Raw genomic sequence first — 227,926 nt, forward strand, 5'->3', positions numbered from 1 at the left:
GCCGATCGGACCATGGGAATCCGACAGCATCAGCAATCTGTCCTTCAATCGCTGGGCGCTCGATACGACGGCGGCGATCACTTGGCTCGATCCGGCAAAGGGAACCGAAATCTCCGTCGCAGCCGGTTTCACGTTCAATGGAGAAAACCCCGACACCGACTACAAGACCGGCACGGAATTCCACGTCGAATGGGCGCTGATGCAGCACCTTTCGAAAACATCCTCGATCGGCATCGGCGGCTATCACTATCAGCAGGTGACGGGAGACAGCGGCTCGGGCGCGCGGCTCGGCGATTTCGAAGGGCGCGTGACGGCGATTGGTCCCGTTCTCAACCACACCTTCACGTGCGGGAAGATCCCCATTTCAACCCAGCTCGAATGGATGCACGAGTTCGATGCCGAGAACCGGGCTGAAGGGGACAGCGCGTTCCTCAACGTCACAATACCGCTTTCCGTTGCGGGACCATGACGAGCGCATCTGCCTTGCGCCGCGATCAGAGCCGGCCCATCGCGGGCGGGCGGGAGTTTTCCAGGCGACGCTAGTCCGAAAGCCGCGAACAAGCTTCCTTGCATTCTGCCATTGCCTTAGGTCATCTTTCCTGTAACGGAACGACAGGATCCAGAGGCACCGGTATACCCGTGTTGCAGCCCATGAGCCGCCATTCGCTGGTGCTGTTCGGCGAGGATTTGCCCGCCCTCCCACTCGCTCGACTGGAAGCGAGCGGCGCTGCGGCCGCGTTGCTGGTCGATCTCGGGGCGGGGCGCATCGTAGCGTCCAACACAAAGGGCGCGGCAATGCTCGGGCTGGCAGAAGGCGCCGCGTCCGCGTCGTGGCTCGATGCGTCGATGCCCGCGCTCATCCGGCTGCGCCGTCTCGCCGCGAGATCCGCATCGACACGCACGGCGGCCATCGCCGAAGTCCTTTCTTTCTGGACCTCACGGGGCACGGTCAGCGTGACTTGCCACGTAGAGATCTCGCACAGCGGCGGCCAAACGCTGGCGACACTTATCGCGCAGCCGGACAGCGGCGCGCACGCTTACGCCTCCATGGCAGAGCCTCCCTCGCTCTTCGCTGAGGACGATGCGGCCAAACTCAAGGAGATCGCGCGGCGCATTCGGGAGGGACAAGCGCAAGGCCCCGCCAGACGCAAGCCTCGGCCGGATCCTGCTTCCGCCTCGGACGGCCCCACCTCTTCCGAGATGCGTGAGCTCGCCCCAACGCTGCGTGCCAACCTCGCCCACGAGCTCAAGACGCCGCTCAGCGCCATTGCTGCCGCAGCAGAGATCATGAAGGACCAGCGCTTCGGCCCGCTCGGGGCGGATCGTTACGTCGGCTACGCCAGCGACATCTACGGCAGCGCGCAGCACGTGCTGGGGGTGATCGAACGGATGCTCGCGGAGGGACGCGGCGCGGATCCGCTCGTGCTGACAAGGGATCTCGATTTCGCTGAGATCGATGCCGGTGCTTTGCTCGAAGCCTCGGTGTCGCAAATGGCGCCCCTCGCCGCGCAAGCCGAGATCACGCTGACGCTCGATCTCGCGCCCCGGCTGCCGCACGTGGTCGCCGATGCGACGAGCCTGCGCCAGATCATCTTCAACCTGCTGACCAACGCCCTCAAGTTCACCGGCCGCGGTGGACGGGTCACGGCTGGCGCGCACTACGACATCGACGGACCGCTGACGCTGGTCATTAAGGACACCGGTCCCGGCATGAGCCGGCCCGAGATCGATCGCGTCCTGAGGCCGGCTGCAGGCGGGCCCGCAGTGAAGCCCGAGGCTCCCCTCCTTTCCTCGCGGACGGGGCTGGGGCTCGGCCTTCCGATCGTTCAGGCGCTCGCCGAGGCGAATGGGGCGGAGTTGCGGATCGAGAGCACGCCTGGAAGCGGCACTTCGGCCTCGATCGTCTTCCGGAAGGAACGCATCGTACCGGTCTGATGAGGGGCTCGCTCGTCGAGGACCCTGCGTTGATCTCCCTCGGGCAGCCGGTGGCCGCGCTCCGCCAACCTTAGACATGTTCTAACTTGTTTCCATCGTCGCACATTTGTTGACTTTCTTGACGCACTTCTCGGTCACTGCTCTATGGACGGCTCGGCTTCGAGGCCCATCGCGAAGCGAGCCATCGCCTCCTGATGGGAAGCCGATAGCGGGACCTTGACCCCGATTATTGGAGAGTTAACTGATGTTTCTCTTGCGACCCCGTCTTCGCGCGGCTTGCCGTGCGCTTTCGTTCCCGATCCTCGCGCTTGCAGCGCTCACCACGGCCGGCGCCGGCGCCCGTGCCGAGGAGGTCGTGAACGTCTACTCCTACCGCGAGCCCGGACTGATCGATCCGATCCTGAAGGCGTTCACCGAAAAGACCGGCATCAAAGTCAATGTCGTCTTCTCGCGCGATGGTCTCATCGAGCGCGTAACGGCAGAGGGCAAGAACAGCCCGGCCGACGTCATCCTCGTCAACGAGTCCGGCCTGCTGTTCAAGGCCAAGGATGCCGGCGTCACGCAGCCGTTCCAGTCGAAGGTGATCGACGAAGCCCTCGAGCCCAAGTTCCGCGACCCGGAGCATCATTGGTTCGCCATCACGCAACGCGCGCGCGTCGTCTACGCGTCCAAGGACCGCGTGAAGCAGGACAGCATCACGTACGAGGAGCTCGCGGACCCGAAGTGGAAGGGCAAGATCTGCATCCGCTCGGGCCAGCACACCTACAACATCGCACTGATCGCCTCCATCATCGCGCACGACGGTGAGGAGAAGGCGGAAGCCTGGCTTACTGGACTTCGCGACAACCTCGCACGCAAGCCCGCGGGCGGCGATCGCGAAGGCGTGCGCGACGTGCAGGCAGGCCTTTGCGATCTCGCAGTCGGCAACACCTACTACATGGCTGCGATGCTGAAGAACCCCGAGCAGAAGGCATGGGCGGATGCCGTCAAGATACTGTTCCCGAACGCGGCGGACCGTGGAACGCACGTGAACGTCTCGGGCGCTGCGCTCGCAGCCCACGCGCCCAACAAGGACAACGCAATCAAGCTGTTCGAGTTCTTCCTGTCGCAGCAGGCCCAGGAGATCTACGCCGAGAACAGCGGCGAGTATCCGGTGATCGCGGGCGCCAGCGCCTCGGCTCTCGTCAAGAGCTGGGGTGACCTCAAGGCGGATCAGCTTTCGACGGCTGACCTCGCGAAGCTGCGCAAGAAGGCCTCGGAGCTGGTCGACAAGGTGCGCTTCGACGCCGGCCCCAACTCCTGATCGACGCCTGCCTTGGCACCATTACGCGAGGGCGCGCACCCTATTTGCCTGCCCTCGCACCTTCCTTGAACGACGATCGGACTCCTAGCCGATGAGCGCTCCTCCTCCCGTCTCCGCGAGCCCTCGGTCCCCCGGTGTGATCGACAGCTTCAAGCGTTTCGTCGCCGAGCGCCGCGGCACACAGTTGGCGGCAACGCCGGGCTGGAGCCTCGCCATCTCCCTGGTGCTGGCGATCGTCGTGCTTCCCATCGCCGCCGTCCTCTATATTGCGGCGACGCCTGCCAGTAACGACTGGCCACATCTTCTCCAATCCGTGCTGCCGCACGCCCTTCAGCAGACCCTTCTGCTGGCCGCAGGCACCGGCCTGCTCACGCTGGTCATCGGCACGGGCACGGCCTGGCTCGTCACCATGTACCGCTTTCCCGGGCGCGCGCTGCTCGACCGGCTCCTAGTGCTCCCGCTCGCGATCCCAACCTACATCGTCGCCTACTGCTACGCAGAGCTTCTCGACTACGCCGGCCCCGTGCAGTCCGCGCTGCGGGCGACATTCGGATGGACATCGCCCCGCGACTACTGGTTTCCCGGCATTCGCTCGCTTGGCGGGGGCATTCTGGTGATGTCGGCTGTGCTTTATCCCTACGTCTATCTCGCCGCCCGCGCGAGCTTCATCCAGCAATCCGTGTGTGCGCTCGAAGTTGCCCGCACGCTCGGACGCTCACCCTTGGGAACTTTCCGCGCGGTGGCGCTGCCGCTCTCGCGGCCGGCTCTTGTGGCGGGCGTGGCGCTGGTGCTGATGGAGAGCCTGAGCGATCTCGGCGCGGTTCAGCACCTCGGCATCGAGACTCTGTCGGCGGCCATCTATTCGACTTGGCTGCAGCGCTCCAACCTCGGGGGCGCCGCGCAGATCGCCACCGTCATGCTCGGGCTCATCGTGGTGCTCCTCGCCGTCGAGCGCTTCGCCCGCGGGGGCGCCAAGGTTCATCATACGACCGGACGTTACCGGGCCATTCCCTTCCAGGACATCGACGGCTGGCGCGGCTATGTGGCGGCGCTCTGCTGCTCGCTGCCGTTCATCGCGGGCTTCGTCGTGCCGTTCGCCTTACTCTTGCGCTTCGCGCTCGGGCATGCCGGCGTCGCCATCGAGGGCGGCTACCTGCGCGCGACGTGGAACAGCTTCTTCCTCGCCACCCTGGCCGCAGCCGCAACGGTAACGCTCGCGCTTCTCATCAGTTACGGGCCGCGCGTCGCGCGCAACACCATCTCGCGCCTCGGCGCGCGCATCGCGGGCTTCGGCTACGCCCTCCCGGGAACCGTGCTCGCCATTGGCGTGCTGATCCCGCTCGCCGCGCTCGACAACAGCATCGACGCGCTGGCACGCAGCCTGTTCGGCGTCTCGACGGGGCTCATCATCTCGGGGTCCGTGGTGGCGCTCGTCTATGCCTATGTCATCCGTTTTCTGGCGGTGGCGGTAGGCGGCATCGAAGCGGGGCTCGAGCGCATCTCGCCCAACCTGGATGCTGCCGCGCGCACGCTCGGGGAGAGCGCGGGCTCGGCATTGTGGCGCATCCATCTTCCGCTACTGGTGCCCGCACTCGGGGCTGCCGCGCTTCTCGTGTTCGTCGACGCCCTCAAGGAATTGCCCGCGACGCTGCTGCTGCGTCCTTTCAACTTCGAAACGCTGGCCACGCATGTGTATGCCTTTGCCGCGCTCGAGCAAATCGAAAGCGGCGCGCTCGGAGCGCTGACGATCGTGCTGACGGGCCTCGTTCCCCTGATCGTGCTTCACCACGCCATCGCGAGCGGACGGGCGGGCGGCAGCGGCTCCTGACGCGGCGGTGACGACAGAAAAAGCCCCGGGATCGAGGATCCCGGGGCTTGGATTTTGGAAGGCTCGGCAGCCTGCGGCTACTTCTGGATACCTTCGACCTCGAGCGTCAGCTCGACCTCCTTGGAGGCCGGCCCGAGATTGAAGTTGATGCCGTAGTCGGCGAGCGTGAGCTTGGTGGTTCCGGTGAAGCCCGCGCGGTTGCCGCCCCACGGATCCGCGCCGCCGCCGACATAGGCCGCATCGATCGTGACCGGCTTGGTCACGCCGCGCAGCGTGAGATCGCCGGTGATCTTGGCCTTGCCGTCTCCGGCGGGAGCGACAGACGTGCTGACGAAGGTGGCCTTGGGGAATTTCGTGACGTCGAGGAAGTCGGCGTTGCGCAGATGCTTGTCGCGCTCGGCATGATTGGAGTTCACACTCGCGGTATCGATCTCGACGCTCACCTTGGAGGTTTCCGGCGCCTTCTCGTCATAGGAGAACGTTCCCGAGAACTGATCGAAGCGGCCGACCAGCCAGCTAAATCCCAGATGCTTGATGCGGAAATTGATCGAGGCGTGCGCGTTCTTGGTGTCGATCGTGTAGTCGGCCGCCGTAGCCTGTCCGGGCAGCAGGAGAGCCGCCATCATTGCCAGCGGTGCGAGACGAACCATCATTGAAACTGTCCTTTCTGGTGGAAGATCTAAGATTTGCGCGGACCGGACCACATGCGCGAAAGCGTGCGGTCCCGGTCGACAAAATGGTGCTTCAAGGCCCCAGCCGCGTGAGCGGCTGCAAGCGCGATCGTGAAGTAGGCGAGATAGGCGTGGACGACGCCGGCGGTATCCTCCAGCCCCTTGTTCTCGCCAGGCGAGGGCACACTGAAGAGGCCGAAGACATCGATGGGCCGGCCATCGGCGGTCGAGATCAGATACCCGCTCACCATCAGGGCGAGCAGGAGCGGATAGAACCCTCGATGCACGACGCGGGATGCCGTCTTCTCGAAGTCGGTGAAGCCCTCGTCCGACGGCTTCACGTTCGCGAGGCGCCAGCCGAACCGCACCGCGAGCGCGATGAGCAGCAGAATGCCGACGCCTTTGTGAATGCTGGGAGCCGTGTGGTAGTAGGGGCTGTAGTAGTCGAGATCGACCATCCAGAGACCGAGGCCGAACATGGCGAAGATAGCGATCGCCATGAGCCAATGAATTAGACGGCTCACGAGGCCGTATCCGGCCAGCGTGTCACGGATGAACATGTCAGTCCCCTCGATCTCCCAACGCCTGCGTTAGATAAAGCGCGCAAACGCCATTTCAATGATGGGACAAACCCGGATAGGTGCGAGCAGGGAAACAATCCGGTGCGACGGCGGCGACAGAGCGCCTCAAAAGGAAAACGGCCGCGAGCAGGCTGCTCGCGGCCGCTGATCATGATGCCCGCCGATAACGGTCCTCAGAATCCGAAATAGAGACGGATGCCGGGGCGGCGATAGTATCGCGGATAATAGTAGGGGGAGTAGCCGCCGTAGTAATAGGGCCGGTAGGGCCTATAGAAGCGCGGGCCGTAATAATGGCGATGGTGCCATCTGCGGTAATGCCGGTGCTTCCAGCGACGATGGACCTGCTCAACGGAGCTGTCTGCAGTAGCCGCTATTTTGGCCACTCCAGCAGCGGTGCCGGCAGTCATGGCCTGGGCAGGGGCAGTCGCGGAAAAGAGCACCGCTCCGACTCCCAACAAGGCCATGGCGATGAGGCTTCGCATGGCTGTTTCCTTTCTGCAGTTGATCCCCAGCGTACTTCGCGGATCTTACGCACCTACGAGCCCAACACATGCGCTCGTAATTTGACGACCACGGAACAACCCGAGGCCGGCTCAGTGTGCGCGGGCAACAATCCGCATCGGGAGGCTGTGGCCTGTCGATCATCAACGACGATCGCGGACGCACATACCACACGATAGTAGGCCACCATTGTCCCAACGCCTCCCGATATCGCATTTGCGCAAGATCAAGTGCAGCAGGACTATGGTCATCTCCTTATGATGTAGAACTCTTTGGCAAGAGATCAATTCTCACTTGCTCAGTATTGCGCTGCGGAATGAAGATTGTCTATCCTACGTCTGAACAATTGTTGGTTAGAACACGTATGAGCCTATGACCCGAGAGCGTTGGGCTCAGGCCACTTGTGCCTCGACGGGACGTGCGCTTGGCCCCGGCACAAATGCGGTGACCGGCTTCTTAAGCTCAACGATGAGATTGTCGTCGAACAACGACATCCAGTTCATCCAGCGGAACTCGTAGCCGATGCTCGCGGCCAGCGCCTTGAGGGAGCGGGGCGTGAAATAGTTGACGTGGTCGGGAAAGCGGAAGCCGCACCACTGTGAGCCCATGATAAAGCGGTTGGCCGAGTTGTAGTTTGGCGAGCGCAGCAGGATCGTGCCGCCCGGTTTCAAACGCTTGAAAGCGCGTTCGAGAATAAGCCGCGGCTGTGCCTCGTGCTCGAGATAGCTGCGCATCAGAATGGCGTCGAAGAAGTTTTCCTCGAAGCGCTCGATGCCGCTGGTGGCAGGCTCATGAAAGACGGTGCCGCCGCGAGCCTCGAAAATGGGCCTGGCCTTCTGGCTCAGGCCCTCGCTGATCTCGATGCCGTAGGGGGTCGGTCCGTCGGGAATGCGGGTGGAGCCTCCGCAGCCGATCTCCAGCACACGGCCTTCCGGCCCGACGGCGCGCTCGTGGCGGGCGCGATCAATCACCTTGCCGAGCTTCAGGCGAAAGCGCGTCAGCGCGTCGAAGCGCGCGAGCTTGTTCTTTTTCCGCCGCTCCTTCTCCTCCGCGTGCTGCTTCTCCCACGCGTAGGTGACCGAAAGGTCCTCATAGTCCGGCACGAGGCCGAGATAGACGAAGCCGCAGGAGTTGCAGGCAACCACTGGCCATGGGCTACGCGTATACTTGTGCACGACCGTCGCGCCGGTCTGCTGGCAGACCTCGCACGTCGGCCGCTCGTGCGACCTCGATTCCGACATGTAAAACCCCTCGAAGGGGTACACGCCTCCGTTCGGCGGCGCGCGGCCCCGTTGATTAGCTCCTGAACGGGGCGAAGGTTACCGGGCGAGCCCGGTGAGTTCAAGAAATGGCGCTCCTGACGTAGGGGGCATCTGCGTACACAGACAGCCGCCACACGGAAAAAGGGCGAACTCTCGTTCGCCCTTTCCCTATGCCGGTCGATGCCCGTGCCCCGCTTAGAGCGGGATGTTGTCGTGCTTCTTCCAGGGGTTCTCGAGGGTCTTGTTGCGCAGCATATTGAGCGCGCGGCAGATACGCCGGCGGGTGCCGTGCGGCAGGATCACCTCGTCGATGTAGCCGCGCTCGGCGGCCACGAACGGATTGGCGAAGCGCTTCTGGTACTCGTCGATGCGGGCCTGGATCTTGACCGGGTCGCCGAGGTCGGCGCGATAGAGGATCTCGGCTGCGCCCTTCGCGCCCATGACCGCGATCTCGGCTGAGGGCCAGGCGTAGTTCACGTCGCCGCGGATGTGCTTCGAGCTCATCACGTCGTAAGCGCCGCCGTAGGCCTTGCGGGTAATGAGCGTCACCTTCGGCACGGTGGCCTCAGCGTAGGCGAACAGCAGCTTGGCGCCATGCTTGATGAGCCCGCCGTACTCCTGCGCGGTGCCCGGGAGGAAGCCCGGCACGTCGACGAAGGTCACGATCGGAATCTCGAAGCAATCGCAGAAGCGCACGAAGCGGGCAGCCTTGCGCGAGGCATCGCTGTCGAGCACGCCTGCGAGCACCATCGGCTGGTTCGCGACGATGCCGATCGTGCGGCCTTCCATGCGCGCGAAGCCGGTTACGATGTTCTTGGCGTAGGCTTCCTGGATCTCGAAGAAGTCCGCTTCGTCCACGACCTTCAGGATCAGCTCCTTCATGTCGTAAGGCTTGTTCGGGTTGTCGGGGATCAGCGTATCGAGCGAATAGTCCGGCCGGTCGGGGCTGTCGGAGGTCGGCAGCGCGGGCACGCCGGACTGGTTGTTGGACGGCAGGAAGTCGAACAGCCGGCGCATCTGCAAGAGCGCCTCGACGTCGTTCTCATAAGCACGATCGGCGATGGACGACTTGGTGGTGTGGACCTTGGCGCCGCCGAGCTCCTCGGCCGTCACGGTCTCGTTGGTCACGGTCTTCACGACGTCAGGACCCGTCACGAACATGTAGCTCGTGTCCTTCACCATGAAGATGAAGTCCGTCATCGCGGGCGAGTAGACGTCGCCGCCCGCGCAGGGGCCCATGATGACGGAGATCTGCGGGATCACGCCCGAAGCGAGCACGTTGCGCTGGAACACTTCGCCGTAGCCGCCGAGCGCGTCGACGCCTTCCTGAATGCGCGCGCCGCCGGCATCAAACACGCCGATGATGGGCGCGCGGTTCTTGAGCGCCATGTCCTGGATCTTGGTGATCTTGCGGGCGTGCGTCTCGGAGAGCGAGCCGCCCATCACCGTGAAGTCCTTGGCGAAGACGTAGACCACGCGGCCGTTGATTGTGCCCCATCCGGTAACGACGCCGTCGCCCGGAACCTTGGTCTTCTCCATGCCGAACTCGGTGCAGCGATGCTCGACGAAGGTGTCGAACTCCTCGAAGGAGTTCTCGTCCATCAAGAGCTCGATGCGCTCGCGGGCGGTCAGCTTGCCGCGCTTGTGCTGGGCGTCGATGCGGGCGATTCCGCCACCCAGACGGGCGTTATCGCGCCGGCGCTCAAGCTCCTCGATGACTTCCTTCATTGAGACGTTCCCCGTATGTAAATGTCCGGTGACAGGATGTGGTTGGGCGTGGGATAGCACAGCCCCCGGCGGCCAGCCAATGGACGTATGCGACCTCGCGGCTCGTTCGGGAGCCGGAGAGTTGCAGCAACGAGCAAGGAGACCTTCCGTGGCGAAAGCAATCCATATGATGGTGCGTGTGCTCGAGGAAGCCCGGAGCGTCGCCTTCTACTCCCAGGCTTTCGGGCTCTCGGTCGCCCAGCGGGTGGACTTCGCCGACTTCACGCTCATTTACCTTAGCAACCCGGAAGCCGACTTCGAGGTGGAGCTCACGGTCAACAAGGGCCGCACGGAGCCCTACGATCTCGGCAACGGCTATGGGCATCTGGCGTTCGTGGTCGACAATCTCGAGGCGGAGCATACCCGGATCGCCGGCCTTGGGTATTCCCCCAAAGATATCAAACAGATGACCCATGAGGGGAAGCCGTTCGGCCGGTTCTTCTTCATCGAGGATCCGGACGGCTACAAGATCGAGGTGCTCGAGAAGGGCGGCCGGTTCAAGTAGGCAGCGGGCAGCGGGAGTGAACCTTTGCCGCGTGCCTTTCTCAAGGGGCGTGTCTCGCCCGCGGCCGGATCCGCGAAGCACGGCTTCACCATCACCCGGGATCCGCCGTTTTCGGGCGACCGGGCAGTCTCTCCCATGATCGCCGCGGCGGAGGCCGGGTTTGGAAGCGCCGCGTGCGCGGCTCACGCGGCGTTTCGGCAGGCGCAAAGCGCAAGCTCCGCATCAGCAAATGCCAGTAACTCTTTGACTCATCATATCGTTTCATGCCTTTCGCTTGCCGATGCAGCTCATGCTGACTCGTCTGGTGCCAGGGGCCTGAATCGTCTCGTGCCCACCAGGGATGTCAGAGGGAAGCCGTGCACCATCTCGTGCCGAAGGCATCAAACGTTGCAGGGGCGGCACATCATCCTGTGCCGGTGCCGGCCAAGGCTCCTGGCGGGGTCCTCTCATCCCTCGCCTGCCCACGCAGCGGCGTATCCTGCCCGGCGCTTGCGGCTCTGTTCGGATCGCTCGCGCCCTCCGGAGACGAGGCGCAAACGTGGGTCCAGTCGCTGGCCCCCTGCGGCCATTGCCGGGTTGCGTTCGAAAGCGGCCGGGATGCGCTGCGCCACCTCCGCCTCGGACAACGGGAGCGGGAGGTTCTGCTCGCTGCTTCGGCTGGCGGCGTGTTCGTCGTGACGGAGCCCGGGATGTCGCGCTCGCTTAGCGCGGCCCGGCGGCGGGCTGCCTTGTCGCTCGGAAAAGCCGGTCTCGTGGCGCCCGTGGCCATGCCAAAGGGAGAGGGGCCGCCCGGCGTTCTCCGCCCTGCACGCGCCACGGTGGCCCTGACAGAGCTGGGACGCTACGTGATGGCGGCCTATGGGCGGTTCCTGAAAGAGGGCAAGCCCGTGCGGTGGACGCGCCCTTCACGCCGGATTGCCCTTCCAGGGCGCGATCCCTCGCTGCTACGGGACGAGGCCATGGCGCGCACCCACAGCGCGCTTCGCGACACGCTGGACGAGCTCAAAGGCGTGCTGATCGCCGCCATCGCCCGGCCGCAGAAAAATCCGGACTTGCTCGACAGCGTCACCCGCCATCTCGAGCGCAAAGCCACGCTGCTCCGCGCGGTGCTCGAGCCCGCCCGGATCGACGCCGGCGCGGCCCTCAAATCCAGCGCCTGAGGGTTGCAGACGCGGGTCAGCTCCCCGCTTGAATAGCGACGCTTCCATCCCATATCTGTTGCATATCAGAGATCCGGAGCCTGAAAGGGGCCGGAGGGCGGAGATCCAACAGGATGCCGCCGCGTTTAAGGAAGAAGAAGGTCGCTTATCGAAAGGGCTTTCGTGTCCATGAGCAGGTTATCTGTGCTGTCCAACCCGCTATTGCTGGGGTTCGAGGAGATCGAACGTCTCATCGATCGTACCGGCAAGGGTGGAAATGAGGGTTACCCCCCTTACAACATCGAACGTGTAGGCGCTGCTGACGGAGCGAGGGAAAAGCTCCGCATCACAATCGCGCTCGCCGGGTTCACACGCGATCAGCTCGAGATTGTCGTCGAGGACAATCAGCTCACCGTGCGCGGACGCCAACAGGATGACAAATCCCGCGAGTATCTCTATCGCGGAATCGCAACGCGGCAGTTTACCCGGACCTTTGTCCTGGCCGACGGCATCGAAGTGCAGTCCGCGGAGCTCTCGAACGGGCTCTTGGCTATCGACCTCGTCCGACACGAGCCCCACCGGCTCGTAAGAAAGATCGAGATCGGTGCCGGAAAGGATTGATGCGGCGTTTCGACGCGAAGCCAAAGCCGGGACGTTTGATTCGCCTCAGCTAGGTGCCCGTCCGCTACAGCCAAGCTTCTAGAATCGTAAGATCATGGTCTCGGTGGCGAAGGATTTTGACCGCCTGCCTCGTTACCATGACGTTGGAATGCCTCGAGAGAGGAGGAGTTGCGTCATGAAGGAGAATACCTCTAAGCGGCGTCGCGCTTCGCGGCCTGCTGTAGCCCCGGTAATGAGCGAGATCGAGCTGGCCAGGCTCGGTGGCGGACAGGTGGCTTACATCAAAACCCTGTCCTCCGACGAAGCGCTCCGTATGTTTCCCGCGATCGAAGATCTGCCTCGCGGCATCAACCTCTTTGCCTTGCATGCCGCCGACGGCACGCCGATCGCGCTGACCGATACACGGCAAGCGGCTCTCAGCCACGCCATGGATGGCGAGCTCGAGATCGCCAGTTTGCACTGAACGACCCTGCGAGCGTCAGGCCACCCGGCCTGACGCCTTTTCATCGTTTTGGATCACGCAACTCCAATAACAACTTGGGCGGGCCTTGCGGAGCAAGGCTCGCCCTTTGTCGTTCGAGCTTCTCTCGTGGAGTTGGGGCGGACTAGCCCTTGGCCTTGCAGGCGTCGAGCTGCTGCTTCCTCTTCTGAAGCTGCACCTTCCACTGGTCGGGGCCGACGCCGCCGCACCACGCGACATGCGCCTTCAGATCCGGGCTCCACTCGGGACCGGTAAAGCCGCATTTCAACGCTACGTTTTCCTGCTGCTGCTGAATCGCGAGCTTGCCATAGGTGTCGCAATTGGCCTGCGCGCTTGCGCCGGACGCGAGCCCCGCCACGCCCACGAGCGCCGTGAGGCAAGCTGCTGCTGAGAGACGCGGTGTGAGCATAGTCCTACCAATCCCCTTCTCTGCCGATCCTCGTGCAGGATCGTTCCTATCCCTAGAACACCCCTCATGAACCCGGCCTGAATGTGAACCGAGGCGGCAGGAAAATTCAACTCGTTTGGCGCGTCGGAAACGTGGCAGCCGGTGGCGCGGCTCATAACATCCGCACACGCCGTAGCTTTTTTCTGAGCGGAGACGGGGGAAGTGGGGAGGCGCGGGGCCTCAAGCCGTCATGCGGGCGGCGATCTCGTTCATCGCGGCCTGCGTCGCGGGCGACCACTCGGCAGCGTTCGAGGCGATCAGATTGGCCTCAGACCGCAGCACAACGCCGTCGTCCAGAACGCGCAAGCCGTTGGCGGCCAGGGTGGTGCCGGTGGTGGTGATGTCGACGATCAACTCGGCGGTGCCCGCCGCGGGCGTGCCTTCCGTCGCGCCGAGGCTCTCTACGATGCGATAGTCGGAGAGCCCCTTGGCGGCGAAGAAGCGCCGCGTGATGTTCAAGTACTTGGTCGCGACGCGATACCAGCGGCCGTGCGCGCGCCGGAAAGGCAACGCGATCTCAGCGAGGTCGGCCATGGTGCGGACGTCGATCCAGCAATCCGGCACGGCCACCACGACATCGGCGCGGCCGAAGCCGAGCTTCTTCAGGAACGTGACGCGGGAAGCGGCATCCGACATCTGCTCGCTCACGAGATCCTCGCCGGTGACGCCGAGATGCACACGGCCGGTCTTCAGATACCAGGCGATCTCTGATGCCGAGATGAAGGCCACCTCGATATCGGGAAAGCCCACCACCTCGCCGCGATAGCCGCGCTCGTTTCCGGTCTTGCGCAACGTGAGGCCGGCGGCCGCGAAGGCTTCCGCGGTCTGCTCCATGAGGCGCCCTTTGGAGGGCACGCCCAAGATCAGCTTGTCGGACATCAGGACGCGCCTCCGTTGTTGAGGGCAGCAAGGAGGCGATAGGTGTGAATGGCGGCGCCGACTGCTGGCACATCTTCGGCGGCGCCGACGGCTTTGACGAGATGATCGTAACGGCCACCGCCAGCGACCGGGCTTTTGCGGCCGAGGCTTGGGTTCACGACCTCAAACACGAAGCCGGTGTAGTATTCGAGGGCTCGGCCGAACTCCGCCGAGAACTCGGCCCGATCGAGATCGACGCCTGCGCGCGACATCAGCTCGAGCCGCCACTCGTAGGCGCCGACGGCCGCTTCGATGTTGACGCCCATCAGCGTCGCCAATTCGCGAATGCGGCGCGCGGAGGAGCGGGCGGGCGCGACGATCGCCACATAGCTTGCGATGAGCTGCGCGGTTTTCTCCGAGAGCGGATCGGATCGCGCATCAGCCACGCGGCCGAGCAGGTTCTCCGCGATCTCGGCCGTCGAGCGCAGCCCGACGGGCTCGATGCCGTTGGCTTCGAGATAGCTTGCGACGGCGGCTTCGGCGGCCGCGGGATTATCGGGATCGAGCACGTCGCGCAGCGCTTTTGGAATCTGCGCGGAGGCGGCGCCGGGCTCCAGCGTCAGGCGCCTCAGCTCGGCCTTGAAGGCTTCCGGATGCCAGAACAGGTGCATGAGGCGCTGGCGCCAGCGCGACGGCATGTCCGCCGCCTTCAGAATGGCGCGGAGCAGGCCGAGGTCGCCGAAGCGAAGTGTGTAGTTGGTGAGGCCCGCCGCATCGAGGCCGGCCACGATGGTCGCGACGATCTCAGCCTCCGCGCGCTCGCGATTGGCTTCGCCGAATGCCTCGATGCCGGTCTGACGGAACTCGCGCGTGTGAGCGTGGCCGCTGCCCTGCGGCTGAAAGCGGAAGGCCGGACCGTTGTAGCTGTATTTGGCGGCGACGTTGCCCTCTGGATGGCGCTCGATGTGGAGACGGCAGGTCGGCACCGTCAGGTCTGGACGCATGCACAGCTCGTCACCGTCCGGATCGGTGAAAACGTAGGTGCGCGCCCGCAGCGTCTCGCCCACCACATCGAGAAAGACGCCGGCGGGCTGGATGATGGCGGGTGAGACAGCTTCGAAGCCTGCCCGCGTGAACACGGAGAGCAGGGTCTGCGAGCTGGCCTCCAGCGCCTCGAAATGTTTCGCCGTCTCAGCGGGCATCGGATCTCGTCGGGTTCGTCGTTTTTGGTTTGTCCCCGGAAGGGGAAAGGCGGGCGTCAGAGGAGAGCTACATGGTAAAGATGATCATCCCCTTGCACCCTGACATAGGGCGTCCTGCATTTTGCTGACAGGGGCAATCTTGTTCGCGAGAGAGGGTTAGGGGGTCCGGAGGTAGAGGCGCACTGTGATCCGTCAATACCCCACGCGCCTGCAGCTAGCCGTGTCTGGCCAAGATTTCCCGGACCGCCTCGACCAAGTTGGCTTCGGGCACGGAAACCTGGGCAGGACGGGCCTCCTTCCATTCCTTGTTGTCCTTGATGGCGGCGGCTGCTTTGGCGCCCTCGATCAGGTCTTTCAGGATGACCTGCCCGGCCTCACGCTCGGTCGAGCCCTGGATGACGGCGACCGGGGCGCCGCGCTTGTCGGCGTATTCGAGCTGGCGGCCGAACTTCTTCGGATTGCCGAGATAGAGCTCGGCGCGGATGTTCGCCTCGCGGAGCGTCTGCACCATCTTCTGGTAGGCCGGGATCTGGTCCTTATCCATGACCGTGACCACGACCGGTCCCAGCGCTGGTGGGGGCGCGCGGCCGATCAGGTTCAGAGCAGCCTGGAGGCGCGAGACGCCAATGGAGAAGCCGGTGGCCGGAACCTTCTGGCCGGTGAAGCGGGCGACGAGATCGTCGTAACGGCCGCCGCCACCCACCGAGCCGAAGCGGACGGGATTGCCCTTCTCGTCCTTTGCCGGGATCAGAAGCTCCGCCTCGAAGACGGGGCCGGTGTAGTATTCGAGGCCGCGGACGACGGAGGGATCGATGGCAATGCGTCCGTCGCCATAGCCGGCCGCGGAGACGAGCGACCAGATCGTCTGCAGCTCGCCGAGGCCCTGTTTCCCGATCTCGCTATTGCCAAAACGCTGGCCTAACTGGGCGAGCTTGTCCTCGACGTTGCTGTGGGCCTCGAAGATCGAGGTGACTGTGACGATGGCGGCCGTGTCGAGCTCGGCGCCCTTCGTGAAGTCGCCGCTCTCATCCTTGCGGCCAGGGCCGAGCAGAGCCTTCACGCCGTCGATGCCGAGGCGGTCGAATTTGTCGAGCGCACGCATGACGGTCAGCCAACGGGCGTTGCTCGCTTCGTCCGTCAGGCCTACGACCTCGCGCAGGCCATCCAGCACCTTGCGGTTGTTGACTTTCACCACGTACTGGCCGCGCGGGATGCCGAGCGCTTCGAGCGTGTCGGCGGCGAGCATGCACATCTCGGCGTCGGCCGCGACGCTCTCGGCCCCAACCGTGTCGGCGTCGAACTGCGTGAACTGGCGGAAGCGGCCGGGGCCCGGCTTCTCGTTTCGGAACACGGAGCCGGTGGCATAGCGGCGGAACGGCTTCGGCATATCCTGGAAGTTCTCAGCGACGTAGCGGGCCAGCGGCGCGGTCAAGTCATAGCGCAGAGAAAGCCACTGCTCGTCTTCGTCTTGAAAAGAAAAGACGCCCTCATTCGGACGGTCGCTGTCGGGCAGGAACTTGCCCAGCGCGTCCGTGTACTCGAACGCCGGGGTCTCGAGCGGCTCGAAGCCGTAGCGCTCGTAGACGGTGCGGATAGTCTCCAGCATGGCCTGCGTCTGGCGCAGCTCCGCCGGGCCGATGTCGCGCATGCCTTTGGGAAGGCGCGCCGTCGGCCGTCTGGGAGCGTCTTTGTCGTTCTTGGCCATGCGTCGGTTCTTTGCTTCGAGAGTTGCTGATGCGCAGGAAAATGCCGATTTCAGCGCGTGGCGCCTTATAGCGGACAGGGCGGGCGGGGAAAAGGTTACCAGAGGGCCGCAGGCAAGCGGGCTTCCGAAGCGGGCGCGAAGCCGCTACATAGGGTCCTGTCTCAACGTGCTTGCTTAAGCAGACCTTCTTCGCCCGGACGTCATGCTGGCGGAGGCCAGCCTCCAGCTTCGTCTCGTGGAGGCAACCGGCGTTCTCCTCCAGACGTGCTCTGGATCCCGGCCTACGCCGGGATGACGAAGAAAACAGCGGCGTTGGAGTTATTTGAAGCGAAGGCGATGACACTGGTTTTGGATCAGACACCGCGTCAGAGCGGAGCAGAGGCGAGCGCCACGGCTCCCTTCAAGCCGACGCTTGCCGGCATGAGCCGCGAGCGGCTGCGGGAGGCGCTGGCGGCTGCCGGGGTGCCCGAGAAGCAGCTCCGCATGCGCGTGATCCAGCTCTGGCGCTGGCTTTACATCACCGGCGCGACGTCGTTTGACCAGATGACGGACGTCTCGAAGGATCTGCGTGGGGAGCTCGAGGCCCGCTACACGCTGGACCGTCCCGAGATCGTGGCCGAGCAGGTCTCCGTGGACGGCACGCGCAAGTGGCTGCTCCGGCTGCCCAGGCGCGGACACGAGGCCCGCGCGCCCGAGATCGAGACCGTCTACATCCCGGAGAGCGACCGGGGCACGCTCTGTATCTCGTCGCAGGTGGGCTGCACGCTGACCTGCAGCTTCTGCCACACCGGCACGCAGCGGCTCGTGCGCAATCTCGAAGCGGCCGAGATCGTCGGCCAGATCCTGCTGGCACGCGACCGCATCGGCGACTGGCCGGGTGCCGCACGCCCGGACGACACCGGCCTTCTGCCGGCTGGCGAACGCAAGATCACCAATGTCGTGCTGATGGGCATGGGCGAGCCGCTCTACAATTTCGACAACGTGCGGGAGGCGATGGACATCGCCTCCGACGGAGAAGGCATCTCGCTCTCCAAGCGGCGCATCACGCTTTCGACCTCCGGCGTCGTGCCCGAAATCGCCCGCTGGGGCGAGCTTTCCGGAACCATGCTCGCGATCTCGCTGCATGCGACGCGCGACGAGCTTCGCGACGAGTTGGTGCCGATCAACAAGAAGTATCCGATCAAGGAGCTTCTGGACGCCTGCCGCAGCTATCCCGGCGCCTCCAACGCCAAGCGCATCACCTTCGAATACGTGATGCTGAAGGACGTGAACGACAGCCCGGCCGATGCCAAGGCCCTGGTGAAGCTGCTGGCGGGCATTCCCGCCAAGATCAATCTCATCCCGTTCAATCCCTGGCCGGGCTCGCGCTACGAGTGCTCGGACTGGGAGACCATCGAGCGCTTCGCGGACATCGTGAACAAGGCGGGCTATGCGAGCCCCGTGCGCACCCCGCGCGGGCGCGACATCCTCGCTGCCTGCGGCCAGCTCAAGAGCGAAAGCGTGAAGCTCAGGGCGCGAGATCGGCAAGCCGCCGAGACGACGCCGGAGCCCTCCGCCGGAACGGGAGCCTGAGCGGCATGGTGCTCAAGACCCTCGGGCGGATGATCTGGATTCCGATCGCGTTCCTGCTCGCCGCCTGCGGGGCGATGTTCGTGCTGGTGACGCTCGGGCTCGAAACCATCACACACGCGGTTCACAACCTCGACGAGACGGATACGATCTCGGCCGCCTACGACGTGGTCTGGCAGGGCACCATCATCGCCTCGGGCGCAACCCTCATTCCCGCGCTGCTGGTGGTGCTCGTGGGCGAAGTCGCGCGCATCCGCTCCTGGCTCTACTACATGGTGGGCGGGGGGCTGGCGCTCGCCATCATTCCGCTTCTGGCCCGCATCGATACCTCGGCCATGACGTACTCGCTGCCTGCACTCTGGCAGGTGTTCGCCACGGCCGGGTTCGCGGGCGGGCTGATCTACTGGCTCCTGGCCGGGCGCAACGCTTGAGCGCTTGATGCAACTCCCTTATTTTGGGTCCCCGTGAGTGGGGCGGGGCGAGACCGGAGTGGCCTGATGTTCGTCACGGTTGTCAGGATCATCCTGGGTTTCATCGCGGCCGTGCTGGTCGCGGGCGCCGTGCAGGTGCTGTTCGTCGCCGGATACGACGATCTCCTCAAAGGCAACTTCAGCGCGATCTCAGATCAACTCGAAGGCCTCGGGTTGCTGACGCTCCTCGCCGCCACCCAATCCGCTGTTTTCTCAGCCCCATTTGCGTTCCTTGCCGCCGCCATCGCTGCCTGGCATCCGATCCGCTCCGGCCTTTTCTTCATAGCCGCCGGGATCCTGATCGCGCTTGCCGGGTTCTTTGCCCAGTATGCGGGCGAGGCGGGAAGCGCGACCATTCTCAACCGCTACGCGCTCGCCGCCTACGTCGCCTCCGGCTTTGCCGCGGGCCTCGTCTACTGGCTGGTGGCGGTGCCGCGCGCCCGTCCGGCCTCGGCCTAGGCTGCTTCGGGTCATCATCCTTTAGGTTAAATCCCGCATTATCAGTTGCCAGGGGGCCACCCGAGGCGTATTTTGTGCGCCGCACAATAATCAGAGGCGAAACAGGAAGGGGAGAGTGTGATGCATCACGTCGACACCGAACTCACCGCACGCTTCGCCAAGAGCTACACGACGGCGGCCTTTGGCTATGCGCGCGCGGCCTCTGCCGCTTACGCCGTTCTCGCCGACCAGACGCTCGATTTCTGGAGCCAGGCCACGAAGGGCACGTCGCGGAGCGACGCCTTCACACCGTCGAAGCCGTACCTGATCACCGGTCCGCGCCCGTACCGGTCGGCGTACACGCCGGAAGCGGCTGCCGTGCCGGTTCCGCTCGATTTCTTCCGTATTTCCGATGCCTGGGCCTCGTCGCCCATGTTCGCGCCCATGCGGGCCTGGTGGGGCCTGTTCCCGCTCGAGGGCAATCCGGCTTGCTGGCCCATGGCTTATGCCATGATGACGGCTGGCGTGCCCCGCTCGGTCGCGCTGCCTGCCGCCGAAGCCAACATGGCGGCCATCGACGCGGCGGAGGCCGCCTCCACCTCCATCGATCGCGCGTTTTCCAGCTATCGCTCCGAGAGCGGATTTGCGGTGGCGCAGGTCATCTCGCCCAAGGCGGTGCTCAGCGCGATGCTGCTCGCCCCGTTCGCCTCGTCGATGAAGCTTCCCTGGGCGTGACCGCCAAGACTGGCGACTAACATTCTAATTCAACACGTACTTCACGCTTCGGGACATGGAGCCCAAAGCGATCGTCGCGTTTGCGGCGATTGATCCGCCGGGGATCTATTCCGACTTCGCGGGCATCGGGACGGTCACCACGACGGCATTGCTGCCGCCCGGCATGACCGGCGAGATCGAGCCAAACGACGGCATCGGCGGATGCTCGCTGCTGCTGGTGGAGGCCGGCGGCTTCACGACGATCGGCGCCTTGGCGGTTTCCGCCTTCTTTTCCGGCTCCTTCGCAGGCTCCTCGGCGGGAGCAGCCGCAGCCTCCGTCTCGACCTTCGCGGGCTCCGCCTTCTTCCCGGCGGCCTTCTTTTCCACGACGGGCGGAGCTTCAGCCGGCTCGGTCTCGATCACGGCCGTCTTCTTCGTTTCTACCTTGGCCGCCGGGGGCTTGGCCGGGGCCTCCTCGTCCTCGATCCGGGTCACCGCCGCCTTCACGGCCGGAGCCGCGGGGGCTGTGGCCGGCGCAGGAGCCGCCGTCTTCTTAGGCTTGGTTGCGGCCTTATTGGCGCTTTTGGGCGGAGCCGGCGGACGCGCGACGCAGCGGGCCGGAACCGTGGTTCCGTCCTTGAGCGCGATGTCGGCTATCCAGGCACACGTCTTGAGATCCCGGCAGGAGGCCTCGAAAAGACCCGCACATTGGGCGGCAGCGGCCTCGGTGGCTGCGGGATCGGGATTGGCCGGCGCGGCTTCGGCCACCGGCGCTATCGGTTGATTGGCCCAGGGAAGGACCTCTTCAGCGGATGCGGAATAGGCGCCGACCACCCCGGTCAGCGCGATACCCGCCACGATCTGCGCGGCCGTTTTCAGTTTCACAATCGTTCCCCCGAACGGCTGATGCCCCTTTTGGCTCTCTTCCGCCAGCTTAGGGCGTTTGACGCAAAAAAACACGGCGGGATGATGGAGATTTTCCCCTCCGTAGCATAAAGCATCGTCGCGGCTCGCAGATTAACTGTGGGAAGATGAGACGGAGTGCGCCTTGTAGGCCCGGGGCGGGGATTGTAAGGCAATCGCGCCCACGAGCCGGGGCATGCGGAGAATCGAGAAGGAAGAGGTCGGGACGATGAGCGCGAAAGACGGAAAGCCGAACATCAAGAAAGTGGTGCTCGCGTACTCGGGTGGCCTCGACACCTCGATCATTCTCAAGTGGCTGCAGGAGACCTACGGCTGCGAGGTGGTGACGTTCACCGCCGACCTCGGTCAGGGCGAAGAGCTGGAGCCGGCCCGCAAGAAGGCTGAGATGCTCGGCATCAAAAAGGAAAACATCTTCATCGAGGACCTGCGCGAGGAGTTCGTTCGCGATTACGTGTTCCCGATGTTCCGCGCCAACGCGCTCTACGAGGGCATCTATCTGCTCGGCACGTCCATCGCGCGTCCGCTGATCGGCAAGAAGCAGATCGAGATCGCACGCAAAACCGGCGCCGATGCCGTCTGCCACGGCGCGACCGGCAAGGGCAACGACCAGGTGCGCTTCGAGCTCACCTATTACGCGCTCGAGCCCGGCATCAAGATCATCGCCCCCTGGCGCGAGTGGACCTTCAAGGGCCGCGAAGATCTGATCGAGTTCGCCCGCAAGAATCAGATTCCGGTGGCGAAGGACAAGGAAGGCGAGAGCCCGTTCTCGGTCGACGCGAACCTGCTGCACTCGTCCTCCGAGGGCAAGGTACTGGAAGATCCGGCCAAGAAAGCCCCGGAGATCGTGTACCAGCGCACCATCTCGCCCATGGACGCGCCCGACAAGGTCACCACGATCAAGATCGGCTTCGAGAAGGGCGATGCCGTCTCGCTCAACGGCAAGCGACTTTCGCCCGCGACGCTGCTCAAGGCGCTCAACGACCTCGGCCGTGACAATGGCATCGGCCGCATCGATCTCGTGGAGAACCGCTTCGTAGGCATGAAGAGCCGCGGCGTCTACGAGACGCCGGGCGGCACGATCCTGCTGCAGGCGCACCGCGCCATCGAGAGCCTGACGCTCGATCGCGGCGCGATGCATCTCAAGGACGAGTTGATGCCGCGCTATGCGGAGCTCGTCTACTTCGGCTTCTGGTTTTCGCCCGAGCGCGAGATGCTGCAGGCGCTGATCGACAAGAGCCAAGAGCATGTCGAGGGCGAGGTGACGCTCGAGCTCTACAAGGGCAACGTCATCGTCGTCGGCCGCGAGAGCCCGAAGTCGCTCTACTCGCCGACGCTCGTCACCTTCGAGGACGACAAGGGCGCCTACGACCAGAAGGACGCGCAGGGCTTCATCAAGCTCAACGCGCTTCGTCTCCGCACGCTCGAGATGCGGAACCGGGGCAAGTAAGACACGCGCGTCCGTTGCATGGAAACTCGAACGCCGGCCGTCTCGCGCGGCCGGCGTTTTGCTTTTTGGCGGCAGCGAACGCCAGTGTCGCACTCCGGCGTGTCGCTCTTTTGGAGCGTCCGCTCAGCGCCGATACTGCGCCTCGCTGACCTGCTCCAGCCAGTCGACGGTCACGCCGTCCTTCGCTTCCTGAATGGCGATGTGAGTGAGCGCCGTCGTCGATGTGGCGCCGTGCCAGTGCTTCTCGCCAGGCGGAAACCAGACAATATCGCCGGGCCGGATCTCCTCCACAGCTCCGCCTTCCCGCTGCGCCCAGCCACAGCCCGCCGTGACGATCAGCGTCTGGCCGAGCGGATGCGTGTGCCAGGCGGTGCGGGCACCGGGCTCGAACGTGACGCTCGCTCCGGCAGCGCGTGCGGGCTCCGGCGCCTGGAACAACGGATCGATGCGGACGGCACCCGTGAAGTATTCCGCTGGTCCTTTGCGTGAAGGCTCGCTGCCACCTCGCTTGATGTCCATCGACGCAATCCTTCGCTCGTTTTCCGATCCTCAGTCTAGCGCATGTCTCGTGCGCCTCGAACCGTGCGCATGCGCGCTCAATCCGTCGACAGACGATAAAAATAGCCAGATCTCTCTCAATACGCGACGGATTTGCGCGTCACGCACGTTGTCAGACTAACAGGGCGTGGAACCCTGGTTCTCAGTCGCTCGTTACTACGCCGGATACCTAAAGGAGACTTCACTGTGAAAATTGCCGCGTTCGCACTTTCCGCCGCCTTACTTGGCGTTATGAGCCTCTCGCCCGCAAGCGCATTGCCATCGTCGCCGGCAGCCGGGACAGCCACCGCGCAAACTCCGAGCGTCGACATGATCGCTCACAAGCCCGGCCACCCGCCGAAGAAGTACTACGGGCCCAAGAAGTACTATGGCCCGAAGCATCAGTTCCGTCCGGGCGGCCGCTACTCTCATGCGCCGAAGGGCTGGCACCGCCACAGCAAGCGTCCCGCGTACTGGCAGACTCGCGGCTGCATCGCAGTCGGCCCGGTTTGGTTCTGCCCGTAACCGGATCATCACCGAGAATTTAGTCGTGCCGGGAGCCTCTGCTCCCGGCACGATTTTTTTGGACGCACCTTTGCTAGTTGAGCGGCCAAGCCAGCATGATGAGCGGCGTGCCGATGAACAGCACGATCAGCGAGAGCGGAAGGCCGAGCCGCCAGAAATCGCCGAAACGGTATCCACCCGGCCCCATCACCAAGAGATTGTTCTGGTGCCCGATCGGCGTGAGGAAATCGCACGCGCACCCCAACGCGACAGCCATAAGGAACGGGTCGGCATTGTAGCCGAGCGACTTGGCGACCACGCCCGCCACGGGGCCGAGCATGAGAACGGCCGCAGCGTTATTGAGGAACGGCGTGAGGATCATTGCCGACGCGAGCATCATGGCGAGTGCTGCGTATCCCGGAACGGCGGCGCCTAGAACTGCCATGTTGTGGCCGATCAAGTCCGTGACGCCGGTCGCCTGCAAGCTTTGCGCGATCGGGATCAGGGACGCGAGGAGAACGAGAACAGGCCCCTCGATGGCTTCGTAGGCATCCTTGAGAGAGATCTGCTTCAAGAGGATGACGGCGACGGCCGCGGCGAAGAAACCTACCGCCACCGTGACCGCCTTGAACGAGATCAGGATCATCGCGACGGCGAGCACAGCCAGCGAGACCAATCCCTGCGATGTCGTTCCAAGGCCGATGGCGCGATCGGCGAGGGGCAACAGACCTAGATCACCGATGGTCGATTGCAGGTTCTTTTCCCAGCCCTGGAGCACGACCACGTCGCCCACCTGGAACTCGTGCGTCTGGAGCCGCGCGGAGCGGCGCCTGCCGGCGCGGCTTACGGCGAGCGCGTTGACGTCGTAACGCTGGCGCAGCGCGAAGTTGCGCGGCGTGCGGCCGATCAGCGGCGAGTCCGCGCCGACCACCGCCTCGATGGTCGCCAGTTCGTCCTGCTCACCCTCCGTCTTCGCGAGCTCGCGGGCGTGCGCGAGATCGAGCTTCGCTTCGTCCACCAGATGCTTGAGGGCGGACGGCTCCGCCTGAACGGTTACGATGTCTCCCACATAGAGCGGCCAGTGCGGGCTCGGGATGTAATTGTGCCCGCCTTCGCGGATGACGGCAGCAACGACGACATCGCCCTCGGCCGCCTTTTCGAGATCGCCCACCGTTTTGCCCGCGAGCGGCGACTTCTCTCCAATAACGAGCTCGGTGGTGTAGTCCTCGATGGAGAAGCGTTCCTCTGCCGTGGGGGCGCCCTTGCGATCCTTCGGAAGGAGCCGCCACCCGAACGCCAGGAACACGACTGCGAGCACCGTGAGCGGGAGGCCGACCCAGGCGTAGTCGAAGAGGCGGAACGGCTCTCCGACGACATCCTGGCGGACCGTCGAAATGAGCAGGTTCGGAGAGGTGCCGATCTGGGTGATGGTTCCGCCGATGAGGGAGGCGAAGGCGAGGGGCATCAGATAGATCGAGGGCGATTGCTTGGACCGGCGGGCGACCTGGATGGCAATAGGCATGAAGATGCCGAGCGTGCCGACGTTCTTCACGAAGGCCGACAGGAGTGCGACGGCGGCGGCGAGAATGCCGATCTGAGCCGAGGGGGTGTCCACGTTCTTGAGCAGGCGCCGGGCGAGACGATCGAGGACGCCGGAGCGGGCTATGGCCTTGCTGACCACCAGCACAGCGGCGATGACGACGATCACCTGATCGGAGAAGCCGACGAAGGCCTTGTCCTGAGGGACGATGCCGGCCGCGATGGCTGCGAGCAGGGCCCCCAAGGCGACCACGTCGTAACGCCAGCGATCCCAGATGAAAAAGCCGAGCATGGTGACAACGATGGCGATGGCAGCCATCTGGTCGGCAGTCAGTCCGAACATTGAGCGAAGCCCCCTTCGAGCGCGTCGTTTTCGCAACCGGCCGTGACAGAGGGACAGGGGCGGCCCCGATTGCCCTTGAATTGCCGCCGTCTCCCCGTCACGGTTGAGCGTTCTTCTCATAACTCCCAAGTCAAGCAGAAGCTCCAAGCCACATGACCCGCTCCTCGCTCAACCGCACGCTGCGCCGGGCCTACTTCTGGCTGACCCTGGTGCTCGTGATCTCGCTTCTCTCGAAGTTTGCCGACCGCATTCCCTTCGTTGCGGGCACACCGGTCGAGGCGGCGGCGACCGACCTCTACGAGTATCTCAAGGACATGGCGCTCGTGTTCGTGACGGTGGTGGCCGCCTATCTCGCCAACGTGTTCCAGAAGCGCTCGAAGTTCGTGGAAAGCCTGGAGGAGGAGTGGCGGGGAATCGTGCGGACGAAGTCCACGCTCTACACCTATTGCGAGAAGCCCTACGTCTCGACCGACGACTACCTGGCCGCGTTCTGCCGCATTTCCGAGACCATCGACAACATGCGGATCGTCTATGCGAACGCGGGCGAGACGTCGTCGCTGATCGGCCTCTACCCCTATGCGCCGCTGCACGACATGCGCCGCGCACTCCAATCGATCGATCCCCGAAAGCGGCCGGACATTCCGCCCGAGGACCGGCGGCTGGCGCGCGACGCCATCATGCAATCGTTCTATGCGCTCCGTGAAACCATGCTCGAGGAGCTGGACCTCGACGAGCCGGCGCATCCGCTGCTCATCTCGGCCGGACGGCGCCTCAAGCAGCCGGGGGCGGCCCGATCCGCCCGCGTCCGGCAGGAGCGGCAGCGCAAGCGGCAGGATGCGCTGCCGACGGTGAAGCCCGAGGTGGATGCTTTCCTGGCGCAACTTTACGAGGCTGAGCAGGCGAGCCCGGCGCCCAACGGAGACGGTAAATCGCAGAGGGTCTGATGGCAGCCCCGGGCGCCGATGCCTCATTTTTCCTCGGGGAGGCGGATTCCCTGCCTGAAAACCCGTCAACTTTGGCTAGTTTTGAGGACTTTGGCCCAAAACACGCGCTAACACCTTTCCGATTGACGCGGGGCCCTTGCTGTCACTGGCGGTCAGACGCCGGGTATGCTACGTCCGCGCCAGATTTATTGCGGCGCACATATTTCTCCACTTAAAGTTGCGCCCACATCTCAGGACGCACATGGACATCCGCAACATCGCGATCATCGCGCACGTCGACCACGGCAAGACGACCCTCGTCGACGAGCTGCTGAAACAGTCCGGCTCGTTCCGCGAGAACCAGAAGATCGCCGAGCGCGCCATGGACTCAAACGATCTCGAGCGCGAGCGCGGGATCACCATTCTCGCGAAGTGCACGAGCGTGGTGTGGAAGGACACCCGCATCAACATCATTGATACGCCCGGCCACGCCGACTTCGGCGGCGAGGTGGAACGCATCCTCAACATGGTGGACGGCGTCGTGGTGCTGGTGGACGCCTCCGAAGGTCCGCTGCCGCAGACCAAGTTCGTCGTCTCGAAGGCGCTGAAGCGCGGCATCCGGCCGATTGTCGCCATCAACAAGATCGACCGCCCGGACGAGCGGCATCTCGACGTGCTGAACGAGATCTTCGATCTGTTCGCCAATCTCGACGCCACCGACGAGCAGCTCGACTTTCCGGTGCTCTACGGCTCCGGCCGCAACGGCTGGATGGCGCTCGATCCCGCAGGCCCGCGCGAAAATCTCGCGCCCATGTTCGATCTGATCGTGCGCCACGTTCCGCCGCCGACGGTCGAGCCCGGCCCGACGCGCATCCTCGCCACCACGCTCGAGGCCGACAATTTCCTCGGCCGTATTCTCACGGGGCGCATCTCCTCCGGCACGCTGAAGCCGAACCAGCCGCTCAAGGCGCTGGACCGCAACGGCAAGCTTCTCGAGACGTTCCGCGTCACCAAGGTTCTGGCATTCCGCGGCCTAGAGCGCGTCTCGGTGGAAGAAGCGCACGCGGGCGAGATCGTGGCGGTTGCCGGCATGAGCGAAGCGACCGTGGCAGATACGCTGTGCGATCCGTCCGTCGAGGAGCCGATCGCCGCGCAGCCGGTCGATCCGCCGACGCTCTCCATGACGTTCCGCATCAACGACGGGCCGTTCGCCGGACAGGAAGGCGACAAGGTGCAGAGCCGCGTGATCCGCGACCGGCTGTTCAAGGAAGCCGAGCGCAACATCGCGATCCGCGTGACGCCTTCGCTCGAAGGCGGCGACTCTTTCGACGTCGCCGGACGCGGCGAATTGCAGCTCGCCATTCTGCTCGAGAACATGCGCCGCGAGGGCTTCGAGCTCACGGTTTCGCGGCCGAAGGTGGTGTTCAAGATCGACGAAGCCACCGGCCAGAAGCTCGAGCCGATCGAGGAAGTCATCATCGACGTCGACGACGGGCATACGGGGATCATCGTGCAGAAGCTCTCCGAGCGCAAAGGCGAGCTGCGCGAAATGCGCCCCTCGGGCGGCGGACGCACGCGCATGGTGTTCTACGTGCCGACGCGCAGCCTGCTCGGCTATCAGGCGGAACTCCTGTCGGATACGCGCGGCACGGCCGTGATGAACAAGCTGTTCCACGCCTACGAGCCGTTCCGCGGCGAGATCGCCGGCCGGCACACGGGTGTTCTGATCTCGAACTCGGATGGCGAAGCCGCCGCCTATGCGATCTTCAACCTGCAGGACCGCGGTCCGTTCTTCATCGGCGCACAGACGCGCGTCTACGTCGGCATGATCGTGGGCGAGCACACGCGCGACAACGACCTCGAAGTGAACGTTGTAAAGGGCAAGAAGCTCACCAACGTCCGCGCCTCCGGTAAGGACGACGCGGTGCTGCTCACGCCGCCGATCAAGCTCACGCTGGAGCGGGCCATGAGCTACATCACCGACGAGGAGCTCGTGGAAGTCACGCCGAAAACCATTCGTCTTCGCAAGCGCTGGCTCGATCCCAACGAGCGCAAGAAGCAGGAGCGGAAGCGGGAATCCGAACGCGAGGCTGTTGCGTAGACTCAATGACGACAGCATGCTCTCGCCATAAGGTAGTGGCGAATGCTGTTTGATACTTCTAATGGTGGTAAGGGCAGCGTACAGTATGTGAACCGAGCGCGTTAGCGCTCGTACTTGAAAGTGTGATTTTATTTATTGCAGCTTCAAGAGGGCTGCTCCCAGACGTGTTCGGACACCGACAGATGGGGATTTCACGTTGAAGAAATTGGACGCGTACATGGCGCGCGAGATTTTGGACAGCACGCACAACGCCTGGAGCCGGGGCGACGTCGAGGCTCTGCTGGCGCTCTATGCGGACGACCTTACCTATTGGTGCAATGCGGGATCTCTGGACGGTGTGCCTTACGTCATCGAAGGCAAGCAGGGGCTTCGGACGTTCCTGCGGTCGATCCTATCGGTCGCCGAGAGCGCGACGGCGACCGAGCACTTCCAGTTCGAGGAGGGCATCGGCCGCGCGAAGGTGGAAGCCTACATCCGCCATCGCCGCACCGGCCACGTGCTCTCGGGCTCGTATCGCCAGATCATCACGTTCCGCGGCCGCAAGATCATCAGGCTCGAAGAATACCATGACGCCGCCAAGATGGCGGCGTTCTGGCGAATGGTGACGAGCGAGGAAACCGCCGAAGGCCACAAGTAGAACGCCGCCGCGAACCACCCCCGCGCGCTTCCCGCCTCACGGAGCACGCATCCGCCCGCCTTTCTCGCGCAAAGCCGCAGGGGCACCTTCGAGAAACTTCGTCACCGTCAGCCCGACGAACTCATCGAGGTCCGGGCAGACCTTGATGCCGTAAACCCAGCGGCGAATGGCGAGGTAGAAGATCTCGCCGTGCAATCCCCACGACAGCTCCATCGCCTCGTCGCAGACTGCCTTCTCATCCCGCCGTCCTGCGAGCCTCAACAGCTCGACTGCAACCGGCGTGATGACCTTGCGCTTGATGAGGTTCAGATAGCGCTGGTTGATGTTCACGCCGGCGAGACCGGCGTAGACGAACGTGCGAACCCACTCCGGGCGATCGATGGCATTGAGATAATCCCTGTAGAAGCGCACGAGACGCTCTGCGAGCGGCAAACAGTGCTCGTCGAGCAGCGCATCCCAAGCCGGGTCCCAGCGGCTGAGGAAGATGCGGTCGTAGACGCGATCGACCAAGGCTTCCTTCGTCGGGAAATAGCGGAACAAGAGGGCGTGCGAGATGCCGAGGCGGGCCGCGAGATCCCTCATGCTGCCGCCGAACCCGACCTCGGAAAAATAAAGGCTCGCGCCTTCGACGATCTCCTCCTCGCGCTGGCCGGGATCGAGACGCTTTCGCTTCGGCTTCGCAGTCTCGACTTTTGCTTCGGACATGGCGCTCGCTCGCCTCAGGGGATCGTTGTTTCGTGCGTCGCACCGGACCAGCGTGTCCACGCCCGGATACACCCGGAGGGGAATAGGTGCGACTTGTTGACCAATTGGTCAACGGCAGTCTCGCATGCATTTTAGTGACCATATGGTCATTACGTCAAGCCGATGACCGCCGCATTGCCAAGGAGACCTCTCATGTCGAACACTCCGATCGTCGTCACGCTGCGCCTCACGCCTTCCGACCCCAAGGCGTTCGAATCCTTCCTCACGGAGATTCTTCCCGACACGCGCAAGGCGCGCGGCTGCCGCTTCAACAACACTTACACCGGCTCGAACCCCGGCGAGTTTCTGCTGATCCAGGAGTGGGATTCGGCCGAGGACCAGCAGGCCTACATGGCCTGGCGCGAGTCCACGGGCGTGCTGCAGAAGTTTCTCGGCCACCTCGCAAAGCCGGCCGAGGTGCAGGTCTGGACGGCGAACGCCGCGTAACTCGAGCTTCGATCCGATTTGCGGGCGGCAGTTGGCACGGCCGCCCGCAAGCAGCTCCTACTCGATCACGATCGTTGCCACGTAGTCCATGGTGCGGTTCACGTTGTCCGTGGGCAGCATCGAGTTCAGCAGATACGAGGTCGGTGAGTAATTTTCGGGCACAGCGCGATTGAAAGCGCTTCTGATCAGCTTGGCGCGCAGCCGTTGAACCACCGTGCCGCCACTGACGCCGAGATAGTAGTCTTTCAGCTTCTCGAATTTCGGCTGCATCGTCTCAGCCACCTTGCGGTGCCCCTCCGACATCTTCGAGAGTGCCTTCGGGTTCTCGACGAAAACCGACTCCAGCAGCGCCTTACGATCCGCTGCCGGGATCTTGAGACCGTCGATCACTGTGAGCGGCCCGTCTGCAAGCCCCACGACCGAGGTGCGGCCCGCACTCGTCACCGTGTTGCCCGCCGCGTCGAGTGGCTTCATCGGCGGCTTCACGCAGGAGGGGACACGGCTACCCTTGAAGTCGTCTGCGGTCTTGGCCGGATCGCAATCCTTCAAGGCCAGGAGCGACCAGGCAAACTCCGAACAGTAGAGATCGATCGTGCCTGCCGGGTTCTGCCCGAGCGCGATCTGCCCGACATGTTTTACGAACTCGAGGGGCTTACCGGGCTTGTACTTCGGCGCGTTGTAGTCGTCGTTGAATTTGATCTGGCTCGGATAGACACGCTTGGCGTTGCTGTTGAAGCGCGTGGCCCAGGCTGTGATATTAGCGCGCTGCGTATCGGTGAGACCGCGCGGGCGCACGACGTGGAGGTAGCTCAAGGTCCTGTAGTGCTCGCTCGTCAGGTCCGCCGTCATTCCCTTCCCGAGGTACTCCTCGTTCAAGGGGTTGTCCAAATTGCGGACCTTGCCATCCTTGATGTAGGCGAGGCCGGTGTGGCTGATCCCCATTTGCACGTTCGGATAGGCGCCAGCCCCGCCCCATTCGGGCCGGAAAGTGAGCAGGAGGTCGCCCGTCTGGACGAGGCCGCTCTTGGCGAGGCGCGCGGCCATGCCGGAGCGGGGCGTCACAATGAGACGGAAACCGGCGTCGCTCCCCGTCTTGATGGCATCCGGGTGCTTGAAGTCGACGAGGATGTCGGTGGTGTTGAAGGCGTTCGGCAAGGGCGCGCGGGTGCTCGAGGGAAGTGTGAAATAGATCGGTATGTTGAGTTTCTTGGCCAGACGCTCGTTGGCTTTCTCGCTGAACGTGAAATCCTTGGCCGCCCACGCAGGCAAGGCTGTCAGCGCCAAGGCCATCGCCGAAACGAGCGAGGCGCTTGGGATCAATCTTCTGGACTTCGACATCGGCATTACGCTCCGCCCTTAGGTGTTTCGACTTCCTGAACAGTCCTTCCCCATCGCTGATCTAGCACGCCGCCCAGCGCTGCCAAACGTTCTCGCGCGGCCGCGCACTTCAGAAATTCATCCTGAAACGGAGCATGGCGAGACGTTCGGCGAATTCTCGGGCGTCATCCCGGCGCAAATGCGGATTTTGCCTTGCAATCTGGGCTCCGGGCACGAAAACTCCTGGCTCAAATCGGCCAGGAGGAACATGGAACACGACATTTCGCTGATCGCCACAATTTCAATGGGCCTCGTGCTCGCCTTCATCGGAGGGTTCGCCGCCCAGTCGCTGCGTCTGCCGCCCCTGGTCGGCTATCTTCTCGCTGGCGTTGCACTGGGGCCGTTCACTCCCGGGTTCGTCGGAGACGCGCACATCGCAAGCCAGCTTGCCGAAATTGGCGTCATGCTGCTCATGTTCGGTGTCGGCCTCCATTTCTCAATCAACGATCTTCTCGCCGTTCGGGGCATTGCCCTGCCGGGCGCCGTGGTTCAGATCGCAGCTGCAACGGGGTGCGGCCTAGGGCTCGCCCTGCTGTGGGGCTGGAGCGTGGGAGCCGGCCTCGTGTTCGGCCTCGCCCTCTCGGTTGCAAGCACGGTGGTGCTGCTCCGGGCGCTGGAGCAGCGCAATGCGCTCGACTCGCTCAACGGGCAGATCGCCGTCGGCTGGCTGATCGTCGAAGACCTGGCCATGGTGCTGGCGCTCGTGCTGCTGCCGGCTCTTGCCGGTGCGTTCGGCGCTGAGGGTAGCGCCCGCGGCGTTGCCAGCCATTTCTCCGGCGGCAGCATCGGCATGACGCTGCTTCTCACGCTCGGCAAGGTGGCCATTTTCACAGCGCTGGTGTTCGTGGTGGGCACGCGCGCGGTGCCTTGGGTGCTGCAGCTCGTCGCCCGTACCGGCTCGCGCGAACTCTTCACGCTCGCTGTGCTCGCCATCGCGCTTGGCATCGCCTACGGGTCGGCGGAGCTGTTCGGCGTCTCCTTCGCGCTCGGTGCGTTCTTTGCAGGCGTCGTACTCAGCGAATCCGATTTCAGCCACAAGGCCGCCGCCGACTCGCTGCCGCTCCAGGACGCGTTCGCGGTGCTCTTCTTCGTGTCGGTCGGCATGCTGTTCGATCCGAGCATTCTCGTGCGGGAGCCGCTGGCCGTTATTGCAACGGTGTTGTTGATCGTATTCGGCAAGTCGCTCGCGGCGTTCGCGATCGTGCTGGCACGCGGCTATCCGATCAACACGGCGCTCACGGTTTCGGCGAGCCTCGCGCAGATCGGCGAGTTCTCGTTCATTCTCGCGGGACTCGGCGTGACGCTCGGGATGCTGCCTGCGGAAGGGCGCGACCTGATCCTCGCGGGTGCGATCCTCTCGATCACCCTCAACCCGCTGGTGTTCGCCACGGTGGATCCGCTGACCGCTTGGTTTCGCGCACGGCCGCGCCTGCTCGCGCTTCTCGAACGGCCAAGCCAGTTCGAGACCCTGCCGGAGAAGTCCGAGGGCTCCGGCTTCAAGAACCACGCCATCATCATCGGCTACGGCCGCGTGGGCAGCGCCATCGGCGAGGTGCTCAAGGCCCAGAACCTCGACTTCGTCGTCATCGACGAGGACCGGCGCCGGGTCGAGGATCTGCGCAAGAAGGGCATCGCCGCCGTCTATGGCGATGCGACGGCGGCGGGCGTGATGGAGGCTGCCGGGATCGACTCGGCCAAGCTGCTCATCCTCGCCATTCCGCCGAGCTACCAGAAGCGCCAGATCCTCGAGCTCGCGCGTGCCGCCAATCCGGGGATCGACACCGCAGTGCGCACCCATCGCGCCTCGGAGCTTGCTTATCTCAAGGAGCAGGGCATCGGCATCGCCATCATGGGAACGCGGGAGGTGGCGCTCGGGCTTCTGGGCTACGCGCTCACCAGCCTCGGTCTTTCCGCCGAGAGGGCGGAGGCGGTGGTGCAGGACGCCCGCCTTTCCGGCGATGGCGCCGCTTTCGAGCCGCCGGCGGAGGTGGAAATCCCCGAGGCGACGCCCGAGCTCAGGGAGCACCGCGAGACGGACGACGCACCCTAGCGCGCCGTCGCGCCAGAGACGTTCATAACGGGCGTGGCCGTTTGGCTACGCCCGTTTGCTTTCCGGCACCCGGGCAGACGGCCACGCCCCGGGTAGACGCTTCCCACCGTCCCGCAACCTCTTTAGGATCGCCCGCGCAGTGGAGACGGGTTCGGGGAGTACGGGCATGACGCAAGCGGCAGCGATCGGGGCGGACGCTGTTCCCGAGACCAAGCACGAGCGAACGGTCTACGCCGCAAGCGGGGGACGCAAGACGTTCTTCTCCTTCGTGTTCCTCATCCTGCTGCCGTTTTTTGCCAGCTTACCCGCCATGATGTACATGCGGCTCAAGCATGGGCTGTTTTTCGACGCGATCGGCCTCGGCATCATGGCGACCGCCTTCACGATCCTCATGTTCCTGGTGTTCGTGGAGCTTCTGTTCTCGCTGCGCACGCGCATCGAGCTCGGCGAGACGTCGGTGAAGATGACGCTGCCCTCGGGGCGCGGGCCGACGCCGATGCTGTTCTACAAGAGCTACGAGATCCCCTACGATCAGGTGCACACGGTCGAGACCCGGCGCGAGATCTATGGCGGGTCTCTGGTGCCGATGTTGCTCAAGGGCGCGCGGATCATCACCAAGGACGAGAAGTCCATTCCCATCGGCTACGTCAGCGAAGCCAACGTGGACCCGTGCTTCCCCTATACGGAGATCGCCAAGAAGATCGCGGACCGGGCCCGGCTTCCGCTGATCGACCGGGGCAACGTGCGCCGCTCGTTCCGCCGCAAGTTCTTCGGCATCAAGGGCAGCCGGGTGAACGAGGTCGATCTGGTGGACGAAGCGCAGATCGCAGATCTCAACAAATCGCACCACAACGTGGTGATGGGGCTCGTCGGCGCGCTGGTGGTGCTGATCGTGATCGGTATCGTGGACGACTTCGCGAGCGAGACGCCGATCGGGCAGACGGCCTCGGCCGCGCTCCCCACCGCGAGCAAGCTGGCCCCCACAGCGACTGCTCCGGCGAAAACCCAGAAAAAGTAAGCGGTAGCCTTCGGGTTAGGGCGCTCGGACCGCGTCACGGCAGGCTCATGCCGCCACGTGGCTCGTTTGGCCTGCCCGCGCCGTTAATTGACGAAGATCCTGACGCTCCTGCGGCGCCTCCCGGCGTAACCGCTGAGCAGCGCGAGGGCGCCAAAGGTCAGAAACGTGGGGATGTCCAGGATCGGGCCGAGCAGGCCGTTCCACAACCATGGCGCGACGGCCGAGACCGCCTTCTTGGCCGCCGCGAAAGAACTGGGGCTCAGCTCCTGCCAGTGCTCGTCCAGGGAGGTGGCGTGGAAGCCCCCAGAGCCATAGACCGGCGGCGTGGCATCGACGACGAGCGCGACGGTGGCAACCAGAAGAAAGACGGCGGCGAGAAAGCGGAAAACGGCCATTTGCAGCTCATGCCTCGGGCGCGGGTATCGGCGGCAGCCGGACGAGCCCCGAAACTCGTGGGACCTCCAGCCGCCTCCTATCTAACATGCGGGAGGGAAAAAGAAGATGGGTCGCACCGGTTGGCGTGTTGCCTCCCAGACGGTTCTGAGTATAGTGCGCCGCTTCAGGCCCGTTCGGTCCCAATTTCTGGGTTTTCCGGCTTTCGGTCCTGTCCCCTCGCCTGTTCCGGGCAGGGTGTATCTGCGGAGAGATGGCCGAGTGGTTGAAGGCGCACGCCTGGAACGCGTGTAGGCGGGCAACCGTCTCGTGGGTTCGAATCCCACTCTCTCCGCCATTTTATCGCTCACGCGCCGATGGCGCTCCGCGAGGGCGCGGCACTCGCCGCGGGTCGCCTTGCTCCCCGGCTCTCAGGGCCGAAGCTCAATCTCCTTCCGCTGTACCGCTCACGCGCCGATGGCGCTCCGCGGGCGCGACCTTACGACATCGCGATTTCCTTCTCGCGCAGGGCGCGCTCGATGGCGACGTAGAGGTCGTTGATCACGGTCGAGCGGTGAGCGGGTTGCAGCACGAACGCACGTACCTCGAACTCCAGCGCGTGGGCGCCGAAGCCGATGAAGAACACGCTCGGGGCAGGCGTATCGAGCACCTGCGGCGTCGCCTTCACCGCTTCGAGAATGAGCATCTGGGCCCGCAGCGTGTCCGTGCCGTAGGCGATCGAGACCTTGAGCGTCACGCGCGTGATGCTGTCGGTGCGCGTCCAGTTGATGACCTTCTCGGTGATGAGGGCCTTGTTGGGGATGATGATCTCGCGGTTCTCGCCGTCGGTCATGCTGGTGGCGCGGATGTGGATGCGCGAGACGGTGCCGGTGAGATTGCCGATGGTCACCGTGTCGCCGACACGGACCGGGCGCTCGAACAGGATGATGAGGCCCGAAATAAAGTTGGCGACGATCTCCTGCAAACCGAAGCCGACACCGACGCCGAGCGCAGCCACGATCCATTGTACCTGGCTCCAATCGAAACCAATGCTGCGGAAGGCAAAGATGAGGCCGACGATGGCGATCACATAGCGGCTCACCGCACCGACCGCATAGCGGGTTCCGGCCTCGATACGCAGGCGATGAAGCGCCGTGATCTCGAGCAGCCCGGGCAGATTGCGGGCGGCGATGAAGGTGATGACGCCGATCGCGAGCGCGACCATGACGTTGGACACCGTCACCGGGACAAGGCGGGTCGCGCCGTCCACCGTCACCGTCTGCTGCCAGAGGGCGACGTCGAGGAGAGCGAGCGAGGGAATCGCTTCGCGCCAGAACAACCACAGGCAGGCAGCCAGAAGCAGGAACGCGATGAGACGGACGAGCTTGCGCGTCTGATCGCTGATGGAGGCGATATCGACCTCCGGCTCCTGCTGCAGAACGGGGGGCGCCTCTCCGGCTGCCTCGCTCGCCTCCACGGCGGCCGCCTGGGCACGTGCCTTCTCGCGGCGCTCATGGGCGCGCTTGATTTCGAGGCGGCGTCGGGCGACGAGCACCTCGCGCATGGCGACGTTGTAGACGAGGAAGGCGCCGACCGCGATGGCAACCGAGAGGATGAGGCTGGTCTGGATCTGCGCCGCGCCATCATAGTAGCCCGCGAGCGCGAGTCCGGCGATGGCGAGTGGCGTCATCCAGAGCAGGCTGTGCCACAACACGCGCGTGACCCAGAGCGCGCCCCCGGGCGTCAGGCGCTCTGCGAAAATACCGCGCCGCGGTCCCGTGACCCGGGCCAAGAAGATCGATACCGCCAGGGCGCCCACAAAGAAGGCGAGCCGCCCGAGGCCATCACGCAGGTTCTGGGCGCTGCTGACGCTGATGGCGCCCAAGATGAACGCGACCGGCGTGACGACGTACTTCAGCCACTTGAGGTCCTTCCAGAGCACCACGCGGGCACGATCCGACCAGCCGAAGTGGGCGGTGAACAATCCGCCCTCCACGCAGACGAACTGGGCGAAGCGCAGGAATGCGAGAAGGGACGCCGCACTGAGGAGGCCCGCGCCGACGGCGAACGCAAACTCTGAGGCAAGGGGTGGCTGCGTGAGAAGCCAGCCGGCGAAGCCGATCAGGATCGGGGTGTTGGCGGCCAGCAGAGCCGTGATCAACAGCGCTTCGGGCGTGCGCCAGTAGCTATCGGTCGAGTAGCGGCCCACGGCCTCGGCGATGGCGCGGAGGCGCGCCAGCAGCCGCCGCGAGAACACCGTGAGCACGCCGAAGACGGCGAATGCGGCCAACGCCGGGATCGGGTTCGCCATCAAGCGCTCGAAGAGCGTTTTGCCGGTGGCCATCCAGGCCTCCGGAGACGCGATCCAATCGAGGCTCTCCTTGACCTGGTTCAGCGAGCTGAAGCTCACCGGTCCTGAGCTCGGCAGCCAGAGAAGGCGGCTGTTGAGAAGCGCGCCGAGCTGGGTCGTCTGATTGAGCAGGTCCCGCTCGGCGCCGTTCAGCTCGGCGAGCTGGCTGATACGGGCGGCCAGCGCGTCATGCAGCTGCACGTAAACCTCGCGGCGGGCGACCGCGAGCTTCTCGATGGCGGGGCGGACATCCGGCGGCGGCACAGGCTCGCCCTGCTTGAGCGAGCTTGCGAGCACGCGATCTGCCATGCCGGCCGCATCGGCCAGCGCACGGCGGCCTTCATCGGCTTGCAAGCGCTTCAGACGTGCATCGACGATGGCCTGGTCGCGATCCCAGATGCGCCGCTGGAGCCTGCTGGTGGAGGGAAGCTGGGCGCGCATGGTGCGCAGAAATTCGCTGAACTCGCCGCCGATACTGCCGATCTCCAGAACCTGCTGGGCGGCGGCCTTGCTGTCGCGAATGCGCGCGATCTCGGCCTGAACTTCTGCGAGCTTTGCCTTGCCCTCCTCGAGCGCACGCGCCGTCTCGGCCTCGCGCTGACGGAGCACCTCGGTATCCTTCACGAAGGCGCGCAATACGGGGTGCTGAGAAGCGAGCTTGCGGGCTTCGCGGTCGATTTCCTGCTGCCGCTTGTCGGTCTCGGCCTGCTTCAGCGCGTTGACGCGGGCTTCCAGAATGGGAATGCGGCGTGACAGCTTTTCGAGCTTGGCGGCTGCAAGATCGCGCCGGGCCGTGGTCGCGGCCTGGCGCGAGGGAAGGCTGATCAGCTCCTGATCCAGCATGTTGAGTTTCGCAGAGCGCGCACGCCGCTCCGACAGAAGCGCCGACCGGCGCGCATCCGCGATGATCGGATCCTCTTCGCGCGGCTGCATGTTCTCCGGATTCTCGAGCGCATCGAGGGCCTGCTTCTCCGCCAGCTGCTCGTCGCGCGCCGCGGTCGAACGCGTGCTCATGTCGCGCAGCCGCGTTTCGAACTGGCCAAGCTCGGTCTTGAGAGTGGCCGCCTCGCTGTTGGCCGCATCGAGCGCCTGCTGCGCCTCCGTCAGCGGCAGCGTTTCGGTGCGCTTGGCAAACTCATCGTCGTTTCCTTCCTTTTGCAGAGCTTCCAGCTGCTGCTTGGCTTCCGCCTGGCGCTCGGGCGCGCGCTGGCTCGATTCCTGGAAGCGTCCGGCCGCAGCCGCGCTCGCAACCGCCGCCTCGCTTTGACCGAGCGAAGCACGCAGGAGCGTAAGAGCCTGGTCGCGAATCCCCGGGGCGATGTCGGTGCGTGCCTCGAGCTCGGCAATTCTCGATTTGATGCGATCGACTGCGCGCTCAGGGCCGGTGGGGGCTTCCGCCGCATCGTCTTTGGTTGCCGGTGTCCCGTCGCCCTTTGCGGCTGGCGCGGGGGCCGCCCCATCGGGGGCGGGCGCGGCGGCAGGCGGCGGCGTTGCCGGAGCCGCGGCAGCCGGCGCGGGCGTGGCTGCGGGGGCTGTTGCCGGAGGGGCCGCAGCAGCAGGAGCTGGAGGAGCAGGCGGCACGGCGGCTGCGGGAGCCGCGGGCGGCGCTGGCTTGGCCGCGGGCTCAGCAGGCTTCTGTGCCGGTGGCGCGGCCTGCGGCTGCGCGGCAGGAGCGGCTTGGACCGGAGCCGGATGCGCTGCAGGCGGCGGGGCCTGGGCAAGCGATGCTGCGGGCATAACGAAGAACGCGAACGCAAGCGCGCCGCATCCGAGGCTCAGTCGAGGACATTTCATCATGGGCGCCGAACTAGCCGCATCTGTGCTGGCAATCAACCATCCGCGCCGGGATTCGACGATTCGAGCGGCGCGCGGGTAGGTGGGTAGATTTTTCTTCTTTCTGGCCTTTGTGTGGCATGGGGCTTGTCCGCGAGCGGTACGGCGTTCAAGCCCCCCTCACTTCGCGCTTCAGGACGCGTCCAGGCCCGTTGCCGCACACACCACGGCCGCCAAGCGATCGAGGTGATTGCCGTCGAGGGGCTCGAGGCTCGCGGCGAGCGACGCCAGTCCGTCCGCGTCGGCCGAGGCGAGGGGGAGCGTGGCGAGCCAGCGCTCGGCCACGAGGCCGGCGACGGCTTCGTCATCGCGCGCGGGCTTCACCTTGTCCGGCACCAGTGCGACGGCGGGACGGCGGGAGAGGGCTGCTTCCGTCATCATCGACATGGAGTCGCTCGTCACCAGGACGAGGTCGCAATCGAACGATCTCTCGATGGAGCCGGGCCCGGCCGTGCGGAAGTCGATCAGCGACACCGCGCCTGCCAGCTTCCCGGCCAGCGGCAGCACGTGATCGTAGGCAGCGGACGGCGTGCGCGGGGAGGTGACGATGGTGAGGCGGCAGCCGAGCTTTTCGACAAGCGCCTCCGCGAGAGACGCGAGGCGGCGCCAGTCGTCCGGCTCGAAGGCCGCGTACCACGTCGGGCCGCCGATCAGAATGCTGACGCGCGCGCCCCGCATGTCGGCAGCGCTTTGGATGGGGCGGGGAAGGGGAACGCGATCCGGATCGAAAGGCGTCGGTTTCGGACCGGCAACGACCTTCGGCGGCTCGGCAACCGAGGCGTAGGGCGTCAGCACCAGACGGAAACGGTCCAGCGCGAAGCCGCGCGTGGAGCCGCTGAAGACATTCGGCACGTTCCAGATCCGCGCGAGGCCCACATTGGCCGCGAGCGTGGCGCCGCCCGCGGAAACGATGATGTCGGGCTTCTCCATGCGTCCGGGATCGACGCCATGCACGGCGGGAAGAAACCAACCAGGCGGCAGCAGACGGCCGAGCTTCGGCACCAACGCCTTGGGAAGCGGCAGGCGCAAGCCGATCTCGAGGCGATCAACGACGATGGGGCCCCGGCGGCTCAGCGAGGCCACGACGCCTTCGCTTTGCCGATAATGGCCGGGACGGCCGTCGGAGATCAGGAGCACGCGCACGGGCCTGGTGCCGTGTCCTGTGTCTGTCGGTTGATGTTGCAGGCGTATCCCCTAGCCGTGTGTCCCGTCGGGCCATTCTCTGAAACCTCACCGATCTTGTCCATCGGGCGAAGCCTCCGCCAAACGCTCCTGGGGCCGACGTTCCGGGGGACGATCCATCTCGGGTTCAACCCGGATGCCCCAAGCCGTCGTCAGCCGACAAACATTTTCTTTGATCGGCACCGATTGCGGACGTAATACTCCAGACATTCAATTCATTCAGCCCCGGTTCGCGCGCTCGGAAGCGCCGGATCGGACGGGGGCATTAGGGATCGTGCGGACGGGGGCTTGCCCGGCTGCTCACCCTTCGAGGAAAACGGAAGGCGTCAAAGGGGCGTTGCCCGGATGCTCTAGGCTTTCCGCGTCTCCCTCCGGCATACTGGCGCATAGGGTTCACTTCCAGGCAGGCTTTTCATGTCTCTCGGTGCACGCGTCTTCGTGTTCGTCGTCTATTTCCTGCTGGCGCTCTCCTTCGTCGCGCAGACGGCCCTCCTGTTCTGGGAGTTCGGCCCGGAGAAGGCGCTGATCTTCGCGACCTTCGACAGCCACCTCTTTCTCTTCTTCCCGACGCTCGGGCTGGTGGCGCTGGCGGCGTTCTATCTTCCGTCCTGCGCCTTCGTGGACATGTACTGGCGGCACGTCTCGTTCGGGCGCCTCAGGTTTCTCGTGGGCCTCATCATCGTCGGCGCGGCGGCGGTCTATGCCGCGCTCGGGCTCTCGGCCAATCCGCACCGCTCGGTGTGGGACATCAAGCCGGCGACGCTCATGGCCGACAAGAGCGAGCCTGCGGGGTGCGGCGATGCCAGCAAGCCCTGCGAACGCATCGCCTTGATCGAAGGCGTCACCAATCTCTCCGAGGTCAGCCGCCGGCGCATCGGCGTGCGGGAATTCTATCGCTCCTGCCAAGCGGAACCGCTGATCGAGGCCGGCACTGCCGAGGAAACCAAGCGCTTCTGCTTCGCCTCGACGCCACTGTCGGAAGCGCCGCGCCTCAGCACGGATGCGGAATGCTGCCGCGCGCAGCAGCGCTTCCAATCGACGATCGACCGCCTGTACGTCGATCCGACGCAGCAGTCGATCACGGGGCGCATTCACAAGCTTCTCTTGCCGGCGAAGGTGTTCTTCCTGTTCCTGCTGCTCGCCATCAGCGTCCTGCTCACGCTGCGGCATACCGGCGTGAAGCGGCACTATCCGGATCGCATCAGCCGGATCGAGGTCAGCGTGCTGGTCGGCGCTGCGGCGATGATCTTCTTCCCGCTGATGAGCCAGGCTTACGTCCAGTCTGCGGATGCGCTGTTTGGCGTGCAGCAGAAGGGCGGCTTTCGCTCCATTGTGACGCTGATGAGCTTCCTGTTCGGCGCGTGGGCGATGCTGTTGCTGCTGTTCTCGTTCCGCCAGCACGATCAGGATCTGGAGCTGGCCGCCAAGCTCGCCGGTGTGGCCGCCAGTACGATCGCCGTGTTCAAGTACGATCTGCTGGTCTCGATCATCGTGCGCTATCTGGGCTCGGGTGCCGATACGCTGGCCGTTGCGGTTCTGATCGGATTGGCGCTGCTGGCGGTGGTGGTTCTGATGTCGCCGTTTGCCCGCCGCGTGTTCGTCGGATCGGACGTGAAGGCGACGGAGGCAACACAATAAGTGATCACTCCGGCCGCGCAGAACTGCGCGCCGGATCTCAAAGCGGGTCGCTTCGGCAGGGTGCTAGTGCCGAATGTCCGTTTCGACCTCATCCATGTGGGACTTGATCACACTCGCCGTTTCATCGGCGAGCTTCTGGTTGAGCCGGGCGAAGTACTGGAACTCGGCCTGGTACTGCTGCTGCGCGCGCTGAATGAAGTCGGAATACGCCGCAAACAGATCCTGCACCGTCTTGCATTCCATGAACCGCTGCGAGGCGGCCATATCCTCGTTCAAGCGCCGATTGACGAAGCCCAGCCACTCGTTGTTCGCCCGCGAGACCTGCTCGAGAAAGCGCCCATTCAATTCGGTCATGGCTGCGAACATCGGCCGGTTCATACTCAACCAGGCCTCGAAGGAGGCCAGTCCTGGATTCTTATCCAGGCCCTGGTCGGCTAGCGATCTTGACGCGTTTGCATTCATCGTACGCTCCTCCACCAGTCGTCCGGCTGCACGAGACGCCGGACCTACGCAAATATCGAAGACGCGATCGGCAATTGTGAAATGCACAATGCCTTCTGTGGTTGCACATCACTATTCCGGACTGGCGCGGAAATGAGCCTGGCGACCAATCCCAGGAGAGCGCTCTCACGAACGAGACGATCTCCTCCCTTATCACGTGATCGAGCACCCACAGTGTGCTCGTCGCTTAAGCAACAATGCGCGATTGTTTCGAAGTTATCCACAACATCCAGGCACCTTTGCGACGGTATGTCCCGGCTGGGAGATGCGTTCAAAAATCACACGCAGATTGATCCTTCTCAACGGCTTTGGCGTTTGGTCTTCAAAATCAAACCCGTTCGTGCGTTCCTCATCTCAACGCGGAAAATTTCCCCGCGAACGGCGTTCTCAAATTGAGCGAGCCCATGTCGAATTTTTTCGTGTCACTCGCGGATCTCTGGATCAGGCGTGCTGCCGCTCCGAAGCCCGAGGCCTTCGCTCTCGTTCGCGATCTTTCGCCTGCCGTCGTCATCACCGGTGCGTCGCGTGGAATAGGACGTGCGCTTGCGCAACGCTTCGCGGAGGCGGGGCACGATCTTGTTCTGATCGCGCGCGCGCCGGATCCGCTCGAGAAGACCGTGCAGGAGCTCTCTCGCTCGACCAAGTCTCGCGTGGTTCCGCTTGCGCTCGACGTCACGGCGCCGGATGCCCCGCAACGGCTGGACGCCGCGCTCGCGGCCGCCGGGTTCTATATGGACGTGCTCGTCAACAATGCGGGCATCGGACTTTCCGGGCCATTCGTTGAACAGGAGGACGCGGACATCGAGCGGCTCATCGCTCTCAACGTCACCGCCGCGACCCGCCTCATGCATCACGCGTTGCCCGCGATGCTCGCGCGTGCACGTGGCGGCATCCTGAACGTGGGTTCGCTCGGCGGGCTCGTGCCTGGCCCCAATCAAGCGGCCTACTATGCGAGCAAGGCCTATCTCATCTCGTTGACGGAGGCGGTGGGCCACGAGGTTCGTGGACGCGGCGTGCGCCTCGCGGTGGTGGCGCCGGGGCCCGTCGAGACGACGTTCCATCGCTCCATGCGGGCGGAGGGCGCGCTCTACAGAACCCTGGTGCCGAGCATGAGCGCGGAGGCGGTGGCGCGCAGTTCCTACAGAGGCTACCGAATTGGCCGTACCGTGATCGTTCCCGGCGTTCTGCCGGCGCTCAATGCAATTGCGCTCAAGTTCCTGCCTCACGCCCTCAGTGTGCCGCTGGTGGGCTTTCTGCTTTCAAACGGATCGCGCCGCGCTTCTTGATCTCTTCCGGTGCGACCAATTGTACGGATTGCGTCCTTAGCGTTCCCGATCGAACAAAGTTTGCAGAGTTGAAACGATTTCGCGCTCTAATGACACTCAAGCGCCAGGGAATTGGTCCCGCGTACCTTGGTTGCAGATAGCGGCGGCCTGGCGAGACGAAGAGTCTCGATAGGTCGCCGCCATTGCTTTCAATCCGTATTAAGAAGTCTTAACCGCTCGTGACCTTGTCACGGAGCGCGTTTCGCGTTTGCCGCGCTCAAGCCGCGCCCTTGGTCTTTGCTGCGACCTGGCGCGCGAGCTTCTCGACAAGAGCCTTGTCGATCTTTGCGGGCTTGCGGCCAAAAGGGCGGTCGGGCTTGTCTGCCGTCACGTCGCCGACCGAGACGGGATCGCTCGCGGGGAACGTGTCTTTGAGCGCTTCGTCAAGCTGGCTCTCGAGCTCGGCCTTCGGAAGCTTTTCTTTCACTGTCATGGTTTCCTCCCGAAATCCCATCTGCGATCTAAAAACGCCGCGCGTTCTAGATGCGGCGGCGCAATGCGCGATACCCGGGCTCGACGTAATCCGACAGCCGCTCGAGCAGATCGTTGTTGCGGCGGGCCGGCGACATCTTCCAGAGCGCACCGGCCGCGCAGGCGAACGCTGCGACGACACCGAGAGCGAGAAGCGGCTGCTCCTGCACGAAGCGCTTGGTGGCGGAGACCGCCTCGTCCACGCTCTCGCCCGCGCTCTTCAGCGCCTTCGCGCCTTCCGTCTTGACGGTATCGGCGACACCCTCGGCCTTGTTCTTGAGCTGCTGGACGGTGTCCTGCGCGTCGCGGGCGCGCGCCGATGCGTTGCCCTGATAGGACTCGAACGATTGGGCCATGTGCTGCTCCTTGGCGTTGTGAGTGAACGGGGGTGAATGGGAAGGTTCAACAGGTCAACGCAGAAGCGCGCATTTCGTTCCAGCGGGTGCCGGAACCCACGCTCGGCGTGGCGCGTTCGACGAGAGATCTTCAGCTCTTCGCGAGGGCGCTCAGATGAACGTGTCCGGCTACACCGACAGCGACATCAAACTTTTCAAAGCCGTGCTCGACGCCTCCATGACCGAGAGCATGGCATGTGGCGCCGCCATTCCCCTCGACCTCATGACCATGCGGCTGTTCAAGGCCGCGCGCGAGGGCGAGCGTGATCCACAACGGCTCGTTGAAGCGGTGCTCGGGCTGCACTAGGCGCCAGCTAAAGTGCCGGGCGCGGCCGGGTTTGGTCCCGGCTGTGGTTCCCTCGCACTAGAGAGGGAGTCGCGCGCTGGCGAAGATAAGGGGCTGATTCGTTCGGGGGCCCCTTATGAAAGACTCGCAAAAGCAGACCCTTTGCTTTCTTGTCCTTGGCACGAGCCTCGCCGTGCTCCTTCAGAACCTCGCCAAGCGCCGGTATGTCGTCACAACCCGGCCGATCACGCGTACTGGCGGAGGTGAGGTCATCGATTTCGCGGCCTGGAAGGAGCTTCGGGGCCGCAATCAGGTTTTGATGTAAGGGTATCGCCCCACAAACGCCGGTTCGCCCAGATCCGGCGGCGCGCGCGCCGGCCACGATCACGGTGGCCCGCCGACGAGATAGATTTTTCGAAAGTCCCTGGAAATAGTGGTGCCGCAAACAGGACTCGAACCTGTGACCCCGTCATTACGAATGACGTGCTCTACCAACTGAGCTATTGCGGCGAGGCTGCCGTGCGGGAGCCGACTTACAAAATCAGGCTCAGCAGCGCGCCTTGATAGGCCGAAACGGCCCGGCGTTCAAGGCCCCGCCTTCAGCAAATTCTGTCTTCGGCCTGGGGCCAGCCGCCGCATTCCCTCGGGGCGCAGGATTCGGAACCCACTTTGGGTGTCAAAGCGTTAACATGGCGGACCTCGTCACTCCACCACACACGGAGGGGGAGCATGACAATGACGTCGCGGAACCCTGTTCTGGACGATCTGATCGCGCGGATGCGCCAACCCATCAATGTGCGGGACCACGCCAACGAGGAGGCGGTTCGCATCATGGTGAGGCTCGGCCTAAGTCACCCGATGACCCTGGCCGCAGCCTTGAAGGTGGTCGCGTCCGAGATGAGGCACGGGCGGATGCAGGAAATTGAGGCGACGGCGCGGGCGCTCCACGCCAAGCTTCTGCGGCGGCACGACGAGCCCGGCACGCCGCAGTGACGCGGATCACAGCCGCCAGACGGACGTGCGCTTGATCTCGGCGTCCTCGAGCTCGCGGGTTACGGGAACCTGATACTCCGCCGCGAGCGTGAACCGGCCAACCGGAAAATAGGAGCGCTTGGGATCCCCGATCAGCACGGAGGCGCCGGACGCGGCCGCCTGCTCGATGTAGGCGGTGACGCGGGCCGCAAGCTCGCGCTCGTAGAAGAGATCGCCGACCAGGATCACGTCGGCCCGCTCCGGCGCGCTGGCCAGCAAGTCCTCTCCCGTGGTTTCCACTTCGACAGAATTGAGCGCCGCATTGAGCCTCACGGCCGCGAGCGAAAACGCGTCGATGTCGGCAGCCAGAACTTTCGCCGCCCCTGCGCGCTTTGCAGCGATGGCGGTGAGACCGGAGCCCGAGCCTAAGTCGATGACGGAGAGGCCGCGCACGAGCGCGGGCGTATCGAGAAGATAGCGCGCAAGTGCCTGTCCGCCAGCCCAGGCGAAAGCCCAGTAAGGCGGCGGCACGTTCATCTCGCCCAGCTCTTCCTCGGTCTTCTGCCAGATGGGCAGACTTTCCTCGGCAAGGTGAAGGCGGATCTCCGGCACGAGCGGCGGCGTGAGCGGGCGTGTGTTGGCAGCGATGAACGCTTCGGCGCGGGGCGCCTCTTTCGGGGCGCTCACGCCTTGGCTTTCTTGGTGCGTTTCGCCGGCGAAGGCGCCACGCCGGCCATGCGGCACACCTCGGCCCACTCCTTTTCGGTCACAGGCTGCACGGAGAGGCGCGAGGCGGTGACGAGCTTCATCTCGGCGAGCTTCGGATTGGCCTTCACGTCCGCAAGCGTGACGGGGCGCGGCATGGGCTCCACGGCCCGCACGTCCACGCACTCCCACGCGCCCGTGTCGTCCGTTCCATCCGGATGCGCCAGCACGATCACCTCGCAGATGCCGACGATCTCCTTGCCGATGTTCGAGTGATAGAAGAACCCGAGATCGCCGATCTGCATCGCGCGCATGTTGTTGCGCGCCTGAAAGTTGCGTACGCCCGTCCAAGGCTCGCCCTTGGCGCCCTTCGAGACGAGTTCATCCCAGGAGAACGCGTCGGGCTCGGATTTGAAAAGCCAATAGGCCATGGAAGCGTCGATCTCCGAGTGTGTAGGACGGGGTGCACCTTACGCCATATTCGGCGTGTCTCAAGCCTCAGTCCTCGGCCTTGAACGGGCGGCGCAGAAGGCCGGAGATGGCATCGTCCACGCTCACGCGCCCTTCCAGAACGGCGTGGACGGCTTCCGTGATCGGCATCTCGATGCGCTTCTCCTCCGCAAGCCGCACGACGGCCGCCGCGGTGTAGACACCTTCGGTCACGGCAACACGCGCGCCGAGCACGGCTGCGAGCGTCTCACCCTGGCCCAGCGCGCGACCCAGGCTCATATTGCGCGACTGCACGCTGCCGCAGGTGAGGACGAGATCGCCGAGGCCAGAGAGCCCCATCATGGTCTCGGGCCGCGCGCCGAGCACGTGGCCGAGCCGGCGCATCTCGGCAAAGCCGCGCGTCACAATGGCTGCGTGTGCGCTGGCGCCGAGGCCCTTGCCGTGGACGATGCCGGCGGCGATGGCGAGCACGTTCTTCAAGGCGCCGCCCAGCTCGACGCCGACGATGTCGTCCGACCAATAGAGGCGAAGCTGGCGATCCCCCAGCCGCTCGGCCAATTGCCTGCCGAGGGTTTCGTTGCGGCAGGCGATGGTGAGCGCCGCGGGCAGGCCACGGGCCACGTCCGCCGCGAAGCTCGGGCCTGAGAGCACGGCGAGCATCACATCCGGCACGGTCTCGGCGATGACCTCGCCCAAGAGCTTGCCCGTCTGCTGCTCGACGCCCTTCGCGCAGACGACGAGCGGCTGGCCGGGGCGGACGAGGCGGGCCAGCGTCGCGGTGATGGCACGCACGTGCTGGGCGGGGCAAACCAGCAGAATGGCATCGGAAGCCGCGCAGTCCTCGAGGCGCGCGGTGGCCTTGAGCCGGGTATCCAGCTCGACGCCAGGAAGGAACGAGCGGTTGACGTGGCGCTCGTTGATGTCGGCCACGGTGTCCGGCTCGCGCGCCCACAGCACGACATCGCGCCCGGCGAGAACGAGGGTCTGTGCAAGCGCGGTTCCCCAGGCTCCGCCCCCGATGACACCGATGCGATTGATGGTCATGAGCTCACGCTCCCAATTGGGCCCCCGGGACGGGCGCGTTGCCGCGTCCCCAGCGGCGCAGGGACAGTACTTGCCTGTTTCCCGTGATCAAGCTTTTACGCCAGCCCCGATGGCAGCGGGAGCGGTTGGATCAAGCGGCCAGCGGGGCCTCGCCGCAAAATCAAGCCCATCCACCCAGCCGCGCGCCAAGCGCTCCGCGCCTGCCCAAGCGATCATGGCGCCGTTGTCCGTGCAGAGGGCGGGCGGCGGGACTGAGAGCGCAAAACCCCGCTCGGCAGCCAGCCGCGCGAGGGCAGCGCCGATCTTCCGGTTGGCCGCCACGCCTCCGGCCACCGTGAGGCGGCGCGGGCGATCCGGGCCGAAGGCGCCTTCGGCCATGTCCATGGCGCGGCCGACGCGGTCGGCCACGATGTCGCACACGGCGGCCTCGAAGGCGGCGCACAGGTCCGACACGTCGCGATCGGTCAGAGGAGCGGCCGCCTCGGCGCGCTGGCGTACCGCGGTCTTGAGGCCGGCGAGCGAAAAATGCGGCTCGGGGCGCCCAATCATCGGGCGGGGCAAGGGAAAACGGTTAGGATCTCCGTCGCGGGCGGCCTTCTCGACCTCAGGGCCGCCGGGATAGCCGAGCCCCAGAAGCTTGGCGGTCTTGTCGAAGGCCTCGCCGATGGCGTCGTCGATGGTGGTGCCCAGGCGGCGATAACGGCCGACATCCTCGACCAGCAGCGTTTGCGTGTGCCCGCCCGAGACCAGCAGCATGAGGTACGGGGGGGCGATGCTGTCGGTGAGCCCCACGGTGAGCGCGTGGGCCTCCAGATGATTGATGGCGAGAAAGGGCCGGCCGCTCGCCAGTGCCAGCGCCTTGCCGGTCACGAGCCCCACCACGAGGCCGCCGTTCAGACCAGGACCGGCGGTCGCGGCGATGCCCGACAGATCCCCCAGCCCGAGACCGGCTTCGGCAAGCGCGGCCTTCACCAAGCCGTCCAGGCATTCCACGTGGGCGCGGGCCGCGATCTCCGGCACGACGCCGCCATAGGGCCGATGCTCGGCGAGCTGGGAGCGCACGACGTTGGAGAGGATGCGGCCGCCCCCTTGCTCGTCGCGGACGACCACGGAGGCCGCCGTCTCGTCGCAACTCGTCTCAATGCCGAGAACCACGAGGCGGCCCGGCGACGGTGTCGTTTCCCTGACTTCGGCCGGCACGTTCTCGTCCCGTTTGCGTTCGACCCGCCGGGCGGGCATTAATGGCGCCGCCTGCCAACGGTCCATCCTAGACCGTCGCCCCTAGCATCCGGAGCCCAAGACTTGCAAGCTCGCACCTATCGTATCGGTACACGTGGATCGCCGCTCGCTCTCGCCCAGGCGCACGAGGTGCGCGGGCGTCTCATGGCGGCACACCGGCTGCCCGAGGACGCCTTCGAGATCCGGACCTACAAAACCACCGGTGACATCATCGTGGACCGTCCGCTCGCGGAGTTCGGCGGCAAGGGGCTCTTCACGAAGGAGCTTCAGGAGGCGCTGCTTTCCGACGAGATCGACTTCGCCGTGCATTCCATGAAGGACATGCAGACGCAGCTTCCTGACGGGCTTGGCATCGCCGCCGTGCTGCCGCGCGAGGACGTGCGGGATGCGTTCCTCTCCCTCAAGTATGCTTCCCTCGACGCTCTTCCCCACGGCGCCGTCGTCGGAACGTCCAGCCTGAGGCGGCAAGCGCAGGTGCAGCGGGTGCGGCCCGACCTCAAGGTGGTGGCCTTCCGTGGCAACGTACAGACACGGCTGCGCAAGCTCGCGGAAGGCGTGGCGGATGCGACCCTTCTCGCCTGCGCGGGCCTGAAGCGGCTCGGTCTTGCCGACCGCATCACGTCCGAAATCCCCGTGGACCACATCCTTCCTGCGGTCGCGCAAGGCGCCATCGCCATCGAGATGCGCAGCGACAATGCCGAGATCGGCCAGATCCTTGCGCCGCTCAACGACGAGACGACGGCGATCCGCGTCACGGCCGAGCGCGCATTCCTGCGCCGCCTCGAAGGCTCCTGCCGCACGCCCATCGCGGGCCTCGCCGAGCTTCGGGGCGACCGCCTCTCGTTCCGCGGCATGACGTTCTCGCTCGACGGGTCGGAGTGCTTCTCGACCGCCATCGAAGGACCGGCGGGAGACGCGGCGGCGCTCGGCATCGCCGCGGCCGATACCCTCCTGAAGCAGGGCGCGCACGCCCACGTCAACCGGGCTCCCTGATGCGTCTCCTCATCACAAGACCTGAAGCGGGGCCGGAAGGCGATCCGCTCGCGGCCGCGCTCACAGCGATGGGGCATGCGGTCGTGCAGGCGCCGATGCTGTCCGTCAGCTACACCGACACCGTCCCGAACCTCGCGGGCGCGCAGGCCCTCATCGCGACCAGCCGCAACGGCCTCAAGGCCTTCATCCGGCGGGGACTTCCGAGCGAGGCCGTACTCGCGCTGCCACTACTTGCGGTCGGTCCGGCGACGGCCGCGTTCGGCCGGGAGATCGGCTTTCGGACCGTCGTCGAAGGCGCGGGCACGGGGCGGGAGTTGCTGGCGCAGATCAAATCCGACATCGACCCCGCGGCCGGCGTTCTGGTGCATCTCTCGGGTGAAACCCTGGCCGTGGATCTCAAGGGCGCCCTCGAAGCCGCGGGTTTTCAGGTGCGCCGCGAGATCGTTTACCAAACTCACGCCGCGAGCGGTTTTCCCGACGAGGTCACGGCTAAACTCCGGGCCGGTCTTCTGGACGGCGTCGTTCTCATGTCGCCCAGAACGGCCAAGGTCTATGCCGGGCTGATCACCGAACTCGGGCTTGCGGATTCGGTGCGCCGCTTGGTGCACTTCTGTCTGTCGGACGCGGTGGGCCGTGCGCTCGCAAGACTGGAGCCCGTCAATTTCGCAGTCGCTCGATCGCCCAATTCGCAAGAAATGCTTGCTCTCATCGCCCACGAGGCGTCAGAATCTTTCTAGGTCCCACCTCGTCCCCCCTCGAGGTCCGACCCCAAAGCCCCTGGAGACCCTGCTCCCATGACCGATAAGCCCGATCCCGCGAAGGATGCTGGCCGGACCGACAATCCTGGCGCGAAGCGTCCACACGCGACGCTGGACCTCAAGGCGACGGAGGTGAAGGCGCCCGCATCGCCCGCGCCGGCAACCGGCAGCAGCGGCACCGCCTCGTCCGCTTCCGCTACGCCGGGCGCGTCATCGTCTTCGTCCAGCACGGCATCTGCTGCCAGCCCGTCGTCGCCGGGATCGTCCTCGACGTCCACGGCGAAGCCGTCTTCCGGGACGAGCACTACGGACGCCTCGGCGAAGGCTGCTCCGGGCGCCGCGTCCAAAGCCGCACCTGCGGCCGCCAAGCCCGAAACAAAAGCGAGCGGCGGCGGTGGCGGCTTCTTCTCCCACCTCGCGGCGGGCCTCATCGGCGGCGGCCTCGTCTACGCGGGCGCGGCCGTGCTTCAGCCGGGCTGGCTTCCGAACTCCTCCAACGAGGCGGTGTCGCAGCTCTCCTCGCGGATCGCGGCGCTCGAATCCGCTCCCAAGGAAAGCCCCGCGCTCGCCGCCAAGATCAGCGAGGCCGAAGGCCGCCTCGCCAAGCTCGACCAGATCGAGCAGAGCGTGACGCAACTTCGCGACGCGCAAGGCACGCTCGCAGCCGAAACCAAATCGCTCAAGGATGCCGCCGAGAGCGGCGCCGCCAACGGCGGCACCGAGCGCGTCGCCAAGCTCGAGGAGCAGCTCGCGCTGATCGCCTCCGGCGCACCGGCCTCGGACGGACGCATCCCGCAGCTCGCGGCCCTCGCCGGCAAGATCTCGGACGTCGAATCCTCGCTTTCGGCTCAACTCGCCGAGCTGCGAAAGAGCCTGCCGGCCGAGGTCGATGCGCGCATTACCGCGACACAGGAAGCGAGCGAGGCGGCGAAGGCTGCAACCTCGCGCCTCGACCGCGAGGTCGCCCAGCTTCGCACCGATCAGGCACGCAGCGCACAGCGTGACGAAGCCACCAAAGCCGACACCGAACGTCTCTCCGCGGCCGTCGAGGCCGTGAAGGAGGAAGCGGGCAAACTCTCCAGCACGATCGGCGAGCTTCGCGCCTCGATCGAAACGCAGATCAAAGCGCTCGCCCGGCCGGCCGACGTCTCGGCTGCCGTGAGCCCGGTTGCGAGCAAGCTCGCCGAGCTCGAGCACAACGTTCAGAGCGTCGTGAAGAGCGAAGCGACCCGCAAAGAGAACGCGGAGCGCATCGTGCTCTCGCTCGAGCTTTCGAACCTCAAGCGCGCGCTCGACCGCGGGCAGGGGCAGGGCTACGCCGCCGAGCTCGAGGAGGTGCGCAAGGTTTCCGGAGGCCAGCTCGACCTCAGCGCCCTCGATCGCTTCAAGGATACGGGCGTCGCGACGGTGGCGGAGCTGAAGGCGAGCTTCCGTCCGGTCATGAACGCGGTGATCGATGCGGATCTCGAGCCGGCGGACGGCTCGGTCATCGACCGGCTGCTCGCGGGCGCCAAGTCCGTGGTCCGGGTTCGCCGCGTGAGCCACGATGCGGAGGACACCAGCGCGGAAGCGGTGGTGTCGCGTATCGAGACCGCCCTCAACGAGGGACGGCTCGGCGACGTGATCGCGCTCGCCAAGACGCTTCCACAGAGAGCGCAGGCGCCTATCGAAGACTGGCTGACCAAGGTGGCGGCGCGCAACTCCGTGGACGAGGCGATCGCCGCCGTCGACGAGAAGCTCAAGGCCTCGCTTTCCGGCACGGCTGAAGCGGCACCCGCCGCGCCGGCCCCCGTACAGAATTGAGAGGAATGGAGCGATGACGCGTCTCGTCCTTTTCCTCCTCGGTGTGATCGCGCTGGCCTCCGGGCTCGCGTGGCTTGCCGACCGTCCCGGCTCGCTGCTGATCACGTGGCAGGGCTATGAGATCGAAACCAGCGTATTCCGCGCCGTCGTGATCTTCGCGGCGCTGGTCGGCTTCGCGGTTCTGGTGTGGACCATCCTCACGCAGATCTGGTCGAGCCCGGCGGCGCTCAGCCATTTCCTCACGCGCCGTCGTCAGCGCCGCGGTCTCGACGCGCTGTCGAGCGGCATGATCGCGATCGGCGCGGGCGACCGCTCGATGGCCACGCGCTACGCTCTGCAGGCACGGAAATCGCTGCCGAACGAGCCGTTGACACATCTTCTGCGCGCGCAGGCCGCGCAGCTTTCCGGCGACAAGGCCACCGCGCGTCGCATTTTCGAAGCGATGCTCGGCTCTCCCGACACGGAGCAACTGGGATTGCGCGGGCTGTTCCTCGAAGCCGGGCGTGAAGGCGAGCGCGAGGCGCAGCGGCAGTTCGCGGAGCGGGCGCTGGCGCTCAATCCGAAGCTCTCGTGGCCGGTGGAAGCGTTGTTCGACCTGCAGTGTCAGGCCGGTGACTGGGCGGGAGCCTTGCAGACACTCGCGCTCGGGCGCCGTCACGGACAACTCGAGCGGCCAATCGCGGATCGCCGCCGGGCCGTGCTGCTCACGGCTCAGGCGCAGGCACTCGAGGAGGAGGATGCCGAGAAGGCGCTGACGCTCGCGCTCGAAGCGCACGGCCTCGCCCCGTCTCTCATTCCGGCCGCCGGCATCGCCGGACGCCTGCTCGCCGCACGCGGAAACACGGCGCGGGCCGCCAAGGTCATCCAGAAGACGTGGGCCAAGTCTCCCCATCCCGAGCTTGCGACCGCCTATGCTTACGCGCGCATCGGCGACAGCCCCCGCGACCGCCTCGACCGCGTGAAGCAACTCTTCATGCTCAATCCGCACTCCATCGAAAGCTCGATCGCCGTGGCGGTCGCGGCCATCGAGGCCCACGACTACGCGGAAGCGCGGCGCATGCTGCAGCCGTTCATGGAGACCGGCCTTACGCGCCGGGTCGCCGCGCTCCTGGCGCGCATCGAGGCTGAAGAAAGCGGTGACAAGGGACGGGCACGCGAGTGGCTGGCCCGTGCCGTGACCGCGCCCCGCGACGCGGCTTGGACCGCCGACGGCGTCACCTCGGACCGCTGGGCTCCGACCTCTCCGGTAACCGGCGCGCTCGATGCATTCGAGTGGCGCGTTCCGGTGGAGGAACCGAACGGTGGCGAGGAGCGGATCCTCGGCGCGGATCTCACCGAGTTCATCGCTTCGGGCGAGCCCGAGACGGTGATCGCGAAGGCCGAGCCGGTCGCAGCGGCGCCGAAGGACGTTACGCCGTCCGACGCCGTGCCCGAGGAGCCCAAGACAGCACCGCCGGCCGCCAAGACGGCACCCACTGACAAGGGTGGCGCACCCGCGGTGGCGGCGGATGCTCCGAAGAAGTCGCCTCCCCAGGCTGCCGACAAAAACGGAGATGCGTCCAGCCGCACGGATCGCTCGCGGATCTTTACGTCGCCTCATGCGCCGGATGACCCGGGGCTCGAACCCGAAGAAGGCGAACCGCCGCGTTCGGCAGCCGGATAGCTCCCGGCAGGCTCGCAGTCCCACCATCCGGCCCCCAAGCGCTCGCTCGGGGTGATGCAAGCTCAGGCAATCCCACGGGCTGCTTAGACGATAGGCAGCCCGCGGCGGGTGTATTGCTGCCCTGATTGGAATCAAATCCGGTCGGCTCGGGATGTATGAGAAATGCTCTGATATAAGTTCGACCAAGGGGGAAGTTGTCGCGTTCACCCCCATTGCCCATAATGACGCCAGAACAATAACCAGTTCCGGGAGGAATTAACGATGTCGGACAAGGCGTATCCTGTTACGCCCGAGTGGGCGAGCCGTGCGTGGCTCGACGAGGCCAAGTACAAGGCGCAGTACGAGCGCTCCGTGAAGGACCCGGATGGCTTCTGGGGCGAGAATGGCCGCCGCATCGATTGGGTGAAGCCCTACACCAAGGTCAAGAACACAACCTTTTCGCCCGACAACGTCTCGATCAAGTGGTTCGAGGACGGCACGCTCAACGTTTCCGCCAACTGCATCGACCGGCACCTGGCCACGCGCGGCGACCAGATCGCGATCATCTGGGAAGGCGACGATCCCACCGAAGACCAGACCATCACCTACCGGCAGCTTCACGAGCGCGTCTCGAAGCTTGCGAACGTGCTCAAGGCGCATGGCGTCAAGAAGGGCGATCGCGTCACCATCTACCTGCCGATGATACCGGAAGCTGCCTACGCGATGCTCGCGTCGGCGCGCATCGGCGCCATTCACTCGGTGGTGTTCGCAGGCTTCTCCCCGGATAGCCTCGCGGGACGCATCGAGGATGCGGGCTCTAAGTTCATCATCACGGCCGACGAAGGCCTGCGCGGCGGCAAGCCGGTGCCGCTGAAGAAGAACACAGACGAGGCGCTCAAGAAGTGCGCGAAGGGTGACGAGAAGGTGCTCGTCGTGCGCCGCACAGGCAACGCGGTCGCCTGGACCGAAGGGCGCGATCTTTGGTTCCATGACGAAGTCACCAAGGTGTCGGCCGACTGCCCGCCCGTCGAGGTCGAGGCCGAGCATCCGCTGTTCATCCTCTACACCTCCGGCTCCACCGGAAAGCCCAAGGGCGTGGTGCACACCTCAGGCGGCTACCTGCTGTTTGCGTCCATGACGCACCAGTACGTATTCGATTACCATCCCGGCGACATCTACTGGTGCACCGCCGACGTGGGTTGGGTGACCGGCCACAGCTACATCCTGTACGGACCGCTCGCAAACGGCGCGACCACGGTGATGTTCGAGGGCGTGCCGACCTATCCGACGCCGTCGCGCTTCTGGGACGTTGTCGACAAGTGGAAGGTCAACACCTTCTACACGGCACCGACTGCGATCCGCTCTCTCATGGGCGCGGGCGACGATTTGGTGAAGCGCTCGGACCGCTCGTCTCTCCGCCTGCTCGGCAGCGTCGGCGAGCCGATCAATCCCGAAGCTTGGGAGTGGTACTACCGTGTGGTCGGCGAGCAGCGCTGCCCCATCGTGGACACCTGGTGGCAGACCGAGACCGGCGGCATCCTGATCACGCCGCTGCCCGGCGCCATTGCGCAGAAGCCCGGCTCGGCCACGCTTCCGTTCTTCGGCGTGCAGCCGGCGCTGGTCGACGACAAGGGCGCCGTGCTCCAAGGCGCGGCGCAGGGCAATCTCGTCATTCTCGATAGCTGGCCCGGCCAGGCGCGCACCCTGTTCGGAGATCACGACCGCTTCGTACAGACCTACTTCAGCACCTATCCCGGCACGTACTTCACCGGCGACGGATGCCGGCGCGACGAGGACGGCTACTACTGGATCACCGGCCGCGTGGACGACGTAATCAACGTCTCGGGACACCGCATGGGCACGGCGGAAGTGGAAAGCGCGCTCGTGTGCCATCCCAAGGTCGCGGAAGCGGCCGTGGTCGGCTACCCGCACGACCTCAAGGGCCAGGGCATCTACTGCTACGTGACACTCAATGTGGGCGAGCACCCCTCGGAGGAGCTGCGCAAGGAGCTCGTGCAGCACGTGCGCCGCGAGATCGGGCCGATCGCCTCTCCCGACGTGGTACAGTTCGCGCCGGGCTTGCCCAAGACGCGCTCAGGCAAGATCATGCGCCGCATTCTGCGCAAGATCGCCGAGGACGAATTCGGTAGCCTCGGCGATACGTCGACGCTGGCCGATCCGTCCGTGGTCGACGACCTGATCACGAACCGGCAGAACCGCAAGGCGGGCTGAGCCGGGTTACTTCAGCTTTCACGCTTTACACGTCTTTACGCGCCAGACCCTCCGGTCTGGCGCGTAATTGTTTCTGATGCCTGGTCTCTCATTCCTCGCGGCGGTGAAGGCTCGGAGCATGCCTGAGATGCGTCTGGATCCAGGCCTTCGCCGGGATGACGGTGTGGGGTTGGCGGGGCGCTATCGCAACTCCGTCACACCTGCGGATGCCGGTATCTCGACACGGACACGTGCGCCGGATCTCGAGGCGTTCGCTACGCCTCGCCTCTTGGCGCCGGATGCACTATTGCGCGCGCTCAAGTAAGCCCGCGCTTCTTCAGCAGCCCTTCGATCTCCGGCGGGCGGCCGCGGAATGCGACGTAGGCGTCGAGTGCATCCTGCCGGTTTCCGGCCGCGTAGATATTGGCCTTGAGCTTGTTCGCGGTTTTGCGGTCGTAGATGTTGCCTGCCTCCTTGAAGGCCGCGAAGGCGTCGGCGTCCATCACCTCAGACCACAGGTAGCTGTAGTAGCCCGCCGCATAGCCGCCGATGATGTGCTGGAAATGCGGGATACGATGGCGCGGTACGATCTCGGCCGGCATGCCGATGCGCGCCAGGATCTCGCTTTCGAAGGCGTCGACGTCGAGCCCCTTCGTGTCCTTCAGCGAATGCAGCTCGAGATCGAGCAAGGTGGAGGCCGTGTACTCGACCGTCTGGAAGCCCTGGTTGAACGTGCGTGCGGCCTCGAGCTGCTTCAGGATCTGCTCGGGCATCGGCTTGCCTGTCTTGGCATGGAGAGCGAAACGCTTCAGCACCTCTGGCTCGGACAGCCAGTGCTCGTAAAGCTGCGAGGGCAGCTCCACGAAATCGTGCAGCACGTTGGTCATGGCGAGCGAAGGATAGGTCACATCCGACAGCAGGCCATGCAGCCCGTGCCCCAGCTCGTGGAACAGGGTGCGCGCATCGTCGAAGGAGAGCAGCGCCGGCGTGCCGGGCGCGCCGCGGGCGACGCTCATCACGTTGACGACGATGGGGCGCACGCTGCCCGTCAGCTTGTGCTGGCCACGATAAGACGACATCCAGGCGCCCGAACGCTTCGAAGGCCGCGCATAGTAGTCGCCGTAGAAGAGACCCACGTGCTCGCCCGCCTTGGTCTTCACCTCCCACGCACGCACGTCCTCATGATAGACGGGCACGTCGGTGCGCTCCTCGAACACGAGGCCGAACAGCTTGCCCGCGGTATCGAAGGCAGCGGCGAGCACGTTCTCCAAGACCAGATAGGAGCGGACCTCGGCCTCATCGAGATCGTAGCGGGCCTTGCGCTCCTTCTCGGCGTAGTAGCGCCAGTCCCAGGCCGCGATCTTGAAGTTGCCGCCTTCGGACCGCGCGCGCTTTTCGAGCGCGGCCTTCTCCTCGCGGGCCCGTCGAAGGGCAGGGGGCCACACCTTGTCGAGGAGGGCGCGGACGCTGGCCGGTGTCTTGGCCATCGTGTCGTCCAGCACGTAGGCCGCGAACGTCTCGTAGCCGAGGAGATGGGCCAGCTCGCTGCGAAGCTCCATCATCCGGACGACGATGGCGCGGTTGTCGGTCTTGCCGCCAAGCTCGCCGCGCTTGATCCAAGCTTTCCAGGCTTCCTCGCGCAGATCCCGGCGCGCAGAGAACTGAAGGAACGGCTCAACGCTGGAGCGAGCCAGCGTGATGGCGTAGCTGCCGGGCTTGCCGAGCGAGACGGCAGCCTGGGCCGCAGCGTCGCGCACGGAGCCGGGAAGACCATCGAGATCGCGGTCACCGTCCAGAAACAGATGCCAGGCCTGCTCATCCGCGAGCACGTTCTGATTGAAGGACGTGCCCAGCGTGGCAAGCTCGGTGTTGATCTCGGCGATGCGCTTGCGTGCCTTCGCGCCAAGCTTCGCGCCGGCACGGACGAAGCTCTTGTACGTGCGCTCCAGCAGGCGCAGGCCCTCGGCATCGCGGCTGAGATCGTCGCGACGCTCATAGAGGTCGGCGATGCGAAGAAACAGGCGACGGTCGAGCATCATCGCGCTCTGGTGTTTGGCGAGGCGCGGGGAGAGTTCACGCTCGATCGCCTGAAGCGCCGCGTTGGTGTCGGCGCTCGTGAGATTGAAGAAGACGTCGGCGACCTTGGTGAGCAACACGCCGCTCTTTTCGAGCGCCACGATGGTGTTCGCAAAGGTGGGCTTGGCTGCACGTCCCGCTATCTCGGCCAGCTCCTTCTTGTGCTCCTTCAGGGCGGCATCGAAAGCGGGGCGGAAGTGGCGCGGCTCGATCGAAGCGAACGGCGGCGCCTTGAATGGCGTGCGCCAGGGCTTGAGCAGCGGGTTCTGCGCCGCTTTGTCCGCGTTCTTCTTCGGGCCGGCTGCCTTTGCCATGATCCAAATCCTTCTTTCGTGAAGTCCGAGCCCCGGATCGATAGCGGATTGCGGGGCCCCGCGCAAAGACGTGCGTCAATTGATGGCGCGCTTCACGCAAATGGGATCGGGGCCGGCTTGAAGCCGGCCCGTCAGCCCGGGACGAGAGGAGGATTGGAGGAGGGGAGTTGTCCGCCCGGCTGCCGGACACAGACCAGACCGGGGGCTCGGAGGTCCGATCCGCCGAGGCAACCGGGCGGGGGTCAACATCGGAAAGTCTGGATGCGATTGTGGGCGCGCGCAGGGCGCAAACGCGACGTCAATCTGACGTCACGGAGGAATTTCTGTGCGGGAGGGAAAAAAGAAAAATGGCCCGGTCCAGGGAGATTGGCCTCGGATTGGGGGCTTGGGGGCAGTAAATCCGAGACGGAGATGGACCGGGCCGGGACGCTGTTGTTTCCCACTCTACGCATCAATGAGACTTGGCGAAGGACGCTTTGTGGCAGCGATGTGAAATGTTGGCGCGGACCGTCTTGAAAAATTTCGGACCCGTGCGATCATACCTTCTGATCAAAGGGAGGCGCCCTTGAGCGAATCCGACCCCATACGTTTCCGCCCGCGTGAGCCGGGCCTCTATGCGCATAGCCAAGCTCATCGCAGCTTATCGTCCTCATCCCCTTCCCGAAGCAGCTCGCCCGTCGTGGCGTTCAATCGTGCCGAGCTGGATGCGATCCTGGCCGTGTACGCGCGCAAGGTGGCGGCCGGCGAGTGGCGCGACTATGCCCTCGACATGGGGCGCGAGAAGGCTGTGTTCGCCATCTTCCAGCGGACCTCCGAGTATCCTTTGCTCCAGGTGGAGAAATGTCCGCGGCTCGCCCGCCGGCAAGGCGCCTACAGCGTGGTGCTGAGGAGCGGGGTGATCCTGAAGAGAGGGCATGAGCTTCAGCGCGTGCTCTCGGTCTGCGAGACCCTCAAGCTCGGGCGTTGACGCACTCGCCCGTTCGGCCCGCCCCGTCAGGCCGGTCTCGACAAACAGAAAGGGCCCCGCCGGATGGCGAGGCCCTTTCCATTTGCAGGGTGGTGTTCCGGGGCTTGTGCTTACTCGCGGTTACCCATGAGCGACAGCAGGTTGACGAACAGGCCCACGAAGTCCTGGTAGAGCGAGAGCGCGCCGAAGATCGAGGCCTTGGCGGCGGCTTCCGCATTGCCGGCCACCTCGAAGTAGGTGTCCTTGATGCGCTGCGTGTCGTAAGCGGTGAAGCCCGCGAAGACGAGAACGCCGATCACGGAGATCGCGAAGCTCATCGCGCTCGACTGCGTGAAGATGTTCACGATGCTGGCGATGATGACGCCGATCAGGCCCATGAACAGGAACGAACCCCAGCCGGAGATGTCCCGCTTCGTCGTGTAGCCCCAGACGCTCAGGCTCGCGAAGGTAGCGGCCGAGATGAAGAACACGTTGGCGATCGACGTGCTGGTGAAGACCAGCAGGATCGACGAGAGGGACGCGCCGACGAGGGCGGCGTAGATCCAGAACGACGTCTGGGCTGCGCCGACGCTCATGGCGTGAGCGCGGAACGAGAAGAAGAACACGAATGCGAGGGGCGCAAGGAACAGCACCCACTTCAGCGGGCTGGTGTAGATGGCCACGCCGAAAGAGGTGAGACCCATGCCGTTACGCAGGGTCGCGGCCGCAGCGGACGGATCGTTCGTGACCGCAAGCGAGAACACGAGGTATGCGACGATACCGGTGAGCGCAACGCCGGCCGCCATATAGTTGTAGACGCCCAGCATGTATGAACGCAGACCTTCGTCGACGTCGGCCCGGCCGACCGTCGTCGGTTGCGTATATCTGCTGTCAAACTGTGCCATCGTGATGGAGTCCCCTTAAAGACTTCTAGCGCAAACTCGATTTGCCTACGGCATATTGGAACCGTGCCACCCGCTTTCAAGAGTTGATGGCGGCACTCTCAATTTGCCGTACAATTGGGTCCATTCATAAGGCAATTCGGCTGGAATGTTAATCTTGAGTGATCGAGAAAATACCTAGGTATCGCGACATCCGGTCGAAGTTAAATCTACGCAATTATTGCGATCTCAGCGTTTGAGCGGGCTTGGCCCGCAGCACCGCCCAGGTGCCGAACGCCCCGAAGGCCAGCACCAAACCGACCGCTACAGCCAGCGCCTTCAGCACAGCGTCCAGGCTGAAACTGAAGGGGATTTTCATGACCTCCTGAACGGCGATCCAGGCGGCGAAGGCGCCGAGGCCTACCGCGAACAGCGCGGCGACGACGGCCAGCAGCAGATATTCGACAGCGTGCGAGACGAGCACCCGGCGGCGGGTTGCACCCAGCACCTTCAGCACCACGGCTTCCAACACGCGCCGGCGCTGCGCGGTGGCGAGTGCACCTGCCAGCACCAACGCACCGGCGATCAGGGTCACGGCGCCGGCGACGCGCACGGCCACCATCACCTTCTCCAGAATGGCGGTTGCTGCATTGAGCGCGTCCTTGACGCGAATGACGGTGACCGCCGGGAACGCCTTGCCGACCGCCCTGCCGAGCTGGGCTTCGGTTGCGACAGGCGTGCCCGGCGGGAGGCTGACAGTGGCCAGCAGATTGTGGGGGGCTCCCTTGAGGGCGTTGGGCGAAAACACCATGACGAAATTGAGCGTGAGGCTTTCCCATTTCACCTCACGCAGGTTGGCGATGCGGGCCGTGAGATTCCGTCCCAGCACGTTGACCGTGACCTGATCCCCGATGCCGATACCGAGGTGACGCGCGAGGTCACGTTCGAAGGAGACCAAGGGCTCTCCGTCATAGTCCGCGGGCCACCATTCGCCGTCCACGAGGCTCGATCCCTCGGGAAGCGTGGCGGAGTAGGTGAGGCCGCGGTCGCCGTTCAGCACCCATTGCGCTTCGGGAGGCAGCTTGAACTCCTCCGCCTTGATGCCCTTCATCTCGACGAGGCGGCCTCTGAGCATCGGCGCTTCCACGAGATGCGCGCCGGGCGCCTCCTGCTCGACGAGGCGGGAGAGATCCTCCGAGCTCGTCTTCGGCACATCCAGCAGGAAATAGCTCGGGGCCTTCTGGGGCAGGCGACTGGTCAGCTCGTTGACAAGCGAAGCGTCCGCAAGGGCGACGGCGACCAGCAGCGAGAGACCCGAGCCAAGGGATACCACCACCGACCGAGTGAGACCGCCGGGCGCGCCGATGTTTCCGATGGCAAGCGCCAGCTCTGGCCATTTGGGCCGCGGCACGCGGCGCGCAAGCCAGGTCACCAGGCTTCCGAGCGCGGTGAACACAGCAAACACGAGCACCAGCGCGCCGCAGAAATAGAGCGCGATGCGCGTCGATTCCGCCATCATCAGCACGAAGCCGAGCAGCAAGGCCGCGATGAGCACCGTGAGCGCGATGATCTGCGGGCGCGGCCACACGGCCTCGGGCGCGACCTCGTCTCGAAAGAGAACGCTCGGCTTGATCAGCTCCGCGCGACCGAGCGGCCAGAGCGTGAACAGCAGCGCGACGAGCACGCCGTAGACCGCGCTCGCGACGATGCTTGCGGCCGAGTAGGCGACCTCGGCCTTGATCGGCAGTTGATCGCCATAGAGCGAAACGAGCAGGCGCGGCGCGGTGAGGCCTACTGCGAGACCCACCGCGACGCCGATCAGGGCGATGGCGAGAACCTGAACCAGGAAAATCAGCAGCACCGTGCGGCTGGTGGCGCCTACCGTCTTCATGGTGGCGATGACATTGCGGCGACGCTCGATGAAGGTGGCGACGGCGCTCGCGATGCCGACGCCGCCGACCAGCAGGGCGGCGAGCCCGAGGAATGTGAGGAACTGGCGCAGACGGTCGAGCGTGCGCGTAACCTGGGGAGAGGGATCGCGCCTATCTCCGATGACGAACCCCGATTGCGCGAGCTCCGATTTCGCCATGGTGCGGAACGCGCCGACATCCTGAGGCGCGCCACCTTGCTCAGACGGAAGCTTCAGCGCATAGCGCCAGCGCACGAGCGTACCGGGCTGGACGAGCCCGGTCTTGGCGAGGGTCACGTGCGAGACAAAGACGCGCGGTCCGTAGGTGAGCCGATCAGCCACGGCATCGGGCTCGTTCACGAGGGTTGCGCGCACGACGACCTCGGCATCGCCAACCCGCATCCTGTCGCCGACCTCGAGGCCGAGCTGGGAGAGCAGCACCGGGTCTGCGACTGCGCCATTCTCGGCATTCAGAGCCTCCGCGAAGGCCGACCCGTTTACCTCAACCTCGCCCGCGAGCGGATAGGCCGCATCCACCGCCTTGAGTTCGACCAGGGCCTGCTCGTTGCCGTCCAGGCTCCGCGCCATGGTGCGGAGCGTCGCGGTTTCGCTCATGCGGCCGCGCGCCTCGAACCAGGCGCGCTCGGCATCGGTGGCCCGCGCGTGCATCCGCGCGAACGTCACGTCACCGCCGAGAATGATCTCGCCCTGGCGCTCGAAGCCGTCACGCAACGCATCCGACAGCGTGCTCACGGTCGCGATCACGGCCACGCCGAGTGCGACGCACGCCATGAAGATGTAGAAGCCGCTGAGGCCGGCGCGCAGCTCACGGAGGGCTATCCCGAGCATGCGTCCCGTCGACAGGCGGGAGGCTGGCCGCGAAGAGCCGGAGGCGATCGCCGTCGACGTCATGCGGCCACCACGGCTTGCTCGTCGGCCACGATGCGTCCGTCCGCCATGCGGATCGTTCGCTCGCACTCCTTGGCCAGCCGCTCGTCATGGGTGACGAGGACGAGCGTCGCGTCGCTCCTGCGCTTCAGGCCGAACAGCAGATCGACGACCTGCCGGCCAGTCTTGCCGTCGAGGTTGCCGGTCGGCTCGTCGGCGAGGAGAAGCTTGGGCTCGGGCGCCAGTGCGCGGGCGAGGGCGACACGCTGCTGCTCGCCGCCGGAAAGCTGCGCCGGGAAATGATCGAGACGCGCGGCGAGGCCCACTTCCGAAAGAAGGGCGCGGGCCTTCTCGCGTGCTTCCGCCACGCCTGCGAACTCGAGTGGCAACGCCACGTTCTCGAGCGCGGTCATGGTGGGAATCAAATGAAACGACTGAAAAACGATGCCGATGTCCTCGCCGCGGGCGAGCGCGAGCTGATCCTCGCCCAGGGCATTGAAATCGCGGCCCGCAACCTGCACATCCCCTCGTGTGGCGCGTTCGAGGCCCGCGAGAATCATGAGAAGCGAGGTTTTTCCCGACCCCGACGGCCCGACGATGGCAACGGATTGTCCCTCGGTAATGTCGAGGGTTATGCCCTTCAGGATCTCGACGACGCCGGCGCGGCTTTCGAGGTTGAGCCGGACGTCGGTAAGGCGGATGATCGGCTGGGGCACGTGTCGGGGCTCCATGAAGTTCGGAATTTTGTCTCACATCCGTGCGATGTGGGCGCATCATCTGCCCGTTCTAGCTCGAACTACGCAATCGGCGGGCAGCGAGACGGGACAGATACGAGTGTCGAGGCGAGGTGAGGCAAAAAAATGAAGGCAAAGCAAAGTGCTTCGACAGTCTGGCGTCACATGGTGAGGACGATGGCGCTCGTCAACCTCTGGCTTGCCGCCGGATTGGGCGGCGCATTGGCTGCCGATGAGGCAGCACCCATTCGGATCGTGGCATTCGGCGACAGCCTCACCGCCGGATACATGCTGAAACCGTCCGAGGCCTTCCCCGCACAGCTCGGCGAGGCACTAAAGACGAAGGGCTACCCGGTCGACGTCACGAACGCTGGGGTTTCGGGTGACACGACGGCGGGCGGCCTCGAACGCTTCGACTGGGCGGTTCCCGAGGGGACGGACGCGGTGATCCTGGAGCTCGGCGCCAACGACGCGCTACGCGGCGTCGATCCGGATATCACGCGGGCCAATCTCGATGAGATCCTGAAGCGGCTCTCCGCGCGCAATATCGACGTGCTGGTCACCGGCATGCTGGCGCCGAAGAACTGGGGCAAGGAGTACGAGGCGCGCTTCGCCACGATCTACAGCGATCTGGCGAGCAAGCATGGGGCGCTGCTCTATCCCTTCTTCCTCGACGGCGTTGCGCTCGATGCCAAGCTCAACCTGCAAGACGGACTGCATCCCACCGGCGAGGGCGTCGGCGAGATCACCAAGCGCATTCTGCCGAAGGTGGAAGAGCTGATCACACGGGTCCGCGAACGCCGCGTCTCGGTCTCGAAATCCTGATCCACCGGACTCTCAATTACCGGACACCGCCATGCCCCGCCTCTTCACCGGCCTCGAGCTGCCGCCCGCGCTCTCGGACCAGCTTGCGGACTTCGCGACACCCCTTGCGGGGGCGCGCTGGATCGAGCCCGAGGACATGCACATCACGTTGCGGTTCGCAGGCGACGTCGACAACCTCACCGCAGCCGAGTTTCATGCCGCGCTGTCCGCCATCGACGAGCCGGCGTTCGAGATACGGCTTTCGGGTTTCGGCGCCTTCGGCGGGCAGCAGCCGCGAACGCTTTGGGCGGGCATCGAGGACAATCCCTGGCTCGACGCACTGGCGCGTGCCAACGAGCGTGCCGCTCGAAGCGCGGGCTTGCCGCCCGAGAAGCACAGCTTCAAACCGCACGTGACGCTGGCGCGGCTCAAGGGCACGCGGCCGGAAGCCGTGGCGCGCGTGCTGGAGCAGCTCGGCGCTTATCGCAGCGTGCCGTTCTCTGTGGAGCGGTTCGTGCTGTTCTCCTCGCGGCCCAAAGTGGGCGGCGGGCCTTACGTGGTGGAAGACGCTTTCACACTGCGCGGAGCCGACTACGAGAGCCAATGGGCGGGCGAGATGTGAGGCACCCGGCGCTTCGCTGGCATCACCATGCAAAGAGCCCGCGTCCGGCGGGCTTCGGGGCGGCCACGCGGCGTTGCGCACGCAGCGGGCCTTGAGCGCGACGGGCTCGCGTCTTGGCCATCACGGGGGGCGCGGCCTGCTCGTCATTCGGGAACGCCGATGCCACCGGCGGCGGGCTCATTGTCGCCGAGGTGAGGGCGACGCGCGTTTCCGTCTGCATCGCTACCGGCTCGATCGCGGGAGCCATGGCAATGCCGTGCGGTTCGGGCTCGATGGCGGTCTCGACCAAGCGGCCGGGACGCGACGGCTCGTTCTCGATCTCCGCGAGCAGCGTTTCGAGCGCGGGTGGCGGGGAAGTCAGTCCTGCGAGGCGCGATTTTCTCAAGGCCTCGGCCGCCGCGTAGCTGGCGTGCCGCGCCTGTGTCTCTCCTGACCAGGGGGATGCCTGGCACCCGCAGCCGTTCTTCAGCGATTTGCGATAGGCGAAGGCGTTCTCGAGCTGCCCATATGCGCGGCCTCTCAGGTCGGTCATGGCGGCAATGTCCTCGCTGCCGCGTGGCAGCGTGAACAGGCGGGCCTCCGACCGGCAGCTCGACGCACAGGCGGCCGCGTCCTGGGCCACCTGGGTCTGATCGGCCACCTCGCTCACGGGCCAATAGTATCCGTCACACATCCGCACGCAGACGGTCCGCACGTTCGACAGGGCCGCGGACGCCGTGGGCTCGTTCGCCTGAAGCCAGGGCGAATAGGCGCGCACGGGGCTGTAGGCCCGATTGAGGTTTCGAAGTGAGGGCGTGGGGCGCGCGAGGATCGAGGCTTCGAGTGGGGACGCATCGTTCCTCCCACTGAAGACTTTATCGAAAAGGGATGGGCCGGCTGCCTCCGTCTCCGCGCCACTCAGCGCGCAAAATCCGGCCAGAATCCCCACGAACGCAACCGCACACCGCATTTCACACACGGGGGCCTTGCAGGCCACCCCTCTACGCACACCCGACTTCGGGAAGCATGGACGAAGAGGGCAAATTTTTGCTGAACGACGGTTCCGTTTTATGCGCGAACGCAATCCGTGAACGAAGGATTACCGCTGGACGAGCACCACACGGTTCTCGGAAAGGCGGATCGGGGCCGGACGCACCGCGACGCGTGCCTTGCGCGTCGCTGCGAGAGCGGCACCGCTGCGCAGCGAGCGGGTCATCGACGGCGTGGTGCGCATCGCGACGACGCGGCGCGCCTCCTTCTCGCGGGACGCCCGGACCACAGGCGTGCGGACCGCAGCGGCTTTGCGCGTCGCGCCTTGCTGCGCCATCTCGACGGAAGCCCGCGCGCCTGCCGCGCTCATGGCGACGAGATCGGCGCCGGTGCGGGCCCGCGTGCGTTTTTCCTCGTCGGTCACGATGGAGGCGAGCCACTCCCGCTCGATCTTCTCAGCCGGATTTTCATGCGCGGCCCCTTGCTCCAACGCATAGAGGCGGTGGCGGTGGGCGGACGCATCCGTCCAGGGGCTCGCACTGCACGTGCAGGCCGAGTCGTAGGAGACGCGATACTGGAACGCGGTCGCGAGCTGCTCGTAGGGCATGCCGTCGAGGCCAGTCATGGTCTCGGGCGCGCCATCCTTGTTCTTGTAGACGAAGAGCTTTGCGGGCGAGGAGCAGCTTGCGCGGCACGTCGCCTCGTCGCGGCCGAACTCGCCCGGCTGGGCCGCGGCGCTGATGGGATAATAGTAGCCGTCGCACAGACGGACGCAAAGCGTGCGGTAACCCGCTTCGAGATTGCGCTGCTTGGGGCGCTGGCTCATACAGCCGCTGCCGTTCTTGCCGCAGCCCGAGCCTGCACGCTTCGCGGTCTTGCGGATTGCGGCGGGCTGAACCTTGGCCTTGCCGCGCTGCTCCTCCGGGCGAGCGTAGGTGCCGGAAATGAGATCTGCGAGGCTGTCGCCGGAGCCCAGCACCTCCGAATGCAGAGAGGCGGGACGCTTCTCCCCTGTGAAGGCGGCGACGGTGACAAAGGCCAACAGGCCGGCGAGACACAGAAAACGGACAAACAACACGGGCGGGCCTGACCAAGTGAACGCGGAAACGGCGCTCCGCCACGATCCGGCGGAGCCTTAATTCTGGCTTAACGGATTAGCCCATCCCTCGCAAACACAACTTCGCCAACATGTTGAACAGGCAGGCTTCCGAGGTAGATGAACGTTAACGGCGCCACGGAATGCGCGCGAACGGGGCTCGTTTGGTTTATAGAGCGGGAGGGATGCCGATTGCGGGCGCGCGCTTCGCAACCGGCCGGGCAATTGGGGGGCCGACCGTGCAGGAGACCGCTGAGACCACGGGGCCGCGCGCCGCGGCACCACGCCGGGCGCTCGTTTCCTGGGTGCTGTTCGATTGGGCGGCTCAACCCTATTACACGCTGGTGCTCACCTTCCTGTTCGCGCCCTACTTCGCGAACGTGGTGGCGGCCAATCCGGCCGAGGGTCAGGCGCTCTGGGGCTACGCGGCCGCAACGGCCGGCGTGCTCATCGCGTTGGGCAGCCCGTTCCTCGGCGCCGTAGCTGACGGCGGCGGGCGCCGAAAGCCCTGGATCGCGGCTTTCTCGATCCTGTTCGTGGCAGGCCTCGCCACTCTCTGGAACGCCGTTCCCGGAGCGGACAGCTCGACGGTGTTTCTCATTCTCGCCGCCTTCGTCGTGGCGACGGCCATGGCTGAGTTCACGACCGTCTTCACCAACTCCATGATGCCGAGCCTGGTGCCTCCCGATCAGCTCGGCCGGCTTTCGGGCACGGGATGGGCGGTCGGTTATGCGGGCGGGCTCGTCAGCCTCGCGATCATGGCCGGGCTGATCGTGGCCGAGCCTACGAGCGGGCGGACACTGCTCGGGCTCGAGCCGGTCTTGACGCTCGACACGGCCACCCGCGAAGGCGACCGGCTGGTGGGGCCGTTCTCCGCGATCTGGTACGCGCTCTTCATGATCCCGTTCTTCCTGTTCGTGCCCGACAGCAAGCGCCCCCCTGGCACGGCCAGCAGCCGTCCGCCACTCGCCGAGCTGTTCGCCACGATCCGCGCGCTGCCCTCGAACCGCGACATGCTGCTCTTCCTCATCGCGCGCATGCTGTACACAGACGGGCTCGCGGCGATTTTCGCCTTCGGCGGCATCTACGGCGCGGCGGTGTTCGGATGGGGTGCGCTCGAGCTTGGCCTGTTCGGCATCGTGCTGACCCTCACCGGCGTGTTCGGCGCGCTGATCGGAGGCGTTCTGGACGATCGTATCGGCTCGAAGGCCGTGATCATCGGCTCGCTTCTGCTGCTGCTCGTCGGCGCGTTGGGCATCCTTTCGGTCGATGCGACGCACGTTCTCTACGTCAACGAGGTGACGGCCAAGCTCCCCGGATCGAAGCCGTTCTCGTCTTCCGGAGAATTGGTGTTCCTCGCCTTCGCGGTGCTGGTCGGCCTGGTCGCCGCTCCGGTTCAGGCGGCAAGCCGCGCCTTGCTCGCGCGCCTCGCGCCGCCCGACAAGATCACGCAGTATTTCGGCCTGTTCGCGTTCTCCGGGAAGGTCACCGCGTTCATGGCTCCGCTGATGGTCGCGGCAGTGACGCAGGCGACCGGCGACCAGCGCATCGGCATGGCCTCGATCGCGGTGTTCCTGATCGCGGGCCTGCTGCTGATGATCCCGGTGCGAAGCGTCAGGAGCCAGAACCCTTAGCGCCGGATTCGTTTCGCTTCGAGACCATGAACCAGGACGGCCCCATCTGCGGATCGTGCCAGACGCGCTGCCATCGAAAGCCCGCCTTCTCATAGGCTCGCACGGCGCGCTCGTTCTTGACGGAGGGAAACACGCAGACGGCAACCGCGAGCGTTGTGGCGAACACCTCGTCGCGCAGCATGGCGAGCGCAACCTGCCCCACGCCCTTGCCGCGATGCTCCTCCGCCGCAACGAAGAGATCGAGATCCCAGGTGCCGGGCTCCAGATCCTCCGGAAGATTGTCGCCCCACAAGGTGGCATCGACGGCGTGGGCATAGCCCACTGGTTCGCCGTCCGCCTCGATCACGCGGCAGATCGCATGGTCCGAGGCCAGCGCCATGTTGACCTCGGCCTCCGTGGCCGAGACCGGCCCCCACCACTCCTGAATGTCCGGCCGCCCCAGCCAACGGCGGATGAGGCCGAAGTCGGCGCGTGTCGCCGGTCTCAAGGTTATGCGAGGCGCATCCGTCAAATCGATCTAGTGCCTGAAGTGGCGCATGCCGGTGAGCACCATGGCGAGGCCCTTTTCGTCCGCGGCGCGGATCACCTCGTCGTCGCGCATGGAGCCGCCGGGCTGGATGACGGCGGTCGCGCCCGCCTCTGCCGCAGCCAGCAGGCCATCCGCAAACGGGAAGAAAGCATCTGACGCGACGGCCGAACCTTTGACGTCCAGCCCCGCCATCTCCGCCTTGATGCCGGCGATGCGCGAGGAGTTTACGCGGCTCATCTGGCCGGCGCCGATGCCGACGGTCGCGCCATCCTTGGCGTAGACGATGGCATTGGATTTGACGAACTTGGCGACCTTCCAGGCAAAGACGAGATCGGCCATCTCGGCGGAGGTTGGATGTCGCTTGGTCGCGACGTGCAACCGCTCATAGAGCGCGAGATCGGCCTCCTGCACGAGCAGCCCGCCCGCCACCGTGCGCGCTTCCAGACGCTGGGAGGCGACGAGCGGCCATGCGCCGGTCACGAGCAGGCGCACGTTCTTCTTGGCGGCCACCGCCTCCTTCGCCTCGTCGGTCACGGAGGGTGCGAGGATCACCTCGACGAACTGGCGCTCGACGATCTTGCTCGCGGTCGCGCCATCCAGCTCGCGATTGAAGGCGATGATGCCGCCGAATGCGGATTCGGGATCGGTGCGATAAGCCCGATCGTAGGCTGCTTCGAGCGAATCGGACTCAGCCACGCCGCACGGATTGGCGTGCTTCACGATTACACACGCCGGCCGGTCGGTGAACGACTTCACACATTCGAGCGCTGCTTCGCTGTCGGCGACGTTGTTGTAGGAGAGCTCCTTGCCGAGAAGCTGGCGCGCGCTGGCGACGGTTCCGCTTTCGGCGTGGGCGCTGACGTAGAACGCGCCCCGCTGATGCGGGTTCTCGCCGTAGCGCATGTCGAGCGCCTTCTTGTACTGCGTGGTGTAGGTCGGCGGAAAGCCCTTGGCCGAACCGTCCGCGCTGTCCGCGACGGCGCCCAGCCAATTGCTGATGGCTGCGTCATAAGCCGCAGTGCGGGCATAGGCCTTGGCGGCGAGGCGCTTGCGGAACTCGGGCGTGGTGCGTCCTGCGTTGGCAGACATTTCCGCGAGCAAGGGCTCGAAATCCGCCTGATCGACGATCACCGTTACGGACGCGTGGTTCTTTGCCGCCGCACGGATCATGGCGGGGCCGCCGATGTCGATGTTCTCGACGCAATCGACGAAGGAGGCGCCGCTCGCCACCGTTGACTCGAACGGATAGAGGTTCACGATCAGGAGGTCGATGGGCTCGATCTTGTGCTCCTCAGCCGCGCTGATGTGCTCAGCGTTGCCGCGCACGGCCAGCAGTCCGCCGTGGATCTTCGGGTGCAGCGTCTTAACGCGGCCGTCCAGAATTTCAGGAAACCCGGTGACGTCCGCCACGTCGGACACCGCAAAGCCCGCGCCCTTCAGCTTGGCCGCCGTGCCGCCCGTCGAGATCAGCTCCACGTTGCGCTCCGCGAGCGCGTGGGCGAGCTGCTCAAGCCCAGTCTTGTCGGAGAGCGAAATCAGGGCCCGGCGGATTCTGGGATTGGGATCTTTCATCGGTCGCGACGTGTCCTCTGAGCGTTAGGCGGTGTTCGCGAGCCTGATAAGGCTTCCCACGAGCATCGGCTAGAAATTCCGCGCTGAAAACGTGACTTATACCGATTTTTCCTGGCCTTCGAATACCCAGCGCACTTCGGTTTCCCCGAACGTGGCGCCGCGGGCGACGATCTGCAGCGCCCGCCTCGGCCCGGCGGAATCCGCGAAATAGGTGCTCTCCTCGATCGCGAGACGGGCGCCTTCGAGGCTGAACCACCAGGTATCGCCGCTCGGGAGCGTGATGATGGCGATGTTAGGGTTATCGTCGCGCCAGCAGCGGATGCCCGGATAGAGGTGGAAGTGGATGGCGAACGGCACGTCCTGCCGGAGGCGCATGGTGCCGCTTTTTCCCGCTATGCGGTCGATGCCCAGCAGGCGGCGGCCGGTTGCGCTCAAGGCCAGCGTGCGGTGGTGGATGAGACCGAACCGGCGCACATAGCCGTCATGGCTGGCGGCGATCTCCAGGCTGCCGTCGTGCTCCTCGACGCGATAGGGCACATCTTCAGGAAAGCGGATGGGCGGTCCGCCCACCAAATCCTCGAGCGTCTTGTGGCGCACCAGCTTGGAGGAAGACTTCTCGCCGAGGCAAAGCGTGTTGTGGCTCGCCGTCGCACGGGACGCCGCCCGCCATTCCGCACTGGCCGAGCCCGGTGCGCCTCCGTTGACGAGCATCAGCTCGGTTCCCACGCTCATCTCGAACGAGAGACAGCCGGCGTGGGCCTCGGCCGCGGCCTCGAGCGGAGGCGGCTCCCCCGCGTCCATGATCAGAATGGATGGGCCGCGCTCCAGCCTCAAATACTTCGAGGCAGGTGCCTGCACCGGAATGGTGCCGGGGTTGTCGTCGTAGACGAGCACGGTCGCGAGACCGGCGGGCGAGGCGACGCCCATGCCGTTGAAGCGCGCGAGCATGCCGTCGCCGAGCCGCATGTATTTCAGCATCGCCAGCATCGCCTTCAGCGTGGCGGCGAGCTCCGGCGGCGCGGTGCGGCTGCGGGCCGCGAAGCACTGGTTCAGCGGCAGGAGATCCAGCATCAGCTCCACGAGCACGCCTGGATTGCGGCCGATGTGCCCGCCGTCGGAGAGGATCTGCCGGTCGAGCTCCTGCACGAACAGTTTCTCCGTCTCGGCCACCTGACCTTCATGACCCGAGATGCAGAGCTGCGCGAGCAGAAGCGACAGCAGCGAGAGGAGGCGCGGGTATCCGCTCGGGCTGTTGCGCCAGCTCGCGGCGAGGCGCACGAGCTGGACGCCGAGGCTTTCGGTGATGATCTCATACGTCTCGGCGTCCGCGTCCTCCAGCAGAAGCGCCGAGTGAGAAATCCACGAGATGAGACGCCGCCCGGTGACGTGAGGCTCCCAGGCGAGGCCGCCGCCACTGTTGCCCCGATGGCGCATCGCCCATTCCGCGGCGAGCAGGCGCGCCGTCTCGCGCGCCTCGGGACGCGCGGCCGCCGCCAAGTGACGAAGCCATCCGAAGCCGTGCAGCTCGCACTCCCAGGCTTCGCTCGGCGGGATGACGTCGAACGGCGAGACGTCGTCGGCAAGCGCGACGGCGCCCGCTAATCCGAACTGGCCGATCTCGACCTCGTCCCAGAAGCTCGGATCGGCGGTTCTCAGATCCTGCGGAACGATGAGAAGCTGCTCGGCCGCCGATGCGCCGAACTGCCAGCGGAACGGCGGCGAATAGAGCACCGACGAGATGGCGCCTCGCCTCAGCCGGTCTGCGGCCAGATGCGTGATCCTGATCCGCTCTGAGAACTTGAGGCGCGCCATTCTCTCCCTCGGGCCGCGTACACCGGCCGAACGAATGGGGCCGCCAAACGGCAAGCCCCGCTGGCGGATGGTAGCACGCCGGATCGCCTGCTCAATCAGCCCGGTTTACTTATGGGGTCTCAAAGCTGCTTTCTAAGGCGCGCGGCATAAAATCCATCCAGCCCGGACAGACCAGGCTCGGCACGTGGCAGATGGCACGGAAGCGTGCGCAGGTCGCCTTCAGGCGTGAGCCAAGCGCCCTCAATTCCGGCCTCTCCGGCGGCGACGGGCACCCTCGAAAAATCGCTGTTCAAAGACAGGAAGAGGGCGATCTGCGCAGGCCCTTCCTCGGGCTCCAGAGAACACGTGCAGAAGACGAGCAGTCCGCCGGGACGCACCAGATGCGCCGCGTGCTCCAGCAAGCGTTGTTGAAGGGCGACGCGGTCCGATGTGTCGTCCTTGCGCTTCAGATGCAGGATGTCCGGATGGCGGCGGATGGTTCCGGTGGCGCTGCACGGCGCATCGAGCAGCACGGCGTCGAACTGGCGCCCTGGCGCCCATGCGGTGATGTCGGCCTCCACCCGCTCGGCCTTGAGGTCCAGGCGGGCGAGGTTCTCAGCAAGGCGCTCGAGGCGCGCCGGCACGTTGTCGACGGCTGTCACCAGAGCACCGGCAGCGGCGAGCTGCGCCGTCTTGCCGCCGGGCGCCGCGCAGAGGTCCGCGACGTGAAGGCCGGCGACGTCGCCGAGGAGGCGCGCGGGCAGGGAGGCTGCCGCATCCTGCACCCACCAGGCACCTTCGGCGTAGCCCTCGATATCCTCGATGCGGCCTCCGCGCTGAAGCCGCACCGTTCCGTTCGGCAGGACTTCTCCGCCGAGCCGCTCGGCCCAGGATGCCGGATCCGATTTCACCGAAAGATCGAGCGCGGCTTCCTGGAGCGAGGCGGCAGCGATGTCGCGCGCCTGCGCCTCACCATAGGTCTCGGTCCAGCGGGCGAGCAGCCACGGCGGCATGTTCACGGTGACGGGATCAAGCTTGGCCAGCACATCCTTCCCCAACGTCGAGACGCGGCGAAGAACGGCGTTGGTCAGGCGGTCGAAGCGCCGCGCCTTGTGGTCGTCCCGGCATTGATCGACGGCGAGACTGATGGCGGCGTGGGGCGGCGTATCGAGCAGCAAAAGCTGCGCGGCGGCCGAGAGAAGGATGGGCCACAGGCGACCGCTGTCGGCAGGCAACGGCTTTTCCAGAAATGAGGAGACGACGGCCTGCAACTCGCCCTTTCGGCGCAGGACCGTCATCACGATCAGACGCGCCAGCGCGCGATCGCGTGGCTCCAGCGGACCGGCGCGCTCGGAGGCCGCCTCGAACGCATCGTCGAGGGCGCGGCCGCGATCGAGGATCGCCCCGAGGCAGGCGACGGCAAGCGCGCGCGTGGCATAGCCCGCAGGGCGCGGACGGGGGCTGGAAGGTTGCTTGCCGGATTTGCCTGCGACGGCAGAACCGCGCGCGCCGGAATGGCGGGGGCGCTTTGCGTCAGGGCGGCGCGGAGACGTCATCGGAGCTTTTCACCGGGGTTGGGCTGGACGCCATAGCATCCGCTCCGGCTTCCTTGGCCGGAGCGGAGAAGCCCGTCAAGCACCGCGTCGCCGCGACCCGGCTAACCCCAGGGTCCGCGCGTAGAGCTGCCCGCTCCGCGCGACGGGTCCGACCAGGGGCCCGAGCCGCCCGGCGATACGTCCGGCCCACCGAGGTTGACGCCGCTGCGCATCATTTCCTGCGCCAGCGCCTCTAAGGCCGCGATGCGGTTCTCGGTGTTGGGATGGGTCGAGAACAGGTTGTCCATCCCCTGGCCGGTCAGCGGATTGATAATGAACATGTGGGCTGCGGCCGGCACCTGCTCCGCCTCCTCGTTGGGGATGCGCTGCGCGGCGTTGTGGATCTTGAAGAGAGCGGACGAGAGCCAGCGCGGGTTGCCGCAGATGAGAGCGCCCATGCGGTCGGCGCTGTACTCACGCGAGCGGCTGATCGCCATCTGCACGAGCATGGCGGCGAAAGGCGCGACCAGCATGGCGAGGATGGCGCCGATCATTCCCACGCCACCGCCGCGCTCGTCGCGGTTTCCGCCGAACAACATGCCGAACTGAAGATACTGGGCGAGCATCGAGATGGCGCCGCCGATGGTGGCGGCGACGGTCATCGTCAACGTGTCGCGGTTCTTGATGTGCGCCAGCTCGTGCGCGATGACGCCCGCGATCTCCTCGCGGTTCAGCGTTTCGAGAAGGCCCGAGGACGCGGCGACGGCCGCTCGCTGCGGGCTGCGCCCGGTCGCGAAAGCATTCGGCTGCGGATTGTGCATGATGAAAACGCGCGGCATGGGCAGCTCCGCGCGGCGCGCCAAGTCCCGCACGAGGCCGTAATATTCAGGTGCTGTGCGTTCGTCCACCTCCTGGGCCTGGAACATCTTGAGCACCATCGTGTCCGAGTTCCAGAGGCTGAACAGGTTCATGGCCAGCGCCACGAAGAACGCAATGACCATGCCCTGCTGACCACCGACAGCCGCGCCCATGGCCACGAAAATGGCCGTCAGCGCAGCGAGCAGAAAAGCTGTCTTGGCGTAGTTCATCGGCATCCGTCACTCCATCCCGCCCGAAGGCAGGCCTCCTTTAAGCTTCACGTTCGAGGCCCGGTCGTTCAAGCGCCTCGCGCGATCTTTCGAGACTGCTATATAGGAAGGGGTCTGGCGCGAGACCAGAATCCCTCTCCTCGCTCCGTCCCGACGACAAGGGTCCTATTTGCGCAATGACGACGCCGATCGACAAGCTCCCGACAGATCCCGAGGTTTCGGCCGAATCCGTGCCAAAGCGGACATTGTCGCCGGAAGCGCAGCGGGCGCTTCAGGAGGCGGCGGAGCGGCGGGAGGCGGCCGAAGAGGCGGCCCGGAGCAACGCCAAGCGTCCCGAAGTCGGCGGCCGGGATGGCCCGGAGCCCACGCGCTACGGCGACTGGGAAAAGGGCGGGATCATCAGCGATTTCTGAGCCCCGATCGGCCGCGTCCCTCCGCCTGTCCCGAAATGATCGCTGGCATGGAGAGGCATCGTAAGCCTCTGAGATTTCCCCTGCGCGGATGGCTGTATTCCAACGCACTGCATAACCTAACTTTTTCTTCCTGTTAACACTCCTTTAACCGGGTCTGCAGACGCGCCCGGACCAGACGCGCACGCCCGCATTTCCGGCACCTCGGTTGCACGAGCCATCCCAAGAAAATTTGGACTGGCTCAACGAGAGACACACCGATGCGCGGATGGCTGATTGAAAAAACAAGAAGCTTCAAGGGCGACGAACAAGGCAGCGTCGCCGTCATCTTCTCGATGATGCTCGTGGTGCTGGTGTTCGCGGCCGGCATCGCGGTGGACTACGGACGCACGCTCCATGCGCGCTCGACGCTGATCTCGGCGGCGGACGCTGCCGCGCTTGCTGCCGGGCGCGCGCTCGGCGAGGGCACACGTACGGATGGCGAGCTCAAGGCGCTCGCGGAAACCTACTTCAAGGAGAACATCGGCGACGGCATGGCGTTCGGCGACGTGACCGATTTCGCCGTCTCCATCGACAGGCAATCCGGCAAAGTGCGGGTCGATGCATCGGCGAACGTCCCGATGACGCTCACGCGTGTCGCCGGCTTCGACACCATCGAGGTGCCGGCTATGGCCGAAACGATCTCGTCCCAGCGCGACATCGAGCTGGCCCTGGTGCTCGACGTGACCGGCTCGATGGGAAGCCCGTCGTCCAAGATTGCAGATCTGCGCACGGCCGCCGCCGATCTCGTCGAGCTGATGCTTCCAGACGAAGGTCGTCCCGGCAAGGTGCGCATCGGGCTTGCGCCTTACGCGGCGAGCCTCAACGCGGGCAGCTATTTCAAAACCGTGACCGGCCGCTCGAGCGGCACGGGCTGCGTGTTCGAGCGCAGCGGCTCTGCTCGCTTCAGCGAAAGCGCACCCGGCACCGGAGCCTACCTCGGCTACAACAAGGACGTCGAATGCCCGTCCGCGACGGTGCAGGCGCTGACCGACAGGAAGGCGACGCTGAAATCGCAGATCGCGGCGCTGCGTCCGAACGGAAACACGGCGGGCCACATCGGCACGGCGTGGGGCTGGTATCTCCTTTCTCCGCGCTGGAGCGGCGTCTGGCCGTCGGCCAGCAAGCCCGCGGCCTACGATCCCAAGACGACGATCAAGGCCGTTCTCCTCATGACAGACGGCGAGTTCAACACCGAGTACGTCGCGGCGAACGGCAGCTCGTCGGCCCAGGCGCGCGCGCTCTGCACGAACATGAAAGCGCAAGGCGTCGTGGTCTACGCGGTGGGCTTCATGGCGGGACGCACGGCCGAAAAGCTTCTCAGCGAATGCGCCACCTCCGCCAACCACTACTTCTCCGCTTCCGACGGCGATGCGCTCAAAATGGCCTTCCAATCGGTGGGCCGCAGCCTGACGGATCTGCATCTCACGCAATAACGTCCGCCCGCACCGCTCCCGCTCTTCATCCCGGCCGCGTTGCTGCCCAGCCCGCGAGGCTTTAGGGTAGCGCCGGGATTGGGGAGCCGGCAGCACTCGCGGGTGCAGGGGGACGGATGCGAAGAAAGCCACGACGTCTATTCTCGAAGCTCCTGCTGCTGCTCTTTCTGGCCGTCGCCGTCGTGGGCGGCTTCTGGTTCGGTCTCATCCCGCAACGGCTGAGCCCGTTCAGCCCGATCTCACTCGAAAATCCGCCGTCGTTCTTCGTCGACCCCAAGCTCTCGGCGCTGCGGTTCGATCCCGTGCTGTGCAACGCTGTGCTCAAGGAGCCGCACATCGACGCGACGCAGATACCGGATCGTCCCATGAAGGACGGCTGCGGGTGGGAGAACGCGGTGCGTTTCACCACCACGGGCGGCGCGAAGATCGGCGTCGAGCCTCTCACGTGCGAGATGGCGGCGGCGCTGACGCTCTGGGTGGAGCACGAGGTGCAGCCGCTCGCGAAAGAGATGTTCAGGCAAGAAGTGGTGCGCCTCGGCGACATGGGGACTTACGGCTGCCGCAATATCGTCGGCAATCCGTTCTGGAAGGGCGTGCGCAGTCAGCACGCCACCGCGAACGCCATCGACATCTCAGGCTTCACGCTCGCCGATGGCCGGTCGATCAGCCTGCTCAAGGACTGGAAGGGATCGGGCAAGGAAAGCGAGTTCCTGCGCAAGGTGCACAGGCGGGCGTGCAAGTATTTCCGCGTCTCGCTGGGTCCGGACTTCAACGCCGCGCACAACAATCATTTCCATTTCGACCGCGGCCTGATGTGGACGTGCCGCTAGGCCGCCGGGATCAGTCTCCGAGGCGGGCAGCGCCGATAATGGGACCGGTGCTCGCTTCCTGGATCAGCACGATCAGATCCTCGGTCTCGGGGCGCATGATGGCGGCGCGGGCGAGGCGGATGGTGGCGGGCCGGCCGTTCCACAGCCCGACGGGGGTCAGCTCGCGCACGACGTTGTAGTAGGTCAGCGTCTTGCCGTTGTTCTCGCCGCCCCGCACCGACACCTGCGCCGACTTCTGCACCACGGCCAGCCAGATGGTGGCCTCCTTCGGCTCTGATCCGGCAGGCGCGGCGCCTGCTTCGATGATGATGTTGGAGCCGTAGTGCCAGAAATGCACGGGCACGCGGCTGCTGGACAGGGCCGTCTCGGTGGCTCGCACCGCACGGTCGATCTCCGACTGGCTCGAGCCCAGCACCTCGGCGGCGCCGTTCACCACAGCCTGCGGCGTGTAGACGGTGCCGATACCGAAGCGTTTCGCGTACTCGCGCTGGCGCTCGGCATTGCGCGGGCCGGCGAGCGTGTCCTTCCAGCCGAGGTAGTCCCAGTAGTCGATGGGCAGCGACAGGCCGACGATATTCTGCTGATCGAGATATTGTTTGAGCAGGGCGTCGGCCGCCGGGCAATCGGAGCAGCCCTGGCTCGTGAACATTTCGATGACAGCGCGCGGCGGACCGCTTCGCTGCACCATCTCCGGCATCTGCTCGGTCTCGGCGTTGGCGAGCACGGGCGCCAACAGCACGGTCGCGGCCATGAGCGCCAAGCGGCGCGCAAAACGTAGGGCTCTCGACACGGTGTCCTTTTGCATGATCCGAGCGCGTACCGTCGTCCGCCGTGCCTAAGTGCGGTGTGCGGACCTGGAGCTTAAAACCGCGATTCCCGCCATGAGCCGAACCGGTCTCAGGCGATCAGGGTCCAAGGCGCACATCCGCGCCTTCCCTAGATTGATAAGATCTGACGGGCCGATGGTCCAGGGTGTGCGATCCCCGAGAGGGATCAACATACGCCCGTGCGCAATGGAGCCCTAAGCCTTTGGCGAAAAGATAAATTCCGACATCTGACAGACGCGGCCGAGGCGATCATGAAAAAAAGATCATGATTGCCTCGGGCTGATTGGTGTCGGTTCGGGCAGCGCGCCTATGCCGCCAGGTTGCGGAGCACGTACTGAAGAATGCCGCCGTTCTTGTAGTACTCGATCTCGTCCAAAGTATCGATCCGGCAGACGAGCGGCACGGCGAGCTTGGAGCCATCCTTGCGGGTGATCTGGGCTTCCACGATCTGGCGCGGCTTGAGGCTCGCGAGACCCTTCAGCGTCACCGTCTCGCTGCCGTCGAGGCCGAGCGTCTGCCACGTGGTGCCCGGCTCGAACACGAACGGGATGATGCCCATGCCGACGAGGTTCGAGCGATGGATGCGCTCGAACGACTGGGCGACGACCGCCTTCACACCAAGCAGGTTGGTGCCCTTGGCCGCCCAGTCACGCGAGGAGCCGTTGCCGTACTCGACGCCTGCAAACACGACGAGCGGCACGCCTTCGGCGGCATAGCGCTGCGCCGCGTCGTAGATCGCGAGCTTCTCGCCCGAGGGATGGTGGATGGTGTAGCCGCCCTCGACGACGTTTCCGGCCTCGTCCTTCACCATGAAGTTCTTGATGCGGATGTTGGCGAAGGTGCCGCGCATCATCACTTCATGGTTGCCGCGGCGGGTGCCGTACTGATTGAAGTCGGCGGGCTTCACGCCTTCCTCGAGCAGATACTTGCCCGCGGGAGAGGCGGCCTTGATGGAGCCGGCCGGCGAGATGTGGTCGGTCGTGATCTTGTCACCGAACAGCGCGAGCACGCGTGCGCCTTCGAGGTCGGTGATGGGACGGGGGGACTTGGTGATGCCTTTGAAGTAGGGCGGGTTCTGCACATACGTGGACTTGTCGTCCCAGCCGTAGGTGAGACCGGCGCCCGCCTTGATGGTGCGCCAGCGATCGTCGCCGTGAAATACGTCCGCGTACTTCGACTTGAAGAGGTCGCGCGAGATATTCTCGGCGATGAACTTCTGGACCTCCTGGTTCGTCGGCCAGATGTCCTTCAGGTAGACAGGCTTGCCATCGCTGCCCGTGCCGAGCGGCTCGGTCGAGAGATCGCGCGCCACGGTGCCTGCGAGCGCATAGGCCACGACCAGCGGCGGAGACGCCAGATAGTTGGCCTGCACGTCGGGGCTCACGCGGCCTTCGAAGTTGCGGTTGCCCGAGAGCACGGCGGCGGCGACGAGGCCGTTTTCGTTGATCGCCTTCGAGATCTCGGCGGGAAGCGGGCCGGAGTTACCGATGCAGGTGGTGCAGCCGAAGCCGACGAGGTTGAAGCCGATCTTGTCGAGATACGTCTGCAGGCCCGCCTTCTCGAGATAGGCGGCGACGATCTGGCTTCCAGGCGCGAGCGAGGTCTTGACCCAGGGCTTCGAGGTGAGGCCCTTGGCGACGGCATTGCGCGCGAGCAGACCCGCGGCGATGAGCACGGACGGGTTCGACGTGTTGGTGCAGCTCGTGATGGCGGCGATTACGACGTCGCCGTGGCCGAGATCGAAGTCGCGGCCTTCGACGGGCACGCGCTTCGCCCCTTCGCCGGGCTTCTTGTACTCGCTTTCAAGGGCCGTCGCGAAACCGGACTTGACGTCGGGCAGCGCGATGCGGCCCTCGGGACGCTTGGGACCGGCCAGAGACGGGCCGACGGTCGCGAGATCGAGCTCCAGCGTATCGGTGAAGACGGGATCTCCGGCGTCCTTGGTGCGGAAGAGGCCCTGCGCCTTCGTGTAGGCGTCGACGAGCGCGATGCGCGCCGGGTCGCGGCCCGAGATGGTGAGATAGTTGAGCGTCTCGCCGTCTACCGGGAAGAAGCCACAGGTGGCGCCATACTCGGGCGCCATGTTGGCGATGGTCGCGCGATCGGCGAGGGTCAGGTGGTCGAGGCCCGGTCCGTAGAACTCTACGAACTTGTTCACCACGCCTTTCTTGCGCAGCATCTGCGTGACGGTGAGCACGAGATCGGTTGCCGTGACACCTTCCTTGAGCGCGCCGACCAGGCGGAAACCGATCACCTCGGGGATCAGCATCGACTGCGGCTGGCCCAGCATGGCAGCCTCGGCTTCGATGCCGCCGACGCCCCATCCAAGAACCGCAAGACCGTTGACCATGGTGGTGTGGCTGTCGGTGCCGACGAGGGTATCGGGATAGGCGAGCGTCTCGCCCGAATCCGTCGTTGCAGTCCAGACCGTCTGCGCCAGATACTCAAGGTTCACCTGATGGCAGATGCCGGTGCCCGGCGGCACGACCCGGAAATTCGCGAACGCGCCCTGGCCCCACTTGAGGAAGAGATAGCGCTCGCCGTTGCGGTCATACTCGAGCTCGACGTTCTTCTCGAACGCGTCCGCATTGCCGAAAGCGTCGACGATGACCGAGTGATCGATGACGAGATCGACGGGCACAAGCGGATTGATCTTCTTGGCGTCGCCGCCGAGCGTCAGCATGCCATCGCGCATTGCGGCCAGATCGACGACGGCGGGCACGCCGGTGAAATCCTGCATCAGCACGCGCGCGGGCCTGAACCCGATCTCCTTCTCGGCCTTGCCCTTGTTCACCAGCCATTCGGACACCGCGACGATGTCGGCTTTCGTCACCGAGCGGCCGTCCTCATGACGAAGCAGATTCTCGAGCAGAACCTTCATCGAATAGGGGAGCTTCGAAATGCCCGCGAGGCCGTTCTTCTCCGCCTCGGGAAGCGAATAGTAGACGTATGGCTTGCCATCGACGGACAGCGTCTTGCGGCATTTGAAGCTGTCCAGGGAAACCGGCGCAGAGTTGGCAGTCGTGGAAGCGCTCACGTTTCTTCTCCTTGAGGCGGGATGTTTCGAGCGGACCGAAACGAGAAATTTCTGGCCGCGTTACGCTTGGCGGGACGTGCCCAGCAGGACGCGGGCGGACCGGATGCATTTTTTGCAGTAGCGAAGCGCGAAGCAAGCCAATTATATAGGCGACTAAAGTCTAGAACCAGCACAGCCGTGCTTGTTAATTTTGCAAATCCTCTATGTCGCAGGCCCATTCGCGCGGGCTCGAGCTGGGTCGATCGCTTGTTTCTTCATGCTGACAATCTGACTGTGGAACGTGGGACGCGAACCGTCATCTCGGCGTTGTCGTTCACCGCGAAAGCAGGCGAAGCGTTGCTGCTCGTGGGGCCGAACGGAGCGGGAAAGACGACGCTGATCCGCACGCTCGCGGGTTTCATCACGCCAGCGGCGGGGACGATTTCCCTCAATGCCGAGTTCACCGATCAGGATGTGGCGGAGGCCTGCCACTACGTCGGTCATTTAACCGGCATCAAGGCCAATCTCACGGCAGAGCAGAATCTCGTGTTCTGGGCGGAGTATCTCGGTGCCCGGGAAAGCACGCCGATCGAGGACCGGGTTCACGACGCGCTTTCTCACTTCGGTCTCTCTCAGCTCGCCGACTACCCAGCGGGTCTTCTCTCCGCGGGCCAAAAGCGCCGGCTCGGACTTGCGCGGCTCAGCGTGGCGCACCGGCCGATCTGGCTGCTCGACGAGCCGACTGTCTCGCTCGATGCCGCTTCGACGGACTTGCTCGCCAAGCTCATCCGCAAGCACCTCGCCAACAACGGCCTCGTCATCGCGGCGACGCACCTGCCGCTCGGGCTCGAGGATCCGACATATCTGCGCCTCGGGCCTGCACCTTCGACGGGCGCGGCGCCCGGCGACACTCTCTCGGGGGGCGGCGCGCCATGACGGGCTTCTGGGCGCTTCTCAAGCGCGACCTCACGCTGGCCGTTCGCGAAGGATCGGCGCTCGGCACCGCACTCGGCTTCTATCTCGTGGTGGTGGCCATGCTGCCACTCGGCCTCGGCCCCGACCTCAAGCTGCTCTCGCGCATCGCGCCGGGCGTGCTTTGGATCGCGCTGCTGCTCGCCGCGCTGCTGTCACTGCCGCGCATGTTCGAAGCCGACCACGAGGACGGCTCGCTCGAAGTGATGGCCACCGCGCCGCTTCCGCTGGAGCTGGCCGTGGCAGCCAAGGCGCTCGCGCACTGGATCTCGACGGGGATTCCGCTGGCGCTCATGGCGCCTGTGCTGGGTCTGATGCTCAACCTCGACATCACGCTTACGCCGGCGCTCGTGGGCACCATGCTGGCCGGCACGCCCGCGATCAGCTTCCTGGGCAGCGTGGGCGCCGCGCTCACGCTCAAGGCACGGCGCGGGGGGCTGCTGCTCGCGCTGCTGGTACTGCCGCTCTACATCCCGACCCTCATTTTCGGCATTTCCGCCATAGGGTTCGCAAGTCTCGGCCAGGATGGGCTCAGTGCCTCCCTGCTGATCCTGCTCGCGATCTCGGTCGCATCGGTGGCAGCGGCGCCGCTCGCCTCGGCTGCGGCATTACGGCTGCAAATGTCGTAATCCTGCGTCAATGCTGCGCTTGGCTAGCGTCCCTAAGGGATCAGTGGCCGTGAACCTTACCTTTGTTTAACGCGCCCTGGAGCGGAATACCGGTTTCCAGTTTTCTGGAAGCGCTTTAGATGAAATCCATGCAAACACTCACTCAGCGTCTCGCAAACCCGACCCGCTTCATGGAGCTTTCGCGCGCGATCCTGCCTTGGATCGCGGCTGGCGCAGCTCTGTTCATCGCGTATGCGATGTATCTCGTCTTCTTCGTCGCGCCGCCCGACTACCAGCAGGGCGAGACCGTCAAGATCATGTACATCCACGTTCCTTCGGCCTGGCTCGCGCTGATGGGCTATTCGATCATCGCACTGTCGAGCTTCGGGCTCTTGGTGTTCCGCCACCCCCTCGCGGACGTGTCGGCCAAGGCCGCAGCGCCGATCGGGGCCGCATTCACCCTCGCCGCGCTGATCACCGGCTCGCTCTGGGGCAAGCCGATGTGGGGCACCTATTGGGTGTGGGACGCGCGGCTCACCTCCGTGCTGATCCTCTTCTTCCTCTATCTCGGGCTTATCGCGCTGCGCTCATCGCTCGAGGACGAGGCGCTGGCGGGCAAGCTCACGGCCGTGCTGGCCCTGGTCGGCGTCGCCATCCTGCCGATCATCAAGTTCTCCGTCGACTGGTGGAACACGCTGCACCAGCCCTCTACCGGCTTCACGAGCTCGGTCGATCCCAGCATGCGCACCCCGCTCCTGCTCTCGGCGATCGGGTTCACGCTACTCTTCATCGCGCTGCATCTCAAAGGCATGCAGAATGAGATCCTACGGCGACGCGTGAAGACGCTGCGTCTCGCGGAGATCGAGCGCGGCGACCGGGCGTTCTCGGAACGGGTGGAGTAGAGCGTCATGGATCTCGGCCCGCACGCAGCCTTCATCTGGGCGTCCTATGCCGCATTCGCCGCGATCATCGGCCTCCTCGTCGGATGGACGCTGCTCGACGGCTGGCGGCAGGCCAAGGCGCTCGCCGATGCAGACCGGCGCGGTCTCAAGCGCCGCTCCGACAGAACCGCAAATCAGGGACAGAAGACCTCATGAGCACGGAAACCAGCACGCCCCCCGAGCGCAAAAGCCGCGGCTGGGTGATGGTTCCGCTGCTCATTTTCGTGGCGATCGCGGCTCTGTTCGCGTTCGCGCTCACCTCGGGCGATCCCAGCAAGCTGCCGTCAGCGCTCATCGGCCGTCCTGTGCCGCAAACGGAGTTCCCGCCGCTCGAAGGGTTGCTGTCGAACGGCGCGCCCGTGCCCGGCTTCCACGCCGCCGACCTCGCCAAGGGCAAGGTCTCGGTCGTCAACTTCTGGGCCTCGTGGTGCGTGCCGTGCATCGAGGAGCATCCGCTGCTGATCGAGCTCCGGAAACGCTCCGGGGTCGACATCTATGGCGTGAACCACAAGGACCAGGCAGAAGCCGGCCGGCGCTTCCTCGGCCGCTACGGCAATCCGTTCACGGCGGTGGGCACGGATCGCACGGGGCGCAACGCCATCGAGTGGGGCGTGTACGGCATGCCGGAAACCTTCGTCATCAACGGCGAGGGCAAGATCGCCTACAAGCACGTGGGGCCGATCTCGCCGGATAGCCTCGAAAAGACCCTGCTGCCCGCCATCGAGAAGGCGCGCGCGGTCGCAGTGCAAAAGTAGCGGGCTGGCCTTCCAGGCCGGGCGACGCTTTTTCGAGCCGGATCAATCGCCAAAAAAAAGATCCCGGCGTTTGCCGGGATCTTGAGAAATCAGCTAACGAGCAGCCCCGCACTCACTAGACGGGAAAGAACTCGCCGCGGGAGTGGTTGAGAACGCTCAGCGTGCCCGTCGCGATGTCGAAGTAGGCGCCGTGCAGCGACAGACGGCCCTTGTCCTCCACCTGCTTGACGAAGGGGAAGGTGCGGAGGTTCGCGATCGAGGTCTTGATGCCTTCGTGCTCAAGCAGCCTCAGCTTCTCGGCCTGCGGGGCCATCTGGTGAGCGGACACGACGTGCAGACGCGCCTCGTCCAGCATCGACATCCAGCGCGAGATGAACTTGGCCTCGGTCTGGATCGCGGCGCTCTGATCGAGTGCGGTCTTCACGCCGCCGCATCCCGAGTGGCCCATCACCACGAGGTGCTTGATGCGCAGGTTCATGACTGCGAACTCGATGGCTGCGCTCACGCCGTGGAACTTGCCGCCCGTCTCGTACGGGGGCACCAGGTTGGCGACGTTGCGCACAACAAACAACTCGCCCGGCATGGCGCTGAACACGGTTTCCGGATCGACACGGCTATCGCAGCAGGAGATGATCATCACCTCCGGGTCCTGCCCGTATGTCGCGAGTTCTTCGTAGTGATCCGCGTTCGGAACGAAATGGCGGTGCTTGAAGCGGCGGTAACGGTCGGTCAGTTGTTCTGGGAAGCTCGACATTCGGGTTCGCCTCAAAATGAAGTGCCTGGGAAATTACGATACGAGGGCCGGGCGTGTCTGCCTCACAACACCTCAGATATCGGTCAGTTTCTACTCCAACAGCGGACGCACGCGACATTGCAATCGTCGCACCCAGCGCGCAGTTGTGCACAGAACGCCGAGTACCCGGCATGGTTAAACCCTGTATTTCAAGGCGTCTTCTGGTTGCGGGACCCCCTGCCAGCCGTTATCGTTCGCCGCACCAATGGCAAACTAGTGCTGGCTCACAGCAATCAAGGGGGGCGCGCCAGCCGGTAAAGCAAGGCTTGGCGTGATTATTCTATGACGTCACAGTCTTCTTCCGCGCCGAAATCGACATACGGGCAGGACCTGCTCGCATCGGTTGTCGTCTTCCTGGTGGCCCTGCCGCTGTGCATGGGCATCTCCATCGCTTCGGGCATGCCGCCTACGGCGGGTATCATCACCGGCATTATCGGCGGCCTCATCGTGGGCGTGCTGGCAGGCTCGCCACTCCAGGTCAGCGGACCGGCCGCCGGTCTCAGCGTCCTGGTGCTCCAGTTCGTGCAGGCCAACGGCGTCGAAATGCTTGGCGTCGTTGTCCTGTTCGCCGGCCTCTTTCAGCTCGCCGCGGGCGTGCTTAGACTCGGCCAGTGGTTCCGCGCCGTCTCGCCTGCGGTCATCCACGGCATGCTCGCCGGTATCGGCGTTCTGATCCTCGTCGCGCAGTTCCACGTCATGCTCGACGGAAAGCCGCTCGGAACGGGCATCCAGAACCTGATCGGCATGCCAGGCGCTCTTCTGACGGCGATCGAGGCCGGCGACCATCGCCTCAAGGCGGCAGGTATCGGCCTTCTCACCATCGTGACGATCGCGGGCTGGTCGTTCGCGCCCAAGTCGTGGCGCCTCATGCCGGCCCCGCTCGTCGGCGTGGTCGTGGCCATGCTGGCGGCCGGTCTGCTCGGCCTTTCCGACATCCACTACGTGGTCGTGCCCGACAACATCTGGTCCACGGTCGTGTTCCCCACGCCCGACAACCTGATGCGCATCGTGGAAGCCCCGATCCTGATCGGCGCGATCTCGATCGCGTTCATCGCCAGCGCCGAGACGCTGCTGTGCGCGACCGCCGTCGATCAGATGCACCGGGGACCGCGCACCAAGTATGACAGGGAGCTCTCCGCGCAGGGCGTGGGCAATGCCCTCTGCGGCCTGCTCGGCGTTCTTCCCATGACCGGCGTGATCGTACGCTCCAGCGCGAACGTGGACGCCGGCGCGGTAACGCGGCTCTCGGCCATCATGCACGGCGTCTGGCTTCTACTGTTCGCGAGCGTGCTGCCATTCACGCTGAGCTACATCCCGATCTCGGCCCTTGCCGCCGTTCTCGTCTACACCGGCTACAAGCTCGCCTATCCGAAGATCGTGCCGACGCTGCAGAAGTTCGGCACCAGCGAAGTCGCGATCTACTTCATCACCGTCGCAACCATCGTCGCCACCAACCTTCTGGCGGGTGTGGTCGTGGGTCTGGTGCTGTCGCTGCTCAAGCTGCTCTATGCCTTCTCGCATCTCGAGGTGCGCAAGGTGGAAGAGCCGAACAGCAACCGCGTGGACCTGCATCTCAAGGGTGCCGCGACGCTGATCCGCCTGCCGATGCTCGCAAGCGAGCTCGAGGGGCTGAAGCCGAACACGCACGTCCACATCCACATCGACGATCTCGACTACATCGATCACGCCTGCATCGACCTGCTGACAAACTGGGATCGCCAGCACAAGGCCAGCGGCGGCTCTCTCGAGATCGAGTGGGAAGGGCTCACGCAGAAGTATCAGAACCGCAGCGGCCTCAGAGCTCGAGCGGAAGCGACAGGGCGCTAGAGCCTTTTTCGAAGGCGTGGATGCCGGTTCGGCTCTTCATGCGCTCACAAGATCGAACGACATCATGGCCGGGGCGACCCGGCCATGATCGTTTGCGAGGCCGGTTTCTCAGGACCGCGCCGTGATCGGGGCGGGCGAAGCGTTCCTGAGGATGGCATATCCGAGCAGCGCCGCGCACAGCGAGCCTGAGAGCACGCCGATGCGAATGTCCGCGGCGTAGGTGGGCTCCGGAAACGCCAGCATGCCAATGAACAGGCTCATGGTGAAGCCGATGCCCGCAAGCACGGCAACCCCGAAGAGCTGAACCCACGTGCTTCCTTCAGGACGCGTTCCCACTCCCAGAGCAATAGCCGCTCGTGCGAACGCGAACACGCCGATCGATTTACCCACGAGGAGGCCGAGCGCGATGCCGAGCGGAATGGGGCTCAAGAGCCGATCGGGCGTGATGCCGACGAGAGAGACGCCGGCGTTGGCGAAAGCGAAGGCAGGGAGGACTCCGAAGTTGACCCACGGATGCAGGCTCTCCTGAAGCTTCGAGGCGAGCGACTCGACTGTTCCGTTCCGCGTTCCGTTTGCGAGGGGCGTCAGAGGAATCGCAAACGCCGTGACGACACCCGCCAATGTGGCGTGGACACCCGACTTCAGCACGCAGAGCCACACGAACGTGCCGACCAGCACATAGGCGGCGGTGCGCGTGATGCCCCTGAAGTTGAGAACGGCCAGCGCCAAAACCCCGATGCCGGCAAGACCGAGCGCCAGAAGCGAGAGCTTGGACGTGTAGAAAAACGCGATGATCAGGATCGCGCCGAGATCGTCGATGATGGCGAGCGCAAGCAGGAAGATTTTGAGAGCCGACGGAATCCGCGAGCCGACGAGCGCGAGCACGCCGACCGCGAAGGCGATGTCGGTCGCGGTGGGGATGGCCCAGCCCGCGAGGGCGTGCGGGTCGCCGTAGTTGACAGCGACGTAGATGAGCGCCGGCACGATCATGCCACCCAGCGCGCCGATCGCCGGAAGCGCCGCCTGCTTCAGCGACGATAGCTCGCCTTCCACCAGCTCCCGCTTGATCTCGAGGCCGACGTGGAAAAAGAACACGGCCATCAGGCCGTCGTTGATCCAATGCAGAAGGTTCTTGTCCACCTCCAGCGCGCCGATGCGGATCGTAACCGGCGTATCGAGGAGAGCGTCGTAGACGTGAGAGAGCGGCGAGTTGGCGAGCAGGAGAGCCAGGATGGCAGCAAACAGGAGGATGATCCCGCCCGACGCCTCATGATGGATGAACCGAAGGGCGCCGCGCAGCTTTCCGACCATCACCTATCCCAACCAATCGCTTGAGCCTTTTTGTTTTTTGCCGCACGAGGGTACGTGGGTCAACCTTTGCTCATGCGACCAGTTCGACAGGCAAGGGCGGCGCGTTCTGCCACGGCGAAGGCCCAGACAGGTTGAGCTCGTCCGAGCCCTTAGAGCGCGCGATGACGCTCGCGACACCCGCTGCGGCGGAGGCCGCGTGAGAGAGCACGTCGCCACCGTTGAGCATGTTGGCCGTGAACAGGGCAGCGAGCAGATCGCCGGTTCCGTGCGGCACCTCGGTTTCGCGCGGCACGCTGCAAAAGCCCGAGCGCTCTTTCGTGACGACCACATTGGCCAGGCGATCGGTTCCAACTGGAATCGAGCTCGCGAGCACAACCGGCACACCGAGCGTCCGCGCCGCCTCCACCACGTCGCCAAGCGACGACACAGGGCGGCCGGAGAGAAAGGCCAGCTCGAAGCGGTTGGGCTTGATATGCGTCGCCTTGGGCACGAGGCGGTCGCGCACCGCTTCCGCCACGCTTTCGGGGACGTAGAGTCCCTCCGGGTGATCACCGAGAACGGGATCGCAGACAATCAGCGCATCGGGGCGCAACGCGCGAACGCGATCAATCATCGCTTCCGCGAGGCGCACGTGATCCGGGCCCGGAAAGAACCCGGTCAGGATCGCATCCACCTTCGGCAGCCAGCCGTTCTCGCCCAGGGCCTCGGTCATGGCCGCCAACGTATCGGCGGCGACCTGACCGCCGCCGGTGCGGGGGTGGCCAAGATGGTTCGACAACAAAACGGTAGGACAGGCGATCACGTCATGTCCCATGCGCTCCAAAGCCGGCATGACGGCCCGAAGGCCGACCGAGCCGCGGGCGACGAACGACGAGATGGCGAGGATCGTGGCCATGGATCTCCCTGGAGCTGGCAATCGGCGGGTCGAGGCGGGCGCCCTTTCCTCGAGGGCGCCACAGCTTAAGGCCGCGGACTAGATCCAAGCACGGCTTTTTCCAGAGGCATTCCCGGACTGAACAATAGTCGCGTTGGTCCCAACTCCAGTTTGGACTATTTTTGCAGCGCAACATCCGCGTAAATAATACCAAGAGAGGCGACCGAAATGGCTCCGATACGCCCCCGACGCAGCGTTCTCTACATGCCGGGTGCCAACGACAGGGCGCTCGAGAAAGCGCGCTCTCTTCCCGCAGACGCCCTCATTCTCGATCTCGAGGATTCCGTTGCCCCCGATTCCAAGGTCGAGGCGCGCAACAAGGTGGTGGCCTCGGTGAAGGAGGGGGGCTATGGCCGGCGCGAGATCGTCATCCGGCCCAACGCGCTCGAAACGGCCTGGGGCACGGCCGACATCCTGGCTGCGGCCTCGGCGGCGCCGGACGCCATTCTGGTTCCCAAGGTGCAGCACGCGGGCGACATCATCAGCGCGGCCAAGATCCTGAAATCGGTCAACGCGCCGGAAAAAACCAAGCTCTGGGCGATGATGGAGACGCCGCACGCCATTCTCCACGCCGCCGATATCGCCGCCGTCGGCGCGGACCCCGAGAACCGGCTCGTGTGCCTGGTGATGGGAACGAACGATCTGCTCAAGGAAAGCCGGGCGCGTGCCGTGCACGACCGTTTCGCGGTGGTGCCGTGGCTCGCCCTCGCGGTGGTAGCCGCGCGCGGCTACGGCCTCGACATCATCGACGGTGTCTACAACGATTTCAAAGACGAGGCGGGCTTCCGCAACGAGTGCGAGCAGGGACGGACGCTCGGAATGGACGGCAAGACGCTGATCCACCCGTCGCAGGTGGGCCCCTGCAACGAGATCTTCTCGCCCTCCGAGGAGGAGGTGGCCTGGTCCAAAAAGATCATACGCGCGTTCGAGGAGCCCGAGAGCGCGCACAAGGGCGTCATCACCGTCGACGGCAAGATGGTCGAGCGCCTCCACCTCGTGCAGGCGAAGCGAACGGTGGCCATCGCGAACTCGGTCAAGGAGATCGAGGACTGGTTCTAGGGCGGTTCGATGCAAGAGCCCGTGGCTGCTTGCTTTTCTGCCCATTTCTTCCCGGCCCCAGGTCACGGGGCCGCAGTCCCGGGCCGGGAGTGAGGTGGGCGCGATCACCCCCAGGGCGAGCGAAATGGCGCACTCGCATCATCCGGCCAAAAATGGCATAGGACGGCCCTGACCTGAACTTTCGAGGACCGAGACGAGAGCGATGACAAAGACCAATCCCGGCAACTTTTTCGAAGACTATCGCGTCGGACAAGTCCTGAACCACGCCACGCCGCGCACCCTGAACGAAGGCGATGTCGCGATCTACACCAGCTTGTACGGCCCCCGCTTCGCGGTCCAGTCCTCGGACGAGTTCGCGCGCGCCATCGGCTATCCGCGCTCTCCGGTCGACGACCTGCTGCTGTTTCACGTGGTATTCGGCAAGACCGTTCCCGACGTCTCGCTCAACGCCATCGCCAACCTCGGCTATGCGGGCGGCCGCTTCCTCAAGCCCGCCTATCCCGGCGACACGCTCTCGACCGTCTCCGAGGTGATCGGCCTCAAGGAGAACTCCAATCGCGAGACGGGCACCGTGTACGTCCGCTCGACGGGCCGCAACCAACGGGGAGAGGTGGTCCTCGAGTACACGCGTTGGGTCATGGTCCGTAAGCGCGACAAGAACTCGCCCGCGCCGGAAGCCGTCGTTCCCAAGCTCTCCGATCGCGTCGATCCCAAGGACATCGGCGGCGCGGTGCCGGTTCTCGACACCAAGGCCTACAATTACGCCCAGGCGGGCGCTCCCTACCGCTGGGACGACTATGCCGTCGGCGAGCGGATCGACCACGTGGACGGCATGACGCTCGAAGAGGCCGAGCATCAGATGGCCACCCGGCTCTACCAGAACACGGCCAAAGTTCACTTCAATCAGCACACCGAGGCGAAAGGCCGTTTCGGCAAGCGCATCGTCTATGGCGGCGTCACCATTTCGCTCGCCCGTGCGCTGTCGTTCAACGGCATGAACAACGCCTTTCACATCGCGGCGATCAACGGCGGACGCCACGTGGCGCCGCTGTTTGCGGGAGACACCGTCTATTCCTGGTCTGAGGTGCTGGAGAAGGCCGAGCTGCCGGGACGCACGGACGTGGGTGCACTGCGTACCCGTCTCGTGGCGGTGAAGAACCAGGATGCGAGCACGTTCCCGTTCAAGAAGGACAACGGCGACTATGCCGATGGCGTGATCCTCGATCTCGACATCTGGGTGGTGCTGCCGCGTTAATCCGCGATAAGCTCCAAAAGAGATAAAGCATTGCGGGATGGCGACTCCTCGTTTTGAATGGTTGCCAGTCGCACCCGATTCATTGCTTTTCTAGACGTGATCACTCCCTGAACGGGACAAACACTTTTTGGCGGCCGCGAGGTGGACTTGCGGCCTCCTCGGAGGGGCGAGGCGCTCGCCAGGAAATCTTTGACGCAGAAGGTAGCTGTCATTGGAGCAGGCTTGGCTGGCTTGTCGTGCTCCTCCTATCTTCGCCGCGCGGGATGCTTTGTCGAAGTCTTCGAGCAGGAACGCATCATCGGAGGCCGGGTCGCCACGGCGCGAAACGGTCTCGTCGCGTTCGATTCCGGGGCTCAGTACCTCACCGCGCGCTCCGACAAATTCCGCTCTTACATCAACGAGCTGGTGTCTTCCGGCTACGCTGCGCGATGGGACCCCAAGACGACGTCGGGCGAGACCAAGGGCGTGCAGCTCCACACCTGGTATGTCGGCACGCCCGGCATGAGCTCGATCGTGCGCCCGCTGGCCGAGAGCATTCTCGTTCACACCGGCAAGAAGGTGCACACGCTGAAGCCCACGGACAAAGGCTGGACCATCTGGTTCGAGGACCAGACGAGCGCCGGCCCGTTCGCGGCGGTGGCCGTCACCGTTCCGGCGCCAGCCGCGCGGCTGCTTCTCGGCCGGGTCGAGGGCATGGTCGAAACGCTCTCGCGCGTGCGCATGGTGCCGACATGGTCGGTGATGGTGCGCCTCGCCGAGCGGACGCTGCCCGATCAGGACGTCTATTCGGACATGTCGGAAGTGCTGCGCTGGATCGCCCGCAACAGCTCGAAGCCGGGCCGTAACGTGAGCGGCGGGGGCGAGACTGTCGTGATCCACGCCTCTCCGAGCTGGAGCCGGGAGACGGAGGACGCGGATCCCGAGGCGGTGGCCGAGGAGATCTGGGGCGAGGTGACGCGCCAGCTCGGGCTTCCGGCCGTCACACCGCAGCAGATCAGCGCGTATCTTTGGCGCCACGGGCTCGTCGAGCAGTCGCTGGGGGAATCCTTCATCTACTCGAGCCACTACAAGGTGGGGGCCGCGGGAGACTGGTGCCTGGGGCGGCTTGCGGAGCACGCCTACGAGAGCGGGCAGGGGCTCGGCAAAGCGATCGTCAGCTCGCTAATCTGAGTTGAGAAATCGTGTTTAAAGCCCGTCTGTTGCGATGGCGACGCGCACCATTTGGCGAATTGCCCCGTCTGTTGCAGCGCGCTAATAGTCTTCCAGGCCATCATTTCGTCAGACTCTTCACTCTGGCGGATGAGTACGGTTCAAGCTGAGATCCGCGTTTTTTCGTGTCCGGGATGGACCGCATTCCGGACCCTGGCGTACTGGCCGCCCTGGACCACGTTTTCCTCCCGGGGCGAGACGATCACGGCCGAACGCCATGCGGGCGGAGCTACGGCCAAGGTTTTTTTGTTTGTTGCGCTTCTGCCGACGGACCCTGCTGGGTGCGTACGGCCGGAAACGCTCTCGGGGGACGGAGAATAAATGGCTGACGCCAAAGCCGAGCGGGGCTCGCAAGCGGCACGTCCGCTTTCGCCGCACCTGCAGATCTACAAGATGCCCGTCAACATGCTGATGTCGATCGTGCATCGCATAACCGGTGCCGCGCTCTATTTCGGAACCGTGCTCGTGGCCTGCGTGCTGGTGGCCGCGGCGAGCGGTCCGGATGCCTACGCCACGGTAACCGGCCTGCTCGGCACCTGGCTGGGGCAGCTCGTGCTGTTCGGCTACACCTGGGCGCTGCTGCATCATCTCGCGGGCGGTATCCGGCATTTCATCTGGGACACCGGCCGCGGCTACAAGCTCGAAACGGTGGATCTGCTCTCGTGGGGCACCCTCGCGTTCTCGGCCATCACGACGGTGCTGATCTGGCTCTATGTCCTGTTCGTCGCCGGAGGGAGCGCGCCATGAGCATGCGCACGCCGCTCAAAGAGGTTCGCCGGCTGGGCTCCGCCAAGGAAGGCGCCGATCATTTCTGGACGCAGCGGACGACCGGTGCCGCCAACCTCGTGCTCTCCATTTTCGCGATCTGGCTCGCGGTCAGCCTCATCGGTGCCGACCACGCCACGGTGAAGGCGACCATCGCCCAGCCGATCATCGCGCTGCCGCTGCTCCTGTTCATCACCTCGGCTGCCATTCACATGCGTCTCGGCATGCAGGTGATCATCGAGGATTACGTGCACGGCGAGGCAGCGAAGATCGTGCTGCTGATGCTGAACTCCTTCTTCGCCATCGCCGTTGCTGCGGCGAGCGCGCTTTCCATTCTCAAGCTCTCCTTCGGAGGCTAACGTCACGATGGCTGCCAAGACCAACGGAAAAGAGCCGGCTTCGCCCGCCATCAACGGCAAGGCTTATCCCACGCACGATCATACCTACGACGTGATCGTCGTCGGCGCAGGCGGCGCGGGTCTTCGCGCGACGCTGGGAGCCGCCGAAGCAGGCCTCAAGACGGCCTGTATCACCAAGGTGTTTCCCACGCGCTCGCACACCGTCGCCGCACAGGGCGGCGTCGCGGCCTCGCTCGGCAACATGGGCCCCGACAACTGGCGCTGGCACATGTACGACACCGTCAAGGGCTCCGACTGGCTCGGCGACCAGGACGCGATCGAGTATCTCTGCCGCCATGCGCCCGACGCGGTGTACGAGCTCGAGCACTACGGCGTGCCCTTCTCCCGCACGGAGGATGGCAAGATCTATCAGCGCCCGTTCGGCGGCATGACAACGGAATTCGGCTCGGGACCGCCGGCACAGCGCACCTGCGCGGCCGCCGACCGCACCGGGCACGCCATGCTGCATACGCTCTACGGACAGTCGCTGCGCCACTCGGCGGAGTTCTTCATCGAATACTTCGCGCTCGACCTCCTGATGGACGAGGAGGGTGCGTGCCGCGGCGTAATCGCGCTTTCGATGGAAGACGGCACGATCCACCGCTTCCGCGCCAAGCGCACCATTCTGGCGACGGGCGGCTACGGACGCGCCTACTTCTCCTGCACCTCGGCGCACACCTGCACCGGCGACGGCAACGCCATGGTGCTTCGTGCGGGCCTTCCGCTGCAGGACATGGAGTTCGTGCAGTTCCACCCGACAGGCATCTACGGCGCGGGCGTGCTGATCACCGAAGGCGCGCGCGGCGAGGGCGGGTATCTCACCAACAGCTCGGGCGAGCGCTTCATGGAGCGTTACGCGCCTCATGCGAAGGATCTCGCCTCGCGGGACGTCGTCTCGCGCTCGATGACGGTCGAGATCCGCGAGGGGCGTGGCGTCGGTCCCGACAAGGACCACATCTACCTGCACCTCGATCATCTCGATCCCAAGATCCTGGCGGAACGGCTGCCCGGCATCACGGAAAGCGCCAAGGTATTCGCGGGCGTGGATCTCACGCGCCAGCCGATCCCGGTGCTGCCGACCGTGCACTACAACATGGGCGGCATCCCGACCAACTATCACGGCGAGGTGCTGACGCTGAAGGGCGGCAACCCGGACCATGTGGTGCCGGGCCTGATGGCCATCGGCGAAGCGGCGTGCGTTTCGGTGCACGGCGCCAACCGTCTCGGCTCCAACTCGCTTATCGACCTCGTGGTGTTCGGGCGGGCGGCAGCGCTGCGCTGCGCTGACTCCATCGAGAAGGGCGCGTCACAGCCTGATTTCGCGAAGGACGCCACGGACGCCGCGCTCGCCCGTCTCGACCGTTTCCGCTATGCCAAAGGCAAGGAGCCGACGGCGGCGCTGCGCCTCAGGATGCAGAAGGTGATGCAGGCGAACTGCGCCGTGTTCCGCGATGGTCCCGTCCTCAAGGAAGGCGTGCAGAAGATCCTCGATATCTGGAAGGCATCCAAGGACATCGGCGTCACCGACCGCTCGCTGATCTGGAACTCGGACCTGATCGAGACGCTCGAGTACGACAACCTGATCGCGCAGGCCGCGGTGACGGTCGTCGGCGCCGAGAACCGGAAGGAAAGCCGTGGCGCACACGCCCGCGAGGACTATCCGAACCGCGACGACGTCAATTGGATGAAGCACACGCTGGCGTTCGCCGACTATGAGAAGAAGTCCGTCTCGCTCGATTTCCGGCCGGTGCACACGCACACGCTGACCAACGAGATCAAGTACATCGAGCCCAAGGCACGCGTTTACTAGGGCATTCTGGCCGACGCAGATTTTCCGCCCCGGATCGAGAGATCCGGGGCTTTTTTTGCCGGTTTCTCACGCTATTCCTGCACGGCGCCGGGAATTGCCGCCTTCTCGACAGACTGGCGTGCTCAAAGCAGCCCCGAGGCGCATTTCTGCACTTGTCAGACACTGCCGACGCGTAAATGTTGTGCCTCTTCCGGCGGCGCTCCGTCCGCCGACAGTCTGAGACGCTTCGGCATGCAGCCTGAATGGCGTCCCAGGCATTCAAGCGCAGTTTCCGCGGAGGGCGATGGGCCCGCCAGCACACGGCTCGAGAGGCAGACGAGATTGGCGAAGGACCCGGCACCGACACCTTCCGACGACGGCGACTCGCGGATCGCGCCGGATCCGTTCGCGGCCGTGCTTCCGGCCATCGCCGCGCTCGGCACGATCTCCTCCATCGCGACGATCAACTGGGCGGCTCGCGAGCGGACGGCTGACCGGATGCGGCCGAAGCGCAAGGCGGTGACGGCGCTGCGCGAGCTCGAGACCTGCTGCCTGCATCTGACCGAGATCTTCCGCCGCTTCCAGCGCAATCCCCGGCTGTTCGCGGGCGAAGGCGCGCAGGGGGCCTCGCCTCTGAAATTCGGCGTACACGGACCGCGCGTCACATCCGATGCGGCCAAGCTCTACCAGCAGGCGATCAATGACGTGGCCTCCATGCTGGTGCTCGCCTCGCAGAGCGCCTTCGAGGTGATGTGCGCCATTGAGGACGGCACGGTGGAGGCGCCCGAGCAGATCTTCTTCGGCTTCGGCGAATGCCAGGACAGCCTGAACAAGCTCATCCAGAACCGCGCGACGCTAAAGGTCTCGGTCGATGTCGGCACCGAGGTCGCGGACCGGCTCACCACGCTCGTGCGCGAGCTCAAGAAATATCGCACGGACTGACGCCCGCGTTTCCCGTGTTGCCCTCTGCACCGCGGAGAAGTGTCTGGACCCCGATCTTCATCGGGGTGACGTTGAGTTTGGGCCGTCGGTTTCTACAAAACCAACGTCATGCCGGCGGAGGCCGGCACCCGCGACACATTTCGAGGTGGGTGCACTTCAATCCGTTGAACCGGTGGATGCTTGCGTGGATCCCGGCCCGCGCCGGGATGACGTTCCATTGGCGGATACTGCCAAGCACAAAACTTCACATCATCCGGATGTCATGTCGAGGCCTTGCTGCGCATGGACGGGTTTCTCCCACCGGGAGAAAGAAGGGCGTTCTCTCGAACGCTTCACTTCCTCGCTCTTTGCGGGGAGAGGAGAGAGGCCCCGTCTCTAGCTGCGCTGGCCGCCGAGTTCGTCGAACAGGATCGAGAAGGTGGAGCCCTTTCCGACCACACTCGAAATGCGCAGCTCTCCGCGGTGGCGGATGACGATGTGCTTGACGATGGCGAGGCCGAGCCCCGTGCCGCCTTTGTCCCTGCTTGCCGCCGCGTTGGCGCGGTAGAAGCGCTCGGTAAGCCGCGGCAGATGCTCCGGAGCGATGCCGGGGCCGTCATCGGCGATGGCGACCAGCACGCGTGGAACCGGCGGCGAGCCATCGAGAACACGGGAGACTGCGATTTCCACGCGCCCATTCTCGCGGCCGTACTTGATGCCATTGTGCACGAGGTTCTGGATTACCTGCACGATCTCGTCGCGATCGCCGCGTATCCTGATGGGGCCGTCGCTCTTCGTCACCACGATCTTCACTTTCGAGGCGGCGGCCAGAGGCTCCAGCGCCTGCGCCACGTAGGCCGCGACCTCGTTCAGCTCGACGATTCCCTTCGGCGGCAAGTGAACGCGCATCTCCACGCGGCTCAGCGAAAGGAGATCGTCGATGAGGCGGGTCATGCGGTTTGCCTGGCTCGACATGATGCCGAGAAAGCGGGCGCGCGCGTCCGGATCGTCCCGCGCCGGCCCCTGCAGCGTCTCGACGAAGCCGCGCAACGAGGCGAGCGGCGTGCGCAGCTCGTGGCTGGCGTTGGCGATGAAGTCCGCGCGCATCTGGGCGAGTTTGTCCTGCTCGGTAAGATCGCGGAACGAGATGACCAGCAACGGCAGGCCGCGGCGCGTTTCCTTGCCGCCCAGACGAGAGACGGTCGCCGAGATGCGCCGCTCGACCGGAACACGCTCGAACAGATCGACGACGACGGGCTCGTTTGAAACGGCCGCCTTCTCCACCGCCTCGTTCAGCTCCGGATTGCGCGAGACGTGGCTCAGCGGCTGTCCCGGTCGCACCTTCGGAAACAGGTCCTGAAAGAGCGCGTTGAAGTGCAGAACGTTGAAATTATGATCGAGGGCGAGCACGGCGTCGGGAATGGCGTCGAGCAGAAGCCGCCAGCTCGCGGCCTCCTTTTCGCTCAATGTCGGCCCGCGCACGAAGCGCTCGCGATCCCCGGCAGAGGCGTCATCGCCGTTTTCGCCGTCGGAAGGGCCTTGCCCGCCGATGGCCATCGCCATCACAGCAAAAGCAGCGACGGCCAGTTGCCAGGAGATGCTTCCGGCCACGGCCAGCCCGACGAACAGAAACGCCGCGACGGCAACGGCCCAGAGGCGGCTGCACAGGCGACTGCGAAATCCGCGCAGGCCTGCCCGCAAAGGCTCGATCTTCGTTGTGAGTGCTGACAGGTATCGGGTCAGCCACCGGGGCTCCGTCATGGGCGCCCATATTGCCTCGATCCGCAGCATGGGCTCAACCCTCACGGCGCACCCGCCGGACCGGTTGGGTGTTTATGGTTTTCAAAGCGAAGCTCCTCCGCGGGCGATGTCCGCAATTCGGCTTCCTGATAAACAACACTTGTGTGACAGTTCATCTGCGCCCCGAGGCGCTTTCGCTTTTCATTGAATTGCTTCAACGTTCCTCTATCCCGGCAAGCAGGCTGGGCAGCGCTCGAGGGACGAGGACGGAAACCATGGGAAAATCGAAGAACGGCAAGACCGAGAAGGAAAGCTCGGGGGTGCCGCAAGCCTATCCGGGGTTCGACCTCGACAATCCCACCTTCCCCCCGCAGCTCGAAGAGCGCGCGCTCAAGTCAGGCGGGTATCCCTACGACGACAAGCTCAAGCGGAAAGTCTACGAGGATCAGCTCCAGCAGCTGCAACTCGAGCTGATCAAGTTGCAGGACCATGTGCAGGCCCAAGGCGAGCGGGTCGTGGTCGTGTTCGAGGGACGCGACACGTCGGGCAAAGGCGGCTGCATCGCGCGTATCCTGGAGCGGGTTAACCCCCGCCACTCCCGCTCCGTCGCGCTTTCGAAACCAACCGAAGCGGAGCGCGGGCAATGGTATTTTCAGCGCTACATCAGCCATTTGCCGACGCGCGGCGACATGGTTCTGTTCGACCGGAGCTGGTACAATCGCGCGGGCGTCGAGCGCGTGATGGGGTTCTGCAGCGAGGATGAGGTGGCGCGTTTTCTTCGCGACGCGCCCGAGTTCGAGGCGCTTCTGGTTCGCGACAACATCCGCTTCTTCAAGATTTACCTGACGGTGGGGCGCGAAATGCAGCTCAAGCGCTTCCACGAGCGGCGTCATGATCCGTTCAAGCAATGGAAGGTGACCGAAATCGACCGCGCGGCCATCGGCAAATACGACGATTACACGCGGGCCGAGGCCGACATGCTGCGCTTCACCCACACTGCCGTCAGCCCGTGGACCGTGATCAACGCCAACGATCAGCGGCGCGCGCGCCTCGAAGCCATGCGCGTGATCCTCTTGGCGCTGGACTATGCGGGCAAGAACAAGGACGCGATCGGGGCTATCGATCCCAAGATCACCACGTCCGGGGCGGACTACCTGGCCACCCTCAACGGCAAGCAGTCCTGAGAGCGGTCAGGGTCCGAAAGACGACACCGGTGCGCAAGAAAATCGGGCTCCAACCCATGTGGCTGGAGCTCGATTCACGTGAAATATGGTCCGGTTTCCGGGTCAGGGCAGACGGCAGCCGGACGTGAGGAAGCCGTAGAGCCAAGCGGTGGCCGCGCCGAACCCGGCCCCCGTGGCCAGCACCGGCCAGATCAGGTTGATGTCGTTCCCCAGAAACGGCGGCTCGCTCCTGATCAGCGGGATCAGAACCAGGGTACCGACCAGCGCCGGGCCAATGAGCCCGAGCAGAGCGCCCCGAAAGGTCATCGAGCCCCGCGGCACGCTTCCGAGAATGAGGGCGAAGACCGCGCCCCAGACGCCACCCCACACCGCATCGGTTGCGATCTGCGGATAGCCGGTCATCAACGACGGTTCCATGGACCACGGCAGGCGCGTCGCATATCCCGAGTTGTAAAGCCAGAGACCAATCAGCTCGTGCACCGTGACCAGCGCGATCGCCCCCGCGATGAAGCCGAGCACGAGGCTCTTAAAAGACGTTCCCTCCATGACCTTTTCCCCTCCTGAGCTATGATGAATCGAGCGTTCCGCTTCTTTTTTAGGCAGTATTGACCGCTTCGGGGGATGTTGGAAGGCCTGATCGCCAGAAGTGGCACGGCAGAGTCGCCCGGCGTTTGCGTTCATCTTTTGCGCGATACTCAACTAATATTCAATCTATGGTTGATATATGTCGTCGAACCCAATGCAGGGAGCGACCGATGCCGGGTATTCGCGTGGAGAGGCTGCCTGTGCGGACAATGGGGTTGGGCCTGCTCGGCTTCGACCACCTGCAGATCGTGTGCCGGAGTGATTTCCAGGATCCCGGCCGCCCCGTACGCCAGGACGATTGGTTCGTCATCGAAGGCCTCCGGGAGGCCGACGACGCGGGCGTGCGCCTCGGCGTCGAGGGCTGGCACGGCGGCACCACGCTTTCGGAGGCGAACGCCAATCTCAGGGACGATGCGCTCGCTCTCAAGATCGGCACCCCCGAAAGCCGCGGCGGCCGCGACATCGTCGAAGGAAGCGCGGCCATCGAGCTGTGGGCGAGCCTCGCGTCCTTCGCGACCGACATCGAACTCCAGCGCTTTCCCTACATCGCGCTTGCATTACCGGGGTCCGCGTTGCCGACGCTCAACTCGTCATCGCTCATTGCTTCGCTGCTCCATCACACCGGGATCGACGTGGAGGCCGCCCTGCCCGCTGGGGTGCGCTTCTCGCCGGGCACCTCGACGCTGCTCGGAACGTCGCGGGACGACAAACTCCGGACCGGAAACGGCTTCACCGCCCTCCTCGGCGGCAAGGGCGCGGACGATCTCTCGGGCAACGACATCTCGGGCCAGATCGACAAGCTGTATGGTGGCCGGGGGGACGATACGTTCCATTGGTCGGCGGGCCTCAACATCGTCCACGGCGGACAGCCGGGCCTCACCTACGACGAGGACGGCCGCGACACCATCGTCTACACAGGGGCCGGCGATGTGACGCTCGAGGCGCCCTTCGCGCGTGAGCCGCACCATCAGCCCGACTTCATCGCGACCTACCGCGCCGGTCAGGATCACCTGCTCTCGATCGAGGAGGTGGTGTGGGACGGTACGGGCGACCGGCTCACGATCGGAAAAGGGGTCGGGCTGTCGCCGAGCCCGCTCAAGGTGGAGTTCAATCGCAACGGCGGCGCGGGAGGCGGGGGTGTGCTCGATCTCTCGCACTCCGATGTCGGCTTCCGCATCACGGCGCATGCCGACGCCGAGCTGCATCTCGACGGCCGCACAGGCGACAGAGCAGGATCCGGCGGCCTCCGTGTTTCAGGTGCCGAGCGGATGATCGCGAGCCCGCACGAGGACCGGTTCGTGATCGCGTCGCCCGGCGCGTCGCTGGTGATCTCCGATGCCGCACCGGAGGATCGCCTCGCAGTGACGTGGACGCCATCGCACATGGCGGCGGCTTATGATGTCCGCTCGCGCGAGCTCGTCGTTCATCTCTTTCCGAGCGAGGCCCATCAGCGGAGCAGTTTGGTCCGCCTCCTCAACTTCAAGAATGGAGCGCTCGGCATCGATCTCGACCGTCCCCTTGCGCTTGCCGACGAAGCGGATGGCGCCTTGCTGGTGTCCGGGCCGCTCCCCGCCCAAGACGACGCGTACGACCTTTCGGCGCCCATCCTGATGGCCGATCCTTCGCTCGATTTTCTGAGCGCCAGCATCTTCTGTCTGGATACTTTCGACGACGTGCTCTGCCACGACTATCCGATATTCGGCGCGGGCGACGCGATAAGCGCGCTGCAGAACGCCGGCTAACGCGCAACCGGGCGATGATTTTCGCGCGCAGGCTGATACGGTGTGAGACTTCTTGCTCTTCTCATGGAGCCTCAAAGCCGCCTGTGCTCAGGATCTGCATCCAAACGAAACGCGTGATCACCATGGCCTCGGCCGCCATCGCAGCGTGCTGGGGTCTCGCCGTTGCATCACGGGCCGACGAAACGTGCGCCACAGATGCGGGGTCTTCGCACGATGTGGTGCGGGTGATCGATAGCGAGACCGTGCTTCTCGACGATGGGCGGGAGGTTCGCCTGATCGGCGCGCTGGCTCCAAAGGCGGATGCCATCGCCGCCACGCCGGATGCCTGGCCACCCGAGCGCGAAGCTCTCCGCGCGCTCGAAACACTGGTCTCCGGTCGCGCGGTCACCTTGCGCTACGAGGGCCGCAAGCGCGATCGCTATGGACGTGAGTTGGCGCAGCTCTACGTCGCGGGGGTGAGCGGACCCGAGTGGGTGCAGCGGCGCCTGATCGCCGACGGCCATGCGCGGGCCTATGCGCTGCCTGGAAATTCGGGCTGCCTTCGCGCGCTTCTCGGCGCGGAAGAGGAACCCCGCACCGCGCAGCGCGGACTCTGGAGCCGCACGACCTATCGCGTGCGCGAGGCTTCCGAGGTGGATGCGTTGCTGCGTCTCGCCGGCCAGTTCGTTCTGGTCAGCGGGCGCGTGTCGCAGGTCGCGCGCACGCAACGGACCACCTACATCAACTTCGGCTCGGATTGGCGCCGTGATTTCACCGCCAGCATCGCGAGCTCCCTGGTCGACCGGAGCCCGGATGGCGCGACGCGTCTCAGCGCACTTGCTGGAAAGGAGATCCGCGTGCGGGGATGGATCGAGCGGCGCAACGGGCCGATGATCGTGCTCGGCTCGTTCGACGAGATCGAAACGCTAAACGGGAATGAAGGTGTGCCGCCGCCCGGATCCAAAGCGGCCGCCGACACAAAGTCCGCGACGCCGCCCCCAGATACGACAACACCCCGCTGACGGGCAGCGGGGTGTCGCAATTCTGGGTGGCTGTGTAAGGCTGCTTATGCGGCCTTCACCTCGGCATCCGTGCCATCCGCCATACGGCGGCCGCGGGCGCTCTTGGAGAGCACCTCGGTGATGCGCTGCACGGCGCCGCGCTCATCGAGCTTCTCGACGGCTGCGATCTCGCGTGCCATGCGATCGAGCGCGTCCTCGTAGAGCTGACGCTCGGAGTAGGACTGCTCAGGCTGGGCCTCGGAACGGTAGAGATCGCGAACGACCTCGGCGATCGAAACCAGATCACCGGAGTTGATCTTCGCGACGTACTCCTGCGCGCGGCGGCTCCACATGGTGCGCTTCACGCGGGCGCGGCCCTTCAGCGTCTCCATAGCCTTCTTGACGATGCCGTCATCGGCGAGCTTGCGCATGCCGACGCTGTCGAGCTTGCCGGTGGGAACGCGGAGCGTGAGCTTCTCCTTGTCGAAAGTAATGACGAAGAGCTCGAGCGACATGCCCGCGATCTCCTGCTCCTCGATGCCGACGATGCGGCCGACGCCGTGAGCCGGGTAAACGATGAACTCGTTGGTCTTGAAGCCGTGGCGCTGGCTGACGGACTTCTTCTGAGCCGCGCTCTGCGCCGCCATGACCTGACGGGCGGCCGCGGCCTTCTCGGCGATCTCCTTCGGAGTGGCCGGCTGAACGGGGGCCGTCAGCTTCTGGCCGCCAGACTTGGCGAGCGCAGCAGCGGCGCGGGCCGGCGTGACGGCCTGATGGCCGGCGACAGTAGCCGCCGCAGCGGGCGCGGCAACGGACTTTGCCGGAGCGGCCGCCTTGGCGGCCGCAGGCTGAGACTGAGGAGCGACAACCGCCTTCAATGCGGGCTTCTTCCCTGCGTTGGCTGCGGTAACCGCCTTCTTCATCTCGGGTCCTTTCACGACTGATTTTGCAACGGGTGACTTGGCAACAGGCGACTTGGCGACGGAAGCCTTGACAGGGCTCGGCTTCTTGGCATGACTTGCGGAGACGGCGGCGGCGGTTTTCTTCGCGCCGGGCTTGGCAGCAGCAGATTTGGTCTGGGAGGGCCGGGCAGCGGTCTTGGACGCAGCGGGCTTGGATGTCCTAGCCTTGGCGTGCGCTTTGTTCTTCTGAGCCATAGACTTCGTCTCACTCTCTCGTATCACAACGCTCGGCCCCGAATGGGTCGAGCCGTACTCTTCTCTGCAACCGGGTCTTGTTGAGCCCGTAGACCGTGCAGTCACACATAGACCCGGACGTCGGCAGGTCGCCTTTGCCGCCGTTCCAGGACCTCCCCAGCATGTCGGGTTGCCGAGCCGAAATAGCTACCCGCTTACTCTCAGTTGGACGATAAGTCACAGATCTCAGATGGGCGCCCACATTCGGCGCAGCAATCGGCCACAAAGCTCCGAAAAGCTCGCGGCAAGTGCTACGTTGGGCCGTCTTCGTTCCTGTTCGGTTCTAATCTGTCCAAGGATATACTTGTAACACAAATTTCATGAAAATTGAAGCGCGATAAGGAATATAGGTGATCTAGGGCTTAAAGAACTTGATTAAGTCTTCGAGTTGCTGCGACGCACGCAAGGACGACGACTACGCTATTTTACGCAGTCTCCACTTAGTCGCCTTGGCCAGGTTCGGAAGAAAAATATTTATCGAACTTGTCTTTTTCATCCCTGTACTGCTCGGCCTCCGGTAACGGGGGCTTCTTCGAAGTAATATTCGGCCATTTGTCTGCGTATTCGCGATTGACCTCGAGCCAGCGCTCCTGGCCCGGCTCCGTGTCCGGTTTGATGGCATCGACAGGGCATTCCGGCTCGCACACCCCGCAATCGATGCACTCGTCGGGGTGGATCACCAACATATTGTCACCCTCGTAGAAGCAATCGACGGGGCACACCTCCACACAATCGGTGTACTTGCACTTAATGCACTTGTCGTTGACGACGTAGGTCATGTCGGAGGTGTCCGGATCTTCTGAAGGTGCGTTCGCTTGATCTCGGGATGTGCCAAATGCCGGACCCCATAGCAAGCCCCGCAACGTCACAGCCGCGCCATTTGACGTTCGTCAGGTGGATCGTTTGAGCTCGTCAATCTGCCGGCGCTCCCGCTTGGTCGGCCGTCCGGCCCCGGGAGCCCGCTCGCCCCAGGCCATGGGCTCGCCCGTGTCGGCCGCCGCCCCGGCGGGCGGCGCGCGCGGCGTCAAGTCCTCATAGAGCAGCTGTGCCTCGGCCGCTGGTCCCCGGCGCTCTCCCAGCCCCAGCACCTTGAGCACCCGGACATTGCGGTGAAGGCGGGAGGTGACAACATCGCCGATCTTGATCGCCTGGCTGGCCTTCTCGGCCTTCACGCGGTTAACCTTGATCTTGCCCTCGGTGACGGCGGTCGCCGCCAGCGTCCGGGATTTGGCCACCCGCGCAAACCACAGCCACTTGTCGAGACGCTGATGTCCGGTCTCGGCGGCGGCAGGGCTCGCGGCGGGTTTCGTCATGTGGAGTTCTTTTCCCGGGCCTGCTTGGCCAACGCATCGCGCAGGGCGCCGAGCGAGGCAAAGGGTGAATCGGGATCGGGCCCGCCCTTCTTGGCTGGCGGGCTCGCCGAGCGCATGACCGGCGCCTGCCGATCCTCGTGACGGCGGCGATCATCGCCGCGCCGCTCATCGCGGCGGCGCTCTCCGTGTCCGCCGTCGCGATGACGCTGCTGGGGCCGCGGGCGGTTCCGGTCCTGATCGCGCTGCGTGCGGTCGCGGTCTCTGCCGCGCTCCCGGTCACCGCGGTGACGCTGAGGTGCCTCGGACGCATTGACCTGAGACTGCGCGTCGCCCGCGTTGGCCGAGGCCTCGCTCTGCTGAGACGCGGCGGCGTCGGCGGGAGCGGCAGCAGCCGGCGCGTGACCGCGTCCCTCTCCACTGCCTCGACGGCGACCGTGATGGCGGTCCCTGTGCTCGCGGCCCTGACCTTCGCGGCGGCCTTCCTCGCGGCGCTGAGGGCGCTCGTCGCGATGGCGGCGCGGGCGCCAAACGTCGATGACGATGGTTTCGTCGGCCTGAGCTTCCGTGGCTGCTTCCGCAGCGGGAGTTGCCTCCGCCTGCGCGGCGGGTTCCGCCTCGGCGGGCACGGGCGCGGCGTCCTGCGGAGCAGCGCTCGCCTCCGCCTCCGCCGTTTCGGGCGCGGGTTGCGAGGCCTCTGGCGCACCGGACGCCGGATCGGCAACCTGAGCCGCATCGGCGCGGGCGGGCTCGACAGGCTTCGGCACGGTCTTGCGGTCAAGCCGGAAGCCGAGGGCCTTCAACACGTTGCTCAGTTCATCCGGCGAGCAGCCGAGGATCGACATCATCTCCGGCGTCACGATGAAGCCGCCATCGCCGGTGGATCCCTTGGGCGGGGCTGTCGCGTTCTCGGGCGATGCCCGGTAGGCGAGCAGTGGACGGATCAGATCAGCCAGACGCTCGAGGATGTCGAGGCGCACGGCGCGCGGACCGCACACATGGAAGCCATAGGCGCGATAGAGCGCTTCCGGGGCTGTGGTCTGGACGGCGGCCGACGTGAGACCGGCGCGCGGAAGCTCCGGCAGCGTCTCGAGCGTGAGGCCGTGCGCGGGGGCATGCTTCAGCGCCCAGAGCGTGACGGCGAGCTCGGCAGGAGCGGGCTTCAAGAGAGTCGGGAAGTAGATGTTGAACGCGCCGAAGCGAACGCCGTACTTACGGAGCTGCGCGCGCGCCTCCTGATCGAGGTGCTTCATCATGTCGGCGATCAGCTCGCGCTTCACCATGCCGAAGCTCTCGGTGAGGCGGAAGGCGATGCCGCGGGCGAGGCCCGTGAGATCCTCCGCCTTGGCGATATCGACCAGCGGTTTCAGCCGCTCGGCGATGACCTCGTCACGCCAGGCTTCGAGGCGGGCCTGGACCTTCTCGCGGTCGGGGCCGGTCAGGTGCTCATCGGCCAGCAAGTTGATCTGCGGCTTCAGGGGATCTTCCGCGGGTTCGAGCGCGGCGATCTCCTCGTCGCGCCACAGGATGCGGCCCGAACGATTGACTTTGAAAGCGTCGGCCTTGGCCGCAGCGACGCGGCGGGCGCGCATGCCAAGCTCGCGCGACAATACCTGCGCGGCGGCACTGCGGGCGGCCTTGCCGTGAATGCCGTCGCCGCTCTGGGTCTCGGGCGAGAAACGAAACCCCTTGAGGCTTCCCACATAGTGGTTCTCGACGCGGATGGCGCCGTCCTCGCCAATTTCGGCGTTGAGCTCCTCCTTGTCGCGCAGGCCCTTCATCAGGGCGCTGGTGCGCCGGTCGACGAAGCGCTGCGTCAACTGCTCGTGGAGTGCGTCAGACAGCGCATCCTCAATGGCGCGCGTGCGGGCCTGCCAATGACCGGGGTCCTTCAACCAGTCCGCGCGATTGGAGACGAAGGTCCAGGTGCGAATGTGCGCGATGCGGTTTGCGAGCGTATCGATGTCGCCGTCGGTGCGGTCGGCGAAGGCGACCTGCTTGGCGAACCAATCCTCGGGCACGCGGCCTTCGGGGCCCATGAGGTAGCCGTAGATCGTTCCGATCAGCTCGGCGTGGTTTTGCGAAGAGATCTTGCGGTAGTCCGGGATCTGGCAGACTTCCCAGAGCCGCTGAACGGCGGCGGATGTCGTTGCGTATCCGGCGATTTCGCGATCGTTGGCCAGCGTCTCGAGGGCGATCACGTCATCGGCCATGCGCGCGCGCGTCAGGCGCTGCTCGTTCGGCATCTCGCGAAGGCTGTCGCGGAGGCGATCGAGGGACGAGAATTCGAGGCGGCGGTTACGCCACTGAAGCACGCGCACATTGTCGAAGGTGTGCGTTTCCAGCCGCTCCACGAGATCCGCATCGAACGGCTCGCAGTTGCCCGTCACGCCGAAGGTGCCGTCGTTCATGTGGCGGCCCGCGCGGCCTGCGATCTGTCCGATCTCGTTGGCCGTGAGATTGCGGAAGTTCTGACCGTCGAACTTGCGCACGGCGGAGAACGCGACGTGATCCACGTCGAGATTGAGGCCCATGCCGATTGCATCGGTGGCGACGAGGAAGTCGACGTCGCCGGACTGATAGAGCGCGACCTGCGCGTTGCGCGTGCGCGGCGAGAGGGCGCCGAGCACCACGGCCGTGCCGCCGCGCTGGCGGCGGATGAGCTCGGCGATGGCGTAGACCTCGTTGGCCGAGAAGGCGACGACGGCGGAGCGGCCCGGCAGGCGCGTGATCTTTTTCTCGCCCGCATAGGTGAGGCGCGAGAGGCGCGGGCGCGAGATGAAGTTCGCGCCGGGGATCAGGTCCTGGATGGCATCGCGCATGGTCTGCGCGCCGAGCAGCAGGGTTTCGGCACGGCCCCGCGCATGAAGCAGGCGGTCGGTGAAGACATGGCCGCGCTCAGGGTCACCGGCGAGCTGGATCTCGTCGATGGCGAGGAAGTCCACGTCCACGTCTCGCGGCATCGCCTCGACGGTCGCCACCCAATAGCGTGCACGCTCGGGCTTGATCTTTTCCTCACCGGTGATGAGGGCGACCTTGTCGGCGCCGATGCGGGCGGAGATCTTGTCGTAGACCTCGCGCGCGAGCAGCCGCAGCGGCAGACCGATCATGCCGCTCTCATGACCGAGCATGCGCTCGATCGCGAGATGGGTCTTGCCGGTGTTGGTGGGGCCGAGTACCGCAGTGACGTTGCGGATGCGCGTTTCCAGATCGCTGGCCATACGCGAGATCTCCTTTGGAAGAGCCCTTGGCATTGCATTGCGAGGGTTCGAGATCAAGCTATTTGATTACGCGGGGGAAAGGCGTCCATCCCGGTGGAATTCTTCTAAAGCTGACTCGCGTCTGCTCGCCTGCAAAATGCTTCGTTCCCGCCGCCGTCGAGAACGTGCCACGACGCCGGAAATGCCCGAGGGCACCGCGGGGAAGCCGCGATGCCCTCTGCAGATGTCGGACTATGACGGAAAAGCGACCCTAGTTGGCCGAGGCGACCTGACCGCGCTCGGGAAGCTCGATGTTCACGCGCTCGAGGTTAATGCGGGCTTCGCCGGCGGCCGTGGGGACCGACACCGACTGGGGCAGCATCAGCTTGGCAGCAGGCACGACGCGGAAAGCGATCTCGATATCATTCGTGGCGGCGAGCTGGCGCGTTTCCTCGGTCGGACGGTATCCGGCGATGGGCGTATATTTGACGCGGCAGACGGTGGCCGTCTCGCCCTTCACGCCTTCCACTGGGATCTCCCGGGCATATCGCAGATCGATGTCGAAGCGCTGCTTGCCGTCGAAAATCGCCACCTTGCGGCCGCAAGGCGAGGGCGCATCGGTGTGCGTGATCGCCATGATGGCACTCAGGGGATCGAACACGTTGTTGAGGTGCGAGCGGGTGAGGGGCACCGTATCCGGCGCTTCCAGGGTAACCGGAAGAACGGTGAGGCGATCGATGCCGTTCTGATCGAAGCCCATGGTAACGGAGCCGTTGCGCACGGAGCTTTCATAATCAAAGCGGAAATCGGCGGGCTTGGGGGCCTTGGCCTTGAGGGTGCCCGAGCTGTGGGTCACGCCCTTCCAATGGAAGACGCCGAGAAGTGCGGAAATCTGCACATCCGTATCGAGCGTGTAGCTCGTGCGGCCGACGTTGGATTTGAAGCGGAAGGTGCCGAGATCGAACCCGTTGAGGGTGATCTTGTAGCTGGCGTCGACCCGGACCGGGGAAACGCCTGTAGGCGACGGGGCGGCCGTGGCCAGTGGCGAAAGCGGCACCAGAGCGGCAAGAGCTGCCGAGCCAAGCGCCAAAACGCATCCACGCACGCGACGAGACTGTACCTGGTACATGATCATACTCACCAACCCTTCTCGCCGCGACTCTCAGCGAAAAGGGACTAAAACGGGTTTACGATACGACTTCGTAGGACACATTCTGCCCCGTAAGGCTTAACAATTCGCTCACGCTCGCGCCGGATTGGCACGGCGCTCAGCCCGTTTAATCCCCAAATCATCTATTCCGTTCCCGGCCCGAATTTTTGCCCGGAGTGCCTTTTCAGCGCGGCGGAATGGCCTCATACGCTTGACGTTCTTGCGGCGGCTCGCGTATAGAAAGCCCCGACTGTCCCGCAGATCTGTATCTGCGGGCTATTTTCATTGATTTTCCCCGTGATTTCGGGTCCGTCCTCGGGGCGGGCGGTCGGACGTGGGGCTCGACCGAACGAAGGATAGTCAGATGACCAGGCGCTGTGAGTTGACGGGCAAGCTGCCGCTTTCGGGCCAGCTCAGAAGCCATGCCGAGAACAAGACGAAGCGCAAGTTCCGTCCCAACCTCGTGAATGTCACCCTGATCAGCGAGACGCTCGATCGCCAGGTGAAGCTCCGCATCACCGCTCATGCGCTGAAGTCGGTGGAGCATCGCGGCGGTCTCGACGCGTTCCTGGCCAAGGCCGACAACGAGGAGCTGTCGCCCGACTGCCTCAAGCTGAAGCGCGAGATCGCCAAGGCAAAGGCCGAGAAGGCAGCCTAAGGCTCAGCCCCAGGCTTCGAAATTCAAAATGCGCCCGCCGGAAACCGGCGTGGCGCATTTTTTCGTGTCGGCCAGCATTGAACCAGGATCACGGTACCGGGCTTTAACGAGACCGGTGATTCACGCTTCGGACTGATAGGGTCCGAAGCGATCATGGGACTTCAGTGAGACCGATGATTCACGCTTCGGACTGATAGGGTCCGAAGCGATCATGGGACTTCAGTGAGACCGATGATTCACGCTTCGGACTGATAGGGTCCGAAGCGATCATGGTCTAGGCCGAGATCAGCTCTCGGAGATCGAGGGGCCCGGTGGTCATATCGAGGCTCCCGTCGGGCTGGCGAGGCCATTCCGCCTCGGGGCGGTCCCGATAAAGCTCGATCCCGTTGCCGTCCGGATCGCGCAGGTAGATCGCCTCGCTCACTCCATGGTCGCTTGCGCCCTCGATCTCGATGCCGGCCGCCACGACGCGGCGTAGCGCATCCGCGAGGGCGGCCCGCGTGGGATAGAGAATGGCCACATGGTAGAGCCCGGTCGTTCCGCGCGGCGGGGGAGAGCCGCCACGGCTCTCCCAGGTGTTGAGGCCGATGTGGTGGTGATAGCCGCCTGCCGAGACGAACGCCGCCTGGCTGCCATAACGCTGCGTCAGCTCGAAGCCCAGCACATCGCGGTAAAATCCCAAGGCGCGCTCAAGATCGGCCACCTTCAAGTGCACGTGCCCGATCCGCGTGCCGGGATCGATGGGCTTTTTCTCCGTCGTCATGTGTGCGCTCCATGGTCGGGCAAGAAAGTCTGGCTGTTGGCGGCCAGGTAGCTGCGTAGCGTTTCGGGTTTTCGTCCAGTCAGCTTCTCGATCGCATCGCTGACGTTTGCGGCACGCCCGAGGCGGGTGTTGGTGTCGAACGACGCCAGGATGGCGGCCATAGGCTCGGGCACGCCGGCCGCAACCATGCCACGCACGAGGTCGTCGTCCGAGACCTGCACGACCTCGATCGGCTTGCCCAGCGCCTGGCTGACGAGGGCTGCGATCTCGGCTGTGGTCTCCGCCACCGGCCCGGTAATGTCATAAACCGTATTCCCCCCGGGTTCGGCCGCAAGGGCGAAGGCGGCGGCGCGGGCGCAGTCGTTTCGCGAAAGGTGGGCGATGCGTCCGTCACCCGAGGCGGTGAACCATTTTCCGCTCGCCAAGGCGCCCGGCAGCGAAAAGGCGAGGTTCTCGAAATACCAAGCGTTTCTCAAGATGGTCCAGCCGCGGCCGCTCAGGGCGAGCGCCTGCTCGGTACCCAGGTGATCCGGCGCGAACGGAATGGGAGAGCCGTCCGGATTTGGCATCGAGGTGTAGACGATGTGCCGGACGCCGGCGGTCTTGGCCGCCGCGATCGCAGCCTGGTGCTGCGCCAGCCTGCGGCCCGGCGTGTCGAGCGCGTCCGTCGAAATGAGAAGAAGGCGGCCCGCGCCTTTGAAGGCCTCCCCGAGCGAGCCGGGATCGTCGAAGTCGCCGCGCCTCACCTCGACCCCGCGCGCCGCGAAATCTGCCAGCTTGGCCGGGTCGCGCGTCACGGCGATCAGGCGGGCTGGCGGCACGGCGCAGGTGTCGAGCAGATGCGCCAGCACACGCCGGCCGAGCTGGCCGGACGCGCCCGTCACAAGCAATGTATCGGACACTTTGGTTCTCCTTTGTGATGTTGTCTCATTTAGAGACCACGTCTAAGATGGAGACTTACTGTCCGTAAAGACGGCAGTTTTTCGGGAGATAGGCACGTCGAGGTAACCGCCCATGGACGCCAGCAAGGTCAGTCGCGATGCGCAGGAAGACCCCGCCGCCTGTCCGGTCCGGGGCGTGCTCGATCGCATTGGAGACAAGTGGAGCACGCTCATCGTGTGCGTGCTGGGGGAGCGGCCTTACCGGTTCGGAGAGCTGCGCCGGGCCATTCCCGATATTTCGCAGAGGATGCTGACGCAGACGCTCCGCGATCTACAGCGGGACGGCTTGGTGAGCCGCCACGTATTCCCGACGCTGCCGCCGAGCGTCGAGTATCGGCTGACGCCGCTCGGGCAATCACTGCTCGCGCCGCTTTCGGAATTGATCCGATGGGCGGATGCGCATCACGCGGAGATCCGGAAAGCGCGCGAACGGTATGATCGCGAAGGCGTCGCAGCGACCTCCGACATCGCGGAAGTCACGTGAGGGGCTCGGCTCGCTCGGAGGCTATCAGAGAACGATGGTGCTGCGGAGCTGGGTGAGCTCCGTCGTCATGCGGCTGGTCACCGCCTCGCCGCGGTCGGCCAGGCTGGTCATTTCCTGCGCGACAACGCCGAAGCCTGCGCCGTGCTCCATGGCACGCGCTGCCTCAATGCGCGCGTTGAGCGCGAGCAGACGCAACGTCTTGAGCGTCGTGCGGATGTCCTCGGCAGCGACGTCGACCTTGCTCAACGCAGTGGCGCCTTGTGCGAGACGCTCGGCGAGGCGCGACAGGGCGCCTGCTTCGAGGATGATGCCGTCGAGGTAAGCCGGCGCGTTGGTGTTGGGATCGATGGTCGATGAAGCGCCGCCGGTCTCGTGCACGTAGAGGATTTTGCCTTCGCGATGGCGGATGCGATAGCTCACCTGCCAGTTGCCACCGCGCGAGAGCGCTTCTGCAACTGCGGCATCCACCTTCGGCAGGTCATCCTTCACGATCAAAGAGGCAAATCCGGTCCGCTCACGAATGAAAGTGTCGCGATCGTAGCCGGTGAGACGGCTGAAGCCCTCGGACAACCAGACCATGGCGTAGTCGTTGCTGTTCTGGCCGCGATACATGAAGCCGTCGATTCTCACGCCGATGCTCCTCAGGAAGTCGTCGGCCGAAAAGGCTGTCGTCTCTTGCGTCATCGCGTCGAGCGCTCCGAAATCATCTGTCTTTCTCGAGAGTGAAGTGAGTCGCTGTTCTATTTGAGCCGATTCGCGCATGGAAAGCGCGTCGCTGATTGCGGCCAGATGATCATTTTTCTGCCCGCGGACCGGTCATCCGAGACTGCGTTTTGGGCAGAGACGGCGGGGGCGATCACCCAGGTTGCCGCGCCAAGCGCGACATCGACCAGCCGGCCAGAACGAGAGCGACGGCGTAGGAGAGATCGAGAACGGGAGGGACTTTCTCGGCAAACGCGATCCGGAGAGGGCCGCCTGCGAACAGCGCGGCGAACGAAAGTGGCATCGCCCATGCCGCCTTCAGAGCTTGGCGGCGTTCGATAAGGCATGGCGACAACCGTCTCGCCATGCCTAGCCGATCTGGCCCGTCAGCGCGCGACGAGCCTAATGATGAATATGACCAGAAGTGCGCCGATAGTTGCGTTGATGATGTGTCCCAACAACCCGCCGCCGATATATAGGCCTAGCCTCGGCAGAAGCCATCCGGCAACAACAGCACCCACGATGCCGAGCACGATATTACCGACGAGGCCGAAGCCGCCGCCTTTGATGATCTGACCGGCCAACCAGCCGGCGATGGCTCCGATGATGAGCCAAATGATGATGCCTTCCAAAGCCATGTGTATTCCTCCGGTTTGACATGACGCAAAACGGACGTTTCAGGCTCTCGAACACCCTGCCTGTGCGGGCCTTGACCCGCGCCGACAGACTTCGCGACGATACTTGAGTTCGCAGATCCCCGAAACACGCCCGGTGTGCGGCTGCACACAATCCGCACGCGCATCCTTAGGGGACGGAGAATTCAGTATAATTGCCGGACGGCATGGACACGCCCCGGCGCGGATGGCCAAAGTCTCCGCATCATCCTCCTCGCGTTTTTAGGAGTGCGGCCGAGCCCATGGCACTTCTCGGACTCACCTTTGCCTTCCTGTTTGTCGGACACAGCCTGGTGAGCCCCACGCTTCCCTTGATGCTCGAAGACGTGCTCAAGGCTTCGGGGCGCGATGGGCGGGTGGAGTACCAGATCATCAACGGCGCGCCCCTCAAGTGGAACTGGGAGAACTCGGCCTCGGCGGAAGGGATCGACGGGCGCGCGGCGCTTTCCGCGAAGCGCTACGACGCGGTCGTCCTCACCGAGCGCGTTCCGCTGAAAGGCACGATCGAGTGGGAGGATTCGAACGGCGCGGCCTTGCGCTGGTTCAACCTTGCGCACGCCTCCAACCCCAAAGCGCGCGTCTACCTCTACGAGACATGGCACAGCCTCAAAAGCGGCACAGGCGCCGAAGTCCCTTATGACGGGGACGGCGGCATTCCCTGGCGCAAGCGTCTCGACCTGGATCTTTCGCTCTGGGAAGGCATCGCCGATCACGTCAACGCGGCGCGTCCCGCAGGCAGCCCCGAGATGCTTCTCGTCCCCGCCGGGCAGGCAATGGCCAAGCTTCACGACGAGATCGCCGCCGGCCGGGTGCCGGACGTGCACGACATCCGGGATCTCTTCAGCGACGACATCCACCCAAACGACCTCGGGCGCTATTTCATCGCCATGGTGCACTACGCGGCGCTCACCGGCCAAAGCCCGGAGGGCTTACCGCGCGCGCTCAAGAACGAGTGGGGCGGGGACTATCAGGCTCCCTCTGAAGCACTCGCGGCCAAGATGCAGAAAGTGGCCTGGGACGTGGTGCGCAGCTATCCGCGATCCGGCGTGATGCCCTAAAGGTCAACACGCTGCCCGTTCCATAGGCATTTGGCGCGAACGAAAGTTTTTGCTGCCGCGGGCGCGACGCGGTCTCCCGTTGCGCGGCCCCGGCTAACGCGCGAGTAATGCGGACATCCCGGCAGCCGTCCGCAGGCCTTTCCCTTGAGCGCATCCGACTCCGATTCCGCCATCAAGATTCTCCTCATCGACGAGAATCCGATCCGGCGCGCCATCATCGAGTCCGGGCTCGCGGATGCAGGCTTCAAAGCCGTGACGGTGCTCTCGAACACCACGCGGCTGATCGATCACATCTACAATCTCGATCCCGATGTCGTTCTGATCGACCTCGAAAATCCGAGCCGCGACGTGCTCGAGCAGATGTTTCAGGTGTCGCGCGTGGTGCGCCGTCCGATCGCGATGTTCGTCGACCGCAGCGACAAGAGCGAGATCGAAGCCGCCATCGAGGCCGGCGTGTCGGCGTACATCGTCGACGGTCTCAAGAAGGAGCGGGTGAAGCCGATCCTCGATATGACGGTGTCGCGCTTTCACGCCTTCAATCGCCTGCGCGCCGAGCTCGATGAAGTTAAGAGCGCGCTGAAGGACCGGAAGATCGTGGAGAAGGCCAAGGGCATCCTCATGAAGAGCCGGGGTATCGACGAGGACAAGGCTTACGAGCTTTTGAGAAAGACGGCCATGTCGCAAGGCAAGCGCATTGCCGACGTGGCGCAGGCGCTCGTCAGCTCGGTGGATCTTCTCAAGGAGTAGAGGCAGGCATGACGGCGACGGCGAACGATCGGGGAGGGAGCAAGCTTCGCGAGGTGACCGCGGGGTTCATTCCGCTCGTGGACTGCGCGCCGCTGGTCATCGCCTCCGAGCTCGGCTTCGATCGTCAGCACGGCCTCTCTCTCGTGCTTCATCGCGAGGTGTCGTGGGCGAACATCCGCGACAAGCTCGAGATCGGCGCGTTCGATTGCGCGCACATGCTTGCGCCGATGCCGATCGCCGCGCAACTCGGGCTCGGCCGCGCGACGGAGCCCATCATCGCGCCGATGGCGCTGAGCCTAAACGGCAATGCGATCACCGTGTCCCTGCCACTCTATTCGGCCATGCTGGAGCATGACGCGATCGCGACGCGCGCGGGGGGCATGGCGGCGGCGAAGGCAGTGGCTGCCGTCGTGCGGTCGCGGCAGACGGCGGGGCTCGAGCCGCCGACCTTCGGCATGGTCTATCCGTTCTCCTGCCACAACTACGATCTGCGCTACTGGCTGGCGGCGGCCGGCGTCGATCCCGACAACGACGTCAATCTCGTGGTGGTGCCGCCTCCGTTGATCGCCGACACCTTGAAGGCGGGGCGCATCGACGGCTTCTGCGTGGGACAACCCTGGAACAGTGTCGCCGTGGAACAGGGCAATGGCGTGATCGTCGCAACAAAGAGCGAGCTTTGGGCGCGCAGCCCCGAGAAAGTGCTCGGCGTTCGCGAAGCCTGGGCCGAGCGAAACCGCGCGCTCGTCGCTGATCTCGTGCGCACCCTGGTCGCCGCCGGGCGCTGGCTCGATGAGCCTGCAAACAGAGGCGAGGCCGCGCGCATTCTTTCTCAGCCCCAGTATGTCGGCGTCGCGGCAGACATTCTGCTGCGGCCGCTCTCGGGAGAGCTCATCCGGGGCGGCGAGCAGAGACAGGATCGCGATCCGGATCTGGTGGTGTTCCATCGCGGGTTCGCCAACTTTCCTTGGCACTCGCATGCGGTGTGGCTGATGACCCAGATGATCCGCTGGGGGCAGATCCGCGAGCCGTTCGATCTCTCGGCGCTGGCCCAGCGCGTGTTCCGCACAGACCTCTATCGCGAGGCCGTCGCCGGATCGGACGTGCCCCTGCCGCCTTCTGACAGCAAGCGCGAGGGCGTGGCGGCGAACGAACCCGGCGCGTTCTTCGGCGGCGATACCTTCGATCCGGAAGCGGCGCTCGCCTATCTCAGCGCGCTCGACATCCGCAATTCCGGCGCCGATCTCGAAGCCTTCGCGTCCGTGAACTCGTAGGCGCTTCAGAGGCTCTCCTCCGGAGGCCCTTCTGCCAAACGCCTCAGCATTTTTTGCGTGCGCTGCACAAACTTCGCGCATGAACCGCGCTCGCACAGCTATCCAGACTTTCGCCATCTCTCGAATAACGCTCGCTGATTTGCGTTCTTCTGAGTTGGCACGATCCTTGATCTTATCTCTTTCGAGACGGGCGGCACGGGCTGCTCGAATTTCGACATCGCGGCTCAACGGCGAGCCGCACCACAGGGCAACGCTGCCTCGACGAGACGGGACCGATGTGCGGTCCGCGTGTCTTCGATGCAGCGTTTTTTGTTTCTGGCAGGCGCGACCCGTTCGGGGCGCCCAGGGCGGAGGATCGGATGACGGCTTCAAAACGTGGAGCAAAGTTGCAGCAGCCCGGCGTGACGCGCCGCTCGCTGCTCAAGGGAAGCGCGACGGCGGCCCTTCTGGCCGCTGCGAAATCTCTTGTGCCGGGTGGCGCCAGCGTCGCGTGGGCCGCAGGGCCTGAAACGACCAAGGCCGTGCTCGGCTACATCGCGCTCACCGATGCCGCGCCCCTAATCGTGGCCAAGGAGAAGGGGCTGTTCGCCAAGTACGGACTGCCGGACGTGGAGGTCGCCAAGCAAGCCTCGTGGGGCGCAACGCGCGACAATCTCGTGCTGGGCTCGGACGCCAACGGGATCGACGGCGCGCATATCCTGACGCCGATGCCGTATCTCATGTCGGTCGGCAAGGTCACGCAGAACAACGTCCCGGTTCCGATGCACATCCTGGCGCGCCTCAACTACGACTGCCAAGGCATCTCGGTGGCGAAGGAGTACGAGGGCCTCAAGATCGGTGCCGACGCCTCGGCGCTGAAGGAGGCTTTCGCGAGGAAGAAAGCCGAAGGCAAGGACGTGAAGGTCGCCATGACCTTCCCCGGCGGCACGCACGACCTGTGGCTGCGCTATTGGCTCGCGGCCGGCGGCATCGATCCCGACAAGGACGTCTCCACGATCGTCGTTCCTCCTCCGCAGATGGTGGCGAACATGAAGGTGGGCAACATGGATGCCTTCTGCGTGGGCGAGCCGTGGAACGAGCAGCTCGTCAATCAAGGCATCGGCTTCACGGCCTGCACCACGGGGGAGATCTGGTCGCGACATCCCGAGAAAGCGCTCGGGATGCGCGCGGCCTGGGTCGACAAGAACCCCGCTGCTGCCCGCGCGCTGCTGATGGCGGTGATGGACGCGCAGCAATGGTGCGAGAAGCTGGAGAACAAGGCCGAGCTGGCCGCCGTTCTCGGGAAGCGCCAGTGGTTCAACGTGCCGCCCGCCGACATCATCGGCCGCATCAAGGGCGACATCAACTACGGGCGTGGGCGCAAGGAAGCGGGCACCAATCTTCTGATGAAGTTCTGGGAGGACGGCGCGGTCTCCTATCCCTTCAAGAGCCATGACACCTGGTTCGTCACCGAAGATATCCGGTGGGGCAAATTCGAGCCCGGCACCGACGTGAAGGCCCTCGTCGACAAGGTCAACCGCGAGGACATCTGGCGCGAAGCTGCAACGGCCCTCGGCATCACGGCGCCGGCCAGCACCTCACGCGGCAAGGAGACCTTCTTCGACGGCAAGGTTTTCGATCCCGACAATCCCACGGCCTACCTCGCGTCCCTCGCGATTACCCGGCTCGCCGCCTGAGCCCGATCTCTCAACCGGAGTTTCAACGCGCATGAACGCTCTCCCTGCACGGCCCGTGCTGGTCGACACGTCCGCCGGACGTGCGATCGCCGCCGCTCCTCCCTCGGCTCCGGCTATCGCGGAGACGAAGATCTTACCGCTCAAGACACCGCGCGGGATCAAATCCGCGCGCCTGAAGTCGCTCGGAACCGAGATCGCCTCCGCCACTATCCCGCCCCTCCTCGTGCTGGCGGCGCTGCTGCTCGTGTGGCAGCTCGCGACCTCCGGTCCCGACGCTGCGCTGCCCTCGCCCACTAAGATCTGGACGGAGTCCAACGATCTCATCGTCTCGCCGTTCTTCGTCAACGGATCACAGGACATCGGCCTCGGCTGGCGCGTGATCACGAGCCTCGAGCGCGTGTTCTATGGGTTCGGCCTCGCCGCGGCGGTGGGCGTGGTGATCGGTGCCGTCATCGGGCAAAGCGTCTGGGCGATGCGCGGGCTCGATCCGATCTTCCAGGTGCTGAGAACCGTGCCGCCGCTCGCGTGGCTGCCGATCTCGCTCGCCGCCTTCCGCGACAGCGGCCCGTCGGCTGTGTTCGTGATCTTCATCACGGCGGTGTGGCCGGTGATCATCAACACGGCCGTCGGCATCCGCAACATTCCCCAGGACTATCGCAACGTGGCGGACGTGCTGCGGCTGAACCCCCTCGAATACTTCTGGCGGATCATGATCCCCGCGGCCGCGCCCTACATCTTCACCGGGCTGCGCATCGGCATTGGCCTTTCCTGGCTCGCGATCGTTGCGGCGGAAATGCTCACGGGCGGCGTCGGCATCGGCTTCTTCATCTGGGACGCGTGGAACTCGTCGCGCCTCTCCGACATCGTCGTGGCGCTCATCTACATCGGCGTCGTCGGCTTCGTGCTCGACCGGCTGGTCGCGCTCGCGGGCCGCATCGCAACGCACGGCACCAGCGCCTGAGGAGACCGCATCATGATCGCACCAGCCAACAAGCCTTTCCTCCAACTGCAATCGATCTCCAAGACCTTCCGCCCCGGTGGCGCCGAGACGGAAGTTCTCCACGACATCAGCCTCGACATCGCCAATGGCGAATTCATCTCGATCATCGGACATTCGGGTTGCGGCAAGTCCACGCTGCTCAATCTCATCGCCGGGCTCACCACCGTCACGACCGGTGCCGTTCTGCTCGAGCAGCACGAGGTCAACGAGCCCGGCCCCGAGCGTGCGGTGGTGTTCCAGAACCACTCGCTGCTGCCCTGGCTCACGGTCTACGACAATGTGCGGATCGCGGTGGACAAGGTGTTCGCCAAGACCAAAAGCCGGGCGGAGCGCCACGCCTGGACGCTGCACAATCTCGATCTCGTGCAGATGGGCCACGCGAAGGACAAGCGGCCATCGGAGATCTCGGGCGGCATGAAGCAGCGCGTGGGCATCGCGCGGGCGCTCGCCATGGAGCCCAAGGTGCTGCTGATGGACGAGCCGTTCGGCGCGCTCGACGCGCTGACGCGCGCGCACCTGCAGGACTCCGTGATGCAGATCCACGGGCGCCTCGGCAACACCGCGATCATGATCACGCACGACGTGGACGAGGCCGTGCTGCTCTCCGACCGCATCGTGATGATGACCAACGGACCCTCGGCGCGCATCGGCGAGGTGCTGGACGTGACGCTGCCGCGCCCGCGCAACCGGCTCGAGCTGGTGTCGGACCCGCACTACATCCACGCGCGCGAGGCCGTGCTCAAGTTCCTCTACGAGCGCCATCGCTATGTGGAGGCGGCTTGATATGGGCGAGCCACTCGTCATCGTCGGAAATGGCATGGCGGCCACGCGGCTCGTGGACGAGCTGACGACGATCGCGCCGGGCCGGTTTTCGATCGCCGTCGTCGGCGATGAGCCTTCGCTCTCATACAACCGCGTGCTGCTGTCGTCGCTGCTCGCGCGCGAGATCGACGAGAATGCGGTTGAGCTGAAGACTGCCAAGTGGTGGCGCAGCCGCGGCGTAACGCTCGTCTATGGCCGCCGCGCCGTTTCGATCGATAGGGGTGCGAAGCAGCTTCATCTGCAGGACGGACTGACGCTCGGCTATGGAAAGCTGGTGCTGGCCACCGGGTCCGAAGCTGTGCGGTTGCCGCTTCCCGGAGCCGATCTTCCCGGTGTCGTGACCTTCCGCGACAAGGCGGATGTCGCGCGCATGCTGTCGCTCGCCCGGCCGGGCGCCCGCGCCGTCGTCATCGGCGGCGGCCTTCTTGGCCTCGAAGCGGCTTACGGGCTGATGAAGGCGGGTGCACACGTGTCCGTGGTGCATCTCATGGAGCGGCTGATGGAGCGGCAGCTCGACAGCCATGCCGCGGGGCTGCTCAAAGTGGCGCTCGAAGAGCGGAGCATCGACGTGGTGCTCAACGCCGAGAGCGACGTGATCGAAGGGCAGGGCCGGGTGACGGGGCTGCGGCTCAAGGATGGGCGCGTTCTTCCGGCCGATCTCGTCGTGATGGCCGTCGGCATTCGCCCCAACACCGGCCTCGCGCGCGAAGCCGGGCTCGCGGTCAAACGCGGCATCGTCGTCGCCGACGATCTGCAAACCAGCGACCCGAGCGTCTACGCCATCGGCGAATGCGCCGAGCATCGCGGCGTCTGCTACGGCCTGGTGGAGCCAGCCTACGAGCAGGCCCGCGTGCTCGCGCGCACGCTGGCGGGTGCGCAGTCCCACTACGCGGGCTCGCTGCTGTCCACCAATCTCAAGGTCTCGGGCGTGAACGTATTCTCGGCCGGCGATTTCCTCGGCGCGCCGGGATCGGAGCCCATCGTGCTCACGGATCCGGACCGCAAATGCTATCGCAAGCTCGTCCTGAGCGGCGGCCGGCTGACGGGTGCGGTGCTCGTCGGCGATACCGGCGATGCGCTCTGGTACCTGGACCTCATTCGCACGGGACGGCCGGTCGAGAAACTGCGGGCCGATCTCGTATTCGGCCGCGCGTTCGCCGAGCCGGAGGCCCACGCCCAGGCCCGGGCCGCATGAGCGAGGGAAGCCCCATGACAGCGGACTTTTCCGTCGAGCAGAAGCGTTACCTCGAAGGCTTCGTGTCCGGCGTGCAGGCCGGACGCACCGCGCAAGGCCTTAAGCCGATCGGTGCGGATGGCGCGTCCGCAGCACCAGCGCCCATGGGGCCGGACGCCGCGCACATGAAGGCGCAGGATGCCACCAGGGCCAAGGGCAGGAAGCTCGTGGACCAGGAGACCTGGAAGCGGGAGGAGCATCCGTTCGATGCCTATCCGCGGCTCAAGGCGCAGGCCGAGGCGGGCGAGTATCCCAAGCCGCAGGACAATTTCCGCTGGCGCTACTATGGGCTCTTCTACGTGGCCCCCGCGCAGAACAGCTACATGTGCCGGTTGCGCATCCCGAACGGCATCCTCACGCACTGGCAACTGGCCGGGCTGGCCGACACGGCCGAGGCTAACGGCGGCGGCTACGCGCATGTGACGACGCGCGCCAATCTTCAAATTCGCGAGATCGAAGCCACCCATGCCGTCGACGTCGTCGAGGCGGTGCAGGATCTCGGCCTCACCTCGCGCGGCTCCGGTGCCGACAACATTCGCAACGTCACCGGCACGCCGACCGCCGGCATCGACCCGCACGAGCTGCTGGATACGCGACCCTTCGCGCGCGCGTGGCACTTCCACGTTCTGAACGACCGGTCTCTCACGGGCCTGCCGCGCAAGTTCAATGTCGCCTTCGACGGAGCGGGCTCCATAGCCGCCCTCGAAGAGACGAACGATATCGGCTTCCAGGCCGTCGAGGTGGCGGAGGGCGCGCCGGTTGCGGCCGGCGTTTACTTCCGGCTCGTGCTAGGCGGCATCACGGGACACAAGGACTTTGCACGCGATACGGGCGTCATTCTCGCGCCTCGCGACGCGACACGGGTTGCAGACGCTATCGTTCGCGTGTTCATCGACAGCGGCGATCGCACCAATCGCAACAAGGCGCGGCTCAAGTACGTGCTGGACGATTGGGGCTTCGACAAATTTCTCTTCGCGGTCGAAGCCAAGCTCGGCCACCCGCTGATCCGTATCGACGGACAACATGTCAAGCCGCGCCGTGCGCCGGACCGCTTGGCGCACATCGGCGTGCATCCCCAGAAGCAAGCGGGGTTCAACTGGATCGGCCTCGTGCTTCCCGTCGGCAAGCTCACGGCGGAGCAGATGCGGGGCGTCGCGTCGCTCGCCCGCGATCTCGGCGACGGCGATCTTCGCCTCACCGTCTGGCAGAACCTGCTCGTCTCCGGCGTTGCAGATGCCTACGTAACGGAGGCGCTCACGCGCATCGCGGCGATGGGGCTCTCCGCCGAGGCGGCTGCGGTTCGCGCGGGTCTCGTAGCCTGCACAGGCAGTACGGGCTGCAAGTTCGCCGCGGCCAACACCAAGGGCACGGCCGAGCTGATCGCGGCGCACGTTGAGCGGCATCTCACGCTCGATCTGCCGGTGAACATCCACTTGACCGGCTGCCATCACTCCTGCGCGCAGCACTACATCGGCGACATCGGGCTGATCGGCGCCAAGGTTCCGGTCAACGACGACGGCGACACGGTGGAGGGCTTCCACATCCTCGTCGGCGGAGGCTCCGGCGCGGATGCGAAGATCGCGCGCGAACTCTGGCGCGACGTCAAAAGCGAGGACTGCCCGGCGGCCGTCGCGCGCCTTCTCAGCGCCTATCTCGCGCACCGTGCCGATCGCAGCGAGACCTTCTTCACTTTTGCCAATCGCCACGACACCGACACGCTGAAGCGGCTCGCCGAGGAGCAGCAAGGATGACCATTCAATCTCCATCACCGGCGACCGCTCTCATTCCGGAGACGGCGCCGTTCTCGGCCGAGCAGCGCGCTTGGCTCAACGGATTTTTTGCGGGCGTGCTCTCGCTCGATCCCGGCGTGAAGCCGGCCACGCTGACCGATCTCGACGCGGCGAACGCGGCCATTCCGTCCGGCGACGGTGACGACGGATCCGCACCCTGGCACGACCCCGCGATGGAGATCGGCGAACGGATGCAGCTTTCCGAGGGCCGCCCGCTTCGCCGGCGCATGATGGCAGCGATGGCGCAGCAGGACTGCGGCCAGTGCGGATACAATTGCGAGGACTACGCGAACGCCATCAGCGAGCAGGCGGAGCCGCGGCTCAATCTCTGCGTTCCGGGCGGCAAAGCCACGGCGCGCATGCTGAAATCGCTCGTCGAGGAGATGGGAGGCGGCGTTCTCGATCCCGACGAGAAGGCGGCGAAAGACAGTGCCAAGCCGGACAAAACGAGCGACGTGCGGCCCGGCCGCTCGCGGGAGGCCCCTGTGCTCGCCCGCTTCGTCTCGCGCCAGAAGCTCAATGGAGCGGGATCGGAGAAGACGACGAACCACATCGAGATCGATCTTTCCGAATGCGGGCTCGACTACGAGCCGGGCGACAGCTTCGGCATCGTGCCCAACAACGATCCGAGGCTCGTGGACGCCATCCTGACCACCATCGGCGCGCCTGCGGATTTCCCGATCGGGGAGAAAACGCTGCGGGACGCGCTGATCGAGGACACGTCACTCTCGCCCGCGCCCGACTCGCTCTTCCAGCTCATCTCCTATCTCACGGGCGGGGAGCGGAAGCGCAAGGCACAGGCTCTCGCAAAAGGGCAGGATCCCGACGGGGATGCCGCGACCCTCGACGTTCTGGCCGCGCTCGAAAAATTTCCCGGGATTCATCCTGACCCCGAAGCGTTCTACGAGGTGCTGGAGCCCATGCAGCCGCGCCTCTACTCCATCTCCTCGTCGATCAAGGCCAATCCGGGACGGGTTTCGCTCACGGTGGATGCGGTGCGCTACACGATCGGCGAGCGGGAGCGGCTCGGCGCCGCGTCCACCTTTCTCGCCGATCGCATTGAGCCCGGCGCGACGCTGCGCGCCTACGTGCAGAAAGCGCACGGCTTCGCGCTGCCGAAGGATGACGCAACACCGATCATCATGGTGGGACCGGGCACGGGAGTGGCACCCTTCCGCTCCTTCTTGCAGGAGCGCCATGCCACGAAGGCGCAAGGGCTGGCGTGGCTGTTTTTCGGGCACCAGCGGCGGGAGATGGACTTCTTCTACGAGGCGGAGCTCGGCGTTCTCCAAGAGGCCGGAACGCTGACCAAGCTCTCGCTCGCGTGGTCTCGCGACGGAGGCAAGAAAGTCTACGTGCAGGACCGGATGCGTGAAGAGGGCGCCGAGCTATTCGCTTGGCTGGAGAAAGGCGCGCATTTCTACATCTGTGGGGACGCCAAGCGCATGGCGAAGGACGTGGAGGCCGCGCTCACGGACGCCGTGGCGCTTCACGGCAAGGTCTCGGCCGAAGACGCCGCCGCCTACATCTCTGCGCTGAAGAAGGTCGGCCGCTATCAGGCGGACGTGTATTGAGGGCTCGCAGCATGAATGCGCCTTCCGCTCCTCCCGCCGTACGAACCACATGCCCCTATTGCGGCGTCGGGTGCGGCGTGCTCGCGAAGCCGGATGGTTTCGGCGGGGCTCAAGTGCAGGGCGATCCGGAGCATCCGGCGAACTTCGGGCGTCTGTGCTCCAAAGGCTCCGCCCTGGGAGAGACGCTGTCTCTCAATGGCCGCCTGCTCTCTCCAATGATGCGCGGCGGCTCAGACATGCTGGAACCCGCCTCGTGGGGTGCTGCGCTGGATAGCGTTGCGCGCGGCTTCCAGGAGACGATCGCGAAGCACGGCCCGGACTCGGTCGCGTTCTATGTTTCGGGCCAGCTCCTGACCGAGGATTACTACGTCGCCAACAAACTGATGAAGGGCTTCATCGGCTCGGCCAATATCGACACTAACTCCCGCTTGTGCATGGCGTCGTCGGTTGCGGGGCACCGGCGCGCATTCGGCAGCGACACCGTGCCCGGCTGCTACGAGGATCTTGACGACGCTGATCTCCTGGTGCTCACCGGCTCCAACGCGGCTTGGTGTCATCCGGTTCTCTATCAGAGGATGCTCAAGAACAAGCGCGAGCGAGGCGCGCGCATCGTCGTCATCGATCCACGAGCTACGTCGACCTCGGACGAAGCCGACCTGATGATCCAGATCGCGCCGGGCATGGACGCTGTGCTGTTCTCGGGCCTTCTCGTGCATCTCGCCGAGCACGGACAGCTCGATACGGCTTTCATACACGGCCACACCTCGGGATTTGCCGACGCGCTGGCACGCGCGCGCCACCTCGCGCCGAGCGTGGAGGCGGTCGCGGAGCAGTGCCAGGTGGCGCCCGCGTGCGTCGAGACGTTCTACGCCTGGTTCTCCGCAACGGAGAAGGCCGTTACTCTGTACTCGCAAGGCGTGAACCAATCGGCGCAGGGAACCGACAAGGTCAACGCCATCATCAACTGCCATCTGGCGACGGGCCGCATCGGCAAAGCGGGGATGGGTCCGTTCTCGCTCACCGGGCAGCCGAACGCCATGGGGGGCGCGAGGTGGGGGGGCTCGCGAACCAGCTCGCGGCGCACATGGACTTCTCTCCGGAGAACGTCGACCGGGTACGCCGCTTCTGGAGCGCACCCAATGTTGCCGAGCGGGCCGGCCTCAAGGCCGTGGACCTGTTCGAGGCCGTTGCGGAGCGGCGTATCAAGGCGCTTTGGGTGATGGCGACCAATCCCGCGGTGAGCCTGCCACGTGCGGACGCCGTGTGCGCCGCATTGCGGCAGCTCGACCTGCTCGTGGTGTCGGACATCGTCGCCAACACCGACACCATAACCGCCGGGGCGCATGTGGTGCTGCCCGCCTCCGGATGGGGCGAGAAAGACGGCACGGTGACGAACTCAGAGCGGCGCATCTCACGCCAGCGCGCGTTTCTGCCGCCGCCCGGGGATGCCAAGCCCGATTGGTGGATCATCTCGCAGGTGGCGACGCGGATGGGTTTCGGGAGCGCATTTTCCTATGCGTCCGCCGCCGAGATCTTCGCCGAGCATTGCGCGCTCTCCGCATTCGAGGCCAACGGCACGCGCGGCTTCGACGCCTCGGGCCTCTCCGCGCTTTCGGGGCGGGCTTACGAGGAGCTGGTCCCTACGCAATGGCCAGTCGACAAAGCTTCCCCGACTGGACGCAAGCGGGTGTTCGACGATGGCCGTTTCCATACCGTAGACCAGCGCGCGCGCTTCGTCGCGGTCGAGAATCCCGCGCTCTCCGTCTCAAACGAGCGCTATCTCCCGCTGCTCCTCAATACCGGCCGCGTGCGCGACCACTGGCATACGATGACCCGAACCGGAAAATCGCCGCGTCTCGGTGCGCACATCGACGAGCCGCAGGTGTCGGTTCATCCTGACGATGCGCGGAGCTTCGGCGTCGTGGACGGAGAGCTGGCCCGCGTCCTCACGCTCCATGGCAGCGCCGTGCTGCGCGTCTCCGTGACGCCTGCACAGCGGCGCGGCGAAATTTTTGCTCCTATTCATTGGAACGGGGCCACGGCCTCCGATGCGCGAGTGGGGGCACTTGTCCAACCTGCTTGCGATCCGATCTCCGGGCAGCCGGAGCTCAAGGCTACGCAGGCGACACTCGCGCCAGCGCCCTATGCGGCCTACGGCTTTCTCCTCGCGCGTGACGCGGTTGCGATCCCGGACGGCGTCTGGTGGGCACGCTCGACCGTGGAGGGGGGCGCGGGATACAGGATCGCCGCGCCTGCGATCGGCGGCCATTGGTCCGGCATCGCGAAACGCCTCATCGGAGAGAGCGTTTGCCGTGCTGAACTGCTGGACGACGGCCAGGGCTGCTATCGCGCTGCCATCGTCCAAGACGGCCGGCTTATGTCGTGCCTGTTTCTTGCGACGACGCCTCATGCGCTTCCGAGCTGGGAATGGCTGAAGCAGCAGCTTGCCGCGCCGGCGCTCTCCGATGCCGCGCGCCGCGCGTTGCTGGCAGGACGTGTAGCTGACGCGTCCGATCTGGGACCAATCGTTTGCGCCTGCTTCGGCGTGGGCCGCGCTCAGATCTGCAAAGTGATTGCCAGTGGACGGGGCTGCTCTGCGGAGGATGTCGGGGCGGAACTCAAAGCCGGAACGAACTGCGGGTCGTGCCTGCCTGAGGTGCGCCGCCTTGTGGCCGAGACCGCCAAATCCGCACCCCCCGTTACGGCGTGAGACCTTCTGCCGCTAATGTTTCGCATCCTGCTTCCGGGCGAGTGGACCGATGGCATCCGTGCGCGCGATCAGCGCCGCGCGTAGATAGCAGAGGATACGCTTCATGATTTTTTCCAGCACTCTCGTCGCGCCGCCTCACTCTCGCTCGATGTGTCCAGGCTCTGCCGAGAGGAGCGTTTCGTCAATCGCGGCAGGGGCTGCAAGCGATTGGTTCTGGCGCTCGCGTGGCCAGGTTCCCGCGACGGCCTCCTGATTGCCTCTCAACTATGCAACTGGCGAAAAAGAGAGCACGCCGCACCGCGCGATCCGCCGAAAGGCCCGCTGTTTGCGGCATCTTTCGTTTGGCACGGCCTATGCAGCTTCTATCCGCATAATGCCTCTAGGGTTCCGGTTGCCGCGCGTGCGGGGCAACGCTGGTCCGAGAGAGGCGCTCTCGCCCAGGCCGCGCCCGGGCGAAGCCACGGCGGGATAAAAGCCCGGGAGACCTACACCGCAAGGAGCTTTGGCTCTCGAACGGAAGGCCTCCTCGTGTGCGTCTTGCGCTCCCGTTCGCCTCAGCCCCTTGCGATCGACAGTTGGTGTCAGCACAGGGGTGAACCTCATGAACCGAACCGTCTCCAGACTTCTCACCGGCGCCGCCGCGGCGGCCGCGATGCTTGCTCTCGCGCTCCCTTCCGCTCAAGCCGCCGAGAAGAAGGACTTCAAGGTCGCCTGGTCGATCTACGTCGGTTGGATGCCATGGGGTTATGCGGCCGACAGCGGCATCGTGAAGAAGTGGGCGGACAAGTACGGCATCACCATCGAGGTGAAGCAGTTCAACGACTACGTCGAATCCATCAATCAATACACGGCCGGCGCGTTCGATGCCGTGACGCTCACCAACATGGATGGCCTTTCCATTCCGGCCGCCGGCGGCGTCGACACCACGGCGGTGATCGTCGGCGACTTCTCGAACGGAAATGACGCCGTCATCCTCAAGGGCAAGGACAAGCTTGCCGACATCAAAGGCCAGACCGTCAACCTCGTCGAGTTCTCAGTCTCGCACTATCTGCTCGCCCGCGCCCTCGAAAGCGTGAAGCTTGCGGAGAAGGACGTGAAGGTCGTCAACACCTCCGATGCCGACATGGCCTCCGCCTACAAAACCCCGGACGTGACCGCCGTCGTCACCTGGAAGCCGATCGTCTCGACGATTCTCGAATCTCCCGATGCGAGAAAGGTGTTCGACAGCTCACAGATCCCGGGCGAGATCATCGACCTCATGGTCGCCAATACCACCGTGCTCAAGGACAATCCTTCGTTCGGCAAGGCGCTCGTCGGCATCTGGTACGACACGATGAAGGCCCTCGCCTCCGATGCCGCCGCCAAAGAGCACATGGCGAAAGCCTCGGGCACGGACGTCGCGGGCTTCGACGAGATGCTAGGCACGACGAAGATGTTCTACGAGCCCAAGGATGCTCTCGCGTTCGTCAACGGCGCGGAGCTCAAGACCACCACCGAGCGTGTCTCGACGTTCCTCTTCGACAAGGCGCTTCTCGGCAAGGATGCCAAGTCGGCCGGAGCCATCGGCGTCGAGTTTCCCGACAAGAGCGTGTTCGGCGACAAGGCGAACGTGAAGCTGCGCTACGACGCGACCTTCATGCAGGCCGCCGCGGACGGAAAGCTCTGATCGAACGGCTCGATCCCTTTCAGACACCGGGAGGCCGCGAGACAGCCGATGCGCCTGTTGAACATCAAGCCTGATCGCACGTGGAGCTTCGCGCTCGCGGCCTTGCCGTTCGCCGCCCTGATCGGGGCCTATCTGATCGGGTCGGGGATGCGGCTCGCCGAAAATCCGAACGACAAGCTGCTTCCGAGCTTCAACGCCATGCTGGATGCCTTCCGGCACATGGCGCTCACGCCGGACCCCAGGAGCGGCAACTATCTGATGTGGAGCGATACGCTTTCGAGCCTGTCGCTTCTCCTCACGGCCCTCGCCATCTCCACGTTCATCGCGCTCGTGTTCGGCATTCTGATCGGACTTCTGCCGATCGCCGGTGCCACGTTCGGGCCGGTGGTGGCGGTGACCTCCATGGTGCCGCCGCTGGCTCTGCTGCCGATCCTGTTCATCGTGCTGGGCCTGGGCGACGGGGCCAAGATCGCGCTGATCGTCATCGGCACAACGCTGAAGCTCATCCGCGACATGGCGTTGCGGGTGAAGGACATTCCGTCCGAGCTTCTGATCAAGGCGCAGACGCTCGGGGCCTCTACGTGGCAGATCGCGCTCCGCGTCGTGCTACCCCAGATGCTTCCGCGCCTGATCGACAGCGTGCGGCTCGAGATCGGGCCGGCTTGGCTGTTTCTGATCGCAGCGGAGGCGATCGCGGCCGACTCCGGCCTCGGCTATCGCATCTTCCTCGTCAGGCGCTACTTGGCGATGGACGTGATCATTCCCTACGTCATCTGGATCACGCTACTCGCCTTCCTGATGGATCTCGGGCTCCGCCTCCTCCAGCGCAAGGCGTTCCCCTGGTTTGCGGGAGCGCGCACCGCATGACCGGGATCGTCTTCGACAAGGTCTGGAAGGAGTACGGCGATCATGTCGTGCTCGAGCGTATCGACATCACCATTGCACCGCGCTCGTTCGTGGCGCTGGTCGGCCCGTCGGGATGCGGAAAGACGACGTTTCTCAGGATGCTGCTCGGCGAGGAGGCGCCCACGCGCGGGCAGATCCTCGTAGGGGGCGCCCCCCTCAAGGTGGAGCCGGGCGCGGATCGCGGCGTGGTGTTCCAGCGCTACTCGGTGTTTCCCCATCTCACCGTGCTGCAGAACGTGATGATCGGCCGCGAGTTCGAGCACTCGCGTTTTCTCGGCAAGCTGTTGGGGGCGAAGCGGCGTGCGGCGGAGGCCGAAGCGCGTACCCTGCTCGACGCGGTGGGCCTCGCCGGTCATGATACGAAATACCCGGCCGCTCTTTCCGGCGGCATGCAACAACGGCTCGCCCTTGCGCAGGCCCTCAACCGCAAGCCGAAGATCCTTCTTCTCGACGAGCCGTTCGGCGCGCTCGATCCTGGCATTCGCGCGGACATCCATGTGCTCATCCGCAAGATCTGGAACGAGAACGATCTCACCGTCGTGATGGTGACGCACGATCTCAGCGAGGCCTTCCGGCTCGGAACCCGCGTCATCGCGTTCGAGCGTCCCCGCAATCGCCCGGAGGAGCGCGAACGCTACGGCGCGACGCTCAGCAACGATCTCGCGGCGCAGACGCAAGCCGGCGCGTCGATCACACGCGATTTCGAGGTCTGGCCCAAGAAGATCGCGAGCCCCCTCGGCGAGTCCGACGCGGGCACACAACTCGACCTCAAGCTCGCGACCGGCAACGACAACCCCGCGGCCAGCTAGGCCGCGCCACGACAACCGGCGGGGACGACCCCGCGCGGCTTCCTTCTCATCCCGGGACGGCCCGGACCAGCATAGCGGGCTGGCAGCCCGCAGAGAGGAGCAGCGGCGTGAGCGAACTCATCTACAGCGATGTGCTTCCGGGCGGGAAGCATTGGTCCATGGTCCTGCGGCGCACTCTTCGCCTGCGTCTCACGGACGTGGAGGGCGGGGCGAACTGCGGGATGCTGTTCTACAATCCGGCCAACCTGCTCGAGCGCTACAACGCGCCCGATACGCTCAAGTGCCAGCACACGTTCAAGCTCACGTCCGGCCACTGCCTCTACTCCGATATGGGGCGCATCTTCTGCTCCATCGTTGCGGATACGCACGGCTGGCACGACACCGTGTGCGGCAACAGCACGAAGGCGCACGTGATCGGGAAGTGGGGTGAAACGAGCTACCAGGCGCAGCGCAACGACTGGCAGCAGAACGGACGCGACAGCTTCCTCGTCGAAGCAGCGAAATACGGCATGGGGCGTCGCGATCTCGCCGCCAACATAAATTGGTTCAGCAAGGTCTCGACCGATGCGAGCGGGGCGTTGTCGTTCGACACACGCGCGGCAAAAGCCGGGGCGGACATCGAGCTGCGCTTCGAGATGGACACGCTCGTTCTGTTCCATACCTGCCCGCATCCGCTCGATCCCAGTGCCACTTATCCGAGGAAACCTGTCCGCTTCGAAATCCTGGAGGGGCCAGAGGCACGGGCCGACGATGCGTGCCGCACCTCGGCGCCCGAGAACGGCCGCGGTTTCGAGAACAACCGGCTGTTCCATGCCGGATGCGGCTGCGGGTGAGGAGGCGCATCATGATCAAGGACAGCTCTCTCTCCTCAGGCACCGCGGGCTATCGGGAGACGGTTCCGGCAGGCGGCTACTGGATGCATGTCGTCAGGCGTGGCGAGACGCTACGCATCGTCGACCTCGAAGGCAACCAAGCCGCGGACACGCTCTTCTTCAACGCCGACGATCCGCACGAGCGCTATTCGGCCTGCGACACCATCCGCGAGCAGGGAAACGTCTACCTTGGCGCGGGATCCGTGCTGCTGTCCGATCTGTGCCGTCCTATGCTCACGATCACGGCAGACACGGTGGGACGCCACGACACGCTCGGCGGGGCGTGCGCCACCGAGAGCAACACGGTGCGCTACGCGCTCGAAAAGAAGAGCATGCACGCCTGCCGCGACAGCTATCTCCTGGCTGTCGTCGAGAACGAGCACTACGGGCTCACCAAGCGCGACATCGCCCATAACATCAACTTTTTCATGAACGTGCCGGTGACGCCCGACGGCGGCCTCACCTTTGCCGACGGCGTCTCAGGGCCGGGCAAATACGTGGAGATGCGCGCAGAGATGAACGTGATCGTCCTCATCTCCAACTGCCCGCAGCTCAACAACCCCTGCAATGCCTACAACCCCACACCCATCGCGGTGCTGATCTGGCCGGAGGGCGCGTGACGTGTTCAAGAAAGTCCTGATTGCAAATCGCGGCGCCATCGCCTGCCGGATCATTCGCACGCTCGACCGCATGGGCGTCGGCAGCGTCGCCGTCTATTCGGACGCGGACCGTCATTCCATGCATGTGGCACAGGCTGGCGAAGCCGTGGCGATAGGTCCGGCGGCGGCGGCGCAAAGCTACCTCAAGACCGAGGCCATCCTTGAAGCTGCAAGAGCTACCGGCGCGGAAGCCATTCACCCCGGCTACGGGTTCCTGTCCGAGAACCCGGACTTCGCGGATGCCTGCGCGGCAGCGGGAATCACCTTCATCGGGCCGAAACCGGATCAGATGCGGGCTTTCGGCCTCAAGCACCGCGCTCGCGAGCTGGCGCTCGCGGCGGGCGTTCCGCTTGCGCCGGGATCCGGGCTGATCGCCAACCTCGACAACGCGAAGGCCGAGGCTCAGCGCATCGGCTATCCGGTGATGCTGAAGAGCACGGCTGGCGGCGGCGGCATCGGGCTTCAGCTTGTCTCCTCCGCCGCGGAGCTGGCCCCGCTCTACGAGAGGGTCGAGCGGCTCGCCCGCAACAACTTCAAGGACCCGGGTCTGTTCCTCGAGAAGTACGTCTCGCGGGGGCGGCATATCGAAGTGCAGATTTTCGGCGACGGACGCGGACGCGTGATCGCGCTCGGAGAGCGGGATTGCTCCGCGCAGCGGCGCAACCAGAAAGTCATTGAGGAGACCCCCGCGCCGGGGCTCTCAGACACAACGCGCGCCGCCCTGTGGGAGACAGCCCGGCAGCTCGGGCAATCGGTGTCCTACGAGAGCGCCGGGACGGTGGAATTCCTCTACGACAGCGATACGGACGCGTTCTACTTCCTCGAAGTCAATACGCGCCTGCAGGTGGAGCACGGCGTCACCGAGGAGGTGCATGGCGTCGATCTCGTGGAGTGGATGGTCCGCCAGGCAGCCGGCGAGACGCTGCCGCTCGATCAGGAGCGCATCGCGCCCAAAGGGGCGTCGATCCAAGTGCGGCTCTATGCGGAAGATCCGGGGCGCGATTTCCGTCCGAGCTCAGGGCAGCTTTCGCATGTGAGCTGGCCGGACGACGCGCGGGTCGAGACATGGGTGGAGAGCGGTGCGGAGGTCTCTCCGTTCTATGATCCGATGCTCGCGAAGATCATCGTGAAGGCCGACACGCGGGCCGCTGCTCTCTCCCGGCTCCAGGACGCGCTTGCGGCCACCACGATCGGCGGACTGGAGACCAATCTCGACTATCTGCGGCAGCTCGCGGTGTCGGACGTGCTGGCGAACGGGCAAATGCTGACGCGCACGCTCGCGACCTTCGACTACGAAGCTGCGACGATCGAGGTGCTGGTGCCCGGCACCCAGACCACGATCCAGGACTGGCCAGGGCGTACAGGCTATTGGGCCGTCGGCGTGCCGCCGTCCGGGCCGATGGACCACCTGTCGTTTCGTCTCGCGAACCGGCTCGTGGGCAACGCGGAAGGAACGCCCGCCCTCGAGCTCACGCTTTCCGGGCCGACGCTTCAGTTCAATTGCGACAGTGTCATCTGCCTTACGGGCGCGGATATGAGCGCCAAGATCGGCGGGCGCGCCGTGCCGTTCTGGGAGCCTGTGGCCGTTTCGAAGGGAGACGTGCTGACGCTCGGCAGCGTCACCGGCGCCGGGGCGCGCGCCTATCTCGCCGTGCGCGGCGGCTTCGATGTGCCCTCCTATCTCGGAAGCCGGGCGACGTTCACGCTCGGAAAGTTCGGCGGGCACGGCGGACGGGCGCTGCTGACCGGAGACGTGGTGCACATCGCACGGCACGGAGCGAACGGCGGCGTTGCCGCGCCGCTCGCGACCGAACTCCGTCCCTCCCTCGCGCGCTGCTGGGAGATCGGTGTTCTCTACGGCCCCCACGGCGCGCCGGACTTCTTCACTGAGGACGACATCGCCACGTTTTTCGCCGCGTCCTGGGAGGTGCACTACAATTCCAACCGCACTGGCGTGCGTCTCATCGGTCCCAAACCCGCCTGGGCGCGCTCGGACGGCGGCGAGGCGGGTCTGCATCCGAGCAACATCCACGACAACGCCTATGCCATCGGCGCGGTCGATTTCACCGGAGACATGCCGGTGATCCTGGGGCCGGACGGGCCTTCCCTCGGCGGCTTCGTTTGTCCGGCCACCATCGTCCAAGCCGAGCTGTGGAAGCTCGGCCAGCTTCGTCCGGGCGACAAAGTGGTCTTCAAGCGCCTCACGCCATCGGAGGCGTGCGCGCTCGAAATCAGGCAGGACAGTGAGATCGCCACATTGGCCGTCGCGGCCAGCCCAGCGGCCGTCGATCCGGATCTCGTCGGCGCGGACGGCTGCATCGTCGGCGAGCATCCGGAAGAGGGCGCGCTGCCGCGTGTGGTCTACCGGCGCGCGGGCGACAAATACCTGCTCGTCGAGTACGGGCCGATCGTTCTCGATTTTGAGCTGCGCTTCCGCGCGCATGTGCTGATGAGCAAGCTCGAAGCCCTGGCAGTCCCCGGCATCATCGACCTCACGCCCGGCATCCGCTCGCTTCAGATCCACTACGACAGCCGGACGCTGCCGCTCAAAACGCTGCTCGCGGAGCTGGCCGCCATCGAGGAGGCGATGGGCGACATCGGCGATATCGAGGTGCCGAGCCGCATCGTGCACATGCCGCTCTCCTGGGATGACGCGGCGACGCAGCTCGCGATCTCCAAATACATGCAGTCCGTCCGCGCGGATGCGCCGTGGTGCCCGTCGAACATCGAGTTCATCCGCCGCATCAACGGCCTCGAGAGCGTGGAGGACGTCAAGCGCATCGCCTATGGCGCGAGCTATCTCGTGCTGGGCCTCGGTGACGTCTACCTCGGCGCACCGGTGGCGACGCCGATAGATCCGCGCCATCGCCTTGTGACGACGAAGTACAACCCGGCACGCACCTGGACTCCCGAGAACGCCGTCGGCATCGGAGGAGCCTACCTCTGCATCTACGGGATGGAAGGGCCGGGCGGCTATCAGTTCATCGGGCGCACCAGCCAGGTGTGGAACACACACCGGGTGACGGCGGAGTTCGAAGCGGACAAACCCTGGCTGCTGCGGTTCTTCGATCAGATCCGCTTCTATCCCATGGGCGCGGACGAGTTGCTCTCGTTCCGCGACGGCTTCCTGCAAGGCAAAGCCGGTCTCAAGATCGAGCCCACGACATTCAAGCTTTCGGACTATCGCCGTTTCCTTGCCGACAACGGGGACGACATCGCCCGTTTCAAGCAGAGCCAGCAGGCGGCCTTCGAAGCGGAGCGATCGCGGTGGCAGGCGAGCGATCAATCTGGCGCGGCCGTCAGCCATGCCGGCTCCGATACCAGCGCAGAAGACGACCTGCCAGCGGGCTCCCTCGCGGTGGCGAGCCCGGTGCCCGGCGCGGTGTGGAAGATCGAGGTGAGCAAGGGAGCGCGCGTCAAAGAGGGCGACGTTCTCGTCGTGGTCGAGTCGATGAAAATGGAAATGTCAGTGCACGCGCCCGCAGACGGAACCGTGAGCGAGATCCGCTGCGCAGAGGGCCGGCCGGTCGCTCTCGGGCAGACATTGATCGTTCTTGCCGAAGATGCTTCGGAGGCTGCGCAATGACCTCGGCGCTTTCCTCGCTTTCGCTCGACCTCGCAACCTTGAAGGCAGCCTACGACGCAGGCGCTTTCACTCCTCGCGACGTGATCCATGAAGTCTACAGGCGCATCGGCGCGGCGGGCGAGCGGCCCACCTGGATCTCGCTCGTGCCGCGCGAGACGGCGCTTGTCCGCGCGGAGGACGCCGCGAAGGGTCCGCTCTCCGGCATTCCCTTCGCGGTCAAGGACAACATCGACGTGGCGGGATTGCCGACCACGTGCGCGTGTCCGGATTTCGCCTATGTTCCCGCGCGATCGGCGACAGTGGTCGAGCGGCTCGAAGCAGCCGGCGCGATCGTGATCGGCAAGACAAACCTCGATCAGTTCGCAACGGGGCTGGTCGGCACGCGCTCGCCTTACGGCATTCCCACAAGCGTCTTCGATCCGGACTACATCTCCGGCGGATCGAGCTCCGGCTCGGCCGTCGCCGTCGCGGGCGGTCTCGTCTCTTTCGCACTTGGAACCGACACGGCAGGCTCGGGGCGCGTGCCCGCTGCCTTCAACAACATCGTGGGATTGAAGCCCACCAAGGGCCTGCTCTCGGCGCGAGGGGTGGTGCCGGCTTGCCGGACCCAGGACACCGTCTCGATATTCGCCCTTACGGTGGCGGATGCGGCTGCCGCGACGGCCGTTGCTGTCGCCTATGACAACGACGACGCCTATTCGCGGCGCGCTCCGCGTCCGTTCGCACTCGAAGCCCATGCGGGATCTTTGCGCGCGGGCATTCCGAAGAGCGGTCTCGAATTCTTCGGAGACAGCGAAGCCGCGCGGCTCTACCGGGCGAGCGTGGATCGTCTGGCCGAGATGGGTGCCGAGATCGTCGAGATCGATTTCACGCCGTTTCAGAAGGTCGCGCGCCTGCTCTACGCGGGTCCCTGGGTGGCGGAACGGCTCGCGGCGATCCGCGCTTTTGCCGATGGCAATCCCGGCGCGCTCGATCCGATCGTCGGCGGCATTATTCGAAACAGCGCGTCTCTCACGGCCGCCGACGCCTTCGCCGGGTTCTATGAGCTCGCCGCGCTCGTTCGTGAGGCGGAGGCGCAATGGCGCGCGATGGATGTGCTTCTGCTGCCGACAACGGGGACGACGTACAAGATCGGGGACGTGCTGGCCGATCCCCTTCGTCTCAATTCCAACCTCGGGCTCTACACGAATTTCGTGAACCTCATGGATCTCTCCGCGCTTGCCATTCCGGCTGGCTTCCGCTCGAACGGCTTGCCATTCGGCGTGACGCTGATCGGGCGCGCGTTCGAGGATGGGCGTCTTGCCGACATCGGCGACGGCTTACACCGCAAGCTGGACAATCTCCGGCTGGGTGCAACCGCCGCGACGCTGAATGAGACGCCTGCGGTCGCGGCTGCGCCACCTACCGGCCGCGTCTCCGTTGCCGTGGTCGGCGCGCATCTTTCGGGCCAGCCGCTCAACGTTCAGCTTCAGGAACGCTCGGCCCGCCTGGTTCGGACTACACGGACCGCTGCGGGATACAGCTTCTATGCATTGGCCGGAACGAAACCGGCTAAGCCCGGGCTCGTACGCGACAACCGGGGCGCGGGCCACATCGAGGTCGAGATCTGGGACATGGACGAGGCGGCGTTCGGCTCGTTCGTCGCGCTCATTCCGCCGCCGCTCGGCATCGGCACGCTCGCACTGGCGGACGGAAGCCTGGTGAAGGGGTTCCTTTGCGAGCATCACGCCGTCGGCGACGCTACCGACATCACCGCCTATGGCGGGTGGCGCGCGTGGCTCGCACAGCGGACGTAGCGCCTCTGCAACAGGCCGCGCCGTCTTTTCGAAAGGCGGGGCTTGCGCCAAGGTCTCGCCTGAATGTCTGCGTTGGGTGAGGCGGGGGCCGGTCTTCGCGCGAAACAACAGCCACTCGGGTGGAAGTCTCTGTTCGCGGGGTCAGAAGACTGGAAGCATAAAGCCGGACGGGCCTCGTCTCGTCCGCGCGGGCGCAGCCCGGCCCCCTTGCCTCACGCGTGAGGCTGACGCACATGCATACCGGCGAGCGACACCAGCCATATGACGAAGCCGCCGAGCGCGAGTGCCACGCCGACCCATCCCGTGGACGTCCATCCATAGCCCGCCGCGATGGCGAGGCCGCCCAGCCAGGGGCCCAACGCGTTCGCGGCATTGAAGGCCGAATGGTTGAGCGCCGCAGCCAGCGTTTGCGCATCCTCCGCCACGTCCATGAGGCGCGTCTGCAGCACCGTTCCGAGGCCACCGCCGCACCCGACAAGAAAGACCGCCACCATCGCCGTGCCCACATGGCCGAGCGCGAAAGGATAGAGCGCGAGGGCTCCCGCGCTCCACAGCAGCGTGCCGCCTATGGTCGGCATCACTGCCCGGTCAGCAAAACGCGCGCACACGAGCGTGCCCACGGTCATGCCGACGCCGAAGACGCTGAGCACGACCGGCACGGTGGAAGGTGCGGCGTGCGTCACCTCCATCAGCGTCGATGCGAGATAGGTATACACCGCGAACAGGCCGCCGAAGCCGATGGCGCCAATGCCGAGCGTCAGCCAGACCTGAAGCCGCCAGAGCGCGCCAAGCTCGCGCAGGGGGCTCGCGCCCGGCTGCGGCCTGCTCAGCGGTGCAAATGCGTAGAGCAGCCAGGCGGTAAGAAGTGCGAGGACCGCTACGACGGCGAACCCCCAGCGCCAGCCCATGACCTGCCCCACGCCATTCGCCAGGGGAACGCCGACGATGGTCGCGACCGTCAAGCCCAGCATCATGCGCGCGACGGCCTGCGCCCGCCGGTTCACGGGGACGAGCGAGGCCGCCATGAGCGAGGCGACGCCGAAATAGGCGCCGTGCGGGAGGCCGCTCAGAAAGCGGAAGGCCAGCATCGTGCGGTAGTCCGGGGCGAGCGCGCTCAGAGCGTTGGCGACCGCGAACACCAGCATCAAGCCGATCAAGAGCGCGCGCCGCTCGAACTTCGCGGCGAGCACCGCGATGACCGGCGCGCCCACGACGACACCGAGCGCGTAGACGCTGATGACGTGACCGGCGGTCGGCTCGTCAATGCTGAGGCTCGGAGCGAAATAGGGCACGAGGCTCATGGCCGCGAACTCGGTGGTGCCGATCGCGAAGCCGCCCATGGCCAAGGCGAACAGAACGAGCGCCGCGTGGACCGGGGGCGCATCGGGAGAGACGCTTCCGGTGGGCGGGGCTGCGGCGCCGATGCCCATCCCGCGATCGGCATCCTGAAACGCTCGCCGAAACCATGCCATCATTGCTCGATCCCTGAGACTGTGCGCGTCTGCGCTGACCGGTGCGGCGGCCATCCATGTTGCGATGCAACGTATTGGCGACGGCAAATGTTTCAATCGCACTCTGGGAAGGCGAGCTATGCGCCACGCGCGCGCCAATGCGGCGCAGGGGCTTCACATCGCTCGGAGATTGCTCAGACGTAAGCGTTTTGCGCGTCGGCGTCTTGGGTTCGACGTGCGGAGTTCTGGGGAGCCCGCAGTCTCGCTTGCTTTTGCAGAGTCGAAGTGCACTGCTAGCCGTTCAATTGCTGGCAACGTTCGGGACCGCGCATGAGCTGGAAGACCGCGTATCGCTCCTTCTACTATCAGGGTGCGCCGGAGCCCGCCGATCCCGATCTCGACAAAGCCCACACCGCGCTGCTCGTGATCGACGTGCAGAACGTGTATCTCGCGCGTCCTGAGCGCGCCTCGCTCTCCGCCGAGGAGCAGGCCCGCTACGACGCGTGGACGCCGTTTCACGACCGGATGAACGGCATCGTGCTGCCGCGCACGCGCGACCTGCTTCAATCCTTCCGCGCGGCCGGCATCGAATGTCTGTTCGCGCGGATCGCGTGCCACACCAAGGACGGCCGCGACCGCTCGCTGTCGCAGAAGATGCCGGGCTGGAACAATCTGCTGCTGCCCAAGGACGAGGAGCCGTCGCAGATCCCGAAGAGCCTCGCGCCGGCTGGTGACGAGATCGTCGTCACCAAGACCACCGACAGCGCGCTCACCGGCACCAATCTCCGGCTGATCCTCACGAACCTCGGCATCAAGACCGTGGTGTGCTGCGGGATCTTCACCGACCAGTGCGTCTCCTCGACCGTGCGCAGCCTCGCGGACGAGAGCTTCAACGTCGTCGTGGTGGAAGACTGCTGCGCGGCGGGAACCGACGAGCTCCATCACAAGGAGCTCGAGATCATGAACATGATCTACTGCCACGTGATGTCGTCAGCCGAGCTCAAGGCGCTGATGGGGTTGGGGTGAGCGCGGGCGGTTTCGCAGTAGAGCGAAGCTACGAAGACCGACAACCGACCGTCAGGTGAAAGTAAGTCGGCTTGCGCGGGAAATGCTGACGTTCTGAGGGGCGCTAAGGGTAGCGGCTACTGTCGCGGTGCGAACAGTTCGCTCACAGAGCTTGCAATATCGCACTGCGTCCGGCTACGGTCATCAGGGTACAACATTCTCATAATGTGATCACGGGAAGCGTCCCTCGAGTTCCGGCAATTTTGTGGTGGACTTTTAATGGCTGACGTTCTTCCGAAAGAACATGCGGCGCATTTAGCTAAACTGCTTGCGCAAGATAAGCTGATCTTGTTTGTCGGCGCCGGTATTTCACACCAAGCAGTTCCCAGAAGTGCAAGCAGCGAGCGCATGCCACTTTGGGCCGAGCTGTCGCGGGCGGTCGCGAATGAATTTCTTATGGACAGCGGAGCCTATCGCGACAATCCCCTGGACTTGTTCGACGCCATCATTCTCAAAAGAGGCCGAGACAAGTTGGAGGAGACGCTACGCAAACTTCTAAACGGAGAAAATTATGGTCTCTCGGACGCTCATACCTCTCTTGCCTCACTTCCATGGCACTTGGTCTACACTACAAACTACGATGACCTGCTCGAACGTGCGCTTGAATGCAACGACCCAATTGATGCCCCGGACGAATACGAAAGGCTGAATGATTCGAATCGCAGCGGCTCACCGTTGATACACTTACATGGTACCACGCGAAATTTCAGAACGTTGACCAGCAGCGATTATGCAAACTGGAAAGACAAAAATCAGATCGCATACAACTACTTACAGAACCATGTTCTCGAAAAAACAATTCTCTTTGTGGGATACTCTTATTCTGATCCCCATCTCTCCCAAGGTCTTTTTCCGTGGCTACGGGATATAAAAAGAGATCGGCATATCCGCCATTATGCCTGGATGTGGAGAGCGTCTGATGAGCAAAAGTTGCTTTTGGATCAGCGAGACAAGATTGAGGTAGTCAGTATAGATACAGATGCGGATTGGGCGAGGTCGTTTGCCCAATTGGCTGATGCAATAAGCTCCGAGGCAAGGCCGCTAAAGGGTAGATCAAAGGCGACAATGCGCGTAGCTCGCGCCAATGACCAAGTTCAGATTAATCCGTTTAAGCTCTTCTATTTTAGAACAAAGAAAAATATTAGCTGGAGCCAGCTAGCACAAGAAGTAGGCCTTCGAAGGCATAACTTTCGAAAATTTGAGCAGCAGCCAACCCGAGATAGCCGCGGGCGTTTGATATTTCCGTCCATAGAGCGATCCGCGCTTGAAGCAATCGAGGCGAGGCTTGGGTGTGTTGGAATGCTCGGTGCTGGCAAAGAAGATGATTTAATGGCCACCTATACTATGTACTACAAAGCAAACCATGACATCGCGAAAGGAGAGAAAATCAAGGCGCGAGTTGAGTACAAGGAGCTGGGCAGGCAGACTAGTGCGGTGATATTTGATTTTGGGGGAACCCTCACTCAATCCCAAGGACTCAAGAGTACTTGGGAGAGAATATGGGATTCCGTTGGGTATAAAATAAATGACGCAGGTGTGTTACACGCCGATTTTACTGCGGGGCGCATCACGCACCAGAATTGGTGCGATCAAACATGCGAACAACTGCGAAAGCGGAGCTTTAGCCGACACCACCTAAAACAGATTGCCGAAAATATAAAAACAATTCCTGGCATGGAACAGACATTTGAAATTTTGTCTAATCGGGGGATACCTATTTACATAACTAGCGGCTCTATTAGACAAATTATCGTTGAAAAATTGGGTATCAGCCTGCGGTATGTGCACGAAATAAAAGCAAATGAAATGCACTTTGATGAAAAAGGTATCATAAAAATGATCTGGGGAACGTCGTTCGACTTTGAGGGCAAAGCTCGTTACATCGGCCGTGTTTGCGCCGAGCGCCGGTGCGAGCCTATGGACGTGCTATTTGTAGGGAATAACCTAAATGATCAATGGGCTGCCAGATCAGGGGCGCGAACTTTGTGCATCAATCCCGGAGAGACAAATTATACCGACACCAATATATGGACATATTCGCTCAAGGAGGTGCGAGATCTTCAGGAAGTATTGTCATTCATCTAGGCTAGGCGCGAGCATGGGGCCTCACGTGGATGCGACCGCTCATGGCCCGAAGCGGACCCACACAGAATTTGCTAGCGCTGCCGCTGTCGGTCGAAGAGCCGAACTTCTGCCGTCCAGATCACGGTTTGAGGGGAAAGTAGTCTGCAGCCCCAAGGGCCGGATGGCGCACCCGACAGGATTCGAACCTGTGACCTCTGCCTTCGGAGGGCAGCACTCTATCCAGCTGAGCTACGGGTGCAGCGCGTCGACCGGTGTCGCAGGGGCGCCGGGAGGCTCCTGATAGCGCATTCCGGGACGTGGGGCAAACGGCCTCTTGGCAGGCCGGGGAAGTTCATGCCCAGGGTGCTGACCAGCCCCCTCTTACCCCCTATATTGCCCCGCCATGAGCGAAAACTCCTCCAAAACTCCCCGCGCCGCCATCTGCTCCGTTCCCGAGGGCGAGCCCGTGCCAATCGTCAAGGGTAGCCACGTCTACCTCGTGGACGGCTCCGGCTACATTTTCCGCGCCTTCCACGCGCTGCCGCCCCTCACGCGGCCCTCGGATGGCCTGCCGGTGGGCGCGGTGCACGGCTTCGCAGCCATGCTGTGGAAACTCCTGGTCGAGACCAAGGCCGCGGAGGCCCCGACCCATCTCGCCGTCATCTTCGACGCCTCGGAGAAGACGTTCCGCAACGAGATCTACCAGGAGTACAAGGCGCACCGCCCGCCCGCGCCGGAGGAGCTGGTGCCGCAGTTCCCGCTGATCCGCGAGGCCGTGGGGGCCTTCAACGTGGCCTGCATCGAGCAGCTCGGCTACGAGGCGGACGACCTGATCGCGACCTACGCCAAGCAGGTGGTGGACGCGGGGGGCGATGTCACCATCGTCTCGTCCGACAAGGACCTGATGCAGCTCGTGCGGCCCGGTGTCGTCATGTGGGACGGCATGAAGAACAAGAAGATCGGCCGCGACGAGGTGTTCGAGAAGTTCGGGGTGGCGCCGGAGAAAGTTGTGGACGTGCAGGCGCTGGCGGGCGACTCCACCGACAACGTGCCGGGCGTACCGGGCATCGGCGTGAAGACGGCGGCGGAGCTCATCACCTCATACGGCGACCTCGACTCGCTGCTCGCAGCCGCCGGCTCGATCAAGCAGCCGAAGCGGCGCGAGAAGCTGATCGAGTTCGCCGAGCAGGCCCGCATCTCGCGCGCCCTCGTCACCCTCAAGGACGACGTGCCGGTGACCGTTCCCGTGGAGCAGACCGGCGTGCAGGATCCGAAGCCCGATGCCTTGCTCGGCTTCCTGCGCAAGATGGAGTTCTCGACGCTCACCAAGCGGATTTCCGAGAAGCTCGGCGTGGAGGTGCCCGCCGCACCCGCCGGCGAGGCCGTGGCGCCCGCGAAGTCTGCGCGCGGCGCGGCTGCTCCGGCCGCCGGTAAGGACGGCGCCAGCCCCGAGGATCATGGCCCCGGGACGCCCGCCGCAGGCGCTGCTATTCATTCGGCGCGCATCGTCAAGGTGCCGTTCGACCGCTCCCAATACGAGACCGTCGTCACGCTCGACCGGCTCGCCTGGTGGATCGCCGCGGCCCGCGAGGCTGGCCGGGTCGCTTTCGACATCGAGACCACCGCGCTCGACTGCATGACGTGCGATCTCGTGGGCTTCTCGCTGGCGGTTGCGCCGGGGAAAGCCTGCTATGTGCCGGTCGGTCACCGCGCCGCGACGGGCGGCTTCGATTTCGGCGACGGCGGGGGGCTTGTCCAGGCTCCTCTGCGCGAAGCGCTCGCGCTCATCAAGCCGCTGCTCGAAGATCCGGCCGTTCTCAAGATCGGCCAGAACATCAAGTTCGATTGCCTGGTGATGAAGCGGCACGGTATCCGCGTGGCGGCCATCGACGACACCATGCTGATCTCCTACGTGCTCGATGCGGGCCGGGGCGGTCACGGCATGGACGATCTCGCCTTGCGCCACCTCGGACACACCTGCCTCTCGTTCGACAAGGTGCTCGAGCATGCGCCCGGCGCCAAAAAGGCGGAGAAGACGTTCGCGCAGGTGCCGATCGACAAAGCGACCGAATACGCCGCCGAGGATGCGGACGTGACGCTGCGGCTCTGGCACAAGCTCAAGCCGCGGCTTGCGGCCGAGCATCTCGCCACCGTCTACGAGACGCTGGAACGCCCGCTGGTGCCGGTCATCGTCGGCATGGAGCATCACGGCATCCATGTGGACCGCAGCGTGCTCTCGCGGCTCTCCTCAACCTTCGCCCAGACGCTCGCCCGGCTCGAGGAGGAGATCAACGATCTCGTCGGGCACAAGTTCAACCTCGGCTCTCCGAAACAGCTCGGCGAGCTGTTGTTCGACCGTCTCCAGCTTCCCGGCGGCAAGCGCACCAAGAGCGGCCAGTGGGAGACGCGCGCGAGCCTGCTCGACGATCTGGCGGCGAACGAGGACGTGCCGGAGGAGGCACGCGGGCTGATCAACAAGATGCTCGAATGGCGCCAGCTCTCGAAGCTGCGCTCCACCTATACGGATGCGCTGCCCGCGTTCATCCATAGCGATACGGGGCGCATTCACACGAGCTATGCGCTCGCCTCCACCACGACGGGACGGCTCGCCTCGTCCGATCCCAACCTGCAGAACATCCCCATCCGCACCAAGGAAGGGCGCGAGATCCGCACCGCCTTCATCGCGGAGACGGGGAATACGCTGGTATCGGCGGACTATTCGCAGATCGAGCTGCGCGTGCTCGCCCACATCGCGGATATTCCGCAGTTGAAGCGCGCCTTCGCGGAAGGCCTCGACATTCACGCGATGACGGCGTCGGAAATGTTCGGCGTGCCGGTGCAGGGAATGCCGGCGGAAGTGCGCCGGCGCGCGAAGGCGATCAACTTCGGCATCATCTACGGCATCTCCGCTTTCGGCCTCGCCAACCAGCTCGGCATCTCGCGCGAGGAGGCGGGCGCCTACATCAAGACCTACTTCGAACGCTTCCCAGGCATCCGCGACTACATGGAGGCCACGAAGAAGCAGGTCCACGACACGGGTTTCGTGGAGACGATCTTCGGGCGGCGCATTCACTATCCCGAGGTCAACACCAAGAACCCGTCGGTGCGCGGGTTTCTCGAGCGCGCGGCGATCAACGCGCCGATCCAGGGCAGCGCGGCGGACATCATTCGCCGGGCCATGATCCGCATGGAGGCCGCCCTCGACGCAGCCGGGCTTTCGTCGGCGCGGATGCTGCTGCAGGTGCATGACGAGCTGATCTTCGAGGTGGTGGCAGGCGAGGCGGACCGGCTGATCGGCGTGGCGCGCCGCGTGATGGAAAAAGCTGCGGAGCCAGCCGTGCACTTCTCGGTGCCGATCCACGTGGACGCGAAAGCCGCCGCGAACTGGGAAGCGGCGCATTAGCTCTCGGCGTTGTCATCCGGGGGCGGGGGCGTCCGCGATCGCGACAACTTCTACTTGCGTGGACCCCGACCTTCGTCGGGGTGACGTGGGTATTATGAGCGACCTCAAACATCGGATGGCCGATGCAATCAAAAGAGAAAAGCGGCTGAAGGATTGGCGCCGTGCCTCGAAGGTTCCGGGTCATTGAGACGATGAACCCAGAATGGAGCGACCTGTTAGATCCAAGCTCGGGCATCAGTTTTGGCCCAGCGGATATCGCTCGGGAGACCTACTGATTTTCGTGTCTTCGAACGGGGAGTTGAGGTGATTATCCAGCTTCCGCGGGCGATGAGCCGGAAGCAGGCCCCTCCAGGATCGTGGTCAGGCGGTCCTTGATCGATTGCTGGCGGTTGTCACTCTCGATCTTCTTGCCCGTAAGATCGGTGACATAGAATACGTCCACCGCTTTCTCGCCGAAGGTGGTGATGTGGGCGGAGGCAATATCCAGCGAAAGGTCGGAGAGCGCGTTGGTCAGCTCGTAGAGAAGACCCGTGCGGTCGCGCCCCGTCACTTCGATCACCGTGAAGGCATCGGAAAGCGCGTTGTTGACGTAGACTTCCGGCGCGACGGTGAAGGCTTCGACGCGAGGCGGGGCGGGGCGGCGCTTCTCCAACAGGGCGCGCACCCAGGTCTCTCCGCGCAGCAAGCGCTCGATGGTCTCCTCGATGCGGGTTGCGCGGCGCAGCTCGTCCTCGTCCTGGTCCATCTCGCGCGCGAGCAGGAAGGTGTCGAGCGCGAAGCCGTCGCGCGTGGTGGTGATGTGGGCGCCCGCGATGTTGGCGCCGTTGGCCGCACACGCACCCGCGAACAGGGACAAGAGCCGCGGGTGGTTGGGCGCGAACACCGTGAGCTCGGTGATGGCGGTGAAGGCATCCGTCGCGTGCTCCGCCGCGAACGTCTTGCCCTCGCTCTCCGCCCGCCTCAACAGGCGCGCGTGATAGATCTGCCGCTTGGGCTCCGTGCGCAACCAATAGTCCGGATAGTGCCGGCCGATGAAGCGATCCACGTCTTCGGCTGGCCAGTCCTTGAGCGCGGCACGCAGCTCCGCCTGCGCGTCGGCGACGATCGTGTCGCGCGGCACCTGCGTGTGCCCGCCTGAGAGCAACGGCTCGGTCTCGTAGTAGAGGGTGCGGAGAAGCTGGCCCTTCCAGCCGTTCCACACGCCGGGGCCGACGGCGCGAATGTCCGCGACCGACAGGAGAAGCAGCAGCTTAAGCCGCTCCGGGCTTTGCACGATGTCGGCGAAGTCGCGCACCGTCTTGGGATCCGAGATGTCGCGGCTCTGAGCCACGTTGCTCATGGTGAGATGCTGCTCGATGAGCCAGACGACAGTGTCGGTCTCGGCAGCCGAAAGGCCGAGACGCGGGCACAGCTTGCGGGCGATGCGCGCGCCGACGAGCGAGTGGTCCTCGACGCGGCCCTTGCCGATGTCGTGCAGGAACGCGGCGATATAGAGCACGCGGCGGTTCTGAATGGTCTTGATCAGCTCGGTGGAGAGGGGAAGCTCGCCCGCCGATCCGCCACGCTCGATGTCCGTCAGCATGCCCACGGTGCGGATCAGATGCTCGTCCACCGTGTAGTGATGATACATGTTGAACTGCATCATCGCGACGACCTTGCCGAACTCCGGAATGAAGCGGCCGAGTACGCCCGCCTCGTTCATCCGCCTGAGCGTCGCCTCCGGACTCACGTGGCCGGTGAGCAGCTTCATGAAGATGCGGTTCGCCTCGGGATCCTCGCGCAGTTTGTCGTCGATGTAGCTGTAGGAGCGGCGCAGCTCGCGAATGGCGTTGGGATGCAGGAACGTGTTCGTGTTCTCCGCCTGGGCGAAGAAGCGGATGAGGTTCACGGGATCGCGCTTGAAAACGCCGGGATCGGCGATGTTCATGCGGCCGTTGTCGATGCGGAAATCCGTCTTCTCGCGAATCTGGCGTCTGAGCTTCCAGGTCATGGGATTGAGCAAGCCGTCGAACATCGGCGAGCTCTTCAACTGCTGCATTTCGAGCGCGGCGCAGAGAATGGTGGTGAGATCACCCACTTCCTTCGCGACGAGGAAGTAGTGCTTCATGAAACGCTCCACCGCGCGCAGGCCGCTCTTGTCCTTGTAGCCGAGGCGCTCGGCGAGAACGGGCTGGATCTCGAAGCTCAGAAGCTCCTCGGCGCGGCCGGTGTAGAAGTGAAGGAAGCAACGCACGGTCCAGAGGAAGTCCTCGCACTGGCGGAAGGTCGCGACCTCTTTCTCGGTGAAGATGCCCTTGGCTACGCTGGTGGGGCCGACCTCATGACCCAGGAGATATTTCGAGAGCCAATGCAGCGTGTGCAGGTCGCGCAGGCCACCTTTCCCATCCTTGATGTTGGGCTCGACCTTATAGCGGCTTTCGCCTGCGCGGCGGTGGCGCTCGGAGCGCTCGGCCATCTTGGCGTCGATGAAGGCTCGCTCCGACCCCTTGATCACCTCGTTGCGAAACCGCTGCTCAAGCTCTGAGAAAAGCTGCTCGTCGCCCTGGATCAGCCACATGTCGAGCAGGGAAGTGCGAATGGTGGTGTCGGCCTGCGCCATCTTGAGGCACTGGTCCACCGTGCGCGTGGCGTGGCCCACTTTGAAGCCGAGGTCCCACAGCATGTAGAGCATGTACTCGGCGACACTCTCGCCCCACGGCGTCTGCTTGTAAGGCAGCAGGAACAGGAGATCGATGTCGGAGCCCGGGGCCAGCAGCTCACGGCCGTAGCCGCCGGTCGCGACTACCGCCATGCGCTCGGCGTCGGAGGGATTGGTGGCGCGATAAACGTGGGCGACGGTGTAGTCGTAGAGCAACCGCACCAGCTCGTCCTGGAAGCGCGCGAGGCCCATGGCGCAGCGGCGGCCATTGCCGTCCGCCTCGAGCTGAAGGCGCGCCGTGCCGCGCGCGGCCTTCACCAGAAGCTTCAGCCGGTCGAGCACCGCGGGCCGGGCTTCCGACGCACTGCCGTGGGCGTTGAACAGCGCCGTCAGCGTATGGCGCAGCTCCTGCGTGTCGAAATAGGGGGCGGGCGGAAACTGAGATACAGTCATTGGCGGGGCTCTTCGGATCGAAGCTGCTTGAGGCGGTAGAGCGCCTCGAGCGCCGCCTTTGGGGATAGCTCATCAGGGTTCAGGTCGTCGAGCGCAACATCCAGGCGCGAAGGTCCGCGGCGCGCCGCCTCGCTCGCCGGGCGGGCGGCGGCGAACAGCGGCAGCTCCTCCAGCGGGCCGTTCCCTTGCCCGCGACGCCGGTCCGACTTTTCGAGCAGCGCCAGCACCTCGCGCGCCCGGGAGATGACGGGCGCGGGTAATCCCGCGAGCTTGGCGACCTGGATGCCATAGGAACGATCGGCCGCCCCCGCCTTCACACGGTGCAGGAACACGATGTCGTCCTGCCATTCCTTCACGTCCATTGTGACGTTGGCGACGGAGGCGAGGCGCCCGGCGAGCGCGGTCAGCTCGTGGTAGTGGGTCGCGAAGAGGACGCGGGCGCGCGTCTCCTCGTGCAGGAACTCGACGGCGGCCCAGGCGATCGACAGGCCGTCAAAAGTCGCGGTGCCGCGCCCGATTTCATCGAGGATCACGAGCGACCGCGACGTGGCCTGATTGAGGATAGCGGCCGTCTCCACCATCTCGACCATGAACGTGGAGCGGCCGCGTGCGAGATCGTCGGCCGCACCCACGCGGCTGAAGACGCGATCGACGACGCCGATGTGCGCCTCGCTCGCCGGCACGAACGAGCCCATCTGCGCGAGGATGGCGATCAGGGCGTTCTGGCGCAGGAACGTGGACTTGCCCGCCATGTTCGGCCCCGTGACGAGCCAAATGCGCGCGTCCGGCATCTCGTCGAACCCCGGCGGGCGCTCGGCACCAGCGCGGCCGAGACGGCAATCATTGGCGACGAAGGGGCCGCCGCGTGCGCGTTTCAGCGCCTGCTCCACGACGGGATGGCGCCCACCCAAAATCTCGAAGGCCGTTCCGTCGTCCACTTTAGGGCGAACGTAACGCTCGTTGTGGGCGAGGTGGGCGAGGGCTGCGGTATGGTCCAGCTCGGCAAGCGCCGCCGCGATGTCGGAGAGCGTCCGCTCCTCCTTGGCCACCGCAGCCGCCAGCTCGTTGAACACGTCCTGCTCGATAGCCAAGGCGCGATCGGCGGCGGAGGCGATGCGGCCTTCGATCTCCGTCAGCTCGGCTGTCGTGAAGCGGACGGCGTTGGCCATGGTCTGGCGATGACGGAACGTGCCGCTCAACGGCGGCTCCGTGAGCGGCTTGGCGTTGGCCTGCGTGACCTCGATGAAGTAGCCGAGAATGTTGTTGTGGCGGACCTTGAGCGTCTTGACGCCCGAGAGATCAACGTAGCGGGCTTCCAGCTCAGCCATCACGCGGCGGCTGTCGTCGCGGAGCTTCTGCGCCTCGTCCAGGCTCGCGCGAAAGCCCGGGCGCACGAAGCCGCCGTCGCGGCGCAGATGCGGCGGCTCCTCGACGAGCGCGGCCGTGAGAAGCGCCAGGAGATCGGCGCCCTTTCCATCGATGCGCTTCAGGAGACGCGCGATCTCGTCGGGAAGGCCGATGGCGCCGGCCTTGGTCCGCAGATGAGACGCGGCCTCTTCGGCTGATGCAAGGCCCTGGCCGATGCTCGCCAGATCGCGCGGTCCGCCGCGGCCGAAGGCGAGGCGCGAGACGGCGCGCGCCAGATCCGGCGCGCCTTTGAGGGCATCGCGCACGGCCTCACGCACCGGCTCGTCCTCTACGAAAAACGCGACCGCATCGAGCCGCTGCTCGATGGCGCGCGGATCGGAGAGCGGCGCGGCCAAGCGCGCGGCCAGCTCACGCGCGCCGGCGCCTGTCACCGTGCGGTCGATGGCATCGAGCAGGCTTCCGGACTTGTCGCCCGATGTCGAGCGCACCAGTTCCAAGCTCGCGCGGCTCGCGGCGTCGATGGTGAGGGTTGCGCCGGTGCCCATGCGGCGAGGCGCGCGTACCACCGGCTTCTTGCCGATCTGCGTCAGCTCCACATAGCGCAGGACGGCTCCGATGGCAGCCAGCTCGGGTCGCGTGAAGGACCCGAACGCGCCGAGGTCGGACACGCCGAGCCGCGCCTTGAGATCGCGCTCGCCCGCGAGGCTGTCGAAAGAGGCGGCCGGGACGGGGGTCGCCGCGGCACCCGCGCGTCCGATCCAGGCTTTTACCTCGGCGTCCGCCATCAGGCCATCCGCGGCGATCACCTCGCCCGGTGCGAGCCGCACGAGCTCGCCCGGCAGGTCGCGTCCGCTGGACTCTCCCACCTCGAACTCGCCCGTCGAAATATCGAGCGAGGCGATGGCGACGAGCGCATCGGACCCGATGAGGGGCTCCTCCGCATCGGCGCCCGGCGCCCGGAACAGGGCGGTCAGATAGTTGCGGGAGCGCGCATCGAGAAGCGTGTCCTCCGTCAGCGTGCCCGGCGTGACCAGGCGCACGACGTCGCGGCGCACGACGGCCTTCGCGCCGCGCTTCCTCGCTTCCGCCGGGTCTTCGAGCTGCTCGCAGACCGCGACGCGGAAGCCGAGCCGGATCAGACGCTGGAGATATTCGTCGGCGCGATGGATCGGCACCCCGCACATGGGAATGTCCTGGCCGAGATGCTTGCCGCGCTTGGTGAGCACGATGCCCAGCGCCTGAGAAGCGACCACGGCGTCGTCGAAGAACAGCTCGTAGAAATCGCCCATCCGGTACCAGAGGATGCTGTCCGGATTGGCCGTCTTGATCTCGAGGAACTGGGCCATGGAGGGCGTGGCCTCGCCGATGGCGGCGGCCGCGGGAAGCGTCGCGTCCTCACGCGGGGCGGGGGATGGCGCAGCCTCTGCGCCTGCATCCCCGCGGATCTCCGCCGGCCCGGCACCTGCCTGCTCGATGTCGTCCCGATGTCGTCTTCGACCCGCCATGCCGACGTCGCCAATCCCCAAGCGCCAAAGCCGTTCCCGGCCAACGGATAGCCGGTTGCGCGCGAGATTGGAAACCCCGCGCGGCGGCGCGGGAGGAATTTCGTGGGGACCGTGGCTGGGAAGGGAGCCTAAACCTCGGCGGCAATGCGGCTTTTCAGCTCGTCCGGCGCGCCGAAGTGATCGAAATACCTAGGATCGATGTTCTCGACCGGCAGGATGACGAAGACGTCCGTGGTGCCGAACTGGCGATCGATCACGGCGCCGTCGCCCACGAACGCGCCCAGCCGCAGATACCCCTTGATGAGAGGCGGCAGCGCCTTCAGCGCCTGCTTGGCGTCCACCTTATCGCGCGGAATGCGATCCATCGGCACGTACAGATGATCGTGAGCCCGGCAGCGCCACTCGGGCGGGGCGAGGGCGTGGTGATGAAGGAAGCTCAAGGCCATCGCATGGGCGCCGGGATCAGTGCCCTCGAAGCTCGCGCAGCCGATCATCACGTCGACTTTGTGCTCGCGAATGTAGGTCCAGAGGCCATGCCAAAGCAGCTCCACCGAGCGCTTGGTGCGGTAGGGCCTCAGCACGCACGAGCGGCCGAGCTCCATGAACCGGTAGCGCGGCGACTTGGCGGCGATGAGGGGATCGATGTCGTATTCGCTGGCGGTGTAGAACCCGAGGCTCCGCTGAGCCACCTCCTGGCGAAGCACGCGATAGGTGCCGACCACGTGCGGGCGGCGCGTTCGCGTCCAGGTTTCGCCGGCCATGGTGTCGGTCGAACGATCCTCGACGAGCAGATGGTCGCACACCGCGTCATAGGGATCCTGGTCGAGGCGGCGCATTCCGGCGATCACGCTCGGTGTCGCGGACATTTCCTCGTAGAACACCTCGAAGCGCAGCCGCTGGGCGCGCAGGATGTCCTTGCGGCCCTGGGCGAGCCGGACTTCGAGGTTACCGATGCGGCCATAGACTTTCGCTTGCGACTTGCGGACGAAGGGAAGCGCTTTGGAGCGGGCTTTCTCGTTCAGGGCCCGGAGGGCCAGCAGACCACGAGGCGCCGCAGTGAAGAGGGGATTGTCCTGCAAACGTCCGGCGATGCGCTTCGTGATGTGACGCATCCTGGCCTGTCGTTCGATGCTCATGGGGTTCCGTCCAAGATCGGGGCCGGCATGTCGTCGGCGCGGTCACTCAAGCACGAATCGGAGACAATTTTGCGACGAATGGGCCGGATCAGGAGGAGTGCGGAGGGCTCCTCGGAGCCGGCTCATCCAGCGAGCGAGCGGCTTCGACCGTCATCAGCGGCACGCCATGGCGGATCGGAAACGCCAGATTGGCCTTGGCGCTAATCAGCTCTCGCGCGGCACGATCGTAGGTGAGAGGGCCCTTGGTGAGAGGGCAGACAAGCAGCTCGAGCAGCTTGGGATCGGGCTCCCCGCTCGCGGCCTCGATGGACGTTTCGTCGCTCATGGCATCCTCACTGCAGCGTTCCGGAGCCGCCGCGCATGGCCTGCTCCATCTCAGCCAGCGCCACCAGCACGTCAGCCCTCGTCTTGAGATCGGCGGCCTCGAGAAGCGCCTGCTTTTCCTCCGGCCCGTAGGGGCACATCACGCACAGCGCGTTGATGAGGAACTCGCTCGGCGCGCGCTCGATCACGGACCAGTCGGTCTTGAGGTTGTTGCGCGCAAGATAGGATTTCAAAGCGCCGATGAGGCGGGCGCGGTCGATCTGCTCCTCGCCGAGGCCGCGTGTGAGATCGCCTGCGAAGCGGTCGTAGCTCACCGTGGCCGCGCGATAGGACTTGCCTGTCTCCGCCTCGCCCACAATCTCGAAGCGGGAGATGCCGGTGATGGCGATGGCGAGGCGGCCGTCCTCCAGCTCCTGATAGCTCGTGATGCGTCCGGCTCCGCCGATGCGGCGCAGCTCGACCGTCTTGCCTGGCGGGCTCTCGTCCGAATCTCCGCCCGACGGCTGGACGATGCCGAGGATGCGCGAGCCGCTCATCACGTCGTCGATCATCTCGAGGTAGCGCGGCTCGAAAATGCTGAGCGGCAGGATCGACCCCGGCAGCAGAATGGCCCCCCGCAGTGGAAACAACGGCAGGCGTGAGGGGAGATCGGCAGGGTGCCGGTATTGATCGGCAAAGGCCACGAAACGGGCTCCTCGACTTCTAGGGACTCGGGTCTCAGGGCGAGACGCTTCAGGTAGGGAGAGATTCCGAAGGCATTCCGAGTGTTTTGGCAAGACCGATGATTTCCGCATCCGGGCCTGCGCGGCCCGGCGCGATCCGGATCTAACTGAACAGGATCGACGAAAGGCGGCGGCGGCCCTCGAGGGTGTGCTCGTCCTTGGGTCCCCACGCATCGAACAACTGAACGAGCTGCTTGCGGGCAGCCTGGTCGTTCCAGTTGCGATCGCGGCGAACGAGATCCAGGAGGTGCTCCAGCGCTTCCGGCTTCTTGCCGCGTGCGGCGAGAGCCACCGCCAGATCGAACCGCGTCTGATGGTCGGCGGGATTGGCAGCGAGGCGCTGCTCCAGCTCGGCGCTGTTGTCGGACTTGTCGGCCATCCTGGCGAGTTCGAGCGCCGCGCGGGCGCTCTGCACAGGCGCGCTGCCCTGCTTGTCGGGGGGCACGAGCGTCAGCGTCTGGGCAGCGCGGTCCACGTCGCCGCTCTTCAGATAGCAGCGGGCAAGGCCTGCGAGGGCCTGCGCGTTCTGCTGGTCCTCCTGAAGCACGGCCGCGAAAGCCTCGGCGGCGCTTTGCAGATCACCGGCTTCGAGCGCAGCTTCGGCTGCTTCGAGCACGCCCGCGATGTCGGCCTCGGCATCCTCGCCCAGAAGACGCTCGATGAAGGCCCGCACGGCGCTCTCGGGCTGGGCGCCCATGAAGCCGTCGAGCGGGCGGCCGTCACGGAACGCATAAACCGTCGGCAGCGATTGAATGCGGAGCTGGCCCGCAATGGCCGGATGCTCGTCGGTGTTGATCTTCACCAGACGCACCTTGCCGGCGTAGCTCGTCACCACCTTCTCGATGATGGGGGTGAGCTGCTTGCAGGGGCCGCACCAGGCAGCCCAGAAATCGACCAGCACCAGCGCCTCGCGCGACGCTTCGATCACGTCCTTGCCGAAGCTTGCCGAAGTTCCGTCCTTGATCAGATCGCGAGCGGCCGGCGAAGCCCCGCCGGGCTTCAGTGCTCCCAAATCCATTCCTTCACTCCTCAGAGATCATGCGGGCGCTCCCAAGAGCTTCGCAGCCGCGTTTCAGCCTGACAATATGGTAAGCGGCACGACGACTTGCGACCCCGGCCCCGCTCTCGCCGCGGACTGAACCGCAATTGCGCCCGCCGCGCAATGTCCAAGGCCCTTTTTCCGTCCTTCGCTCGGCCGGGACGCCCATTTTTCGGCCGAGACCGAGATTTCGCTGGAAGACGCTTGCAAAGGCGCTTCGGTTAGGCAATAAGACCGGGCGCCTCGCTTCGAGGCGCGATTTACCCCATTTCGGACGCGGGCGTAGCTCAGGGGTAGAGCATCACGTTGCCAACGTGAGGGTCGTGAGTTCGAATCTCATCGCCCGCTCCATTCTTCCAGATTTGCTGACTTTGAAGCTCCCAGGCTGATCGCCTGGGCGGACGGCGTTCGTGCGGCCGGCCGTCACGGGGCGACCGAGACGGGGCCTTCGGGCGTGCCTGCCTGCGGAATGACCGGAGGCGAGGACGGCTGAGAGGTCGCGCCCGTTGGAATGCCCATGCGCGCCAGCACCTCCTCGCAGAGCTTGCGCAAGGCCTTGCCGGTCTCGCCCGGATACTTCGCGAAGTAGGACCGGTCGGGAGCGTGAAAGCGGGCAGCCTCCTGCAACGCGACGGCGCGCGGCACGACCTGATCGAAGCAACGGTTGTCCGGATTGCTGATCAGCCAGGCGTGGTAGTCCTCCTCGGTAGGAGAGCCGACATCCTTCATGTTGACGAGCACGCCCATGTTCTCGGCAAAACCCATCTCAGGGTTCAGCGCCTTGAAGCGGCGGAAAACCTCGAGCCCGCACACCGACACGTAGTCGGCCTTGGTGGGCGATATGTGATAGTCCGCTTCGCGTAGCCAGCTTTCCGTCAACACGGAAAGGCCCGGCGGGCAGTCGATGAGAATGATGTCGAACACGGAGCGCGCTTCTGCGAGCAGCGCGCCGATCACCTTGCGCAAGCGTCCGTGCAGGCTCTCCTTCGACACCTCGCGCTCGAACAACGTGAGCTGCATGTCGCTCGGGACGAGATAGACCGTGCGCGCGTCATCGACATCCGACACATTCCTCACGACGAAGCGCGGCCAGTCGGCCTGCGCATCCTGCAGCACCCGCGCCACGAGGAAATCGACGATGGTGAGCCCGTTCTGCTGCAAGCGATGCAGATTGGGAATCGTCATCAGCATGCTGGAGACGGAGGCCTGGGAATCGCTATCGATCACCAGCACATTCTTGCCGTGATAGGCCGACAGCGTTTCGGCCAAAGCGAGCACAAGGGTCGACTTGCCGACGCCGCCCTTCGTGTTCATCACAGCGATCGTATTGCGCATGACGAAGAGAGGCCTCCCCTGCCTCAGATAGTCGCGTCGACATCCCCGCATCGTCCGATGTGCGTCGGGAATGTGGCAGCCTCGCGAAGCACGGCGGATTTTCTCACCGGCGCCCCGCACGGGCAGACCTGTGATACCAAACTGCCAGCCGCTTTCGTCAAGAGTTGATCACTTACCAGCGGGTACCGGCGCGCACCCACGCCGTGCCGCCTTCTCTCACGAGAACGCGTGCGCGCTCACGCGCCACGACAGGCGGATAGGCCACCACATAGCGCTCTGCGGGCCGCACCTCGATTGCGCGCTGGCGTACGCCGTAGACCGGCGGCGACACAACGCGCACGCGGCGGCCGGGACGCACGAGCACCTCGCGCGGCACGAGCTTCACCTCCGCCGGAACCGGCACCTTGCAGCGGCGCTCTCCGTAGGGGCCGTAGGTCGATTCCCAGCGATAGCCCGCGGGGCGAACGACGATCTCCTGCATCACGGTGCGCGTGACGGGCGGCGTCATCTCATAGCTGACACGTCCTGGTGCGATCATCACGCGCTCGGGCCGCACGACGACCACGGGCTCGGTTTCCACCACGCGGCGATAGCCGGGTTGCACAACCACATCCCGCTCCACGGTGCGATAGACATCCGGCAGGCGCACCTTGTCGTAGCATTCGCCGCCGCCGCGGCAGGCGAGGGCGGGGGAAGCGAGAGACGCAAGGGTGACAACGAAGGTGACGGCCGCAGTGCTACGCAATGACATGAGAGAAAGGCTCCAGGGGTGGGAGCCACCATTGTAACCGATCCAGGCGCGGCGACCGCGTCCAAGGTCTTCGATTGGTTAAGTGCAACACCCTGAGAACGTAGCGGTTTTAATCAGTTTGAAGAGATCGGACCCGTGCTGTCGATTTCCCGGCGCCGCGCCATCTGCTAATCCTTGTAGCGATGTACCCCACCCTGACGAGGTTCCAGTCATGACCCCCGCCCTCGCTTCCCGCATCTCCCGCCCGCTGGCCTTGCTGACTGCCACACTCATGGCGCTCACGCTGGCCGGCTGCGGCATCAACAACATTCCCACCTACGAGCAGAGCGCCAAGGCCGCGTGGTCGGAGGTGCTGAACCAGTACAAGCGGCGCAGCGATCTCATCCCGAACCTCGTGGAGAGCGTGAAGGGCTTCGCCGAGCAGGAGCGCAAGGTGCTGACCGACGTGACGGAAGCCCGCGCGAAGGCCGTCAGCGTGCAGGTGCCCGCCGACATCCTCACCAACCCGGACGCGATGAAGCAATTCCAGGATGCGCAGAACACGCTGGGCGGCGCGCTGCGTCAGCTCCTCGCCGTGGTCGAGCGCTATCCGGACATCAAGTCGGGGCAGAACTTCCTGGCGCTGCAGAGCCAGCTCGAGGGCACCGAGAACCGCATCGCAATCGCGCGGCGCGACTACATCCAGGCCGTCCGCCAGTACAACACCGAGATCACGACCTTCCCGGGCCGCCTGTGGAAGTCGTTCCTCTATCCTTCGGCTGCCGTGATGGCGACGTTCGACATTCCGGCGGAAGAACAGAAGGCGCCTAAGGTCGATTTCGGCACGAGCAAGTGAGCGCAAGAGCTGCCCGGCCCCTGATCGCTTCGTTCACGGCGGCGCTTTCAGCGCTCGCCGTGAGCGTGCTTCTGTGCGTGGCCGCTTACGGCGCTCCCACCTTCCCGCAACTCACCGGACGCATCGTCGACGAAGCTGGGATCCTTTCGGCCGAGGATCGCAGCGCGCTCGAAGCCGAGCTCAAGGCACTCGAGGAAAAATCGACCGACCAGCTCGTGGTGGTGACGGTGCCGTCGCTCCAGGGCTACGAGATCGAGGAGTTCGGCTATCAGCTCGGGCGTCACTGGGGCATCGGGCAGAAGGGCAAGGACAACGGCGTTCTGCTGATCGTCGCGCCGAACGATCGCAAGGTGAGGATAGAGGTCGGCCGCGGCCTCGAACCGCTCATGACCGACCTCATGAGCAAGATCATCATCGAGAACGCGATCGTGCCGGAGTTTCGCCGCGGTAACTTCGGCGCGGGCATTCGCGCCGGCGTTCGCGACATCAAGGACACGCTGCTGGGCGATGCGGAGGAAGTGAAGGCGCGCGCGCGCGGGCTCGACAAGGGCGATGGGCCCGACTGGCTCGGCTTGCTGATCATCGCGTTCTGGATCGCGATCTTCATCTACATCGTCTACGCGCAATCCCGCTACGCGGCGCAGGCCCCGCAGACGCTCGGCCGCGACCAGCGGCGGCGCGCGCGGCGCGGCCAAGACGGCGGGATCGTCATATTCCCGGGCGGCGCTTCCGACTCCTGGGGCGGCGGATGGTCCGGAGGTGGCGGTGGCGGCTGGTCGGGCGGCGGTGGTGATTTCGGCGGCGGCGGCGGTTCGGGAAGCTGGTAAAGCAAGGATCGGGTCCGATGGGACTTCTGTTTTCTGAGACGGACGAGCATCGCATCGCGGAAGCCATCACGCGTGCCGAGCGGCAGACGTCCGGCGAGATCGTGGCGGTGGTGGCATCCGAGAGCAGCACGTATCTCTACGCGCCGTTCCTGTGGGCATCCGTCATCGCGCTCCTCGTGCCGTGGCCGCTCATTCTCTGGACGTGGTGGCCCTCCGCCTGGATCTATCTCGCGCAGGTCGCGGCCTTCGCCCTCGTGCTCGCCGTCGCGCTGCCGCGTCCCGTTCGCTACTGGCTGGTGCCGCGGCGCATCAAGCGGCTTCGCGCGCACCGGCGCGCGCTCGAGCAGTTCGTCGCGCAAAACCTGCATACGACCGCGGGGCGCACCGGCGTTCTGATCTTCATCTCGGTTGCCGAGCGGCACGCAGAAATTCTCGCCGACGCGGGCATCGAGGCGCGCGTGCCGAAAGGAACGTGGCAGGAGATCGTCACGCGGCTCACGGCTGCGTTCACGGCCAAGCGCCACGCGGAGGGCTTCATTGCGGCCATCGAGGACGTGGGCGGGCATCTCGCCACGCACTTTCCGCCCGGGTCGTGCGATGCCAACGAGCTGCCCGATCACCTCATCGTGCTGGACGCAAACTGATCCGGCGGGCGCCGTTAAAACGCGCATCTCAGTCGAGGGTCAGCACGATTTTTCCAACTGCCTCGCGGCGGTCGAGTATTCCGATGGCTTCGCGGATCTTTTCCAGCGGGTAGGTGGCTTGAATGCGCGGATCGAGCTTGCCCTCCGCGACCCAGCGCAGAACCTCGATCATGTTGGCGCGATGACGCTCCGGGTGGCGGCGCACGGCCTCGCCCCAGAATACGCCAATGGCGTCGGCTCCCTTCAGCATCAGCAGATTGAGCGGGATCTTCGGGATGTCACCGGCCGCAAAGCCGACGACGAGAAAACGCCCCTGCCATGCGAGCGCGCGGATCGCGGGCTCCGCATACTTGCCGCCGACGCAGTCGTAGACCACGTCCACGCCGCGACCGCCGGTCAGATCCTTCAAGGCCTGCTTCAGATCGACCGCGTCGTAATTCACTACGTCGTCGGCGCCGAGAGCCTTGCAGATTTCGAGCTTGTCGTCGGAGGACGCAGCGGCGATGACACGCGCGCCCAAGAGCTTGGCGACCTCTATCGCGGCTTGTCCCGCGCCGCCCGAAGCGCCGAGGATCGCGACGGTCTCGCCGGGCTTCACACGGCCGCGATCCTTGAGGCCGTGAATGGCCGTGCCGAAGGTGACGCTCACGGCCGAGGCGACGGGAAAGGAGACGGATGCGGGAACCGGGATCAGGCTTTCGGCCGCGATCACGATCTTCTCGCGCGCGCCGCCATAGCTGACCGCAGCCGCGACACGTTCGCCGGCCACGACGCCGGTCACACCCGGCCCCACACGCTCCACCACGCCCGCGATCTCACCCGAGGGCGAGAAGGGAAGGGCGGGCTTGGTCTGGTATTTTCCCCGGGTGATCAAGGTGTCGAAGAAATTGAGCGCGGCGGCGTGGACACGCACCACGACTTCGCCGGGGCCGGCCTCCGGATCGGCAATCTCCTCCACGACCAGGGCCTCGGGGCCGTCTAGGCTCTTGCAAAGGGCCGCCTTCATGTGTGACCTCCCGAAACGAAATTCCGAGGATCTCTAACCGGAGACCTCTTTCAAGGCGAGCCTCTTCATGACCACCCCTGCCTGGCCCCCCAAATCCCGCGGCTATTTCGCCATCGGCGCCGAACGTTCGTCCAAGGCCCTGAACCTCGGCAACCTGATGCGCTCGGCGCACGCGTTCGGGGCACACTTCACGTTCACGATCGGGGCGCAATACCAGGCACTCGAGGCACGCGCCGACACCTCGAAGGGACATTGGCACCTGCCGCACTACAACTGGCAGACTGCGGGCGAGATGGTGCTACCCAAGGGCTGCAAACTCGTGGGGATCGAGCTTCTGGACGAGGCGGTGGCTCTGCCGAGCTTCCGTCATCCGCTGCAGGCCGCCTATATTCTCGGGCCGGAACGCGGCTCGCTGTCCGCGGAGGTTCTCGAGCGGTGCGATTTCACCGTCAAGATCCCGACCAGCTTTTGCGTCAACGTGGCGATGGCCGGGGCGATCGTGATGTACGACCGCGTGAAGAGCATGGCGCACTTCGCGGAGCGGCCGGTCTCAGAAGGCGGACCCTCCGCAGTCTCCGGATCGGTTCGGACGGATGGTCACCGAAAGGGACGGACGGACGGGTGACAGGGTGGCGCCTCAACTCGTATAAGAGGCCAGATTCGTCAGAATAGGGGGCTGTCGATCCGCGCATGACATCGTCTCATACGATCCCGACGCTCCTCTCCGGTCTGCTGCTTTTGTGGGCTCTTCCGGCCGGTGCGCAAACCGCGACCGAAGGCGCGCTCGAAACAGGAAAGTTCGGCGACTGGATCGTGCATCGCAATGCCGGCGATGGCCCGAAGATCTGCTTTGCCGCCACACAGCCCAGGATCAAAGAACCGGCCGGCGCCAACCGGGCCAAGATCGTGCTCTATGTTTCCGCCTGGCCCAAGGAAGGCGTAAAGTCAGAGGTCTCGATCAAGCTCGGCTATCGCATCAAGCCGGACAGTCCGGTCGCGGTGACGGTCGGCACGGATTCGTTCCAGCTTTTCGCCGAGGAAGATCGGGCCTACGTCTCCGACGCCACGGAGGAGCTGAAGCTGATCGAAGCCATGAAGAAGGGATCGAAGCTCGTCGTTCAGGCAACGTCCAGCAAAGGCACGCAGACGACGGACACCTATTCTCTCAGCGGGCTCGGTCAGGCTCTCCAGGCGATCGCATCGGCGTGTCCGTGAGGCCTGCGCTCCAGGGCTTTCATGAGACCAATGATTCACGCTTCGGACTGATAGGGTCCGAAGCGATCATGGGACTTCAATGAGACCGATGATTCACGCTTCGGACTGATAGGGTCCGAAGCGATCATGGGACTTCAATGAGACCGATGATTCACGCTTCGGACTGATAGGGTCCGAAGCGATCATGGTCTAGCGCACGCGATCCGGATTGCGGAGCTGCACGTAGATCGCGCCTTCGCCGCCGTGGGGGATGGCGGCAGTCGTAAAGCTCACCACCACGGCGCGCAGCTCGGGCTCTCCGAGCCACATCGGAACGTTGCGGCGCAGCACGCCGCGCTCGGACGATCCGAAAATATCGTCATCGCGCTGGGCCCGCGGTCCGCCTTTGCCGGTGATGACCAGCACCCAGCGCAGCCCGCGCCTGTATGCCGACATGAGAAAGTGGCGGAGCGCGACGTGCGCCTCGTTCTGGCGCATGCCATGCAAGTCGATGCGCGCTTCGATCTCGATTTGCCCTTGGCGCAGACGGCGTGCCGACTTGCGATCGAACGTCATCAGCTCCGGCGGGGAGCGGGATGGCGCGGGCGGCGACGCAGATGTGGCGGCGTGTTTCGCGCCAGCGGTGTGGGGTTCTGCGTGAGATTTCTTTGCAGCCTTGCCTTTGGGCTCGAACAGCTCAAAGGCGTCCGGATCGAACACCGCATCCGCGAGGTGGCGCTGCTTCTTCACCTTCAAAGGCTCTAGACTCGAGGCGGTGTGCTCCCAGAAGGCTTCGTCCTCCTTCGTAAGATGGCGCCGGCGCGGCGGATGCGTCGGCTTCTTCATGGGAGCGGCTGCTCGCGCGGCAGCAGCACGAAAAAGCGGCCCGCGTGCTTGGTCGTGCCCGCAAGCGCGCCCGCCTCCGTCCCGGAACCGAAATAGATATCGCCGCGCTCTGGGCCCCTGATGGCCGAGCCCACGTCCTGGGCGATCATGAGGCGCGCAAAACCTTCCTCTCCTCCCCAGAGCTTCAAGTCGGGCGCCGTGACGAACACCGGCGTGCCGATGGCGTGGAAGCCGGTGTCGACGGCGAGGCTCCGGCCGCTCGACAGCGGGATCTCGAGCGCGCCGAGGGGGCCGTCGTCCTCGTTCTCGAGTTCGCGGAAGAAAATGAAGGACCGGTTCTCCTGCATGACGCGGCGGCCGCGCTCCGCATCGGCCGAAAGCCACACCTTGAGCGCATCAAGCGACATCTGGTCCGCCGTGAACTGACCCGCGTCGATGAGGTGGCGTCCGACGGAGGTATAGGGATGACCGTTCTTGCCGTCGTAAGTGATGCGCACGGTCGTGCCGTCCGGAAAGCGGATGCGGCCCGAGCCCTGAATGTGCATGAAGAATGTGTCGACAGGATCCGAAAGCCAGACCAGCTCCAGCCCCTGGCCTTCGAGCGCGCCGCCTTCGATCTCGGCCCGCGTCGCGTAGGGCTCGATGCCGCTCGCCGTCTTGCGCGCATGGGTGAGGCCGTCTGCGAGCGCGCCGCGCTCGGCTTCGCCCACGAGGTTCACCAGATCGGGCGGGCGGCGATAGACGGGAATGGAGAACGCATCGGTTCGGGTTCGTGAGCCCGGAAGGACCGGCTCATAATAGCCGGTGAGCACCCCCCCGGCCCCGCGGCGCTCGACCCGGTGGGGGACGAAGCTCTCTTCGAAGAAGGCACGAGCCCCGGCCGCTGTCGTAATGCCGGCGGCACGAGCCGCGGCCCGGCGGACGGCGGCGACAAGCGCTTCATCGGCTGTCCTGGTCTTGCCGGATGCAACGCCGGCCGGCCGCTCGAAAGCCTTTGCGGACCGGATGAACGCCTTGAACGCCGCCAGGTGATCATCCGCCTCCCAGCCCGGCAGATCCGAAAAGCGGAGGGGCACGAGCCGCAAATCCGGCAAGGCCTGCTCAGACGATTGTGCTCCAAGCGGCATGGTCGGTCGTTCGGCTCAGACGGACGTCGTTCAGATTCGCGGGATCAATTCGGCGCCTGGGTGCCGACCAGCTTCCAGTTCAGATTTCTCCGGGCATCCTTCGTGGAGATGTCGCGGGAGAACGTCCAGATGTCGGTGACATCCTTGATGCGGGAGTCGTCCCCATCAATGATGGTGCCGGCCTTGTCGCGCGTGGCGCTGATCAGCTGGCTCACGAAGCGCACCGTGATGCTGGCGACGCCCTTGGGGCTCACCTCGGCTTCCAGGATGTCTGCCTTGTTGATGCCGACGAAGCTCTGGTCGATAACCTGTCCGCGCTGCTCACGCTCGGTGATCGCCCGGTTGAAGCTATCCAGAACGTCCGCGCTCAGGAGATCACGCAACATGCGCCGGTTGCCCTCGGCGAAGGCCGTGACGATCATCTCGTAGGCCTGACGCGCGCCGCGCAGGAAGTGGTCCGGATCGAACTTCGGATCGAGCTTCAGGATGTCCATCATCCGGGTGGCGAGCGCGGTATCCTCGCCGGCGAACGACTTGATGCGGGCCTCGACCTCGGCCACGGAGACGGCGGCATCCGCCGGCTCCACGTCCCGGTCGCGGCGGGGCAACGTCACCACCTTGTCGGACTGCGATTGAGCCGCGGTTTTCTGCATGCTGGCTTCGCGCCTGCGCTGCTCGATCCGCGTATCCTCGTCACCGGTCTTGCGGCCGAGAACGCTCCTCAGCTTCACGATCGCGACAATGGCAACGATGAGGGAGAGAAGCGTCAGAAGATTGATTTCGCCATTCATTATCTGCAGCTTCCTGGCAAGGCCCACGCAACATGGGGCGTTTGCCCTGATGTAAGATCGCTCTTGAAGTTCGTCCAGGCGTGCCAAATCCGGGCCGCGAGGAAAACCGCAGGCGGAGGCACACTCATCATGTCGCTCAACTTAGGCCACAACGTGGGAGAAGCCAACATTCTTGCGGTCAGAACCACGTGAGAGGGCCAAGTTCGGGACATTGGCCGATTGCCGCGCCGCCCTCTCCGTGATAGCCAGCTTGCCGTTCACGATATCCCTTGTGTCAGAACGGCGCGGGTCCCCGCCCGGATCGGCACGCCCTCAACATAAATCGAAAGCTTCCCGACTATGGCAGACAAGACCAAAGGCAGTCCTCCAGCCTCCGATGGCGGCGATCAGCAGGCACAACAGCCGATCGAGGCCCAGGTCGTCGGCCAGTTCATCAAGGATCTCTCGTTCGAGAACCCGAGCATCGGTAAGCTTCTGGAGGGCCCCTCCGAGACTCCGAACATCAAGCTCGAGATCAACGTCGCCGCCAAGCGGCTGCAGCAGCCCGAACTCTACGAGAGCGCCATCGACTTCAAGGCCGTCGCCTCCACCAAGGACGGCACGATCTACGATCTCGAAATCGTCTATGCGGGCCTGTTCCGGCTCCGGAACATCCCGGAGCAGGCGCTGGAGCCGTTTCTGCTGATCAACTGCCCGACGCTGATCTTCCCGTTCCTGCGCCGTCTCGTGGCCGACATCACGCGCGAGGGCGGTTTCCCTCCTCTGCTGCTGGACCCCATCGATTTCGCGCAGCTCTTCGTGCGCCGCAAGCAGGAGATGGCGGCGTCGGCCTCCGGCAAGCCGAACTGATCTAGATCTGCTGACCCAGATCTTTCCGCTTCAGGCCCGAAAGGGTCTGAAGCGCCTGCTCAGGATTTCGCCGCGTCGTCCGGGGCGAAATAGCGCTTCCAGAGGGCCTTGGGACCCAGCGTCTCGACGAAGGCCCGATGGGCGGCGATCAGCTCCGCCGTGAGCCGCGGCTCCAGCGGCACGGGCCGCGGGCCGCGTATGGCCACACCGTTCACTTGCGCCCCGCGACCGGCACGGCCTCTTTCGGCTTGCAGTCCGAAGCTCGCCTGCCGCTCACCCAACAGCTCGACATAGACCTCGGCCAGCAGCAGGGAGTCCATCAAGGCGCCGTGCTTGATGCGCTTCGAGTTGTCGATACCATAGCGCTTGCAGAGCGCATCGAGGCTGTTGGGGCCGGCGGGATGCTTGCGCCTAGCGAGCTGAAGCGTATCGACCACGCGGCTCATCGAGATGGCCGGGTGTTTCAGACGCTCGAGCTCCATGTTCAGGAAGCCCACGTCGAAGGTCGCATTGTGAATGACGAGAGCATCCTGGCCGATGAACTCGAGGAACTCGCCAGCCACCTTCGAGAAGACCGGCTTATCGACCAGAAACGCGGTCGAGATGCCATGCACTGCCTCGGCCTCCGCCGGAACGGAGCGCTCGGGATTGATGAAGCGATGGAACTCCTGCCCGGTCGGGATGCGGTTGACCAGCTCGATGCAGCCGATCTCGATGAGACGGTCGCCCTTGCGCGGATCGAGGCCGGTGGTTTCGGTATCGAGAACAATCTCGCGGAGCATTGAGGAGCTTTCACATCGAACGCGAGACTGGGATGACCGAATACATGAAATTCGCTTGTCCGGCTCGGGGCCTTTCAGGCGACGCCTGGCGTGGCGATGATGCTTATCGCCAATGGCGCGCGTAGGCGTCGGCCGGCATCGAGCGCAACGCGGAGAGAATAGCATCGACCTGGGCCTCGCTGTCGGCCAGGGTGCCCCCCGTATCCACAACGAAATCGGCCCGATGCCGCTTCATGGAATCCGGCATCTGCCGCTCGAGCAGAGCGTCAAGCCGTTCGTCCGTCATGCCGGGGCGTTCGAGAACGCGGGCTCGCTGAAGATGCCCGGGCGCCGAAACCACGACGACCGCATCCACCTGTGCATCCAGCTCCGTTTCGAGGAGCAGGGGGATTTCCAGTACGGCCACCTTGTCGCCCCGGGCAGCCGCGGCCCGGAGGAAATCCTGCTCCCCCTTGCGAACGAGCGGGTGCACGATCTTCTCCAGGATGCGAAAGCGCTCCGCATTGTTGGCGAGCACGGCCGCAAGGCGCGCCCTGTCAACGCGGCCATCGGCAGTCGTGCCGGGGAACGCCGCCTCGATCCTGGAAACCGCCTCGCCCGCATAGAGGCGATGGACCTCCGCGTCCGCATCGAACACCGCTATCCCCCGCTCGCGGAACATGGCCGCGATCGTGGATTTACCCATGCCGATGGATCCTGTGAGGCCGAGGATCTGCATCACACGGCCTCAATGTCGGCGGCGATCAGATCATAGAGCTCGTCAGTGACCTCCGGGCGCAAGCCGAACCATTTTTCGAATCCCGGCACGGCCTGGTGCAAGAGCATGCCGAGACCATCGACCGTGCGCAATCCATGGCGGCGCGCCTCACGAATGAAAGCGGTCTCGAGCGGAACGTAGACGATGTCGGACACGATGCAATCAGGGTGAAAATCGGTGAAGTCCATGTCCAGGCTGCCAGCGCCCTTGAGACCGACAGAGGTCGTGTTGACCAAAACGGCGGCCTCGGTTGACGCGCGGGAGCGCTGGTCCCACGGCAGAACTTTCACGCGCGGTCCGAAAGTCTGCGCGAGGGCTTCGGCGCGTTCGACAGACCTATTGAAGATGCGGACTTCCGGCACGCCAGCCTCGAGAAATCCGTAGACGATGGCGCGGGCGGCGCCACCGGCTCCCAGAATGGAAACCGGCGCGTCGCGACGGCCCCAGTCTTCGGCTTCACGTCCGAGATAGGTCATGTAGCCATAGGTGTCGGTGTTGGCGGCGCAGAGACAGCCGTCTTCGAGCCACAGCGTGTTGGCGGCGCCGACAGCGATCGCGGACGCATCGCGGTTGGCTGCGAGACGGAAAGCGGCTTCCTTATGAGGAATGGTGACATTGCAGCCAGCCAGCCCTTCGGCTGCGAGCCCGTTGAGGAACGCTTCGATTTCGCCGGGAGACACCGCGCGCTTGGTGTAGGTGCCGTCAATCCCGTAGTGCTTCAGCCAATAGCCATGGATGATGGGCGAGCGCGAATGCTCGATGGGCCAGCCGATGACGCATGCGTGTTTCATGTGGCGAGCATCCCCCGGCGCCGCAACTCGTGCAACACGGGCAGCAGCGGAAGGCCCAAGATGGTGCTGTGGTCACCCTCGACGTTTTCGAACAGTTGCACTGCCGGTCCCTCGATCTGATAGGCGCCGACAGAGGTGAGCACCACGCCGCCAGCGCGCGCGAGGTAGCTGTCGAGGGCGGCTTCGCTGAAGGCGCGCATCGTCAAATGCGCGGTCTCGACATCCTTCCAGAGCACCACGCCGTTCGCGGCCAAGGCGGTCGCCGAGTGCAGGGCGTGCGTCTTTCCGCGAAGCGCGCGCAGGCAATCGCGGGCCTCGGCAATCGACTTTGGCTTCTCGAACACCACGCCTTCGAACGAGAGAACCTGGTCGGCACCGATTACGAGCGCACCCGGATCTTGCATGCTCACCGCTAACGCCTTTTGCTCAGCGAGCGTGAGCGCGATCAATTCGTGGGAGACGGCCGGGACCGCGGCGAGCAGACGGCCGCGAATGGCCGCTTCGTCCACATCCGCGGCGCGGACCTCGAAATCTACGCCGGCCGACGCCAGAAGTGCGCGTCGTGTGGCGCTGCCGGATGCGAGGACAAGCCTCGACTTATCAGCTGTCATGGTTCGATCCGGCGCTCGATTCAGCGGTCGCGTCGTCGGAGTTCACCTCGAGCTCGCCTGCTTTCTTATCCTGCAGGAGGCGGATGATGGTGGCGGCCGTTTCCTCCACCGAACGGCGGGTGACATCGATCACCGGCCACCCATGCTTGGCGCAGATCTTCCGGGTGTGGGCGATCTCGGCGGCGATTCGGCTTCGGTCCACATAGTCGTCGAGATCCCGGTCCGCGAGGAGGAGCGCGCGGTTGCGGCGAACCTCGGCGATGCGATCCGGGCTCGCGATCAGGCAGACCACGAAAGCGGAATGCTGGCCCGCGATCTCCTCCGGGAAGGGAAGCGACGGCACGATCGGAACGTTGGCCGTCTTGTATCCGCGCTGGGCGAGATAGATGCTGGTCGGCGTTTTCGAGGTGCGCGAGATGCCGAGCAGGATGATGTCCGCCTCGTTGAGATCCGTCGGCAGACGGCCGTCGTCGTGCGCCATCGTAAAGTTGAGCGCGTCGATGCGGCGGAAGTAGTCGGCGTCGAGGACGTGCTGGCCCGCGACCGTCGGCGTCTGAGGCGCGCCCAGGTAAGACTCGAACACCTGCATGATGGGCTGCAGCACGGCGAGGCAGGGAACCTTCAGCTCCTTGCAGCGCTGCTCGAGCTCCGCGATCAGCGTGAGGTTCACGATCGTATAGAGAACGATGCCCGGCGCCTGCTCGATCTCCTGCAACACGCGCTTCAACTGCCGCGCGTTGCGCACCAGCGGATGCACGTGCTCGATGGGGCGGATCTGCGCATACTGGACGGACGCGGCCTTGGCGATGGTAGTCAGCGTCTCACCGGTCGAATCCGAGACGAGATGAAGATGGAAGTAGCTCGGCTGGCTGTTGGCCATCTGTGGATCAAGAGCCTTCTTGTTCTGTGGGTCGGGAGGCGGCTCGGCTGTCGCTGTGGGTTCGGGGCGAGTTGTCCACGGGGATACCCCGAATATGCGCGATGTGAACTGTTTTTCTCACGAGTCCAGGCCGGCTGTTGATTGCCGTGTCTTCGACACTCCCTCATTCGTAATCAACACGGTATCCCCAGCGCACGGGAGCAATGGCGCCGGGGCAAGTGGTTGACTCTCATCGCGTGTTCCGGGCCTAGTGGCACCCTGTCCCCGCGGCACGCAACAGATTGCGTGGTCGTTCGTTCCTGGGGCAAAAGGCAGGGGACAGACGTGGGACAAGGCCGCCATGCCCGAAACTCACGCCCCTAATAGCAATAACAACAACTAGAAGACTCTTAGTTATTTATTGAAGGGAAGGTTATGGCCGACAGCGCGGAGCGTGGGACGAAGGCGGTTGCCGAGCGGCGGTTTCTGAAACCGTTCAAGGGAGAGGTGCTCGACGTTCCTCCGATCTGGCTCATGCGACAGGCAGGGCGCTATCTTCCGGAGTACAAGGCCACGCGCGCGGAAGCGGGGAGTTTTCTCAAGCTCTGCTATACGCCGAAGCTGGCGGCCGAGGTGACGTTGCAGCCGATCCGGCGCTACGGGTTCGATGCGGCCATTCTGTTCTCGGATATTCTGGTGGTGCCGGATGCGCTGGGCCAGGGTGTGCGGTTCGAGGAGGGCGAGGGGCCGAAGCTCGATCCTGTGCGCTCGGCCGGAGATCTGAAGCGGCTCGATCTTGCGGCGACATCTTCGAAATTCAGCCTCGTTTGCGAAACGGTTGCCCGGCTGCGGCAGGATTTGCCGGCCGAGACGGCGCTGATCGGGTTCTGCGGCGCTCCCTGGACGGTCGCGACCTACATGGTGCAGGGGGAAGGCTCGACGGATCAGGCGGAAGCGCGGCTCTGGGCCTATCGCGATCCGGAGGGGTTCGAGCAATTGATCGACCTCTTGGTGACGGCCTCGATCGACTATCTCGATCAACAAGTTAAGGCGGGTGCCGATTGCCTGCAGATTTTCGATACCTGGGCGGGCGCGCTGCCGGATGATGAGTTCGACCGCTGGGTGGTGGCGCCGACGCGCGCGATCCGCGAGGCGATCAAGGATCTACATCCCGATATTCCGGTGATCGGCTTCCCGCGCGGGGCGGGTGCGACGGCGGTTTGGTACGTGTCGGAGACAGGGGTGGACGGCATCGGGTGCGATACGGCGACGCCGCCGTTCGTGATGAGCGAGGCGTTCGACGAGGAGGACGTGGTGATCCAGGGCAACCTCGATCCCCTGCTTCTGGTCGCGGGCGGCGAGCGGCTCGACGAGCGTGTGGATGAGATCCTCGATCTCATGCGGGACAAGAGATTCATCTTCAACCTGGGCCATGGAATCGTGCCACAAACGCCGCCGGAAAACGTCGGGCGGCTGGTCGAGCGCGTGCGGGCGAAACGTTAAGGTTTTGATTTGTCTCTAAATTGCGGGTGGTGATGGTTGAAGCCAGCAGACAGGATGCTTCTCCCGGAAAGCGGGCGGCGGTGGCGCTGGTCGTTACGGCGGCGCTTGGTGTCGCGGCAGCGGTGATCGCCGGGCCGGCGGCCTATCTCTGGCTGAAGGCGGTGCATGTGATTGCCATCATTTCCTGGATGGCCGGCATGCTCTACCTGCCGCGCCTCTTCATCTACCACTGCGATGCGCAGCCCGGCTCGCAGATGTCGGAGACGTTCAAGGTGATGGAGCGGCGGCTGCTCAGGATCATCATCAATCCAGCCATGATTATTGCCTGGGTGATCGGCCTTTGGCTCGCCTGGCAGGGTGGGTTTTTCCAGTCGGGCTGGCTACACGCCAAACTGGCGCTGGCGCTGGGGCTTTCCGGGGTTCATGGTTACTTTTCTGCTGCCGTGCGCAGGTTTGCCGAGGATCGCAACACGGTGACGGCGCGCCAGTGGCGGATGTGGAACGAAGTGCCGACAGTGCTGATGATCGGTATTGTCATTCTGGTGATCGTGAAACCGTTTTAGGATTTTGGCGTTTCACTCGGGACCTTCCGCTTGTCGAATTCGTTTGCTATATAGGGGTTAGATCGAATCGGCTCCTGGTCTCTCCGGCCAGAGAGTAGGCTGCACAGCGCACCTCGCTGTCGCCAAACGGCGCGGCTCTCCCAGCCACCACCCACATTCCCCACCCCAGGCCCGGCACTGCCCTCTCCCACCTTGTCTGCCGTGGCCGCCATGGAGCGGTTTCATGACCGAGATGAAGCTCGAGGACCTCAAGCTCAAGTCCCCTACCGAGCTCTTAAGCTTTGCCGAGGAAGTCGGCGTCGAGAATGCCAGCACGATGCGCAAGCAGGAGCTGATGTTCGCGACGCTGAAGCAGCTTGCGGCGAAAGACATCGAAATCACCGGCGTTGGAGTCGTCGAAGTGCTGCAGGACGGCTTCGGCTTCCTGCGCTCGCCGGATGCCAACTATCTGCCCGGACCTGACGATATCTATATCTCGCCCTCCCAGATCCGCCGCTTCGCCTTGCGCACCGGCGATACAGTCGAGGGCCAGATCAGAAGCCCGAAGGAAGGCGAGCGCTACTTCGCTCTACTCAAGGTCAACCGGATCAACTTCGAAGATCCCGAAGCGACCAAGCATAAAATTCATTTCGATAACTTGACGCCACTCTATCCGACGAGCTGGCTCAAGATGGAAATCGAAGATCCCACCATCAAAGATCTGTCGGCCCGTGTGATCGACATCGTCGTGCCGCTCGGCAAAGGCCAGCGTGCCCTGATCGTCGCGCCGCCGCGCACCGGTAAGACGGTGCTGCTTCAGAACATCGCGCACTCGATCACCGCCAATCACCCCGAGTGCTACTTGATCGTTCTTCTGATTGACGAGCGTCCCGAGGAAGTCACCGACATGCAACGCTCGGTGAAGGGCGAGGTGATCTCTTCGACCTTCGACGAGCCGGCTTCGCGCCACGTGCAGGTGTCCGAGATGGTGATCGAGAAGGCCAAGCGCCTGGTCGAGCACAAGCGAGACGTGGTGATCCTGCTCGACAGCATCACGCGCCTTGGACGTGCCTATAACACGGTGGTTCCGTCCTCCGGCAAGGTGCTCACGGGCGGCGTCGACTCCAATGCTCTGCAGCGTCCGAAGCGCTTCTTCGGTGCGGCCCGCAACATCGAGGAGGGTGGTTCGCTCACCATCATCGCGACCGCGCTGATCGATACCGGCAGCCGCATGGACGAGGTGATCTTCGAAGAGTTCAAGGGTACCGGCAACTCGGAAATCATTCTCGACCGCAAGGTCTCCGACAAGCGCGTGTTCCCATCGATCGACGTGGCACGTTCCGGCACCCGCAAGGAAGACCTGCTCGTTCCGAAGGATCAGCTCAAGAAGGTGTATGTGCTCCGGCGCATTCTCAACCCGATGGGCACGATGGACGCCATCGAGTTCCTCATCGACAAGCTGCGCTCGACCAAGACCAACGGCGAGTTCTTCCAGTCGATGAATACGTGAGATGCAAAGGCCGCGGTTTCCGCGGCCTTTTTTGTCGGTCTGCTCCGATCTTTCATGAAAAAGGGCCGCTCTCGAAGCGGCCCTTTCTGCATTCCGGACTTGTATATCGACCGCTACTCGGCGGCGTCGTGGATGGCGCGGGCCTGTGCGGCGGCCGTCACCGGCCGTTGAGGCTGGCCGTTGCCGGGCTTGTAGTGGATCGGGAACAGAACCTGCTCCATGTAGCCCTTGGGGAACTCCGGCACCTCGTCGATGCCCATGTCCTTCGCCGTGATCGGACGCGGCGGCTCCGCATGGAAGGTGCCGAGCATGCGATCCCAGATGGTGAGGAACAGCCCGAAGTTGCAGTCGCCCTCCTTGCCCCAGTTCACGTGATGCAGGTGGTGGATCTGGCCGATCGAGAGGTGGTTGCGGAACGGTCCCAACGCGTAGGCCACATTCGAGTGCTGGATGATGAGCTGCACCGAGATGGCAAAGCCGAGCAGGAGCGCCACGTGGACCGGCATACCGGCGATGGCGAGCGGAGCCGTACCCAGCACGAGGTCCACGACCTGGTGCAACGGGTGGCGAACCAGGCCATTGAAGCCATAGAGGCGGGAGACACCGTGATGCACGGCATGCAGACGCCAGAGGAATGAGAAGCGGTGGCTCAGGTAGTGCAGGAACATCAGGGCGAAGTCTGCCAGCACCATGGCCATCAGAAGCTGCGCCCACACCGGCCAATCCCGCGGCCAGATACCGGCGTTGAGGCCGCCCGAGAATAGCCAGCCCATCAGCGGAATGGTGAGGATGCCGTTGAGGTTCTGCATCTCGTAAACGATGGCATGGATGACGTTGGTCTTCTCGTCACCGTGCGACTCGTTCCACTCGTCGTACCAGGGAAGAATACGCTCCGCGACAAAGGCGGTACCGATCGCGATCAGCATCAGAAGCGCGATCCACGCGTAGGAATGTCCGTTGGTCACGACGTAATAGGCGGCGCCGTTCAGACCGAAGAACATGAACGGGAAATACCCGTACCGCACCAGATTACGTAGAAATCCAGACGTCATTGGAACCTCGTCATCAATCCTTCCGGCATTTCATACGCTTGCAACAGTACGCGTGGCTTGTATGAAGCCTAACTGTGGTAAACGCGGATTTCACACCATTTTTTGTCATTGTACTCGTAAGAAAACTTGATCTTACGCAATTGAGCGCAACTCGTAGACAAGGTGTCGCAGATCGGACTCAGTCGATACGGGCCGGGAGCACTGGGGACCGAGACACGTATAGGCGGCTGATCTTCCGTCGACTGCCGATTTTCCGTGGAGGGCTGGCGGGCCGACCTCACCCACGGTGCCGGAGACTTCGATCTCGAGTGCTCCGGGCACGGACAGACTGTGAACGACGGATCGTAGATCGGTACTGGGATCGTTCTGGCCCCTTACTAATACAATGAGTTGTGGAGACAAGAGGTCTATTGCCGCGGCCAGAAGGCCCGTGTGGCCGGCGAGATTGCGCGCGATGTCAGCCGAGAAAGTGCGCATGATCTGCTCGGCCCGTTGAACGTAACGCGTGTTGCCGGTCAGGGTTCCGAGGTGGACCAGATTGGAGACCATCACCCCGTTGGCCGACGGGGTGGCATCGTCTCCGGAAGATTTGAGCCGGACGATCACATCCCGGGTATCGTCGGCGGCCGTAAAGTAGCCCCCGCCGTCATCGGCCCAGTAGTGTCTATCGAGCACATCGGTCCATGCCGTGGCGCTGGTCAGGTAGCCTCCGTCGCCCGTCGCCTGATAGAGGCGGAGGGCTGCCCAGATCATGTTGGCGTAATCACTGGCCGTTGCCGGCGCCCGGCCCTGACCGTGGCGCACCGCGTGAACGAGGCGACCGGAGACCGTCATCTTTTTCTCGACGAAGGTGAAGGCTTGTTTTGCCATCGTCACCCAGTCTGACCGATCGAATACGGAGCCTGCACGGGCGAGCGCTGCGATCATCAACCCGTTCCAGTCGGCCAGAACCTTGTCGTCCCAGCCCGGGCGGATACGTTTGGCGCGGACCTCGAGAAGCTTTTCGCGGAGTGCTGCGAGCTTCTCCTCCTCGGCCGGCGCTTCGAGCCCCTTGTCCTTCAGCCGGTTCAGGATGGTGTGGCCTTCCCAGTTCCCCTCCGGGGTGACGTCATAGGCGGCGTTGAAGATCACGGCGTCCTCTGCGCCGAGCACGGATGCGATCTCCTCCGCCGACCAGACGTAGAACTTGCCTTCCTCGCCCTCCGAGTCCGCATCCAGCGCCGAGGCGAAGCCGCCGCCCTCGACCACCATCTCGCGGGCGATCCAGGCGACCGTCTCCTCGATGCGTTTCGCGAGCAGGGGGCTCCTGGTCTCGCGCCACACCTCCGTCATCAGGTCGATCAGCAGCGCGTTGTCGTAGAGCATCTTCTCGAAGTGAGGGACGAGCCAGAGCTCGTCCACCGAGTAGCGCGCGAAGCCGCCGCCCAGATGATCGTAGATGCCGCCCTGGCACATGCGCTCCAGCGTGGTGACGACGGCCGCCTTGGCAGGCTCGTGGCGGTAGCGGATCGCGCCGCGCCAGAGGAGCCAGAAGAAACTCCATTGCGGAAACTTGGGTGCGCCTTCGATGCCGCCCCGAATGGAATCGACCGCGCGGGTGAGGCGCTGGGTGATCTCGCGAAGAAGGGGATCGGTCACCGCCGATCCGTCGATCTCGCCGCTTCGCTGGGAGAGGGCGTGAACGAGCGCCTCGGCATTACCCGCCACCTTCTCCGGCTCGTTGCGGTAGATGCCGGATATGCGCTCGAGCACGTCCACGAAGGAGGGGCGACCGTAGGCTGCGAACTTCGGGAAGTAGGTGCCGCCCCAAAAGGGGCGCGCGTCGCTGTCGAGGAACATGGTGAGCGGCCACCCGCCTTGCTGACCGAGGCGGTGAAGGGCGCCCATGTAGATGGCGTCGATGTCCGGGCGCTCCTCGCGATCGACCTTGATGTTCACGAAGTGATCGTTCATCACGCGAGCCGTCACCTCGTCCTCGAAGCTCTCGTGAGCCATCACATGGCACCAGTGGCAGGCCGAATATCCGACGGAGAGCAGGATCGGCTTGCCGGTGCGCTTGGCCTCGGCCAGGGCTTCCGGTCCCCATGCCCACCAGTGGACAGGGTTCTCCGCGTGTTGAAGAAGATAGGGGCTGCTCTCTTCGGAAAGGCGGTTGCGGCTCATGGTAGGGTCCTGTCGCTTGTCCTGTGTCTCAGATGAGCGCGCACAGCACGAAGACGTTCCGATTCATTTCTTACGGTGCCGAGACTAGCCATGGCCCAATCCTCAGAGCCAACCATTTTCGCGCTGGCCAGCGCACCGGGGCGTGCGGGGGTCGCGGTGGTGCGCATCTCCGGGAGCGGTGCCGGGCGGGTGATCGACTTCATGGCCGGTCCGCGCGCGGAAGCGCGCCGCGCCGTGGGGCGCTTCGTCCGTCATCCTGAAAGCGGCGAGAAGCTGGACCGCGGCGTGGTGATCTGGTTCCCCGGACCCAAGAGCTTCACCGGCGAGGATGTGGCGGAGCTTCACCTGCACGGCGGACGGGCGGTGGTGGACGCGGTGCTCTCGGCGCTGTCCATCATGCCGGGATTGCGGATGGCCGAGCCCGGCGAGTTTGCGCGCCGCGCGTTCGAGGCGGGGAAGCTCGATCTCGCGGAGGTGGAGGGGCTTGCCGATCTCATCGATGCCGAGACGGAGGGGCAACGTCGGCAGGCTCTCGCCCAGGCCTCGGGTGTGCTGTCGGATCTCTACGACGGGTGGCGTGCCAGCCTGATCGAGGCGCTTGGTCTCATCGAAGCAGGGCTCGATTTCGCCGATGAAGGCGACATCGGCGCCAAGACGTTCACCGATGCACGAGCCATCATCCAGGTGCTCGCGCGTGCGGTGAACCATCACCTCGAGGATGGTCATCGCGGAGAGATCCTGCGCCACGGGTTTCGGGTGGCGCTCACGGGCCCGCCCAACGCCGGGAAGTCGAGTCTCCTGAATGCGCTGGCGCGGCGCGACGTGGCGATCGTTTCTGCCGAAGCCGGGACGACCCGCGACGTCGTCGAAGCGCGGCTCGATCTCGGCGGCCTCCCTGTGATCGTCTCGGATACGGCGGGCTTCCGGGATGCGGAGGGGGCCATCGAGCGGGAAGGCATGCGGCGGAGCAAGGCGGTGGCGGAGGCGGCCGACCTGGTGCTGTGGCTGACCGATGCGACCGAGCCGCAGACCTTGCTGCCGCCGGACCTCGCGGCCGTAGCCGACCGGACGCTGCTCGTGCTCAACAAGATCGATCTCCTGCCTGGCGGTGAGGCGCCTGCCTTGCCTGACGACATGGTGCCGCTTTCGGTGGAGACGGGCGCGGGTGTCACGGAGCTCATCGAGCGCCTTACGGTGATCGCTCGCGAGCGGATCGGTCACCAGGAGGAGCCCGCGCTCACACAGGTCCGTCACCGGAAGCTCGTCGAGGCGTGCCGGGACAATCTCGATGCGTTCCTGCTGGGTTCACCGGATGAGGTTGAGCTTCGCGCGGAGGATCTGCGCCGTGCGGCGGATGCGCTGGGGCGCATCACCGGACGGGTGGACGTGGAGGACGTGCTGGATCACATCTTCGGCCGTTTCTGTATCGGGAAATGAGCGCGCATTTCGGCATGAAGTGTTTCACGTGAATCCTCCGGTTCCGGATAATGAATATCCGGCGGACGGTTCAGAAAGGCGCGTCGATGCCGGAGCATTTGGTCCGGAATTTCCGGTGGCGATGGATTTTCGGCACGGAATGTTTCACGTGAATCCGTCCGTCCGTCCGGGCTTGAGCGCGTGCGCGCGCTGCCGGATCGTGCACGCGCATCGGAGACGCGGTTGCTGTTTGTCGTGCCGCCGGATGCTTCGTCCGGCATAATTTGTTTCACGTGAATCCATTTTTCCGGCGAAACGGCATCCAATGTTTCACGTGAATCCAAAATTGCGCGTTTCGCGCCGACAATGCGGCACGCGATGTTTCACGTGAATCATCGAAACGGCTCTATCGGCTGACGAGGCCGGACATGATTTCGGAGTTGGATGCCAGCGCCGACATGCCCGGGTCCTCCTCGGCGGCCGGGGCGGTGCGGGCGATCTGTCCCTTTGGCTGGCAGCGCTCCTTCGCCAGAGTGAGGAGGTATTCGTTGCGCTGGGAGAGTGCGCGCGCCTCCTGTCCCGCTGCGTCCTGAAAGTCGAGGCCGAGCCAGGCGGGCCAGGCCATGAAGCCGACGATCCCGGCGGTGACGTTCTGCCCGAACTTCCACTGCTGCTCGGTGGCCAGATCGGAGATCTTCTGGTTGTTGACCTTGGTCTCTGCCGCGATCTGGTCGCAAGCTATGCTGCGGTCGGTGGCATGGAAGAGGGGCGGGATCTGCGGTGCGCGCCCGGCGCAGGCGCCGAGCGTGAGGGTGAGCAACGCAATGCTTCCCGCTTGGTACTTCGACATCGATAGCCCCCGGACAATCGCGACGGGGCTAGCCTGCGGGTGACAAAGTGGCGCCGGCAAGATCGGTGCGACATAGACCTGTGCGTTGTCCTCCGTATCCACATGAAATGGGGCGGAGGCGTTCGGAGAAGGGAGCCTGCGACAGGGATGCGGGTCGCTTTGACCGTGGAGCCACCCTCCTGTATCTCTCCGCCATTGTTGCAGGCGCGCAGGATTGGGTGATCGGCAGATGGCCGAGAGAAGCTTCGACGTGATCGTTGTCGGTGGCGGCCACGCGGGTGTGGAAGCCGCGGCTGCGGCTGCGCGCATGGGCGCCTCGGTGGCGCTCGTCACCCACCGTTTCGAGACCATCGGCGAGATGTCGTGCAATCCGGCTATCGGCGGTCTCGGCAAAGGTCATCTCGTGCGGGAGATCGATGCGCTCGACGGGCTCATGGGGCGCGTCGCGGACGCGGCAGGCATTCAATTCCGCCTTCTCAATCGTTCGAAGGGACCGGCGGTGCAGGGGCCGCGCGCGCAGGCCGACCGGGCGCTCTATCGGGCGGCGATGCAGCAGGCAATCCGGGAGACCGGTGGTCTTGTGGTCATCGAAGGCGCGGTCGAGGACCTGGTGGTGACTGGCGATGTGGTCGGCGGGATCATCACCCAGACGGGCGAGCGAATGCTGGCCGGTTCCGTGGTGTTGACGACTGGAACATTTCTCAATGGTCTCATCCACTTAGGAGATCAGACTCATCCGGCCGGACGGGTGGGCGACGCGCCCGCGCTGAAGCTCTCCGAGCGCCTCTATGGGCTGGGGCTCAAGATGGGCCGTCTCAAGACCGGCACGCCAGCGCGGCTCGATCGCCGGTCGATCGACTGGGATGGTCTTCCGCAGCAGGAGGCGGATGCCGATCCGGTGCCGTTCTCTTTTCTGACGAACGCAATCACCAATCCGCAAGTGACGTGCGCGATCACCACAACCAGCGAGGCGACGCACGCGATCATACGCGCCAATCTCGCGCGTTCGCCCATGTACTCCGGGCAAATCGCCTCGCGCGGTCCCCGCTATTGCCCGTCGATCGAGGACAAGGTGGTGCGGTTCGCCGACCGCAGCGCGCATCAAGTGTTCCTGGAGCCGGAAGGCCTCGATGACGACACCGTCTATCCGAACGGGGTCTCGACGTCGCTTCCGGCCGATGTGCAGGAGGCTTTTCTCAAGACACTTCCGGGACTTGAGAAGGTTGTCCTCAAGCGTCCAGGCTATGCGATCGAGTACGACTACGTCGATCCCCGCGAGCTTCTGCCGACTCTCGAGACCAAGCGGCTCAAGCGGCTTTTCCTTGCGGGGCAGATCAACGGCACGACGGGATATGAGGAGGCGGGCGCGCAAGGCTTGGCCGCCGGCATCAATGCTGCGCTCGTTGCGGCAGGGGGCGTGCGTACGTTCGTCGTGTCGCGCGCGGATGCCTATCTGGGCGTCATGATCGACGATCTCGTCACGCGGGGGGTCACCGAGCCCTATCGCATGTTCACGTCGCGGGCCGAGTATCGTTTGCGGCTTCGCGCAGACAATGCAGATCAACGACTTACGCCAATGGGCGAACAAATCGGCTGTGTGACCTCGTTACGTTCACGGTCGTATTCCAATAAAAACAAGATGTTATCAGAAATAGCTAATGTTCTTTCTCAAAAAACGCTCACACCGACAGAAGCGGAACGAAACGGAATCGAAATCAACAAGGACGGAAGGCGGCGAAACGCGTTCGAGCTTCTCTCTTATCCTGACATGACTTTCCGCCGCTTGGCTGAGATTTGGCCTGAGCTGGCGAATTTCGATCCGGCGCTTGCGGCTCAGACAGAAATTGACGCTCGGTACGACTCCTATGTGCGCCGGCAGGAGGCGGACGTGGCGGCGCTCAAAAAGGACGAGGCCATCGCCATTCCGGCGTCTTTTGATTATGCAACTCTGCCGAGTCTCAAGGCAGAGCTTCGGGCTAAGCTCGAAGCGCAGCGGCCGGCTACGCTGGCCCAGGCCGGAAAGATGGAGGGCATGACGCCGGCTGCGCTCATGCTCATTCTGGCCACGCTCAAGAAACAAATTCCGCGGAAACGCGCGTCATGACAGCGGCTTCGGGGGCTTCCGGCCGGATCGATACGGCGGAGGCGTTTCAGGGCGCCTTTGCCGTTTCACGTGAAACGATAGACCGGCTTCGCACCTACGAGGCGCTGCTCAGGAGCTGGCAAAAAGTCATCAATCTGGTTTCGCCTACGACCCTGGACGAAATCTGGCACCGGCATTTTGTGGATTCGGCCCAGCTTCTGGCGTTCGCGCCCGAGGGAGCAAAAAACTGGCTCGATCTGGGCTCGGGCGGCGGCTTTCCGGGTCTCGTGCTGGCAATTTTGCTCGCGGAGAAAAATTCCGACGCCCGAATGACCCTGGTCGAGTCCGATACGCGCAAGGCGGCTTTCCTCGGCGAGGTGGCCCGGAAAACGGGGCTTGCTGTGGAGATTCGCGGGGAGCGGATCGAAAAGTCCGCGACTCAGGCTAAGTCTCAGATAAAAGACGTGATCACGGCGCGTGCGCTGGCGCCTTTGCCGAAGCTTCTGGGGCTCGTTCAGCCGTTTTTTTCTCCCCAGACCGTGGCCTTGTTTCCTAAAGGCCGGGACGCGGAGGCGGAAGTCAGCGAGGCAGAACGGCAGTTCGCCTTCGATTACACGCTTGCTCCGAGCCTGACGGACGCTCAGGCGCGCATTGTGATAGTGCGAAATTTGGCTTTGAGGACGGAGGGTTAGACCCGTGACTGGCCTCGGTACGAAACTTAGGGCGCTGGCGGTCGCCAATCAGAAGGGCGGCGTCGGCAAGACCACGACAGCGATCAATTTGGGCACGGCGCTGGCCGCGATCGGCGAGCGCGTGCTTGTTATCGACCTCGATCCGCAGGGAAACGCCTCGACCGGCCTCGGCGTGCCGCCGGAAGCGCGGACGCGGACATCTTATGATGCCGTAGTGGGCACGGTTAGCCTCTCGGAAGCGGCGGTTCAGACTGCAATTCCTGGACTTTTTGTCGTTCCGGCGAACTCGGACCTAGTGGGTCTCGAATCGGATCTCTCGGGCGATGTGAGCCGTGCTTACAAGCTTCGCGACGCGGTGGCAGCGCTGGCCGCGCAATCTCGCGGCAAGCCGGCCGATCAGGCCTTCAAATACGTACTGATCGACTGTCCGCCCTCGCTCAACATCCTGACTTTGAACGCGCTGGCTGCCGCGGATGCCGTTTTGGTACCCGTGCAGTGCGAATTTTTCGCGCTGGAAGGTATTTCTCAGCTCAAGGACACGATCGACCAGATCCGCGCGACGCTCAATCCGAGCCTGGAAATCCAAGGCGTCGTGCTGACCATGCATGACGCGCGGACCACGCTTTCGCGCGAAGTCGCGGACGAAGTCCGGGCCTTCTTCGGCCCCAAGGTCTACGAATCCGTGATTCCGCGAAATACGCGGGTCGCGGAGGCCCCGTCGCACGGCAAGCCGATCCTGCTTTACGATTACGATTGCGCCGGGAGCCAAGCCTATATCCGTCTCGCGACCGAGATCATCGAGCGCGAACGTCAAACCAAAGCCGCGTAATGGCCTCTAAAACATAAGTTTTTCGTCGTGCTTCGTACTGTGTAGTCGGGAGCGGTATGGAAAGCACCCGGGAGAAAACAGGTCAGGTCATGAATTCAGCGCTACCGAAAAGCCGGCTGGGCCGGGGGTTGGCCTCTCTCATTGGGGAATCGCCGCAGGCGCATCCGCGTTTGCCTGCGGAGGGTGAGCAGCGGCTTGCGCCGGTTGAACAGCTTCGGAGCGGGCAGTTCAATCCGCGCAAGGATTTCGCCGAGCAGGATCTGGCGGAACTCGCCGAATCGATCCGAACCAAGGGCTTGGTTCAGCCGATTGTCGTGCGACCGCACCCCGAGGACATGCAGGCTTTCGAGATCGTGGCCGGCGAGCGGCGCTGGCGAGCGTCGCAGAAGGCCGGTCTGCATATGGTCCCGATCATTGTGCGGGACCTTTCGGACCGCGAGGTTCTCGAACTTGCGATTATCGAAAATGTCCAGCGCGCGGATCTCAACGCCATCGAAGAGGCGAACGGCTATCGCGAGCTGATCGAGCGGTTCGACTACAGCCAGGAGCAGGTGTCCGAAATCATCGGCAAGAGCCGGAGCCACGTGGCCAACACGTTGCGGCTGCTCAGGCTTCCGGATTCAGTTCAGGCTTACGTGCAGGAGGGAAAGCTCACTGCAGGGCATGCCCGCGCCCTCGTGGGCCGGGACGACGCCGAGGCGCTCGCCCAGCGGATTTTGGAACAGGACCTCAACGTCCGCGAAGCGGAAGCGCTGGTTCAGGCCGGGCCGATTGGCGTGCCGGGCAATACGGGTGCGAATAAGGTTCGAGAGAAGGATCCGGATACAAAAGCCTTCGAGAAAGAGCTGGCGGACTCCCTTGGGCTCAAGGTGGAGGTCAAGCGCGGCTCGGGCGAGAGCGGAAATCTGGTCATCAAGTACGGCAACTTCGACCAGCTCGACTATATTCGTATGCGCCTGATAGGCATGCCGGGCGGTTGAGCCGTGACGTCGAGGGCGGCCGCGGGACTAGGTCCAAATTGGGCGGCTGCGACGGCAGACTTGTTGCGGTGGAGCGTGGCAGTTCTTCTCGGGCCGTGGCCCTGCGTTTTCCTATTTCGCATTTCCCGGCTCGAACCTCTTGATTTCGATCCCGAAATGCTCTGGGGTTCTTCGCCATGAGCACCGATATTCTTTTCCGGCTGGCGGAGACGATCCGCGCCCGCCGTTCCGAATCCGCGGAAAAATCCTACACGCGCCAGCTCCTGCTGGCCGGGCCTGAGCGTTGCGCCAAGAAGCTCGGCGAGGAAGCGGTCGAAACCGTTATCGCGGGCGTTAGCCAAAGCGACGAAGCGCTGCGTGCGGAAGCAGCCGATTTGCTTTATCACTTGCTGGTGTTGCTCGAAGCGCGCGGCGTTGCTCTTGAAGATGTCCTGGCCGTTCTGCAAAGCCGCACCGTCCAGTCTGGACTTGCTGAAAAATCATCCAGAAATTCTTCGTGAGTGTTGTCCTGCCTTCAGAATTCTTTGGAGAAGCCGCAAGGCTTCCTGGTGATCCGCAAATGAGTATGGCGCGGGATACTGCGGCGGCACGAGAGACGGGGCGCCTCGAGCTCGTCGGGGCGCCCGGAAAAGACATCCAATTCTCTCCTTATCGTGTTTTTACCCGCGAGGAGTGGGCCAGGCTTCGAGCCGACACGCCCATGACGCTGGCGCCCCAGGAGCTCGAGCTTCTGTCGGGTCTGCTCGAGGAGCTCAGCGTTGAAGAGGTGGAGACGATTTATCTTCCCCTCTCCCGCCTCCTCAATCTCTACGTGGCGGCGGCGCAGAAGCTTCATGCGGTCAGCTCGACGTTTCTCGGCCGGACCGACTGCAAAGTGCCCTTCATCATCGGTGTGGCGGGGTCGGTTGCGGTCGGTAAGAGCACGACCGCCCGCGTGCTCAAGGCGCTGCTCGCGCGCTGGCCGGACCATCCGCGCGTCGACCTTATCACGACAGATGGATTTCTGTTTCCCAACAAAGAGTTGGAAGCGCGAGATCTGATGAACCGGAAAGGCTTTCCGGAGAGCTTCGATACCACGCGGCTGTTGAAGTTCCTGGCGGATGTGAAGAGCGGCAAGGAGCGCATCGAGGCGCCGGTCTACTCGCATTTCCACTACGACATCATCTCCGGTCAGAAGATCGTAGTCGAGCGTCCGGATATCCTGATCGTCGAGGGGCTTAACGTGCTGCAGCCCGCCACGTTCGAGCGGGGCAGCGAGGCGGGTCCTTATGTTTCGGATTTCATCGACTTCTCGATCTTCATCGATGCGGATCCGAGCCTAATCGAGACATGGTACCTGGAGCGCTTCATGCGGCTCCGGAGCACGGCGTTTCGCGATCCAGCTTCCTTTTTCCATCGCTACGTCACGCTCACGCACGACAACGCCGTGGCGCGGGCGCTCGAGATTTGGCGCTCGATCAACCTCAAGAACCTCTCCGAGAATATCCTGCCGACGCGGCCGCGGGCCCGGCTGATTCTGCGCAAATCGCAAGATCACAGCGTCAGTACGGTGGCGCTTCGGAAGCTCTGATGCCCGAGATGATTCGCGCTCTTTTGCCTCTGTTGCATTGCGATAGTGGATGTCCGCACGCCTAAACATTGGGCTACGGACCGTTTGCCTACGCTATTTTTTGAGAAAAATGTCCCCGTGTGCCCGCGACTTGAGGGCTCCCGACCTAAATCGGGAAGTTTTCCCTCTAGACTTGCTGCGTCGCAGCAACAAAATAAGGGAAAGTTTCTCGGTTCTTAGCTCACAAGGAGACACACTATGAAGCGCATTCTCGCCGCCGCAGCCGCTCTCGCCCTTTGCTCGGGCGCTGCTCTCGCCGACGACAAGCCGACTGCCGACGAGGCCGCAAAGATCAAGGCCGCCGTTGCCGATTGGGGCTGCGAAGGCGGCGAGTACGAAAAGGAGACCGAGGGCACGGGCGTGTTCGAGGCCGAGGACGTGAAGTGCAAGCAGGGTCAGTACGACTTCCGTCTCGACAAGGACTTCAAGGTATTCGTGATCACGAAGGACTAATACGTCCCTTCGACTGAATTCAAAGGGCGCCTCTCCTTGAAGAGGCGCCCTTTTTATTTGCGGATCACGCTGCTCTGCGGCTTCGATCAGGCCGTAAGAGTTTCGAGCTTGCCCAGGATCGCGGCGCCCATTTCCGAGGTGCCGACCTGGCGCATGCCGGGCTGCATGATGTCGCCGGTGCGATAGCCGTCTGAGAGCACGGCGGCGATGGCCTTATCGATGAGGTCGGCTTCATCGGACATTCCGCACGAGTAGCGGAGCGCCATGCCGAAGCTCGCGATGGTGGCGATCGGGTTCGCAAGGCCCTTGCCGGCGATGTCAGGGGCCGAGCCGTGGACCGGCTCATAGAGAGCGAGGCGCTTGCCGGTCTTCTCGTCGGCGGCGCCGAGGGACGCGGACGGCAGCATCCCGAGCGAGCCGGTCATCATGGCGGCTTCGTCCGACAGCACGTCGCCGAACAGATTGTCGGTGACGATGACGTCGAACTGCTTCGGATTGCGGATGAGCTGCATGGCGCAGTTGTCGGCCAGGATGTGCTCGAGCTTTACGTCCGGGGCGTAAGACTTGTGGGTGGCGGTCACCACCTCGTTCCAGAGCACGCCGGTCTTCATCACGTTGCGCTTCTCTGCGGAATGGACCTTGTTCGAGCGCTTGCGGGCGAGGTCGAAGGCGACCTTCGCGATGCGCTCGATCTCGCGCGTCGTGTAGAGCTGGGTGTCGACGGCGCGCTTCTGGCCGTCCTCAAGAGTGACGATCTCCTTCGGCTCGCCGAAATAGACGCCGCCGGTCAGCTCGCGCACGATCATGATGTCGAGGCCTTCCACCAGCTCGCGCTTGAGGGAGGAGGCATCGGCAAGTGCCGGATAGCAGATCGCAGGGCGGAGATTGGCGAAGAGATCCAGATCCTTGCGGAGACGGAGCAGGCCAGCCTCGGGGCGGACGGCATAGGGAACCTTGTCCCACTTGGGGCCGCCCACGGCGCCGAAGATCACGGCATCGGAGGCTTTGGCCTTGGCGATGCAGTCGTCGGTGACGGCGACGCCGTGCTTGTCGTAGGCCGAGCCGCCGACGAGGTCGCTCTGGGTCTCGAACTTGTGCTTGCTGCTCGTCTTGTTGAAGAACGCGATGATGCGCTCGACCTCGGCCATGGTCTCGATGCCGATGCCGTCACCCGGGAGAAGAAGCAGCTTGTGCGTCGTCATGATGAAAGAGGTTCCGTCAAAAAGGTGGGATTTCGCTGGCGCGGTACTAGCGCGATGGCGGATAGGCGGCAAGCCGCACATGCGGGGGGCGGTCATTAACCCTCGCGCCCGGACAGACATCGAGCAGGATGCGAGGGGTCTCAGCCGATGAAGGGAATGTCGAGAAAAAGGGAAAAGCCGTTGATGGTCATGAAGGTGCCGAGAGCACCCATCACCGCGCTCGTGATCAGCAGCGTCGAGCCACCGGAGATGATGGCTACACCGCCCAGCACGATGGCGATCTGCAGCAACGCCTCGCCATAGTCGAAATAGGGATCCTGGCGCATGGCAACGTCTCGCTCGGCTTCGAGCGCCTTGCCGCGGTTGAACAGCTCGTCGAGCCCTTCGTTGGTCTTGGGATTCGAGGTGAGCTCTGCGTCGATCTTCTTGTAGTCGGCGATCTTTGCTTCGATGGCGGCGCGTGCCTCGGCCGTGAGCGCAGGATTGCTCAGCACCGTCAGCTCGAGCTGGTCAACCTCGAGACGCAAGGTGTGGCGGCGCATGTTCTTCGCCTGGAAGAAGCCCCAGACATTGGTCGCCTCGATGTTCTTGAGGGTCGCTTCCTTGGATGCGTTGCCGCCGCCCATGGAACAGATGGCGAGAATTACGGCGAGAACGCCGATGTAGACGCCAATCCAACGGTCGCGGTCGCGCTGATTTTCGTCGCCTGCTTCGCGGCCGAGATCATCCCAGACCACTATCGCGGCCCTCCGAGCGAACGAGCTCACGATACTCCGCGACGTCGCCGGTATCGGTCATGCGGTAGACCTGCGGGGCGGCCGTTGCAAGCTCGCGATCGAGGATCTGGTGCTCGTCCAGCTTTTCGAGGTGCATGATCAGGGCGCGCAGAGAATTTCCGTGCGCGGCGATAATGACGTTCTTGCCGGCGGCGACGTGCGGCCAGATCACATTGCGATAGTAAGGCTGCACGCGGGCTGCCGTGTCCTTGAGGCTCTCGCCGCCCGGCGGGGGCGTGTCGTAGCTGCGGCGCCAGGCGAGCACCTGCTCTTCGCCCCACCTGGCGCGGGCTTCTTCCTTGTTGAGGCCGGACAGCTCGCCGTAGTCGCGCTCGTTGAGAGCGGCGTCCTCGATCACTTCCGGCGTCGGCCCGCCGATCTCACCCAGGATGATATCCAGCGTATGCTGAGCGCGTTTCAGCTTGCTGGTGAAGGCGATGTCGAAGCGAAGTCCTTCGGACTTCAGAACGCGACCGGCCCAGCAGGCTTCGATCACGCCCTTGTCCGTCAGATCCGGATTACGAATTCCGGTGAAAATGTTCTTCTTGTTCCATTCGCTTTCGCCATGCCGCACGAGCACAAGTCGGTTCGTCATGGACCCAATCCGTTTCGTTCTTTGCAGCGTCGACATTTCGTCTAAAGCCCCAATACATCGCTCATGTTGAACAGGCCCGGACCTTTGCCCTGGCCCCAGAGCGCCGCCTTGACGGCGCCACGCGCGAAAATGCTACGGTCGGCGGCGCGATGCGTGATCTCTATCCGCTCGCCTTCGCCGGCAAATACCACCGTATGATCGCCGACTACGGTGCCGCCGCGCAGGGTGGCGAAACCGATGTCGCCACGGCGGCGCGGGCCGGTGTGGCCGTCCCTCGATCTTACGCTGTGTGTCTTGAGATCGATTCCTCGCCCTTCGGCCGCTGCGGCCCCCAGCATCAAAGCCGTGCCGGATGGGGCGTCAACCTTCTGGCGGTGATGCATCTCGACGATCTCGATGTCGAAATCAGCGTCGAGGGCTTCCGAGATGCGCCGCGTGATGGCCGTCAGCAGATTGACGCCGAGGCTCATGTTGCCTGCCTTGATGACCGTAGCGTGGCGGGCGGCCGCTTTTATCGCGGCTTCATCGCTTTCGCTGAGGCCTGTGGTGCCGATGACGTGCACGATGCGGGCGTTCGCGGCGAGCCCGGCCATCTCGATGGTGGCGGCGGGAATCGTGAAGTCGATCACGGCGTCGCTCTTGGCGGCGGCCTCCAACGGATCGGAGGAGACGGCCACGCCCAATGGCGCAAGTCCGGCGAGTGTGCCGACGTCGGATCCGATGTGGGGAGAGCCTGGGGGTTCGGTGCCGGCGCTCACGATGCAGCCCGGGGTGGCAGAGACCACGCGGACGAGCTCGCGGCCCATGCGGCCGGCCACTCCCGTCACGGCGATTTTGATCTCGCTCATCACAACCTCGCGGGTTCGATTGGGCGCCGATATAGCAATGGAGGGGGCTGAGAGGAAGTGCGGCTCTTGTGTCGGGGGCAGGTTCTCAACTGCGGCAGAGGTCCGGCAACCGCGGAAGGGGCGTCTTCGCCATTTTGTCCCGGATTTTGGCCATGATGGCGTGTAGAACGGGGGACTTCCAGGTTTGTCAGCCCACGGGGTTAAGATGGCCTTCCGCCCGGCCTGTCTGACCATATCGATCATCGTACTTTGGTACGGTGGGGCTCATGCCGTGCAGCAAGTGAAAAGTCTCTACACCGCAATTGACCTCGCGGCGTGCCGAACGGTTGCGGGCGCGCGCCACAAGCCGGCGCGGCTTTGCGAGGGGCTGCCCGGCTATCCGGTCTATGTGGCGGAGGGCAAACGGGGCGTCTATCTCAGTGTCGGGCCAAATGCGGCCGAGCGGCGCGCCGCTCAACAAACGCTGAAAGCTTTCAATACTTTGTCGGACAAGAGCGGTAATCGTTCGACGGTGGAGTGGCGCTTTGTCGTGCGCAACGAGAAACCGGTGCCGTACGCGACGATCGTCCGTTACTTCACGCAAGGCACGGGTGGCGCGGGCGAGGTGCTGGTGGTCGCGCGGGTGACGGAGCGCGAAACCTGCCACATCGCCTATGTGGATGCGCTGGCGACGCCGGATGCGATCGTGCTCGCGCGCAAGATCGCCGATACGAAAGCGCGGTCCGGAACTTGTCCGGCGGAACCTTCGGTACAAGGGCTTACGGGGCGCAGCCCGATGTGAGGGGCGGTCAGGAGGACCAGGCGAACGCGATCTTTTCGAGCTTCTGGTCGCCGATCGTCTCGAAGGCCTGCTTCACGGGGCGTCCGCCCCGGCGCCAGTAAAAATCCGTCGCCATGGTGTTCTGAGCGAGAGCCCAGACGATCAGACCTTTGAGACGCCGTTGATCGAGGCTGTGACGGCAGGCCTCGAACAGATGCTCGCCGAGGCCCAATCCTTGATGGACCGGCGCGATATAGAGCTCGTAGATCTCGCCTTGATAGGGGCCGCGTGTGCGCGAGAAGCCGAGCGTGGCATAGCCGACGATGGCTCCGGACTTTTCAAGCACGATGAGGCTGTCGCCACTGCGAATGACGCTCGTCCACCATTCGGCACCGCGGCGGCGGATCATGTTTTCGAGGTGGAGATGCGGGATGATCCCGCGATAGGCCTGCTGCCAAGATTGCGAGAAAGTCTCGGCGACGGACGTGGCGTCGGCGAGCTTGCCTTTCCGGATCTTGATATCGGAACGCGACCCTAACATCCCTTCACTATAGCGCTTATTTCGGAGGGCGGAAGGCTATCCGGGGTGAGGTTCAGAAAAAAACCAGAAGGCGCCAGCAAAACGCCCGGCGATCGAAATCGCCGGGCGTTGCTCATGTCTCAACCGTCTTCTGCGTGCTGCGATCAGCACGAGCCGATCCGAAGATCAGCCGGCCTTCTTGATCTGCTCGAAGGTCTTCGTGGCAGCCGAGTTCAGGCTGTCGAGGGTCTGCTGTGCAACCTTGGTCGAGAGCTCGAACAGCTCCTTCGACTGGGCGCCGGCAGTGGTGAACTGCTGCTGCACGAACACCGTCTGAAGACGAAGGAACTCGGGCAGCGTCTTGGCGCGAGCGAGAGCCTCGGCGGCCTGGAAGACAGCTTCCGTGTTGGTCTCGGTGTTCTTGAGGACCTTGTCGCTGAGCGACTTGGCGCCGGCCTGGGCAGTGACGATCACTTCCTCGATGACCTTCACGCCGTCCTTCGCGACGGTGTTGAACTTGCCGTAGGTCTCGCGGGCCTTGGAAACGCTGTCCTCGGCGATGGCCTGGACCTGGTCCGGGATGCGGGCTTCCTTGGCGGCAGAGAAGAACTCTTGGGTCTGGCGGGCGAAATCGTTCACGGGGGGCTCCTATGGGAAAATGTATGCGGCTAATTGCGAGTCAGGGCGCGGCCGGATCGGACTGCGAAAAATGAATGTGCGAACCGGTGCGTCCAAGCTTGTGATGCGTAACATAGCAGAGAATTATTGCAGTGCAACATGAAAAAATGTTGCTTCGCAGTAAGCGCCTCTGACCCATATCTGGCTTGGGTTAACGCGGTCCGCACGGCGTTAAGGAAAGCAGCGGAGTCAGGGATTGTTTCGCACATGCGAAATATTCGTGACGGTTCATTCTCTTAGGCGCTAAAGGCTTGGGAAAAGGTCGCGGTACCCCATGGCGGCGCGATCGAAGAGAATGTCGCGGGGCTCCAGCTTGCGGGCCAGCGCGAGCCCCTCCAACGAGCGGCACCGCGACAAAGCGACATAGGCTTGTCCGTGGGCGAAGGTGCCCCGGCCGAGATCGATATACACGTTTTCGAGAGTGAGACCCTGCGCCTTGTGGATTGTGAGCGCCCAGGCGAGCCGCACGGGGAACTGTTTGAACGTACCGGCTACGGTGCCGACGATCTTCTCCTGATCCTTGTCGTAGGCGTAGCGGCGCTGCTCCCAGCTCGCGGGCTCCAGCTCGTGCTCCCGGCCGCCGACCTCGATGAAGACTTTTTTCTCCTCGAGGCGGGAAATGCGCGCGATGGTCCCGTTCACCCAGCGGCGGTCGGAGTCGTTGCGAAGGAGAATAATCTTTGCGCCGGCCTTGAGAGTGAGCGCGGTGTCGGTCGGTTGTGACGCCTGCGTGAAATCTCCTGTTATTCCAGCGTCATAGGTGTGCGCCCTGCCGGGAAGCGCGTCGAGATAGGCGGTATTGATGCGATGGGCGGCCGCGTTCGTCGGGGTGAGGATGACGAATTTTTCTCCCTCGCTTAGGGTGCGTATGGGAGCCACGCGCTCGTTCAGTTGGGAGAGGTCGTCCTCGTCGGCCTCGCCATCGCGGATGCGGTTCAAGACGGAGATGAGGCCTTCATCGCTCTGGCGGAACACCTGAGTGAGCTCGAGGCGGGTGGTGCCCGCGCCTTCGCCCAAGGCCGGGACCGAGAAGAAGAAGGGACCGCCGAACTCCGACTCGAGATGCTGGGCGACCTCCACCTCCTGCACGACCGGCGGAAGCTGATGCAAGTCGCCGAACAGTATGAGGCGCACGCCGCCGAAGGGCTCGCGGGGGCGCCCGCGGTTGACGCGCAAAGACTGGTCGATGGCCCACATCAAGTCCGAGCGGACCATCGAGACCTCGTCGATGACGAGATACTTGAGCTTGCGCATGATGGTGCCGTTCCGGCTCCGCCGGATGTCCTCGAGGCGGAGGAGGCGGGGCGGCAGGCCGAAGAAGGAATGAATGGTCTGCCCGCCGACGTTGACGGCGGCGAGCCCGGTGGGGGCCAGCACCACCATCTCGGAGTCGACGGCGTTGCGAAGTCCCCGCAGCAGCGTGGATTTTCCGGTTCCGGCGCGGCCGGTGACGAACAGGTGGCCGCTGTCCTCGCGCACGAACGCTAGCGCGGTGCGGTACTCGTCGGTCGGGGTGATGCCTTCCGGCCAGAGACCAGCATCGGCGGGATCGGGGATCAGGGCTGGCGAGTGGGGCGGCACGGGCAACCTTTTGATGGCGACGGGTTCCGACCTAAGGCGATGCTCGCCCTCGTGTCAAAGAACGGTGTGGGTTTTCCCGTCCGGTGGCGGATTTGGCGTGTGCCGCTGCAATCCGGGAGCCGTGTCTGAGCACCGGCCTCCGCCGGTGTGACGCAGGTTTGGGGCAACCGGTCTCCTTCTTGGAACATCATCCTGGCGCTGGGACGGAGCTAAGTTTTGTGGTGCGGCCAGGAGCCAGAGACATCAGGAACTGAGCAAACACTTCCGAGGCGGCCGCCATTACGACGAAATGGTCCTTGAAAGGGGGGGCTGGCGCGCGTAAGTGAAGCCCGCCGTCGGATTTTTTCCGACGCGTTCTCAAGCCACCGCCGGAATTTGTCGTCGTCGACCCTCCGGCGGTTCAATAGGGACTCCTGAGCCATGGGCTACAAAGTTGCTGTCGTGGGTGCGACCGGTAACGTCGGCCGCGAGATGATGAACGTGCTCACCGAGCGCCGGTTTCCGGCCGACGAGATCTTTGCGATCGCGTCGCGCCGCTCGCTCGGCACCGAAGTTTCGTGCGGCGACCAGACGCTCAAATGCCAGGATCTCGAGCAGTTCGATTTCTCGAAAGTCGACATCTGCCTGATGTCGGCCGGTTCCGCCGTGTCCAAGGAGTGGAGCCCGAAGATCGGCGCCAAGGGCGCCGTGGTGATCGATAACTCATCGTACTGGCGCTATGACCAGGACGTGCCGCTGATCGTGCCCGAAGTGAACGCGGACGCGATTTCCGGCTTCGCCAAGAAGAATATCATCGCCAACCCCAACTGCTCGACCGCGCAGATGGTGGTGGCGCTGAAGCCGCTGCACGATGCCGCCAAGATCAAGCGCGTTGTGGTTTCGACCTACCAGTCCGTGTCGGGCGCCGGCAAGGATGCGATGGACGAGCTGTGGGCGCAGACCAAGGCCAAGTACGTGCCCGGCCAGGACGTGGAGCCGAACAAGTTCCCCAAGCAGATCGCCTTCAACTGCATTCCTCATATCGACGTCTTCATGGAAGACGGGTTCACGAAAGAGGAATGGAAGATGGTCGCCGAGACCAAGAAAATCATGGACCCGAAGATCAAGCTCACGGCCACGTGCGTGCGCGTGCCGGTGTTCGTCGGTCATTCGGAGTCGGTCAACATCGAGTTCGAGCGTCCGATCTCGGCTGACGAAGCGCGCGAGATCCTGCGTGATGCGCCGGGCGTGCTGGTGGTCGACAAGCGCGAGCCTGGCGGCTACGTGACGCCGGTCGAGGCTGCCGGCGAGTATGCCACCTACGTGTCGCGCATCCGCGAGGACACCACCGTCGAGAACGGTCTCGCGCTTTGGATCGTTGCGGACAACCTGCTCAAGGGCGCCGCGCTCAACGCAGTGCAGATTGCCGAGACGCTGATCAGCCGCAATCTGCTGAAGGCCGCCGCCTGAGCAGGTTCGGGTCGTTTCAGAACTGCCAAGGGCGCGTGGAGTGATCCGCGCGCCCTTTGTGTTTTCGAACTTGCGAGGATGAGCGAGGTGTGCGCGGAGGCGCTGGGCTATTCGCCCGCCGCGTCCTTGTTCAGCGCGTGGCGTTGAAGGAGCCCGACCTGCGAGATGGCGAAGGCCATCGTGATCGGCATGATGCCGAAGACCTTGAACGTCACCCATTGGTCGGTGGTCAGCAGGCGCCACGCGAACTCGTTCAGGATGGCGAGGAACACGAAGAAGCAGGCCCAGCGAAAGGTGAGCTTCCTCCAGCCTTCGTCATCGAGCGAGAACACGTCTCCGAACAGGTAGCTGAGCAGGGATTTCTTGAAGAAGAGGCCGCCGAACAGGACGGCGGCGAAGATGCTGTTCACGATGGTCGGCTTGAGCTTGATGAAAAGCTCATCCTGCAGCCAGAGCGTGAGGCCGCCGAACACGAGCACCACCACGCCGGAGACCAGAGGCATCACCGGAACGCGGCCGAACAGGAAGCGCGAGGCGATGAGGGATGCTGCCGTGGCCGCGATGAAGCAGCCGGTGCCCCAGAAGATTCCGGCCCGCGAATTGACGATGAAAAACACCACGAGCGGGCCGAGCTCGACGAGGAACTTCATGAGCTGCTGAGAGCCGCTTTCCTGTGTTCCGGTCTTCATTTCCGTCTGGCTCATGACTCTCAGTCCGCTGTCCGCTCGCAGGTTTCACTCGTGTGACCATAGACGGCCATGGTGGCAAAAGAAACGCTGGCCGCTCCGGACCTGTCGCCGGTCTGCGCGCCGCTCAAAGGTGGTGCTTGCTCATCCACTTGGTCAGTAGCCACGCGTAGAGGCCGCTCATCGGCAAAACGATGAAAAGCTTGAAGGCGATCCAGATGTCCACGCCGTTCATGGCGTGACCGAAGATCGTATAGACGTGATCGTCCTTGAAGCTGACGCGCACCACCTCGTTCAGCACCGCCGTGAACAGGAAGAACCAGGCGAAGCTGCGGGTGAAGGTGTCCCACCCTTCCTTGGTGTAGTGGAACGTCTTCTCGAACACGTACTGGAAGAAATTGCGGTTCGTCCAAAGGCCGATGAACAGGAAGCCCGCGAACAGTGCGTTGAAGATGGTGACCTTGATCTGCACCCACATGGGATCGTGCGTGATCAGCGTCAGGGCGCCGAAGACGATCGTGACCGTCGAGGCGATCAGCGGGAAAATCGGCGGCCTGCGGAACATGTAGATCATGGCCACGATGGCGAGCAGCGTGGTGAGGATCAGGGCCCAGGTGCCCGCGTTGATGCCGTAGGCCGCGTTGACCACGAACATCGTCACGAGTGGTCCGAACTCGCTCAGGATGTTGACGGTCTGCTCGGCGTTGAACGGATAGAGGCGCTTGCGGGGGCTCATGATCGCTCGGTGACCTTCGGTTTATTTTCTTAGTGCCACATCGCCAGGCGCATTGCTCCCGGCCGTTGCAGCTCAAGTTTCAAATTTCGGCAATGGCGCGTGCATAGTCCTTGGCAGAGAAAGATTGCAAATCGTCGACACCTTCGCCGACGCCGATCGCGTGAACGGGCAGGGCGTGCTTGGCGGCAATGGCGACCAGGATGCCACCGCGGGCGGTGCCGTCCAGCTTGGTCATTACGAGGCCAGTGACGCCTGCCCGATCGCGGAACACCTCGACCTGCTGCATGGCGTTCTGGCCGGTGGTGGCGTCCAGCACCAGGATGACGTCATGGGGCGCGCTGGGATCCACCTTGCGCATGACGCGGACCACCTTCTCCAGCTCGGCCATGAGGCCTTCCTTATTCTGAAGCCGTCCGGCGGTGTCGACGAGAAGCACGTCGAACTTGCCTTCCTGCGCGTCCTTCAGGGCGTCGAAGGCGAGGCCGGAGGCATCCGATCCCACATCGCGGGCGAGCACGGGCACGCCGGTGCGCTCGCCCCAGACCTTGAGCTGGTCGATCGCGGCGGCGCGGAAGGTGTCGCCGGCGGCCAGCATAACGCGGCGCCCCTCGCGGGTGAGCTTCGCGGCGAGCTTGCCGATGGTGGTCGTCTTGCCGCTGCCGTTCACGCCGAGCACGAGCACGACGTGAGGTTTGCGCGTCTCGTCAATGACGAGCGGACGGGCCACGGGCTCCAGCACACGCGCGACTTCCTCGGCCAGGGTCTCGCGGATCTCCTCGCTCGAGATCTCCTTGTCGAAACGGCCCTTGGCGAGCGCGGTGGTGATCCGGCTCGATGTTTCGATGCCGAGGTCTGCGGCGAGCAGGACTTCCTCGAGCTCGTCGAGCGTGTCCTGGTCGAGCTTCCGCTTCGTGACGAGGCCGGTGATGCTTTCGGTGAGGCGCGAGGACGTTTTGGAAAGGCCCGATTTCAGGCGCTCGAACCAGCCCTTGCGCTGAGGCGGCTCGGGGGTGACGGCGGCGACGGGTGGTTCGCTCTTCTCTTCCGGCGCAGGTGCGGGCTCCGCGCGGGCCGTGGCCTCGCTCGCCTGTTCGTCGGAGGGCGGCGGAGAAGGCTCGTTCGAGGAGCCGCCCAGCCAGCGACCAAAAAAGCCCTTCTTCTTCGGTTCGTTCGTGCTCACGAGAGGACCATTCCAGTCAGGCGGCGCCCATCGTTTGGACCAAGCGTGGCCCAATGAAAGGTGCCGATCGGCGCTTCGCGATCGACGCGCACCTCCGCATACTGCGGCGTGCGCCCGGTGTCGCTGCGCTCCATGAGAATTTCAATGCGCTCGCCCTGCTGGCGATCGAGAAAGCGGGCGTGAGCGCGCTCTCCCTCCCGGCGCAGGCGCGCGGCGCGCTCTTTGACTGCCGCGCGATCGACCTGCGGCATGCGAGCCGCAGGTGTGCCCTTGCGTGGCGAGAAAGGAAATACGTGGAGATACGTGAGGCCGCAGTCCGCCACGAGATCGAGCGTGTTTTCGAACATGGGCTCGGTCTCGGTCGGAAAGCCGGCGATGAGATCGGCGCCGAATACCATGTCGGGCCTCAAGCGGCGCGCTTCCTCGCAGAAGCGGATCGCATCGTCGCGCAAGTGACGGCGCTTCATGCGCTTCAGGATGAGATCGTCTCCGGCCTGCAGCGAGAGATGAAGATAGGGCATGAGCCGCGGCTCGGTGGCGATGGCGTCGAGCAAATGCTCGTCGGCTTCGATCTGATCGATGGAGGAGAGGCGGAGGCGGCGCAGCTCCGGCACGTGCGTGAGCACCTGCTTCACCAGGCGGCCGAGCGACATGCGCCCGGGAAGGTCGGCGCCGTAGGAGGTTATGTCGACGCCGGTGAGGACGATCTCGGGGTACCCGGCTTCGACCAGCTTGCGGACCTGGGCGACGACCTCACCTGCCGGGACCGAGCGGGACGGGCCGCGTCCCATGGGAATGATGCAGAATGTGCAGCGGTGATCGCAGCCGTTCTGAATCTGCACGAAGGCGTGGGCGCGCGAGCCGAAGCGGTCAATCATGTGGAGCGCGGTGTCCTTCACGCTCATGATGTCGTTGACGGCGACCTGCTCCAGCGCGTCCGTTGCGAGCGCATGGAAGGTGTTGGCGTCGAGCTTCTCGGCATTGCCGACGACGTGGTCCACGCCCTCGATCTCGGCAAAGCGCTCGGGCTCGATCTGGGCGGCGCAGCCGGTGACGATGAGGCGCGCCTCGGGATGATCGCGGCGCAGCTTGCGGATCGTCTGCTTCGCTTGGCTCACGGCCTCGCCCGTGACTGCGCACGTGTTGACGATCACGCACTCGCCGAGGCCGGCCGCGGCAGCGTGGCGGCGCATGACTTCGGACTCGTAGGCGTTGAGGCGGCAGCCAAGCGTAACGATCAGGGGTTCGGGCATCACGTTATGGGAGCTTTGGCACTGAAGCTTCTGGGCTGATTAGGGCAAACGGCCTTCGGGAACAAGGCAGGGCTGCCCCTTAGCCGCTGCGGCAAGCTCGGCTTCCAGGATGCCCTCGTGCTCCATCTCCACCGGACCTGTCATGAGAATGTGGTTGTTCGGGGCCCATTCTATGGTCAATGGGCCGCCGGGCAGGGTGACGGTGACCTTGCGCTCGGTCAGCTTCTTGCGCATGGCGGAAACGGCGGAGGCGCAGGCGGCGGTGCCGCAGGCGCGCGTCAGGCCGGTGCCGCGCTCCCAGGTGCGGATCTTCATCGTGGTGGGAGAGGTGACCTCGGCGAGACTCACGTTCACCCGCTCGGGGAAGAGGGGGTGGTTTTCGATCAGCGGGCCGAAACGGCCGAGATCGTAAGTCTCTACCGGCCGATCGACCCAGAATACCACGTGGGGATTCCCGACGTTCACCACCGAAGGGGAATGCAGGACCGGCTTCTCGATCGGGCCGATCTGCAGCTCGATGGCGCGGGTGTCGTGGAACTTCTCCGCGAGCGGAATCTCGTCCCAGCCGAAACGCGGCTCGCCCATGTCCACCGTGATTGCGCTCATGTCCTTCACGGACACGGCGAGGATTCCGGCGCGCGTCTCGAAGTTGAAGTGCGTCTTGCCGCTGAGCCCGCGCTCCAGCCAGCCGATGCAGCGAGTGCCGTTGCCGCAGGCGGAGGATTCGGATCCGTCCGTGTTGAAAATCAACACGTAGGCTTCCGTATCCGCGGTGCGCGGGGGATAGAGCACCATCATCTGGTCAAAGGCGGTCTTCGGGTTTTCCGCGACAGCCTTGATCTCGGCGGGCTTCAGGCTCGAAGCCCCATCGCGAAGATCGAGAACGACGATCTCGTTGCCGAGTCCGTTCATCTTTACATAGCGGTGGGGAGTTGGCGCGCTCATGGGCCGACTATATGGGCGAAGCGGCGTCAAAAGACAATTGATGCGGGCACGTGGCGGGCGTGCGGCGTGACAAATGCGGCTCCGACCCCTTCGGCATCCCGTGTCGGCTTCCTAAATAGGGCGGATACCCGTTTCGAATTCCTAAGAGGTGTTCATGAGCTTTCGACTGGCCGTTTCCGCTCCCCTTTTGTTCCTGATGGCCACGCCTGTGTTTGCCGTGCAGACCAATTCTCCTGAAGCGTCAAAGACTCCCATCAAGCTCACGACAGTGGCCGAGGGGCTCGAGAACCCGTGGGGTCTCCAGTTTCTTCCCGATGGCCGGTATCTGGTCACCGAGCGGCCGGGGCGGTTGAGAGTGGTCGAGAAGGACGGAAAGCTCAGCCCGCCAATCAAAGGTGTGCCGGAAGTCTATGCCCAGGGCCAGGGCGGCCTGCTCGACGTGGCGCTCGCGTCCGATTTTGCCGAAAGCGGCCGCCTCTTTCTCTCCTATGCGGAGCCCAGGGGTGAAGGAAAGGCGGGCACCAGCGTGGCGCGCGCCAAGCTCGTTCTCGGTCCCGAAGGTGGCGAACTGCAGGACGTCACGGTGATCTTCCGGCAGGAGCCGGCCATCGTGAGCCCCAATCACTTCGGCTCGCGCATCGTGGTCACGCCGGACGGCACGCTGTTCGTGACCACGGGCGATCGCTTCAAGGCACGGCCGGAAGCGCAGAATCCCGCGAGCACCGTGGGCAAGGTGGTTCACATCACCGCCGACGGCGCGCCGGTTTCCGAAAAGCCCGTGAAGGATGGATGGGACCCGAAGGTGTGGTCCATCGGCCATCGCAACATGCAGGGCGCCACCTATGACGCGGCGGCCAAGCGGCTCTGGACTATCGAGCACGGGGCGCAGGGCGGCGATGAGCTCAATCATCCTGAGGCCGGAAAGAACTATGGGTGGGCCGTCATTACCTACGGCAAGGATTACTCGGGCGAGAAGATCGGCGAGGGCACGTCGAAGCCGGGGATGGAGCAGCCCGTGTACTACTGGGATCCCTCGATCGCGGTGTCGGGTCTTGCGCTCTACACGGGCGATCTCTTTCCGGAGTGGAAGGGCAACCTGCTCGTTGGCAGCCTCAAGTTCATGCAGGTGCAGCGTCTCGTGCTGAAGGACGGCGAGGTGATCGCACACGAGGTGCTGGCCGATGACATCGGCGAGCGGGTGCGCGACGTGCGGCAGGGGCCGGAGGGCGCCGTCTATGTGCTGACGGACGATTCCAACGGACGCCTCGTGCGCATCGAGCCGAAGTAGGCGGTCTTTTTCCTCATGGGAGGCCGGAAGGGCAGCGGTGGCGCTGCCCTTCATTTTTAGCGGCGCGGGATGGTCTGATCCGAGGTGCCGCCGTCGTCCTTGGGCTTCACCTTGTCGATGCCGTGCACCTGCACGGTCTCGGTGCGGTCGATCTGACAGTCCTGGTTGCGGTCGAGGAGCTTGAAGGCGACATTGGGCTTGCCCGTCATTTCCTCGAGCGTCACCCGGCCATCGCCGTTGGCGTCGTAGTAGGCGATATTGGCGATCTCGAAGAGACGGTCGCTTTTGACCAGCGTTTGATATTCCTGGGCGTCGAGGGCGCCGTCACCGTTGGCGTCGGCCTCTCGGAACGAGGTGGTGATGTACTGGGTCCACTCCTCGCAGGTGACGGTTCCGTTCTTGTCGAGGTCCCAGGTCTGCGCCGCGCCGATGAACGTGCGGTCGAAATCGTTGGTCTTGGCGAACGGATTGCCGCCCGAGGCGCAACCACCGGCCGCGACGGCCGATGCCAGAGCCAAGCCCGATAGCGCGCTTAAAGCGCGTCTCTGCAACATATGAGTCCTCCCCCTGGGGGTTCCCGGCCCCGTATCCCCGGGAATTCGTCTTCCCTGGGCTTAGATCTGTGCGGAATTATGGTTTGCCCGCCGCCGCCCTGACAATCCGTCAGGGTCCCGTGCCCACATTTTAAGGCCGAGTCGGTGAGGCAAGGCGTCGCGCCGGGCCGCCGTCCACCGGTTAATGGACTGAGCGTTGACAGTGGGCGCCTGATCGGTGATGGTGCCGCCAAATTCCGATGGCCCTGTTTTTCAGAGCCGCCGCCCTGCACATGGCCCACTTTTGGGACTTACGATCCGGTCCGGACCCCGAGGTTCGGCGCGATCTTGGTCCAAAGGAGCCGGGAGGCAGGGGGGTCCACACCCGACAGCGCGTCGCGCCCTCGGGTGCGTTTCCCGTTTTGCAGAAAGGTTTCGATGTTTCAATCGCTGTCAGACCGGCTGGGTCAAGTTTTCGAGAAGCTCACCAAACGCGGTGCGCTGACCGAGAACGACGTCTCCGAGGCGATGCGAGAGGTGCGCCGCTCGCTGATCGAGGCCGACGTGGCGCTCGATGTGGTTCGCGATTTCATCGATCGGGTGAAGACCAAAGCTATCGGCCAGGAGGTTCTGCGCTCGGTCACGCCCGGCCAGATGGTCGTCAAGATCGTCAACGACGAGCTGGTGCGGACGCTGGGCTCGGATGCGCAGCCGATCGATCTTCATGCCGCCCCGCCGGTCGCCATTCTGATGGCCGGCCTGCAAGGCTCCGGCAAGACGACCACTACGGCCAAGATCGCCTGGCGCCTCAAGAACCGCGACAAGAAGAAAGTGCTGATGGCGTCGCTCGACACGCGCCGTCCCGCGGCGCAGGAGCAGCTTCGCGTGCTCGGCGAGCAGACGGAGGTGCCGACGCTGCCGATCATCGCCGGGCAGACGCCGATCCAGATCGCCAAGCGTGCGATGGAGGCGGCGCGTCTCGGCGGCTATGACGTGGTGCTGCTCGACACCGCCGGCCGCACCACGCTCGACGAGGAGCTGATGGTCGAGGTGGCGGAGGTCAAAGCCGCCACGCAGCCGCACGAGATCCTGCTCGTGCTCGACAGCCTCACCGGCCAGGACGCCGTCAACACGGCCAAGGCCTTCGACAGCCGTCTCGGAATCACCGGCACCGTGCTGACGCGCGCCGACGGCGATGGCCGCGGAGGCGCGGCGCTTTCGATGCGCGCTGTCACCGGCAAGCCGATCAAGCTGCTCGGTACCGGCGAAAAGTGGGACGCGCTCGAAGACTTCGATCCGCAGCGTGTTGCCGGCCGCATCCTCGGCATGGGCGACATCGTCGGCCTCGTCGAGAAGGCGGCGCAGACGATCGACGTCGAGAAAGCGAAGTCGATCGCCCAGAAGATGAAGAAGGGCGAGTTCGATCTCGAGGATCTCGCCGAGCAGCTCGCGCAGATGGAGAAGATCGGCGGCATGGGTGGCGTGCTCGGCATGCTGCCCGGCATCGGCAAGATTAAGGCGCAGATCAACGAAGCCGGTCTCGAAAAGGATCTCAAGCGCCAGCGCGCGATCATCTCGTCGATGACGCCGAAGGAGCGCCGCCAGCCCAAGGTTCTGGATGCCAAGCGCAAGCGGCGCATCGCGGCCGGGTCCGGCACCAGGGTCGAGGACATCAACAAGCTGCTGAAGCAGCACCGGCAGATGGCCGACATGATGAAGGCCATGGGCAAGAACCGGGGGATGATGTCGCGCATGTTCGGCATGGGCGGCGGTGGCGGGCCGTCCGAGGCCGAGATCGCTCAAATGCAGGGCGAGCTCGCCAAGCTCGATCCGAAGGCGCTCGAGCAGTTGCCGGCCGATCTCAAGGATGCATTGCCGAAAGGATTGCCAGGGCTTGGAGGCGGCGGTGTTCCGCGGCTGCCGGGTCTTGGTGGCGGTTTGCCCGGACTTGGCGGGCAGCTTCCGAAATTCCCCGGTTTCCCGGGGAAGAAGAAATAGCGAATCCGGCAGCGACCACGGGCTCCGGATTTTCATCCGAGGCGCCGGCGAGCTGCCAAAGCAAAACTCGATACGAAAGAAGAAAGGACTTCATTCCATGTCAGCCAGGATCCGTCTTTCGCGCGGTGGCGCCAAGAAGCGGCCCTACTACTACATCGTCGTCGCGCACAGCGCCTCTCCGCGCGATGGGCGCTACATCGAGCAGATCGGCACCTTCGATCCGATGCTCAAGAAGGACAACCCGGAGCGGGTGAAGCTGAACCTCGACCGCTGCAAGCACTGGATCTCGGTTGGCGCGCAGCCGACCGACCGCGTCGAGCGCCTGTTCGACGGCGCCGGGCTTCTGAAGCGCGAGGCGCGCAACAACCCGCAGAAGTCGCAGCCGAAGAAGAAGGCTCAGGAGCGCGCTGCCGCCAAGGCGAAGGCCGCCGAGGAAGCTGCCGCCGCTGCTGCGGGCGGCGACGCGTAAGAGACGGCACCGTCTTAGCGCCGATATCTTCAGCACGGGCGTCCGGCCGTATGGGCCGGGCGCCCGTGTGCGTTTTGCTGGCCCACGGGCCCAAAGCTGCCGCTGCAATTCAGCATCAGTGACGAACTTGTTGCGGGTCCCTACCCGCCTGGGTGTCGCAGGGAAGCGCGAATTGTCATAGTTTTGAGATCAAGGCCGTCGTGGTCGAGGTGGGTCGGCGGCCCGTCTGTGCGGCAAAGGCTCTTGGGGGCAGGGGCGGCCGGTTGGCCGGCGCAAGTCCGGAAAACCGGGTGTTTCTGCGAAACATTCGGGGACTTTTTCGATGACATTGAGATCCAATCTCAGCGAGGCCGAGGCGGCCTGGTGGGATCGGCGTAACGAGGTGCTGGTCCAGGGGACCGCCCTTATGAGTGAGAAGCCCGACACCGATACGTGGACGAGGAAAGAGCGGCGGCTATGGCTCTACGCGCTCGCGATCGGCAACCGGATCGAGCGGCTGCAATAGCCCATCCGGGTTTTCCCTCGCCAGCCTTGGCGTCGCTCCTCGCGATTTAAGGATGCGAGGAGGTGATGGCTCTCGCGCCTGCAATCCGTGGTAGTTTAAGTCTCGCCGAGACAATCGGCCGTCTGACATTTGTCAGGCGCGCGGGCGCTGGCAGCGTTTCGCATTCATTCCGGCACGAATAACGAGCAGCAATTTGTTGGGCTGACGCGATGCTCGACGAAGGCGTTTACGGATTGCGTTTCGATCTTCTCCCAAGCGAAGGCGACGCTGGAGCAGGCCTGAGCGCCTGCGGCGACGGGCTCGCCGTTCTTCGCGGCGGACAGATTCTCGGCTCCGATCGCTATGGGGGTGTCTTCAAGGGATGCTACCGGTATGATGCCGTTCGCGGCGAGGCGCTCGTCGAGGTGCGGCTGGCGGTTCCTCCGAACGGGGTGCTGCTGACGGGGCTCGAAGCAGGGCCCGAGGGGGCCTTCGTCGATGTGTCGGGGCGCTTCCAGCCGCCCAGGCCGGTCTCGTCCGCAGTGGTGGACGTGTCCGGCGTTCCCATGGCGGTCGAACTGCGGTTCGTCGGCCCTCTCAAGCGTTGAAAACAGATAACGGCATTGATCGATGACGCAGGACGGCGGCGCGGGTGAGCGCAAATCGGTGCGGCGCGTGCTGCTCGGGCATGTGATGGGCGCTCACGGGATTCGGGGCGCGGTGCTGGTGCGCAGCCATACGGGCGACCCCGAAGCGATCGGCGACTATGGTCCGCTCGAGAGCGAGGACGGCAATGCGCGGTTCGTGCTTACGGTCGAGGGCGGCACGCAGAAGGGTCTCATCTGCCGCATCGACGGCGTGAAAGACCGCACGGCCGCCGAGAAGCTCAAGGGCGTCTCGCTCTACGTTCCGCGCGACCGGCTGCCACCCGCGGAGGAGGGCGAATACTACTACGCCGACCTCGTCGGGCTGGCCGCCGTGACGGAGCAAGGCGCTGCACTGGGCGCGGTGGTGGCGGTTCTCAATTTTGGGGCTGGTGACATTCTCGAGGTTCGCCCCGAAGGCAAGAGCCGCACAGAGCTCTATCCGATGACCGAGCAAGTCGTGCTGCGCGTGGATCTCGACGGGGGCACCATCGTGCTGTCACCTCCGGAGGAGGTGGATGCGGGCGATGAAGGGGCCGCAGAAGCGAACGAGGGAGAGGGGCAGGAGGACGCGTAACGTGCGCGTCACAGCCGCTCGGATTTGAAGAGCCGTGGCAGATCGCCAGTGAGGCCAGCCGCTTCCGACACGAGACGGCGCTTGAGGGCCGGCATCCGGTCCACGAGGCCGAGGCCGAAGTCGCGGGCGGCCCGCACCAGAAGCGCGTCGTTCGAGAACAGACGGTTCAGGCCATCGAAAGCCGCGGCGGAGAGGGCCGAGTCGAACCGGCGCCAGCGCTCGTAGCGGCCGAGCGTTTCCAGGTTGCCCGGATCCAGTCCGATGCGGAGCGTATCGACGACGATCTCGCTCAAGGCGGCGACATCGCGGAAGGCGAGGTTCACGCCCTGCCCAGCGATCGGGTGAACTCCATGGGCGGCATCACCGAGCAGCGCGAAGCGCGGCGCCACGTAAGCGCGTGCGAGGTGCATTTCGAGCGGCCATGCCTGGCGCGGTCCCGCAAGCGAAAGCTTGCCAAGGCGGCCGGCGACGCGCGTCTCGATCTCGGCGAGAAAGCCCTCGTCGTCGAGCGCCAGGATGCGCTTGGCCTCGTTCTCCTCCTCGCTCCAGGTGAGGCAGGCGCGGTTTCCAGGAAGCGGCAAAATCGCAAACGGACCGCCCGGCAGGAAGTGCTGCACGGCATGGCCGTTGTGCGGGCGCTCATGGGCAATGGTGGTGACGATTGCCGTCTGGCCATAACGCCAGCCGATGGTTTTGATGCCTGCGCCGTCACGGGAGGCGGAACGGCGCCCTTCAGCGCCGACGAGCAGCGCGGCGGCGATCGTGCTTCCATCGCGGAGTGTGACGGCGACGGCGCTGCCCGTATCGGTGAAGCTCGCAATCTCGCCTGGCACGATAAAGGTCAGGCTGGGGTCGGATGCGACGGAGCGATAGAGCGCCTGCTCGAGCGCCGTCGCGGGGACAATGTAGCTCGCGGGCTCGGCGCTGCCGGTCTCGCGCGCCTGATCGAGGTGGTTGTCGTATTTCAGCAGCACGGGGCGGATGCCGGCCTCGAGGCTCGAGTCCGTGATCTCGATCTCGCTCACGGGTTGCGCGGCAGCAGCCACGTCTTTCCAGATGCCGAGCGTGTCGAGCATGCGCTGTGCGCCTGCGGACAGGGCGAAGGCGCGGGCGTCGGGCAGAGGCGTGCCGGTGCGAGCTGTGCGATCGACGATGGCGATGCGAATTTCGTTTCCAAGCGCGGAGAGCAACGCGCGCGCGAAGGCGAGGCCAGCGAAGCTCGCGCCGGAGATCACAATGTCAAAACGTCGTGTCGCGTGCGTTTCGGCCATTGGCCCCCGCGGGGTTGTGAGGCGGGCGGAGGGCCAGCCTGCTACAGTTGGTTGCCTTGACCCATCCGGTCCGGCAGCCCATCGTCCGTCCCGCCGTGGTTAGCATCTTTTGCGGGGAGTCTCCATGTCTGCAGGTCAAGAGCAACCGTGCCGTGCGCTTGCCGGCCTGCTCGACATTCTCAATCTCGAGCCGCTGGAGCTCAATCTGTTTCGCGGGTTCACGCCGCAGGTGGGGTGGCGGCGCGTCTATGGCGGGCAGGTGCTCGGGCAGGCGCTGGTCGCGGCAGGGCGTACCGTGGCCGAGGCGCGGTCGATCCACTCTCTGCACGGCGACTTCCTGCTGGCGGGAGACCCCTCCCATCCGATCCTCTACGAGGTCGAGCGGACGCGTGACGGCGGCAGCTTCACCACCCGGCGGGTGAAGGCGATCCAGCACGGGCAGGCGATCTTCACCATGAGCGTTTCCTTCCACAAGGACGAGGAGGGCTATGAGCATGCGCTCACCATGCCGGACGTGCCGCCGCCCGAGGCTCTGCCCTCCGTCAAGGAGCTGATGGCGCAGCTCATCGACACGCTGCCGGAAAACATGCGCAGCTATTGGCAGCGCGAGAACCCGATCGAGCTGAGGCCGGTGGACGTCTCGCGCTACCTCAGCCGGGATCCGCAGCGCCCCGTGCAGCAGCACATCTGGCTCAAGGCCAATGGGCCGCTGCCGGACGATGCACGGCTCCACCAGTGCGTGCTCGCCTACGCTTCCGATTTCACGCTGCTCGACACCGCCCTGATCGGGCACGGCAAGCTGCTGTTCGATACCGACATCCAGCTTGCGAGCCTGGACCACGCCGTGTGGTTCCATCGTGCGTTCCGCGTGGACGACTGGCTGCTCTATGCGCAGGACAGTCCCAATGCGTCCGGCGCCCGCGGCTTCTGCCGGGGATCGTTCTTCACGCGTGACGGCCGGCTCGTCGCCTCCACGGCGCAGGAAGGGCTGATCCGGAAGCGGCAGACAGCTTTCCTGATTAAATAATCAGCAAACGCCGTTCAGTGCATAAAGCTTGGGCAGCTTCACGCTGTCCCCTTGCCTATTTTGTGGGCCTTCGTTTCAAAAATATGAATTGATTCAATCCCCTACGGGGGATGCCCGGACTTGGCACAGCTCTTGACTCTCTCTCCGTCGATTGTTGCCAGCGCAGTTGCTGGCGGCATGTCGGAGGCCTGTCTCACGCCTTCCAACGGAGCGGGGACGAAACTCAAGGGGTGCTCTCCATGAAGCTTATCACTGCAGTCATCAAGCCCTTCAAGCTGGAGGAGGTGCGGTCGAATCTGACCGACATCGGCCTTCAGGGCATGACCGTCACCGAGGTCAAAGGTTACGGCCGCCAGAAGGGTCACACCGAGGTCTACCGCGGCGCCGAGTACGCCGTGAGCTTCCTGCCCAAGATCAAAATCGAGGTCGTTGTGGCCGACGCGCTGGTCAACAAGGCGGTCGAAGCGATCGTGAAAGCCGCCAAGACCGGCCAAATCGGCGACGGCAAGATCTTCGTCTCCTCGATCGAGCACACCCTGCGCATCCGCACGGGTGAATCCGACGACGCGGCGCTCTGAACATGCGGGATGCACATAGCTTGAAAGACAGGGGAGTTCACGAAATGAAGTCTAACTTGTTCACACGTGCGACCGGGGTCCTCGCGACCGCTGCCGCGCTCTCGCTCGCCGCTCTGCCGGCGTTTGCGCAGGATGCAGCGGCGCCGGCGCCGACGCTCGACTCTGGCGACACGGCGTGGATGCTCGTCTCGTCCGTCATCGTGCTCATGATGGCCGTTCCGGGCCTCGCACTGTTCTACGGCGGCATGGTCCGCAAGAAGAACGTGCTCAACACCTGCGCGATGGTGTTCGCCACCGTCTGCTTGCTCTCGATCGTCTGGACCTTGTTCGGCTACTCGCTCGCCTTCACGGACGGCGGCGATCTGCAGGCCTACATCGGCGGCCTCTCCAAGGCTTTGCTCGCCGGTGTGACCAAGGACAGCCTGCAGGGCACCATCCCCGAGTCGCTGTTCGTTTTCTTCCAGATGACGTTCTTCGCCATCACTCCGGCGCTGATCATCGGCTCGGTCGTCGATCGCATGAAGTTCTCGAGCCTGCTCGTCTTCATGGCGCTGTGGTCCGTGATCGTCTACATCCCGGTCTGCCATTGGGTCTGGGGCGGCGGCTTCCTCTCCAAGGACGGCGTGCTCGACTTCGCAGGCGGCACCGTGGTGCACATCAACGCCGGTATCGCTGGCCTCGTCGCGTCGATCATGCTCGGCCGCCGCAAGGGCTACGGTGTCGAGAACCTCGCTCCGCACAACCTCGTCCTGACGCTGATCGGCACCTCGCTGCTGTGGGTCGGCTGGTACGGCTTCAACGCCGGCTCGGCCGTTGCCGCGAACTCGTCGGCTGCCATGGTCGCTCTCTCGACTCAGGTCGCCACGGCTGCCGCTGCGCTCGCGTGGATGGTCGTCGAATGGATCGTGCATCGCAAGCCGACCATTCTCGGCATCTGCTCCGGCGCCATCGCCGGCCTCGTCGCCATCACGCCTGCTTGCGGCTTCGTCGATCCGATCGGCGCGATCTTCATCGGCCTGGCTGCCGGCGTGATCTGCTACATCGCCTCGACGGCTGTGAAGCGCGCGCTCGGCTATGACGACAGCCTCGACGTGTTCGGCGTCCATGGCGTCGGCGGCATCGTCGGCGCAGTGCTTACGGGCGTGTTCGCGAAGGAAGCTATCGGCGGCACGGCGGGTGCTCTCGAGGGCAACGTCGGCCAGGTCTGGACGCAGGTCTACGGCGTGCTTGCCACCATCGCATGGTGCGCGGTCGCGACGTTCGTGATCCTGCTCGTGATCCGCATCGTGATGGGTCTGCGCGTGTCGGAGGCCGTCGAGGTCGAAGGCCTCGATGCAGGTCTCCACGGCGAGACCGTGCAGTAAGACCACTCGGCCGGCGGTCTGCGCCGCCGGCCGATCGGCTCTTTCTCTCTCGCGGCTCCGGAGCGCAAGCTTCGGGGCCGTTTTTCTTGCGTGCGTGGTCGTCACGCGCTTCAGCGCGTATCGGCAGCGGCCGTGCCGCACAAATAATGGGCTCGATCGAGAATCTGCCTGAAATTCGGGCCTCGGATGAGCGCCGTTCGCTCATGTCGGGAGTGGGCTTCTTCATATCTCGCAAGCGTTTCAACGCGTTGGCGAACGCCGAGCGATTGGCATGAGTTTTGATATTCGCCTTGCCGGTATGGCTGCTCTCCCCGGGGCAGACATACCGGGGGCGTTTCATGAAGCTGATCCGGCACTCATCACATCCTTCAAGCACGAAGCCGTCTGGCGGGCGCGACAGGCCTGCGCATCAAGGCACACGGCTGCCCGGGGGCACGTTCGGCGGATCTACTCCGAAACTGGCGCGGTGCTCACGTGCCACTCGAGGGGTCAACACGAGGGAGTTTGGGACCATGACACCAACACTACTCAAGCGCGTCGCGGGCTGCGCAGCAGCCCTGACGCTCACGCTGGGCTCGGCCGGTGCGGCGCTCGCACAGACGCCGACCGTCGACAAGGGCGATACCGCCTTCATGTTTCTGTCGACCATCATCGTGCTGCTCATGACCGTTCCGGGGCTCGCGCTCTTCTACGGCGGCCTGGTGCGCTCCAAGAACATGCTCTCCGTTCTCATGCAGGTGCTGGCCATCACGTGCATGGTGTCGCTGATCTGGGTGACCTACGGCTACAGCATGGCCTTCACCAACGGCGGCATCCTCAACGATTACGTCGGCGGCTTCTCCAAGATGTTCCTCGCAGGCGTCGATGCAACGACGCTTGCCGCCACGTTCTCCAACGGCGTCTATATTCCCGAGCTGTCGTTCGTCGCCTTCCAGATGACGTTCGCGTGCATCACGCCCGCGCTCATCATCGGCTCGCTCGCCGAGCGCGTGAAGTTCTCGGCGATCATGCTGTTCGTCGCGCTGTGGGTGACGTTCGTCTATTTCCCGATGGCGCACATGGTCTGGTACTGGGGCGGGCCCGACGTGTTCGCGGAAGCCGCTAAGGCCGGTGAGCCGAAGCTCTCGGAAGTGCTGAACGATGCGGGCCTGCTCTTCAAGTGGGGTGCAATCGACTTCGCGGGCGGCACGGTGGTGCATATCAACGCCGGTGTCGCGGGTCTCGTGGGCGCGCTCATGATCGGCAAGCGCGTCGGTTATGGCCGCGAGCAGATGGCTCCGCATTCGCTGACGCTCACGATGGTCGGCGCCGCGCTGCTGTGGTTCGGCTGGTTCGGTTTCAACTGCGGCTCGAACCTCGAGATCAACGCCACGGCTGCGATGGCGATGATCAACACGTTCGTTGCAACGGCGGCGGCCGGTCTCTCGTGGATCGCCGTCGAGTGGCTGGTCAAGGGCCGGCCCTCGCTGCTTGGCCTGGCGTCGGGCGTGGTCGCCGGTCTCGTGGCCGTCACGCCGGCCGCTGGCTTCGCCGGTCCGATGGGCGCGATCGTGCTCGGCTTCGTTGCCGGCGCGGTGTGCTTCATGTTCTGCACGGGCGTGAAGAACCTGCTCCGCTACGACGACAGCCTCGACGTGTTCGGCGTGCACGCCGTCGGCGGAATGATCGGCGCGATCGCCACGGGCATCCTGGTGAGCCCGGAGCTCGGCGGGTCGGGTCTTGCCGACTACATCTCGAAGCCCGGCGAGCTTGCGCCCGGCTCCTACGACATGGTCACCCAGGTGATCATCCAGGCGAAGGCCGTCGGCTTCACGCTGCTGTGGACCGGCATCCTCTCGGCCATCCTGTTCAAGATCGTCGACATCCTGATCGGTCTGCGTCCGGGTACGGACTACGAGCGCCAGGGTCTCGACATCGTCGATCACGGCGAGCGGGCCTACAACCACTAAGGCTCGCCTCCTCGGGAGCCTGCCGGCCCTCCGCCCGGCAGGTTTCTTCCGATCGCTAGGCTCCCGAGCACGCGTCTCCCCTAGACGTGCTCTAAACTCGACCCGGGGCTTCGCGCTCCGGGTTCTTTTTTTGTCAGATGACGATCAGGCGGGTCCGGGGGCCGATGGCGGCAAGCACCTTGAGAAGATCCTGCCGCGCGAGCGCCACGCATCCCTCGGTTGGGCGGTAGCTCGCCTCGGCCACGTGCATGAAGATCGCGCTGCCCTTCGCGCGATAGCGCGGGCGGCGATTGTAGCCGACCACGACCACGACGTCGTAAAGCCTGTCGCGGCGCCACAGACGCTCCGCACTCGCCGGATAGGGGTGCTTTACGAAGCGGTTATAGTTGCGATCTTCTGTTGCGTCGCACCATCCGTCATCGGGTCTGGTCTCGCGCACGGCGAGGGGCGTGACAGGGCGACGCAACTGGTCGCGGCGGTAATAGGCGCTTTCGAATCCAAACCTGCCGCGCGGCGTCGCGCCATCGCCTTCGCGCTTGGCGGTGCGAATTCCGCTTCGGCCCAAGGCACATTTGAGCGTGAGGCTGCCGCATGTCAGCCTGCCCACCGTGCTGCGGGGCGTGAGGCTCCTCACGATGATGTTATGGACGGTGATGGCAGATCCCCTTTTCCACCGGTCGGCCGGTTCGATAACCCTCCGGGCCACGGCACCCTACCTCAGGCGGGAAGCAGATGCTAAGAGGATGCGTCCAGGGTGGGCTGGTACGGACGTGTCGGCTTCGTACCCGAAATCCTTTATACGTTAGCTGCAACTTTTGAACTGGAGCCGCCGATCATGAGCGCTGCACGCAAGATCCTGCTTGTCGACGACGACGAGGATCTCCGCGGGTCCCTTCAGGATCAACTGGCGCTGCACGACGAGTTCGACGTGTCGGTGGCGGGGACGGCGGGCAAGGGCATCGAGGCGGCCAAGACGGGGCATCACGATCTCGTCGTGTTCGACGTCGGCCTTCCGGACATGGACGGGCGCGAGGCGGTGCGCCTGTTGCGCAAGACGGGCTTCAAGAGCCCCATCATCATGCTGACCGCGAACGACAGCGATGCCGATCAGATTCTCGGCCTTGATGCGGGCGCGAACGACTACGTCACCAAGCCGTTCAAGTTCGCCGTGCTGCTGGCGCGTATTCGCGCGCAACTGCGCCAGCACGAGCAGAGCGAGGACGCGGTTTTCACCATCGGGCCCTACACGTTCAAACCTGCTTCCAAGCTCCTGCTCGACGAGAAGGGCGGAAAGATCCGCCTCACCGAGAAGGAAACGGCGATCCTCAAGTATCTCTACCGCACGGGAGACAAGGTGGTTTCTCGCGAGACGCTGCTGCACGAGGTGTGGGGTTACAACGCCGGCGTGACGACGCACACGCTCGAAACGCATATCTATCGTCTGCGTCAGAAGATCGAGAAAGATCCCTCGAATGCCGAGATCCTGGTGACGGAGACCGGCGGCTACAAGCTTTCGGCGTAAACAGGTTATTCCTCAGCCATCAACAGGGCTCCGGGCGGGCCTGGACCCAAGGGGCCGAATCGCCCGAGCTTTCCCTCGTGGCGAGCGTAAGGGCGTCTCGCGCCAGAGGGTGACGCCCAGTCCGCTTCCATGTTTCGGCACGCGTGCGGTGTGCCGATCGTGCGGGTTTTGTTGCGGGGGTTGTTTTATGGCTATCGATGCACTCGTTCTTCCTCTTCTCAACGTGCCCTTATTTCAGGGCCTGAAGCCGCTGCAGCTCACCGAGATCGCGCGGCGCGCGGATCGCATCGTGTACAAGCCGGGTGACGTGATCGTCACGGCGCACGCGGAAACAGATGCGGCCGTGCTCGTCGTTTCGGGCGAGGCGGTGCGCACAGAAGGCCCGGGGCTCGAAGCCGGCAGCGGGGAGGCTATTCCCGCAGGCGCGCTCATCTCGGAAATGACGATGCTGATCGAGACCGAGTGCACGTCGACCGTGGTGGCGAAGACGCCTGTGCGAGCGCTGCGTATCACGCGTTCGGAAATGCTCGCGCACATGACGGCCGATCCTACGCTGGCCGATCATTTCATCGAGAAGATCTCGGGGCGGCTCTCCTCGTTCGTCGAGGGGCTCAGGGACATCGACCGCTCGCTCGCGGAGATCAGCGGCACTCCTGTGCTGGCCGCCGCGGATGCGGCCGCCTCTCAAGCGGCGAGTGCGGTCGCGCTTCATTGAGCGCGCGTGAAGGTCGCTCTCGCCTCGAACATGTCTCGTGCGGCTGGATCCCGATCTTCATCGGGATGACGCTCAAATAAGGCGGGCAGACTTGCTATGCGTCAACGTCATCCCGGCGTCGTGACGAAGTCGCGCTTCGCACGAGCGGCCGGGATACAGATGCGTTTGGTGTGAGCCTTGCGGTGCGCGCGCTCCAGGTTTTTGCTCGCCTGCTTATGAAGCGGCATCCACCGTGCGGATAAATCCCTTAGCGAACGCGGCGCGGGTTCATGTAGAGATCGGCTTCCTGGCGATCGAGCTCCGGCTTGATCTTGCCTGCGAGCATACCCTTGTAGAGCCGCTTCATGTGACGGCGGCAGTCGCCGTTGAAGACCATCATCGCGCCGAACAGCTTCATCACTGTCATGATGCGCTTGTCCGTGCCCGTGCGCAGGCGGCCTTTCCACTTGCCGCCGATGGAAAACACCTTGCCGTCGATGTAGCCGATGGTGCTGCCGGTCTGATCGATCAGCGAATAGTCGCCGCCCAGATTGATGAAATCGCGCTTCAACCGGTAGAATTCGGGCTTGCCCTTGTTGTCGATGATGAAGAACGAGAAGTTCTCCGGCATGAACGGCCACTTGTTGGCCGAGCGCTCCAGATAGATGATGTAGTTATCGTCATCGGTGTTGATCGAGTAGGTCATCACCGGCAGGCCACGCGCGCCGATGGTCTGCTGAAGCGAGCGCCCGATCATGAGATCCATGGTGGCGCGCCAGTTGAGGTTCTCGGTGAAGAGCTTGAAGACGAGGCGCTTGTCCATGCCCTGCGCCTTCTTCCAAAGCTCCTCGCGGTAGCCGAAGAGGCCGGTGCGCTCGCCGTTCTCGATGATCTCTCCGAAGATATCCATGTCGGAGGTGAACTGGCGGGACTTCGCGCGGTTGCGCGTGCGCTTGTAAAGACCGAACTCCGTGAAGTTGAGATCGGTAATCCAGATGTCGACCAGGAAGCGGTCCCAGCCGTCGGACACCTTTTTCGTAGGCTTCTTTTTCGCCGTGTTGCGCGTCCGCTCCTCGGCAGCCGCTTGCTTCGCGGCTTCGGCGCGTGCGTCGCGCGCGGCATCGGCGGCCGCGGCGTCTGCGCTGGCGTCGGCCACCTTGAGGGCGGATGCTGTCATGCCGGGTCTCCTTCGTTGAAGCGAATCACGTACTTCGCAAAAGGCTAGCACTCGCGGCCGTCTAAGGCCGACGGCGGCGTGGAAAAGCGACGGCAAAAGCTGTGGGTAGCCACGGAATAGGGGGGCCTAGCGTGCTCCGAAAATGGCCGAGCCGACGCGGACATAGGTGGCGCCGAAGCTCGCGGCCGTTTCGAAATCGCTGCTCATGCCCATGCTGAGCTCGGGAAGCCCGAGGTCGCCCGCGAGCTTCGCGAGGAACGCGAAGTGCACGGCGGCTTCCTCCTCAACCGGAGGGATGCACATGAGGCCGGAGATCTCGAGGCCGAGATCGCGCCGGCAATGGGCGAGGAAGGCGGCCGTCTCTTTTGGAACGATGCCCGCCTTCTGCGGCTCCTCTCCCGTGTTCACCTCGATGAAGAGCTTCAGGCGCTTGCCCTGGCGCTGCTGCTCGTCCGCAATGGCTTTGGCGATCTTTGGCCGGTCGATGGTGTGGATGGCGTCGAACAGCTCCACGGCCTCACGCGTCTTATTGGACTGGAGGGGACCGATGAGGTGCAGCTCGAGATCGGCGTAGAGCGCGCGCAGCTCCGGCCATTTGGCCTTGGCTTCCTGCACGCGGTTTTCGCCGAACAGGCGTTGGCCCGCTTCCAGCACCGGGAGGATTGCGTCCCGGCCGAAAGTTTTCGAGACCGCGATGAGGTGGACGGAGGCCGGGTCGCGGCCAGCCTCGCGGGCGGCGGCGTCAAGGCGGGCTTTCACGCCGGCGAGAGCAGCGGCAGGGGAGTGAGTGTCGGTCATGGTGCCTTCGCGGGATAAGGCTCGAACGCATGATCGTCCGAGCCTAGGAGCTTCATGTACTTGCGGTGGATGAAGAGCTTGTCGCGGCCGACCTTCTCCTCGTGGAGCACGCCGATTGCGGCGAGCTGTTTCAAGTATCGGGACGCCGCAACGCGCTTGGCGACGCCGCGATCCACGAGGTGACCGATGCGCGTGTACGGCTGCGCGAAGATCGTCTGGATCAGCTCCCACGAATAGATGCTGCTGGCATTGGCGCTCACATAAGCCGCCGTATCCGTCATCAGGTCGCGGATGGCGCGGATGCGCATGTTGGTCCATCTCGCTGTGGTCTCGACCGCGGTGAGCATGTAGAGCACCCACGGTTCCCATTCGCCGCGCTGGGTCACGCCTTGCAGCAAGGCGTAGTATTGCCCTTTGGTGCGCACGATATGGCGGCTGAGATAGAGCGTCGGAATGTCGAGCAGTCCGGCCTGGAGCAACACCAGGATGTTCAGGATGCGGCCGGTGCGGCCATTGCCGTCGATGAAGGGGTGAATGGCCTCGAACTGGTAGTGCAGCACGGCCATGCGCACGAGCGGATCGATGTCGTCGGCGGTGTTCGCATACTGCTCCCAGTTGGCGAGCAGCGCGCGCAGCGTGTCGACGCCTTCCGGCGGTGTGTAGATGACCTCTCCGGTGAACGAGTTGCGAAGCGTCGTGCCCGGCGTTGCACGCACGTCGAGGTCAACGCCCTTGATGTGGCTGCATATCTCGATTGCCGTGCGCGCGGTGAGGGGCCGCGATTTCAAAGATTCGGCGCCATGGTAGATCGCCGCGCGATAGCGCAACGCCTCCTTGGCGGCGAGGTCGTTGCCGTCGTCGGCGTGGCTGGCTTCGCGGAACAGGGCGTCGTTGGTGGTGACGATGTTCTCGATCTCGGAGCTGTCCTTGGCTTCGAGCAGGGGGATCGTGTTGATCAGCACCGACTGATCGGGGATGTCGCGTCCGGCGAGACGAAGCTCGGCCACGGCGATGCGCGCAGGCATCGTGGCCTTCAGAATCTGTTTGGAATCGAGTTCGAATGCCGGCGGCAGCCTGGGCAGGTCGTTGAAGGGCTTGCTCGGATCGATGGGGATGCCCGGCGGCGGCCAGCCTGAGTATTTGGGTCCAAGGTCTTCCATCACGCGGCCTCTCGGTGTGGCGTGTGTTTTTGCGGTTTATGTTCACGAAGTCATAGTTCGTGAACATATGGGAGGGGATATGCGCATTCGAGGACCTTATCAAGGCTTATATGTTCGCGTAATGAGAATTTGTGAACATATTTGGCGGGACAGGTCTATCAAACGAACACGTTTAGCCGGATATGTACACAAAAAGTATGTTGGTGAACATATGAGGCCAGATGTGTTCACGAGATGGACGCATCCGGCGGGACGTGTTCGCCGAGCCGCCAAATAGGCGCATGTCCAAACCACAAGCGCGCGCAACCGCTTCCTTGACCCGGCCCCCCCTTTCGGGCTGAGTACGCGCCATTCTTAACGCCCCGCGAGTTTACCCTTCCATGGCAACCGAACGTTACAACGCGCCCGCACGAGAGAAGCATTGGCAGAAGGTCTGGGAGGAGGGCGAGATTTTTCGCGCGTCCGACGACCGTTCGCAGCCCAAATGCTATGTGCTCGAGATGTTCCCCTATCCGTCGGGGCGCATCCACATGGGGCATGTGCGCAACTATGCGATGGGCGACGTGGTGGCGCGCTTCAAGCGGGCCAAGGGCTTCAACGTGCTGCATCCGATGGGATGGGACGCCTTCGGCATGCCGGCCGAGAACGCCGCCATCGAGCGCAAGACGCATCCGGCGACGTGGACCTATGCCAATATCGAGACGATGAAGACCCAGCTCAAGTCCATGGGTCTCTCGCTCGACTGGAGCCGCGAGATCGCGACCTGCAGCCCGGAGTACTATGCTCAACAGCAGAGGCTGTTCCTCGACCTCTACAAGAAGGGGCTCGCCTACCGGAAGTCGTCGAAGGTCAACTGGGACCCGGTCGATCATACGGTGCTCGCCAACGAGCAGGTGATCGACGGCCGCGGCTGGCGCTCGGGCGCGCTCGTCGAGCAGCGCGAGCTGACACAGTGGTTTTTCAAGATCACCCAGTATTCGGACGAGTTGCTCGAAGCGCTCGGAACGCTCGACAAGTGGCCGGAAAAGGTGCGCCTCATGCAGGCCAACTGGATCGGCCGCTCCGAGGGCATGCTGGTGCGCTGGGCGCTGGACACGGCGACGGCGCCCAAGGGGCATTCGGAGCTCGAAATCTATACGACCCGGCCGGACACGCTGTTCGGCGCGTCGTTCATGGCGATCGCCCCCGACCATCCGCTGGCGCGGGCCGCGGCCGAGACCAATCCGGAGCTCGCCGCCTTCTCCGACGAGTGCCGGCGCATGGGCACGTCCGTTGCTGATCTCGAAACGGCGGACAAGCGCGGCTTCGATACCGGCATCCGCGCGGTGCATCCGTTCGATCCGGGCTGGACGATCCCGGTCTACGTGGCGAACTTCATTCTGATGGACTACGGCACGGGGGCGATCTTCGGCTGCCCCGCGGGCGATCAGCGCGACCTCGATTTCGCACGCGCCTACAATCTGCCCGTGATCCCCGTGATCCTGCCGCCGGGCGCGAAGGCCGAAGGCTTCACGGTTGGCGAGACGGCCGTCGACGGCGACGGCACGATGATCAACTCGCGCTTCCTCGATGGGCTCTCGACGGAGGCGGCGTTCGAGGAGGCGGCGAAGCGGCTCGAAGGCGCGACGCTCGGCGGAAAGCCTACCGGCCAGCGCAAGGTGAACTACAGGCTTCGTGACTGGGGCATCTCGCGGCAGCGCTATTGGGGGTGTCCGATCCCGGTCGTCCATTGCGACGACTGCGGCATCGTTCCGGTTCCTGCAAAGGATCTGCCGGTGAGGCTGCCGGACGACGCCACCTTCGACAAGCCCGGTAACCCGCTCGACCGGCATCCGACGTGGAAGCACGTGCCGTGCCCGAAGTGCGCCAAGCCCGCGCGGCGCGAGACGGACACCATGGACACGTTCGTCGATAGCTCCTGGTATTTCGTGCGCTTCACGGCGCCCCATGCGGACGTGCCTGTGGACACGGACGCCGCAAACTACTGGCTGCCGGTCGATCAATACATTGGTGGCATCGAGCACGCGATCCTGCATCTTCTCTATTCACGCTTCTTCTATCGAGCGATCTCGGATGCGGGGCACGGGTCCAAGAACCTGCGCGAGCCGTTCGCCGCGCTGTTCACCCAGGGCATGGTGACCCACGAAACCTACAAGTCCCAGACCGGCGCCTGGCTCTTGCCGAGCGAGATCCGTTTCGAAGGGGAAGGCGAGGGGCGGAGCGCGGTAGAGCTGGCCACGGGCAAGCCCGCGGTGATCGGCTCCATCGAGAAGATGTCGAAGTCCAAGAAGAACCTGGTCGACCCCGATGACATCATCGAGGGGTGGGGTGCGGACTGCGCCCGCTGGTTCATGCTGTCGGACAGTCCGCCCGAGCGCGATGTGGTGTGGACCGAAGCCGGCATCCAGGGCGCGGGCCGTTTCATCCAGCGCGCCTGGCGCGTGGTGGACGATCTGGCCGAGAAGGCGGCTCCGCGCGGGACCGCGAAGCCCGAGACGCTCTCTCCCGATGCGCTGGCGCTGCGGCGCGCGGCCCACAAGGCGGCCCATTCCGTGGCGCAGAGCATCGAAGCGCTGCGCTTCAACGTTGCCGTCGCCCAGATCTATGAGTTTACCAACATCTTGTCTGCATCTCTCGCCAAGTTCGGTGCAGGCGGAAAGATCAGCGAAGATTTTGCATGGGTGTTCCGGGAAGCCGGCGAACTATTTATCCAGATGATCGGCCCGATGATGCCACACCTGGGCGAAGAATGCTGGGCGCGGCTTGGATACAACACTTTGCTGGCCAATCAGCCCTGGCCCGCGGTCGAGGCGGCGTTGCTCGTTGACGATAAGATCACCATTGCCGTACAGGTGAATGGCAAGCGTCGCGACGAGCTTCTGATCGCCCGTGACGCTGCGGAAGACGAGGTCAAAGCGGCTGCGCTCGCGCTCGAACCCGTGGTGCGGGCTCTCGAGGGGCGGTCGCCCAAGAAGATCATCGTCGTGCCGCAAAGGATTGTGAATGTCGTTGCCTAGGGCGTCTGACGCCCCGGGTCTTTGAGTGGAGCCATGATCTCCTTATTCGGGCCGGTTCGGTTCGAGGCGGTCATGGCTAGGGGCAGGCGGGACTCTGGCAGGCGGGATTATGCGTTCAAGCGTTGAAAACCGGAACGCTAAGGGCGGTGCTGTCAGCTGGCGCGCGGTTTCGCGGCTGGTGTTCGCTGCCGTCGTGGTTACGCCCCTTCTCGCAGCTTGTGGCAACGGCGGCTTCCGTCCGCTCTACGGCTCGACGTCGCTCGGCGGCGCGGCTGCCGACGCGAGGCTCGCCAAAGTTTCCGTTTCCACCATTCCGGGCCGCGTAGGCCAGCAGATCCGCAACGAGCTGATCTTCCAGGCGACTGGCGGCGGCGGCGAGGTGCAGAACCCCGAGTTCAAGCTCGATGTTGCGATCCGCGAAAGCGTGACCTCCACTCTCGTCCTTATCGACGGTGACTCGAGCGGGCAGGTCTACAGCATCGAAGCCAAGTTCCAGCTCGTCCGGATCTCCGACAAGTCGGTGGTGCTCTCCGGCACGAGCTACGGCCGCGCCAGCTTCGAGCGCAACAAGTCGATCTTCTCCAACGTACGCGCGCGCGAGGATGCCGAGAACCGCGCCGCCAAGGTTGTGGGCGAAGACCTCAAGTCGCGCCTCTCGGCGCATCTCGCCGGCGCCTAGCGCTTCCTCTCATGAGATCCAATTGGTGGCGCAGCCGCGCTCTCTCGCGTATGAGAGCGGAATTGCTCATGTCAGAAGATCGGTTTTCGAGGCGCTCTCCATGGTTGCGGTGAAGGCGCATCAGGCTCAGGCGTTTCTCGCCTCTCCGGATCCCAAGACTCGCGCGGTGCTGTTCTTCGGCTCGGATGCGGGCCTCGTGAGCGAGCGGGCGCAGGTGCTGGCGAAGGCCGCCGCGCGACGCTTCGATCCTCCCGGCGAATTGCTTCGTCTCGACGATGCAGACCTCGACTCCGATCCGGACCGGCTGGTGGTGGAACTCGGGACGGTGCCCATGTTCGGCGGACCCAAGATCATTCGCACGACGGCGAGCCGGCGCGTGAACGCGGCCGCACTCAAGCCTCTGGTCGAAGGCGGAGCACTCGAAGGCGTGCTGATCGTCGAGGCCGGCAATCTCAAGCCCGAGGATTCCCTGCGCGCGCTCTTCGAGAAGGCGCCGTCGGCGGCGGCGATCGCGTGCTACGCCGATGCGGCGCAGGATCTCGATGCGCTGATCCGCGAAATGGTGCGGGAGGCTGGCATCACGATCTCATCCGATGCGCGTCAGGCGCTGGTGGAGCGGCTCGGGGCGGACCGGGCCCTCTCGCGCGGCGAGATCGAGAAGCTGCTGCTCTACGTCGATGGCGGAGCGGAGATCAGTGTCGACGATGTGGAAGCAGTCGTCGGCGATGTGTCGGAGCTGGCGCTCGAGCGGATCACCTTCGCCGCCGCGTCCGGGCAGGTTGCGCGCGCGCTGGTAGAATGCGGGCGCGCCGTCTCCTCGGGCGAGAGCCCGCAATCGATCATTGCCGCGACACAGCGGCATTTCCAGAAGTTGCATCGCGTGCGGAGTGCTCTCGACCGGGGCACCTCGATGGAGGATGCGCTGCGTCAGATGCGCCCGCCCCTGCATTTCAAGCAGAAGGACGCCTTTGCCGCACAATGCCGCCTTTGGACCGGGCCTCGCTTGTCGGATGCGCTGTCGCGCATTTCGGCGGCCGCCAAATCCGCCCGCCTTGCGGGGTCGCTTGAGGAGGCGTTCTCTGAACGGCTGGTCCTGGGGCTCGCCATGATGGTGCGGGACGGCGCCGGACAGGGACGAGCCCGTCAAACTTGAGCACGCGCGTTGCGCGCCGGGTCGCAAAGCCTATAGTGCGCGTTTTTTCGGATACTCGGGGGAGAGACGTTATGCCTGGCACGCAATTCGATGTGGTCGCGATCGGCAATGCGATCGTCGATATCATCGGCCGCTGCGACGACAGCTTCCTCGACCGGCATGGGGCGCCCAAGGGTCATATGCGGCTCGTGGAGCCGGCGACGATCGGGAAGATCTACGAGACCATGGGGCCGGCGATCGAAATCTCGGGCGGTTCGGCGGCGAACACCGTGGTCGGCGTGGCCTCGTTCGGCGGGCGCTCGGCGTTCATCGGCAAGGTGGCCGAGGACGAGTTTGGCCGCATCTTCCGCCACGACATTCGCGCCTCCGGCGTGAGCTTCAACACGCCCGCGGTGGTCGATACGGGCCGGGCAACCTCGCGCTCGCTCATCCTCGTCACGCCCGACGGGCAGCGCACGATGAACACGTTCCTCGGCATCAGCACCGATCTCGATCAGGGCGAGGTGGACCCCGAGGTCATCAAGGCTGCGTCCATCGTCTATCTCGAGGGCTATCTGTTCGATCGCGACGAGGCCAAGGCGGCCTTCCGGCAGGCCGTGGAGATCGCGAACGGCGCAGGTCGGCGCGTGGCGCTCACGCTCTCGGATCTGTTCTGCGTCGACCGTCACCGGGCAGAGTTCCTGGCCCTCATCCGTTCCGGCATCGGCATCCTGTTCGCCAACGAGAGCGAGATCCTCTCGCTCTATGAGACGTCGGACTTCGACGAGGCCGTGAAGCACGTGGCGCGCGATACCAAGCTCGCGGTGCTGACGCGCAGCGAGAAGGGCTCGGTCATCGTGTCGGATGGCACGCCGATCCTGGTCCCGGCCGAGCCGGTGAAAAAGGTGATCGATACAACGGGTGCGGGCGATCTCTATGCCGCGGGTTTCCTCTATGGTCTCGCGCGCGGTTACGAGCTGCCGATGGCGGGCAAGCTCGGCAGTTTCGCGGCGGCCGAGATCATTGGGCAGATGGGCGCGCGGCCGGAGGTGAAGCTTGCGCATCTTGGGCGGATGCGGGGGCTGATCGGCTGAGGCGCGAGCGGGACGGAGTGCCGGGGGTTTTCGCGGTGCCGAGACTTACCCGGTTTGTTCCGCAGACATACAAGTCGAGGATTCATTTTCGCAACAATTATCAGCCCGACACGACTTCTTATTGGTTCTGCTTAATTTTCTCCTTGGCAAATCAGGGAGAAATTCTTCAAGATTCCCTCCATCGAATCGTGGATGGATGGATCGCCCGCATGCCTTCCGACTATGCCCGTCGCGGCCGGCCAAGAGGCAGCGGCCTCGATGACCGTGTCCAGCTTCGGCGTATCGTCGAGCTGCTGGAGGCGGACCCGAATCTGAGGCCGACGACCGCCATCAAGGCTATCGGCGTCTCCGATCCTTCGACCATCCGTCGTCTCAGGGACAAGCTCAAATTGTCAGACATTCAAGGTGGCGCTTCGAACGGCGGCGAACGGGAATCTCCCGTGGTCCATCGCCCGGCCGAGCTTTTGGAAGCCCACTCCTCGCATTCGCCGGTTTCGGTTCGCCGGCCGGCGGACTTGGGCACCGGGGCACTCGCGGAGGCCATTCCGGCCGCAAGCCCCGATGCCCATCCGTCCTGGGTTACGCAATGGTGTGCGTTGGGCCTCTCCGCGGTGTCGTCCACCGTCGAAGCGCAGATGGCCCTCATGGAGGACCTGCTTCGGGTTCCTCACGTCGAGTCCATGTTACGTCAGCAACTGGTGTTCAACGAGGTCGCGAAAGCGTTCTGTCTCATGAGTTCGGACGTCCGATCTACTCTTCACTGATCATTGCCTAGAACCAACACTACCCTTGGCCGCACCCCAAAGCGGCCTTTTTTCATGCCTGCTTCCGAGCGTGAGGGTCAGCCTTCGGCCCAGTCCGCCAGGCGGTCGAGGAAGGCGAGGCAGCGCTCGATCTCGGAGATCGCGATCCACTCGTCGGCCGTGTGAGCCTGGGCGATGTCGCCGGGGCCGCAGACGACAGAGGGAACCTTGGCGCCCTGGAACAGCCCCGCCTCTGTGGCGTAGGAGACGGCGCGCGTCTCGTTCTGTCCCGCAAGCTTGAGCGCGAGCGCGACGACCTCCGACTCGGTGTCGGCGGCGAAGGGGGGAACGCGGTTCGACTGGCGAATGACGATGTTGGCTTCCGGAGCGAGACGGCGCATCTCCGGCAGGCACTCCTTCTCGGCAAACGCGACGATACGCTTCTCGATGCCATCGACATCGAGGCCGGGCATGGCGCGCACCTCGAAGCCGAAGCGGCAGGTGGCGGGCACGATGTTCGAGGCTATGCCGCCTGTGATCTCCGTCACCTGCAAGGTGGGATAAGGCGGCACGTAACGCGTATCGGGCGGGAGCGCCATCAGCTCCTTCTCGATCGCACCTAGCTCGCCGATGAGGCGTCCCGCGACGGAGATGGCGTTGACGCCGAGGTGCGCCATGCTCGAGTGCGCGGCGCGGCCGGTGATCTCCACGGCCCAGCGGACGGGGCCTTTGTGGCCATCGACCACATCCATTGAGGTCGGCTCGCCCACGATCACGGCGCGCGGCTTCGTGAGGCGATTCCCTAGCTCTGCGATCATCGGACGGACGCCGGTGCAGCCCACCTCCTCGTCGTAAGAAAAGACGATGTGGAGCGGCACCTTCAGCTTGCGGCGCTTGAAGTCCGGCACCATCGCCAGCACGCAGGCGAGGAAGCCTTTCATGTCGGCGGTGCCCCGCCCGTAGAGCCGGCCGTTCTCCTGGCGCACGGTGAAGGGATCGCTGGTCCAGGCTGCGGGATCGGCGGGAACCACGTCGGTGTGGCCCGAGAGGCCGATGCCAGCCACACCCTCGGGGCCGACGGTCGCGAACAGAGAGGCTTTCTCGCCGTCCTCGGTCGGCACCAGATGCGAGGTGATGCCGTGCCCGGCGAGATAGCTCTCGACGAAGGCGATCAGGGCGCGGTTCGATTTGTGGCTGGTGGTGTCGAAAGCCACGAGGCGCGTGGTGAGATCGATGGCGGAGGAAAGAGGCGCGGCGATTGGCATGGGGGAGCGTCAGGTTGCGGTGTTATCGGGGTGGCGAGGACGGGCAGGGTCAGTTGACGCTGCGCGTCGCGTAGGGGCTGTCGAGCGAAAAGGCGGGAATGGCCACGTCGAACAGGCGTCCGCTTTCGTCGGTCATCTGGTAGCTGCCGACCATGATGCCGGACGGCGTCGAAAGCGGGCAGCCGGAGGAATACGTGAAGGACTGGCCCGGCGGAATGACGGGCGTCTGCCCGACGACGCCGGGGCCGCGCACCTCGTCCGTCTTGCCGCGCGCATCGGTGATGCGCCAGATGCGGCTCTTGAGCTGCACCGTGTGTGCGCTCTCGTTGGCGATCTCGATCGTGTAGACCCAGAAGAAGTAGCTCTCGTCGGGTGTCGACTGATCGTCCGAATATTCGGGCGTGACGCGGACGCGGATGCCGTGCGTCACCTGCTCGTATGGGGTCTCATCGGTCACAAGACGGGTCCGCCTTTTGTTTGGCTGAGCTTTACCATGGCAGGCGGCGTTTGCGTCAACGAGTTTAGGCGCGCGCGCCGGAGCGCGGCCGGCGTCATCGAGCCGGTGCCGCGTTCCCGTTTGTCTGACGCCCCCCTCAGCCTCCGCGTGCAGCTTTCACGGCCTGATCGAGGTCTGCCAGCAGATCCTGCTCGTTCTCGAGGCCGACCGAGAGACGCAGCATGCCGTCGGTGATGCCGAGCTCGGCACGCGCCTCGGGGCCGATGCGGTAGTGGGTGGTGGTCGGCGGGTGGGTGATGATGCTCTTGGCGTCGCCCAGGTTGTTCGAAATTTTGATGATTTTCAGTGCGTTCTGAAGGCGGAACGCGGCTTCCTTGCCGCCTTCCACCTCGAACGCGATCATCTGTCCGCCGCCCGTCATCTGTTTCTTGGCGAGGGCGGCCTGGGGATGGTCGTCGCGGCCGCAGTAGATCACGCGGCTCACGCCTTTCGTTCCGGCGAGTTGATCGGCGATCACGGCAGCCGAGCTGCTCTGCGCCTTGACGCGCAACGGGAGCGTTTCCAGGCCCTTGAGCATCACCCAGGCGTTGAAGGGGCTCAAAGACGGGCCGGTCTGGCGGATGAAGTCCTGCAGGTGGTCGGTCAGGAACTTGTTCGAGCAGAGCACCGCGCCGCCGAGGCAGCGGCCCTGCCCGTCGATGTGCTTGGTCGCCGAGTAGACGACGACATCGGCACCGTGGGCGAGGGGGCGCTGCAGCATCGGGGTGGCGAAGACATTGTCGACCACGGTCGTGACGCCGGCCTTGCGGGCGATGGTGGAGACCGCCTCGATGTCCACGAGGTCGAGCGTGGGGTTGGCGGGCGTCTCGAAGAAGAAGGCCTTGGTGTTGGGGCGCAGCGCCGCCTTCCAGGCTTCGATGTCGCGTCCGTCGATCAGGGTCGCGGCGATGCCGAAGCGCGGGCACAGGGTCTCGACGATGTAGCGGCAGGAGCCGAACATGGCGCGGGCGGCAACCACGTGGTCGCCGGCTTTGAGGAACGAGAGCAGGCCTGCGGTGACGGCGGCCATGCCGGTGGCGGTGGCGCGGGCGACCTCGGCGCCTTCGAGCAGGCGGATGCGCTCCTCGAACATGGCGACCGTGGGGTTGCCGAAGCGCGAATACTGGAAGCCGGGGTCTTCGTTCTTGAAGCGGGCCTCGGCCTGCTCGGCAGAGGCATAGACGAAGCCCTGCGTGAGGAAGAGGGCTTCGGACGTTTCACCGAACTGCGAGCGGAGCACGCCGCCGTGAACGAGTTGCGTTTCGGGGCTCCAGCTCTCGGGATCGGCGGTGATCGGCGTCTTCTTGTTTGCCATGGGAGTGTCCTTCGCGCGCGGCGGGCGTTGCACCCGCTCGATTGGAGGCCGATGACGGCGCGCCGATCCGATTGGCCCGGCACGATCACGGCCATGAAAAAACCCGGCTATCCTCCCCGCTGCCATGAGCCAGGGCGGACCTCAAGCCGGGTCTCGCGCATGGGCCCTCTTTAGCGAGTTGTTTAACGTGGCTGCAAGCCGGCCGGCCAAATCACCACGATCCGCCCGTAAGCACAGGCTTGGCGGGCGGATTTGAGCGGGATTAGACCCTCCGGGCTCTTGGCGTCAAGGGGCGCTTCGTCTAGAGCGTGCAGGGACAGGAGTTAACCCGATGCCGCAAGATCCGAAAATCGCCGAGCCGGAGCCGGATTTTCCGCTTGGGGCGGCCGTGTCCGACGGCATCTTTCCGGTGCAGACCATCCGGGCGCTGATCTCGGCGGGCGGTCTCACGGCGGCGCAGCCGTTCGAGACCGGCCAGATTCAGCCCGCCAGTGTAGACCTGCGGCTCGGGCCGCGCGCCTATCGCGTGCGGGCGAGCTTCCTGCCGGGGCCGGGCGGGGTGGTCGCGGACAAGCTTTCCGATCTCAAGCTGCACGAGTTCGACATCGAGAATGGCGCGGTGCTCGAGACGGGGTGCGTCTATGTGGTGCCGCTGCTCGAAAGTCTCGCGTTGCCGGAGAGCATTGCCGCTTCTGCCAATCCGAAAAGCTCGACGGGCCGCCTCGACGTGTTCACGCGCGTGATCGCGGATGGGGTCTCCGCGTTCGACCTCATTCCGGCGGGATACAAGGGGCCGCTCTACGCCGAGATCTGTCCGCAGACGTTTCCTATTGTGGTGCGCAAGGGCTCGAAGCTCACGCA

The 227,926-nt window shown here is 64.6% G+C and carries 207 protein-coding genes, 4 tRNA genes, 1 pseudogene and 2 riboswitches (2 of these 214 cut by a window edge); of the genes and pseudogenes, 115 read left to right on the top strand and 97 right to left on the bottom strand.

The window, feature by feature from the left end; translation table 11 throughout:
* The 4 genes from PE058_RS00965 to PE058_RS00980 form a co-directional block, all read left to right on the top strand.
* Positions 1-469, top strand: partial view of a SphA family protein gene (locus PE058_RS00965; protein WP_271029619.1) — the end only. Its footprint begins 554 nt before the window's first position; only the last 469 of its 1,023 coding nucleotides appear in the window; the start codon falls outside the window, past its left edge; it ends in the stop codon at positions 467-469.
* A 182-nt stretch (positions 470-651) separates the two neighbouring features.
* Positions 652-1,935, top strand: coding sequence for a sensor histidine kinase (locus PE058_RS00970; RefSeq protein WP_271029620.1), 1,284 nt, complete (start codon positions 652-654; stop codon positions 1,933-1,935).
* Between the two features lie 244 nt (positions 1,936-2,179).
* On the top strand, positions 2,180-3,238 hold the full coding sequence (locus tag PE058_RS00975) for a Fe(3+) ABC transporter substrate-binding protein (RefSeq protein ID WP_020085662.1): 1,059 nt from the start codon (positions 2,180-2,182) through the stop codon (positions 3,236-3,238).
* Positions 3,239-3,329: 91 nt separating this feature from the next.
* Positions 3,330-5,066, top strand: coding sequence for an ABC transporter permease (locus PE058_RS00980; RefSeq protein WP_271029621.1), 1,737 nt, complete (start codon positions 3,330-3,332; stop codon positions 5,064-5,066).
* Between the two features lie 77 nt (positions 5,067-5,143).
* On the opposite strand, the gene PE058_RS00985 is transcribed toward PE058_RS00980, so the two are convergent.
* The 5 genes from PE058_RS00985 to PE058_RS01005 all read right to left on the bottom strand — a co-directional run bounded on the left by PE058_RS00985 (position 5,144) and on the right by PE058_RS01005 (position 9,809).
* Positions 5,144-5,719 carry a YceI family protein gene (locus tag PE058_RS00985; RefSeq protein ID WP_020085664.1) on the bottom strand — a complete coding sequence of 192 codons (576 nt, stop codon included), beginning with the start codon at positions 5,717-5,719 and terminating at the stop codon, positions 5,144-5,146.
* 26 nt (positions 5,720-5,745) lie between these two features.
* Positions 5,746-6,297 (bottom strand): cytochrome b, encoded by a 552-nt coding sequence (locus PE058_RS00990; RefSeq protein WP_271029622.1) that lies wholly within the window; start codon positions 6,295-6,297, stop codon positions 5,746-5,748.
* Positions 6,298-6,491: 194 nt separating this feature from the next.
* On the bottom strand, positions 6,492-6,800 hold the full coding sequence (locus tag PE058_RS00995) for a hypothetical protein (RefSeq protein WP_156827338.1): 309 nt from the start codon (positions 6,798-6,800) through the stop codon (positions 6,492-6,494).
* A 411-nt stretch (positions 6,801-7,211) separates the two neighbouring features.
* Positions 7,212-8,060 carry a class I SAM-dependent methyltransferase gene (locus tag PE058_RS01000; RefSeq protein WP_271029623.1) on the bottom strand — a complete coding sequence of 283 codons (849 nt, stop codon included), beginning with the start codon at positions 8,058-8,060 and terminating at the stop codon, positions 7,212-7,214.
* A gap of 216 nt (positions 8,061-8,276) precedes the next feature.
* Positions 8,277-9,809: an acyl-CoA carboxylase subunit beta gene (locus PE058_RS01005; protein WP_020085667.1), complete on the bottom strand. Its 1,533-nt coding sequence runs from the start codon at positions 9,807-9,809 to the stop codon at positions 8,277-8,279.
* Positions 9,810-9,957: 148 nt separating this feature from the next.
* Between PE058_RS01005 and PE058_RS01010 the strand changes: the two genes are divergently transcribed.
* The 4 genes from PE058_RS01010 (at position 9,958) to PE058_RS01025 (ending at position 12,576) form a co-directional block, all read left to right on the top strand.
* Positions 9,958-10,353, top strand: coding sequence for a VOC family protein (locus tag PE058_RS01010; RefSeq protein ID WP_271029624.1), 396 nt, complete (start codon positions 9,958-9,960; stop codon positions 10,351-10,353).
* A gap of 356 nt (positions 10,354-10,709) precedes the next feature.
* Positions 10,710-11,513, top strand: coding sequence for a hypothetical protein (locus tag PE058_RS01015; protein WP_271029625.1), 804 nt, complete (start codon positions 10,710-10,712; stop codon positions 11,511-11,513).
* A 168-nt stretch (positions 11,514-11,681) separates the two neighbouring features.
* Positions 11,682-12,113 (top strand): Hsp20 family protein, encoded by a 432-nt coding sequence (locus tag PE058_RS01020; protein ID WP_026867983.1) that lies wholly within the window; start codon positions 11,682-11,684, stop codon positions 12,111-12,113.
* Between the two features lie 232 nt (positions 12,114-12,345).
* Entirely contained in the window at positions 12,346-12,576 is a 231-nt protein-coding gene (locus PE058_RS01025; RefSeq protein WP_020085671.1) for a DUF1150 domain-containing protein, read from the top strand.
* A 142-nt stretch (positions 12,577-12,718) separates the two neighbouring features.
* Here PE058_RS01025 and PE058_RS01030 read toward each other — a convergent pair whose 3' ends face one another.
* The 4 genes from PE058_RS01030 to hisS form a co-directional block, all read right to left on the bottom strand.
* Entirely contained in the window at positions 12,719-13,003 is a 285-nt protein-coding gene (locus PE058_RS01030) for a hypothetical protein (RefSeq protein ID WP_020085672.1), read from the bottom strand.
* A gap of 219 nt (positions 13,004-13,222) precedes the next feature.
* Entirely contained in the window at positions 13,223-13,921 is a 699-nt protein-coding gene (gene hisG, locus PE058_RS01035; RefSeq protein ID WP_020085673.1) for an ATP phosphoribosyltransferase, read from the bottom strand.
* The gene (locus tag PE058_RS01040) at positions 13,921-15,102 is read right to left on the bottom strand and encodes an ATP phosphoribosyltransferase regulatory subunit (protein WP_020085674.1); all 1,182 of its coding nucleotides are present in this window, start codon (positions 15,100-15,102) and stop codon (positions 13,921-13,923) included. The genes hisG and PE058_RS01040 overlap by 1 nt, the downstream gene beginning before the upstream one ends.
* Before the next feature lie 214 nt (positions 15,103-15,316).
* Positions 15,317-16,807, bottom strand: a complete 1,491-nt coding sequence (gene hisS, locus PE058_RS01045; RefSeq protein WP_020085675.1) for a histidine--tRNA ligase — start codon at positions 16,805-16,807, stop codon at positions 15,317-15,319.
* Positions 16,808-17,143: 336 nt separating this feature from the next.
* Here hisS and rlmN point away from each other — a divergent pair, with 336 nt between their 5' ends.
* The 4 genes from rlmN to PE058_RS01065 all read left to right on the top strand — a co-directional run bounded on the left by rlmN (position 17,144) and on the right by PE058_RS01065 (position 20,019).
* Positions 17,144-18,379, top strand: coding sequence for a 23S rRNA (adenine(2503)-C(2))-methyltransferase RlmN (gene rlmN, locus PE058_RS01050; protein WP_051113805.1), 1,236 nt, complete (start codon positions 17,144-17,146; stop codon positions 18,377-18,379).
* Positions 18,380-18,384: 5 nt separating this feature from the next.
* Positions 18,385-18,807 (top strand): hypothetical protein, encoded by a 423-nt coding sequence (locus PE058_RS01055; protein WP_271029626.1) that lies wholly within the window; start codon positions 18,385-18,387, stop codon positions 18,805-18,807.
* 66 nt (positions 18,808-18,873) lie between these two features.
* On the top strand, positions 18,874-19,305 hold the full coding sequence (locus PE058_RS01060; RefSeq protein ID WP_271029627.1) for a hypothetical protein: 432 nt from the start codon (positions 18,874-18,876) through the stop codon (positions 19,303-19,305).
* A gap of 120 nt (positions 19,306-19,425) precedes the next feature.
* Complete coding sequence (locus PE058_RS01065) at positions 19,426-20,019, top strand: hypothetical protein (RefSeq protein WP_271029628.1); 594 nt, start codon at positions 19,426-19,428, stop codon at positions 20,017-20,019.
* Positions 20,020-20,124: 105 nt separating this feature from the next.
* On the opposite strand, the gene PE058_RS01070 is transcribed toward PE058_RS01065, so the two are convergent.
* On the bottom strand, positions 20,125-20,883 hold the full coding sequence (locus PE058_RS01070; protein WP_271029629.1) for a hypothetical protein: 759 nt from the start codon (positions 20,881-20,883) through the stop codon (positions 20,125-20,127).
* A gap of 214 nt (positions 20,884-21,097) precedes the next feature.
* Here PE058_RS01070 and PE058_RS01075 point away from each other — a divergent pair, with 214 nt between their 5' ends.
* A complete protein-coding gene (locus PE058_RS01075) occupies positions 21,098-22,369 on the top strand; it encodes an argininosuccinate synthase (RefSeq protein WP_271029630.1) in 1,272 nt (423 codons plus the stop codon).
* Between the two features lie 123 nt (positions 22,370-22,492).
* Here the strand turns inward: PE058_RS01075 and PE058_RS01080 are convergent, their stop codons facing one another.
* Positions 22,493-22,888 (bottom strand): (R)-mandelonitrile lyase, encoded by a 396-nt coding sequence (locus PE058_RS01080; RefSeq protein WP_271029631.1) that lies wholly within the window; start codon positions 22,886-22,888, stop codon positions 22,493-22,495.
* A gap of 348 nt (positions 22,889-23,236) precedes the next feature.
* On the opposite strand from PE058_RS01080, the gene PE058_RS01085 reads away from it, so the two are divergent.
* Positions 23,237-23,431, top strand: coding sequence for a hypothetical protein (locus tag PE058_RS01085; RefSeq protein WP_020085683.1), 195 nt, complete (start codon positions 23,237-23,239; stop codon positions 23,429-23,431).
* Positions 23,432-23,504: 73 nt separating this feature from the next.
* Here the strand turns inward: PE058_RS01085 and PE058_RS01090 are convergent, their stop codons facing one another.
* Positions 23,505-25,292: an SLC13 family permease gene (locus PE058_RS01090; RefSeq protein ID WP_271029632.1), complete on the bottom strand. Its 1,788-nt coding sequence runs from the start codon at positions 25,290-25,292 to the stop codon at positions 23,505-23,507.
* A 152-nt stretch (positions 25,293-25,444) separates the two neighbouring features.
* On the opposite strand from PE058_RS01090, the gene PE058_RS01095 reads away from it, so the two are divergent.
* The 3 genes from PE058_RS01095 to PE058_RS01105 all read left to right on the top strand — a co-directional run bounded on the left by PE058_RS01095 (position 25,445) and on the right by PE058_RS01105 (position 28,953).
* Positions 25,445-26,236, top strand: coding sequence for a hypothetical protein (locus PE058_RS01095; RefSeq protein WP_020085685.1), 792 nt, complete (start codon positions 25,445-25,447; stop codon positions 26,234-26,236).
* A 241-nt stretch (positions 26,237-26,477) separates the two neighbouring features.
* Positions 26,478-28,316, top strand: coding sequence for a translational GTPase TypA (typA, locus tag PE058_RS01100; RefSeq protein WP_020085686.1), 1,839 nt, complete (start codon positions 26,478-26,480; stop codon positions 28,314-28,316).
* Between the two features lie 217 nt (positions 28,317-28,533).
* Positions 28,534-28,953 (top strand): nuclear transport factor 2 family protein, encoded by a 420-nt coding sequence (locus tag PE058_RS01105; RefSeq protein ID WP_020085687.1) that lies wholly within the window; start codon positions 28,534-28,536, stop codon positions 28,951-28,953.
* A 36-nt stretch (positions 28,954-28,989) separates the two neighbouring features.
* On the opposite strand, the gene PE058_RS01110 is transcribed toward PE058_RS01105, so the two are convergent.
* The gene (locus PE058_RS01110) at positions 28,990-29,658 is read right to left on the bottom strand and encodes a TetR/AcrR family transcriptional regulator (RefSeq protein WP_271029633.1); all 669 of its coding nucleotides are present in this window, start codon (positions 29,656-29,658) and stop codon (positions 28,990-28,992) included.
* A gap of 192 nt (positions 29,659-29,850) precedes the next feature.
* Between PE058_RS01110 and PE058_RS01115 the strand changes: the two genes are divergently transcribed.
* Positions 29,851-30,144, top strand: coding sequence for a putative quinol monooxygenase (locus tag PE058_RS01115; RefSeq protein ID WP_020085689.1), 294 nt, complete (start codon positions 29,851-29,853; stop codon positions 30,142-30,144).
* Between the two features lie 57 nt (positions 30,145-30,201).
* Here PE058_RS01115 and PE058_RS01120 read toward each other — a convergent pair whose 3' ends face one another.
* Positions 30,202-31,482 (bottom strand): hypothetical protein, encoded by a 1,281-nt coding sequence (locus tag PE058_RS01120; RefSeq protein ID WP_156827341.1) that lies wholly within the window; start codon positions 31,480-31,482, stop codon positions 30,202-30,204.
* Between the two features lie 247 nt (positions 31,483-31,729).
* Between PE058_RS01120 and ybaL the strand changes: the two genes are divergently transcribed.
* Together ybaL and PE058_RS01130 are read left to right on the top strand one after the other, a co-directional pair.
* The gene (gene ybaL, locus PE058_RS01125) at positions 31,730-33,571 is read left to right on the top strand and encodes a YbaL family putative K(+) efflux transporter (RefSeq protein WP_271029634.1); all 1,842 of its coding nucleotides are present in this window, start codon (positions 31,730-31,732) and stop codon (positions 33,569-33,571) included.
* 166 nt (positions 33,572-33,737) lie between these two features.
* On the top strand, positions 33,738-34,589 hold the full coding sequence (locus PE058_RS01130; protein ID WP_271029635.1) for a hypothetical protein: 852 nt from the start codon (positions 33,738-33,740) through the stop codon (positions 34,587-34,589).
* Positions 34,590-34,672: 83 nt separating this feature from the next.
* Here PE058_RS01130 and PE058_RS01135 read toward each other — a convergent pair whose 3' ends face one another.
* Positions 34,673-34,984: a hypothetical protein gene (locus PE058_RS01135; protein ID WP_271029636.1), complete on the bottom strand. Its 312-nt coding sequence runs from the start codon at positions 34,982-34,984 to the stop codon at positions 34,673-34,675.
* 245 nt (positions 34,985-35,229) lie between these two features.
* Between PE058_RS01135 and PE058_RS01140 the strand changes: the two genes are divergently transcribed.
* Positions 35,230-35,319 (top strand) — tRNA-Ser (locus tag PE058_RS01140).
* 141 nt (positions 35,320-35,460) lie between these two features.
* Here the strand turns inward: PE058_RS01140 and PE058_RS01145 are convergent.
* Together PE058_RS01145 and PE058_RS01150 are read right to left on the bottom strand one after the other, a co-directional pair.
* Complete coding sequence (locus tag PE058_RS01145; protein ID WP_271029637.1) at positions 35,461-39,108, bottom strand: mechanosensitive ion channel domain-containing protein; 3,648 nt, start codon at positions 39,106-39,108, stop codon at positions 35,461-35,463.
* A gap of 168 nt (positions 39,109-39,276) precedes the next feature.
* The gene (locus tag PE058_RS01150; RefSeq protein ID WP_020085714.1) at positions 39,277-40,287 is read right to left on the bottom strand and encodes an ELM1/GtrOC1 family putative glycosyltransferase; all 1,011 of its coding nucleotides are present in this window, start codon (positions 40,285-40,287) and stop codon (positions 39,277-39,279) included.
* 453 nt (positions 40,288-40,740) lie between these two features.
* On the opposite strand from PE058_RS01150, the gene PE058_RS01155 reads away from it, so the two are divergent.
* Positions 40,741-41,964 carry a hypothetical protein gene (locus tag PE058_RS01155; protein ID WP_271029638.1) on the top strand — a complete coding sequence of 408 codons (1,224 nt, stop codon included), beginning with the start codon at positions 40,741-40,743 and terminating at the stop codon, positions 41,962-41,964.
* A gap of 63 nt (positions 41,965-42,027) precedes the next feature.
* On the opposite strand, the gene PE058_RS01160 is transcribed toward PE058_RS01155, so the two are convergent.
* Positions 42,028-42,426: a phasin family protein gene (locus PE058_RS01160; protein WP_020665372.1), complete on the bottom strand. Its 399-nt coding sequence runs from the start codon at positions 42,424-42,426 to the stop codon at positions 42,028-42,030.
* 443 nt (positions 42,427-42,869) lie between these two features.
* Here PE058_RS01160 and PE058_RS01165 point away from each other — a divergent pair, with 443 nt between their 5' ends.
* A complete protein-coding gene (locus PE058_RS01165) occupies positions 42,870-43,751 on the top strand; it encodes an SDR family NAD(P)-dependent oxidoreductase (protein WP_156827345.1) in 882 nt (293 codons plus the stop codon).
* Between the two features lie 256 nt (positions 43,752-44,007).
* On the opposite strand, the gene PE058_RS01170 is transcribed toward PE058_RS01165, so the two are convergent.
* On the bottom strand, positions 44,008-44,223 hold the full coding sequence (locus PE058_RS01170) for a hypothetical protein (RefSeq protein WP_271030645.1): 216 nt from the start codon (positions 44,221-44,223) through the stop codon (positions 44,008-44,010).
* Between the two features lie 46 nt (positions 44,224-44,269).
* On the bottom strand, positions 44,270-44,617 hold the full coding sequence (locus PE058_RS01175) for a hypothetical protein (protein WP_271029639.1): 348 nt from the start codon (positions 44,615-44,617) through the stop codon (positions 44,270-44,272).
* Positions 44,618-44,771: 154 nt separating this feature from the next.
* On the opposite strand from PE058_RS01175, the gene PE058_RS01180 reads away from it, so the two are divergent.
* Both PE058_RS01180 and PE058_RS01185 read left to right on the top strand, forming a co-directional pair.
* A complete protein-coding gene (locus PE058_RS01180) occupies positions 44,772-44,963 on the top strand; it encodes a hypothetical protein (RefSeq protein WP_020085720.1) in 192 nt (63 codons plus the stop codon).
* Between the two features lie 115 nt (positions 44,964-45,078).
* Positions 45,079-45,267 carry a hypothetical protein gene (locus PE058_RS01185; protein WP_020085721.1) on the top strand — a complete coding sequence of 63 codons (189 nt, stop codon included), beginning with the start codon at positions 45,079-45,081 and terminating at the stop codon, positions 45,265-45,267.
* 109 nt (positions 45,268-45,376) lie between these two features.
* On the opposite strand, the gene PE058_RS01190 is transcribed toward PE058_RS01185, so the two are convergent.
* Positions 45,377-45,452 (bottom strand) — tRNA-Thr (locus PE058_RS01190).
* 219 nt (positions 45,453-45,671) lie between these two features.
* Here PE058_RS01190 and PE058_RS01195 point away from each other — a divergent pair.
* Positions 45,672-45,935 (top strand): hypothetical protein, encoded by a 264-nt coding sequence (locus tag PE058_RS01195; RefSeq protein ID WP_020085722.1) that lies wholly within the window; start codon positions 45,672-45,674, stop codon positions 45,933-45,935.
* 6 nt (positions 45,936-45,941) lie between these two features.
* On the opposite strand, the gene PE058_RS01200 is transcribed toward PE058_RS01195, so the two are convergent.
* The 4 genes from PE058_RS01200 to tsaD all read right to left on the bottom strand — a co-directional run bounded on the left by PE058_RS01200 (position 45,942) and on the right by tsaD (position 49,352).
* The gene (locus PE058_RS01200) at positions 45,942-46,601 is read right to left on the bottom strand and encodes a class I SAM-dependent methyltransferase (protein ID WP_271029640.1); all 660 of its coding nucleotides are present in this window, start codon (positions 46,599-46,601) and stop codon (positions 45,942-45,944) included.
* Positions 46,598-47,050, bottom strand: a complete 453-nt coding sequence (locus tag PE058_RS01205) for an EVE domain-containing protein (protein ID WP_020085724.1) — start codon at positions 47,048-47,050, stop codon at positions 46,598-46,600. The genes PE058_RS01200 and PE058_RS01205 overlap by 4 nt, the downstream gene beginning before the upstream one ends.
* A gap of 67 nt (positions 47,051-47,117) precedes the next feature.
* Positions 47,118-48,113, bottom strand: coding sequence for an NAD(P)H-dependent glycerol-3-phosphate dehydrogenase (locus PE058_RS01210; RefSeq protein WP_271029641.1), 996 nt, complete (start codon positions 48,111-48,113; stop codon positions 47,118-47,120).
* 87 nt (positions 48,114-48,200) lie between these two features.
* Positions 48,201-49,352 carry a tRNA (adenosine(37)-N6)-threonylcarbamoyltransferase complex transferase subunit TsaD gene (gene tsaD / locus PE058_RS01215; protein ID WP_271029642.1) on the bottom strand — a complete coding sequence of 384 codons (1,152 nt, stop codon included), beginning with the start codon at positions 49,350-49,352 and terminating at the stop codon, positions 48,201-48,203.
* 63 nt (positions 49,353-49,415) lie between these two features.
* Between tsaD and hemC the strand changes: the two genes are divergently transcribed.
* From hemC to PE058_RS01245, 6 genes are all read left to right on the top strand, one after another.
* Positions 49,416-50,345, top strand: coding sequence for a hydroxymethylbilane synthase (gene hemC, locus PE058_RS01220; protein ID WP_020085727.1), 930 nt, complete (start codon positions 49,416-49,418; stop codon positions 50,343-50,345).
* Complete coding sequence (locus tag PE058_RS01225; protein WP_020085728.1) at positions 50,345-51,082, top strand: uroporphyrinogen-III synthase; 738 nt, start codon at positions 50,345-50,347, stop codon at positions 51,080-51,082. Before hemC ends, PE058_RS01225 begins: the two co-directional genes overlap by 1 nt.
* A gap of 57 nt (positions 51,083-51,139) precedes the next feature.
* Positions 51,140-52,906, top strand: a complete 1,767-nt coding sequence (locus tag PE058_RS01230) for a COG4223 family protein (RefSeq protein WP_271029643.1) — start codon at positions 51,140-51,142, stop codon at positions 52,904-52,906.
* Positions 52,907-52,919: 13 nt separating this feature from the next.
* A complete protein-coding gene (locus tag PE058_RS01235; RefSeq protein ID WP_020085730.1) occupies positions 52,920-54,569 on the top strand; it encodes a heme biosynthesis protein HemY in 1,650 nt (549 codons plus the stop codon).
* Positions 54,570-54,830: 261 nt separating this feature from the next.
* Positions 54,831-56,780: an acetate--CoA ligase gene (acs, locus tag PE058_RS01240; protein ID WP_020085731.1), complete on the top strand. Its 1,950-nt coding sequence runs from the start codon at positions 54,831-54,833 to the stop codon at positions 56,778-56,780.
* Between the two features lie 127 nt (positions 56,781-56,907).
* Entirely contained in the window at positions 56,908-57,084 is a 177-nt protein-coding gene (locus tag PE058_RS01245; protein ID WP_156827346.1) for a hypothetical protein, read from the top strand.
* Here PE058_RS01245 and PE058_RS01250 read toward each other — a convergent pair.
* Positions 57,077-59,149: a M3 family metallopeptidase gene (locus PE058_RS01250; RefSeq protein ID WP_271029644.1), complete on the bottom strand. Its 2,073-nt coding sequence runs from the start codon at positions 59,147-59,149 to the stop codon at positions 57,077-57,079. The genes PE058_RS01245 and PE058_RS01250 overlap by 8 nt on opposite strands.
* A gap of 565 nt (positions 59,150-59,714) precedes the next feature.
* Between PE058_RS01250 and PE058_RS01255 the strand changes: the two genes are divergently transcribed.
* Complete coding sequence (locus PE058_RS01255) at positions 59,715-60,116, top strand: DUF2794 domain-containing protein (protein WP_020085733.1); 402 nt, start codon at positions 59,715-59,717, stop codon at positions 60,114-60,116.
* Positions 60,117-60,226: 110 nt separating this feature from the next.
* Here the strand turns inward: PE058_RS01255 and PE058_RS01260 are convergent, their stop codons facing one another.
* From PE058_RS01260 to PE058_RS01270, 3 genes are all read right to left on the bottom strand, one after another.
* Positions 60,227-61,000 carry a Bax inhibitor-1/YccA family protein gene (locus PE058_RS01260; protein ID WP_026867987.1) on the bottom strand — a complete coding sequence of 258 codons (774 nt, stop codon included), beginning with the start codon at positions 60,998-61,000 and terminating at the stop codon, positions 60,227-60,229.
* A 214-nt stretch (positions 61,001-61,214) separates the two neighbouring features.
* On the bottom strand, positions 61,215-63,797 hold the full coding sequence (locus tag PE058_RS01265) for an ABC transporter permease (protein ID WP_020085735.1): 2,583 nt from the start codon (positions 63,795-63,797) through the stop codon (positions 61,215-61,217).
* Positions 63,794-64,504: an ABC transporter ATP-binding protein gene (locus PE058_RS01270; protein ID WP_020085736.1), complete on the bottom strand. Its 711-nt coding sequence runs from the start codon at positions 64,502-64,504 to the stop codon at positions 63,794-63,796. The genes PE058_RS01265 and PE058_RS01270 overlap by 4 nt, the downstream gene beginning before the upstream one ends.
* A 180-nt stretch (positions 64,505-64,684) precedes the next feature.
* Between PE058_RS01270 and PE058_RS01275 the strand changes: the two genes are divergently transcribed.
* The gene (locus tag PE058_RS01275) at positions 64,685-65,332 is read left to right on the top strand and encodes an arylesterase (RefSeq protein WP_020085737.1); all 648 of its coding nucleotides are present in this window, start codon (positions 64,685-64,687) and stop codon (positions 65,330-65,332) included.
* Between the two features lie 31 nt (positions 65,333-65,363).
* The gene (gene thpR, locus PE058_RS01280; protein ID WP_020085738.1) at positions 65,364-65,933 is read left to right on the top strand and encodes an RNA 2',3'-cyclic phosphodiesterase; all 570 of its coding nucleotides are present in this window, start codon (positions 65,364-65,366) and stop codon (positions 65,931-65,933) included.
* A 22-nt stretch (positions 65,934-65,955) separates the two neighbouring features.
* On the opposite strand, the gene PE058_RS01285 is transcribed toward thpR, so the two are convergent.
* Together PE058_RS01285 and PE058_RS01290 are read right to left on the bottom strand one after the other, a co-directional pair.
* Entirely contained in the window at positions 65,956-66,690 is a 735-nt protein-coding gene (locus PE058_RS01285; RefSeq protein WP_020085739.1) for a DUF2865 domain-containing protein, read from the bottom strand.
* Positions 66,691-67,011: 321 nt separating this feature from the next.
* Positions 67,012-67,944, bottom strand: coding sequence for a DUF2865 domain-containing protein (locus PE058_RS01290; RefSeq protein WP_271029645.1), 933 nt, complete (start codon positions 67,942-67,944; stop codon positions 67,012-67,014).
* A 239-nt stretch (positions 67,945-68,183) separates the two neighbouring features.
* Between PE058_RS01290 and PE058_RS01295 the strand changes: the two genes are divergently transcribed.
* The gene (locus tag PE058_RS01295) at positions 68,184-69,632 is read left to right on the top strand and encodes an MFS transporter (protein WP_020085740.1); all 1,449 of its coding nucleotides are present in this window, start codon (positions 68,184-68,186) and stop codon (positions 69,630-69,632) included.
* Here the strand turns inward: PE058_RS01295 and PE058_RS01300 are convergent.
* From PE058_RS01300 to htpX, 5 genes are all read right to left on the bottom strand, one after another.
* A complete protein-coding gene (locus PE058_RS01300) occupies positions 69,613-70,119 on the bottom strand; it encodes a GNAT family N-acetyltransferase (protein WP_020085741.1) in 507 nt (168 codons plus the stop codon). The genes PE058_RS01295 and PE058_RS01300 overlap by 20 nt on opposite strands.
* A gap of 30 nt (positions 70,120-70,149) precedes the next feature.
* On the bottom strand, positions 70,150-71,733 hold the full coding sequence (gene purH / locus PE058_RS01305; RefSeq protein WP_271029646.1) for a bifunctional phosphoribosylaminoimidazolecarboxamide formyltransferase/IMP cyclohydrolase: 1,584 nt from the start codon (positions 71,731-71,733) through the stop codon (positions 70,150-70,152).
* Positions 71,734-71,829: 96 nt separating this feature from the next.
* Positions 71,830-73,545, bottom strand: coding sequence for a heparinase II/III family protein (locus PE058_RS01310; RefSeq protein ID WP_020085743.1), 1,716 nt, complete (start codon positions 73,543-73,545; stop codon positions 71,830-71,832).
* A gap of 119 nt (positions 73,546-73,664) precedes the next feature.
* Positions 73,665-75,080 (bottom strand): RsmB/NOP family class I SAM-dependent RNA methyltransferase, encoded by a 1,416-nt coding sequence (locus PE058_RS01315; RefSeq protein ID WP_271029647.1) that lies wholly within the window; start codon positions 75,078-75,080, stop codon positions 73,665-73,667.
* Between the two features lie 101 nt (positions 75,081-75,181).
* Positions 75,182-76,153, bottom strand: coding sequence for a zinc metalloprotease HtpX (htpX, locus tag PE058_RS01320; protein ID WP_020085745.1), 972 nt, complete (start codon positions 76,151-76,153; stop codon positions 75,182-75,184).
* Positions 76,154-76,323: 170 nt separating this feature from the next.
* Between htpX and PE058_RS01325 the strand changes: the two genes are divergently transcribed.
* From PE058_RS01325 to PE058_RS01335, 3 genes are all read left to right on the top strand, one after another.
* Entirely contained in the window at positions 76,324-76,560 is a 237-nt protein-coding gene (locus PE058_RS01325; RefSeq protein ID WP_271029648.1) for a DUF1674 domain-containing protein, read from the top strand.
* 257 nt (positions 76,561-76,817) lie between these two features.
* A complete protein-coding gene (locus tag PE058_RS01330; protein ID WP_020085747.1) occupies positions 76,818-78,032 on the top strand; it encodes a vWA domain-containing protein in 1,215 nt (404 codons plus the stop codon).
* Positions 78,033-78,148: 116 nt separating this feature from the next.
* Positions 78,149-78,862: an extensin-like domain-containing protein gene (locus PE058_RS01335; protein ID WP_271029649.1), complete on the top strand. Its 714-nt coding sequence runs from the start codon at positions 78,149-78,151 to the stop codon at positions 78,860-78,862.
* A 10-nt stretch (positions 78,863-78,872) separates the two neighbouring features.
* On the opposite strand, the gene PE058_RS01340 is transcribed toward PE058_RS01335, so the two are convergent.
* Both PE058_RS01340 and acnA read right to left on the bottom strand, forming a co-directional pair.
* Positions 78,873-79,652 (bottom strand): DUF1223 domain-containing protein, encoded by a 780-nt coding sequence (locus tag PE058_RS01340; RefSeq protein ID WP_245257659.1) that lies wholly within the window; start codon positions 79,650-79,652, stop codon positions 78,873-78,875.
* A 344-nt stretch (positions 79,653-79,996) separates the two neighbouring features.
* Entirely contained in the window at positions 79,997-82,726 is a 2,730-nt protein-coding gene (acnA, locus tag PE058_RS01345; RefSeq protein ID WP_020085750.1) for an aconitate hydratase AcnA, read from the bottom strand.
* Positions 82,727-82,972: 246 nt separating this feature from the next.
* Between acnA and ccmA the strand changes: the two genes are divergently transcribed.
* The 5 genes from ccmA (at position 82,973) to PE058_RS01370 (ending at position 85,981) form a co-directional block, all read left to right on the top strand.
* Entirely contained in the window at positions 82,973-83,641 is a 669-nt protein-coding gene (gene ccmA / locus PE058_RS01350; protein ID WP_051113794.1) for a heme ABC exporter ATP-binding protein CcmA, read from the top strand.
* A complete protein-coding gene (gene ccmB, locus PE058_RS01355) occupies positions 83,638-84,306 on the top strand; it encodes a heme exporter protein CcmB (RefSeq protein WP_020085752.1) in 669 nt (222 codons plus the stop codon). The genes ccmA and ccmB overlap by 4 nt, the downstream gene beginning before the upstream one ends.
* A gap of 128 nt (positions 84,307-84,434) precedes the next feature.
* On the top strand, positions 84,435-85,187 hold the full coding sequence (locus PE058_RS01360) for a heme ABC transporter permease (protein WP_051113808.1): 753 nt from the start codon (positions 84,435-84,437) through the stop codon (positions 85,185-85,187).
* Between the two features lie 6 nt (positions 85,188-85,193).
* Entirely contained in the window at positions 85,194-85,382 is a 189-nt protein-coding gene (ccmD, locus tag PE058_RS01365) for a heme exporter protein CcmD (RefSeq protein ID WP_271029650.1), read from the top strand.
* Positions 85,379-85,981 (top strand): DsbE family thiol:disulfide interchange protein, encoded by a 603-nt coding sequence (locus PE058_RS01370; RefSeq protein WP_020085755.1) that lies wholly within the window; start codon positions 85,379-85,381, stop codon positions 85,979-85,981. Before ccmD ends, PE058_RS01370 begins: the two co-directional genes overlap by 4 nt.
* A 115-nt stretch (positions 85,982-86,096) precedes the next feature.
* Here PE058_RS01370 and PE058_RS01375 read toward each other — a convergent pair whose 3' ends face one another.
* A complete protein-coding gene (locus tag PE058_RS01375; protein WP_020085756.1) occupies positions 86,097-86,735 on the bottom strand; it encodes a carbonic anhydrase in 639 nt (212 codons plus the stop codon).
* Positions 86,736-87,056: 321 nt separating this feature from the next.
* Between PE058_RS01375 and PE058_RS01380 the strand changes: the two genes are divergently transcribed.
* Positions 87,057-88,601: a SulP family inorganic anion transporter gene (locus tag PE058_RS01380; protein ID WP_020085757.1), complete on the top strand. Its 1,545-nt coding sequence runs from the start codon at positions 87,057-87,059 to the stop codon at positions 88,599-88,601.
* Positions 88,602-88,709: 108 nt separating this feature from the next.
* Here PE058_RS01380 and nhaA read toward each other — a convergent pair whose 3' ends face one another.
* Entirely contained in the window at positions 88,710-89,912 is a 1,203-nt protein-coding gene (nhaA, locus tag PE058_RS01385) for a Na+/H+ antiporter NhaA (protein WP_020085758.1), read from the bottom strand.
* A gap of 70 nt (positions 89,913-89,982) precedes the next feature.
* The gene (locus PE058_RS01390; RefSeq protein WP_271029651.1) at positions 89,983-90,807 is read right to left on the bottom strand and encodes a pyridoxal kinase; all 825 of its coding nucleotides are present in this window, start codon (positions 90,805-90,807) and stop codon (positions 89,983-89,985) included.
* A 207-nt stretch (positions 90,808-91,014) separates the two neighbouring features.
* Here PE058_RS01390 and PE058_RS01395 point away from each other — a divergent pair, with 207 nt between their 5' ends.
* The 7 genes from PE058_RS01395 to PE058_RS01425 all read left to right on the top strand — a co-directional run bounded on the left by PE058_RS01395 (position 91,015) and on the right by PE058_RS01425 (position 98,263).
* Positions 91,015-91,905, top strand: coding sequence for an HpcH/HpaI aldolase/citrate lyase family protein (locus PE058_RS01395; protein WP_026867993.1), 891 nt, complete (start codon positions 91,015-91,017; stop codon positions 91,903-91,905).
* Positions 91,906-92,107: 202 nt separating this feature from the next.
* Positions 92,108-93,160, top strand: coding sequence for a MaoC family dehydratase (locus PE058_RS01400; protein ID WP_271029652.1), 1,053 nt, complete (start codon positions 92,108-92,110; stop codon positions 93,158-93,160).
* 141 nt (positions 93,161-93,301) lie between these two features.
* Positions 93,302-94,330: an NAD(P)/FAD-dependent oxidoreductase gene (locus tag PE058_RS01405; RefSeq protein ID WP_271029653.1), complete on the top strand. Its 1,029-nt coding sequence runs from the start codon at positions 93,302-93,304 to the stop codon at positions 94,328-94,330.
* Between the two features lie 360 nt (positions 94,331-94,690).
* A complete protein-coding gene (gene sdhC / locus PE058_RS01410) occupies positions 94,691-95,116 on the top strand; it encodes a succinate dehydrogenase, cytochrome b556 subunit (RefSeq protein ID WP_020085763.1) in 426 nt (141 codons plus the stop codon).
* Entirely contained in the window at positions 95,113-95,493 is a 381-nt protein-coding gene (gene sdhD, locus PE058_RS01415) for a succinate dehydrogenase, hydrophobic membrane anchor protein (RefSeq protein ID WP_271029654.1), read from the top strand. Before sdhC ends, sdhD begins: the two co-directional genes overlap by 4 nt.
* 7 nt (positions 95,494-95,500) lie before the next feature.
* Positions 95,501-97,342 (top strand): succinate dehydrogenase flavoprotein subunit, encoded by a 1,842-nt coding sequence (gene sdhA / locus PE058_RS01420; protein ID WP_020085765.1) that lies wholly within the window; start codon positions 95,501-95,503, stop codon positions 97,340-97,342.
* 321 nt (positions 97,343-97,663) lie between these two features.
* The gene (locus PE058_RS01425) at positions 97,664-98,263 is read left to right on the top strand and encodes a hypothetical protein (protein ID WP_020085766.1); all 600 of its coding nucleotides are present in this window, start codon (positions 97,664-97,666) and stop codon (positions 98,261-98,263) included.
* A 375-nt stretch (positions 98,264-98,638) separates the two neighbouring features.
* Here PE058_RS01425 and PE058_RS01430 read toward each other — a convergent pair whose 3' ends face one another.
* Positions 98,639-100,003: an ATP-binding protein gene (locus PE058_RS01430; protein WP_271029655.1), complete on the bottom strand. Its 1,365-nt coding sequence runs from the start codon at positions 100,001-100,003 to the stop codon at positions 98,639-98,641.
* Positions 100,004-100,257: 254 nt separating this feature from the next.
* Between PE058_RS01430 and ppk2 the strand changes: the two genes are divergently transcribed.
* The gene (gene ppk2 / locus PE058_RS01435) at positions 100,258-101,166 is read left to right on the top strand and encodes a polyphosphate kinase 2 (RefSeq protein ID WP_020085768.1); all 909 of its coding nucleotides are present in this window, start codon (positions 100,258-100,260) and stop codon (positions 101,164-101,166) included.
* Positions 101,167-101,268: 102 nt separating this feature from the next.
* Here the strand turns inward: ppk2 and PE058_RS01440 are convergent, their stop codons facing one another.
* On the bottom strand, positions 101,269-101,712 hold the full coding sequence (locus tag PE058_RS01440) for a hypothetical protein (protein WP_020085769.1): 444 nt from the start codon (positions 101,710-101,712) through the stop codon (positions 101,269-101,271).
* 209 nt (positions 101,713-101,921) lie between these two features.
* On the opposite strand from PE058_RS01440, the gene PE058_RS01445 reads away from it, so the two are divergent.
* Both PE058_RS01445 and PE058_RS01450 read left to right on the top strand, forming a co-directional pair.
* Positions 101,922-103,493, top strand: coding sequence for a hypothetical protein (locus tag PE058_RS01445; RefSeq protein ID WP_271029656.1), 1,572 nt, complete (start codon positions 101,922-101,924; stop codon positions 103,491-103,493).
* 122 nt (positions 103,494-103,615) lie between these two features.
* Positions 103,616-104,494, top strand: coding sequence for a thermonuclease family protein (locus PE058_RS01450; protein WP_271030643.1), 879 nt, complete (start codon positions 103,616-103,618; stop codon positions 104,492-104,494).
* 44 nt (positions 104,495-104,538) lie between these two features.
* On the opposite strand, the gene PE058_RS01455 is transcribed toward PE058_RS01450, so the two are convergent.
* The 5 genes from PE058_RS01455 to PE058_RS01475 form a co-directional block, all read right to left on the bottom strand.
* Positions 104,539-105,630, bottom strand: a complete 1,092-nt coding sequence (locus tag PE058_RS01455) for a CarD family transcriptional regulator (RefSeq protein ID WP_020085772.1) — start codon at positions 105,628-105,630, stop codon at positions 104,539-104,541.
* Positions 105,631-106,109: 479 nt separating this feature from the next.
* Complete coding sequence (gene fdxA, locus PE058_RS01460) at positions 106,110-106,448, bottom strand: ferredoxin FdxA (RefSeq protein ID WP_020085773.1); 339 nt, start codon at positions 106,446-106,448, stop codon at positions 106,110-106,112.
* Between the two features lie 111 nt (positions 106,449-106,559).
* Positions 106,560-106,982 carry an RNA-binding S4 domain-containing protein gene (locus PE058_RS01465; protein ID WP_271029657.1) on the bottom strand — a complete coding sequence of 141 codons (423 nt, stop codon included), beginning with the start codon at positions 106,980-106,982 and terminating at the stop codon, positions 106,560-106,562.
* The gene (locus PE058_RS01470) at positions 106,979-110,200 is read right to left on the bottom strand and encodes a helicase-related protein (protein WP_271029658.1); all 3,222 of its coding nucleotides are present in this window, start codon (positions 110,198-110,200) and stop codon (positions 106,979-106,981) included. The genes PE058_RS01465 and PE058_RS01470 overlap by 4 nt, the downstream gene beginning before the upstream one ends.
* Before the next feature lie 250 nt (positions 110,201-110,450).
* A complete protein-coding gene (locus tag PE058_RS01475; protein ID WP_020085776.1) occupies positions 110,451-111,314 on the bottom strand; it encodes a DUF3108 domain-containing protein in 864 nt (287 codons plus the stop codon).
* Between the two features lie 379 nt (positions 111,315-111,693).
* Here PE058_RS01475 and rpmB point away from each other — a divergent pair, with 379 nt between their 5' ends.
* Positions 111,694-111,987 (top strand): 50S ribosomal protein L28, encoded by a 294-nt coding sequence (rpmB, locus tag PE058_RS01480; protein WP_026867995.1) that lies wholly within the window; start codon positions 111,694-111,696, stop codon positions 111,985-111,987.
* A 274-nt stretch (positions 111,988-112,261) separates the two neighbouring features.
* Here the strand turns inward: rpmB and PE058_RS01485 are convergent, their stop codons facing one another.
* Both PE058_RS01485 and PE058_RS01490 read right to left on the bottom strand, forming a co-directional pair.
* Positions 112,262-112,750 carry a VOC family protein gene (locus PE058_RS01485; RefSeq protein WP_271029659.1) on the bottom strand — a complete coding sequence of 163 codons (489 nt, stop codon included), beginning with the start codon at positions 112,748-112,750 and terminating at the stop codon, positions 112,262-112,264.
* Complete coding sequence (locus tag PE058_RS01490) at positions 112,747-113,652, bottom strand: SDR family oxidoreductase (RefSeq protein ID WP_271029660.1); 906 nt, start codon at positions 113,650-113,652, stop codon at positions 112,747-112,749. The genes PE058_RS01485 and PE058_RS01490 overlap by 4 nt, the downstream gene beginning before the upstream one ends.
* A gap of 112 nt (positions 113,653-113,764) precedes the next feature.
* Between PE058_RS01490 and PE058_RS01495 the strand changes: the two genes are divergently transcribed.
* Complete coding sequence (locus tag PE058_RS01495; protein ID WP_020085780.1) at positions 113,765-114,175, top strand: winged helix-turn-helix transcriptional regulator; 411 nt, start codon at positions 113,765-113,767, stop codon at positions 114,173-114,175.
* A 24-nt stretch (positions 114,176-114,199) separates the two neighbouring features.
* Here PE058_RS01495 and PE058_RS01500 read toward each other — a convergent pair whose 3' ends face one another.
* The 3 genes from PE058_RS01500 to PE058_RS01510 form a co-directional block, all read right to left on the bottom strand.
* Positions 114,200-114,859 carry a methyl-accepting chemotaxis protein gene (locus tag PE058_RS01500; RefSeq protein ID WP_271029661.1) on the bottom strand — a complete coding sequence of 220 codons (660 nt, stop codon included), beginning with the start codon at positions 114,857-114,859 and terminating at the stop codon, positions 114,200-114,202.
* A 172-nt stretch (positions 114,860-115,031) separates the two neighbouring features.
* Complete coding sequence (locus PE058_RS01505) at positions 115,032-115,181, bottom strand: hypothetical protein (RefSeq protein WP_156827352.1); 150 nt, start codon at positions 115,179-115,181, stop codon at positions 115,032-115,034.
* 82 nt (positions 115,182-115,263) lie between these two features.
* Positions 115,264-115,515: a GlsB/YeaQ/YmgE family stress response membrane protein gene (locus tag PE058_RS01510; protein ID WP_271029662.1), complete on the bottom strand. Its 252-nt coding sequence runs from the start codon at positions 115,513-115,515 to the stop codon at positions 115,264-115,266.
* A 278-nt stretch (positions 115,516-115,793) separates the two neighbouring features.
* Here PE058_RS01510 and PE058_RS01515 point away from each other — a divergent pair, with 278 nt between their 5' ends.
* From PE058_RS01515 to atzF, 17 genes and pseudogenes are all read left to right on the top strand, one after another.
* Entirely contained in the window at positions 115,794-116,609 is an 816-nt protein-coding gene (locus PE058_RS01515; protein WP_020085784.1) for a hypothetical protein, read from the top strand.
* A 144-nt stretch (positions 116,610-116,753) separates the two neighbouring features.
* On the top strand, positions 116,754-117,356 hold the full coding sequence (locus tag PE058_RS01520; RefSeq protein WP_020085785.1) for an ANTAR domain-containing response regulator: 603 nt from the start codon (positions 116,754-116,756) through the stop codon (positions 117,354-117,356).
* An 8-nt stretch (positions 117,357-117,364) separates the two neighbouring features.
* Entirely contained in the window at positions 117,365-118,627 is a 1,263-nt protein-coding gene (locus tag PE058_RS01525; protein ID WP_271029663.1) for a CmpA/NrtA family ABC transporter substrate-binding protein, read from the top strand.
* Positions 118,628-118,986: 359 nt separating this feature from the next.
* Positions 118,987-120,303: a CmpA/NrtA family ABC transporter substrate-binding protein gene (locus PE058_RS01530; RefSeq protein WP_271029664.1), complete on the top strand. Its 1,317-nt coding sequence runs from the start codon at positions 118,987-118,989 to the stop codon at positions 120,301-120,303.
* Positions 120,304-120,334: 31 nt separating this feature from the next.
* Positions 120,335-121,264, top strand: coding sequence for a nitrate ABC transporter permease (ntrB, locus tag PE058_RS01535; RefSeq protein WP_271029665.1), 930 nt, complete (start codon positions 120,335-120,337; stop codon positions 121,262-121,264).
* 12 nt (positions 121,265-121,276) lie between these two features.
* Complete coding sequence (locus PE058_RS01540; RefSeq protein WP_271029666.1) at positions 121,277-122,086, top strand: ABC transporter ATP-binding protein; 810 nt, start codon at positions 121,277-121,279, stop codon at positions 122,084-122,086.
* 1 nt (position 122,087) lies between these two features.
* Positions 122,088-123,320: an NAD(P)/FAD-dependent oxidoreductase gene (locus tag PE058_RS01545; protein WP_271029667.1), complete on the top strand. Its 1,233-nt coding sequence runs from the start codon at positions 122,088-122,090 to the stop codon at positions 123,318-123,320.
* A 14-nt stretch (positions 123,321-123,334) separates the two neighbouring features.
* Positions 123,335-125,110 carry a NirA family protein gene (locus PE058_RS01550; RefSeq protein ID WP_271029668.1) on the top strand — a complete coding sequence of 592 codons (1,776 nt, stop codon included), beginning with the start codon at positions 123,335-123,337 and terminating at the stop codon, positions 125,108-125,110.
* Entirely contained in the window at positions 125,107-126,723 is a 1,617-nt protein-coding gene (locus PE058_RS01555) for a sulfite reductase subunit alpha (protein ID WP_271029669.1), read from the top strand. Before PE058_RS01550 ends, PE058_RS01555 begins: the two co-directional genes overlap by 4 nt.
* A gap of 11 nt (positions 126,724-126,734) precedes the next feature.
* A pseudogene (locus PE058_RS01560) lies at positions 126,735-129,433 on the top strand (molybdopterin-dependent oxidoreductase).
* A gap of 368 nt (positions 129,434-129,801) precedes the next feature.
* Positions 129,802-129,918, top strand: a riboswitch (guanidine-I (ykkC/yxkD leader).
* 116 nt (positions 129,919-130,034) lie between these two features.
* On the top strand, positions 130,035-131,099 hold the full coding sequence (locus PE058_RS01565) for a putative urea ABC transporter substrate-binding protein (protein WP_271029670.1): 1,065 nt from the start codon (positions 130,035-130,037) through the stop codon (positions 131,097-131,099).
* Positions 131,100-131,147: 48 nt separating this feature from the next.
* Positions 131,148-131,966 carry an ABC transporter permease gene (locus tag PE058_RS01570; protein ID WP_271029671.1) on the top strand — a complete coding sequence of 273 codons (819 nt, stop codon included), beginning with the start codon at positions 131,148-131,150 and terminating at the stop codon, positions 131,964-131,966.
* Complete coding sequence (locus PE058_RS01575) at positions 131,963-132,814, top strand: ATP-binding cassette domain-containing protein (protein ID WP_271029672.1); 852 nt, start codon at positions 131,963-131,965, stop codon at positions 132,812-132,814. The genes PE058_RS01570 and PE058_RS01575 overlap by 4 nt, the downstream gene beginning before the upstream one ends.
* Positions 132,815-132,921: 107 nt before the next feature.
* Complete coding sequence (locus PE058_RS01580) at positions 132,922-133,647, top strand: urea amidolyase associated protein UAAP1 (protein WP_271029673.1); 726 nt, start codon at positions 132,922-132,924, stop codon at positions 133,645-133,647.
* An 11-nt stretch (positions 133,648-133,658) separates the two neighbouring features.
* Complete coding sequence (locus PE058_RS01585) at positions 133,659-134,306, top strand: urea amidolyase associated protein UAAP2 (RefSeq protein ID WP_271029674.1); 648 nt, start codon at positions 133,659-133,661, stop codon at positions 134,304-134,306.
* A gap of 1 nt (position 134,307) precedes the next feature.
* A complete protein-coding gene (uca, locus tag PE058_RS01590; RefSeq protein ID WP_271029675.1) occupies positions 134,308-137,931 on the top strand; it encodes an urea carboxylase in 3,624 nt (1,207 codons plus the stop codon).
* On the top strand, positions 137,928-139,727 hold the full coding sequence (gene atzF / locus PE058_RS01595; RefSeq protein WP_271029676.1) for an allophanate hydrolase: 1,800 nt from the start codon (positions 137,928-137,930) through the stop codon (positions 139,725-139,727). Before uca ends, atzF begins: the two co-directional genes overlap by 4 nt.
* A 212-nt stretch (positions 139,728-139,939) precedes the next feature.
* Here atzF and PE058_RS01600 read toward each other — a convergent pair whose 3' ends face one another.
* The gene (locus PE058_RS01600) at positions 139,940-141,202 is read right to left on the bottom strand and encodes an MFS transporter (RefSeq protein ID WP_271029677.1); all 1,263 of its coding nucleotides are present in this window, start codon (positions 141,200-141,202) and stop codon (positions 139,940-139,942) included.
* Between the two features lie 306 nt (positions 141,203-141,508).
* Between PE058_RS01600 and PE058_RS01605 the strand changes: the two genes are divergently transcribed.
* Together PE058_RS01605 and PE058_RS01610 are read left to right on the top strand one after the other, a co-directional pair.
* Positions 141,509-142,204 carry a cysteine hydrolase family protein gene (locus tag PE058_RS01605; RefSeq protein WP_020085803.1) on the top strand — a complete coding sequence of 232 codons (696 nt, stop codon included), beginning with the start codon at positions 141,509-141,511 and terminating at the stop codon, positions 142,202-142,204.
* Between the two features lie 258 nt (positions 142,205-142,462).
* A complete protein-coding gene (locus tag PE058_RS01610; protein ID WP_271029678.1) occupies positions 142,463-144,328 on the top strand; it encodes an SIR2 family protein in 1,866 nt (621 codons plus the stop codon).
* Positions 144,329-144,489: 161 nt separating this feature from the next.
* Here PE058_RS01610 and PE058_RS01615 read toward each other — a convergent pair.
* A tRNA-Arg gene (locus PE058_RS01615) sits at positions 144,490-144,566 on the bottom strand.
* A 144-nt stretch (positions 144,567-144,710) separates the two neighbouring features.
* Here PE058_RS01615 and polA point away from each other — a divergent pair.
* Entirely contained in the window at positions 144,711-147,710 is a 3,000-nt protein-coding gene (gene polA, locus PE058_RS01620) for a DNA polymerase I (protein ID WP_271029679.1), read from the top strand.
* Positions 147,711-148,017: 307 nt separating this feature from the next.
* Here the strand turns inward: polA and PE058_RS01625 are convergent, their stop codons facing one another.
* From PE058_RS01625 to trxA, 6 genes are all read right to left on the bottom strand, one after another.
* Positions 148,018-150,801, bottom strand: a complete 2,784-nt coding sequence (locus tag PE058_RS01625; protein WP_020085805.1) for a [protein-PII] uridylyltransferase — start codon at positions 150,799-150,801, stop codon at positions 148,018-148,020.
* A complete protein-coding gene (mutS, locus tag PE058_RS01630; protein WP_271029680.1) occupies positions 150,798-153,674 on the bottom strand; it encodes a DNA mismatch repair protein MutS in 2,877 nt (958 codons plus the stop codon). The genes PE058_RS01625 and mutS overlap by 4 nt, the downstream gene beginning before the upstream one ends.
* 128 nt (positions 153,675-153,802) lie before the next feature.
* Complete coding sequence (locus PE058_RS01635) at positions 153,803-154,810, bottom strand: GNAT family N-acetyltransferase (protein ID WP_271029681.1); 1,008 nt, start codon at positions 154,808-154,810, stop codon at positions 153,803-153,805.
* A gap of 88 nt (positions 154,811-154,898) precedes the next feature.
* On the bottom strand, positions 154,899-155,117 hold the full coding sequence (locus PE058_RS01640) for a Trm112 family protein (RefSeq protein WP_198011178.1): 219 nt from the start codon (positions 155,115-155,117) through the stop codon (positions 154,899-154,901).
* 25 nt (positions 155,118-155,142) lie between these two features.
* Positions 155,143-155,817 carry an LON peptidase substrate-binding domain-containing protein gene (locus PE058_RS01645; RefSeq protein WP_020085809.1) on the bottom strand — a complete coding sequence of 225 codons (675 nt, stop codon included), beginning with the start codon at positions 155,815-155,817 and terminating at the stop codon, positions 155,143-155,145.
* Between the two features lie 142 nt (positions 155,818-155,959).
* Positions 155,960-156,874, bottom strand: a complete 915-nt coding sequence (gene trxA / locus PE058_RS01650) for a thioredoxin (RefSeq protein WP_020085810.1) — start codon at positions 156,872-156,874, stop codon at positions 155,960-155,962.
* A 297-nt stretch (positions 156,875-157,171) separates the two neighbouring features.
* On the opposite strand from trxA, the gene PE058_RS01655 reads away from it, so the two are divergent.
* A tRNA-Gly gene (locus PE058_RS01655) sits at positions 157,172-157,246 on the top strand.
* A gap of 72 nt (positions 157,247-157,318) precedes the next feature.
* Here PE058_RS01655 and PE058_RS01660 read toward each other — a convergent pair.
* Both PE058_RS01660 and PE058_RS01665 read right to left on the bottom strand, forming a co-directional pair.
* Positions 157,319-158,230, bottom strand: coding sequence for a ParA family protein (locus tag PE058_RS01660; protein ID WP_020085811.1), 912 nt, complete (start codon positions 158,228-158,230; stop codon positions 157,319-157,321).
* A gap of 172 nt (positions 158,231-158,402) precedes the next feature.
* A complete protein-coding gene (locus PE058_RS01665) occupies positions 158,403-158,981 on the bottom strand; it encodes a hypothetical protein (RefSeq protein ID WP_020085812.1) in 579 nt (192 codons plus the stop codon).
* Between the two features lie 211 nt (positions 158,982-159,192).
* On the opposite strand from PE058_RS01665, the gene PE058_RS01670 reads away from it, so the two are divergent.
* Genes PE058_RS01670 through PE058_RS01680 form a run of 3 tightly spaced genes read left to right on the top strand, consistent with a single transcriptional unit; the run spans position 159,193 to position 161,287 of the window.
* Positions 159,193-159,816, top strand: a complete 624-nt coding sequence (locus tag PE058_RS01670) for a LemA family protein (protein WP_020085813.1) — start codon at positions 159,193-159,195, stop codon at positions 159,814-159,816.
* Complete coding sequence (locus PE058_RS01675) at positions 159,813-160,643, top strand: TPM domain-containing protein (protein WP_020085814.1); 831 nt, start codon at positions 159,813-159,815, stop codon at positions 160,641-160,643. Before PE058_RS01670 ends, PE058_RS01675 begins: the two co-directional genes overlap by 4 nt.
* Positions 160,644-160,660: 17 nt before the next feature.
* The gene (locus PE058_RS01680) at positions 160,661-161,287 is read left to right on the top strand and encodes a TPM domain-containing protein (protein ID WP_271029682.1); all 627 of its coding nucleotides are present in this window, start codon (positions 160,661-160,663) and stop codon (positions 161,285-161,287) included.
* A 28-nt stretch (positions 161,288-161,315) separates the two neighbouring features.
* Here PE058_RS01680 and PE058_RS01685 read toward each other — a convergent pair whose 3' ends face one another.
* Positions 161,316-162,293, bottom strand: a complete 978-nt coding sequence (locus PE058_RS01685) for an NADPH:quinone oxidoreductase family protein (protein ID WP_020085816.1) — start codon at positions 162,291-162,293, stop codon at positions 161,316-161,318.
* Positions 162,294-162,360: 67 nt separating this feature from the next.
* Between PE058_RS01685 and PE058_RS01690 the strand changes: the two genes are divergently transcribed.
* Together PE058_RS01690 and PE058_RS01695 are read left to right on the top strand one after the other, a co-directional pair.
* Entirely contained in the window at positions 162,361-162,918 is a 558-nt protein-coding gene (locus tag PE058_RS01690; protein ID WP_020085817.1) for an RNA methyltransferase, read from the top strand.
* 65 nt (positions 162,919-162,983) lie between these two features.
* A complete protein-coding gene (locus PE058_RS01695) occupies positions 162,984-163,508 on the top strand; it encodes an invasion associated locus B family protein (RefSeq protein WP_020085818.1) in 525 nt (174 codons plus the stop codon).
* Between the two features lie 189 nt (positions 163,509-163,697).
* On the opposite strand, the gene PE058_RS01700 is transcribed toward PE058_RS01695, so the two are convergent.
* Genes PE058_RS01700 through PE058_RS01710 form a run of 3 tightly spaced genes read right to left on the bottom strand, consistent with a single transcriptional unit; the run spans position 163,698 to position 166,251 of the window.
* The gene (locus tag PE058_RS01700; RefSeq protein ID WP_020085819.1) at positions 163,698-164,333 is read right to left on the bottom strand and encodes a Smr/MutS family protein; all 636 of its coding nucleotides are present in this window, start codon (positions 164,331-164,333) and stop codon (positions 163,698-163,700) included.
* On the bottom strand, positions 164,330-165,460 hold the full coding sequence (gene mltA / locus PE058_RS01705; protein ID WP_271029683.1) for a murein transglycosylase A: 1,131 nt from the start codon (positions 165,458-165,460) through the stop codon (positions 164,330-164,332). The genes PE058_RS01700 and mltA overlap by 4 nt, the downstream gene beginning before the upstream one ends.
* A gap of 44 nt (positions 165,461-165,504) precedes the next feature.
* The gene (locus tag PE058_RS01710; RefSeq protein ID WP_020085821.1) at positions 165,505-166,251 is read right to left on the bottom strand and encodes a Tim44/TimA family putative adaptor protein; all 747 of its coding nucleotides are present in this window, start codon (positions 166,249-166,251) and stop codon (positions 165,505-165,507) included.
* 339 nt (positions 166,252-166,590) lie between these two features.
* Here PE058_RS01710 and secB point away from each other — a divergent pair, with 339 nt between their 5' ends.
* Positions 166,591-167,100 carry a protein-export chaperone SecB gene (secB, locus tag PE058_RS01715; RefSeq protein WP_020085822.1) on the top strand — a complete coding sequence of 170 codons (510 nt, stop codon included), beginning with the start codon at positions 166,591-166,593 and terminating at the stop codon, positions 167,098-167,100.
* 59 nt (positions 167,101-167,159) lie between these two features.
* Here the strand turns inward: secB and dnaQ are convergent, their stop codons facing one another.
* The 5 genes from dnaQ to PE058_RS01740 form a co-directional block, all read right to left on the bottom strand.
* A complete protein-coding gene (dnaQ, locus tag PE058_RS01720) occupies positions 167,160-167,882 on the bottom strand; it encodes a DNA polymerase III subunit epsilon (protein WP_020085823.1) in 723 nt (240 codons plus the stop codon).
* Positions 167,883-167,985: 103 nt separating this feature from the next.
* Positions 167,986-168,600 carry a dephospho-CoA kinase gene (gene coaE, locus PE058_RS01725; RefSeq protein ID WP_020085824.1) on the bottom strand — a complete coding sequence of 205 codons (615 nt, stop codon included), beginning with the start codon at positions 168,598-168,600 and terminating at the stop codon, positions 167,986-167,988.
* The gene (locus PE058_RS01730) at positions 168,600-169,430 is read right to left on the bottom strand and encodes a shikimate dehydrogenase (RefSeq protein ID WP_020085825.1); all 831 of its coding nucleotides are present in this window, start codon (positions 169,428-169,430) and stop codon (positions 168,600-168,602) included. Before PE058_RS01730 ends, coaE begins: the two co-directional genes overlap by 1 nt.
* Positions 169,427-170,041 carry a Maf family protein gene (locus PE058_RS01735; RefSeq protein WP_271029684.1) on the bottom strand — a complete coding sequence of 205 codons (615 nt, stop codon included), beginning with the start codon at positions 170,039-170,041 and terminating at the stop codon, positions 169,427-169,429. Before PE058_RS01735 ends, PE058_RS01730 begins: the two co-directional genes overlap by 4 nt.
* Positions 170,031-170,921: a pyruvate, water dikinase regulatory protein gene (locus PE058_RS01740; protein WP_020085827.1), complete on the bottom strand. Its 891-nt coding sequence runs from the start codon at positions 170,919-170,921 to the stop codon at positions 170,031-170,033. The genes PE058_RS01735 and PE058_RS01740 overlap by 11 nt, the downstream gene beginning before the upstream one ends.
* Before the next feature lie 414 nt (positions 170,922-171,335).
* On the opposite strand from PE058_RS01740, the gene hemE reads away from it, so the two are divergent.
* From hemE to rho, 3 genes are all read left to right on the top strand, one after another.
* Entirely contained in the window at positions 171,336-172,403 is a 1,068-nt protein-coding gene (hemE, locus tag PE058_RS01745; RefSeq protein WP_020085828.1) for a uroporphyrinogen decarboxylase, read from the top strand.
* Positions 172,404-172,435: 32 nt separating this feature from the next.
* Entirely contained in the window at positions 172,436-172,966 is a 531-nt protein-coding gene (gene hemJ / locus PE058_RS01750; RefSeq protein WP_271029685.1) for a protoporphyrinogen oxidase HemJ, read from the top strand.
* A 223-nt stretch (positions 172,967-173,189) separates the two neighbouring features.
* Positions 173,190-174,455, top strand: coding sequence for a transcription termination factor Rho (rho, locus tag PE058_RS01755; RefSeq protein ID WP_020085830.1), 1,266 nt, complete (start codon positions 173,190-173,192; stop codon positions 174,453-174,455).
* 113 nt (positions 174,456-174,568) lie between these two features.
* On the opposite strand, the gene PE058_RS01760 is transcribed toward rho, so the two are convergent.
* Together PE058_RS01760 and PE058_RS01765 are read right to left on the bottom strand one after the other, a co-directional pair.
* Positions 174,569-175,507, bottom strand: a complete 939-nt coding sequence (locus PE058_RS01760; protein WP_271029686.1) for a sterol desaturase family protein — start codon at positions 175,505-175,507, stop codon at positions 174,569-174,571.
* Positions 175,508-175,639: 132 nt separating this feature from the next.
* A complete protein-coding gene (locus PE058_RS01765; RefSeq protein ID WP_271029687.1) occupies positions 175,640-177,670 on the bottom strand; it encodes a thioredoxin domain-containing protein in 2,031 nt (676 codons plus the stop codon).
* 90 nt (positions 177,671-177,760) lie between these two features.
* Here PE058_RS01765 and mnmE point away from each other — a divergent pair, with 90 nt between their 5' ends.
* Complete coding sequence (gene mnmE / locus PE058_RS01770; RefSeq protein WP_271029688.1) at positions 177,761-179,107, top strand: tRNA uridine-5-carboxymethylaminomethyl(34) synthesis GTPase MnmE; 1,347 nt, start codon at positions 177,761-177,763, stop codon at positions 179,105-179,107.
* Here the strand turns inward: mnmE and PE058_RS01775 are convergent.
* On the bottom strand, positions 179,074-179,430 hold the full coding sequence (locus PE058_RS01775) for a hypothetical protein (protein WP_271029689.1): 357 nt from the start codon (positions 179,428-179,430) through the stop codon (positions 179,074-179,076). The genes mnmE and PE058_RS01775 overlap by 34 nt on opposite strands.
* A 62-nt stretch (positions 179,431-179,492) precedes the next feature.
* Positions 179,493-179,936 (bottom strand): hypothetical protein, encoded by a 444-nt coding sequence (locus tag PE058_RS01780; protein WP_020085835.1) that lies wholly within the window; start codon positions 179,934-179,936, stop codon positions 179,493-179,495.
* A 229-nt stretch (positions 179,937-180,165) separates the two neighbouring features.
* Between PE058_RS01780 and mnmG the strand changes: the two genes are divergently transcribed.
* The 7 genes from mnmG to PE058_RS01815 all read left to right on the top strand — a co-directional run bounded on the left by mnmG (position 180,166) and on the right by PE058_RS01815 (position 186,582).
* A complete protein-coding gene (mnmG, locus tag PE058_RS01785; RefSeq protein WP_271029690.1) occupies positions 180,166-182,040 on the top strand; it encodes a tRNA uridine-5-carboxymethylaminomethyl(34) synthesis enzyme MnmG in 1,875 nt (624 codons plus the stop codon).
* On the top strand, positions 182,037-182,711 hold the full coding sequence (gene rsmG / locus PE058_RS01790; RefSeq protein WP_020085837.1) for a 16S rRNA (guanine(527)-N(7))-methyltransferase RsmG: 675 nt from the start codon (positions 182,037-182,039) through the stop codon (positions 182,709-182,711). The genes mnmG and rsmG overlap by 4 nt, the downstream gene beginning before the upstream one ends.
* A 4-nt stretch (positions 182,712-182,715) precedes the next feature.
* Positions 182,716-183,540 carry a ParA family protein gene (locus PE058_RS01795; RefSeq protein WP_271029691.1) on the top strand — a complete coding sequence of 275 codons (825 nt, stop codon included), beginning with the start codon at positions 182,716-182,718 and terminating at the stop codon, positions 183,538-183,540.
* A gap of 89 nt (positions 183,541-183,629) precedes the next feature.
* Entirely contained in the window at positions 183,630-184,520 is an 891-nt protein-coding gene (locus PE058_RS01800; protein ID WP_271029692.1) for a ParB/RepB/Spo0J family partition protein, read from the top strand.
* Between the two features lie 176 nt (positions 184,521-184,696).
* Positions 184,697-185,020, top strand: coding sequence for a phosphoribosyl-ATP diphosphatase (locus PE058_RS01805; RefSeq protein ID WP_271029693.1), 324 nt, complete (start codon positions 184,697-184,699; stop codon positions 185,018-185,020).
* 59 nt (positions 185,021-185,079) lie between these two features.
* On the top strand, positions 185,080-186,090 hold the full coding sequence (gene coaA / locus PE058_RS01810; RefSeq protein ID WP_198011172.1) for a type I pantothenate kinase: 1,011 nt from the start codon (positions 185,080-185,082) through the stop codon (positions 186,088-186,090).
* A gap of 237 nt (positions 186,091-186,327) precedes the next feature.
* Positions 186,328-186,582 carry a hypothetical protein gene (locus PE058_RS01815; protein WP_020085842.1) on the top strand — a complete coding sequence of 85 codons (255 nt, stop codon included), beginning with the start codon at positions 186,328-186,330 and terminating at the stop codon, positions 186,580-186,582.
* An 86-nt stretch (positions 186,583-186,668) separates the two neighbouring features.
* Here PE058_RS01815 and leuB read toward each other — a convergent pair whose 3' ends face one another.
* From leuB to dapB, 4 genes are all read right to left on the bottom strand, one after another.
* Complete coding sequence (gene leuB, locus PE058_RS01820; RefSeq protein ID WP_271029694.1) at positions 186,669-187,784, bottom strand: 3-isopropylmalate dehydrogenase; 1,116 nt, start codon at positions 187,782-187,784, stop codon at positions 186,669-186,671.
* Positions 187,785-187,924: 140 nt separating this feature from the next.
* Positions 187,925-188,521 carry a DUF4337 domain-containing protein gene (locus PE058_RS01825; protein ID WP_020085844.1) on the bottom strand — a complete coding sequence of 199 codons (597 nt, stop codon included), beginning with the start codon at positions 188,519-188,521 and terminating at the stop codon, positions 187,925-187,927.
* Complete coding sequence (locus PE058_RS01830) at positions 188,508-189,155, bottom strand: 2,3-bisphosphoglycerate-dependent phosphoglycerate mutase (protein ID WP_271029695.1); 648 nt, start codon at positions 189,153-189,155, stop codon at positions 188,508-188,510. The genes PE058_RS01825 and PE058_RS01830 overlap by 14 nt, the downstream gene beginning before the upstream one ends.
* Positions 189,156-189,196: 41 nt before the next feature.
* Positions 189,197-190,003, bottom strand: a complete 807-nt coding sequence (gene dapB, locus PE058_RS01835) for a 4-hydroxy-tetrahydrodipicolinate reductase (RefSeq protein WP_020085846.1) — start codon at positions 190,001-190,003, stop codon at positions 189,197-189,199.
* 205 nt (positions 190,004-190,208) lie between these two features.
* Between dapB and PE058_RS01840 the strand changes: the two genes are divergently transcribed.
* On the top strand, positions 190,209-190,784 hold the full coding sequence (locus PE058_RS01840; RefSeq protein WP_020085847.1) for a hypothetical protein: 576 nt from the start codon (positions 190,209-190,211) through the stop codon (positions 190,782-190,784).
* A gap of 7 nt (positions 190,785-190,791) precedes the next feature.
* On the opposite strand, the gene PE058_RS01845 is transcribed toward PE058_RS01840, so the two are convergent.
* The 3 genes from PE058_RS01845 to PE058_RS01855 all read right to left on the bottom strand — a co-directional run bounded on the left by PE058_RS01845 (position 190,792) and on the right by PE058_RS01855 (position 193,542).
* Positions 190,792-191,304, bottom strand: a complete 513-nt coding sequence (locus PE058_RS01845; RefSeq protein ID WP_020085848.1) for a GNAT family N-acetyltransferase — start codon at positions 191,302-191,304, stop codon at positions 190,792-190,794.
* Positions 191,305-191,469: 165 nt separating this feature from the next.
* Complete coding sequence (locus PE058_RS01850; RefSeq protein ID WP_020085849.1) at positions 191,470-191,922, bottom strand: phasin family protein; 453 nt, start codon at positions 191,920-191,922, stop codon at positions 191,470-191,472.
* 282 nt (positions 191,923-192,204) lie between these two features.
* The gene (locus tag PE058_RS01855) at positions 192,205-193,542 is read right to left on the bottom strand and encodes an ATP-dependent DNA helicase (protein WP_271029696.1); all 1,338 of its coding nucleotides are present in this window, start codon (positions 193,540-193,542) and stop codon (positions 192,205-192,207) included.
* Between the two features lie 420 nt (positions 193,543-193,962).
* Here PE058_RS01855 and PE058_RS01860 point away from each other — a divergent pair, with 420 nt between their 5' ends.
* On the top strand, positions 193,963-194,991 hold the full coding sequence (locus tag PE058_RS01860) for an aspartate-semialdehyde dehydrogenase (protein WP_020085851.1): 1,029 nt from the start codon (positions 193,963-193,965) through the stop codon (positions 194,989-194,991).
* Positions 194,992-195,098: 107 nt separating this feature from the next.
* On the opposite strand, the gene PE058_RS01865 is transcribed toward PE058_RS01860, so the two are convergent.
* From PE058_RS01865 to dapF, 5 genes are all read right to left on the bottom strand, one after another.
* Positions 195,099-195,695 (bottom strand): septation protein A, encoded by a 597-nt coding sequence (locus PE058_RS01865; protein WP_271029697.1) that lies wholly within the window; start codon positions 195,693-195,695, stop codon positions 195,099-195,101.
* 109 nt (positions 195,696-195,804) lie between these two features.
* Complete coding sequence (locus tag PE058_RS01870) at positions 195,805-196,413, bottom strand: inner membrane-spanning protein YciB (protein WP_020085853.1); 609 nt, start codon at positions 196,411-196,413, stop codon at positions 195,805-195,807.
* A 79-nt stretch (positions 196,414-196,492) separates the two neighbouring features.
* Positions 196,493-197,593 (bottom strand): signal recognition particle-docking protein FtsY, encoded by a 1,101-nt coding sequence (gene ftsY / locus PE058_RS01875; RefSeq protein WP_271029698.1) that lies wholly within the window; start codon positions 197,591-197,593, stop codon positions 196,493-196,495.
* The gene (gene mtaB / locus PE058_RS01880) at positions 197,590-198,846 is read right to left on the bottom strand and encodes a tRNA (N(6)-L-threonylcarbamoyladenosine(37)-C(2))-methylthiotransferase MtaB (protein ID WP_020085855.1); all 1,257 of its coding nucleotides are present in this window, start codon (positions 198,844-198,846) and stop codon (positions 197,590-197,592) included. The genes ftsY and mtaB overlap by 4 nt, the downstream gene beginning before the upstream one ends.
* Before the next feature lie 39 nt (positions 198,847-198,885).
* Complete coding sequence (gene dapF / locus PE058_RS01885) at positions 198,886-199,791, bottom strand: diaminopimelate epimerase (RefSeq protein ID WP_040498100.1); 906 nt, start codon at positions 199,789-199,791, stop codon at positions 198,886-198,888.
* A gap of 154 nt (positions 199,792-199,945) precedes the next feature.
* Between dapF and PE058_RS01890 the strand changes: the two genes are divergently transcribed.
* Complete coding sequence (locus PE058_RS01890) at positions 199,946-201,079, top strand: PQQ-dependent sugar dehydrogenase (RefSeq protein WP_271029699.1); 1,134 nt, start codon at positions 199,946-199,948, stop codon at positions 201,077-201,079.
* Positions 201,080-201,135: 56 nt separating this feature from the next.
* Here PE058_RS01890 and PE058_RS01895 read toward each other — a convergent pair whose 3' ends face one another.
* Complete coding sequence (locus tag PE058_RS01895; RefSeq protein WP_083929150.1) at positions 201,136-201,633, bottom strand: EF-hand domain-containing protein; 498 nt, start codon at positions 201,631-201,633, stop codon at positions 201,136-201,138.
* A gap of 417 nt (positions 201,634-202,050) precedes the next feature.
* Between PE058_RS01895 and ffh the strand changes: the two genes are divergently transcribed.
* The 5 genes from ffh (at position 202,051) to rimM (ending at position 205,784) form a co-directional block, all read left to right on the top strand.
* On the top strand, positions 202,051-203,610 hold the full coding sequence (gene ffh, locus PE058_RS01900) for a signal recognition particle protein (RefSeq protein ID WP_271029700.1): 1,560 nt from the start codon (positions 202,051-202,053) through the stop codon (positions 203,608-203,610).
* Between the two features lie 97 nt (positions 203,611-203,707).
* Positions 203,708-204,079, top strand: a complete 372-nt coding sequence (gene rpsP, locus PE058_RS01905; RefSeq protein WP_020085859.1) for a 30S ribosomal protein S16 — start codon at positions 203,708-203,710, stop codon at positions 204,077-204,079.
* A gap of 322 nt (positions 204,080-204,401) precedes the next feature.
* Positions 204,402-204,584, top strand: a complete 183-nt coding sequence (locus PE058_RS01910) for a hypothetical protein (protein WP_020085860.1) — start codon at positions 204,402-204,404, stop codon at positions 204,582-204,584.
* A gap of 209 nt (positions 204,585-204,793) precedes the next feature.
* Positions 204,794-205,171, top strand: coding sequence for a hypothetical protein (locus PE058_RS01915; protein ID WP_020085861.1), 378 nt, complete (start codon positions 204,794-204,796; stop codon positions 205,169-205,171).
* Between the two features lie 22 nt (positions 205,172-205,193).
* A complete protein-coding gene (rimM, locus tag PE058_RS01920; RefSeq protein ID WP_271029701.1) occupies positions 205,194-205,784 on the top strand; it encodes a ribosome maturation factor RimM in 591 nt (196 codons plus the stop codon).
* A gap of 8 nt (positions 205,785-205,792) precedes the next feature.
* On the opposite strand, the gene PE058_RS01925 is transcribed toward rimM, so the two are convergent.
* Positions 205,793-207,055, bottom strand: a complete 1,263-nt coding sequence (locus tag PE058_RS01925) for an FAD-dependent monooxygenase (RefSeq protein ID WP_271029702.1) — start codon at positions 207,053-207,055, stop codon at positions 205,793-205,795.
* Between the two features lie 124 nt (positions 207,056-207,179).
* Between PE058_RS01925 and tesB the strand changes: the two genes are divergently transcribed.
* From tesB to PE058_RS01945, 4 genes are all read left to right on the top strand, one after another.
* Positions 207,180-208,082, top strand: coding sequence for an acyl-CoA thioesterase II (gene tesB, locus PE058_RS01930; protein ID WP_020085864.1), 903 nt, complete (start codon positions 207,180-207,182; stop codon positions 208,080-208,082).
* A gap of 239 nt (positions 208,083-208,321) precedes the next feature.
* Positions 208,322-208,660 carry a P-II family nitrogen regulator gene (locus PE058_RS01935; protein WP_026868007.1) on the top strand — a complete coding sequence of 113 codons (339 nt, stop codon included), beginning with the start codon at positions 208,322-208,324 and terminating at the stop codon, positions 208,658-208,660.
* Between the two features lie 44 nt (positions 208,661-208,704).
* Positions 208,705-210,024: an ammonium transporter gene (locus PE058_RS01940; RefSeq protein ID WP_020085866.1), complete on the top strand. Its 1,320-nt coding sequence runs from the start codon at positions 208,705-208,707 to the stop codon at positions 210,022-210,024.
* Positions 210,025-210,536: 512 nt separating this feature from the next.
* Positions 210,537-211,973 carry an ammonium transporter gene (locus PE058_RS01945; protein WP_020085868.1) on the top strand — a complete coding sequence of 479 codons (1,437 nt, stop codon included), beginning with the start codon at positions 210,537-210,539 and terminating at the stop codon, positions 211,971-211,973.
* A gap of 133 nt (positions 211,974-212,106) precedes the next feature.
* Here PE058_RS01945 and PE058_RS01950 read toward each other — a convergent pair whose 3' ends face one another.
* Positions 212,107-212,679, bottom strand: a complete 573-nt coding sequence (locus PE058_RS01950) for a L,D-transpeptidase family protein (protein WP_271029703.1) — start codon at positions 212,677-212,679, stop codon at positions 212,107-212,109.
* Between the two features lie 129 nt (positions 212,680-212,808).
* On the opposite strand from PE058_RS01950, the gene PE058_RS01955 reads away from it, so the two are divergent.
* Positions 212,809-213,495: a response regulator transcription factor gene (locus tag PE058_RS01955; protein ID WP_020085870.1), complete on the top strand. Its 687-nt coding sequence runs from the start codon at positions 212,809-212,811 to the stop codon at positions 213,493-213,495.
* Positions 213,496-213,682: 187 nt separating this feature from the next.
* Positions 213,683-214,210: a Crp/Fnr family transcriptional regulator gene (locus PE058_RS01960; RefSeq protein WP_020085871.1), complete on the top strand. Its 528-nt coding sequence runs from the start codon at positions 213,683-213,685 to the stop codon at positions 214,208-214,210.
* Positions 214,211-214,457: 247 nt separating this feature from the next.
* Here PE058_RS01960 and PE058_RS01965 read toward each other — a convergent pair whose 3' ends face one another.
* The 3 genes from PE058_RS01965 to fic form a co-directional block, all read right to left on the bottom strand.
* Positions 214,458-215,366 (bottom strand): hypothetical protein, encoded by a 909-nt coding sequence (locus PE058_RS01965; RefSeq protein WP_020085873.1) that lies wholly within the window; start codon positions 215,364-215,366, stop codon positions 214,458-214,460.
* A gap of 126 nt (positions 215,367-215,492) precedes the next feature.
* The gene (locus PE058_RS01970; protein WP_020085874.1) at positions 215,493-216,164 is read right to left on the bottom strand and encodes a YggS family pyridoxal phosphate-dependent enzyme; all 672 of its coding nucleotides are present in this window, start codon (positions 216,162-216,164) and stop codon (positions 215,493-215,495) included.
* Positions 216,161-217,324 (bottom strand): protein adenylyltransferase Fic, encoded by a 1,164-nt coding sequence (gene fic, locus PE058_RS01975; RefSeq protein ID WP_020085875.1) that lies wholly within the window; start codon positions 217,322-217,324, stop codon positions 216,161-216,163. Before fic ends, PE058_RS01970 begins: the two co-directional genes overlap by 4 nt.
* Positions 217,325-217,704: 380 nt before the next feature.
* Between fic and leuS the strand changes: the two genes are divergently transcribed.
* From leuS to PE058_RS02000, 5 genes are all read left to right on the top strand, one after another.
* Positions 217,705-220,341, top strand: coding sequence for a leucine--tRNA ligase (leuS, locus tag PE058_RS01980; protein WP_271029704.1), 2,637 nt, complete (start codon positions 217,705-217,707; stop codon positions 220,339-220,341).
* 109 nt (positions 220,342-220,450) lie between these two features.
* Positions 220,451-221,020 carry an LPS assembly lipoprotein LptE gene (gene lptE, locus PE058_RS01985; RefSeq protein WP_020085877.1) on the top strand — a complete coding sequence of 190 codons (570 nt, stop codon included), beginning with the start codon at positions 220,451-220,453 and terminating at the stop codon, positions 221,018-221,020.
* A gap of 100 nt (positions 221,021-221,120) precedes the next feature.
* On the top strand, positions 221,121-222,173 hold the full coding sequence (gene holA / locus PE058_RS01990) for a DNA polymerase III subunit delta (protein ID WP_271029705.1): 1,053 nt from the start codon (positions 221,121-221,123) through the stop codon (positions 222,171-222,173).
* A 71-nt stretch (positions 222,174-222,244) separates the two neighbouring features.
* The gene (locus tag PE058_RS01995) at positions 222,245-223,246 is read left to right on the top strand and encodes an adenosine kinase (RefSeq protein ID WP_271029706.1); all 1,002 of its coding nucleotides are present in this window, start codon (positions 222,245-222,247) and stop codon (positions 223,244-223,246) included.
* A 35-nt stretch (positions 223,247-223,281) separates the two neighbouring features.
* A complete protein-coding gene (locus PE058_RS02000) occupies positions 223,282-224,010 on the top strand; it encodes a hypothetical protein (protein ID WP_271029707.1) in 729 nt (242 codons plus the stop codon).
* A 77-nt stretch (positions 224,011-224,087) separates the two neighbouring features.
* Here the strand turns inward: PE058_RS02000 and argE are convergent, their stop codons facing one another.
* From argE to PE058_RS02015, 3 genes are all read right to left on the bottom strand, one after another.
* A complete protein-coding gene (argE, locus tag PE058_RS02005) occupies positions 224,088-225,254 on the bottom strand; it encodes an acetylornithine deacetylase (RefSeq protein WP_271029708.1) in 1,167 nt (388 codons plus the stop codon).
* 49 nt (positions 225,255-225,303) lie between these two features.
* Complete coding sequence (gene apaG, locus PE058_RS02010; RefSeq protein WP_271029709.1) at positions 225,304-225,711, bottom strand: Co2+/Mg2+ efflux protein ApaG; 408 nt, start codon at positions 225,709-225,711, stop codon at positions 225,304-225,306.
* A 136-nt stretch (positions 225,712-225,847) separates the two neighbouring features.
* A complete protein-coding gene (locus PE058_RS02015) occupies positions 225,848-227,065 on the bottom strand; it encodes an O-succinylhomoserine sulfhydrylase (protein ID WP_020085883.1) in 1,218 nt (405 codons plus the stop codon).
* A 149-nt stretch (positions 227,066-227,214) separates the two neighbouring features.
* Positions 227,215-227,293: riboswitch (SAM riboswitch) on the bottom strand.
* Between the two features lie 103 nt (positions 227,294-227,396).
* On the opposite strand from PE058_RS02015, the gene PE058_RS02020 reads away from it, so the two are divergent.
* On the top strand, positions 227,397-227,926 hold the 5' end (the start) of the coding sequence (locus PE058_RS02020; protein ID WP_020085884.1) for a 2'-deoxycytidine 5'-triphosphate deaminase. The gene runs 607 nt beyond the window's last position; only the first 530 of its 1,137 coding nucleotides appear in the window; the start codon lies at positions 227,397-227,399; the stop codon falls past the right edge of the window.

Source organism: Hyphomicrobium sp. DMF-1 (genome assembly GCF_027886585.1).
GTDB classification, from domain to species: Bacteria; Pseudomonadota; Alphaproteobacteria; order Rhizobiales; family Hyphomicrobiaceae; genus Hyphomicrobium_C; species Hyphomicrobium_C zavarzinii.

Bases quoted from the DNA above. Each gene is read 5' to 3' on its own strand.
- PE058_RS00970 (WP_271029620.1), top strand. From the start codon at position 652: ATGAGCCGCCATTCGCTGGTGCTGTTCGGCGAGGATTTGCCCGCCCTC.
- PE058_RS00975 (WP_020085662.1), top strand. From the start codon at position 2,180: ATGTTTCTCTTGCGACCCCGTCTTCGCGCGGCTTGCCGTGCGCTTTCG.
- PE058_RS00980 (WP_271029621.1), top strand. From the start codon at position 3,330: ATGAGCGCTCCTCCTCCCGTCTCCGCGAGCCCTCGGTCCCCCGGTGTG.
- PE058_RS00985 (WP_020085664.1), bottom strand. From the start codon at position 5,719: ATGATGGTTCGTCTCGCACCGCTGGCAATGATGGCGGCTCTCCTGCTG.
- PE058_RS00990 (WP_271029622.1), bottom strand. From the start codon at position 6,297: ATGTTCATCCGTGACACGCTGGCCGGATACGGCCTCGTGAGCCGTCTA.
- PE058_RS00995 (WP_156827338.1), bottom strand. From the start codon at position 6,800: ATGCGAAGCCTCATCGCCATGGCCTTGTTGGGAGTCGGAGCGGTGCTC.
- PE058_RS01000 (WP_271029623.1), bottom strand. From the start codon at position 8,060: ATGTCGGAATCGAGGTCGCACGAGCGGCCGACGTGCGAGGTCTGCCAG.
- PE058_RS01005 (WP_020085667.1), bottom strand. From the start codon at position 9,809: ATGAAGGAAGTCATCGAGGAGCTTGAGCGCCGGCGCGATAACGCCCGT.
- PE058_RS01020 (WP_026867983.1), top strand. From the start codon at position 11,682: ATGAGCAGGTTATCTGTGCTGTCCAACCCGCTATTGCTGGGGTTCGAG.
- PE058_RS01025 (WP_020085671.1), top strand. From the start codon at position 12,346: ATGAGCGAGATCGAGCTGGCCAGGCTCGGTGGCGGACAGGTGGCTTAC.
- PE058_RS01030 (WP_020085672.1), bottom strand. From the start codon at position 13,003: ATGCTCACACCGCGTCTCTCAGCAGCAGCTTGCCTCACGGCGCTCGTG.
- hisG (WP_020085673.1), bottom strand. From the start codon at position 13,921: ATGTCCGACAAGCTGATCTTGGGCGTGCCCTCCAAAGGGCGCCTCATG.
- PE058_RS01040 (WP_020085674.1), bottom strand. From the start codon at position 15,102: ATGCCCGCTGAGACGGCGAAACATTTCGAGGCGCTGGAGGCCAGCTCG.
- hisS (WP_020085675.1), bottom strand. From the start codon at position 16,807: ATGGCCAAGAACGACAAAGACGCTCCCAGACGGCCGACGGCGCGCCTT.
- rlmN (WP_051113805.1), top strand. From the start codon at position 17,144: ATGACACTGGTTTTGGATCAGACACCGCGTCAGAGCGGAGCAGAGGCG.
- PE058_RS01055 (WP_271029626.1), top strand. From the start codon at position 18,385: ATGGTGCTCAAGACCCTCGGGCGGATGATCTGGATTCCGATCGCGTTC.
- PE058_RS01060 (WP_271029627.1), top strand. From the start codon at position 18,874: ATGTTCGTCACGGTTGTCAGGATCATCCTGGGTTTCATCGCGGCCGTG.
- PE058_RS01065 (WP_271029628.1), top strand. From the start codon at position 19,426: ATGCATCACGTCGACACCGAACTCACCGCACGCTTCGCCAAGAGCTAC.
- PE058_RS01075 (WP_271029630.1), top strand. From the start codon at position 21,098: ATGCGGAGAATCGAGAAGGAAGAGGTCGGGACGATGAGCGCGAAAGAC.
- PE058_RS01080 (WP_271029631.1), bottom strand. From the start codon at position 22,888: ATGGACATCAAGCGAGGTGGCAGCGAGCCTTCACGCAAAGGACCAGCG.
- PE058_RS01085 (WP_020085683.1), top strand. From the start codon at position 23,237: ATGATCGCTCACAAGCCCGGCCACCCGCCGAAGAAGTACTACGGGCCC.
- PE058_RS01090 (WP_271029632.1), bottom strand. From the start codon at position 25,292: ATGTTCGGACTGACTGCCGACCAGATGGCTGCCATCGCCATCGTTGTC.
- PE058_RS01095 (WP_020085685.1), top strand. From the start codon at position 25,445: ATGACCCGCTCCTCGCTCAACCGCACGCTGCGCCGGGCCTACTTCTGG.
- typA (WP_020085686.1), top strand. From the start codon at position 26,478: ATGGACATCCGCAACATCGCGATCATCGCGCACGTCGACCACGGCAAG.
- PE058_RS01105 (WP_020085687.1), top strand. From the start codon at position 28,534: ATGGCGCGCGAGATTTTGGACAGCACGCACAACGCCTGGAGCCGGGGC.
- PE058_RS01110 (WP_271029633.1), bottom strand. From the start codon at position 29,658: ATGTCCGAAGCAAAAGTCGAGACTGCGAAGCCGAAGCGAAAGCGTCTC.
- PE058_RS01115 (WP_020085689.1), top strand. From the start codon at position 29,851: ATGTCGAACACTCCGATCGTCGTCACGCTGCGCCTCACGCCTTCCGAC.
- PE058_RS01120 (WP_156827341.1), bottom strand. From the start codon at position 31,482: ATGTCGAAGTCCAGAAGATTGATCCCAAGCGCCTCGCTCGTTTCGGCG.
- ybaL (WP_271029634.1), top strand. From the start codon at position 31,730: ATGGAACACGACATTTCGCTGATCGCCACAATTTCAATGGGCCTCGTG.
- PE058_RS01130 (WP_271029635.1), top strand. From the start codon at position 33,738: ATGACGCAAGCGGCAGCGATCGGGGCGGACGCTGTTCCCGAGACCAAG.
- PE058_RS01135 (WP_271029636.1), bottom strand. From the start codon at position 34,984: ATGGCCGTTTTCCGCTTTCTCGCCGCCGTCTTTCTTCTGGTTGCCACC.
- PE058_RS01145 (WP_271029637.1), bottom strand. From the start codon at position 39,108: ATGATGAAATGTCCTCGACTGAGCCTCGGATGCGGCGCGCTTGCGTTC.
- PE058_RS01155 (WP_271029638.1), top strand. From the start codon at position 40,741: ATGTCTCTCGGTGCACGCGTCTTCGTGTTCGTCGTCTATTTCCTGCTG.
- PE058_RS01160 (WP_020665372.1), bottom strand. From the start codon at position 42,426: ATGAATGCAAACGCGTCAAGATCGCTAGCCGACCAGGGCCTGGATAAG.
- PE058_RS01165 (WP_156827345.1), top strand. From the start codon at position 42,870: ATGTCGAATTTTTTCGTGTCACTCGCGGATCTCTGGATCAGGCGTGCT.
- PE058_RS01170 (WP_271030645.1), bottom strand. From the start codon at position 44,223: ATGACAGTGAAAGAAAAGCTTCCGAAGGCCGAGCTCGAGAGCCAGCTT.
- PE058_RS01175 (WP_271029639.1), bottom strand. From the start codon at position 44,617: ATGGCCCAATCGTTCGAGTCCTATCAGGGCAACGCATCGGCGCGCGCC.
- PE058_RS01180 (WP_020085720.1), top strand. From the start codon at position 44,772: ATGAACGTGTCCGGCTACACCGACAGCGACATCAAACTTTTCAAAGCC.
- PE058_RS01185 (WP_020085721.1), top strand. From the start codon at position 45,079: ATGAAAGACTCGCAAAAGCAGACCCTTTGCTTTCTTGTCCTTGGCACG.
- PE058_RS01195 (WP_020085722.1), top strand. From the start codon at position 45,672: ATGACAATGACGTCGCGGAACCCTGTTCTGGACGATCTGATCGCGCGG.
- PE058_RS01205 (WP_020085724.1), bottom strand. From the start codon at position 47,050: ATGGCCTATTGGCTTTTCAAATCCGAGCCCGACGCGTTCTCCTGGGAT.
- PE058_RS01210 (WP_271029641.1), bottom strand. From the start codon at position 48,113: ATGACCATCAATCGCATCGGTGTCATCGGGGGCGGAGCCTGGGGAACC.
- tsaD (WP_271029642.1), bottom strand. From the start codon at position 49,352: ATGCCCGCCCGGCGGGTCGAACGCAAACGGGACGAGAACGTGCCGGCC.
- PE058_RS01225 (WP_020085728.1), top strand. From the start codon at position 50,345: ATGCGTCTCCTCATCACAAGACCTGAAGCGGGGCCGGAAGGCGATCCG.
- PE058_RS01230 (WP_271029643.1), top strand. From the start codon at position 51,140: ATGACCGATAAGCCCGATCCCGCGAAGGATGCTGGCCGGACCGACAAT.
- PE058_RS01235 (WP_020085730.1), top strand. From the start codon at position 52,920: ATGACGCGTCTCGTCCTTTTCCTCCTCGGTGTGATCGCGCTGGCCTCC.
- acs (WP_020085731.1), top strand. From the start codon at position 54,831: ATGTCGGACAAGGCGTATCCTGTTACGCCCGAGTGGGCGAGCCGTGCG.
- PE058_RS01245 (WP_156827346.1), top strand. From the start codon at position 56,908: ATGCGTCTGGATCCAGGCCTTCGCCGGGATGACGGTGTGGGGTTGGCG.
- PE058_RS01250 (WP_271029644.1), bottom strand. From the start codon at position 59,149: ATGGCAAAGGCAGCCGGCCCGAAGAAGAACGCGGACAAAGCGGCGCAG.
- PE058_RS01260 (WP_026867987.1), bottom strand. From the start codon at position 61,000: ATGGCACAGTTTGACAGCAGATATACGCAACCGACGACGGTCGGCCGG.
- PE058_RS01265 (WP_020085735.1), bottom strand. From the start codon at position 63,797: ATGACGTCGACGGCGATCGCCTCCGGCTCTTCGCGGCCAGCCTCCCGC.
- PE058_RS01270 (WP_020085736.1), bottom strand. From the start codon at position 64,504: ATGGAGCCCCGACACGTGCCCCAGCCGATCATCCGCCTTACCGACGTC.
- PE058_RS01275 (WP_020085737.1), top strand. From the start codon at position 64,685: ATGGCGCTCGTCAACCTCTGGCTTGCCGCCGGATTGGGCGGCGCATTG.
- thpR (WP_020085738.1), top strand. From the start codon at position 65,364: ATGCCCCGCCTCTTCACCGGCCTCGAGCTGCCGCCCGCGCTCTCGGAC.
- PE058_RS01295 (WP_020085740.1), top strand. From the start codon at position 68,184: ATGCCGATTGCGGGCGCGCGCTTCGCAACCGGCCGGGCAATTGGGGGG.
- purH (WP_271029646.1), bottom strand. From the start codon at position 71,733: ATGAAAGATCCCAATCCCAGAATCCGCCGGGCCCTGATTTCGCTCTCC.
- PE058_RS01310 (WP_020085743.1), bottom strand. From the start codon at position 73,545: ATGGCGCGCCTCAAGTTCTCAGAGCGGATCAGGATCACGCATCTGGCC.
- PE058_RS01315 (WP_271029647.1), bottom strand. From the start codon at position 75,080: ATGACGTCTCCGCGCCGCCCTGACGCAAAGCGCCCCCGCCATTCCGGC.
- htpX (WP_020085745.1), bottom strand. From the start codon at position 76,153: ATGCCGATGAACTACGCCAAGACAGCTTTTCTGCTCGCTGCGCTGACG.
- PE058_RS01325 (WP_271029648.1), top strand. From the start codon at position 76,324: ATGACGACGCCGATCGACAAGCTCCCGACAGATCCCGAGGTTTCGGCC.
- PE058_RS01330 (WP_020085747.1), top strand. From the start codon at position 76,818: ATGCGCGGATGGCTGATTGAAAAAACAAGAAGCTTCAAGGGCGACGAA.
- PE058_RS01335 (WP_271029649.1), top strand. From the start codon at position 78,149: ATGCGAAGAAAGCCACGACGTCTATTCTCGAAGCTCCTGCTGCTGCTC.
- ccmB (WP_020085752.1), top strand. From the start codon at position 83,638: ATGACGGGCTTCTGGGCGCTTCTCAAGCGCGACCTCACGCTGGCCGTT.
- PE058_RS01360 (WP_051113808.1), top strand. From the start codon at position 84,435: ATGCAAACACTCACTCAGCGTCTCGCAAACCCGACCCGCTTCATGGAG.
- ccmD (WP_271029650.1), top strand. From the start codon at position 85,194: ATGGATCTCGGCCCGCACGCAGCCTTCATCTGGGCGTCCTATGCCGCA.
- PE058_RS01370 (WP_020085755.1), top strand. From the start codon at position 85,379: ATGAGCACGGAAACCAGCACGCCCCCCGAGCGCAAAAGCCGCGGCTGG.
- PE058_RS01375 (WP_020085756.1), bottom strand. From the start codon at position 86,735: ATGTCGAGCTTCCCAGAACAACTGACCGACCGTTACCGCCGCTTCAAG.
- PE058_RS01380 (WP_020085757.1), top strand. From the start codon at position 87,057: ATGACGTCACAGTCTTCTTCCGCGCCGAAATCGACATACGGGCAGGAC.
- nhaA (WP_020085758.1), bottom strand. From the start codon at position 89,912: ATGGTCGGAAAGCTGCGCGGCGCCCTTCGGTTCATCCATCATGAGGCG.
- PE058_RS01390 (WP_271029651.1), bottom strand. From the start codon at position 90,807: ATGGCCACGATCCTCGCCATCTCGTCGTTCGTCGCCCGCGGCTCGGTC.
- PE058_RS01395 (WP_026867993.1), top strand. From the start codon at position 91,015: ATGGCTCCGATACGCCCCCGACGCAGCGTTCTCTACATGCCGGGTGCC.
- PE058_RS01400 (WP_271029652.1), top strand. From the start codon at position 92,108: ATGACAAAGACCAATCCCGGCAACTTTTTCGAAGACTATCGCGTCGGA.
- sdhC (WP_020085763.1), top strand. From the start codon at position 94,691: ATGGCTGACGCCAAAGCCGAGCGGGGCTCGCAAGCGGCACGTCCGCTT.
- sdhD (WP_271029654.1), top strand. From the start codon at position 95,113: ATGAGCATGCGCACGCCGCTCAAAGAGGTTCGCCGGCTGGGCTCCGCC.
- sdhA (WP_020085765.1), top strand. From the start codon at position 95,501: ATGGCTGCCAAGACCAACGGAAAAGAGCCGGCTTCGCCCGCCATCAAC.
- PE058_RS01430 (WP_271029655.1), bottom strand. From the start codon at position 100,003: ATGACGGAGCCCCGGTGGCTGACCCGATACCTGTCAGCACTCACAACG.
- ppk2 (WP_020085768.1), top strand. From the start codon at position 100,258: ATGGGAAAATCGAAGAACGGCAAGACCGAGAAGGAAAGCTCGGGGGTG.
- PE058_RS01440 (WP_020085769.1), bottom strand. From the start codon at position 101,712: ATGGAGGGAACGTCTTTTAAGAGCCTCGTGCTCGGCTTCATCGCGGGG.
- PE058_RS01445 (WP_271029656.1), top strand. From the start codon at position 101,922: ATGCCGGGTATTCGCGTGGAGAGGCTGCCTGTGCGGACAATGGGGTTG.
- PE058_RS01450 (WP_271030643.1), top strand. From the start codon at position 103,616: ATGGCCTCGGCCGCCATCGCAGCGTGCTGGGGTCTCGCCGTTGCATCA.
- PE058_RS01455 (WP_020085772.1), bottom strand. From the start codon at position 105,630: ATGGCTCAGAAGAACAAAGCGCACGCCAAGGCTAGGACATCCAAGCCC.
- fdxA (WP_020085773.1), bottom strand. From the start codon at position 106,448: ATGACCTACGTCGTCAACGACAAGTGCATTAAGTGCAAGTACACCGAT.
- PE058_RS01465 (WP_271029657.1), bottom strand. From the start codon at position 106,982: ATGACGAAACCCGCCGCGAGCCCTGCCGCCGCCGAGACCGGACATCAG.
- PE058_RS01470 (WP_271029658.1), bottom strand. From the start codon at position 110,200: ATGGCCAGCGATCTGGAAACGCGCATCCGCAACGTCACTGCGGTACTC.
- PE058_RS01475 (WP_020085776.1), bottom strand. From the start codon at position 111,314: ATGATCATGTACCAGGTACAGTCTCGTCGCGTGCGTGGATGCGTTTTG.
- rpmB (WP_026867995.1), top strand. From the start codon at position 111,694: ATGACCAGGCGCTGTGAGTTGACGGGCAAGCTGCCGCTTTCGGGCCAG.
- PE058_RS01485 (WP_271029659.1), bottom strand. From the start codon at position 112,750: ATGACGACGGAGAAAAAGCCCATCGATCCCGGCACGCGGATCGGGCAC.
- PE058_RS01495 (WP_020085780.1), top strand. From the start codon at position 113,765: ATGGACGCCAGCAAGGTCAGTCGCGATGCGCAGGAAGACCCCGCCGCC.
- PE058_RS01500 (WP_271029661.1), bottom strand. From the start codon at position 114,859: ATGACGCAAGAGACGACAGCCTTTTCGGCCGACGACTTCCTGAGGAGC.
- PE058_RS01505 (WP_156827352.1), bottom strand. From the start codon at position 115,181: ATGCCACTTTCGTTCGCCGCGCTGTTCGCAGGCGGCCCTCTCCGGATC.
- PE058_RS01510 (WP_271029662.1), bottom strand. From the start codon at position 115,515: ATGGCTTTGGAAGGCATCATCATTTGGCTCATCATCGGAGCCATCGCC.
- PE058_RS01515 (WP_020085784.1), top strand. From the start codon at position 115,794: ATGGCACTTCTCGGACTCACCTTTGCCTTCCTGTTTGTCGGACACAGC.
- PE058_RS01525 (WP_271029663.1), top strand. From the start codon at position 117,365: ATGACGGCGACGGCGAACGATCGGGGAGGGAGCAAGCTTCGCGAGGTG.
- PE058_RS01530 (WP_271029664.1), top strand. From the start codon at position 118,987: ATGACGGCTTCAAAACGTGGAGCAAAGTTGCAGCAGCCCGGCGTGACG.
- ntrB (WP_271029665.1), top strand. From the start codon at position 120,335: ATGAACGCTCTCCCTGCACGGCCCGTGCTGGTCGACACGTCCGCCGGA.
- PE058_RS01540 (WP_271029666.1), top strand. From the start codon at position 121,277: ATGATCGCACCAGCCAACAAGCCTTTCCTCCAACTGCAATCGATCTCC.
- PE058_RS01545 (WP_271029667.1), top strand. From the start codon at position 122,088: ATGGGCGAGCCACTCGTCATCGTCGGAAATGGCATGGCGGCCACGCGG.
- PE058_RS01550 (WP_271029668.1), top strand. From the start codon at position 123,335: ATGACAGCGGACTTTTCCGTCGAGCAGAAGCGTTACCTCGAAGGCTTC.
- PE058_RS01555 (WP_271029669.1), top strand. From the start codon at position 125,107: ATGACCATTCAATCTCCATCACCGGCGACCGCTCTCATTCCGGAGACG.
- PE058_RS01565 (WP_271029670.1), top strand. From the start codon at position 130,035: ATGAACCGAACCGTCTCCAGACTTCTCACCGGCGCCGCCGCGGCGGCC.
- PE058_RS01570 (WP_271029671.1), top strand. From the start codon at position 131,148: ATGCGCCTGTTGAACATCAAGCCTGATCGCACGTGGAGCTTCGCGCTC.
- PE058_RS01575 (WP_271029672.1), top strand. From the start codon at position 131,963: ATGACCGGGATCGTCTTCGACAAGGTCTGGAAGGAGTACGGCGATCAT.
- PE058_RS01585 (WP_271029674.1), top strand. From the start codon at position 133,659: ATGATCAAGGACAGCTCTCTCTCCTCAGGCACCGCGGGCTATCGGGAG.
- atzF (WP_271029676.1), top strand. From the start codon at position 137,928: ATGACCTCGGCGCTTTCCTCGCTTTCGCTCGACCTCGCAACCTTGAAG.
- PE058_RS01600 (WP_271029677.1), bottom strand. From the start codon at position 141,202: ATGATGGCATGGTTTCGGCGAGCGTTTCAGGATGCCGATCGCGGGATG.
- PE058_RS01605 (WP_020085803.1), top strand. From the start codon at position 141,509: ATGAGCTGGAAGACCGCGTATCGCTCCTTCTACTATCAGGGTGCGCCG.
- PE058_RS01610 (WP_271029678.1), top strand. From the start codon at position 142,463: ATGGCTGACGTTCTTCCGAAAGAACATGCGGCGCATTTAGCTAAACTG.
- polA (WP_271029679.1), top strand. From the start codon at position 144,711: ATGAGCGAAAACTCCTCCAAAACTCCCCGCGCCGCCATCTGCTCCGTT.
- PE058_RS01625 (WP_020085805.1), bottom strand. From the start codon at position 150,801: ATGACTGTATCTCAGTTTCCGCCCGCCCCCTATTTCGACACGCAGGAG.
- mutS (WP_271029680.1), bottom strand. From the start codon at position 153,674: ATGGCGGGTCGAAGACGACATCGGGACGACATCGAGCAGGCAGGTGCC.
- PE058_RS01635 (WP_271029681.1), bottom strand. From the start codon at position 154,810: ATGAGCATCGAACGACAGGCCAGGATGCGTCACATCACGAAGCGCATC.
- trxA (WP_020085810.1), bottom strand. From the start codon at position 156,874: ATGGATTTGGGAGCACTGAAGCCCGGCGGGGCTTCGCCGGCCGCTCGC.
- PE058_RS01660 (WP_020085811.1), bottom strand. From the start codon at position 158,230: ATGCGCAATACGATCGCTGTGATGAACACGAAGGGCGGCGTCGGCAAG.
- PE058_RS01665 (WP_020085812.1), bottom strand. From the start codon at position 158,981: ATGTCATTGCGTAGCACTGCGGCCGTCACCTTCGTTGTCACCCTTGCG.
- PE058_RS01670 (WP_020085813.1), top strand. From the start codon at position 159,193: ATGACCCCCGCCCTCGCTTCCCGCATCTCCCGCCCGCTGGCCTTGCTG.
- PE058_RS01680 (WP_271029682.1), top strand. From the start codon at position 160,661: ATGGGACTTCTGTTTTCTGAGACGGACGAGCATCGCATCGCGGAAGCC.
- PE058_RS01685 (WP_020085816.1), bottom strand. From the start codon at position 162,293: ATGAAGGCGGCCCTTTGCAAGAGCCTAGACGGCCCCGAGGCCCTGGTC.
- PE058_RS01690 (WP_020085817.1), top strand. From the start codon at position 162,361: ATGACCACCCCTGCCTGGCCCCCCAAATCCCGCGGCTATTTCGCCATC.
- PE058_RS01695 (WP_020085818.1), top strand. From the start codon at position 162,984: ATGACATCGTCTCATACGATCCCGACGCTCCTCTCCGGTCTGCTGCTT.
- PE058_RS01700 (WP_020085819.1), bottom strand. From the start codon at position 164,333: ATGAAGAAGCCGACGCATCCGCCGCGCCGGCGCCATCTTACGAAGGAG.
- mltA (WP_271029683.1), bottom strand. From the start codon at position 165,460: ATGCCGCTTGGAGCACAATCGTCTGAGCAGGCCTTGCCGGATTTGCGG.
- PE058_RS01710 (WP_020085821.1), bottom strand. From the start codon at position 166,251: ATGAATGGCGAAATCAATCTTCTGACGCTTCTCTCCCTCATCGTTGCC.
- secB (WP_020085822.1), top strand. From the start codon at position 166,591: ATGGCAGACAAGACCAAAGGCAGTCCTCCAGCCTCCGATGGCGGCGAT.
- dnaQ (WP_020085823.1), bottom strand. From the start codon at position 167,882: ATGCTCCGCGAGATTGTTCTCGATACCGAAACCACCGGCCTCGATCCG.
- coaE (WP_020085824.1), bottom strand. From the start codon at position 168,600: ATGCAGATCCTCGGCCTCACAGGATCCATCGGCATGGGTAAATCCACG.
- PE058_RS01730 (WP_020085825.1), bottom strand. From the start codon at position 169,430: ATGAAACACGCATGCGTCATCGGCTGGCCCATCGAGCATTCGCGCTCG.
- PE058_RS01735 (WP_271029684.1), bottom strand. From the start codon at position 170,041: ATGACAGCTGATAAGTCGAGGCTTGTCCTCGCATCCGGCAGCGCCACA.
- PE058_RS01740 (WP_020085827.1), bottom strand. From the start codon at position 170,921: ATGGCCAACAGCCAGCCGAGCTACTTCCATCTTCATCTCGTCTCGGAT.
- hemE (WP_020085828.1), top strand. From the start codon at position 171,336: ATGGCCGACAGCGCGGAGCGTGGGACGAAGGCGGTTGCCGAGCGGCGG.
- hemJ (WP_271029685.1), top strand. From the start codon at position 172,436: ATGGTTGAAGCCAGCAGACAGGATGCTTCTCCCGGAAAGCGGGCGGCG.
- rho (WP_020085830.1), top strand. From the start codon at position 173,190: ATGACCGAGATGAAGCTCGAGGACCTCAAGCTCAAGTCCCCTACCGAG.
- PE058_RS01760 (WP_271029686.1), bottom strand. From the start codon at position 175,507: ATGACGTCTGGATTTCTACGTAATCTGGTGCGGTACGGGTATTTCCCG.
- PE058_RS01765 (WP_271029687.1), bottom strand. From the start codon at position 177,670: ATGAGCCGCAACCGCCTTTCCGAAGAGAGCAGCCCCTATCTTCTTCAA.
- mnmE (WP_271029688.1), top strand. From the start codon at position 177,761: ATGGCCCAATCCTCAGAGCCAACCATTTTCGCGCTGGCCAGCGCACCG.
- PE058_RS01780 (WP_020085835.1), bottom strand. From the start codon at position 179,936: ATGTCGAAGTACCAAGCGGGAAGCATTGCGTTGCTCACCCTCACGCTC.
- mnmG (WP_271029690.1), top strand. From the start codon at position 180,166: ATGGCCGAGAGAAGCTTCGACGTGATCGTTGTCGGTGGCGGCCACGCG.
- rsmG (WP_020085837.1), top strand. From the start codon at position 182,037: ATGACAGCGGCTTCGGGGGCTTCCGGCCGGATCGATACGGCGGAGGCG.
- PE058_RS01800 (WP_271029692.1), top strand. From the start codon at position 183,630: ATGAATTCAGCGCTACCGAAAAGCCGGCTGGGCCGGGGGTTGGCCTCT.
- PE058_RS01805 (WP_271029693.1), top strand. From the start codon at position 184,697: ATGAGCACCGATATTCTTTTCCGGCTGGCGGAGACGATCCGCGCCCGC.
- coaA (WP_198011172.1), top strand. From the start codon at position 185,080: ATGAGTATGGCGCGGGATACTGCGGCGGCACGAGAGACGGGGCGCCTC.
- PE058_RS01815 (WP_020085842.1), top strand. From the start codon at position 186,328: ATGAAGCGCATTCTCGCCGCCGCAGCCGCTCTCGCCCTTTGCTCGGGC.
- leuB (WP_271029694.1), bottom strand. From the start codon at position 187,784: ATGACGACGCACAAGCTGCTTCTTCTCCCGGGTGACGGCATCGGCATC.
- PE058_RS01830 (WP_271029695.1), bottom strand. From the start codon at position 189,155: ATGACGAACCGACTTGTGCTCGTGCGGCATGGCGAAAGCGAATGGAAC.
- dapB (WP_020085846.1), bottom strand. From the start codon at position 190,003: ATGAGCGAGATCAAAATCGCCGTGACGGGAGTGGCCGGCCGCATGGGC.
- PE058_RS01840 (WP_020085847.1), top strand. From the start codon at position 190,209: ATGGCCTTCCGCCCGGCCTGTCTGACCATATCGATCATCGTACTTTGG.
- PE058_RS01845 (WP_020085848.1), bottom strand. From the start codon at position 191,304: ATGTTAGGGTCGCGTTCCGATATCAAGATCCGGAAAGGCAAGCTCGCC.
- PE058_RS01860 (WP_020085851.1), top strand. From the start codon at position 193,963: ATGGGCTACAAAGTTGCTGTCGTGGGTGCGACCGGTAACGTCGGCCGC.
- PE058_RS01865 (WP_271029697.1), bottom strand. From the start codon at position 195,695: ATGAGCCAGACGGAAATGAAGACCGGAACACAGGAAAGCGGCTCTCAG.
- PE058_RS01870 (WP_020085853.1), bottom strand. From the start codon at position 196,413: ATGAGCCCCCGCAAGCGCCTCTATCCGTTCAACGCCGAGCAGACCGTC.
- mtaB (WP_020085855.1), bottom strand. From the start codon at position 198,846: ATGCCCGAACCCCTGATCGTTACGCTTGGCTGCCGCCTCAACGCCTAC.
- dapF (WP_040498100.1), bottom strand. From the start codon at position 199,791: ATGAGCGCGCCAACTCCCCACCGCTATGTAAAGATGAACGGACTCGGC.
- PE058_RS01890 (WP_271029699.1), top strand. From the start codon at position 199,946: ATGAGCTTTCGACTGGCCGTTTCCGCTCCCCTTTTGTTCCTGATGGCC.
- PE058_RS01895 (WP_083929150.1), bottom strand. From the start codon at position 201,633: ATGTTGCAGAGACGCGCTTTAAGCGCGCTATCGGGCTTGGCTCTGGCA.
- ffh (WP_271029700.1), top strand. From the start codon at position 202,051: ATGTTTCAATCGCTGTCAGACCGGCTGGGTCAAGTTTTCGAGAAGCTC.
- rpsP (WP_020085859.1), top strand. From the start codon at position 203,708: ATGTCAGCCAGGATCCGTCTTTCGCGCGGTGGCGCCAAGAAGCGGCCC.
- PE058_RS01910 (WP_020085860.1), top strand. From the start codon at position 204,402: ATGACATTGAGATCCAATCTCAGCGAGGCCGAGGCGGCCTGGTGGGAT.
- PE058_RS01915 (WP_020085861.1), top strand. From the start codon at position 204,794: ATGCTCGACGAAGGCGTTTACGGATTGCGTTTCGATCTTCTCCCAAGC.
- rimM (WP_271029701.1), top strand. From the start codon at position 205,194: ATGACGCAGGACGGCGGCGCGGGTGAGCGCAAATCGGTGCGGCGCGTG.
- PE058_RS01925 (WP_271029702.1), bottom strand. From the start codon at position 207,055: ATGGCCGAAACGCACGCGACACGACGTTTTGACATTGTGATCTCCGGC.
- tesB (WP_020085864.1), top strand. From the start codon at position 207,180: ATGTCTGCAGGTCAAGAGCAACCGTGCCGTGCGCTTGCCGGCCTGCTC.
- PE058_RS01935 (WP_026868007.1), top strand. From the start codon at position 208,322: ATGAAGCTTATCACTGCAGTCATCAAGCCCTTCAAGCTGGAGGAGGTG.
- PE058_RS01940 (WP_020085866.1), top strand. From the start codon at position 208,705: ATGAAGTCTAACTTGTTCACACGTGCGACCGGGGTCCTCGCGACCGCT.
- PE058_RS01945 (WP_020085868.1), top strand. From the start codon at position 210,537: ATGACACCAACACTACTCAAGCGCGTCGCGGGCTGCGCAGCAGCCCTG.
- PE058_RS01955 (WP_020085870.1), top strand. From the start codon at position 212,809: ATGAGCGCTGCACGCAAGATCCTGCTTGTCGACGACGACGAGGATCTC.
- PE058_RS01960 (WP_020085871.1), top strand. From the start codon at position 213,683: ATGGCTATCGATGCACTCGTTCTTCCTCTTCTCAACGTGCCCTTATTT.
- PE058_RS01965 (WP_020085873.1), bottom strand. From the start codon at position 215,366: ATGACAGCATCCGCCCTCAAGGTGGCCGACGCCAGCGCAGACGCCGCG.
- PE058_RS01970 (WP_020085874.1), bottom strand. From the start codon at position 216,164: ATGACCGACACTCACTCCCCTGCCGCTGCTCTCGCCGGCGTGAAAGCC.
- fic (WP_020085875.1), bottom strand. From the start codon at position 217,324: ATGGAAGACCTTGGACCCAAATACTCAGGCTGGCCGCCGCCGGGCATC.
- leuS (WP_271029704.1), top strand. From the start codon at position 217,705: ATGGCAACCGAACGTTACAACGCGCCCGCACGAGAGAAGCATTGGCAG.
- lptE (WP_020085877.1), top strand. From the start codon at position 220,451: ATGCGTTCAAGCGTTGAAAACCGGAACGCTAAGGGCGGTGCTGTCAGC.
- holA (WP_271029705.1), top strand. From the start codon at position 221,121: ATGGTTGCGGTGAAGGCGCATCAGGCTCAGGCGTTTCTCGCCTCTCCG.
- PE058_RS01995 (WP_271029706.1), top strand. From the start codon at position 222,245: ATGCCTGGCACGCAATTCGATGTGGTCGCGATCGGCAATGCGATCGTC.
- argE (WP_271029708.1), bottom strand. From the start codon at position 225,254: ATGCCAATCGCCGCGCCTCTTTCCTCCGCCATCGATCTCACCACGCGC.
- PE058_RS02015 (WP_020085883.1), bottom strand. From the start codon at position 227,065: ATGGCAAACAAGAAGACGCCGATCACCGCCGATCCCGAGAGCTGGAGC.